Origin of the sequence: Microbacterium gilvum, from assembly GCF_039543865.1 — a bacterium.
GTDB classification, from domain to species: domain Bacteria; phylum Actinomycetota; class Actinomycetes; order Actinomycetales; family Microbacteriaceae; genus Microbacterium; species Microbacterium gilvum.
This window is the reverse complement of sequence record NZ_BAABKO010000001.1, coordinates 1,002,309-1,206,821: the sequence shown is the minus strand read 5'-3', so window position 1 is coordinate 1,206,821 and position 204,513 is coordinate 1,002,309. Positions and strand designations below refer to the sequence as shown.

Sequence of the window (204,513 nt, the reverse complement as noted above, 5' to 3'; positions counted from 1 at the left end):
GGTCGGGTTCGACGGTGTCTTTCACGGCGAACCCTTCCCGGAGGAACTCGGGGTTCCACGCCAGGTGCGCGCCGGTGGGGGCGACGAGGGCGGCGAGGCGGCCGGCGGTGCCGACCGGGACGGTCGATTTCCCCACGACGAGCGCGCCAGGGGCCAGGTGGGGGAGGAGGTTGTGCACGGAGGAGTCGACGTAGGTCAGGTCAGCGCCCGTGCCGTCCTTGCGCTGCGGGGTGCCCACGGCGATGAAGTGGACCTCGGCGTCGGCGGCCGCGGCGATGTCGGTCGTGAACGACAGCCGCCCCGACGCGAGAGCATCCTTCAGGATCTCGGGCAGCCCGGGCTCGAAGAACGGCGCCTCACCCGCGGACAGCTTCCCGATCTTCCCCGGGTCCACATCGATGCCCACGACCTCGTGCCCCAGCGACGCCATCGCCGCCGCGTGCACCGCACCCAGATACCCGCACCCGATCACACTCAACTTCATCGCGACTGACACCCTCTCCGGCAGAAACCGATCCGCGCGCGGGCGATGGCCCGCGCTGCGTGACGCAACCCCTCCATCCTTCCATGTCGCGTCCGCGAGGCCGCGTCCGTGCGGGCGACCTCGGCGCGGGATCCGAAGGGAAGCCGGTCGTGCGTCCAGGGATATCCACGTCAATTCACATCTGTCACACTGGTTGACATGCGTGTGCGTCCTCCCCGTCTGCCCGCCGTGCCTGCACGGCTCGCCCTCGCGACGGCGGCCGTCCTCGCCCTGGCGATCGGAACCGTGACGGCGCAGGGTGCGACGGCTGCGATGCCGTCTCCCGAGCCGACCGACGCGTTCACGGTGGAGACGACGACCGCGCCCTCCACCATCGATGCGTCGCCCGCTCCGACTGCCGCGCCGACGCCGACCGTCTCCGCGACGCCCTCGCCGACGACATCTGCGACGCCCTCGCCCTCGCCCACGACCGACCCGGCCGCGACGCCCGCCCCGACGCCGACGCCGCTCACCCAGGAGGAGATGGACCGGCTCGCGGGCGACTCCACCCTCGACGAGGCCGTCGTCGAGGAGGGCGCGCAGGTTCGCACCGACGCGATGTCGCTCGTCGGCTTCGACCCGGGCAACATCATCAGCGACGCCGTCTTCTACAACAGCGGCGCCATGACCGCCGCGCAGATCCAGACCTTCCTGAAGGGCAAGGTGCCGGCCTGCCAGAGCGGATACGTCTGCCTCAAGGACTACAAGACGCGCACCACCGACCGTGCGGCCGACAGCTACTGCACGAAGCCCTACCAGGGGGCCGCGAGCGAGACGGCGGCGACGATCATCGCCAAGGTCGCGAAGGCGTGCGGCATCAACCCGCAGGTCCTCCTCGTGATGCTCCAGAAGGAGCAGGGCCTCGTGACCCACACCTGGCCGAGCGACTGGCGGTACACGATCGCGATGGGCATGGCCTGCCCCGACACCTCCGCGTGCGACACCGCGTACTACGGCTTCCAGAACCAGGTCTACGGCGCCGCCCGCCAGTACCAGATCTACGCGAAGGCGTCGTGGTTCACCTGGTTCCCCGTCGGCAAGAGCTCGCAGGTCCGATACCACCCGAACGCGTCGTGCGGCTCGAGCGCCGTCACGATCAAGAACAAGGCGACGGCGAGCCTCTACTACTACACGCCCTACCAGCCGAACGCCGCAGCCCTGAAGGCGGGCTACGGCACGGGAGACTCCTGCTCCGCCTACGGCAACCGCAACTTCTACAACTACTTCACCGACTGGTTCGGCTCCACGCGCAACCTGTCGGGACTCATCCGCGTCGGCGAGGACATCTTCCTCGTCAACGGGACGACCAAGGTGCACATCACCGCAGCGACGCTCTCCGAGTACCAGAAGGCGTACGGCTCCTGGGTGCAGGTGTCATCGAGCACGGCAGCCAAGTACCCCACGAAGGGCACGGCGAGCCACTTCGTGAAGAACGCCGCCACGGGCGCCGTCTCCCTCCTGCAGGACGGTCAGCGTCACCTGTTCGCGAACTGCACGCAGGTCGCGAAGTGGGGCGGTTCGTGCACCAAGGCCACCGCGCTCACCTCGTCCGTCTACGCCGCCATCCCCGGCGGCGAGAAGATGACGAACTTCGTGCGCGTGAAGGCCGGCGGGGCGCTCTACCTGATCGACGGCAGCCGACTCGATCGGGTCTACGACCGCGCGGCCGCGACGGCGCTCAACGGCGGCAGCTGGCCGTACGCGGCGGTCATGTCGAGCGCGCGCGTGAAGGCCTTCGGCACGGGGGAGACCCGCTTCGCGCCCGGCGTCTTCGTCGAGCAGACCGGGTCGACCCGCGCCTACCTGCCGACCTCCGACCGGCGACTCGTCTATCTGCCGGTGTGGGGGCTCGCGTCCGACTACGGCTTCACGCGGGGCATCAGCGCGCGCGTGAGCGCGTCGACGCTCTCGCTCTACGCGAAGTCCGGCACCCTCGGCCTGTTCGCGCGCTGCGACGGCAAGCCCTTCATCGCGACGGACGGCACCCTGCGGCCCATCTCGTCGTCCTCGGGCTTCCCGGTGACGACGCTCGACTCCGCCACCTGCCGGACGCTCGATCGCTCGAGCGCCTCGCGGCTGGGGACGATCTTCGTGCAGGGCCGCGGGCAGGACGAGGTGTACGTGCTGCAGAGCGGCCGCCTGCGGCATGTCACGAGCCCGGCCGTGCTCATGCGCCTCGGCGGCGGCGTCAAGCCCGAGGTGCTCGCGCTCGACCCGCAGACGGTCGGCTACCTGCCGAAGGGGGACCCCGTCCGCTGAAGCCCCGGCTCCCGCCGTTAGGATCATCGGATGCCGGTCGTGCCCGATCTCTCCGTCGTCGTCCCTGCGGGAGACGCGGGCGGTCGGCTCGGCGCCGTGCTCCACGCGCTGCGTGGGCAGACGCTCGACGGGATCGAGGTCCTCGTGGTGGCGGATTCCACCTCGGGGACGGAGCTCGCGGATGTCGCCGAGGCGGTGACGGCGGACGCCCGCGTGCGGCTCATCGTCGCCGACCGCAGCCCGCGCGGCGCTGGCCTCGCGGCCGCGTGCGGGCGGCGCGTGGCGTTCATACGCGACGAGGTGCCTCCACCCGACGCCTTCGCCGCTCTCGTGGACGCACTCGACCGCGCCGGCGCAGACGTGGCCGTCCGCGGACGTGCGGGCGAGGGCCCGCCCGCTCCGGTGCGGACGGCGACGCTCGCACGGGAACCCGCGCTCGTCACCCGGCGCACCTGCGGTCTCGTCGTCTTCGACACCGCGTGGCTGCGCGCGACGGACGAAGGATCCCGCGGTCCGCTCGCGGCCGGCCTGGGCCTCCTCGCCGCGGCGCGGCGCGTCGCCGTCGTCCCCGGCCTCGATCACCGCTGCCCGGCGGGGAGGACGCCTCTGTCCGAGTACCTGCGCGACGAGCGCGAATGCGCCAAGCTCGTGGGCGACCTCGGCGCTCCCGCGCTCGCACGCGCATACGGCGGTCACGTCCGGGAACACGAGGCCTTCCTGCGGATCGCGCGGTTCGCCGAGGCGGGTGCGGATGACGACGACGTCCGCTCGGCGCTGCGCGCGCTCCTCGACGTGCTCCCGGAGGGCGAGGTAGGCGGCGACCCCCTTCGCGCCCTCGTCATCGGCCTCGTCGCGCGCAGGCGCACGGCCGCGGCCAGGCCGCTCGCGCACTGGCTGCTCGACGAGGTGAGCGACCCCGCGGCGCAGGTGCGCGACTGGGCGCAGTCGCTCGCGACGATGGAGGAGTCGGAGCTGCTGTGGCCGGAGGCGCGCGTCGAGCTGGCCCCGGCTGTCATCGCGGCTCTTCGGGCGCACGTGCCGATCGACGCTGCGGGAAGCTGGCGCGCTCTCGTCGACGAGGCGCGCCGCGTGCTCCCGGACGACGCCCTCGTGCTGGTGCCCGAGGCCGCGACGCACCCCGCGCTCGCTGCGAGAGCGCTTTCGGCTCGCGCCCTCGTCGACGGGTGCGTCCAGCGCGTCGCGCGCGCGGGGCGCATGGTGGTCGTGGAGGGCCGCAGCGCCGTGGGCGGGGACCGTGCCGTACCGGTCCTGCACGGCGCAGGAGGCGAGGTGTCCGCTGCATCGGTCGACTGGGTGCCCGAGCGCGTCGGCGGATGGCACTGGAGCGCCTCCTACCCGCTGCGCTCGCTTCCGCTCGAGCGCACGCTCACTCCTGCTCTCTCTGTCGCGCTGGAGGGATTCGCCGTCGCGATCGACGGAGAGGGGGAGATGCCCCGCACCCGCCGTCGCGATCCTCTGATGTGCGATCGCGTCGACGGGGCCACGGCGCTGCGTCGCCGACGGCACTGGCTGGTGCGCGCGGCGCGTGACGCCGCCGCCGTCATCCGGATGCGCGCGGCCTCGGTCCGCGGCGCGATCGCCGACCTGCGCGACCGGGTTCTCGTGCGCTGACGGCGTCGTCCGACGGCGTCAGCGTGCGAGGTAGGTGCGGAGGCGGGTATCGGCGTCGGCGGGTGTGTAGCCGGCGGCTTCGATCTTGGTGAGGTCGAGGATGCTGTTGCGGGGTCGGGGGGCGATGGGGCCGGCGGATCCTGCGTAGTAGGCGTCGGTCGTGACGGGTGTGACGCGTGCGGGGTCGTGGCCGGTGAGCTCGTAGACGCGTGCGGCGATCTGGGCCCAGGTGCGGGGCTCGCCGGCGCCCGTGAGGTTGTAGGTGCCGAAGGGGGCGCGGGTGGTGAGGAGGTGGCGGATGCCGGCGGCGATGTCGCTCGTGAAGGTGAGGCGTCCGGTCTGGTCGTCGACGACGCTCGGGTCGATGCCGCGTTCGGCGAGGGAGGCCATGGTGGTGACGAAGTTGCGGCCGTCGCCGATGACCCAGCTGGTGCGGATGATGTAGTGGCGGGGGACGGTGTGCACGATGGCGTCGCCTGCCGCCTTCGTCTGCCCGTAGACGCCGAGCGGGGCGAAGGGGGCGTCCTCGGCGTAGGGGGTGTCGGCGGTGCCGTCGAAGACGTAGTCGCTGGAGACGTGGACGAGGGTGATGCCGTGGGTCGTCGCGATGCGGGCGAGCGCGGCCACGCCGGTGACGTTCGCGGCCCAGGCCTGCGCTCGGCCTTCGGGTGTCTCGGCCTGGTCGACGGCGGTGTGGGCGGCGGCGTTGACGATGGTGTCGTAGTCGCGCCAGGGGCGGGCGGTGCCGAGGTCGGGGGAGGCGAGGTCGAGGTCGGCGCGGGTGGCGTACTCGATGTGGGGCCGGTCGCCGAGGGCGTCGCGGAGGGCACGGCCGAGCTGCCCGTTCGCGCCGAGCACGAGGGTGCGCCGGGGGGCGATGGGGGTGACATCGGCGAGGCGGGGGTGGGTGCGGTCCTTCTCGCTGATCTCCACCTCGGCGAGCGGGATGGGCCAGTCGATCGCGACGGTCTCGTCGGCGAGGTTGAGGAAGGAGTATGCCGCGTCGGGCGACCAGTGGTCGTTGACGAGGTACGTGTAGGCGGTGTCGGGTTCGAGGGTCTGGTAGCTGTTGCCGACGCCGCGGGGGACGAAGATCGCCTTCGACGGGTCGAGCTCGGCGGTGTAGACGGCGCCGAACGTGTCGCCTTCGCGCAGGTCGACCCAGGCGCCGAAGATGCGCCCGGTCGCGATGGAGACGAACTTGTCCCACGGCTCGGCGTGGATGCCGCGGGTGGTGCCGGGCTTGTCGTTGAACGAGATGTTGTTCTGCACGGGGCCGAAGTCCGCCAGCCCCGCGGCGACCATCTTCTCCCGCTGCCAGTTCTCCTTGAACCAGCCGCGGGCGTCGCCGTGCACGGGCAGGTCGAGCACGACGAGCCCCGGGATGGGCGTGGAGGTGACGGCGAGGGTCTTGCCGAACGTCGTCACCGCGGTCACTGGCCCTTCGACGCGTAGAAGGCCTCGACGCCGTCCTTCGACGGCGCCCACCAGGCCTCGTTCTCCCGGTACCAGTCGATCGTCGCGGCGAGCCCTGCCTCGAAGTCGCGGTACTGCGGCGTCCAGCCGAGCCCGGTGCGGAGCTTCGTGGAGTCGATCGCGTAGCGAAGGTCGTGCCCCGGCCGGTCCGTGACATGGTCGTAGGCGTCGGCGTCCTGCCCCATGAGGGTGAGGATGAGCTCGACGACGTCCTTGTTGTTCTTCTCGCCGTCCGCGCCGATGAGGTACGTCTGCCCGATCTCGCCGCGCTCGAGGATCGTGAGGACCGCGGAGGAGTGGTCGTCGGCGTGGATCCAGTCCCGCACGTTCTCGCCCGCGCCGTACAGCTTCGGCCGCACGCCGCGCAGCACGTTCGTGATCTGCCGCGGGATGAACTTCTCCACGTGCTGGTACGGGCCGTAGTTGTTGGAGCAGTTCGAGATCGTCGCCTGGACCCCGAACGACCGCACCCACGCCCGCACGAGCAGGTCGGAGCCCGCCTTCGTCGAGGAGTAGGGGGACGACGGGTTGTACGGGGTCGACTCCGTGAACCGTGCCGGATCATCCAGCTCGAGGTCGCCGTACACCTCGTCGGTCGAGATGTGGTGCAGTCGCCTGCCGTGCCTGCGCGCGGCCTCGAGGAGCGTGTACGTGCCGATGATGTTCGTGTCGAGGAACGGGCGGGGGTCGTTCAGCGAGTTGTCGTTGTGCGACTCGGCCGCGTAGTGCACGACCGCGTCGACCCGCCCGAACAGCTCGTCGACGAGACCCGCATCCGCGATGTCGCCCACGACGAGCTCGACCCGGTCCTCCGGCAGGCCCGCGAGCGAGGCGCGGTTGCCGGCGTAGGTGAGCTTGTCGAGCACGATCACACGGTGATCGGTGTGCGCCACGACGTGGTGGACGAAGTTCGAGCCGATGAACCCGGCGCCGCCGGTGACCAGAAGAGTTCCCACGTGCTTACTTCCCTCGTCCCAGAACCTCGAGGAGGTACGACCCGTACCCCGACTTCACCAGCTTCTCCGCCCGCACACGCAGCTCCTCGTCCGACAGGAACCCCTGTCGCCACCCGATCTCCTCCGGCGCACCGATCTTCAACCCCGTGCGCCGCTCGATCGTGCGGACGTAGTCGGCGGCGTCCGTCATCTGGTCGAACGTGCCCGTGTCGAGCCACGCCGTCCCGCGCGGCAGCACCTCGACCTGCAGCTTCCCCCGGTCGAGGTACGCCGCGTTCACATCCGTGATCTCCAGCTCGCCCCGCGGCGACGGCGCGAGGTCCCGCGCGATCTCGACGACGTCGTTGTCGTAGAAGTACAGCCCGGGGATGGCGTAGTTCGACTTCGGCTGCGCCGGCTTCTCCTCCAGCGACACGGCGCGACCCGAGCCGTCGAACTCGACCACGCCGTACGCCGAGGGCTCGGCGACCCAGTACGCGAACACGGCGCCGCCGTCGACATCGGCGTACCGCTTCAGCTGCGTGCCCAGCCCCGGCCCGTACAGGAGGTTGTCCCCGAGGACGAGGGCGACCTTGTCGTCGCCGATGAAGTCGGCGCCGATCGTGAACGCCTGCGCCAGGCCGTCGGGGGAGGGCTGCACCGCGAACGAGATCGACACCCCGAACTGCGACCCGTCCCCGAGCAGCCGCTCGAACGAGGCCGCATCGTGCGGCGTCGTGATCACGAGGATGTCGCGGATGCCCGCGAGCATCAGCGTCGACAACGGGTAGTAGACCATCGGCTTGTCGTACACCGGGACCAGCTGCTTCGACGTGCCCAACGTGATCGGGTGCAGACGCGTCCCCGAACCACCCGCAAGAATGATGCCCTTCACCCCACCATCGTGTCACAGAGCGCGCGGCGAGCCTGGGCGGACGCGAGGGAAGGGGTGCCCGGCTTGCCCGGCTTGAAACGTTTTGATAGCGTGGAAAACGCTTACCCATCCCGACCGCATCCGTGGTCGAGTCAGCGTGGACAGGAGAGTGACCCGTGAGTGCAGTGAAGCCCGCGACGACCGGGACGGCGCGCGAACCGCGCAAGGCGGCGCTGAGCGCCTGGATCGGCAGCGCCCTCGAGTACTACGACTTCGCGCTGTACTCGCAGGCGGCGGCGCTCGTCTTCCCCGTGGTGTTCTTCCCCACGGGCGACCCGACGACGGCGATCATCTCGTCCCTCGCGACCTATGCCGTCGGCTACGTCGCGAGGCCGATCGGCGCCGTCGTGCTCGGGGCGTGGGGAGACCGTCGCGGACGCAAGAACGTGCTCATCCTCGCCATGCTGCTCATGGGCCTCTCCACGCTGCTCGTCGGCGTGCTGCCCACCTACGAGCAGGTCGGCATCCTCGCCCCGATCCTCCTCGTCGTGCTCCGCCTCGTGCAGGGCTTCGCCGTGGCAGGCGAGCTCGGCGGCGCCGGCGCGATGGTCGTCGAGCACTCTCCCGATGCGCGGAGGGGCTTCTTCACGAGCTTCACGCTGCAGGGCACGCAGATCGGCTCGATCCTCGCCACCGGCGTCATGCTGCCGCTCGCCGCGCTCCTCAGCGACGAGGCGTTCCGCGAGTGGGGATGGCGCATCCCGTTCCTCCTCAGCGCGCTCGTCATCCTCGCCGGCTACCTCATCCGGCGCGGCGTGCGCGAGACGCCGGTCTTCGAGACGCAGAGCGCGACGACCGCGCGCCGCCGGTTCCCCCTGGTCGAGCTGCTTCGCGCGCATCCCTGGACCGTCGTCCGATGCGTGCTCATGACCTTCACCAACGTCATCGGGATGGCGACGCTCGTCTTCGGCGTGTCCTTCGCGACGCAGGAGGGCTACGGGATCGGGTTCTCGACGAGCGACTTCCTCTGGGTCACGCTCGTCGCCAACATCACGGCCGCGCTCACGATCCCCGTCTTCGGAGGGCTGTCCGACCGCTTCGGGCGCCGCGGATTCATGATCGCCGGCGGTCTCGGCGGCGGCCTCCTCACGATCGCGTACCTGTGGGCGATCGAGCAGCGCAGCCTCGTGCTGGTCTTCGTGTTCGTCGTGCTCGTCCAGAGCGTGCTCTTCCAGATGTGGAACGCGACGTTCGCCACGTTCTTCCAGGAGCAGTTCCCGGCCCGCGTGCGGGTGACGGGCTTCGCCGTGTCGCAGAACATCGGGCTCATGCTGGCCGCGTTCTTCCCGAGCATGTTCACGGCGATCGCGCCTCCCGGGAGCGCCGGCGTGCCGCTCACGATCGGGACGGTCACGTTCGGGATCTGCCTCGTCGCCGCAGCCGCCGCGTTCCTCACGCCGGAGACCCGAGGGCGCTCGCTCGAGGAGCTCGACGCGCGCTGACGCGGGTGTCCGTCCGCGGCGCGATTACGATCGACTCTGGCGCGCCGGCGGTCGGCGGCGCCGCGGACGGAGGACGGATGCGCGTGTCGAGGAGCCGGCGGACGAGGTCCGAGACCCTCGCGCGCATCGGATGGCCGGCGCTCGCCGCCGTGCTGACGCTCGCGTTCGCGGCAGCCCGGCTCGTGCGCAATCCGCGCTTCTACTTCTCCGACGACACCGAGCGCGGCTCGGCAGGCCAGTGGTGGCAGCTGGGCGACCAGCTGCTGCAGGGCCGCATCCCGCTGCTCGACCCGTCAGCCTGGCAGGCGGGCAACTACTGGGCCGAGGGCCAGTGGGGCCTCATCAACCCGCTCACCTGGGTCATCGCGCTCACCGCGCGCCTGAGCGAGAGCCCCGTGCTGCACGCCACGGCCGTGAAGCTCGTCTTCCTCGCCGTGCTCGCCGTCGGAGTGCACCTGCTCGCGCGCAGCTTCGGGGCGCACCGCCCGTGGGCGGCTCTCGCCGGCGTGCTCGTGCCCCTGTCCGGCTTCGTCGTGTACATGGACGCCGCATCGTGGTCGACCGACCTCATCAACGTCGCGCTGCTGCCGTGGGTGTGGTGGGCCCTGCGGCGGACCGTCGAGGGGCGCCGCTCGCCGCTCGCCTACCTCGTCCTCAGCTACCTGCTCATCGCCGTCGGGTACGTGTTCGGCGTCATGATGCTCGTCGTCGTGCTCGTCGAGACGCTCGTGCGCCACGCGGTGCGCCGCGACGGCGCGCGCGTCGTGCGGACGCTGCTGGCATCGGCGTGGGGGGCGCTGCTGACGATCGTCGTCTACCTGCCCGCCGTGCTCACCGCGTCCGTCACGGAGCGCGGGAACGCGTCGTTCGAGAACCTCGGGTTCCTCAACGCCGATCTCACCGATCTCGCCTCGGCGGCGAACCCCTGGGTGTCGGCCACGATCCGCTCGTGGGACGGCGACATCACCGTCGGGCCGCTCGTGTACGTCTCCTGGGTGCTCCTCGCGCTGCCGTTCGCCCTGCCCATGGCGCGCTCGGCCGTCCGCCGGTGCCTCCCTCTGCTCGTCCTGGGCGGCATCGTGCTGGCGCTCGTCCTCGGGCCGAGCCACATGGGGGCCATCCGCTGGCCGCTCCGGCTCATCCCGTACCTCGCGATCTGCCTCCTCGTGCTCTTCGCGGTCGCGATGTCGCGCCGCTACCCGGGCGGCGCGACGCCGCGGTCGTTCTGGCTCTCCGCCGTCCTCCTCGCCGTCACCTCGCTGCTGACGTGGGGGAACGGGCCCTACGCCTGGGCCGCGATCCTCGCGGCGGCGGCCGTGTCGGCGGCGGGCATCGTGCTGCTGCACGTCATCGCGCGCACCCCGCGCCTGCGCCGCCGTACGGCATGGGCCGCGCTCGCCGCGATGGCCGTGACGGCGGTCTTCGTCGCGGGTCAACTGTACTTCTTCCCTCGCTCGCCGCTGCCGAGCCGCAGCGCGCCGGACAGCGCGGCAGCCCTGCAGCAGGTGCTCCCCGACGCGCACGGCGACGCGATCGTCGTCGGCGACGTGGAGGACGGCTGGCAGGACCCGGAGAGCTGGGACGAGCGCCTGCTCGCGAACCTCTGGTACTACAGCCCCACCGAGGTCTCGAACCTGTACACCGTGCTGCCGTTCGAGACCTTCGTCGACGACCTGTGCATCGACCTGCGCGGCACGACCTGCGGCGATGCGCTCGACGTGCTCTGGTCGATCGACGAGACGACGGGGGAGCGCGTCTCCGATCTCATGAGCGTGTCGACCGTCCTCGCCATGAAGGACACCTACCCTGTCGCACCGGCGGCGCCGGAGGGCTGGGACCTCGTCGGCGAGGGCGACTACACGTGGCTCTTCGAACGCGAGGCCCCGCTTCCGAGCGCGGGAGGGGTCGTCTGGACGTCAGACGGCGTGGCGGTCGACGTCACGGCTCAGGACGACGCCTCCGTCACGTTCACCGTGGAGCAGACCTCCGCCGACGGGGTCGTCGTCTTCAGCCGGCTCCCGTACCCCGGATACGTGATCGACGGCGCGACCGCCGCCGATCCCGTGCGCGGCTGGCTCCTGACCGTCGACGTGTCGCGCGTGGCGGCGGGCGAGAGCGTCACGGTGGCGTTCCGGCCTCCGGCCGCGCCCCTGCTCGCGGCGTCCTTCGCGCTGGCGATGGTCGTCGGCGCGGGATGGCTCGTCGCGCGCGGCATCAGCGCGGCGCGGCGGCGGGGCGCGGCCGCGCGGCGATGAACGCGACCGCGGCCGCCACGCCCGTCATCCCGACGACGGCGGCCGCGATCATGATCGCGATGTCGACGGCGTCGCTGCCAGGCAGGAGCATCAGGAGCCGTGCGCCGTCGCCGCCGTAGGCGAGGAAGAACTCCGTGAGGTAGCCGACGAGCCCGACTGCCGCGGAGACGACGACGATCGCCACGCCGACGCGTCGATGCCACGTCGGCGCCGTCATCCGGCGCCACGCGAGCGCGCTCAACGCGACGAGCGGGATGATCGAGGTGAAGAAGTAGCGGCCCTGCATGCCCGCGGGCTGCAGCGAGTGCACGTAGCTCGGCCAGATCTGCGTGAGCATCGCCACGAGGGCGAGGAGCGGCACGGCGGCGATGAGCAGCGAGCGCCCGAGGTCGGGGCCGCGCCGGACGGCGAACGCGAGCACGACGAACAGGCAGACCACCGTGAGGATGTCCGTGAGGAACGACGGCATGGCGTGGTCGAGCCAGCCGAACCGTCCCCAGAACGTGTTCGACACGCGCTGCCACAGCTGCTCGGCGAAGTACAGGACGTCGGGCTCCGCGTCGGCGGGGCCATCGTTGTCGTAGACGATGCCGGCGGGCTGCAGGGAGCGGTACACGACGAGGTTCCTCACCCACCACCATCCGCCGGCGATCGCGAGCACCCCGGCGACGGCGGTGCGCCGCGCGCGCACGGCGAGGGGCAGGTGCGCAGGCCAGCACAGCACCGAGAGGGCGGCGAAGGGGACGAGCGGCAGCGCCGTCGACTTGGTGAGGAGCGCGAGAGCGAGGAAGAGCCCGAGCCCCGCGACGACGCGGTGACGCGCGTCGCCCGTCATGAGCCGTATGCCCAGCCAGACGACGGCCGAGCTCGCCGCGATCGTCATCACGTCGTTGGAGACGGAGCCCAGGATGTGGGCGAGCTGCGGCACGGCGAGCAGGGACGCGGCCCCGACGACACCGGCCCGCGGGCTCCGGGTCAGCCGGCGCACGCTGTCCCACACGAGCAGCGGCAGCGGCGCGGCGAACACCAGCCCGCTGAGACGCGCGACGAGCAGGACGAGGTCGACGCGCAGGTCCATGACGTCGATGGCGCGGAGGAAGAGGCTCACGTAGAGGTAGTACGTCGGCGGGTGCTGCGTCATCTGGTCGAAGCCGTCCGAGCCCGGGTCCGCCGCCCGCAGCTCGGCGAAGGTCGTCCGCTCCTCGGCGGGCCAGGCCGCCTCCTCGCGGGCGTCCTGGATCATCGCCTGGAAAGGGGCGGTGCCGGGCTCCGGCCATCCGCCGCCCTCTGCGAGCCGCAGCGCGCTGTTGACATGCAGCGTCTCGTCGGGCGCGTCGAACAAGGGGGTGAAGAAGGCCCAGAAGGCGACGACCGCGAGGAACGCCGCCGTCACGGCGGCGATCGCCCAGCGCTCGCCGCGCGTCGAGGGGAGGCCTCCGAGGTCCAGCGGGGCGCCCGCGGCGGCGCTCATGCGCCGACCGCCCGCCGGGAGCGCGCCGTGCTCCCGGCGATCGCGAGCGCGCCGGCGGAGAGCACCGCGAAGGCGATCCACGCCGCAACAGGCTGGATCCCGGCCTGCGGCGTGGAGAACGTGCGGGAGAGAGCCGCGTGCAGGAGCGCCGCGACGAGGACGACCTCGACGACGATCCACGCGGCGGCGAGCCAACGACCCCGTGGCGGGGCGAGCAGCCCCGCGGCGAGGAGCGGGGCGAGGGTGGCCGTGACCGTGAAGAGGTAGCGGCCGTTCGGCGAGCCCGTCTCTCCGACGTAGAGGAGCTGCATGACGAGGACGCCCACGCCCGCCGCGAGGATGACGGCGACGGCGAAGGCGCGCGGTGCCCTGACCGCCCGGGGACCCCCGACGGCCAGGACGACGGCGCCGATCGCGACGGGGGCGAGGAACAGCACGGCATCGGCGGCGAGCGACCAGGCGCCGTCGGCGGGCGAGAACTGGCCGAGCAGCTGCCGCCATGTGTCGGGGGCGGCCACCACCTCGGCGAGCGTCGTCCGCTCGCGGCCGAGGTTCGCCATCGCCCACTCGGGATGGCCGCCCGAGATCGAGCCCGTGAGCGCGAGGTTGCGGGCATAGAACCATCCGCTCGCGGCGAGCATCGCGAGCGGCCCCGCCGCACCCGCGACCACGAGGCGGACGCGACCAGGACGGCGGTCGACGAGAGCGAGCACGAGGAGCGCCGCGGCGAGCAGGCCGGCGGGCGGCACGCTCGCGAGTCGCACGAGCGAGGCGAGGGCGAGCGCGACGACGAATCCCGCCACGGTCGTCCAGGTGCGTGCGCCGCGGACCATCCGCACGAACGCGGTCGTCGCGAGCACGACGACGAGGGCCGCGAGGACGTCGTTGTAGACCGACCCGCCCAGCCGCAGGAACCACTGCGACAGGGCGAGCACGGCGACGGCGAGGAGGCCGAGACGCCGGTCACCCGGGCGCAGCGCGGTCGCGAGTCCGCGCACGGCGTAGGCGAGGGCGACCGAGAGGGCGACGATGACGATCCGCGCCGCGTAGCCGGCGGCCACGGCGTCCCCCGAGGAGGCGAGCGGGCCGACGACGGGGGCGAGCAGCAGGTAGAGGAGCGGGGGGTGTTGCGCCGTCCACTGCACGGGCGGGAAGGTGCCGACATCCGCCGACAGCACGAGCCCGTCCTCGAAGACGGGCAGCCGGCCCGTCCACAGCTGGAGCGCGTAGTCCACGTGAGCGGCCTCGTCGCCGCTGGAGTACAGCGGTGAGGCGAACAGGTAGGCGAGGGGCCCGGCGACGGCGACGGCGACGATGAGCACGTGCTCGGCCGCGCGGCGTGCCGGGGAAGGCGGGGTCATGCCGCGCGGTCGGCGTCGCGCTGCGTCGCCGGCGCCTCATGGGCGGCGGGCGACGAGGCGTCGACGATGCGCTCGGGAGCGTACTGCAGCCGCTTGAGGCGCTCGAGGCTGTCCTCGAGGAGGGTGCGGTTCGTCCGCAGCATGTCGGAGATGACAAGCAGGGCGAGGCTGAGGAGCGAGCCGACGAGGAACGCCGTCCCGAGGATGAGCGACTGGATGTGCTCGCCGGCGATGCCGAGCAGGCTCAGCACCGCGAACCGCACGAACGGGATGGCGGCTCCGACGAAGAACAGCGCAGCGAAGGTGAGGAACACCGCGTGCGGCTTGAACATGATGTAGCTGCGCATGATCGCCTGCGCGGAGCGTCCCATGTGCTGGAAGATGTTCGCGAACAGCCGCGACTCGCGCGTCTTCGGGTTCGTCGTCACCGGCACGCTCGCGATGCGGAGGCGCTTGTTGCCCGCCTGGATGATCGTCTCCATGCAGTAGCTGAACTGCGTGACGACGTTGAGGCGGATGAGCGCCTCCCTCGAGTACGCCCGGAACCCGCTCGCCGCGTCGGGGAGGTCGGTGCCGGCCGCGAAGTTCACGACCTGGCTGCCGACAGCCTGCATCGCCTTCTTGAACGGCGAGAAGTGCGCGATGGTCTTCGTCTGGCGGTCGCCGATGGCGATATCGGCCTCGCCGCGCAGAAGGGGCTGCACGAGATCGGCGATGCGCTCCTGCGGATACTGGTTGTCGCCGTCGGTGTTGACGACGATGTCGGCACCGTGCTGCAGGGCGTAGTCGACGCCGTCGCGGAACGATCGGGCCAGGCCCATGTTGCGGGTGTGGAACACGAAGTGCTCGACACCGAGAGCGCGCGCCACCTCGACCGTGCGGTCGTCGGATCCGTCGTCGACGACGAGCACGTGGATCTCGTCGATCCCGGGGATGGCGTCGGGGATGCTCGCGAGGACGAGGGGGAGGGTGGTCTCCTCGTTCAGGCACGGGATCTGGATGAACAGGCGCATGGATGCACGTCTCTCGTATGAAGCCGATGTCGTGCGGCCCGGCCCCGTCCCTGGGCTCGCGGGCGACGACACCCCATCCTATCGCCGCGTGTCGCGGCGCCCTCAGTCCGCGCGCGGACCGCGCTCGGCGACGGAGAACGCGTAGAGCGGGCGTCCCTGCACCTCGACGTAGATGCGACCCAGATAGCTGCCGAGCACGCCGAGCATGAGCATCTGGATGCCGCCGAGGAGGAACATCCCCGCCGCGAGGTACGTCCATCCCTCGATGACGGACTCCGGGTTCACGAGGCGCGCGACGACGAGGTAGATCGTCCACAGCAGCGCGAGCACGGCCATCGTGCCGCCGACGCGGCTGATGAGCTTGAGCGGAGCCGTGGAGAACCCGAAGATGCCGTCGCCCGCGAGCTTGAGCATCTTGCGGAGCGGGTACCCGGTCTCGCCGGCGTGCCGCGCGTCGCGGTCGAACAGCACGGCCTCCTGACGGAACCCGATCGACGCGACGAGTCCGCGGATGAAGCGGTTGCGCTCGGGGTGGCGGCGAAGCTCCTCGACGACGCGGCGGTCCATGAGGCGGAAGTCGCCCGTGTCGCGCGGGATCTCCACGCTCGAGAGCCTGCTGAGCAGCCAGTAGAACCCGTGCGCCGTCGCGCGCTTGAAGAGGCCGTCGTCGCGCGTGCGCCGCTGCGCGTACGCGACGTCGACCCCGTCCTCCCAGCGTGCGACGAGCTCCAGGCTGACCTCGGGAGGGTCCTGCAGATCGCTGTCCATGACGATCACGGCGTCGGCGTCGGCGACGTCGAGACCCGCCGTGACGGCGACCTGGTGTCCGTAGTTGCGGGCCAGCGCGTACACGGACACGCGGTCGTCCTGGGCGCGGAGACCGCGGAGGAGGGCGAGCGACCCGTCGCGGCTGCCGTCGTCGACGAACACGAACTCCAGGTCGTACCGGTCGGCGAGCGGCGCGGTCGCGGCGACGAGCCGCTGGTAGAGCAGGGGGATGTTCCCCTCCTCGTTGTAGATGGGGAAGACGTACGCGATCCGACGGCGGCCCTCGGTCATCCCATCCTCCTCTTCAGCACGCGGTACGAGAGCCGGCGCGCGCGGGCCATGAGCCCCGCCCGCAGATCCCCCGCGCGGCGATCGGACTCCGACAGCACGTCCGGATGCTCCGCGCGCAGCCACGCGTGGAACGCGCGGGCCTCCGCCGTCTGCGCGTCGACGAGGGCGACCGACCACTGGCTGTCGCTCATCCGGAACGTCGCGCCCACCTCGGGGTCGGGGCTGAACCCGCCGCCCACGAGCACCCTCGCGTAGCTCGCCAGATCGATGAGATACGAGAAGCGGTCGAACCAGCCGCCCGCCGCGACGAGCGCGTCGCGGCGCATCATGATGGCCGCCGGCTCGCCGAGGAGGTTCCGCCCCGCCCGCACCGTGCGGCGCAGCGCCTCGGCGCCGCTCATGGGCCGCGAAAGCCCCTTGAGGCCCCAGCCGGCCATCACGACTCGGCCGTCGGCGTCCACGACGTCGCGCCGGCAGGCCGTGAGCACGGCGCCGGAGCGCTCCAGGATGTCGGCCTGACGCGCGAGAGCGCCCGGGCGGACGACATCGTCGCCCGGGACGAGCTTGAGGAACGTCCCCGTGGCCGCATCCGTCACGCGGTTCCAGTTCCGCGCGGCGCCGCCGCCGCCGTCCGTGCGCAGCAGCGTCACGCGGGGATCGCCCGAGAACCGCTGCATGACCTCCCACGTGCCGTCGGAGGACGCGTGGTCGGCGACGACGAGCTCGAGCCCGTCGACATCCTGGTCGAGGACCGAGCGGAGCGTCTCGTCGAGCGTGCGCGCGTTGTTGAACGCGGGCACGACGACGCTGATGCGGGGAGGCCGCGTCACGGCGCCTCCTCCTTCCTGCGGTGGAACGAGAAGCGGCTGTGGCCGAACCAGCTCACCACCGCGATGACGAACGTGAAGAGGAACTGCGCGACGATCTCATGCCATCCCAGCCAGATCTTGAGCGGGGGGACGACGACGAGGTTGAGAAGGAACGTGCCGAGGTACACGAGCTGGAAGCGGGCGAAGTCGAGCCAGAGATGGCCCTTCACCCGGAAGACGAGCTTGCGGTAGAACACGAAGGCGCTCAGCGTGCTCGTGATCTGCGCGCACACGATGACGGCGAACACGGTCCAGTCGGCTCCCGGCCACCACTCGCCGAACAGGGACGAGAACAGCACGAACCACGCGAAGCCGATGCCGGTGTTGATCGCGCCGACGACGAGGAACGCCACGCGCCGGTCTCTGATGAGTCGCAGGAGCGGCCCGTCGGGGCCGGACATGCCGGCGACGGACTCGTCGGGGGAGGGGGGCTCGGATGCGCTCATGTGCCGCATCAGGATACGCGAGCGGTGTGCACGTAGACTCGTCGGCGGCCCCGTCCCCCAGAGAAAGAGCGTCATCCGGATGGATCTCCTCGTCGTCGGCTCCGGCTTCTTCGGACTCACCATCGCCGAGCGCGCGGCGGAGGCCGGGCGCAGGGTGACAGTCATCGACCGCCGTCACCACATCGGCGGCAACGCCTACTCCGAGAAGGAGCCGGAGACGGGCATCGAGGTGCACCGCTACGGCGCGCACCTCTTCCACACCTCGAACGAGAAGGTGTGGGAGTACGTCAACCGCTTCACGACGTTCACGGACTACGTGCACCGCGTGTACACGAGCCACAGCGGCGTCGTGTACCCGATGCCCGTCAACCTCGGCACGATCAACCAGTTCTTCCAGGCGGCGTACTCGCCCGACGAGGCGCGCGCCCTCGTCAAGGAGCAGGCGGGCGAGTTCGACGTGAAGACGGCCCGCAACTTCGAGGAGAAGGGCATCGCGCTCGTCGGACGGCCGCTGTTCGAGGCCTTCTTCCGCGACTACACCGCGAAGCAGTGGCAGACCGACCCGCAGAAGCTCTCGGGCGACATCATCAGCCGCCTGCCCGTGCGCTACACGTACGACAACCGCTACTTCAACGACACGCACGAGGGCCTCCCCACCGACGGGTACACGGCCTGGCTCGAGCGGATGGCCGATCACCCCAACATCGACGTCAGGCTCAACGTCGACTTCTTCGACGAGACCCAGCCGCTCAACAAGAAGGCCCTCGTCGGGCAGGTCCCGATCGTCTACACGGGGCCCGTCGACCGCTACTTCGATGACGCGGAGGGCGCGCTCAGCTGGCGCACGCTCGACTTCGAGGAGGAGGTCCTCGACGTCGGCGACTTCCAGGGCACGAGCGTCATGAACTACCCCGACGCCGACGTCCCCTTCACGCGCATCCACGAGTTCAAGCACTTCCATCCTGAGCGCAAGGACGTCTACCCGGCCGACAGGACCGTCATCATGCGCGAGTTCTCGCGCTTCGCCGAGCGCGCGGACGAGCCGTACTACCCCGTCAACACCGACGACGACCGCGCCAGGCTGCTCGCCTACCGCGAGCTCGCGAAGGGCGAGAAGGACGTGCACTTCGGCGGACGCCTCGGCACGTACCAGTACCTCGACATGCACATGGCCATCGGCTCCGCGCTGTCGATGTGGCAGAACCAGCTGAACGGCTGACCGCCGTCGCCGTCTCGAGGGGCGCATGATGAGCTGGCTCGCCGCGGCGCCCGCGCTCCTCGCGGCCGCCGCGGCCGTCATCGGGCCGGGCCTCGTCGCGACCGCGCCGCTGCGCGCGGGAGCCGTCGCCCGGGCGGCGCTCGCGGGTCTCGTCGGCATCGTGTGCGCCGGCGTCGCCGGCACGGTGTTCGGCGCCATCGGGGCGCCGTTCCATGCCGCGCAGGTGCTCGCGGTGGCGCTCGCGGCGGGGATCGGCGCGGCGCTGCTGCGTCGGCGTCTGCCTGCGCTCGCGGTGAGCGGCGCGCGCATCCCGCCCGTCCCGCTCGCGCTGGTCTGGACGGGGGCGGCCCTCGTCGTGGCGGTCGTCGCGTTCGCCGGAGTCCCCGACCCCGACCGCATCTCGCAGACGTACGACAACGTGTTCCACCTGTCGGCGGTCGCGGCCATCCTCGACGGGTTCCCGGCGTCGCCGCTCACTTTGCGCTCGCTCATCGAGACCGGCGCGAGCGGGATCGCGTACTACCCCGCCGCCTGGCACGAGCTCGTCGCCATGACATCGCAGCTGAGCGGCGCGAGCGTCGCGGTCTCGGCGAACGCGGTGTGGATCGCCGTGCAGGCGCTCGTCTGGCTTCCCGGCGTCGCCTGGCTCGCGCAGGTCGTGCTGCCGGGACGCCCTGCCGCGACGACGGTCCTCGTCGCGCTGCCGCTCGGTGCCGCGTTCGGAGCGTTCCCGTACGCCCTGCTCGCGTGGGGGACGGTCTACCCCACGGGGCTCGCGCACGCGCTGCTGCCGGCGGCGCTCGCCGTCGTCGTCATCGCCGCGCGCGGGCTCGCGACGGCGCGGCGCGGCGAGCGCGCGGCGCCGGCCGCCCTCCTCATCGCCGCCGTGGCGCTCGCGGTCGTGGCGCTCGCGTTCGCCCACCCCCGGGTGCTCGCCACGTGGGCGCTCCTGCTGCTGCCGTTCGCCGCCTGGGTGCTCGGGCGCGGGTTCGCGCGTGCGTGGCGACGCGGTGGTCGAGCGCGCCGTCGGGCCGTCGGCTGGCTCGGCGCCGGCACGGGCCTCTCCCTCGCGCTCGCGGGGGCCGCCCTCTGGTACGCCGTCACCCGGCTGGGCCTCTTCGACGAACCGCTGGAGGACCGGCTGTCCGGTCCTCAGGCGCAGGCGGTGCAGGGCATCGGCGACGGCATCGCCCAGGTCCTCACCCTGCAGGCGATGACGGGGTCGGGGGCGACCACGACGACCGTCGCACCGTTCCTCGCGGCGGCCGTCCTGGGTGGCGCGGTCGTCGCCGTCCGGCGGCCCCGCACCCGCTGGCTCGTCGTCGCGTTCGCGCTCGCCGCCGTCCTGTTCGTGCTCGCCGCGGGGTCGGACGGCGTGATCGCGAAGCTCGCGACCGGCGTCTGGTACAAGGACCGCTTCCGCCTGGCCGCAGCGCTCCCCGTCGTCGCGGTGCCGCTCGCCGCGCTCGGCGTGCTGGCTCTCGCCCGGTTCGTGCGCCGCCGGGGCGCGCCCCGGCTCGCCGTTCCGCTCGCGGGCGCCGTCGCGCTCACGTCGGCCGCGGGTCTCGCCCTCACGGGCACGACGGCGGCATCGGCCGATGTCTTCGCCCTGCCCGACGAGCGCGCCACGTGGCAGATCGTGTCGCAGAAGCAGATCGACTTCATGGACGACCGCGTCGCGGGCACCGTGCCCGCGGGGCAGCGCGTGCTCGGCGACCCGTGGGACGGGTCGGCGCTCACCCAGCTCTTCGGCCGCCGGGAACCGGTGTTCCCGCACGTCAACGGGCAGTGGGACGCGGCCCGCCTGACCCTCGCGTGGGATCTCGCTCGCATCGAGGATGATCCCGCGGTGTGCGAGGCCCTCGACGCGCTGCGCGTGCGGTACGTCCTCTACAACCCGCACGAGTTCGGAGGCGGCGACCCCGCAGGGAACCACTTCCCCGGCCCGCACGCGGCGGTCGAGGCCGGCCTGTTCACGGAGGAGGCGACGGACGGCGAGTCGACGCTGTACCGCATCGACCAGTGCGGCGCGCTGCCGGACTGATCAGCCGCGGCACATCCCGACGGTGTCGTCCGTGGCGGCGATCGCCGTGGGAACGGCATCGGCATCGAGGATCCGGACGAAGGCGACGGTGCCGGCGGCCTCTCCCCAGTACGCCGTGTCATCGGCCGCGACCTCGATGACGAGCTGACCGGACGCGCCCGCGACGACGTAGAGGTGCGATACGGATGCGCCGTCTTCGCGCTCTGCCTCCGGGTAGGCGCCCTGCACCTCCGTCTCCGCATCGCCGATGGCGATGCCCCGATCGGTCTCGATGGCGGGGTCGAGGACGTCGATGCGCTGCACGGGTGCGCTCTCACCGTCTGCCCAGATGGTGAAGGAGTCGCCGCCCTCGTGCGCGTACCCGCCGGAGGGCGACGTGTGGGCGTCGCCGGTCGCCCAGTAGCCGGTCGTGCAGTCCTCCGTCGTGTAGGCGACGAGCGCCCCTCCCTCCGCGGTGACCGGGGAGCCGATGACGAGCGGGCCGAGGCCTTCCGCGGTGGCGACGAGCTCGGGCGCGACGTCCGTCGGCTCGGGCTCGGGGGACGACGACGGGGTCGCAGGAGAGGGCGACTCCGCGACGGTCTCACGGGGCGCCTCGGACGACGGGGCTTCCGAGGAGGCCGGTTCCGACGACGAGGTGCAGCCCGCCAGAGCGGACGCGAGGATGAGGGCAGCGAGGAGAGTCGAGGACCGTGCGTGTCGCATACCGCGAGCGTGGCGGGACGATCGCGCGTGGGGAAGGGAGAGGACCCCGATTGCCGTGGAATCGTTATGCGCGCTCGCGACGCGCGGCAGCGACGCCTGCGCCCGCGACGACGAGGTCGACGGCGGTGAGGACGACCCGGCTCGCCAGGACGAGCGCGACGATCGCGACCGAGGGGAGCGTGCCGCCCAGCGCCGCGGCGAGCACGAGCTCGCGCACACCCGCGCCGGCCGGCGCGAACACGACGACGAAGCCCGCCACCCAGGCGAGCGCGTATCCGCCCGTCCCCTGGACGATCGTCGACAGCGAGGGGGGAGCGCCGAGTCCCACGGCGAGCGCCGCGACGGAGAGCCCGGCGGCGACCCAGGCGAGCAGCGACCACCCCGTCGCGATCCCGATGCCGCGGGAGGTGAACGCGGTGTCGAGCGGCGCGAGGCGCAGGACGCGCCACAGCAGCGCGAGCAGGCGGTTCATGACGGGCGGGAGCAGGAGGACGAGGAGGGGCAGGCCCGCCCACATCACCCATGCCCATTCGGCGAGCGCCGGTGTCGGAGCGACGAGGAAGCCGATGGCGCCGACAACCACACCCGACACGAGGGAGATGAGCACGGCGACGGACATCGCCGCGACCGAGCGCCGCGCCGGGATGAGGTGCGCGCGACCGAGATCTGCCGCCGCGGCGATGTTCCAGACGCCACCGGGGATGTACTTGCCGAGCTGGCTCACGCCGAACAACGCGAGCGATGGCCGCGGGGCGAGGGGATGGCCGAGGTCCGCGAGCACGGCGCGCCAGGCCAGCAGCGTCAACACGACGTACGCGATGCTGGCGGCCGCGGACACCGCGATCGTCCACGGGGGCATCCCGGCGAGCGCCGCGACGATCTGCCCCCAGTTGCTCGCGACGAACCAGGCCGCGAACCCGAGGGCGACGACGAGGAAGACGACCTTGACGGCGGGGGAGCGGAGGGCGGCGGCGAGCCGCTTCATGCGAGGTCCCGCAACCGCGCTGCGAGCGGCGCGACGATCTCGGCGGCGCGATACCGCTGGGAGGCGGCGGACGCGGCGGCGCGCAGCTCCGCCACGCGGGAGCGGTCGCGGCTGAGATCCGCGATCGCGTCGGCGAGGGCTGCGGCATCACCCGGCGGCGTCAGCACGGCGGCGTCGCCGAGCGCCGCCCGCTGCGGCGGCGTGTCGCTCGTGACGATCGCGCAGCCCGCCGCCGACCCCTCGTACACCTTGTTCGGCACGACCCGCAGGGCCTTCCCCGACTCCCCGAAGATCCCGAGGCACACGTCGTGAGCCGCCACGAGGGCGGGCAGTGCGTCCGGGGCCACCCAGTCGACCCACCGGACGCCCTCCACATCGCCCGCGATCGCCCTGGCCGCGGCATGGTCCTGGCCGGTCCCGACGATCGTCGCCGTGAAGTCCGCCCCGGCGGCGCGCGCGGCGGCGATCGCCTCCGCGATGACGACGGCGCCCTGCAACGGCGTGAAGAGACCGAAGAACACGAGCGAGAGCGGACGATCGTCGGCGGGCTCCGGGCGTCGGGCGGCGAACCACTCCGCGCGGGCGCCGACGGGGACGTGCACGCCGCGCGCGCCCTCCGGGAGCATCGCCTCGTGCTCCTCCGTGTCGACCAGGACGATGTCCGCCGACGCGATGGCGCGCCGGTCGAGCGCGCGAAGCAGCCGCACGCGCACGCCGGCCGCGCCGCGGTCCTCGGCGGTGTCTCCCGCGAAGACGAGGTGGTCGAGGACGATCGCGGACCGCCGGAACAGCCGCCGGGCCAGCAGCACGTCGAAGTGCCCCAGATACCCCACGAGCACGGCGTCGGGCTCGCCCTCGTCTCGGCGGAGCGCACGGGCATCCCTCGCGAGAGCGGTCCAGCGTGCGAGGAGCCGCCATCCGAGAGCGGGCAACCGCCACGGCTGCTGCAGCATCCGCACGCGCTCCGCCGTGCTGAAGCCCAGCGGCCGGTTGAGCTCCCGGACATCCGCGCCCCGCTCGCGCAGACCGTCGACGACGATCCCGATCCGAGGGTGCTTGGCGCTGTCGTAGGTTCCGAAGGCGACGAGGGTCACGACGAGCATCCTCCCACGCGCATCTGGAGCGCCCCTGCCCGCTGCGGCGCGCGCACGCGGGAATCCCCGGCGCGCGACCGTAAGATCGTGGACGTGTCAGCCAGCGCAGTCGGTGCCCCCGGTACCCCGAGGCGCTACCTCCATTCCCTGTGGCTCCTGTCGGCCAGGGACCTCAAGGTCCGCTATGCCACGAGCTGGCTGGGCTACCTGTGGTCGGTGCTCGATCCGCTCGTGATGAGCCTCATCTACTGGTTCGTCTTCACGCAGATCTTCCAGCGCGACGTCGGCGCTGAGCCGTACATCGTGTTCCTCATGTCGGCGCTGCTCCCGTGGGTGTGGTTCAACGCGGCCGTCACCGACTTCACGCGTGCGTTCAACAAGGACGCCAAGCTCGTGCGCTCCACGGCCATCCCGCGCTCGATCTGGGTGAACCGCATCGTGTTGAGCAAGGGCATCGAGTTCCTCTGCTCGCTGCCCGTGCTCGCGCTGTTCGCGGTCTTCGGGGGCGCCCGCGTCGGGTGGGAGATCGTGCTCTTCCCCGTGGCCGTCGCGCTGCAGGCCGTCCTGCTCGTCGGCCTCGGCCTCCTCGTCGCGCCGCTGTGCGTGCTCTACTCCGACCTCGAGCGCACCACCCGGCTCATCCTCCGCGCGCTGTTCTACGCCACGCCGATCATCTACGGCATCCACGACCTTCCCGACGGGTTCCGCGAGGCCGCGGCCTTCAACCCGCTCGCAGGGATCTTCACGATCTACCGGGCCGCGTTCTTCCCCGAGCAGTGGGATCCGTTCGCCGTCGCGGCGGGTGCCGCCATGTGCGTCGCCTTCCTCGCCGTCGGCATGGTCGTCTTCCGCCGCCTCGAGCGCCCGCTTCTGAAGGAGCTGTGATGAGCGCCCCGTCACCCGCGATCATCGTCGACGGCCTCGGCGTGCGCTTCCGACGCAACCGGCGAGGGCGGCGCAGCATCAAGTCGCTCTTCGCGAGCGCATCGCGGCGGATGCCCAAGGGCGAGTTCTGGGCGCTGCGCGACGTGTCGTTCACGGTGCAGCCCGGCGAGGCGATCGGCGTCGTCGGGCGCAACGGACAGGGCAAGTCGACGCTCCTCAAGCTGGTCGCCGGCGTGCTCCTCGCCGACGAGGGCGACGTCGAGGTGCGCGCGGGGGTCGCGCCGCTCATCGAGATCACGGGCGGGTTCGTGGGAGACCTCACGGTGCGGGAGAACGTGCGCCTGACGGCCGGCCTGCACGGGATGAGCCGCGCAGAGGTGGCGCGCCGCTACGACGGGATCATCGCGTTCGCCGAGCTCCAGGACTTCCAGGACACCCCCTACAAGCACCTCTCGAACGGCATGAAGGTGCGTCTGGCGTTCGCCGTCGTCTCGCAGCTGGATGAGCCCATCCTGCTCGTGGACGAGGTGCTGGCGGTCGGCGACAAGGCGTTCCGCGCGAAGTGCTACGCGCGCATCGACGAGCTGCTGGCCGATGGGCGGACCCTGTTCTTCGTGAGCCACAGCGAGAAGGATCTGCGTCGCTTCTGCACGCGAGGACTCTATATCCGCGAGCACCGGCTCGTGCTCGACGGGCCGATCGACGAGGTCATCGACGCCTACAACGAGGACAACCCGGTCTGACGGCGCGGTCTGGGCGGTCGGTCAGGAGGGAGTCGCTACGATGACTCGGGCCGCAGGAGCGTCCGACGGCCGGAAGGGGCACCGCGAGGTATGAGCAGTCGCGTGAAGGGCATCGTCCGCCGGGTGACCGACAGTCCGAGGGTCAAGCCGGTCCTGCAGCGCCTGACGGTGCCGTACACGCCGACCGCCGCCGGGGCCAACCTCGTCGTCGCCGAGCACTACGGGATGGCCGTGGGGCGCGCTTTCGACGACGACGACGCCGCAGCGCGGCACTACTTCCGGGAGGGATGGCGCCTGGGCGTCGTCCCCAACCCGTTCATCGAGGCCCCGGGCGTGCGCTTCAACCTCGCCGTCGCCGTCGTGCTCCGCAACGCGCTCGCGGGCGTCGCGCTCAATGCGCACGCGCCGTTCCCGTTCAAGGTCAGCCGCTACGCCCCGCAGGGCAACGAGCTCGGCGTCGTCGAGCTGACGCGACTCGTCCGCCGCGCGCCCGAGAGCATCCAGGTGCGCGTCGGCCCGGCGTCCATGTCCTGGCTGGCGTACCTCCAGCGCTGCGCGGAGCTCGTGCCGGCCACGGGGCGCATCCTCGCGCACGGTCTCATCGACCTGCCCTTCTACGCGGCGCAGGTGGGCGGAGCCCGCCCGATCACGCCGCACGCCGCGCTCGACGACTACGTCGCCAACGGCGAGCTGGACGGGCGTCTGCCGAACCCGTTCTTCGAGTCCGAGTGGTACCACGTCTACGAGCGCTCGCTCGTGCGCCGCGGCCGGCCCGTCAACCTGTTCCTCGACTTCGTCGAGCGCGGGGAGAAGGGACAGGCGTCGCCGCACTTCTGGGGCCACCGCTACGCCGAGGGCCTCGGCGGCGCGGCGCCCGACTCGCTGCTCGCGCACTTCCTCTCGCATGCCGCCCCCGACGCGGCGACGCCCGCGTCGGAGGGCGTCGAGCCCGTCTCGCGGTCGGACGCGGAGGCCCTCGTGCGCGAGCGCGTCGCGGAGTACCACGTGCACGAGGCCTCGCGGTGGGCCACAGGCCCGGTCCTGCCTCGCCACACCAGGGCGGGGCGCGCGACGGGGCAGGGCGCGGGAACGTGCCTCGTGTTCGTCGACGAACGGCATCTCCGCTCCGCGGCGTCCGTCGACGCGCTGCGCGGGGTGTTCCGTCAGCGCATCGCGGGCCTGCGGGTCGTCATCGTCGAGCAGGACGACATCGCCCGTCTGCCGGAGACCGAGCAGCTCATCGACGCGACGCCCTCGCTCGACGGCGTCGCGCGGATGTCTGTCGACGAGACGTTCGGCGCCATCGCCCGCCGCTTCGTGACCGAGATCGAGCCGGACGGCTGGGCGATCTGGACGCCGGAGCACAAGTGGGAGGACGACTTCCTCGCGAGCGCCGTCGGCGCTCTCGCGGCGCACCCCGCCGCGCCCGCGGCCGCCGTCGTGTCGGAGACCGTGCCGCAGCCGTGGCTGCGCACCGACGATGCGCTCTGGGTGACGGCGGGCGACGGGATGGGCGTCGTGTTCGCGGGATCCGGCACGCGCGCCGTGCTCCCGGATGCATCGCTCGACCTCGGGGTCGCCTGGCGCGAGCTCATCGCGCTCGCCGCGAGCGGGGCGTCGTGCGCCGTCATCGAGGAGCCGCTCATCCGCCGCATCGCCGCGGCCGACGTCGACGCCCTCGACGCGCGCGCGGGCGCGAACGCCGCGCGCAGCGGGTTCCTCGCGCCCTTCGACGCGGAACCGGTCGACGGGGTCGCCATCGCGATCCCGACGTACGAGGACTGGCGCATGACGCTGACGGCCGTGCGGCAGGCGCTCGCGACGACTCCCGACGACGCCGTCGTGCACATCGTCGACAACGGCTCGCGGCGCCCCGTGACGACGATCCTGGCCGGCGCCTTCGCCGCGACCGATCGCGTGAACGTCCGCCGGATGCCGCGCAACACCGATTTCGCACTGGGCTCGGACATCGCCGCGTCCGACGCCGCGCGGCGCCTGACCGTCTTCCTCAACAACGACACCGCCGTCCAGCCCGGATGGCTCGAGCCGCTCGCGGAGGCCCTCTCGGACGAGGGCAACGCCGCGGTGCAGCCGCTGCTGCTGTACGGCGACCGCACCGTGCAGACGGCCGGCACGATCTTCCTCGGCGGGATGTCCATGCCGCGGCACCTGCTCGCCGACGTGCATCCCCTCGACGTCGATCCGTCCATCGACGACTACGCCTTCTCGGCGCTGACCGGCGCCTGCTTCGCGGTGCGCTACGACGATCTCCGCGCGACACGCGGGTTCGACGCCCACTACGTCAACGGCATGGAGGACGTCGACCTGTGCATGAAGCTGCGTGCACGGGGCGCGCTGCGCGTGCGCACGACCTCCCGCGTCGTTCACTACGAGAGCCGCACGCCTGGGCGGCACCTGCATCACTTCGACAACCGCCGGCGCTTCGCGCGGCGCTGGCGCCACGAGCTCGTCGGCGAGCTGGACGACCGGGGCGTGCTCGCGCGCGGCCCCGTCCAGATCGAGGACATCCGCTGGAACGTCCCGACGGGCAGCCCGCTGTGGGAGCCCGCGATCATCTACACCCGGCGCGAGACGGCCGTCGTGTCGGAGAGCGCGCCGCGCCTGCGGTGGGCCATCAAGACGTCCGCCACGGGGGACATCTCGGGCGACTCGTGGGGCGACACGTACTTCGCCGACTCCCTCGCCGAGGCGCTGCGCGCGCTCGGGCAGGAGGCCGTGGTCGATCGCCGCACGGCGCACGACAGGCCCTCCTCCACCGCGTGGGACGACGTCACGCTCACGCTTCGCGGCCTGGAGCAGTACCTGCCCCAGCCGGGGGCGATCAACCTGCTGTGGATCATCAGCCATCCCGATCTCGTCACGCGGTACGAGCTCGAGAGCGGCTTCCAGCGGATCTACGCCGCGGGTCGGCCGTGGGCGGAGCACACGAGCGAGCACTGGGGTGTCGACGTGCGCACCCTGCTGCAGGCGACCGACACCCGCAAGTTCCACCCGGGCGTCGCGGCGCCCGAGCGCGACGGCGTCCTGTTCGTCGGCCGCACGCGCGGCGTCGCCCGGCCCATCGTGCTCGACACGATCGCGGCCGGCTTCGAGCCGGAGGTGTACGGCGATGACGGCTGGGAGCAGTTCATCGACCCGCGCTTCGTGAAGGGCGCCGGAATCCACAACGACGACGTGCCCGCCGTGTACGGCGCCGCGCAGGTCGTGCTGAACGACCACTGGAGCGATATGGCGGAGAACGGGTTCTTCTCGAACCGCCTGTTCGACGCCGCCGCCTCCGGCGCGCGCATCGTCAGCGACGTCGTCCCGGGGATGGCCGAGGTCTTCGGGGCGCAGGTGCAGGAGTACCGCGGTCCGGCCGACCTGCGGCGCCTCCTCGACCCCGCGTCCGACGCGTGGCCGAGCACGGAGGAGCTCGGCGCGCTGGCCGCCCGCGCGGCGGCCGAGCACTCCTTCGACGCCCGTGCCCGCACACTGCTCGACGACGCCCTTGCCGTCCGCAAGGAGAGAGGCTGACATGCGCGAACCGACCATCGTCATGACGCTCATGGTCCGCGACGAGGCCGACATCATCGCGGCCATGATCGAGCACCACCTGGCCCAGGGCGTGGACCTCATCATCGCGACCGACAACGGCTCCGTCGACGGCACCCGCGAGATCCTCGCCGACTACGCCGAGACCGGGCGGGTCGAGGTGCACGACTACCTCAAGCACGACAAGAACCAGACCGCGGTCGTCTCGGGCATGGCCTCGCGCGCGGCGACCGAGCACGGCGCGACGTGGGTGCTCAACGCCGACGCCGACGAGTTCTTCGTCGCGAAGACCCCGGGATTCACGCTGCGTGATGCGCTGCGCGGCATCCCGACCGGCATCGGGTCGTTCCACGCGCCCGTCGTGAACATGACGGGCATCCCCGCGCGCGAGGGCGCCGCGATCGCACGGCTGCTGTGGCGCGACGAGCGCGAGGAGTCGACGCTCATGGAGACGGTCGCGCTGCACGCGCATCCCTCAGCCGACGCCGTGCACGTGGGCAAGGCGGGCGTCACGGTGCAGCAGGGCAATCACGGCGTCGACATCCCGAGCCTCGGCGCACCCGACGACGAGTACGCCATCGAGGTGCTGCACTATCCCTGGCGCACGTACGCGCAGTACTCGACGAAGATCGTCAACACGGGCCGGAGCTACGACGCGAACCCCGCGCTGAACCCCAGCCCGCGCCACCACGGCATGCGCGACTACCGCTTCTGGAAGGCCGGCGTGCTCGAGCCGCTCTATCTGGTGCGCCACCCGGGCGAGGACCCGGGAGCGGGGTTCACGAAGGACGAGCGCGTGCTCGCGTCGCTGCAGGGCCTGCTCGCCGACGGCGCGGCTCTGCGCCCCGAGCGGCTCGCGCCCCTCGTCGAGGGCGCCTGGGAGGGGTACAGCGCGCAGGAGCGGGCGCACGCCGACGAGGTCGCCGCGCTCGTCATCCCGCTCGAGATCGAGCACATCTCGGCCAGTACGGCGTGGCGCGACATGTACCGCGGCGAGGCCGCAGGCCGTCGGCGCGCGGAGGCCGAGCGGGACGCCGCCGTCGCCGAGCGCGACCGCCTCGCCCGCAACCCCGAGGCGCGCGCCCGTCGCCTCGGCGGACGCGTGCTGCGCGGAGTGAAGCGCAGGCTGGGACGGCTGCTCGGGCGCTGACGCCGTCGAGCAGCCGCCGTCAATCGACCGTGAGCTCCCAGTTGCCGTCGGGGTCCGCCAACACGTAGACGATCGACGGACCCGGTGCCAGAGGGGTCCGACCGTTGTAGTCCCAGGCCTCCTGATACACGTACGCACTCGGCACATCGCCGTTCTGCGCCTCCTGGTACACGATGAACAGATCGTCCTCGTACAGCCCGGAGAACCGGACGTCCAGGGTCGCACTCGCCCCGCCGTACAGGAACACCCGGCTGCCGATGGTGGCTTCGACCGCCCGCGGGAGGCCCGGAGCCGTCGACATCGGGGCGATCGTGACGGTCCAGGCGCCATCGGCGATGATGTGCAGGCGGTTGCCGTCGTCGTATTCCGGGAACGCGCCGAAGGGGACGGTGCCCTCGTAGCCGCCCTTGACGTACAGGGGCTGGTCGGCGACCTCTCCCGCGGCGTCGAGCGTCTCGAGCACGAAGTACGACTGCCCGTCGTGCTGCGCGGTGAGCAGACCGGACCGAGCGCCCGAGGGGAGCTTCACGACGCTGTCGCCCGTTCCGCTCACAGAGAGCGGTGTGAACGAGCCGAACCGCTGATCGGCCCATTGCTGGGTGGGGTTCTTGACGGCGGGTGGGCGGCGGACGCCGAGGGTGTCTCGGGTGTCGGCGTTCCAGTCGCCGATGAGGGTGTGGTCGGTGGGTCGGCCGTAGGTGAGGGTGCGGTCGGCAGCGCCGCCGTCGAAGGTGTCGGTGACGTAGTAGGTGCTGCCGCGGCGGACGACGGGGGTGTCGATGCCGTCGCCGTTCCAGTCGCCGGTGTAGACCTGGTCGTCGCGTCGGCCGTAGGCGACGGTGGTGTCGGCGGTGCCGCCGCGGAGGGTGTCGGTGAAGTAGAAGGTGTTGCCGCGGCGGACGGCGAGGGTGTCGCGTCCGTCGCCGTTCCAGTCGCCGACGAGGACCTGGTCGGTGGGGCGGCCGTAGGTGAAGACGGTCTCGGCGGCGCCGCCGCGGAGGGCGTTGGTGAGGTAGTAGGTGGCGCCGCGGCGGACGGCGAGGGTGTCGCGTCCGTCGGCGTTCCAGTCTCCGACGTAGACGCGGTCGTCGGGGCGTCCGTACGAGAACGAGATGTTGGCCGCTCCCGTCCAGTTGTCGTTGAGGTAGTAGGTGCTGCCCGCACCGCCGATCTCGGGGCCCTTCGCCTGCGCGGCGGTGCCGGGCAGCAGGAGGGCGGCGGTCAGAGCGGCCACGACGCCGCCCAGAAAGAACCTGCCTCGCATGAGGTCTCCCACGGGAGCGGGGATGCCTCCGGGCTGTCCGGATCCCCTGGAACGGGTATATCGGACCCGTCGCCATCCGCCTCGCAACGACGCGCTCGCAGGCGCGCCACATTCCGCTCGGGTACGATCGAGCGTGGTCGTGCCGGAGGTGCGACTCCCGCGAGCGAGAGACCAGGACGAGAGCACGTGCAGACCGCCACTCCCGAGGTGACGATCATCGTCCCGACCTTCAACGAGGGGCCCAACGTCGCCCCGCTCGTCGATCGCCTCTCGACGGCGCTGGCGGGAAGGCGCGCCGAGATCGTCTTCGCCGACGACTCGACGGATGAGACGCCGGCCGAGATCGAGCGCGTGGCGGCCGCCACCGGCTCCATCGACGTGCGCATGATCCACCGCGCGGAGCCCCTGGGCGGGCTGAGCGGAGCCGTGATCGCGGGCCTGCGTGCGGCCAGGGCCCGGGTCTGCGTCGTCATGGACGGCGATCTGCAGCACCCGCCCGAGGACGTTCCGCGCCTTCTCGACCGCCACGCACGAGGCGATGTCGACGTCGTCGTCGCCTCCCGCTACATCGGGGACGGATCGTCCGACGGCCTCGACGGCCTCTCGCGCACGCTCGTGTCGCGGACGACGACGGCTCTCACGAAGGCCATGTTCCCGTTGCGATTGCGCGCCTGCACCGATCCGATGACGGGCTTCTTCCTCGTGGACACCGGCGCGCTCGACCTCGAGGCGCTGCGGCCGCGCGGATTCAAGATCCTCCTCGAGATCCTCGCAAGGCAGCAGCTGCGCATCGGCGAGATCCCGTTCCGCTTCGCCGAGCGCGAGGCGGGCGGATCGAAGGCCTCCCTCCGTCAGGGCGCACACTTCCTCGCGCAGCTCGCGGCGCTCCGCTTCGGCAAGATGTCGGGCTTCGCGGCGATCGGCGCGCTCGGCGCCGTGGCGAACCTCGCCATCGTCTGGGCGCTCACGACCGTCGGCATGCACTACATCTGGGCGGCTGTCATCGCCGCCGAGGTGACGATCGTCGCCAACTTCCTCCTCCAGGAGCGGTTCGTCTTCCGCGAGCTCGTCGACGACGCCTCGGGGCGCTGGTCGCGGTTCGCGAAGTCGTTCGCCTTCAACAACGCCGAGGCGCTCGTGCGCATCCCGATGATGGGACTGCTCGTCGAGACCTGGCACATCAGCAGCGTGCTCGCGACGGGCATCACTCTCGTCGTCGCCTTCGTCGCGCGCTACGCCTTCCACGCGCTCGTGGTCTACGCGCCCCGGAAACCCCGCTCCACGCGGCGGGAGCGCGTGCTGCACGAGATCGACGAGCAGGTCACGGCACCCGGCGAGCTCTGATCGCGCTCACTCGAGGAGCGCGCACGGCACGATCGCGGTCCACGCGTCGTGCGGCATGATGACGACCTTCACGCGGCTGTCGCCGATGCGCTCGCAGTCCTCGGCGGCGCGATCGAGCCCCTCTTCCCAGGTGATGCCGAGCGTGGCGGGGGAGTCGGGGCTCTCGAGCGGCGTCGCGAGCTGCCAGATGGCCCCGGTCAGCACGAGCGCTCCCACGACGGCTGCCACGACGACGCCCACGACCCGGCGGCGACGCAGCAGCACGACGAGGGAGACGACGAGCGCGGCGCTCAGCAGCAGCCCCGGCAGGGTCGAGTACCGCGCCGTGCGCAGCTCGTCGTCGACGGCGAGGAAGTCCTGCCAGTTCGACGAGAGCGAGAACGTTCCGCAGAAGCACGCCAGCGCGAGGAGACCCGCGACGAGCACGCGCTCCGACACTCGCCCGCGCCGCAGCGCGAATGCCGCGAGGGAGACGACGAGCACCACAGCAGCCGCCGTCGCCGCCACCACGCACCAGATCGGCGTCCGCTCGATGAGCCAGGCCGACGCCTGCGGTCCGAGCAGGGTGACGAGAGGGCCTCGCACGAGCGCGGACGCGATGAGCGCCAGAACGTCGACCTCGGAGCGGGGCCGCGTCATCGCGAGCTGCGCCGTCAGGACGACGGCCGACGCGGCGAGCACGGCGATCCCCGGCACCCGGTCGCGCCGGCGCGGCAAGACGACGATGCGGACGATCGCGAGCGGGGTGAGCACGATCGCGAGCGGCACGCTCAGGGCCAGGAGCGCCGCCCCCGCGGTCGCGATGGCCGCCGACGTGCGCGTCTCCCAGCGGGCGAGAAGCACCCAGACGAGCGTCGCGAAGAGGAACCAGTGCAGGTTGGCGGTGTTGCCGATGGTCTCGTCATTGCCTGCGGGGAGCACGATGAGCGCGGCCGCGATCGCGAAGCGAGCGGGAGCCGACGGAACGTGCCCGCGCGCCGCGTGGAACACCGTCAGCGCGCACAGGGCGCGGACGACCGCCGCGCCCGCGGCCATCCCCGCCGCCCACCATTCGACAGGGAGGAGGGCGACCACCTGCGCGACGAGGCGCGGGATGACGTGGAAGTACCCGCCGAGGGGGTCGAGCAGGTGCGTGAACGGCGCGTCGAGCGCCGCGTCGCTCAACCACTCCTTGCCGTCCTCCGCCCAGATGCGGAAGAGATGCGCGCGTCCAGCGGGGATGAGCACGAGATACGCCACGGCCGCCAGCACGGCCGCGATCTGCACGAGCAGCCGACCACGGGGGGCCGAGGCGGCAGCCGGGAACGTCGCATCGGCGACGACGGCACGCCGTCCTCGCCGCGCCGTGTCGGCCATCACTCTCCGTTCGGGCCGTCCGCCAGCGGCGGCATGGTGCGCCACGAGCGGTCGCGCGCGATCCGGCGTCCGTCGCGCATGCCGCGGAACAGGTTGCTCGTGCCGCGCACGGTGCGCTCCACGGCGATGAGCCGGATGAGCTCCTTCGCGAACGTCAGCGCCGTGCCGAGCGCGAACAGCGCGGGGCGGTAGGCGCCGTGCGCGGCGAAGTAGTGCCGCATGATGCCGCGGTTGCGCATGATGTAGTAGCGGTACGCGTTGCTGGAGGCGTTCAGATGGCGCACGCCCATGTCCCACTGCTTGATCTCGCGCGTGCGGCGCAGCACGAACTCGTTGACGATCGCGCTCGTCGTGTGCAGCGACGCGAGCCATCCGTAGACCGAGTCGTCCCAGTAGATGAAGAAGCGCGGGTCGGGCAGGCCGACCTTCTGCACGATGTCGCGGTGGATGAACATGCCCTCGAAGCAGCCCGAGTTCATCTCGCGGTAGCCCGTCGCGTCGAAGCCCGCCGGCGCGAAGGGGATGGGGATCCCCAGCGGGATCGACAGCCGGTACTGCCAGTAGAACTCGCTGCCGTCGTAGTCGTAGCGGCGACCCTGGATGCTCTGGAACCGCGGCGCCCACACGCCCATGCGCGCGAGGCCGTCGGGCAGCACCTCGACGTCGTCGTCCATGAGCCAGATCCACGTCGAGCCCAGCTCGTACGCCGTCTCCATGCCCGCGCTGAACCCGCCGGAGCCTCCCGTGTTCTCGTCGAGACGGCGGTAGACGATCTCGGTGCCGATCGACGAGCGGAACGACTCCACGACCTCCGTGGTGTCGTCCGCCGACGCGTTGTCGACGATCACGACGTGGCCGGGCTTCGGGTCCATGTCGCGGATGGACACGAGCAGCTTCGACAGCAGGTGCGACCGGTTGTACGTGACGACGACGATCGTCGCCGTCGCGGGATCGAACGCGGACGGGTCGTAGGTCTGCTCGACGGGCGATGCGGATGCGCTCATGCCTGGCTCCCGAAGATCGTGCGCCACGACTGCTCGGAGACGAGGTCGGGCAGGGCGTCGCGGTACTGCTTCTGCAGACGCGGCCACTCGCGCCTCAGCCGCGCGTGCAGCCGGACGGAGTCGAGCAGCATGCGACGGTACAGCAGCCGATCGCGTGTGTAGACGTTCTTGCCCGAGCCGTCCGCCGCGCTGACGATCGCGGAGTCGTGCGAGGGGACCCGCCACCAGTGCGCGTCGCTCTTGCTGAACTCGACCTCGGGCTGCGCGACGTTCTCCGGGGCGGGCTCGCGCAGCCAGTGCGCGACGAGCGTCTTCGCCGTGAAGAGCGCCAGACGCCACCCCGTCGGGCTGTCGAACTCGTGCCGGCGCAGGAGCGGGAAGACGCGCCGGCCGTGCCGCGAGCGCACGACGACGTCGGGATCGCGATGGACGACGGTCTCGGGGAACCGCGCCGCGAGCGCCCGCGCCTCCGGCATCGCCGTGGCGATGTTCTCGGCGAGGTGCCGCGGCCCGCGCAGCACGTCGCGGAGGGCGCGGTTGCGCAGCGCCACGGGGTAGTACTGCATCATCATGAGGTGCTTGAGGTCGACGCGACGCGAGTGCCGGATGAGCGTGCCGCCGCGCGGCGCCCCCGAGTGCAGGAGACCCGCCACGATGCGGTTGCGGGCGTGGAAGTACGCCTGCCAGTCGATCGAGTCGTCCTTGCCGATCCACGACACGTGCCACAGCGCCGCGCCGGGCAGGGAGACCGTCGGATAGCCCGCCTCTCCCGCGCGCAGGCAGAACTCGGCGTCGTCCCACTTGATGAACGCCGGCAGCGACAGGCCGACCTCGCGGATGACCTCGGTCGGGATGAGGCACATCCACCAGCCGTTGTAGTCCGCGTCCATGCGCTTGTGCAGGAGCGGGGTCTGCCGGATGTTCGCCTGCCGGAAGTCGTGCGGCATCTCCTCCTGATAGAGGTTGCGCCACATGAAGGGGGCCTCGTCGACGACCTCCGCCCAGGCGTGCAGCCGCGGCCGGTTGAGGAGGTCGAACATGTGCGCGCCCACGAGCACGGGCTTCGTCGCGTAGCGGCCGAACGTGATGGAGCGCCGGATCGACTCCGGCTCGATGCGCACGTCGTCGTCGAGCAGCTGGACGAAGTCGCTCTCGGGCCGCTGCAGCGTCTCGAGCATGGCGCGGGCGAACCCGCCGGAGCCGCCGAGGTTCGGCTGCTCGACGATCTGCAGCTGCTCGCCGAGCGCGGCGGCCACGGCGTCGAAACCGCCCTCGTCGCGCACCTTCTGCGTGCCCTGGTCGACGATGAAGACGCGGTCGACGAGCTCGAGCACCTCGGGCGCGTCGGCGAGAGCGGCGAGGGTGGCCACGCAGTAGTCCGGCTTGTTGTAGGTCGTCACCCCGAGCGAGGCCTTGCCGGCGCGGACGGGCTCCTGCTCGGTCGTCCACTCGCCGCCCTCCAGCACGACGTCCTCGGCGCCGGCGACGACGTCGAACCAGATCCACCCGCCGTCGCCGAACTGCGTCAGCGCGATGTCGAACGCCGTCTCGGCCTCGCCGGACGCATCGCGCGTGTCGATGCGCTGCTGGGCGGCTTCGCCCGTGGAGCGGTAGACGACGATCGTGGCGTCGCCGCTCGTCCGCACGGCGAGGCGGATGGCCCGCACGCTCGTCCAGTGCTGCCAGTACGACGCGGGGAAGGCGTTGAAGTAGGTCGCGAACGACACGCGCGTGCCTGCGGGGATGCGGGCGCGGGTGCGGCCGAGCACGTCGGCGAGGTGCGCGACCTCGGAGACGCGGACGGGCTTCTCGTCGATCGTCGACCACACCTCGGGGTCGACGTAGAGGGGGAGCAGGTCGGGGTCGCGGTCGAGGGGGAAGACCACGCTCTGGAGGACGTGTGCCACGGCGGAGCTCCGGATGCGAGACGGATCGGCGCCGGGGTGCCGGGCCGCCGACGAGCCTATCGCGCGGGTCCCAGCGGTTGCTGGGATTCGCCCCCGCTCGCCGCCAGATCGAGCGTCTCGCGCCACGAGCGGGACTGCCCGGCCCGCACGGCGCACAGCACGAGCAGCACCCAGCCGATGCCCTGCAGCGTGAAGCTCTCGAACATCGAGTCGACGAGGAGCGCGACGAGCACGGCCGGCGTCCAGGCGTACACCGTGGAGCGGCGCTCGCTCGCGACGAGCCACGACCGCACGAACGCGATCGCGCACAGGGACGCGAACAGGACGAGCCCGATCCAGCCGAGCTGCAGGAGCACGTCGAAGAACGCGTTGAGCGCGGAGCGGTGCGACTCGCCGAGGTAGAAGTTGATGACGTTCATGGGGTATGCGCCCGCGTCCCAGTCGCCGCGCCATCCGTACCCCTGGATGGGCCGGTTCGACACCCACGTGAGGATGCTGTTCCAGAGGTCGGCGCGCAGCGAGAACCCGGCCGTCGCATCGAGCCACCGCAGGATCGGGTGGCGCAGCGCGTACGCGATCGCGAGCCCCGCCACGACCGCCGTCGCGAGGGTCCACTGCACGGCGCGCCGGCGCGCGGGCCGCGTGCGGCGCACGGTGGCGAGGGCGAGGAGAGCGAGGGTGACGGACAGCGCGAGGACGACGGCCGTGGGCGAGGCGGAGAGCACCGCGAGCACGGCGGCGAGCGAGATGGAGAACACCGCCGTCTGCGTCGGGACCGACTGCGTGCGCCACTCGACGAGGAAGGTGACGAGCGCCACCACCGCGACGAACCCGAGCATGTTGCGCGTCCCGAACAGGCCCTGCACGGGGCCGCCGCTCGCGATCTCGCCGGCGATGCCGAGGAACGGGAACGGCATGTCGAGGAGGATTCCGGAGAGGATCTCGACGGCGAGCGAGGCGGCGAGCAGCCCGCGGAGCACGTCGCCGAGCGCGCGCACGGTCTGCAGGGTGTCGCGCACGTGCGCGATGACGACCGCGACGAACCCGTAGCCGAGCATCGACAGCCATCCGCTCGGCGTGGCGTCGTCGTCGCCCGACCAGATCGTCGAGACGAGGGCCCACAGCACGAAGGCGACGAGTCCCGTCGGCGCGATCGAGAGCACCCTCAGCTCACGTCGGCGGGCGAACAGGATGGCCGCGCCCAGCGCGACGAGGAGGGTCATGATCGTGCCGAGGGCGACGCCGCCCGCCGTGCGCTCCACGACGTGCGCGCCGAAGACGGCCAGCAGCGCCGCGATCGTGTAGGCGCGCGCCATGTCGGCCGTGCGGAGCATCCGCAGCGCGAGGCGGACGGGCGAGTAGGGGTTGGTCATCCGCGACGGGTCCGCCGCTCGGGCGCCGACGAGGCGTCGGCCTGCACGTCGACGAGCGGCGCCGTCTTGATGCGGGACGACAGCGTCACCACGAGCAGCCAGCCCCAGAGCATGATCGGCCCCGATTCGGTGATCCCCTGCACGAGCAGCATCGCCGTGACGAGGATCGGCAGGAGAGACACCGCCTGGTAGGGGCGGTCGGCTCGCAGGTCCCAGCGGGGGCGGTCGACCGCGAAGAACCAGGCCCGCCATGCGAGGGCGGCGAACACTCCGCCGACGACGACCACGCCGACGACGCCGAGCTGGAGGAGGACGTCGAGCCACATGTCGTGCGCGTGGAACACGGTGATCCCGTGGTCGGTGATCCAGCCGGCGAAGGCGGCGTCCCACGGCAGCCACGGCGATGCGAAGCCGTTGCCAGCCACGGGACGGGTGGCGGCGCGCTCGAGCACGGCCTGCCAGATATCCGCGCGGCCCGTGAGGTCGCCGCCGCGGCCGACGAGGTCGAGCAGGCGGTCGCGCAGGAGCGCCGCCACCGCGATGCCCCCCGCCCCGACGAGCGCGAACAGCGCGTAGAGGCGCGTGCGCGCCCCCGGCCCCTCGGCGCGCCGCACGAGCAGCGCAGCGGCGAGCACGGCGGCGACGACGGCGCCCGCCGCGAAGGTGGTCGCCGACCCCGCGCGCAGCAGCAGCCAGACGGCGGCGGCCGTCCACACCCCCCGCATGACGATCCCTGGCGCGCGCTCGGCGAGGCGCAGGCCGAAGACGATCACGGCGAGCAGGCAGAGGATGCCGAGCAGGTTCGAGTTGCCGACGACGCCCTGCAGCCGCCCGCCGTGGAGCACGCCGTCGAAGAGGTTGCCGCGGATCCAGTACCAGTGCGGGTCGGGATCGGCCGGCGCGTCGGAGAAGTTCGGGAGCAGCGGCGATCCGCGCCATGCCACCCACAGCTCCATCGCGAGCGACAGCGCGACGACCCATCGCAGGGCGAGCTCGAGACAGCGCAGCAGCTCGCGCCACGTCAGCACGTCGGCGAGGAAGAGCGCCTGCAGCGTCGTCCCGACGAGGAGCGCCCAGGTGACAGCCGTGGTGACCGGCCACTGCGACCACAGCAGCGACGCGAGGGCGAGGGCCGCGTACGCGAGCACGAGCCAGGGGAGGCGGCGCCACGGGTAGGCGCTCTTCCGCCGCGACGGACGCAGCCGGGGGACCCAGACGGCGGCCGTGCACAGCGTCAGCGCCGCGAGCACGCCCGCCGCCCCCGCCGGTCCGAGCAGGTTGTACCAGGACGAGTGCGCGAGCGCCGAGAAGACCACGAGCGTCGCGTAGGCGCGCAGCAGCAGGTGGCCTGTCGTCTCGCGCTCCGGCGCGGTGGGCGGGTCCGCGATCGGATGGCGGCTGAGCTGCGTCATCGCGGACCAGGCTACCGTCACGCCGTGCCGCCACGCCCTAGGGTGGGAGCCGTGATCGTACGCCTGCGAAACGCGCCGCGCGACTATGCGTGGGGCTCCCGGACACTGCTCGCCGCCCTCGAGGGACGAGCCCCCGCCGAAGGGCCGGAAGCGGAGGTCTGGTTCGGCGACCATCCCTCCGACCCCGCGGAGACGCCGGACGGCCGCACGCTCGGCGCATGGCTCGCCGACCAGGGCGCCTCGCTGCCGGGCGGACGCCTCCCGTATCTGCTGAAGCTGCTCGCCGCAGGCTCCCCGCTGTCGATCCAGGTCCATCCGACCCGTCAGCAGGCGCGCGAGGGCTTCGCACGGGAGAGCCGACTCGCCGACGGCGCCGCGCGCAACTACGTCGACGACAATCACAAGCCCGAGATCATCGTCGCCCTCAGCGAGCACTTCGAGGCTCTCTGCGGTCTGCGCGAGCTCGATGCGACGCACCGCCTGCTCGACGCGATCGGCCCGGCCACGGCGCCCCTGCGCGAGCGTCTCGTCGATGCCGAGGGAGTGCGAGGGGCGCTCGGCTGGCTGCTGGGCGGAGGCGGCTCCGAGACGGTCGCCGCGATCATCGCCGCGCTCGAGTCGGCACAGTCGACCGAGTTCGCTGCGGAGCTCGCGAACGCCCGACGCGTCGCGGCCATCTACCCGGGCGATGCCGGCGTCGTCGTGGCGCTCCTCATGAACTACGTGCCGCTCCGTCGCGGCGAGGGGCTCTTCCTGGGGGCGGGCCAACTGCACGCCTACGTCTCGGGGCTCGGGGTGGAGCTCATGGCCGCGAGCGACAACGTGCTCCGCGGAGGACTCACCCCCAAGCGCATCGACGTGCCCGAGCTGCTCTCCATCGTCGATCCGACACCGGGTCCCGTCCCCGTCGTGCTCCCCGTCGCGATCGACCACGGCAGCCGGGGGATCGAGTCCTTCCCCGTTCCGGTCGACGATTTCCGGCTGCTGCGCGCGCGGGTCGGCGAGGGCGACGAGTCGATCCTCCGGCCGACGGGAGCGGCCGTCGTGGTCGCGACCGCGGGAGCCGTGACGGTCTCGGCCGGGAGCGAGAGCGTCGTCCTCGAGCCGGGTCAGGCGCTGTTCGCCACGCCCGGTACGGAGGAGCTGTGGTTCACAGGAGACGGGGAGGTCTTCGCGGCGGAGCCTGGGGGAGCCGCCTGAGCCGGCAACCGACACGCCGACACGCCCGGTGAACCTTCGATCACTCCTTCAGGGTTTACGATCCGCGACTTGACCTCAGCGAATCACACGGTTGTAATTAGGTGCACGAGTTGCCCGCAGGGGGATCGACGAGGGGTGGGAGAGCGACGATGGCGGCATCGCAGTACCGATCCGGAGTTCCCGACGACTGGTTCGTCGATCCGGTAGACCTCGGAGTCCCCGGGGTCAGGACGACGGAGGACGTCGACGAGGGCACCCTCGGATGGCAGAGCGACGCCCTGTGCGCGCAGACCGACCCCGAGGCGTTCTTCCCCGAGAAGGGCGGGTCGACGCGCGACGCCAAGCGCATCTGCTCCTCGTGCGACGTCCGCGCCCAGTGCCTCGACTACGCGCTGCAGAACGACGAGCGCTTCGGCATCTGGGGCGGGCTCAGCGAGCGCGAGCGCCGCAAGCTCAAGCGCCGCGCCTGAGAATCCGCCGCCGCGCCGTGCGCGTCGTCGGGCCCGGGGGGACGTCGGCTTAGGCTGTGCGGGTCATGCCTGCCGCAGTCCACGCCGTCCTCGTCGCGCGCACCTCGCCGGAAGCCGCTCCCGTCCTCGAGCGAACCCTCGCGTCCGTCCGGGCGCAGACGCGCCGCGCCGACGCGCTCACGATCGTCGTGTGCGGTCCGACGGCCCCTGTGCGCGCGCTCCTCGACTCCTCGGGAGCCGAGGGCGTCATCGAGGCGTCTGCGACGACGACGTTCGCCGCGGCCGTCGACTACGCCGTGCGCCGCGTCTCGCCGGGCGCCGCCGTGTGGCTCCTCTCCCACGACGCGGCGCCGCACCCCGGGGCGCTCGCCGCCCTCTCCGCCGAGCTCGAGCGCGGCCCGTCGATCGCGATCGCGGCCCCCAAGCTCGTCGACGAGGACGACGCCGACCGCATCGTCTCGCTCGGCCAGACCATGACCCGCCTCGGACGAGCGGTCGAGCTCGCGGACGGGGAGTTCGACCAGGGGCAGTTCGACAGCCGCGACGACGTGCTCGGGGCCGACGTGCGCGGCATGCTCGTGCGGGGAGAGGTCTTCTCGGCCCTCGCTCCCGACCGGTCGCTCCTCGGCGTCGACGAGGGTCTCGACATGGGCGTCCGCGCGCACCTCGCCGGGCATCGCGTCGCCCTCGTGCCCGCCGCGCGCCTCGCGGTTCGCGCGCGGTCTCGGCGCCGGCCGTCGGCCGCGGCGTACCTCACGCGTCAGGCGCAGCTGCACCGGCGCCTCTCGTACGCGCCCGCGTGGGCCGTCGTGCTCCACTGGCTCTCGCTCCTTCCTCTCGCGCTGTGGCGCACGGTCGTGCACCTCGTCGCGAAGAACCCGGGGCATGTGCCCGCGGAATGGGCGGCCGCTGTCGTCGCGATGGCGCGCGTGCGGGGCGTCGCGCGGTCGCGGCGCCGGATCCGACGCGGCCGCCGCGCGTCGTGGGCCAGCGTGGAGCCGCTCCGCATCGGCAGGGAGCAGCTGCGCGAACGGCACGAGCCGCATGCGTCCCCCGTCGTCCGCCGGGAGCTGCGCTTCTTCAGCGGCGGGGGAGCCTGGGTCGTGCTCGGCGCGCTCGTCGTCTCGATCGCGGCGTTCCTCGCCCTGCTCTCGTGGGACGGCGTCGCGGGCGGCGCTCTCCTGCCGCTCCACGACACCGTCGCGGGGCTGTGGGGTGCGGCCGCCTACGGGCTGCGCGAGATCGGGCTCCACACCGTCTCGCCGGCCGACCCGTTCGCCGCCGTCATCGCCGTCGTCGGATCCCTCGCACCCGCCTCCCCGTCGTTCGCGCTCCTCGCCCTGTGGCTGCTCGCCCTCCCGCTCGCCGCGCTGGGCGCCTGGTTCGCGGCCACGCGCGTCACGACGCGGTCGGGTCTGCGAGCCTGCGCCGCGATCCTCTGGGCGCTGTCGCCGACGCTCCTGTCGGCCCTCGTCGACCCGCGCCCCTCCGCCGTCCTCCTGCACCTCCTGCTGCCCTGGCTGCTCTTCGCCGCCGCGGCGGCGCACCGGTCGTGGGGAGCCGCGGGGAGCGCGTCCCTCCTCCTCGCGGCCGTCCTCGCCTGCGCGCCCTCGCTCATCCCCGCGCTCGCGCTCGTGTGGCTGATCGCGCTCCTCCTCACCGCGGCTCTGCGCCCGCGCGGGATCGCCCGCGTCGTATGGACGGCCGTGCCCGCCGTCGCGCTGTTCCTCCCGCTCGTCCTCGCGCAGCTCGACCGCGGCACGCCGTGGGCGCTCGCGGCCGATCCGGGCTCGCCCTGGGCAGGACCGTCGCTCGACATCGCAGAGCGATGGCGCGCCGCCCTCGGGTTCCCGACGGCCGATCCGGGCGGATGGGGCTCGCTCCTCGAGCAGCTCGGGCTCGACCCGTCGACATGGTGGGTTCCGATCCTCCTCGCGCCCCTCGCGCTCGCCGCCCTCGCCGCGCCGCTGACACGGCGCTGGCGGGTCGGCACGGGCCTCGTCGTCGTCGCGGTCCTCGGTCTCGCCACCGCGTACGCCGCCGTGGGCGTGCAGGTGTCGCTCGACCAGTCGCAGCCGGTTGCCGTGTGGCCGGGCAGCGGCATCGCGCTCGCCTGGCTCGCCCTCATCGGCGCGGCCGCCGCCGCCCTCGACACGGGAGCGGCGCCGCGCGCGCTCAAGGCCACGTGGGCCGTCGCCGCCACCGTCTGCGTGGCCGTCGTCGCCCTCCCGGCGCTCACCGCGGTGCACCGAGGCGATGCCGCGCTCCAGGACGGCGGAGGATCGACCCTCCCGGCGTACGTCGCCGCGCTCGCAGCGGGAGACGACGCGTCGGCCACCCTCGTGCTCACGCCGCAGCCCGACGGCGGGCTCTCGGCCGAGGTCGTCTGGGGAGCGAGCGAGACCCTCGGCGGCCAGTCGACCCTCCAGACCACGCAGCGGGCGCTCGGCGAGGACGACGAGGAGGTCGCCGAGCTCGCGGCGGACCTCGTCTCGGGTGCCTCGACGGACGTCCCTGCGCTCCTCGCGGCCGAGGGCATCCGGTTCGTCCTCCTCGCGGCGCCGTCCGACGAGAGCGACGCGGCGCGCGTGCTGCGGCTCACGTCCGCCACGGAGCTCGACCAGCGGGCGGGCTTCGTCCGCGCGGGGGAGACGAGCCGCGGGGTGCTGTGGGTGATCGAGGACGCCGTACGGGAGGAGTCGGGCGCCGAACGGGCGGCCATGACCGCCGAGCAGGAGTCCACCGCGCGCACGGTCGTCCTGGGCCAGCTCGTCGCCCTCGCGGTCGCCCTGCTGCTCGCCGTGCCCACGCCGGCGTCGCACCGGGCGGCGCGGGGCAAGACGCGCGTGCTGGGCGCGGGATACGAGGAGGCGTCATGACCCGCACGACCACGGCCATCCGGATCGGGATCGGCGCCCTCGTGTCGGCGGCCTCCGTCGCGGCCGTCGCGCTGGGGGCCGGCGCCGTGCCGTGGCCCTCCGTCTCGACCCCGGCCGCCACCGTGTCGGTCGAGCCAGCGCCCGCCGAGGTGCTGCTCGCCTGCGACGGTCCTCTCCTGGCTGTGGGACGCACGGCCGAGGACGCCTCGGCCGTGAGCGTCGCGGCGGATGCCTCCGTCGTGTCCGGTGCGGAGGGCGGCGGCGCCCCCGCGGAGTCGACCCTCGCCATCCCCGGCGTCGCAGATGCGACGGCCCCGCTGCTCTCGCAGCTGCCGGACGGCCGCGACGCGGTGGCCATCGCGGCGGCCTCGTCGGTGTCGGCGTCGTACGGCGATCTCGCCGGGTACGCGGCCTCGGAGTGCCGCGCGCCGCAGATGGAGTCGTGGATCGTCGGCGGCGACGTCGCGACGGGGTCGACCGGGCTCCTCCTCATCGCCAATCCCACGGAGGTGAACGCGGTCGTCTCCCTCGACGTGTACGGCGTGGACGGCGTCACCACGCCGGCGGGCGCCGATGCGATCGCGGTTCCCGCCGGCACCCAGACCGTGCTGCCCCTCGCGTCCGTCGCGGGCGGCGAGGCGTCGCCCGTCGTGCGGATCGAGGCGACGGGCGCCCCCGTCCGCGTCACCCTGCAATCGAGCATCGTCCGCACGCTCGTCCCGGGAGGCATCGACCTGCAGCCGTCGACGACGCCCGCACTCGAGCAGGTCATGCCGGGCGTCGCGGTCACCGACGAGGCGGCATCGGGGGAGAACCCCGCCGGGCTCGTCCGTCTCCTGTCGACGAGCGACGCGACCGCGACCCTCAGAGTCGTCGGCGAGGACGGCACGGACGCCCGCGCGCCGGAGGACGTGGTCCTCACCGCCGACCAGCCGCTCTCCGTCGATCTGGGCGGCCTCCCTGCCGGCCGCTACACCGTGCGGGTGGATTCCGATGTGCCGCTCGTCGCGGCGGCGTGGCAGACGACGGGGTTCGGCGAGGCGTCCGACTTCGCCTGGTACGCGGCGGCGCCCGAGATCACGGGGGAGACGCTCGTCGCGGTGCCCGACGGGCCGTCGCCCCGACTCGAGATCGCCAACACGCGGGACGTCGACACGACCGTGGTCGTCACGGGCGAGGGCGGCGAGCAGATCGTCGACGTCGCGGCGGGCTCGTCCGTGTCGGTCGGGTTGGAAGGCGCGGCCGTCTACACGTTCGACGCCGGCGAGACGGGGGTGCACGCGTCCGTCGGCTTCGCCGACGCGTCGTCGCTCGCCTCGCTCCCCGTCGACCAGGACCCCGCGTCGCCGCCGCCCGTCGTCGTCTACCCGTGACGGGTCAGTACCAGCGGTAGCGGTCGGGCGCCAGGTCCCACGGATCGCGGTCGAGGTAGTCGGCGGCCGCGCGGAAGACGGCCCCCTCGATGATGAGCCGGCGGTGGAGGTCGTCTGCCCGGGGGAACTCGTCGCCGTGGATGCGGCTGAGCCGCTCGACGGGGATGCGGAAGAGGATGATGCGGCGCGCCTCGCGATCGATGCGCCACCGCGGGACGCCGTCCTCGTCGGGTGCCGATGGCACACCGGCGATCTCGAAGCTCACGTCGCGCAGCTCCGGCCAGGCCCCCCGCAGGTACTCCGCGGCCGATCCGACGGCGACGTCGAAGCGCTCGTAGCGCGTGTCGACGGGCGGGAGGGGCGGACGGACGATGGAGCTGCGGCCCGTGCGGCCGTGGCGTCCGTGGCGGGCCGTCGCCCGCGCGGGGACGGGCTTCGGAGGACGGTTCCACCACTTCATGCGATCCAGCTTACGGCCCGCCCTGCGCGCCGCGGCGGGGCGCCCCCTCCGCACTGGCTAGGGTGGGGGCGATGCGCGAGAGACAGTGTTCGAAGGTGGGCTGCACCCGCGAGGCCGTCGCCACCATGACGTACGACTACACCGACAAGATGGCGGCCGTGGGTCCGCTGGGTGCGCAGTCCGATCCGCACGCGCACGACCTGTGCGCGTCGCACACCGATCGCCTCTCCGTCCCGCAGGGATGGGTCGTCGTGCGGCACGAGACCCTGCGCGCGTAGCCGGGTCCGCTCCGGCTCGGCCGAGGCGCGCGGCGCTACCCGGCGACGAGTCGCGGGGTGCCGGCCTCGTACTCCGTGAGCCCGCCCGTCTCACCCGATCGCGACGCGCGTCGGCCGACGACGAGCATGTAGACGAGGAACACGCCGAGCGCGATCGCCCCGAGCCCGATCTTCAGCCACCAGGGCCACGGCTGGCCCGTGACGAACCCCTCCACGACACCGGAGAGCGCGAGGGCGAACACGAGCCCGATCGCGACGGTGGCGAGCGAGAGGCCCGCGTCCGCGAGCGCCGCGAGCCGGGTGCGCGGCCCCGGCGCGACGATCGCCCAGAAGATGTGCAGGCCGGCCGCTCCCGCGACGAAGATGCTCGTCATCTCGAGCAGGCCGTGCGGGAGGATGTACAGCACGAACACGTCGCCGCGGTCGAAGGCGAACATGACGGCCGCCGACGTGCCGAGACCGATGGCGTTCTGCATGAGGACGTACACGGGGAAGATCCCCGTCACGCCGAACAGCACGCACTGCGCCGCGATCCAGGCGTTGTTCGTCCACACCATGCCCGCGAACACGGCGGCGGGGTTCTCCGTGTAGTACTGCGCGAACTGCTCGTCGGCGTACTGCTGGAGCTGCGCCTCGGGCCCGAGCGCCGCCATGAGCGCCGGATCGGCCGATGCCCACGTCGCGACGAGGACGACGATCGCGATGAAGGCCGCGGCGACGACGAGCGTCGTCCAGCGCAGCCGGTAGAGCGCCGCGGGCAGCTGGAGGGCGAAGAAGCGGGGGAGCAGCCGCAGCACGTTCTCGGGGGCGCCCGTGAGCCGCAGCCGTGCGCGGCCGAGCATGGTCGAGACATGGTCGCCGTGGGGCGTGCGGCCCGCGCTGGTCTTGATATCGGCGAGATCCGCCGACGCCGCCTGGTAGCGCGCGACGAGCTCGTCGACCTCGGGGCCCGCAAGATCGCGCCGCTTCGACAAGCCGTCGAGACGCGCCCATTCGGGGGCGCGTGCGGCCGTGAGCGCGTCGAGATCCACCTGGTTAACTGTACGCATGTCGACGCCTCCCGTACCGGTGCGCGCCGCCCGTGGGGCCATCCGAGACGACGAGGTGCTCACGGGAGAGGCGGTCGCGCTCGACGTGCAGCCGGTCGGAGTGCTGCTGAGGGCGGTCGGCGCGGTCATCGACATCGTCGTGTCGGCCGTGCTGTACCTGCTGTTCGCGTTCGCCGTGATGAGCATGCTCGAGGCCGGCGTGCTCGACGAGGCGACGCTGCAGATCGCCCTCGTCGTCATGCTCGTGCTGCTCTTCGTCGCCCTGCCGACGGCCGTCGAGACCGTGACGAAGGGACGCAGCCTCGGCAAGCTCGCCGTGGGCGGGCGCGTCGTGCGATCGGACGGCGGGGCCATCGGCTTCCGCCACGCCCTCATCCGCGCCCTCGTGGGCGTCTTCGAGGTCTACATGACCGCGGGCGGGGTCGCGCTCCTCGTCGGCATCTTCACGCCGCGTTCGCAGCGCCTCGGCGATCTCGTCGCCGGGACGTACGGCGAGCGGACGCGGACACCGACGCTCCCCGCACCCGACTTCTCGATCCCGCAGGGGATGGCCGAGTGGGCGCGCATCGCCGATGTCGCGCGGCTGCCCGACCGCTCCGCGCGGCGGCTCTCGCAGTTCGTCGCGGGTGCCGAGCGGATGTTCCCCGCCGCGCGCGAGCGCACCGCCCGCGAGCTCGCAGCGGAGGTGGCGCCGTTCGTGTCGCCGCTTCCGCCCGTCCACCCCGAGGCGCTCGTGCGCGCCGTCGTCGCGGTCCGGCGCGAGCGCGAGCTGCGCGCGCTGCGCCTGCGCGACGAGCGCGTGGCCCGGCTCGCGCGCTGACGGCGCGGGCCGGGCGACGCGCCGTCAGGGGCGGTCGGCGAAGACCGCCCGGTAGGCGTAGCCCGCGATGAGCGCTCCGACGACGGGGAACACGAGGAACACCCAGAGCTGGGCCAGCGCCGTTCCGCCGCCGTAGAGCGCCGAGGCGATCGATCGCGCGGGGTTCACGGACGTGCCGTCGACGGGGATGCTGACGAGGTGGATGAGCGCGAGCGTCAGCCCGATCGCGACGGGGGCGAGCGTCGTCCCCCGCTCGGGGTGCGTGGAACCGAGGATGACGAAGAGGAAGACCGCGGTGAGGAGCACCTCGGTGATGATGACGGCGGGGAGCTGGAAGCCGCCGGGCGAGAGCGGACCCCACCCGTTGCTGCCGAAGCCGGCGTTCTGCGCCTCCTCGAGCCATCCGGCCGGACCGAACAGGCCGATCAGCACGAGGAACGTCGTCGCGACGGCCCCGCCGATGACCTGCACGACGATGTACTTCCACGTGTCCGCCCAGGCGAAGCGGCCGGCGGCTGCGAGGCCGAGGGTGACGGCGGGGTTGAAGTGGGCGCCCGACACCCCGGCGAACGCGGCGGCTCCCACGACGACCGTCAGCCCGAAGGCGGAGGCGGTCGCGAGGTAGCCGACGCCGGGCGCGAAGACGGCGGCCTCGTTCGCGAAGTGCGACGCGAACAGGGCGGTGCCGACACCTCCGAACACGAGGAGGAACGTCCCGATCGCCTCGGCGGTGAGCCGGGAGGCGGTGGACGGCGGCGATGCGACAGGTCTCTCGGTCATGCGGGCCCCTTCTCGACGGATGATCCCCTTCTGCATCGTGGCACGGCGCGTCTCGCGGCGGGAGAGGCGCGCGTGCCGCGACGTCATGCGACGACACGCCTAGTTTTGATTCACTCAAAAGAGCGATAGGATGGGGGCATGACCGCGCACGACGCCCCGCCCCTCGCCGAGGAGGCCATCCGGGGTGCGGGCCTGCGCGTCACGGCGCCGCGCCGGGCCGCCTACGACGCGCTCGCGGGCCTTCCCCATGCGCGTGCGGACGAGATCTTCGAGCGGGTGCGCGCGACCATCCCCGGCACGAGCCTGCAGGCGGTCTACAACGTGCTCGGCGACTTCGTCGACGCGGGCCTCGCGCGGCGGATCGAGCCGAGCGGCCAGCCGGGTCTCTTCGAGCTGCGCGTGGGCGACAACCACCACCACGTCGTCTGCACGTCGTGCGGGCGCGTGGACGACATCGACTGCATCGTCGGCGAGGCGCCCTGCCTCCACCCCGCGCACGACACGGGCTTCCGCATCCAGGTCGCCGAGGTCACGTTCTGGGGTCTCTGCCCCGACTGCGCGGCGGCCGCCGACTCCCGACCCCCTTCCGACCCTGACCGACCCTGAAAGGACGATCATGAGCAGCGACCCCATGGACGGATGCCCCGTCATCCACGACGGCACGCCGGCCGACGACACCACGCGCCTCCCCGGCGACGACGTCCCCGCCGCGGAGCCCGCCGGCCGTCTCGCGCACCCCACGCAGGGCGACGCGAACCGCCAGTGGTGGCCTGAGCGCCTCAACCTCAAGCTCCTCGCGAAGAACCCCGCCGTCTCCGACCCGTTCGGAGACGAGGGCTTCGACTACGCCGAGGCGTTCTCGGCGCTCGACCTCGCCGCGGTCAAGGCGGACATCGCCGAGACGCTCACGACCTCGCAGCCGTGGTGGCCGGCCGACTTCGGGCACTACGGCCCGCTCATCATCCGCATGGCGTGGCACAGCGCGGGCACCTACCGTGCGACCGACGGCCGCGGCGGCGCCGGAGCCGGCCAGCAGCGGTTCGCTCCGCTGAACAGCTGGCCCGACAACGGCAACCTCGACAAGGCGCGCCGCGTGCTGTGGCCGGTCAAGAAGAAGTACGGCAAGAGCCTGTCGTGGGCCGACCTCATGATCCTCGCCGGCAACGTCGCGCTCGAGACGATGGGTCTCAAGACCTTCGGCTTCGCGGGCGGCCGCGCCGACGTCTGGGAGCCCGAGGACGACGTGTACTGGGGCGGCGAGAAGATCTGGCTCGGCAGCGACAAGCGCTTCTCGGGAGACCGCGAGCTCGAGAAGCCGCTCGCGGCGACCCACATGGGCCTCATCTACGTCAACCCGGAGGGGCCGGAGGGCGTGCCGGACCCGCTCGCCGCAGCCGACGACATCCGCACCACCTTCCGCCGCATGGGCATGGAGGACGACGAGACGGTCGCCCTCATCGCGGGCGGCCACACCTTCGGCAAGACGCATGGCGCCGCGCCAGACTCGCACGTCGGCGCCGACCCCGAGGGTGCGTCGATCGAGGAGCAGGGCTTCGGCTGGAAGAACGCGCACGGCACCGGCAAGGGCGACGACACCATCACGTCGGGCCTCGAGGTGACGTGGACGTACCACCCCACCCGCTGGGACAACGAGTTCTTCCACATCCTCTACGGCTACGAGTGGGAGCTCATGGAGAGCCCCGCCGGCGCCAAGCAGTGGCGCCCGAAGGACGGCGGCGGCAGCGACATGGTGCCGCTGGCGCACTCCGACGGCAAGCGCGAGCCGCGCATGCTCACGACCGACCTCGCCCTGCGCATGGACCCCTCTTTCGACGAGATCTCGCGACGCTTCCGCGACGACCAGGACGCGTTCAGCGACGCCTTCGCGCGTGCCTGGTTCAAGCTCACGCACCGCGACATGGGCCCCAAGGCCCGCTACCTCGGCCCCGAGGTGCCCGCGGAGGACCTCATCTGGCAGGACCCGCTTCCGGCGGTGGACCACGAGCTCATCGACGCGGCGGACGCGAAGGCGCTCAAGGAGCGGATCCTCGCGACCGGCCTCACGGTGTCGCAGCTCGTCTCGACGACGTGGGCGGCGGCATCCACCTTCCGCGGCGGAGACAAGCGCGGCGGGGTCAACGGCGCGCGCATCCGGCTCGCCCCGCAGAAGGACTGGGCGGTCAACAACCCGCCGCAGCTGCAGACGGCGATCGCCGCGCTCGAGATCGTGAAGGCGGAGTTCGAGCAGGGCGGCAAGCGCGTCTCGCTCGCCGACCTCATCGTGCTGGCCGGCAACGCGGCCGTCGAGAAGGCCGCGGCCGACGCGGGGGTCGAGGTCGAGGTGCCGTTCCGTCCCGGTCGCGTCGACGCGACGCAGGAGCAGACCGACGTCGACTCCTTCGCGTTCCTCGAGCCCATCGCCGACGGCTTCCGCAACTACGCCGGTCCCGACGCGACGCTGCCCGCCGAGTACCTGCTCGTCGACAAGGCGAACCTGCTCACGCTGAGCGCGCCGGAGACGACCGTGCTCGTCGGCGGCCTGCGGGTGCTCGGCGCCAACTGGGACGGCTCCGCCTACGGCGTCTTCACCGACCGCCCCGGCGTGCTCACGAACGACTTCTTCGTGAACCTGCTCGACCTCGGCAAGACGTGGCGCCCGCTCGACCCGGGCAAGCACGCGTTCGAGGCGACGGTCGACGAGACCGGCGAGGTGTTCGGCCGCGGCACGCGCGTCGACCTCGTCTTCGGCTCGAACTCGGAGCTGCGCGCGCTCGCCGAGGTGTACGCCTCCGACGACGCCGCAGGCAAGTTCGTCGCCGACTTTGTCAAGGCGTGGACGAAGGTCACGGAGCTCGACCGCTTCGACCTGAAGTAGGCGCGACATCAGCCGCGGGCCGGCCTCGGGACCTCCCGGGGCCGGCCCGCGGCGTCCGACCCGGTGCGTGGTCCGGGCAGCGCCCCCGCCTACAGGCGACCGGCGCGTTTGAGGGCGAGGTACCGGTCGGCGATGCGGGGCGGGAGCTCCTCGGGCGTGTCCGAGACGGCGACGGCGCCCGCGCGCTCGACTGCACGGCGCACGCGCGCGGTGGCGGCGAGAGCGGCCTCGGCGCCCGCGGCACGGTAGAAGGCGTCGCGTGAGCCCCGGGACGCCGCGGCGTCCGCGAGCGTCGAATCCGTCGCCGTGCCGACGAGCACGACGGTCCCCGCCCGCACCACCGAGGGCAGAGCGCCGAGGAACCCGCGCGACGCGTCCACCGACTCCTGCGCTGTCAGTAGCACGAGCAGGGACGGCCGGGGATGGAGTCGGCGCGCCTGGGCGAGCGCGGCATCCCAGTCGGTGTCGATGAGCTGCGCGTCGACGGACGCGAGCGCGTCGACGAGCTCGGGCAGGAGCGCAGGGCCGTCGACGCCCGTCACCCTGGCGCGCACGAGCCGGTCGAACGCGACGACGTGCACGTGATCGCCCGCCCGCTGCGCGAGCGCCGCGAGCAGCAGCGCGGCCTCCAACGCCGCATCGAGGCGGGTGCCGTCGCCGACGCGGGCCGCGGCCGTCCGCCCCGAGTCGATGACGATGACGACATGCCGGTCGCGTTCGGGCCGCCACGTGCGAAGCATCGTCGTCGCGGCGCGAGCGGTCGCGCGCCAGTCGATCGAGCGCACGTCGTCGCCGCGCACGTATTCGCGCAGGGAGTCGAACTCCGTGCCCTGCCCGCGCACCTGCACGCTCGTGCTGCCGTCGAGCTCGCGTAGCCGCGCCACGCGGCTCGCCAGGTGCCGGCGGCTCGTGAACGGCGGCAGCACGCGGATGGCCCCCGCTGCGGGCAGCACGCGCTGCCGCCCCGCGAGGCCCAGCGGTCCGGCCGACCGGACGACCGCGAACTCGGTGCGCAGTTCTCCGCGGCGCCGGGGGAGGAGCGGAACGCGGTAGGCGCGCGACTCGCCGGCCGGCACGTCGATCGGGATGCGATCGGATGGGGCGCCCGCCGTCGGCTGCCATCCGTCGCGTGCACGCCCGTGCAGCCGGCGTGCACCGGTGTTGACCAGACGCAGCACGGCCGTCGTCTGCTCGCCGAGGCGGACGCGCGCGGGCAGATCGCGCATCACCCTGAGCGCGCGCGGGTCGGCCGCCGCCGCGACATCCGACGCGACGGCCGCAGCGCACAGCGCCAGCCACGCCAGCAGCACGTGCCACGCGCTCGCCCCCGCTGCGTCGAGGACGACCACGGGCACGGCGCCGAGGGCGACGGCGATCGCGAGCCGGCCGGTGACGTACATGGGGTGCCTCTCAGAGCGGGACGGGCGTCTGCTGCAACACCGACGACAGCACGGCCTCGGGGGAGACGCCCTCGATCTCGGCGTCCGCCCGCAGCACGATGCGGTGCCGCCACACCGGCACGATCATCGCCTGCACGTGGTCTGGGGTGATGGCGGGGTATCCGCCGAGCCACGCCCATGCCTTGGCGGCGGCGAGCAGGGCGGTCGCCGCACGCGGGCTCGCACCCACCTGGACGGACGGGCTCTGCCGGGTCGCCCGCGCGAGGTCGACGATGTAGGCGAGCACGTCGTCGGTCGCGGCCACCTGCGACGCCGCGCGCTGCGCCGCCCGGATCTCGTCGGCGCCCACCACGGGCCGCACGTCGTCGAGCGAGCGCGGCGAGAACCCGTCGGCGTGACGGCGGAGCACCGCCACCTCCGCGTCGCGCGCTGGCACGTCGACGATGAGCTTGAGCAGGAAGCGGTCGAGCTGCGCCTCGGGCAGCGTGTACGTGCCCTCGTGCTCGATGGGGTTCTGGGTCGCGCATACGAGGAACGGATCGGGCAGGGGGCGGGTGACGCCATCCGACGACACCTGCCGCTCCTCCATGGCCTCGAGGAGCGCGGCCTGGGTCTTCGGCGGCGTGCGGTTGATCTCGTCGGCGAGGAGCACGTGCGTGAAGACGGGCCCCTCGCGGAAGTCGAACTCGCCCGATCGGGCGTCGTAGACGAGCGAGCCCGACACGTCGCCCGGCATGAGGTCGGGCGTGAACTGCACGCGCTTCGTGTCGAGGCCGAGCGTGCGGCTGAACGCGCGCACGAGCAGCGTCTTCGCGACGCCCGGAACGCCCTCCAGCAGCACGTGGCCGCGAGCGAGGAGGGCGATGAGGAGACCGCTCACGGCGCCGTCCTGGCCGACGACGGCCTTGCCGACCTCGTGGCGGACGCGGGTCATGGCCTCCCGCAGGGCGTCGCCGGAGGCGGATGTCGTCTCGGTCACGGTCGTGTCCTTTCAGTGCGGACGGCGGCGTCGACGGCCGCCTCGAGGTCTCGGAGCCGCTCGCCCGAGGCGACGAGGTCGGCATCGGAGGCGGGGTCGGCGAGCAGGATGGCGCGCACGGTCTCGCGCGGCGCGCCCAGGCGGGCGGCCGCCGCGTCCGCGACTTCGCCGGGACCCGCGTGGCGTGCCAGCCCGAGGCGCACGGCCATCCGCTCGCTCGCGCCCGCGCGGAGGAGGGCAGCGGCGTGACGGGCGTCGGCGGTCCGCGCGTAGAGGCGCGCGCGGCCCTCGAGGGTCTCGTTCGCGCGCACCGTCACGGGAAGATCCTCGGCGACGAGCGGACCGAAGCGGCGGCCGCGCCACAGTCCCGCGGCCACGGCGGTGAGCGCGGCGAGCACGAGCACGGGCGTCACCCAGCCGGGCGTCAGGTCGCCCAGGTCGGGTGCGGACGTCGCGGTCGAGTCGTCGAGGCCCGGGAGGAACCACACCACCTCGTCGTGCGCGCCGAGGAGCCCGAGCCCGAGCGCCGCGGCGCCGTCGTCGGCGAGGCGCTCGTTGACGAGCAGCGCGGCGGCGTCGAGAGCCGTGATCGACCCTCCGTCGGTCTGCACGCGCAGCAGGCCGTAGCCGTCGCCGACGGGGTAGCAGGCGTCGGCGGCGTCGCCGCGCGTGTACGTCTCGCCGGGGGCGACGTCGCCCGCCCGGGCGGCCGCGTCGACATCGCACGAAGGCGCGACCGCCGCGCCCGTTCCGTAGGCCGCGTACGAGGAGCCGAACAGCAGGCGCAGGTCGCGCGAGGTGGGAGCGAGGAGCACGACGTCGGCGCCGGATGCGGCGAGGGCCTCGACGTCGTCGTCGGCGAGCGGCGCCGTCGATCCCAGGACGAGGGTGGTGCCGTCGCCTGCCGCGAGCGCGGCGTCGAGGTCGTCGGCCACGACGACGCGGATGCCCCCGCGCTCGGCGAGCAGGGTGGTGAGCGCCAGGCTGCCGTCGGGCCCTGGCCCCTCGGGATCGAAGGCGTCGCGAGGCGTCCACTCCCGCGATGCGAGCGCGACGAGCACGAGTCCGAAGACGACGAACCCGGCGATGATCGCGAGCCATCCCGCGGCCGTCCGCCCTCGCCGGCGCGCGGGCGCCGATGCAGCCGTCGTCATATCCGCACCTCGGCGCGGAGCACCGCGGGCCGCGTGGCGCCGAGCGCGGCGTCGAGGGCCGCGATGCGGTCGAACGTGTCGCGCGCGCCCGGCCGGCGCAGGTACCGGACGTCGTCGAACGAGGCCGCGGCATCGTGGAGCGCCGCCGTGTGGCCGGGGAACGGCTCGACGGCCAGATCGGCGAAGCGCTGCGCCGTCATGCCGGGTGCGGGATCGACCAGATCGCGCTCCTCCAGCCCGCGCGCGAGCGCGCGGAACGCGTCGGCGATCGCGGCGTCCCACGCGCTGGCGGCGGCATGGCGCGCCGCATCGGCGCGCAGCTCGGCGGCGCTGCGGTGCGCGTCGTCGCCGAAGAGCAGCGCAGAGGCGGAGGCGGCGCGGCCCGCGGATCGCGGTCGGCCCCAGATGAGGAAGGCGGCCACGACGAGCAGCGCGACGACGGCGATCACGACCGTCGCGAGCAGGGGGCTCCACCCGCCGTCGATCTGCGGGTTGAGGATGCCCGAGACGAAGTCCGCGATCGCCTGGGCGATACGGTCGACGAGGTTCGGCTGCGCAGCGTCGTACACGGGGTCGGACAGCTCGTCCTCCGCCCAGTCGCGGGCATCGTCGCCGTCGGGGAGGAACGCGAGCGCGACGCCGAGGGCAGCCCTCACGGGACGGCGCTGCCGTCGGATGCGCTGCCGTCGGACGTTCCGGAGCCGTCCGGCCGTCCGGGGTCGTCGGATGACCGGGGCGGGGTCGGCGGCGCGGCGAGGGGATCGGACGCCGGGGGAGCCGCGTGGGCGTCGGACGACGGCGCGTACTGCCCGTACCGCGGCTCCGGCCTCGCGGACGGCGGCTGTCCGTAAGGCGCCTGTCCGTACGGTGCCTGTCCGTACGGCGCTTGTCCGTAAGGTGCTGCCTGTCCGTAAGGCGCCTGTCCGTATGGCGGCTGTCCGTAAGGTGCTGCCTGTCCGTAAGGCGCTTGTCCGTACGGTGCCTGTCCGTAAGGCGCTTGTCCGTAGGGCGCCGGCTGTCCGTACGGTGCTGCCTGCCCGTAGGGCGCCTGGCCGTAGGAGGGAGCGCCCGGTCCCCACGCGGGTCGGACGGGAGGCACGGCCGCAGGATCGAAGGCATACGGATCGTCGAGCGCGGTCGAGCCGGCGTCCCGCTGCTCGAGGTGGCGCTGCAGCCGCAGATCGAGCCCCTCGCGCCGCATGCGCGCGTCGATGTAGACGAGCGCGGCGGATGTCGCCTGGACCACGACGGCGATGGAGCTCACGACGAGCGTCGCGATCTGGCTCGCGGCGACGGTGAGCGCGAACGCGATGGCCTCGCTCACCGACGACTCGCCGGTGGGCGCGAAGACGGCTGTCGCGGCTCCTCCGAGGAACGAGAACGGGACGCCCACGACGTACGACGCCGCGCTCATGATGAGGTTGACGAGCACGATGATCCCGAACGTCGGCCAGAAGCGCCCGTGCGTCAGCTGCCATGACCGGCGGATGCCGCCAGCGACCGTGGCCCGTTCGAGGAGGATCGCGCTGGACACCAGGAAGAGCTTCGTGCCGAGCCACGCGTAGAGGACGATGCCGCCCAGCACGGCGAGCACGCCGAAGAGCACAGCCGACCACGGCTCGCCGAACGCGAGGGCCACGGTGATGCCGACGAGCAGCGCGATCACGACGGCGACGGCGACGGTCACGAGGGCGTAGTAGCCGAGCAGCCGCCAGAACACGGGCCGCACGCGCTGCCAGATGCCGCCCAGGGTCATCCGCTCGCCGAGAACGGCGTGTGCGACCTCTCCGACGACGACCGCCTGCACCGCGATGCCGAGGACGCCCATGAGGAGGCTGACGCCGAGGGTCGCGAGGCCGACCGTCAGCGCCGAGCCGTCCAGGATGGCGTCGTACTCGTCGGTGTTCGGCGGCACCGTGTCGAGACGGGAGAACGTGGCCCACGCGACGGCGCCGATGACGCCGATCGCGATGAGGGAAGACACGAGCTGCACGACCATCGCGAACCCGAGGAGCACGCGGGGGTTGCCCCGGAGCGCCGAGAACGAGGAGCCGAGGATCGTGCCGAACCCGAGCGGATGCAGGGGGATGAGCCCTCCCCGCGGTGCCGGCGTCCACGTCTGGTCAGCGCTCACGTCGATCCTCCCTCGACCCGCGGTGTCACCGGGCGCCGGAGCGCCCGCGTCCCCTCATCGTGTCACACGTCGCGCCCCGCGCCCCGTGTCGCCGCGGACCCGCCGACCACGTCGTCTAGGCTCGTGTGAGCCGTACGCCCGCGCGCGTCGCGCGCGGCACTGTCAGCAAAGGACCGGTACCTCATGAGCGCCCGCATCCTCGTCGTCGACGACGACACGGCCCTCGCCGAGATGATCGGCATCGTCCTGCGGACGGAGGGCTTCGACACCGCCTTCTGCGCGGACGGGGCGCTCGCCGTCGACGCCTGGCGGGAGGAGCGGCCGGACCTCGTGCTGCTCGACCTCATGCTGCCCGGCAAGGACGGCATCGAGATCTGCGCGGAGATCCGTGCGGAGTCGGGCGTTCCCGTCATCATGCTGACGGCGCGGTCCGACACGTCCGACGTCGTCGCGGGGCTCGAGGCGGGTGCCGACGACTACATCGTGAAGCCGTTCAACCCCAAGGAGCTCGTGGCCCGCATCCGCACCCGCCTGCGGCCCGCGCCCGAGTCGTCCGCCGACGTGCTGCGCGCAGGCGATCTGACGATCGACGTCGCCGCGCACGAGGTGCGCCGGGGGCAGACGCCGATCGCGCTCACGCCGCTCGAGTTCGAGCTGCTCGTCGCGCTCGCCGCGAAGCCGCAGCAGGTGTTCTCGCGCGAGGCGCTGCTCGAGCAGGTGTGGGGCTACCACTACAAGGCCGACACGCGCCTCGTGAACGTCCACGTGCAGCGTCTGCGGGCGAAGATCGAGATCGATCCCGACAATCCGCGCATCGTCATGACCGTCCGCGGGGTCGGGTACCGCGCCGGCGCCGCGCTGTAGGCGAGCGGATGGCCCCCGCCGCCGGCCCGCCGCGGATCTCGGTGCGGCGGCCGTCCTCCTGGCTCCCCGCGATCCGCGCGCAGTGGACGAGCTCCCTGCGCTTCCGCACGACGTTCATCACCGTCGCCGCCACGGCCCTCGCGATCGCGGTGGCGTGCGTGTGGACGGCCCTCGCCATCCACAACGAGCTGTTCTCCGCACGCAAGGACCAGGTGCTCGACCAGGCGCAGCTGGCGGTCTCGGCCGCGCAGGACGTGCTCGACACGGCGGAGGTCGCCTCCAACGCCGCGACGCTGCAGCAGGTTCTCGTGGAGGCGAGGGAGCAGGGGCTCGACCAGCAGAGCGGGACGAGCTACATCGCCTACTTCCGCATCGACGACGCCCCCTCCGCGATCGCGCCGCCCGACTCGACGTTCCAGCTGGAGAACCGGGACACCGTGCTGAGCGAGGGGCTGCGCGACCGCGTGCGCGGCTCGGCCGACAACCAGTACCAGTGGTGGCAGTCTGTGCCGCTCGTCTTCGACGGCGCCGACCGCGCCGTGCCGGGGATCGTGGTGGGCCAGCTCCTCGACGTGCAGAACGCCGGCGCGTACGAGGTGTACCTCGCCTACAGCTTCGAGGAGGCGGACCAGACCCTCCGGTTCGTGCAGGGCACGCTGTGGGTCACGGGCATCGTGCTCGTCGTCATCGTCGCGGCCATCTCGTGGGTCGTGCTGCGCACGGTGGCGCAGCCCCTCATCGAGGCGAGCCAGACGAGCGCCCGGTTCGCCGCGGGCGATCTCGACGCGCGCCTTCCCGTGCGCGGCAAGGACGAGCTGGCCACGCTCGGGCGGTCGTTCAACGCGATGGCCGACAGCATCGAGTCGCAGATCACGGAGCTCGCCGAGCTCTCGCAGGTGCAGCAGCGCTTCGTCTCGGACGTCTCGCACGAACTGCGCACGCCGCTCACGACCATCCGCCTCGCGTCGGAGATGCTGAACGATCGTCGCGACGACTTCGACGAGTCGACGGCGAGGGCCGCCGAGCTCCTGCACACGCAGGTGGCGCGATTCGAGCAGCTGCTGACGGACCTGCTCGAGATCAGCCGCTACGACGCCGGATCGGTGCAGCTCGAGCTCGAGCCCACGAACCTCGCCCAGCTCGCCGAGGACGTCGCCGACTCCATGCGCCAGGTCGCCGCGCAGCACGGCAGCGAGCTGCGCGTCGTCGCCCCCGGCGGCTATTCGCCCGTCGACGTGGACCCCCGTCGGGTGCGCCGGGTGCTCCGCAACCTCGTCGGGAACGCGATCGAGCACGGCGAGGCCCGTCCCATCGTCCTCACGGTCGACAGCGACGCCCGTGCCGTCGCCATCGGCGTGCGCGACTACGGGCTGGGGATGACGCGCGAGCAGACGGAGCGGGTGTTCGACCGGTTCTGGCGCGCCGACCCGTCTCGCAAGCGGACCCTCGGGGGCACCGGGCTCGGTCTCGCGATCGCACTCGGAGACGCGAAGCTGCACGGGGGCACGCTCGCGGTGTGGTCCGAGCCGGGGGCGGGTTCGCATTTCGTCCTCACCGTGCCGCGCGCGCCGGGCGCCGTCGTCGAGCGCTCGCCCATCCCCGTCGAACCCCACGAGCCGGCCACCGAGGCGTTCGGCCTCACCCAGCCCATCCGCACCGACGACGAGAGGGAGGGAGCATGACCTCCCCCCGTGCCCGACACCGGATCGCCGCGTCCGCGCTCGCCGCGGCGCTCGCCCTCGCCGGCTGCTCCGGGCTGCCCACGACGGGGCCCGTCTCCGTCGGCAACGCCCCCGGCGACGCCGTGGACGACACGACGACCGTGCGCTACGCGGCCGACGAGCCGAGGCCCGGATGGTCGCCAGCAGAGATCGTGGACGGCTTCCTGAAGGCGTCCATCTCGCCCGAGCAGAACTGGGCGACGGCGCGCGAGTTCCTCGAGGGCGACCTCGCCGAGACGTGGGACCCCGCCGCGGGCATCACGATCGACGCCACCGACGACCGCGACATCCCCGGCCTCGAGCAGGACCCGGCGGAGGAGGGCGAGGAGGAGCCGGAGGAGACCCCGGACGACGACGCGGAGGGCGGCACGGAGACCGCCACACTCACCGCCCAGGTGCACACGCGGGCGACGGTCGACGCGGACGGGCGGTACCGCTCGGCCGACGAGGGCTCGTCGACGGCGCTCTCGTTCGAGCTCGCCCGCGACGAGGCGGGGGAGTGGCGCATCACTTCCGCACCGGACGGCATCGTGCTCGACAGCGCGTACTTCCTCGAGCTCTACTCCCCGCACGACCTCTACTACTTCGACGCGACGTGGACGGCGCTCGTCCCCGACTCCCGGTGGTTCCCGAATCTGCAGAACGCGGCGACGCGCATCGTGCAGGAGCTCGTCGAGGGCGCCCCCAGCGAGTGGCTGGCCCCCGCCGTCGAGACGGCGTTCGGCGCCGACATGCAGCTGTCGCGCGGCACGGTGCCTGTCGACGCGGACCGCGTCGCGGCCGTCGAGATCACGGGCGCGGCGGGTGCGGACGACGAGACCCTGAGCCGCATGCGGGCGCAGCTCGAGCAGAGCCTCGCCGCGACCGAGGTGCGGTCGGTGCAGTTGACCATCGACGGGCAGGCGGCCGACGTGGACGCGGCCCCGATCGTGTCGACGCGCATCAACTCGACTCCGCTCGTGATGACGGATGACGGCTTCGGCCATCTCGCCGGAGGGGAGCTGTCACCGATCGCGGGGCTCAGCGGGATCCTCGTCGACTTCCCCGAGGAGATCCGCTCGATCTCGTTGTCCCCTCAGGAGGACGTTGCCGTGCTGGGCCTCGAGGACGGCAGCGTGTGGCGCGTCACGGAGGAGAGCCCGGACGAGGTGCAGGTGGGGGCGCGCTCCGTCGCGCCCGCGCTCGATCGCTTCGGGTTCGCGTGGACGGTGCGCCCGGGCGACCCCGCGTCGCTCACGGCATGGGATGCCGATCTCACACCGATCCCGCTCTCGGGTGGATGGGCGGACGTGTCGGCCGTGAAGGCCGTCGACATCTCGCGCGACGGCTCCCGCATCGCGGCGCTCGTGACGATCGGCGGTCAGGAGTGGGCCGTCGTCTCGGCGATCGAGCGCGACTTCGACGGCACGCCGCTGTCGGTCGGCGCGCCCGTGCGGCTGGCGCAGCTGCGGCTCTCCGGCATCGATCTGGCATGGATCGACGACGGGACCATCGGGATCGCGGCGGGAGGCAGCGCGAGCGCGCAGCTCATCTCGCAACCCATCGGCGCGCCGCAGACGACGGCGACGGCCCCGCTCGGCGTCGTCGCCATCGCGGCGGGCAACCAGGACACCACGGTGCGCATGCTCACGAACGGCGGCGACCTCGTCGTCCTCCGCGGCGGCACGAACCCGACGACGTCGGCGAGCGGCGTGGAGGTGCTCGCGACCCAGATCGGCCTTCCCGACTGAGCGTCCACAGGCATTCGGCTCCGGCGTGTCGGCGCCCCCGCGGTGCAGAGGCCGCCGCGACCGATCGGGATCCGGCCATCCTGTCGTCATGACGACGCTGCCGGCGGGCTTCCGCACCGCGCTCCTCGACGCTGCGGCGCTCGTCCTGCCGGTGGACTGCGCCGGCTGCGGCGCACCGGGACGCGCCCTCTGCGCGTCATGCCGCGGACGGCTCGCGCCGTCGCCGAGCTCCCGCCCGCTCGACGACGACGTCGCCGTGCGCGCGGGACTGGAGTTCTCCGGCGCGGTGTCGCGTGTCGTGCGGGCCTACAAGGAGCACGCTCGTACGGGGCTCGCACGCGAGCTCGCCCCCGCCCTGCGCGTCGTGCTCGCAGCGACGGCGGTCGACGCGGGGCGGCTCGTCGAGGCGGTCCCCGTCCCGCCGACCGCGGCGTCGGCGAGGCGTCGCGGCTACCGCCCCGTCGAGCTGCTGCTGCACCATGCCGGCGTCGCCCCGACGCGCGCGCTCGCGTGGCGGCGCACGACCGCCGATCAGCGCGGTCTCGACGTCGCCGCCCGCGAGGGGAACCTCGCCGGCGCGCTGCGGGCGAGGCGGCCGCCTCGCGGACGTGCGGTCGTCGTCGTGGACGATGTCGTGACGACGGGGGCGACGCTCAGGGAGGCGTGCCGCGCGCTGCGCGACGCCGGCTTCGAGGTCGTGGGAGCCGTCGCCCTCGCGGCCACACCGCGTGTTCTCCCCTCGCGAACGCGACACGGTGAATCGGTGGCAAATAGTTCGTGACACTCTGCCGGAGCGGGGCTACGGTGGGGACACCGAAGGCGACCGATGGTCCGCCGCTCACACCGGTCGGACCGGATAGGGAGGCAGAAATGGACACGAACATCGTCGGCGTGGGGGTCAGCATCTCGGACCGCTTCCGCTCCGTGGTGGAAGAGAAGAGCGAGCGCATCGCGACGCTCGCGCCGCGTGCCCAGCGTCTCGAGGTGAAGGTGACGCACCATGCCCACAGGGCCGGACGACTCGAGGAGGAGTCGGTCGAGCTGACGATCTTCTGGAAGGGGCCCGTCATCCGGGCGGAGGCGCACGACGGCGACAAGTTCGTCGCGTTCGACCTCGCGTTCGAGAAGCTCACGGAGCAGATCCGCCGGGCGAAGGACAAGAAGGTGAGCGGCCGGGTGCACCCGCGCACGGCCCGCTTCGCGAAGGAGACGGGGGAGCTGGAGGGACTCGACGTGCAGCCCGCCGCCGTCGAGACGCTGCAGGCGGTCGCCACGGGTGCGGTCCCCGTGCTGACGGAGGCGGAGGAGGACGAGGCGTACACGCCCGTCGTCATCCGCACCAAGTCGTTCGAGCCGGAGTGGATGACGGTCGAGGAGGCCGTCGACCGCATGGAGCTCGTCGGCCACGACTTCTTCCTGTTCATCAACGCCCGTACCGACCACCCGAGCGTCGTCTACCGTCGCAGGGGATGGGACTACGGTGTGATCGCGCTGTCGACGCAGGCCGCGCCGCTCGCGGAGGACGCGCTGGCGTCGTGATCGGCTGACGGCGACGCCCCCGGAACCCGTGAGGGTCCGGGGGCGTCGCCGCGCGTCCGCTCAGTCGAAGATGTCGCCGATCAGGCCACCCAGGAGCACACCGCCGAGCACGGGGCCGAGGAGGCCGCCGCCGCCCATCCCGCCGCCCATGCCGCCGCCGGGGCCGCGCCGCTGGCCGCCGCCCCACGAGCCCCAGTCGTCGTCGTCTGGGCGCGAGGAGTCGATGTCGCGCTGCGCCAGCTGCAGCGCCTCGTGCGCGAGCTGCGCCGTGCGTCGGGCGAGCTGCTGGGCGCGCTCTCGCGTGTCCTCGGAGGCGACCAGGGGGTCGATGTCGAGGCGCAGGCGCTGCGCCTCGGCGAACCGCGTGCGCGCGTCGGCGCCGATCCATCCGCGGTGGCCGTTGATGAGCCCGCTCGCGACGCCGATGGCGCGATCGGCCGCGTCGATGTCGTGACGCACGTGCTCGACGGACGGGACCGGGTTCGCTGCGCGCTCGCGCGCCTTGGCGACGGCGGCGTCGAGTGCGGCGTTCGCCTCGGACAGCTCGGCGAGCGCCGTGAAGGGATCGGACGGCGTCCCTGGCGCGGGCAGGGCGACGAGCGCCGACTCGAGCGCCGCCGCGGCCGCTGTCACAGCGGGCGTCTGCGGAGCCGAGCGCGCCACGACGAGATCGCCCCGCGAATCCGCGACGACGTCGGCGAGGGTCGACTGCGCTCGCATCGCCTCGATCTCGAAGTCGTCGATCCCGTCGAGGATGGTCGTCGCCCGCCGCACGGCCTCGGTCGCCGTCTCGAGTGCGAGGTTCGCCTCCTCCGTGCGACGCGCCTCCCGGCGGCGCTCGGACACGTCGGCGGAGTGCAGGGCGAAGTCGAGCAGCTGATCCGTCTCGTCGGCGTTCACGCGCACGCGCTGCAGCGCCTCGGCGCTGTAGTGGCGGGAGAGCCGCGCGACGGTCTCGCGCGCCTGGGGCAGCCGTTCGCGCAGGCGCTCGACGTCCGCCCGCACGCCAGCGAGGATCTGCGGAGCCTGCCGCACGAGCGCGATGCGCTCCTGCAGGGCCGCGGTGCGCTCGTCGAGCACGTCCTCCGCCCAATCGCACAGCTGCACGATGCGGGCGTTGCGCGTGCGCAGCTCCTCCGGGGTGTCGGGGATGTCGTCGTGGTTCAGCTGGTGGAGGTGGAAGGCCTCCGCCATGTGCTGCTTGACGGCCGCGAGCCCCTCGCGCAGGTCGGTCGTCGGGCCGTCTCCGAGCTCGGCGGCGGCGAAGACGAGCTCGTCTCCCGTCGCCCGGATGCGCTCGTCGGCGGTGACGAGGGCCGTGCGCGCGCGGCGGGCGAGATCGTCGTCGGCCGCCTCCTGACGTTCCCGTTCTTCCCGGCTGCGTCGACCCCAGAAACCTGCCATGGTGACGATCCTATGACGCGCCGGCGCCGCCGATGCCGGGTCGCGGTGCGCTCACAGCGAGCGCCGGACGCACGCTCAGGCGGCGGCGTCCGCGCGTGGCGGCCGGCCGCGACGGGGTCGCTCGTCCGAGAGGGGAACGGCGCGGAGGTGCGGGGGCACGGCGCCGAGCAGCCTCGCAGTCTCGTCGAGCCAGTGCGCATCGGCCTCGGCGCCGGCGAGCAGGCCGCCCGCCACCGTCGCCAGGGCCGCGTCCGCCGGCTCCGCCGCGAGATCGGCGCGGAGCCCCGCGATGCGCTCCGCGACGGCGGTGCGCTCTGCGTCGACGATCTCGTCGAGGTCCACTCCGGGGAGCGAGGCGGCGAGCGCGATCTTCACGGGCAGCGCCGAGCGGTCGGCCGGGTCGGACGGCGCAAGGAGGCCGGCGCGCGCGGCGTCCGCGCCGAGGTCGGTGAGCGCCCAGAAGACATGTCCGAGCTCGTCGGGGTCGTCGCGGTCGACGAGGCCGTCTCGTTCCAGCCGCTCGAGGGTGTGGTACACCTGTCCGACGTTGAGCAGGCGTGTGCCTCCCGTGCGCCGGGCGTACTCCGTGCGCAGCTGGTACCCGTAGCACGGGCCCTGCGCGAGGATGGCCAGCAGCGCCTCCCTGACCCGCATCCGCACCTCCTCTGCGCGGCGAAATGCTTGCCGCGTATGCATATCGAGCGTAGGGGGCCGTCGGTGCGCACGGTGCGATCGGGGTCGCAGGGCGTGTCGCGACCCTCCGCGAGCGTGTCGCCATCCGTTCACCCGCGGTGGCTACCATCGCGGCATGGCCGTCCCGTCAGCTGCGCCGCGGATCTCCGAGTACGCACGACCCAGCCATCTGCTCGTCCACCTGAGCGACACGCACGTGCGCTCGGAGGGAGGGGTCTTCGCCGTCGACGCGGTGCGCAACGTCCGGCGCATCCTCGACGAGATCGAGGCGTCGGGAGCCAGGCCCGACGCGCTCGTCTTCACGGGCGATCTGGCGGATCTCGGCGAGGACGCGGCCTACGCGGCGCTGCGCGACGTCGTCGAGCCGGCGGCCGCGCGGCTGGGCGCGCGCGTCGTGTGGGTGATGGGCAACCACGACAGCCGCGACGCGTTCCGTCGTGGGCTCCTGGGGGCGCAGGGTGCGGATCCCGTCGACGCCGTGCACGACATCGACGGGCTCCGGCTCATCGTGCTCGACACGTCGGTCCCCGGTGCGCACCACGGCGAGCTGAGCGCGGAGCAGCTGTCCTGGCTGGCGCGCGAGCTGGCCGTCCCGGCGCGGCACGGGACCATCCTCGCGATGCACCATCCGCCCATCCCGTGCGTGCTCGAGCTCGCGACGGTCGTCGAGCTGCGCGAGCAGCCGGCGCTCGCCGACGTGATCCGGGGGAGCGACGTGCGCGCCGTGCTGGCCGGACACATCCACTTCTCCTCGACGGCGCTCTTCGCCGGCATCCCCGTCTCGGTGGCGTCGTCGTCCTGCTACACGCAGGATCTCGGCGTGGCCGACGGCGGGATGCGCCCACGCGACGGCGGGCAGTCGTACAACCTCGTGCACGTCTACGACGAGACCGTCGTGCACTCGGTGGTGCCGTTCGTCGACGCGCCGGCGGCGGAGACGATCTCCGCCGCCGAGACCGCGCGCCGCCTGCAGGAGGCGGGCGTGGTCATCCCCCCGTCGTCGCGGTCGCTGAGCGCCGAGGCGTTCGCCGTGGAGCGCGTCGCGGGCTGATGATCTCAGCCGCGCTCCCACGGTGCGCGGACGGGGAAGTACGCATCGAGGGTCTCGCGCACGAGCCGCTCGCGCACGTCCTCCGGCAGCTCCGGCACGCTGCCGTCGTTGAGGCAGAACATGTCGGCGTCGCGTCGCGCCAGCAGCCGCCCCATCCGGGCCGGCGCGTCGCGCAGCGTCGTCTGGATGTAGCGCGTGCGGGGCTTCGTCGTCACGAGCGCGCGGCCCGTGAAGGCGGCGTAGTAGTGGTACAGCGAGTTTGTCACCGAGATGTCGGTCGCGCTGCGGAACCGCGCGGCCGTCGTGCGCGCGAACTCCTCGGGGAACTCGCGCTCCAGCTCGAACATGACATCGCGGCGGTGCGGCGTCGCGCAGTGCTGCAGGTCGCGCGTGATGACGCGGCCGAAGCGCTCCTCCAGGAGCGCGCGGTTGACGCGCGCGGCGTTGTCGTGGCCGCTGCGCTCCGGCCGGGTCGGTCCCACGCCGATCCGCACTCCGGATTCGACGAACGTCGTGACACCCGCCGGCGTGAAGAACAGCTCGGGGCGCACGGGGCGACCGAAGAACATGTCGTCGTTGGAATAGAGGAAGTGCTCGGCAATGCCGGGGATGCGGTGCAGCTGCGCCTCGACCGCGTGCGAGTTGTGCGTCGGCAGCACCGACGGGTCGGCGAAGAACTCCTCGCTGCGCACGATCGTCACCCGCGGATGGTCGGCGAGCCAGTGCGGCGCGGGGCTGTCGGTGGCGATGAAGATGCGCCGCACCCACGGGGCGAACAGGTGGACGCTGCGGAGCGCGTACCGCAGTTCGTCGACCTGGCGGTAGCGGGCGGCGTGCTCGTCGCCGTCGCCGACGACGTAGGCGTTCATGCGCTTGGCGCGTTCGCGCTGGAACGCGTTGGACGATCCGTCCACCCAGGAGAACACGATGTCGACGTCGAACGTCACCTCGTGCGGTCCGGGCGTGAACATGCCGTCGAGGGTGTGCCATGAGCGCCCGTAGCGCGACACCGTGGCGAACACGAGGTCGTCCGCGGCGATGACGCGCCGGGTGAGGGCGTTGCGGCGCGGCGCGTGGACCACGTCGCCGTCGCGGCGCCAGAACTCCAGGCGCACGCCGGCGTCGGCGCCGTAGGCGAGCGACCCGGAGGGGACGACGCGCGGGCGGAAGACGATCGCCGCGCCGTCGTCGAACGGGATGTCGGCGGCCGTCGCGATCGGCAGCGCGGGGGAGGAGGCGGTGCGCGCCGCCGCCCACGGTCCGCTGGCGGCGGCGAGGGCGGTGAGGGCCGACTCCCGGTCCTCGGTGAAGAGCGCCAGAGCGGGGAGCCCGCTCGTGCGCCGGAGCAGGAGCGGACGGAGGCCGGCGTCCTCCAGGATGTCGGCGAGCGCGAGCAGATCGGCCTCCCGGGCCTCCTCCGGAGCGATCTCCTCGACGAGATGCGGGATGCCGTCCCTCAATCGGGTCTCGTCGGCGAGCGGTGCCGCGTCGTGCGCGGACGGGAGCGGAGGGGTGCCCAGAAGGGTCATCGATCACCTCGGATCTACTCACGGCCATCGGGGCCGTCGGGACGGTAACGGGAGCATGCGCGCCGGGAACCCGGTGGGGATGCGCGTGAACGGCTCCTGTCCGAATGATAAGCAGTCGCGGAAGGTCCGCCCGACACCCTTGACAGGCAGTGCGGCGGGTGCAGTCAGCGGCCGAGCGCGTCGCGCAGCGCGGGCTCGAGGTCGGGCCGCGCGAATCGGAAGCCCGCCGAGACGAGCCGCTCGGGGAGCGTCCAGCGGCTCTTCACGACGAGCTCGGGCTCCGTGCGGAGCATCCACATCGCTGGCTCGAGGAGGAATCGCGGCGCAGGCAGGCCGACGGGCATGCGCACGATCCGACGGAGCGTCGCCATGACGGTCCGGTTGTCGCTCGGGTTCGGAGAGGCGAGGTTGACTGCGCCCTCGACGTCGTCGTGAGCGATGAGGAAGCGGATCGCCCCGATCACGTCGTCGATGTGGATCCAGCTGAAGCGCTGTCGTCCGCCCGTGCGGTGGCGGGGCGGCCGGCCGTCGCCCGAGGGGGTCGGTCCGATGCCTCGGTACCTGCGGTGCGCGAACCACCATCCGTCGAGCTGCGGTCCGCCGAGTCCCGTGCGCGCGAGGGTCGCGAGCATGCGCGTCGCGGGTCCGTCGCCCAGGACGATCGCCATCCGCAGCGCGATGCGGCGCGTGCCGGGCAGCCGGCCGTCGAACAGGGCGGACTCCCAGTCCCGCGCGACGTCGACGGAGAACCCGGTGCCGAGCTCGCCGCGCGCCTCGGTCTGCGGCCGGTCGACGGCGTGCCGGTAGATCGTCGCCGTGCTCGCGTTCATCCAGATCCGCGGCGGCCGCTCGGCGGCCGCGACGGCGTCGTGGAGAGCCCGCGTCGTCTCGATGCGCGAGCGGTACACCTCGTCGCGGTTCGCGTCGGTGTAGCGGCAGTCGACCGACTTCCCCGCGAGGTTCACGAGCAGTCCGGCCCCGTCGACGGCGGACGCGACGGTCGCCGGGTCGTCCCAGCGGGCCGGCCCCGTGCGGCCGATCGTGCGCACCGTCCACCCGTCCGCACGGAGCGCCTCGACGAGAGCCGTGCCGACGAAGCCGCTCGCTCCCGCCACCGCCGCGATCCGCGTGCCATCGGCCATCCGCCTGCCCCTTCCGCTCCCGCCATCCTCGCAGGGCGGCGATGGCGGTCTCTCGAGGTCGAGGGACCGGGGCGCGCTCCACCGTGGACGACGTCGACGATCACGGCGCTCCCACACGACGGGCGGCTCGTCGAGGAACAGGTGCTTGGCCCGGCCGGCAGCCGGTTCCGTTCCCCCGATCGGCCGGGTGTCGGCTGATCCATTGTCACGGGCGGATAACATGGGCAGGTATGCCCGTCGCCCACCGGGGCGACCGAGCCCATCCGTCCGGGATGCGGCACCCGATCGAGGAGTGATACGTGGCCAATCCGTTCGAGAAGCTGCTCCGTGCCGGCGAGGGACGCGTGCGCCGTCAGCTGCAGCGGGTCGTCACCGCCGTGAACGCCCTCGAAGAGGACTACGCGAACCTCACGGACGAGGAGCTCCGCGGCGAGACCGCGGAGCTGCGCGCCCGCCACGAGGGCGGCGAGACGCTCGACCAGCTCATGCCGGAGGCGTTCGCTGCGGTGCGCGAAGCGGCAAAGCGCACCCTCGGCATGCGCGCGTACGACGTGCAGCTCATGGGCGGCGCTGCCCTCCATCTCGGGAACATCGCCGAGATGAAGACGGGTGAGGGCAAGACCCTCGTCGCGACCTTCCCGACCTACCTCAACGCGATCGCGGGCAAGGGCGTGCACGTCGTCACGGTCAACGACTTCCTCGCGTCGTACCAGGCCGAGCTCATGGGCCGCGTGTACCGCGCTCTCGGGATGACGACGGGCATCATCGTCTCCGGGCAGACGCCCGCGGTGCGTCGCGAGCAGTACGCGGCCGACATCACCTACGGCACGAACAACGAGTTCGGCTTCGACTACCTGCGCGACAACATGGCCTGGCGCAAGGAGGACCTCGTCCAGCGCGGCCACTTCTTCGCCGTCGTCGACGAGGTCGACTCCATCCTCATCGACGAGGCGCGCACGCCGCTCATCATCTCCGGCCCGTCGTCCGGTGAGGCCAACCGCTGGTTCGCCGAGTTCGCGAAGATCGCTCGCACCCTCGAAGAGGGCGTCGACTACGAGGTCGACATCAAGAAGCGCACGGTCGGCGTGCTCGAGGCGGGCATCGAGAAGGTCGAGGACTACCTCGGCATCGACAACCTGTACGAGTCGGCGAACACGCCGCTCATCTCGTTCCTCAACAACTCCATCAAGGCGAACGCCCTCTTCAAGCGCGACACCGACTACGTCGTCATGAACGACGAGGTCATGATCGTCGACGAGCACACCGGCCGCATCCTCGTCGGCCGCCGCTACAACGAGGGCATGCACCAGGCGATCGAGGCCAAAGAGGGCGTGCCCGTCAAGGCCGAGAACCAGACCCTCGCGACCGTCACGCTGCAGAACTACTTCCGCCTCTACGACAAGCTCTCCGGCATGACGGGAACCGCCGAGACCGAGGCGGCCGAGTTCATGTCGACCTACCAGCTCGGGGTCATCCCCATCCCGACGAACCGCCCCATGGTGCGCAAGGACCAGACCGACCTCGTCTACAAGAACGAGCAGGGCAAGTTCGCGCAGGTCGTGGAGGACATCGCCGAGCGCCATGAGAACGGCCAGCCCGTCCTCGTCGGCACCGTCAGCGTCGAGAAGAGCGAGTACCTCTCCCGCCTGCTGTCGAAGAAGGGCATCAAGCACGAGGTGCTCAACGCGAAGAACCACGCGCGCGAGGCCGAGGTCGTCGCGCGTGCCGGCCAGCTCGGCGCCGTCACGGTCGCCACCAACATGGCCGGCCGCGGCACCGACATCATGCTCGGCGGCAACGCCGAGTTCCTCGCGGTGCAGGAGATGAAGGCGAAGGGCCTCTCCACGGACGACACCCCCGACGAGTACGAGGCAGAGTGGCCGGCGGTCTTCGAGGCCGTCAAGGCGCGCGTCGAGGAGGAGGCGGCGACCGTCCGCGAGGCCGGCGGCCTCTACGTGCTCGGCACGGAGCGGCACGAGTCGCGCCGCATCGACAACCAGCTGCGCGGACGCTCGGGCCGTCAGGGCGATCCCGGCGAGAGCCGCTTCTACCTGAGCCTCACCGACGATCTCATGCGCCGCTTCCAGTCGGGCCCCGCCGACGCCCTGCTCTCGCGCACCGACTTCCCCGACGACGTCGCGATCGAGTCGAAGCTCGTCTCGCGCCTCATCAAGAACGCGCAGGCGGCCGTCGAGGGTCGCAACGCCGAGGCGCGCAAGAACGTCCTCAAGTACGACGACGTCCTCAACCGCCAGCGCGAGGCGATCTACGCCGACCGACGCACCATCCTGCACGGCGACGACATCAAGGACCGCGTCGAGCACTTCATCGAGGACGCCATCAGCGCGATCGTCGACGACCACACGTCTGGCGGTCACAACGAGAGCTGGGACTTCGACGCGCTCTGGACCGAGCTGAAGACGCTGTACCCCGTGGGGGTGACGATCGACGAGGTCGTCGCGGAGGCGGGCGAGCGCCGTGGCGGCATCACCGCGGACGGCCTGCGCCGCGAGCTGCTCAGCGATGCGACGATCGCCTACGCCCGCCGCGAGGAGCAGCTCGGCGAGAAGGCCGTCCGCGAGCTCGAGCGCCGCGTCGTGCTGCAGGTGCTCGACCGCCGCTGGCGCGACCACCTCTACGAGATGGACTACCTCAAGGACGGCATCGGCCTGCGCGCCATGGCGCAGCGCGACCCGCTCATCGAGTACCAGCGCGAGGGCTACTCGATGTTCCAGGCGATGATGGGCCAGATCAAGGAGGAGGCCGTCGGCTACCTCTTCAACCTCGAGGTCGAGGTCCGCAAGGCAGGCGACGGCGACCAGGCGGAGCCGCAGGTCGAGGCGAAGGGCCTCGTCGAGGCTCCCGCCGAGCAGAAGCTCGAGTACTCCGCCCCCAGCGAGGACGGCGACGTCGAGGTGCGCAACGACCGCGGCCAGGTGCAGAAGACGCAGACCGATCGCGCACGCCAGCAGAGCGGCGCCCGCGGCGCCTTCGGCCAGGCGGCTGACGATGCCGCGCCGCAGGCTCCCGCGCCGCAGAACCGCGAGCAGCGCAGGGCGGCGAAGAAGAAGTAGCGCTCCCGGACGCGGGCGGGCCACGGGTGATCCCGTGGCCCGCCCGCGTCGTCTCCGGCGGCCGACGGCCGGGCATATCCTGGGGCGATGAACTCCCTCCGTCCCCTCGGCCAGTCCGCCAAGCTCCAGAACGTTCTCTACGAGATCCGCGGGGCGGCACTGGCGGAGGCGACGCGCCTGGAGGCGGATGGCCACTCGATCCTCAAGCTCAACACCGGCAATCCTGCGATCTTCGGGTTCGAGGCCCCCTACCAGATCGTGCGCGACATGATCGAGGCGGTGCCGTACGCCCACGGCTACAGCGACAGCCGCGGCATCCTGCCCGCGCGGCGCGCCATCGTCAGCCGCTATGAGGAGACGCCGGGCTTCCCGCACGTCGACCCCGACGACGTCTACCTCGGCAACGGGGTGTCCGAGCTCATCACGATGACGATGCAGGCGCTCCTCGACGAGGGCGACGAGGTGCTCATCCCCGCGCCCGACTACCCGCTGTGGACGGCGATGACGAGCCTGTCCGGCGGCACCCCCGTGCACTACCTGTGCGACGAGGAGAACGGCTGGCAGCCCGACCTCGAGGACATCCGCTCGAAGATCACCCCGCGCACCAAGGCGATCGTCATCATCAATCCCAACAACCCGACGGGCGCCGTCTACAGCAGGCAGCTCCTCGAGGGGCTCACGCAGATCGCGCGCGAGCACTCTCTGCTCGTCCTGTCCGACGAGATCTACGACCGCATCCTCTTCGACGACGCCGTGCACATCCCCACGGCCACCGTCGCCCCCGACCTCCTCGTGCTCACGTTCAACGGCCTCTCGAAGACCTACCGCGTCGCGGGGTACCGGTCCGGCTGGATGGTCATCACGGGCCCCAAGACGCACGCCAAGGGGTTCCTCGAGGGAATCCAGCTGCTCGCCTCGACGCGCCTGTGCGCCAACGTCCCCGCGCAGCACGCCGTGCTCGCCGCCCTGACGGGCGTGCAGTCGATCGACGCGCTCATCGCCCCCACGGGGCGCCTGCACGAGCAGCGCGACGTCGCGTGGCAGAAGCTCGAGGCCATCCCGGGCGTCTCGTGCGTGCAGCCCAAGGGGGCGCTCTATGCGTTCCCGCGCCTCGACCCCGAGGTGCACGAGATCCGCGACGACAAGCAGCTCATCTACGACCTGCTCGTCTCCGAGCACATCCTGCTCGTGGAGGGCACCGGCTTCAACTGGCCCACGCCCGACCACCTGCGGGTCGTGACGCTCCCGGAGGCGCGCGTGCTCAGCGAGGCGATCGAACGGCTCGGCAACTTCCTCGCGTCGTACCGTCAGGCCTGATCACAGGATCCGGATGTCGGTGGCGCGCCATCGCCCGTCGAGCCCCTCGAGCCGCAGGGCGATGGCGCGAGTGCGATCGGGCATCGCGACCACCACGACGCTCTCCACGACGCCGTCGGCCGGCTCCATGGACCGCATCGTCCGCACCGCGAAGACCGGCCGGTGGGAGGGGATGCGCCGTGCGCTGCGCGCCCGTCGCGACAGGTTCGCCCGGGTGACGAGGGCGAGGTAGGCGTCCTCCGAGAGCCACCGCGCGAGCTGATCGGGGTCACGGGCCCCCGACAGCACCTCGAGCACGCCGCGCGTGAGCGCCTCCACGAGCGGATCCGGATCGGGGAGATCCGATCGCGCCGTGCGCTGCGGCGCGAACAGATCGTCGACGTCGACGGCGCGCGCCGGACGCCGGCGGTGCGGTGCTTCGGCGGCATGCGGGGACATGGGGACGCCTTTCATGAGAGCGCGGGGAGAGAGTGGGGCGAGTGAACCAGCCGCCGTCGCCGAGTCGGAACACCGCATAGAAGCCTGTGGAGAGGCCTCCTCGGGCAGCTGTCGTTTCGCCTACGCTCACGCAGATGCGCTGGGAACGATTCTTCGAGGACCTGGAAGACCAGCTCGCTGCGGAGTGGGAGGCCGAGCGGGCGGCCCTCGACTCCGAGGCGGAGCGGGTGCGCGTCGCGCGCCTCGAGCTGCGATCGCGGCTCGTCGCGCTCGCCGCCGCCCCCGCGCCGTCGGTCTCCCTCGAGATGTCGGACGGGTCGGCGATCGACGCCACGATCGACGCCGTCGGCGCCGACTGGATGGCCGTGCGTGCTCGCGCGACGGGCAGCGAGGCGCAGGGGGCGATCGTCGTCCTCCCCTTGCGGGCGCTGCGATCCCTCGGCGCCGCGCACGGCGAGGTGCTGCGCAGCGCGCGGCCGTCGCCGCCGGAGGGACGCCTCGCACAGCGGATCACGTTCGGCTTCGCCCTGCGCGATCTCGCACGCCGTCGCGTTCCCGTGGTCGTCGGCGTCGTATCGGGGCGCGCCCTCACCGGGACGCTCGACAGGGTCGGCGCCGACCACCTCGATCTCGCGGTGCACGACGCCGGCTCGCCGCGCCGCGCGTCGGAGGTCACGGGCTACCGCGTGATCGCCTTCGAGGCGGTGGCGTGGGTGCGGGTCGATGCGAGCTCCGGGGTCGTGGAACCCTGAGCAGGACAGGTCGTGCCCGGCACAGTCCAGGTCGTGCCCGGGTCGTCACCGTTCGCGACGGGGCACCCAGAGCTCGGGGAAGCTGGCGGCGTTCGACTCGCGCCACAGTGCACGGCGCCGACTGTCCTCGTGCTGCTCGACGAGATACTCCTCGACGCTCGCGCGCTCGACGCGCCAGCGCGCGGGCGCGCCGAGGCGGGCGCCCCGCAGGCGTCCGGCGGCGATCAGCTCGAGGACCTCGTCGGGCTCGAGGTCGAGCAGTTCGGCCACCTGCGCGGGGGAGAGGTAGCGCGAGGCGGGTGCTTCGGGCATGACACGATTATGGGCCGCTGCGGCCCTGGCCTCCAGGGGCGCGGCGCGTTGTGGATAACTTTCACGGGCGGACGGCGGATCGGCCACCATGGCGGTCATGATCTCCCCGTCTCCGCGCCGCGCACCCGGTGAGCAGGCGCCCCGTGCACCGCGGACGTTCTGGACCGATGCCCGGTTCTTCATCGGCCTCGCCCTCATCACCGTGTCCGTCGCGGGGGTGTGGTGGGTGGTCGCCGCGGCACGCCAGACGACCCCCGTCCTCGCCGCCTCGTCGACCATCGTGCCGGGGCAGGCCGTCACCGCAGCTGACCTCGCGGTCGTCGACGTCGCGCTCGGGTCCGCTGTGGACGGCTACCTGGCTCCGCATGAGCTGGAGGAGGGCGTCGTCGCGAACCGCACGATCGCGGAGGGCGAGCTCGTGCCGAGCGCCGCCGTCTCCTCCGCCGAGAGCTCCGCCGTCACGACGGTCGTCGTTCGCAGCGCGGTCGACGTTCCCGGCGCGGTCGAGCCGGGAACGCCCGTGGAGCTCTGGAGCGCGCCGCTGCTGGACGGCGGCGTCTACGACGACCCGCGCGTGCTCGTCGCCGACGCCGTGGTGGGCGCGGTCGCGCGGGAGGACACGGTCATGGGCGCCTCCGGCGCGTCGATCGAGCTCGTCGTGGGCCGCGACGACGTCGCGGCCGTTCTCGCTGCGGTCGCCTCGGGGGCGGCGCTGTCCGCCGTGCCGCAGGCGGCGCCGTGAACGTCATCGTGGCGCTCCCTCCTGCGCTCGCCGCCCGGCTCGCCGCCGATCTCGAGGACGCGGGTCTCGCGGTGATCGCGACGATCGCCCCTGACGAGACCGCCGCGGCGCTCGGCGATCCCGCGTCGCCGCTGTGGGATGCGCTCTCCCGCGCGGAGGCGATCGTCGTCCCGTCTTCTCGCGGGGTCCTGACAGCCGGTCTCATCGGCGCCTGCGATCGTCACGGCGTGCGCGTCGTCGCCCTGGCCGACCGCTCCTCCGACGTGCGCATCGCCCGGGCGTTCGGCATCGCGGAGCCCCTGCCCTCGACGGCCGACGGGTGGCGGATCGCCGCGGCCGTCCGAGACGGCCTCGTCGCCGAGCCGGGCAGGCGGACGACTCCGGGCGCCGTCGTGGCGGTGTGGGGCCCGCACGGGGCGCCGGGGCGGACGACCACGTCGATCGAGCTCGCGGTGGAGACGGCGAGGCGGCGCGGCCACGTCGCGCTCGTCGACGCCGACACGCACGCTCCGTCGGTCGCGATCGCGCTCGGGCTCGCCGACGAGGGGCCCGGCTTCGCCGCCGCCTGCCGTCAGGCGGAGGTCGGCGCGCTCGACGCCGCAGAGCTCACCCGGCTCAGCATCCCCGTCGGGGGCGCCGACGGGGTCGTCGACGTGCTCACGGGGCTCAACCGGGCCGGGCGCTGGCCCGAGCTGTCGGAGCGCCGGGTCTCGGCGGCCCTCGACGCGTGCCGATCCTGGGCGGATCTGTCCGTCGTCGACGTCGCCGCCTCGCTCGAGGCCGACGAGGAGATCTCCAGCGACCTCGTCGACGGCCCGCGACGCAACGCCGCCGCGCAGGCCGCGCTCCGGGAGGCGGATGTCGTCGTCGCCGTCGCGTCGGCCGATCCCGTCGGCATCGCCCGGTTCCTGAGAGGGTACGCCGAGCTGCGGGCAGTCGTGGGCACCGCTCCCGTGCACGTCGTCGTGAACCGCCTCCGATCCGGCCCGCTCGGCATCGACCCGCGCGGCCAGGTGAGACGCACGCTCGACCGCTTCGCCGGCATCGCGGAGGTGCACTTCCTGCCCTACGACGGGCGCGCGGCCGACGCCGCCATGCTGCAGGCGAGGCCCGTGGGCGAGATCGCGCCGAGGTCGGCTCTGTCGCAGGCCGTCCGGCGCGTGGCGGCGCGCGTGGCGGAGACGGCGCTGCCGGTCGCGGGGCGCGCGCCCGCATAGACTCGTCGCGTGTCGACCCTCAGCGATCTCGTCTCCGCCCAGGGCCGTTCGAGCGAATCCGACATCGAATGGCTGCACCGTCTCGCCGGGGACGGCCAGCTCCTCGCCGACCTCGCGTCCGCCGACATCGTCGTCTGGGTGCCCACGGCCGACGAGTCCTTCGTCGCCGTCGCGCACACGCGGCCCGGCGGTGCGGCGACGCTGTTCTACCGCGACATCGTCGGTGGCCGCGTGCGTCCGCAGTGGCAGGCGCAGGTGCGCGACGCGTTCCAGAGCGTGCGCATCGTCGACTCGTCCTCGCCCGAGTGGTTCGAGGAGACGCCGACGCGCGTGCGGGCCGTGCCCATCGCCATCCACGAGGACGGCGGCCTGCACGCCATCGGCGTGCTGACACGCCACACCAACCTCGGCGACGTGCGGACGCCGTCGCGCCAGCAGATCACGTTCAACGACTGCGCCGACGACCTGTTCGGCATGATCGCGACGGGCGACTTCCCGGACCTCTCCGCCCCCACCGGCCCTCGCCGCGGCGCTCCGCGCGCGGCCGACGGCCTCATCCGCCTCGACGTCGACGGCATCGTGACCTTCGCGAGCCCCAACGCCCTCTCCGCGTTCAACCGCATCGGCTTCGCCGACGAGCTCGAGGGGGAGTCCCTCACGGAGGTGACCGCCCAGATCCTCCCCGCCTCGTGGGACACCGACGAGCGGCTCCCGATCCTCACCTCCGGCCGGCAGCCGTGGCGGAGCGACGTCGAGGCGCGCGGCGTGACGGTGTCCCTCCGCGCCATCCCGCTCAAGGACCACGGGCACCGCACGGGCGCCATCGTGCTGTGCCGCGACGTCAGCGAGCTGCGCAGCCAGGAGCAGGAGCTCATCACCAAGGACGCGACGATCCGGGAGATCCACCACCGCGTCAAGAACAACCTGCAGACCGTCGCCTCGCTGCTGCGCATCCAGGCGCGCCGCACGTCGTCCGACGAGGCGCGGGAGTCGCTGCTCCAGGCGATGCAGCGCGTGGCCGCCATCGCCGTCGTGCACGACACGCTGTCGGAGGGCCTCGCCCAGAACGTCGACTTCGACGAGGTGTTCGCCCGCGTGCTCCGCCTCGTCGCCGAGGTCGCCGCGGCGCAGAACACCGTCGCCCACACGCGCACCACGGGGAAGTTCGGGACGCTGCCGAGCGCGTATGCGACGCCGCTCGCGCTCGCGCTCACGGAGATCGTCACGAACGCCGTCGAGCACGGTCTCGCCGGACGCGAGGGAGACGTCGAGATCGTCGCGGAGCGCGACGACGACGTGCTGGAGGTGCGCGTGCGCGACACCGGCAGCGGCCTCCCCGACGGGCAGGTGGGGCGCGGCCTCGGCACGCAGATCGTGCGGACCCTCATCCAGGGCGAGCTGTCGGGGACGATCGACTGGTCGAGCATCGACGAACCGGAGACGCCGTTCCACGGCGGCACCCAGGTGACCATCTCCGTCCCGCTGCGCTGGCTGCGCGGCTGACGCCGGCGGCAGACGCGAAGAAGCCCCGCCGAGGCGGGGCTTCTTCGAAGGGAGTGGCGCCGCGTCAGCTGGCGCGGCGGGCGCGGGCGGCGCGGCGCTTCAGCGCGCGGCGCTCGTCCTCGCTCAGACCACCCCAGACGCCCGAGTCCTGACCGGTCTCGAGGGCGTACTGGAGGCAGACCTCCGTGACCGTGCAGCGCGCGCACACCGACTTCGCCTTCTCGATCTGGTCGATCGCCGGGCCGGTGTTCCCGACGGGGAAGAACAGCTCGGGGTCGACGGTGAGGCAGGCGGCCTTGTCGCGCCAGTCCATAGGGATGCTCCTTGCGGGGTGGGGTTTCTCAGGGAAAGCACAGCGTGGGATTGCGGGTGGATTTACGCTGGATGTGCGACGGACCCTCGGGGCCTCGCCCCACCGCGCTGTGGGAAACACACCGTTAACAATTGTCATACACGCGTCGATTTCGGGCAAGGGTTTTTTCTGGCCGTTCCCTGATCGTCGGCGGGCGGTGCGTGCCGAGAACGAGGAGAGGGCATGCGTGCGGGAGTCGCCGGACGGATCGCGTCCCTCCTCGTCGGCATCGAGGCAGCGTGCGTGCTCGCCCTCGCCGGATGGCAGGTCGTCGCGCTCGGTTCGGCCGATGTGACGTCGTATCCCTCGGCGATCGCGCTCCTCGTGCTGACGCTCGTCGGAGCGGCCGCCGTCGCGGCGTTCGCGGTGGGCATCGCGCGCGACCGGTCGTGGGCGCGATCGGGGGCGATCGTCGTGCAGCTGCTCGTCGTGGCCGTCGCGATCGGCGCCGCCACGGGCGAGTTCGCCCATCCCGGGACGGCCGTCGCGCTCGCCGCTCCCGCCCTGGGGGTCTTCGCGCTCCTCCTTCTGGCGGTGCGCGACGCGGGGCGCGCTCCTCAGTCCTGAGCGCTGGCCGGTCGGACGCCCCGCTCGATCAGCTCGTGCGCGAGCAGCGTGCTGCCGGCCACGGCCGCGGGCATCGTGACGATCGCCGCGAGCGGGATCATGAGGAGCAGGTGCGTCGCCACGCCGAAGCCCCACACGCGCCCGCGTGACGCGCGGCGCAGCGCCCGTCGCGCCGGGCCGTCGAGGCCTCGGGCCGACAGTGCGCGCGTCGTGAGCTCGTCGGCGAGCACCCAGCCGCTCAGCGAGGCCCCTGCGACCGCCGCGAGCACGGCACCCGCGACAGGCACGAAGCCGAGCGCCACGGAGAGGACGGCGATCGCGAGACCGCGCGCGATGAGCGACACGGCATCGCCGGCCGCGCGCACGAGGCCGTAGCGCGCCTCCGGCACGTCTCCTGTGCGCCTCTCCTCGACCGATCGCCAGACGCGGTCGTAGAAGGGCTCTCCGATGAGCAGCGTGAGGGCCGTGAACGTCGTGACGGCCACGACGACGCCTGCCGCAAGGACCGCGACGCCGATGAGGACGCGGAGGGCGCCCGCCCAGAACGCCGCCCAGGCGTCGGCCCACGGCGTGAGCGCCTCGACGATCGCGGGCAGGAACGCGCCCAGCGCGACGAGCCCCGCGGCCATGAGGGCCCCGACGATCGCCGCCGGGATGAGCGCGGTGGCCATCACCCGCGGGCGCACGGCCCACCATCCGAATCCGTTCAGCAGCAGGCGCGCGCCGTGGAGCAGCTCGTTCACCCCTCCATTGTCGCCGCAGCGCGGTGCCCGTCGTCGGGCTCCCACCGCAGGATGTCGCCCGGCTGGCACTCGAGCGCCGTGCACAGGGCGTCGAGGGTCGAGAACCGCACGGCCTTGGCCCTCCCGTTCTTGAGCACGGCGAGGTTCGCCGGTGTGATCCCGATCCGGTCGGCGAGAACGCCCACCGGCATTTTGCGGCGCGCGAGCATGACGTCGATGTCGATGACGATCGCCATCAGATGACCCCGCCGAGCTCGTCGCGGAGTGCGCGGGCCTCATCCTCGCGCGCGATCGCCTGGCGCAGCAGCGCCTTGAGCACGACGACCAGCAGGGCCATCCCGGCGAGGACGACCGAGGCGCCGCAGATCAGCCCGACGACGCCGGGAGCGGTGCCGCCGGGGGCGAGGAGCACGGCGAGTGCGAGGAGCAGTGCCGATGCCGCGACGACCGCGCCCGTGATGACGTCGACGTCGCGGAACGAGCGCTCCTGGAAGATCGAACCGCGTCGCACGCGCGTCAGCAGGCGCCAGACGCACACCGCGAAGACCTGCATGGTGCCGACACCGGCGACGGCGATCGCCGTGACCGCGATCCGCGCCGCGGGCGGCGCCGCGTCGAGGTCCTGCCAGAGCAGCGGCACGAGCACGGCCTGGACGATCAGGGAGCCCGCGAGTGCGAGCGCGATGACGACGCGCAGGATGGCGATGGCCGTTCGCCCCATGGCACCTCCAGATCGAGAATCGAGAAGAAGCTATCGATAAACGATAGATCACCGTGAGATCTCTGTCGAGAAGTCTCCGGGGAATACGCCGTCGCGCTCGGTGTTGTGCTTGATACACTCCGACTCAAGTTCCATTCTTGATGCGGAACGACGCAACTTCGAAGGAGAGACCGGGACATGCCCGAGAACAACTTCCCGCAGGACGGGCCGAGCTCGTTCGACGAGTTCCTCGCGCGGTATCTGCAGGGCGAGCGCGCTCGCGCGAGCCGCTCCATCGACCTCAGCCGCTTCCTCAGCGCGCGCACGCAGGAGCTGCTGCAGCGCGCGGGCCGCTTCGCCCTGCAGCGGGGGCAGCACGAGCTCGACGCGCTGCACGTGCTCCGCGTGCTCGCCGACGATCCCGCCGTGGCCGACGCCGTCGGCCGGGTCGGAGCCGACCCGGCGGGGATCGCGCGCGCCGCGGAGGAGCGGCTCCCGCGCTCAGGCGAGCCCGCCGACGTCGACGCCGCGAGCGTCACGCAGGCCGTGCAGCGCGCGCTGTTCCACGCGTTCCAGGTCGCGCGGTCGTCGGGCTCCACCTATGTCGACCCCGAGCACCTCTTCTTCGCGCTCGTGCTCGCGCAGGACTCCCCATCCGGGCAGATCCTCGCGCGTGCCGGCGTGACGGCCGAGGCGCTGACGCAGGGTGCGCGCGAGGCTGTCGGCCCCCAGGGCGCCTCGTCCGCGCCGGCGGAGACCGCCGCGCAGGCAGGGCAGTCGCTTCTCGAGCGCTTCGGCACCGACCTCACCGCGCGGGCGCGCGAGGGCGCCCTCGATCCCGTGATCGGCCGTGCCGACGAGATCGAGCAGACGATCGAGATCCTCTCGCGCCGGACGAAGAACAACCCCGTGCTCGTCGGCGAGGCCGGGGTCGGCAAGACCGCGATCGTCGAGGGGCTCGCCTCGGCGATCGTCGCGGACGCCGTCCCCGAGCAGCTCCGCGGCACGCGCGTGATCGCGCTCGATCTGCCGGCGATGCTCGCGGGCACGCGGTACCGCGGCGACTTCGAGGAGCGCCTCACGAAGACGCTCGACGAGATCGCCGCGCACGAGGGCGGGCTCGTCCTCTTCGTCGACGAGATCCACATGCTCGTCGGCGCGGGCGGCAGCGGCGACGGCGCCATGGACGCCGGCAACATCCTCAAGCCGCGCCTCGCCCGCGGCGAGCTCCACCTCGTGGGTGCGACCACCCTCAAGGAGTACCGCGTCATCGAGAAGGACGCCGCCCTCGAGCGGCGCTTCCAGCCGGTCCGCGTGGGCGAGCCGTCCGTGCAGGACGCGGTCGCGATCCTGCAGGGGCTGCGCTCCGCATACGAGGAGCACCACCGCGTCACGTTCACGGACGACGCCCTGCGCGCCGCCGTCGAGCTGAGCGACCGGTATCTTCCCGAGCGCGTCCTCCCCGACAAGGCCATCGACCTCGTCGACCAGGCGGGGGCGCGTCTGCGCCTGCGTCTCGGCGCACCCGTCGACGCGCAGCAGCTCGTCGCCCGGCTCGCCGAGCTCGAGGCCGACAAGAACGCCGCCGTCTCCGCGGAGCACTACGAGGAGGCGTCGCGCCTGCGGGACGAGATCGCCGCGGTGCAGGGGCGTCTCGCGGAGGCGACCGGCCGTGCGGCCGGCGGCCCCGCCGTCGTCGGGGAGGCCGAGATCGCGGCCGTCGTGAGCCGCGCCACGGGGATCCCCGTGGCGCGGCTGGAGGAGACCGAGCGCGAGCGGCTCGCGGGCCTCGAGGATGCCCTGCACACCCGGGTGATCGGACAGCACGACGCCGTCGCCGCGGTCTCGCGCGCCGTGCGCCGCACCCGCACGGGCATGGGCGACGCCCACCGGCCGGTGGGATCGTTCCTCTTCCTCGGCCCGACGGGAGTGGGCAAGACCGAGCTCGCGAAGGCGCTCGCCGCGAACCTCTTCGACGACGAGGGCGCGGTCATCCGCTTCGACATGAGCGAGTTCGGCGAGCGGCACACCGTGTCGCGCCTGGTCGGCGCCCCTCCGGGATACGTCGGCTTCGACGAGGCAGGGCAGCTCACCGAGCGCGTGCGTCGCAACCCGTACTCGATCGTGCTGTTCGACGAGATCGAGAAGGCGCACCCCGACGTGTTCAACCTGCTGCTGCAGGTGCTCGACGACGGCCGGCTGACCGACGGTCAGGGGCGGACGGTCGACTTCCGCAACACGGTGATCGTCATGACCTCGAATCTCGGATCGGAGTTCCTCGCCTCGCGCGCGGGCGCCATCGGCTTCTCGGCCTCCGGCCGCGAGTTCGACGAGAAGGACCTCCGCGACCGCGTCATGGGCAGGCTGCGCGAGTCGATGCGGCCCGAGTTCCTCAACCGCATCGACGAGATCGTCCTGTTCCGCCGCCTCGACGAGGCGCAGCTCGCGCGGATCGTGGGACTTCTGCTCGACGCCACCCGCACGAGGCTCGCGCGCCGCGAGGTCGCGCTGGAGGTCACCGACGCGGCATCGGCCTGGCTCGCCGAGCACGGCTACGAGCCGGAGTTCGGCGCACGACCGCTGCGGCGACTCATCCAGCGCGAGGTCGACGACCGGATCTCCGACCTGTTCGTGTCGGGCGAGCTGGCAGACGGCGGCGCGGTGCGCGTCGACGCCGACGGCGACGGCATCCGGGTGACGGCGGCCGTGCCCGCCATGCAGTAGGGTGGCGGCATGACCGGGCGTTGGTATGCGTATGACGAGTCGGCTCCGGAGGGGCCGATCGCGATGTAGCGCATCCCACCCCTCCCGAGCCGACAGGGCAGAGCGAGAGCTCTGCCCTGCGCCGTTTCCGGCGGGCTCTGCGAGGGTCCGCCCCGATCAGGACAGGACCCGCCATGCACACCCTCGAGGCCTCCGACCTCCGCGTCACCTCGTTCACCCCCCTCCCGAGCCCTGCAGGTCTCGCGGCCGACCTCCCCGCGTCGGCCGCTCAGACGGATGTCGTCGTGCGCGCCCGCGACGACGTGCGTGCCGTCATGGCCGGCCTCGACGACCGCCTGCTCGTCGTCGTCGGGCCCTGCTCCATCCACGATCCCGACGCCGCGCTCGACTACGCGCGCCGGCTGCGGGCGGCCGCCGACCGGCACGCGGGGGAGCTGCTCGTCGTCATGCGCACCTACTTCGAGAAGCCGCGCACGACGGTGGGCTGGAAGGGCCTCATCAACGACCCGCACCTCGACGGGAGCCACGACATCGTGGCGGGGCTGCGGATGGCCCGGCGCTTCCTCCTCGACGTGACCGCCCTCGGGCTCCCCTGCGCGACGGAGTTCCTCGAGCCGATCAGCCCGCAGTACATCGCCGACCTCGTGGCGTGGGGCGCGATCGGCGCGCGGACGACCGAGAGCCAGATCCACCGGCAGCTGGCGTCGGGCCTGTCGATGCCGATCGGGTTCAAGAACGGCACCGACGGCGGCCTGCAGGTCGCGCTCGACGCGTCGCTCGCCGCCTCCGCCCCGCAGGCGTTCCTGGGGATCGGCGAGGACGGCCGGGCGAGCCTCGTCACGACGACCGGGAACCGCGACACCACGGTCATCCTGCGAGGAGGCGCGGACGGGCCGAACGCGGATGCCGCCTCCGTCGCACGCGCGGCGGAGCGGATGTCCGCCGCGGGCCTCGCACCGCGCCTCGTCGTCGACGCGAGCCACGCGAACAGCGGCAAGGACCACGTCCGTCAGGCGGAGGTCGCGCGCGAGCTGGCCGACCAGGTGGCGCAGGGCGGCCCGATCGCGGGCGTCATGCTGGAGAGCTTCCTCGTCGGCGGCGCCCAGAGCCTCGACGTCGCGGCGGGACCGAGCGGCCTCGTGCGCGGCCAGAGCGTCACGGACGCCTGCATGTCGTGGGAGGCGTCGGAGGAGGTGCTCGCCGCGTTGGCGGGGGCGGTCATCCGCCGTCGTGAGCACACTGCTGAGGTGAACACCGGGATGAGCTGACGATCTGACCGGGTCTCCGTCTGCGTACTCAGTGTTCTGACAGGGAGGCGACATATTCTCGTAACCGGATGTGGATGGCCCGGGAGTTGCTGCTCCCGGGCCTCTTCCGTCTCCGCGGGCGTCACGAGCCGGACACACGGGCGGCGTAGGCTCGTACGGTGACGACGAAGATCGTGTTGGATGTCGATACCGGCATCGACGACGCCCTGGCCATCCTGACCGCGAGCCTCTCCTCCGAGATCGAGCTGCTCGGCTGCACCACGACGTGGGGCAACATCGACGTCGATCAGGCTGCGCGCAACACCGCGTACGTGCTCGACGTCGCGGGGCGCGTCGACGTGCCGGTGGCGAAGGGCGCCGCGGGGCCGTACGACGGGAGCGTCGCGGAGTTCTCTCCCGAGGTGCACGGTGCCGACGGCCAGGGAGGCAAGGCCGATCTCGCCTTCGCGCCCGCGCTCGCGGACGAGACGGCCGTCGAGATGCTGCTGCGCCTCAGCCGAGCGCACGAGGGCGAGCTCGAGATCGTCGCGGTGGGTCCGCTCACGAACCTCGCGCACGCGCTCGACGCCGATCCCGGGCTCGCCGGCCGCATCCGCGCCGTGACGATCATGGGCGGCGCGTCGTTCGTCCCCGGCAACGTGACGCCCGGTGCGGAGGCGAACATCTGGCACGACCCCGAGGCTGCGCAGCGCGTGTTCGAGGCGAGCTGGCCCGTCACCGTGGTCGGCCTCGACGTCACCATGCGCTCTCGGCTCGACGAGGACGACCGCTCCCGGCTCGCGGCGGGCGGCCGCGCCGGACGCTATGCGGCCGACATTCTCGACTACTACTTCGGGTTCTACGAGGGCGTGACGGGCGAGCGGAGCTCGGCCAACCACGACGCGCTCGCCGTCGCCGTAGGCTGCGGCCTCGTGTCGACCGTGGTCGCGCCCGTCGTGCACGTCGAGGTCGACACGACGCACGGACCCAACCGCGGCAGGACCGTCGCCGATCTCCGGGGCATGTGGCGCGGATGGCCGGAGATGGCCGGGGCGCGTCACCGCGTGGTGCTCGAGGTGGAACCGGGCTTCGAGGCGCGCATGATCGACCTCATCGCCGCCGCTCCCTGAGGCGCGGTCAGACGAGGAGGTAGAGCGCCCCGACGACCGTCAGCACGATGACCACGCGGTCGAAGAGGCGCTGGTCCATCCGCGCCGCGAGCCGGCGTCCCATGAGCGCTCCGACGATGACGGCGGGGACGAGCACGAGGTCGAGCATCAGCGACGACGGCGTGATGATCCCGAGCCCGATCGAGAACGGCAGCTTCGCGATGTTCACGATCGCGAAGAACCACGCCGAGGTGCCGAGGAACGCCTTCACGGGGAACTTCGCCGCGAGGAAGTACATGGACATGACGGGTCCGGCGGCGTTCGCGACCATGGTGGTGAACCCGCCCAGCGAGCCGTAGCTCCATGCCGCGACCGCGCCGGAGCCCACGGGCGCTTCGCCGCCCGTGCGCGCCTGGGCGCGCCGGCGCCACAGGGTCACGCCGACGACGAGGAGGAGCAGGACGGCGATGAGGCGGCGCACCCACCCGTCGTCCGCGACCGCGAGGAACGCCCATCCGAGGGCCAGCCCCACGACGACGGCGGGCGCCATCCGCACGATGACCCGCCAGTCGGCGTGCCGCCGGTAGGAGAGGAGCGCGAACATGTCGCCGACGATGAGCAGGAGCAGCAGCGTGCCGGTGGACTCCTTGGCCGGCAGGACGGCCGCGAAGAGCGCGACGGCGAGGGTGCCGCCTCCGGGCACCGCCGTCTTCGACAGCCCGACGACGAGGGCGCCGAGAGCGAGGATGGTCCAGACGAGCGGTGTCAGCTCGGCGATCACGCCTTCAGCCTGACGAGGCGCTCGTGACCGGTCTCCTCCAGCTCGGCGAGATCGTCGCGCGACTTCAGGAAGTCGGAGAACGAGCGGTATCCCAGGGCCTTCTCGCTGAACGAGGGGTCCATACGCCGGATGTGCTGCTTGACGGCCGAGCTGTGCAGCCACCCGGCGTCGTCGCCCTTGCCGACCCGCAGCGCGCGCTCGAGAAGGCGGCTCGCGGCCGCGTGCAGATCCTCGGGCGGCGTCTCGTCGAACGCGAGGAACGTCTCCGCCTCCTCCTGCTTGGGCTTGGAGGCGCGACGCGTGCGCGGCTTGGTGCGGGGCTCCTCCGCCTTCGCGTCGTCCGTCGGCTTGGCTTCCTCCGCCGTGGTGCCGTCGGAGGCCTTCTCCTCTGCCTTGGCCTTGGCGGGCTTCGGCGGGACGACGACCCCGGGGAGCGAGTCGTACGGCTCGAACTCGTCGCACGCGGCGGCGAGCGACTTCGCCGTCGAGCCGGCGACCCCGACGCCGACGACATAGCGTCCCAGGCGACGGCACCGCTGGGCGAGGGGCACGTAGTCGCTGTCGCCTGCGACCACGACGACGTGCGTGAGGTCGGGCAGCCGGAACATGTCCTCGACCGCGTCGACGGCGAGGCGGATGTCCGCGCCGTTCTTCGCGTAGGCGGCGGCGGGGAAGAGCTGGACGAGGTCGACGGCGCGGGCGACGAGCTGCTGGCGGTACACGGCGTTGACGGGGCTGGACCAGTCGGCGTATGCGCGCGTGAGCACGAGCGTCCCGTAGGACGACGAGTAGTCGAGGATCGCCCCGACGTCGACGGTGGCGCGGGCGAGGCGCTCGGCGATCTCGGGGTCCTGCGGGTTCTCGGCGATGCGGGCGCGATCGCGGCTGTAGGAGTTGCGGCCGTGGACCCGGTCGTACCACGACATCACGATGTTGTCGAAGTCGAGGTAGACGGCGACGCGGCCGTCCTCATGGCTCTCGGGCACGGCTGCTCCTGGAGATGGGGGACGGGGGCGCTTACGAGCGTAGCCGTGTCGGGTGCCGCGGCAGCGGTGCGCGCCGGTGCCCGGTCGGATGGGCAGCGCGGGGTTGTCGTCGTCGCGCACGGGACGGTAGCGTCGAGATCCCGCGGAAAGCGTTTTCTCTGCCTGTGAAACGTTTTGCACCGCATCGACGACGATGAGGAGTCCCGACATGATCCGACCATCCGCCCGTCAGGGGTGGGCAGCGCGCGCCGGAGTCGGCGCACTCGCCGCGACCCTGGCGGCGACGCTGCCCGGCGTCGTCGCGCACGCCGAGGGCGCCTCCCCGCCTCCCGCGGCGTCGTCGATCGCGCCTCAGCTCGAGCACCTCGATCGCGGGCTCGTCGCGGCGCAGACCGACGACGGCGTGTACCTCAGCTGGCGTCTGCTCGCCGAGGAGACCACGGGCGCAGGCGAGAACGGGATGGAAGGTCCTGACTTCGCGGTCTACCGCGACGACGTCCGCATCGCGACGGTCTCCGGCAGCACGAACCTCCTCGATGCCGACGGCGTCTCCGGCGCCTCCTACCGGGTCGTCCCCGTGGTGAACGGCGTCGAGCTGGCGAGCAGCGATGCCGTCGAGCCCTGGAACGGCGCCTCCGCGTCGCTCCCGCTGCAGAAGCCGGCGGACGGCGTGACGCCCGCAGGCGAGGCCTACACGTACTCGGCCAACGACATGTCGGTGGGCGACATGGACGGCGACGGCGACCTGGAGTACGTCGTGAAGTGGTACCCGTCCAACGCGAAGGACGTCTCGCAGGTGGGCTACACGGGCAACACGTACCTCGACACGTACGAAGCCGACGGCACGCTCCTGCATCGCATCGACCTGGGTGTCAACATCCGCTCCGGCGCCCACTACACGCAGTTCATGGTGTACGACTTCGACGGCGACGGCCGCGCGGAGATCATGACGAAGACGGCGCCGGGCACGAGCGTGACGGCGGACGGCGAGACCGACTACGTGACGATCGCGGCCGACGACGCGGCCGCCGGCGTCACCGACCAGGACGACTACCGCATGTCGGCCGAGGACTACCGGCTCCACCTCGTCGACGTCTTCCGGGGATGGTCGTCGCGCGACGAGGTCGTGTCCGGCCAGTGGCCGGCGAGCCTCGAGGAGGCCTTCGGCATCTCGCCCCAGTACGACTACCCGCTCTCGGAGGCGGACGCCGCCGCGCTCGTCGACCACTTCATCGACGTGTACGCGCCCAGCCGCTCGGCCCGCAACCAGCTGCGGAGCTTCGAGGGCTTCGTGCTCACCGGCCCGGAGTACCTCACCGTCTTCGACGGCGAGACGGGCGCCGAGCTCGAGACGGTCGACTACAAGCCGGGCCGCGACGACGACGGCCTGCTGTGGGGCGACTACGCCATGGCGCGCATCGAGCCGGGCAACCGCAACGACCGCTTCCTGGCTGGCGTGGCGTACCTTGACGGCGCGCATCCCTCCGCCGTCTTCGCGCGCGGCTACTACACGCGCTCGACGCTCGTCGCCTACGACTGGGACGGCGAGCATCTCGCCGAGCGCTGGTTCGTCGACAGCGGGCACGCTCCCATGGACAACCCGTTCAACGACTCGCCGCACGGCGTCGACGGCACGGATCCCGAGTTCGGCACGCTCACCACCCAGGGCTTCCACTCGCTCTCGGCGGCGGACGTCGACGGCGACGGCCGTCAGGAGGTCGTCTACGGCTCGGCGACCATCGACGACGACGGCTCGCTGCTGTACAGCTCGTTCGCCGAGATGCCGGAGGGCAGCGCGGCCCCCGGGACGTCTGCGCGCCTGGGCCACGGCGACGCCATGCACGTCACCGACATCCTGCCGGATCGCGAGGGCCTCGAGATCTTCACGGTCCACGAGGGCGGCACCTCGGCGCCCTACGGATGGGCGCTCCGCGATGCCGCGACAGGGGAGGTGCTCGCGGGGGAGTACTCCGGCAAGGACACCGGCCGCGGGATGGTCGGCGACATCGACCCGGATTCGCCCGGGCTCGAGTACTGGGCCTCGATGCCTCCTGGCAGCGCCGGCTCCATCGAGGGGCTCGGCACGAACCAGTCGATCCGGTGGGCCGCCGACGGCACGACCCAGATCGTGCAGGGCTACGGCGACGAGGAGGTCTCCATCGTCGACGGAGCGGGCGCCGTGCTGCTGCAGGCGGAGGGATCGCGCTCGAACAACGGCACGAAGGGCAACCCCTCGCTCGTCGCGGACGTGTTCGGCGACTGGCGCGAGGAACTGCTCGTGCGATCGGCCGACAGCACCGAGATCCGCATCTACCTGTCCACCGAGGTGACCGACCGCGCGCTCACGACCCTGCTGCACGATCCGCAGTATCGAGCGGAGGTGGCGCGGCAGAACACGACGTACAACCAACCGAGCTACACGAGCTACCGGCTCGCGTCCGACACCGACTTCGCCGACGTCCCCGTCTACACGACTGTCGTCTCCGCCCCCGCGCCGACGGCCGTCGACAAGCCTGGCAAGGGGTCGGACGGCTACGTCGTGCCGGATGCCGACGGCGTCGACTACTACGTCGACGGCGAGCTCGTCGCGCCGGGGTTCCACCGGGCCAAGGACGGCGTCGCCATCACCGCGGTCCCGCGGGCGTGGTACGCGCTCACGGGCGACGCGTCGTGGGAGCTCACGCTGCGCACCGGCCGCTGAGGAGGCCGGTCGGCGGCCGCCGGGGATGGTCCCGGCGGCCGCCGGCTCACCGCCGGGCCGCGTACTGCGCGCGCACGAGGGGCCTCGGGTCGGCCGCGAGCTCGGCGGAGAGCCGCACGGGCCATGACGGGCGCTCGCCGGTCAGAGCCCACGCCGCCTGCACGGCGGCGCCCAGCGCGACGTACTCGCCGGGCTCCGGGACGACGACGGGCGCGTCGAGAACCTGCGCCGCGACCGCCTGGACGGCGGGGCTCTGCACCGCGCCGCCCACGAGCAGCACGCGGCGCGCCTCCACGCCGTGCGCGCGGATGGCGTCGAGCCCCTCCGCGAGGCCGCACAGCACGCCCTCCACGGCGGCGCGCGCGAGATTCTCGCGCGTCGTCGCCGCGAGCGTCATCCCGAACAGCGTCGCGGTGGCATCGGGCAGGTTCGGCGTGCGCTCGCCCTCGAACCACGGCTGCAGCACGAGACCGCCCGCGCCCGGCTCTGCGGCGAGCGCGAGCCGGGCGAGCTCGGCGTGGTCGACGCCGAGCAGCGCGGCCGTCGCATCCAGGACGCGCGCCGCGTTGAGAGTCGTCACGATGGGGAGGAAACCGCCTGCCGCATCGGCGAAGCCCGCGACCGTCCCGGTCGCGTCGCGCACCGCGACATCCGTCACCGCGAAGACCGTGCCCGACGTGCCGATCGACACGCCGACGTCGCCCGCCCTGGCGTCGAGCCCGAGGGCGGCGCCGGCGTTGTCGCCCGCGCCAGCGGCGACGACGAAGCCCGGCCCGTCGACGTGCTCGGACGGCCCGAGCACGCGCGGCAGCACGATGTCCGCGCCGTCGCGACGCAGGGCCAGCGACAGCAGCTCGCGGTCGTAGGAGCCGCCGGCCGGATCGAAGTACGCCGTGCCGCTCGCGTCGGAGCGGTCGGTGACGAGCTCGTCGAGGACGGGTCCGAGGCGCGAGGCGCCCGCGGGCCCGTAGCCCCGCAGGCGCCACGTCAGCCAGTCGTGGGGGAGGGCCACGGCCGCCACGCGCCCGGCGTTCTCCGGCTCGTGGTCGGCGAGCCAGCGCAGCTTCGTCGCCGTGAACGAGGCGACGGGCACGAGGCCGGCGCGCTCGGCGAACGCCGCGGCGCCGACCTCGCGCGCGAGGTCGGCCGCGGCGGACGCCGAGCGCGTGTCGTTCCACAGCAGCGCGGGGCGGATGACCTCGCCCGCGGCGTCGAGCACGACCATCCCGTGCTGCTGGCCGGCGATCGACACGGCTGCGACGTCGTCGAGACCGCCCGCGTCGGCGAGGGCCGCGCGCAGCGCCGTCCACCAGTGCGCCGGATCGACCTCCGTCCCATCGGGATGGCCTGCGCGGCCCGTCCGGACGACATCGCCCGTGGCGACGTCGCGCACGACGACCTTGCAGCTCTGCGTGGAGGAGTCGACACCCGCGACGAGGGCCATCCGCTCGCCCCTCAGCGCGCGCCGAGCAGATGCTCGGTGGCGAGCTGCTGCAGGCGGACGAAGCCGAAGCCCTTGCCGCCGAGGTACGCGTCGGCGTCGAAGTCCTCGAACGCGGAGCGGTCGGCGAGGAGGTCGTCGTACGACTCGCCCGCGTTCAGGGTCGGCTCGGCGAGCTCGAGCACCTTCGCGCTCGCGAGCGCCTCCTGCACCTCGGGGTCGGCGCGGAAGGCCGCGGCCCGCTCCTTGAGGAGGAGGTAGGTGCGCATGTTCGCGGCTGCGGACTCCCACACGCCGTTCTCGTCCTCGGTGCGGCTCGGCTTGTAGTCGAAGTGGCGGGGGCCGTCATAGGCCGGCACGCCGCCGGGGCCGCCGTTCTCGAGCAGGTCGACGAGCGAGAACGCGTTGTGGAGGTCGCCGTGGCCGAAGACGAGGTCCTGGTCGTACTTGATGCCGCGCTGGCCGTTGAGGTCGATGTGGAAGAGCTTGCCGTGGAACAGCGCCTGCGCGATCCCGGCCGTGAAGTTGAGGCCCGCCATCTGCTCGTGGCCGACCTCGGGGTTGAGGCCGACGAGCTCGGGGCGCTCGAGCGAGTCGATGAACGCGATCGCGTGGCCGAGCGTGGGAAGGAGGATGTCGCCGCGCGGCTCGTTGGGCTTGGGCTCGATCGCGAACCGGATGTCGTAGCCCTTGTCGGTGACGTAGTCGCCGAGGAGGTTGACGGCCTCGCGGTAGCGCTCGAGCGCCGAGCGGATGTCCTTCGCGGAGTCGTACTCCGCGCCCTCCCTGCCGCCCCACATGACGAACGTCTGCGCGCCGAGCTCGGCGGCCAGGTCGATGTTGCGGAGCACCTTGCGCAGGGCGAACCGGCGCACCTGCCGGTCGTTGGAGGTGAAGCCGCCGTCCTTGAAGACGGGCGCGCTGAACAGGTTGGTCGTGACCATCGGCACGACGACGCCCGTCGTGGCCAGGGCGCCCTTCAGCCGGTCGATCTGCGTCTGCCGCTCGGCGTCGGAGGATCCGAACGCGAAGAGGTCGTCGTCGTGGAACGTCAGCCCGTAGGCACCGAGCTCGGCGAGCTTCTCGACCGCGTGCACGACGTCGAGCGCGGGCCGCGTGGGTCCGCCGAACGGGTCGGTGCCGTTGTAGCCGATGGTCCAGAGGCCGAACGAGAACTTGTCGGCCGGGGTGGGGGTGAGCGACATGGGGAATCCGCCTTCAACGTCGTCGGTGAAATGTTGTTGACTAGAACTTATCACCATCCGTGCCCGGCGAGCCACTCGGCGGCGAGAGCCGACCAGCCGGCGAGCGGTCCCAGCCCGACCGCGAGTCCCCTGCCGTGCTCGCCCTCGGCGTAGAGGTGCAGGTCGACGGGGACCTCGTGCAGCGCCAGCGCGCGGGCGTACGCGAGCGAGTGGGTCGGCGGAACGGCGCCGTCTTCGGCGGTGTGCCAGAGGAACGTCGGCGGCGTGCCGGCGTCGACGAGCCGGTCGGCGTCGACGGCCGCGCGCACGGAGCGCGACGCCCCCGGGCCGAGCAGCGCGACCGCCGAGCCCTCGTGGGGGAGATCGGTCATCGAGATGACGGGGTAGCCGAGCACGGCGAGGTCGGGGCGGTCGTCGAGCGCGTGCACGGCGCGCTCCGCCGCCGTCGGCGCATTCGACAGCATCGCCGCGAGATGGCCGCCCGCCGAGAACCCGACCACGCCCACGCGCGCGGCGTCGACGGCGCCGAACTCGCCGGCTCGCAGGTCGACGAGGGCGCGTCGTGCTGCGGCGACGGGCTCGGGATGGCGGTGCGGTGCGACGGGGTAGCGCAGCACGAGGGCGTGGACGCCGAGTCCGTTGAGCCACTCGCCGATCGCCTCCGCCTCGTGCGGGGCGTGGTGGTCGTAGCCGCCGCCGGGGAGGACGAGCATGGCGGCGCGCTCGCCGGCGTCGCGGGAGGCGGGAAGGAATCGCGCGGTCAATGGGCCCTCCATGGGTCGGACGGGTGTTGAGTTTTGTTCTGCAGGACGACAAACTAGCGCGCATGGGTCGACGACGAAGCCTGCGGTTCGCGGGGGCAGCCGCCGGGTGGCTCGAGGCGCTGCCGCTCGGGAACGGACGGCTCGGTGCGATGGCGTGGGGCGGCTTCCCCGCCGTGATCGACCTCAACGAGGAGTCCGTCTGGTCGGGCGGCCCGCTGCGGGACGAGGCGCAGCGCCCCGTCGGCGCGGTGGAGGCACGGCGTCTGCTCGAGGAGGCGCGGATCGCGGTCGACGCCGGGCGGGTCGACGACGCCACCGCCCTGCTGCAACGGCGCCAATCGGACTACGGACAGGCTTTCCTGCCGGTCGGCCGGCTCGTGATCGTGGGCGGAGACGAGGCGGCCGGCGTCGAGCGGGCGCTCGACCTCTCGACGGGCATCCATCGCGCGTCGTCGGGCGCCGTGTCGGCCGAGACGTTCGCGTCGGCTCCGGCGCACGTGGTCGTGCACGCCGTGACCGCCGCCGACGTCGCGCTCTCGTTCACCTCGCCCCTCGCCGAGACGGCGCGCTGTGAGGACGCCGACGGGCTCGTCGTGCGGCTGCGGGCGCCCCTCGACGTCGCGCCAGGGCACGAGCCGGCGCGTGCGGCCGCGATCTGGCCCGAGGGGCCGGGCGAGACCGTGGAGGCCGTCGTCGTCGTGCGCGCGCGGCTCGACGGAGATCGCATGCTCGTCGTCGTCGCGATCGAGTCGACGTACGCGGGGCCGACGGCGCCGCTGTCGTCGGCGGACGACGCCGAGCGCCGCGCTCGCGACCGCGTCGACGCGGCGCTCGCCGCGGGATTCGCGCGGCTGCGAGCCGAGCACGTCGCCGCCCACGGCGCGCTGTTCGACCGCGTCGAGCTCGACGCCGGCCCCGCGCGCCCCGGGACGACGCACGAGCGGATGGCCGCGGCGCGCGCGGCGGGCTCCGTCGCGGCGTCGGACCCCGATCTCGTCGCGACCCTGTTCGACTACGGCCGATACCTCCTGATGTCGTCCTCGCGGCCCGGCGGGCTCCCCGCGAACCTCCAGGGTCTGTGGAACGCCGACATGCGGCCGCCGTGGAGCTCGAACTACACGCTCAACATCAACACGCAGATGAACTACTGGGCGGCCGAGACGACGGCGCTCCCCGAGACGGTCGAGCCGCTCATCCGCTTCACCGAGGCGCTCGCCGAGCGGGGAGCCGTGACGGCCGCGCACGACTTCGGTGCTCGCGGCTGGGCGGCGCACCACAACAGCGACGCCTGGGCCTTCACCGCCGGCGTCGGCTGCGGCCACGGCGACCCCTCGTGGGCCTACTGGCCGTGGGCCGGGGCATGGCTCGTGCGGCACCTCGTCGAGCACGAGCGCTTCGGATCCGCACCGGAGGGCTTTGTCGAGGCGACGCTGCGTCCCCTCGCGCGGGGCGCGGCGGCGTTCGCGCTCGACCTGCTCGTCGAGCGGCCGGACGGCTCCCTCGGCACGCTGCCGTCGACGTCCCCCGAGAACCTCCTGCGCACGCGAGACGGCCGGGAGACGGCGCTCGGCGTCTCGAGCACGATGGACCTCGCGCTCGCCGCGGAGATCCTCGACACCGTGTGCGCGCTCGGGCCCGACGGCGACCCGCTCGTCGAGGAGGCCCGCGCCGCACGCGCGCGCATCCCCCCGGTCGCCGCGCGTGCGACCGCGCGCGGGGTCGTCGAGTGGGAGGGCGACCCCGACACCGTCGACCCGCACCACCGGCACGTCAGCCATCTGTATCCGCTCTTCCCCGGCGACGCGGCCGACGACGTGTTCGCGGCGGCGGCCGCGCGGTCGCTCGACCGCCGCGGGCTCGACTCGACGGGATGGTCGCTCGCGTGGAAGACGGCGCTGTGGGCGCGGCTCGGACGCGCCGATCGCGTCGGCGCGCTCGTCGAGCTGTTCTTCCGCGACGCACGCGGCGTCGAGGGGCGCGAAGCCGGCGGGCTCTACGCCAACCTGCTCGCGGCCCATCCGCCCTTCCAGATCGACGGCAACCTGGGATTCACGGCGGCCGTCGCGGAGTGCCTCCTGCAGAGCCATCGCGGCATCGTCGAGCTGCTGCCGTGCCTTCCGCCCGGGCTCGACGACGGCGCCGTCTCGGGGCTCGTCGCGCGCCCCGGCATCGTCGTGTCGCTCGTCTGGCGGCGGAGGGTGCTCGTCGAGGCGCGGCTGCGGGCGCTCCCGGGGCGCGGCGGAGCCGCGCGCGTGCGGCACGGCGGTGCCGATCACGACCTGGTGCTGTCGTCCGACGAGGACACGGTGCTCGCCGCCGCCGCGCCGTGAGCCGCCCGATGGCGCAGGCCGCCCGCGGCGAGCACGTAGGATCCCGGGAGGGATCGCGGCGCAGGGCGACAGGAGCGGGGATGGCGACCATCAGCGACGTCGCGAAGCTCGCAGGCGTGTCGATCAGCACGGTGTCGTACGCGCTGTCCGGCAAGAGATCGATCTCGCGCGCGACGCGCGAGCGGATCGACGCCGCCGTCGCGCAGCTCGACTACCGCCCCCACGCGGCTGCCCGCATGCTGGCGGGGGCCCGCACTCAGATCCTCGCTCTCAGCGCCCCGTTGCGGGCCGACGGCCACCTTCCCACCCACATGCGCTTCGTCTCCGCCGTCGTGGAGGCCGCGCGGCGACACGACCACGACGTCCTGCTGCTCGCGCGCGACGATGAGATCAGCGGCATCCGGCGCGTCGGCGCGTCGTCGCTCGTCGACGGCGTGGTCATGATGGGCGTGGCGGAGGAGGACGAGAGGCTGCCGCTCATCCGCTCGCTGGGGATGCCTGCGGCGTTCATCGGCATCCCCGAGCACGCAGAGGGCGTCGCCTGCGTCGACCTCGACTTCGAGGAGGCCGGGCGCGATGCCGTCGCCCGTCTGGCGGATGCCGGACACCGCGTGGTCGGGGTCATCGGGCATCCCCGTGGCTATGTCGAACGCCACACGGGGTTCATCGGGCGCTTCGACCACGCGCTCGGGGAGGCCGCAGTGCGACGCGGGATCCGGGTCGTGCGGCACTGGGCGGGCATCGAGCGCGGCTCGGGTGCCGAGGCCGTGAACGTCCTCCTGGGCGAGGCGCCCGACCTCACCGCGATCGTGTTCCACTGCAACGAGCCCGTGGTCGACGAGGCGATGCGCCGGCTCGCCGAGCGGGGCGTGCGGGTCCCTGCGGACGTGTCGCTCTACGCCGCCGCGGCGAGCTACGATCCCGCCCGGCTCTCGCAGGGGCTGAGCGGATCGACGCTTCCGATCGAGGAGATGGGCCGCCTCGCCGTCGACGACGTCCTCGCCGCGATCCGCGGCGAGGCGCCGGGCCCCCACCATCGCATCGCCCCGGTGTACATCGACCGCGGCTCGCTGGCGGGACCCCGCTCCGAGGACGTGCCGTGAGTGTCGTCGGCCGTCTTTCGTCTCGATGAGAGACATAATCGAGTCATGAGCGCAGCCACCGGAGGACCCGTGTCGACCTGGCCCGAGCTGCGGGAAGCCCAGCGCGTCATCCTGCTCGACGTGCTGATCCACGGCAGCCGCTCGCGCGCCGAGCTCGCCCGCCGCTCTGGGCTCTCTCGCGCGAGCCTCAGCCGCCTCACGCGCGAGCTCGGCGACCTGGGACTCGTGCGCGAGGCCGCCGCCGCCCCGGCGGAGGGGCGCGGCAGGCCGTCCGACACGATCCAGATCGTCCCCGAGGCGGCCGCGTTCCTCGGGTTCAAGCTCACGGGAGACGCCCTCTACGCCGCGGTCGTCGATCTCGGGGGCGCCGTGCTCCACGCAGAGGGCGAGCCGCTCGTGACGCGTGAGGTCGCCGATGTCGTCGCCGTCATCGCCCGCACGGCCGACCGCCTGCGCGCACGGTTCGCGCGGGTGGCGGCGATGGGCGTCTGCCTCGCCGGCGACGTCCGGCGCGACGCGGGAGCGGGAGCCGTCGTCGTCGGCTCCGACTTCCTCGGCTGGCACGAGGTGCCCATCGAGCAGCTCGTCATGCGCGCGACGGGGCTCCCCGTCGCGGTGAGCAACGACGTCCAGGCGCTCACCTCCGCGCATCACTGGTTCGGGGCGGGCGTGGGCGCCTCGTCGCTCGCGGTCATCGGCCTCGGAGCGGGCATCGGCTGCGGCATCGTCGTCGGCGACCACGCCGTGGCGGGCGCGAAGGGCCATCCGGGCAAGGTGGGCCACCTGCCTGTCGGCCGAGGCGCCGCGCGCTGCGACGCAGGCCATGCCGGCTGCGTATCGGCCTACGTCACGGTCGCCGCCATCCTGCGGAACGCCGGCACCGCGTCGTTCTGGGAGGCGCTGGAGAACGCGCGCGCCGGCGAGCCCGCCGCGGAGCGGGCGTTCCGCGACGCCGCGGAGGCGCTCGGCGCCGTCATCGCCGCCCTCGTGAACCTCGTGGACCCGGAGCGGATCATCGTGACGGGAGAGGGGCTCGCGGTCGCCGAGCTCCATCCCGACGTCGTCGAGCTCGCCGTGCGCTCCCGCCTCGACCCGGCGTCGGAGGCGCCGCAGGTGACGTTGCAGCCGTTCGCGTTCACCGATTACGCCTGGGGCGCGGCGGTGACGGCGATGACCGCCCTGGTCTGACCTCCCGGGCTCGCACATCCGGTCCCTCTGGGGGTCTCGGAGCGCTTTCGCGCGCCCTGCAGGGGCGAGAATGCCCTCGCGTTGACATTTTGTTTCAAAGCGCTACATAATGAACGGGCAACGCCGTGGCACCGCTCTCAACCCGACATCACGCCCGGCGTCCGCACGTCAAAGGAGATGCTCCATGCAGCGCAGCAGAGTCACAGCGGCCGGTGTCGGCCTCGTCATCGCGGGCCTCGCCCTCACCGGATGCGCCGGCGGCGAGGGGGACTCGACGGGTTCCGGCGAGCCGATCACGCTCGAGTACTGGGCGTGGGGGACCACGCAGAAGCCGCTCGTCGACGCGTGGAACGCCGCGCATCCCGACATCCAGGTGCACCACACCGATGCCGGCGGCGGCTCGGACTCATCGGCCAAGCTCGTCACCGCGACCCGCGCCGACAACGCACCCGATGTCGCGCTCGTCGAGTACAACACGCTGCCGGCGATGATCGTCGCGGGTGTCGCGTCCGACATCAGCGCGTACACGGGCGACCTCTCCAACGAGTTCGCGGCGGGCGTCTGGAGCCAGGCGACGTTCGACGGCGTGAGCTACGGCGTGCCGCAGGATGCCGGTCCCCAGGCGCTCACGTACAACAAGGCGCGGTTCGACGAGCTCGGCATCGAGGTCCCGACGACGTGGGCCGAGTTCGCGACGGCCGCCGAGACCGTGCGCGCCGCCGACCCCGACGCCTACATCACCACCTTCGCGCCGGCGGAGTTCGGCGGATTCGCCGGTTTCGCGCAGCAGGCCGGAGCCGAATGGTGGTCGGTCGACGGAGACTCCTGGACGGTCGACTTCGACGACGAGGCCTCTGTGGCCGTGGCGGACTACTGGCAGGACCTCATCGACCGCGACCTCGTGCTCGCCGAGCCGCTCCTGACCCCAGAGTGGAACGCGCGCCTCAACGCCGGCGACGTCCTCTCCTGGCCCGCGGGCCTGTGGGCCGCCGGCGTCGTCAACGGCGTCGCGGGCGACATGGCAGGGCAGTGGGCGCTCGCGCCGCTCCCGCAGTGGACAGAGGGGGACACGGCGGTGGCGTTCCAGGGCGGATCGGCCGCGGTCGTCACGACGTCGTCCGAGCACGCCGAGGCCGCAGCGGAGTTCGCCTCGTGGATCGCCACCTCCGACGAGGCGGCGGCGATCCAGATCGAGCAGGGGACCTACCCCGCCTCGCTCGCCGGCCAGCAGCTCACGATCGGCAGCGAGCCGCCCCTTCTCATGCAGGGGCAGGACGACTACTGGGAGATCGCCGCCGCGATCGCCGCGGACACGATCCCCGAGATCAGCTGGGGTCCGAACGTGAACGTCGCCTCGACCGCCTTCCAGGACGCCATGTCGGCGGCCGTCACGAACGGGACCCCGCTCGCCGAGGCGCTCTCGGAGACGGAGAGGGTCGTCGCGGACGACATGGAGACGTCGGGCTTCACCGTCGACGTCGAGTGACGTGAGGGCGCGGGCGGCACAGCCGCCGCCCGCGTCTCCCATCCGAGAGGACCTGCCATGAGCGCCGTCGCCGAGCCGACCACGCATCCCCGTTCCCGCCGCGCCCGCCGTCGCTGGGTCGCGCCCTACCTCTTCCTCCTGCCCGCAGGAGCGCTGTTCCTCGCCTTCCTGGCGATCCCCATGGTGTACGCCGTGTACCTCTCCTTCCGCGGCCTCCGGGTCGGCGGCACGGGCCCCTTCGGCGTCCGCGAGGAGACGTGGGTCGGCTTCGAGAACTACCTCCGCACCTTCACCGACGCCGAGTTCCTCGCGGGATTCGGACGCCTCGCCCTGTACGGGCTCATCGCCGTCCCGCTCACGCTCGGGCTCGCGCTCCTGTTCGCCCTGCTGCTCGACCTGCCGCGTGTCAGGGCGGCGCGGTTCTCGCGCACCGCGATCTTCATCCCGTATGCCGTGCCGGGCGTGATCGCCTCCCTGCTGTGGGGATTCCTCTACCTTCCGTCGACGAGCCCGCTCAACTGGATCCTTGAGCAGCTGGGGCTGCCCGACGTGGTCGTGCTCACGGGGGGAGGCCTCTATCCGGCGATCGCCAACATCGCCATCTGGGGCGGCGTGGGGTTCAACATGATCATCATCTACACGTCGCTGCGCGGCATCCCCGGCGAGATCTACGAGGCGGCCCGCATCGACGGCGCCAGCGAGTGGACGATCGCCTGGCGCATCAAGATCCCGCTCGTCGGCCCGGCCCTCGTCCTCACCGGCCTCTTCTCGCTCATCGGCACGCTGCAGGTGTACGGCGAGCCGACGACGCTCCGCCCGATGACGAACGAGATCTCGCAGACCTGGGTGCCGCTCATGAAGATCTACCGCGACGCGTTCGCGCGCGACGACCTCTCCCTCGCCGCCGCATCGTCGGTCGTGCTCGCCCTCGGCACCCTCATCATCTCGATCGTCCTGCTGCGCGCCACCCAGCGCCGCTCGTTCGGAGGCAACGCATGAGCACCCTCACCGCACCGCGGCCCTCTCGCGTCGTCGTCGAGTCGAGCATCGCGCCCCGCCGCCGCCAGAAGCCGTCGGTGCTCGCCACTGCCGTGCTCCTCCTCGGCGCGATCTACTGCCTCGTGCCGGTGCTGTGGGTCGTCATCGCCTCGACGAAGACGAACTCCGAGCTGTTCACGACGTTCACGTTCGCCCCCGGCACGGGCCTCCTCGACAACCTCGCGGACCTCTTCTCCTACGGCGGCGGGCAGTTCGGGGTCTGGGCCGCGAACAGCGTGCTGTACGCCGGCGGCGGCGCCGTGCTCTCGACGCTCGTGTCGACGATGGCGGGCTACGCCCTCGCGAAGTACGAGTTCCCGGGACGTCAGGTGTGGTTCTACGCCATCCTGGCCGGCGTCCTGCTGCCGGGCATCACGCTCGCGATCCCGCAGTACCTCCTCATGACGAAGGTCGGGCTCGCCGGCACGCATCTGTCGGTGCTGCTGCCCTGCCTCATCTCGCCGTTCGGCATCTTCCTGGCGCGCGTCTACGCGGCCAGCGCCATCCCCTCCGAGATGATGGAGGCGGCGCGGATCGACGGCGCAGGGGATGTGAAGATCTTCACCTCCGTGGCCCTCCCGATGATGGTCCCCGGCATGGTGACGATCTTCCTCCTCCAGTTCGTCGGCATCTGGAACAACTTCCTGCTGCCGTTCATCATGCTCTCCGACGAGCGGATGTACCCGCTCACGGTGGGCCTGTACACCCTGCTGTCGAAGGGGTCGGGGACCCCTTCGCTCTACAGCCTCGCCATCATCGGCGCCGCCGTGTCGATCATCCCGCTCATCGCGATGATGCTCGTCCTGCAGCGCTACTGGCGACTCGACCTCGTGAGCGGAGGGCTCAAAGGATGACGTACGCACCGGACGCGCTGCTCTACGGCGGCGACTACAACCCGGAGCAGTGGCCGCGGGAGACGTGGCGCGAGGACATCGACCTGATGCGCCGCGCCAAGGTGAACACGGTGACGCTCGGCGTGTTCTCGTGGGCGCTGCTCGAACCGCGCGAGGGCGAGTACGACACGTCATGGCTCGACGAGATCATCGCCCTCCTCGACGAGGCGGGCATCGGGTTCTTCCTCGCGACGCCCACCGCGTCGCCGCCGCCGTGGTTCACGCAGGCGCATCCCGACGCGATGCCCGTCCGCGCCGACGGCGTCGTGCTCTCGCACGGCTCGCGCGACACGTACGCCGTGAGCGCTCCCGCGTACCGGGCGGCGGCGCGGCGCATCGCGCGCGTGCTCGGCGAGCGCTACGGCGCTCACCCCCGGCTGCGCGGCTGGCACATCCACAACGAGTACGGCACCCTCGACTACGGCCCGCACGCGGCACGCGCGTTCCGCATCTGGCTGCGGGCGCGCTACGGCACGCTCGACGCGCTCAACGAGGCGTGGTACACGGCGTTCTGGTCGCAGCGGTACGGGGCATGGGAGGAGGTGCTCCCGCCGCGCGCGACCCAGTACCTCCACAACCCCGCCCTCGCGGTCGACTTCCGGCGGTTCTCCTCGGACGAGATGCGCGCCGCGTTCGTCGAGCAGCGCGACGAGATCCGGGCCACCGGCTCGACCGCCCCGTTCACGACGAACTTCATGCTGCCGACGTGGAACCACCTCGAGCAGTGGTCGTGGGCGGACGTGCAGGACGTCGTCTCCATCGACCACTATCTCGACACCACGGGGCCGGACGGGCACACGCACATCGCGTACGGCTCCGACCTCACGCGATCCTGGGCCGGCGGGCCGTGGGTGCTCATGGAGCAGAACGGCCGGGGCATCCGCGTCGGCGACCGCACCCACGCGAAGTCGCCCGCGCGCATGATCCAGGACTCCCTCGGCTACATCGCGCGCGGCGCGCAGAGCTCGCTGTTCTTCCAGTGGCGTGCGGGCTCGGGCGGCTCGGAGCAGTGGCACGGCGCGCTCGTGCCGCACGCGGGCGGCGGATCGAAGGCGTTCCGGACGGTCGTCGAGTTGGGCGAGATCCTCGAGCGCCTCCACGAGGTCGTCGAGCCGCCGCAGGACGGCAGGCTCGTCGACGCGCGCGTGGGCATCGTGTGGCACGCGGACGGGTGGTGGTCGCTGGAGACGCCGCACCTCCCCAACGACGCCGTCTCGTACTCCGACGAGGTCAGGGCGACCCACCGGTCCTTCTGGCGCGCGGGGATCGCGACCGACTTCGTCCGCCCGGGGGCGGACGCATCCCGCTACCGCCTGCTCGTCGTCCCCGCGCTCTACGCCGTGGACGACGCCACGCAGGACTGGCTGCGGCGCTACGTCGAGACCGGCGGCAGGCTCGTCGTGCTCGCGCCATCGGGCCTCGTCGACGGCCGGCAGCGCGTCGGCGGCGGAGCGTACCCGGCCCGTCTGCGCGCCCTCGTCGGAGCGGGGGCGGAGGAGATCGGCGTCCTCGCCGCGGGCGACACGGCAGCGCTCGACGACGGCTCGCGCGCATCCGACTGGGTCGAGCCGCTCGTGCTCGACGACGCCACGGCGCTCGCGCGCTACGTGGACGGACCCGCCGCGGGCGCCGTCGCCACGACGATCGCGGAGCGCGGCGAGGGCGTCGTCGTCTACGTCGGCGCGCGGCTCCTCCAGGAGTCGCGCGACGCGCTCCTGGCGGCGCAGGCCGGCGCGGCCGGCGTGTCCGAGGACATTCCCGGGGCGCGCGCGCACGGGCTCGACGCCGTGCGCCGTCGAGGGGCGGCCGCGGACTTCGTCTTCGTCTTCCACCACGGCGGAGGCCCCGTCGCGATCACGGCGGAGGGGGTCGAGCTGCTCACGGGCGACGACGCCTCGCACGGGCTCGTCCTCGGCCCGGGAGGCACTGCGGTGGTGCGCGTCGCGAGCGGCGCGCGCATCGGGATCTCCGCAGCGTGAGCGCGCCGGACATCCTCCCCGGGACGGGCGCACCCGACGTGGTCGGACGGCACGGATCGCGTGACGCCGCCGAGCGGGCCCCGGGACGACAGCAGACACGGCACGGCGGCGTGCACGAGACAGGAGCAGGCACACCATGAAGTTCACCGACGGTTTCTGGATGCTGCGCGACGGCGTCGCGGCCGAGTACGGCCGCGAGGCGTACGACATCGAGCCGGTCGGCCGCACCCTCGTCGCGACGGTGCCCACGCGCGTCATCGAGCGGCGCGGCGACACGCTCAACCGGCCAACGCTCACCGTCACGCTGCACTCGCCGCTGCCCGGCGTCATCGGGGTGCGCATCGAGCACCACCAGGGCGGGAGCCGCGGGGCGTCGTTCGACCTCGTGGGCGCGGAGGAGGGGCACGGCGACGTCGTCGTCGGCGCGGAGGCGGCGTCTCTCACGAGCGGTCGGATCCGGGCGACGATCACGAAGGGCGCGCCCTGGAGCCTCGTCTTCGACGACCTCGACACCGGGCGCGAGCTCACCCGGTCGGGCGACAAGTCGCTGGGCCACCTCGCGGTGCGGGCCGATGCCGCGATCGACCGCGGCCCTGTGCCGGATGCCGCGTCGTACATCCACGAGCAGCTGTCGATCGGCGTGGGCGAGCTGATCTACGGCCTCGGCGAGCGCTTCGGCCCCCTCGTGAAGAACGGGCAGACGGTCGACATCTGGAATGCCGACGGGGGCACGTCGAGCGAGCAGTCGTACAAGAACGTGCCGTTCCACCTCTCGAGCCGCGGGTACGGCGTGCTCGTCGACCATCCGGGGCACGTCTCGTACGAGGTCGGGTCGGAGTCGGTCGAGCGCGTGCAGTTCTCCGTCGCGGGGGAGTCGCTGGACTACTACGTCTTCGCGGGCGGGACCCCCGCCGGTGTGCTCGAGCGCTACACGGCGCTGACGGGCCGCCCCGCGCGGCTGCCGGCGTGGTCGTACGGGCTGTGGCTCTCGACGAGCTTCACGACCGACTACGACGAGGCGACCGTGACGCGCTTCATCGAGGGGATGGCCGAGCGCGACATCCCGCTCGGCACGTTCCACTTCGACTGTTTCTGGATGCGCGAGTTCAACTGGTGCGACTTCGCGTGGGACCCCCGCGTGTTCCCCGACCCCGACGGCCTGCTCGCGCGCCTGCACGAGCGGGGCCTGCGCGTCTGCGTGTGGATCAACCCCTACATCGGGCAGCGCTCGCCGCTGTTCGCCGAGGGCAGGGACAGGGGGTACTTCGTCACCCGTCCCGACGGCTCGGTGTGGCAGTGGGACCTGTGGCAGGCGGGCATGGCGCTCGTCGACTTCACGAACCCGGAGGCGACGGCGTGGTACCAGGGGCACCTGCGGCGTCTGCTCGCCCAGGGCGTCGACTGCTTCAAGACCGACTTCGGGGAGCGCATCCCGCTCGAGGTCGACTACTTCGACGGGTCGGACCCCGAGCGCATGCACAATCTGTACACGCAGCGCTACAACGAGGCGGTGTTCTCCGTGCTGGAGGAGGTGCGGGGCGAGGGCGACGCCGTCGTGTTCGCGCGCTCGGCCACGGCGGGCGGGCAGCGGATGCCCGTGCACTGGGGCGGCGACAACACGTCGACGTTCGCGTCGATGGCCGAGAGCCTGCGCGGAGGGCTGTCGCTGTCGCTGTCGGGCTTCGGGTTCTGGAGCCACGACATCGGCGGGTTCGAGGGCATGCCCGACCCCGCCGTCTTCAAGCGGTGGGTCGCCTTCGGCCTCCTGTCGAGCCACAGCCGTCTGCACGGGTCGACGAGCTACCGCGTGCCGTGGCTGTTCGACGAGGCGGAGGGGCGCGACGAGGCCGATCCGCAGAGCGCCGTGTCGGTGACACGCCTGTTCACCCGGCTCAAGCTCTCGCTGCTGCCGTATCTGCACGCGGCTGGCCTCGAGGCGCATCGGGTGGGGCTGCCCGTCATGCGCCCCATGGCGCTCGCGTTCCCCGGCGACCCCGCTGCGGCCTATCTCGACCGCCAGTACCTGCTGGGGCCCGACGTGCTCGTCGCGCCCGTGCTGTCGGAGTCGGGCGAGGTCGAGCTCTACCTGCCGGCGGGGGAGTGGACGAGCCTGCTGACGGGCGAGACCGCGATGGGCGGCTGGCGGCGCGAGAGCCACGCTTTCGACAGCATCCCCGTCTACGCGCGGCCCGGGGCCGTCATCCCGTTCTCGGTTCACGCCGACGGCGCCGACCGCGATCTGCTCGACGGCCTCGTGCTGCGTGTCGCCCCGGGCGGAGCCGACGGCGAGACCCAGCTCGTCGTGCCGGGGGCGGGGGACCGCGAGGCCCGCTTCCGCGTCGTGCGCTCGGGGTCGACCGTGCACGTGACGTCGGATGGCACCGCGGAGTTCGCGCTCGCGCCCATCGTCGGAGAGGCGGTCCCGGCCGTCGACGGCGTCGCCGAGCTGACACTGCCCTGAGCGAGCACCGTCTCGGTCGTCGAGCGATCGGAGCGAGTCGGCTCCGATCGGCGAGCGTCCGCGCTCGCCCCTCGCCTTCTCAACGACCGGGGCGGTGGCGGCGCGGCGCGGTGGACCCCCGGACGACGAGCCGCGTGGGCAGCTGCACGTGCTCGGGAGCGGCGCCGGCATCGCCGTCGAGCCGTGCGAGCAGCAGACGCACCGCCTCCGCCCCCATCTCCCGCAGGGGCTGGCGGATGGTCGTCAGCGTCGGCTCGCTCGAGGCGGCGGCGGGGATGTCGTCGAATCCGACGATCGACAGGTCGTCGGGGATGCGAAGGCCGCGCTCCTGGGCGACCTCCATCGTCCGCAGCGCCGAGAGGTCGTTCGCGGCGAACACCGCGGTCGGGCGGTCGGCGAGGTCGAGCAGGGCGGCGGCCGCCTCGGTCGTCTCGGCCGTGCTGTAGCCGCCTGCTCGCACGAGCTCGGGGTCGAACGCGATGCCCGCCTCGGCGAGTGCGCGCCGGTACCCCTCCTCGCGCAGGCGCGCCGATTCGAGGTCGATGCGTCCCCGCACATGCGCGATGCGCGTGTGGCCGAGCTCGACGAGGTGCCGCGTGGCCTGCAGGGCGCCGGCGAGGCTGTCGGCGGCGACGGCCGGCGACAGCGACTCGCCCGTGTGCGGATCGATCGCGACGACCGGGACGCTCGACCCCGCCGCCTCGACGGTGGGCGTCACGAGGATGGCGCCGTCGATCAGCGTGCCGCCCAGACGCGAGAGCGAGCGCCTCTCCCACCCCTCGTGCCGCGGGCCGTCGGCGATGCTGCCGGCGTACGAGAGCAGGTCGTATCCGCTGCCGTGCAGCGCAGCCGAGATGCCCTCGAGGAGGGCCAGCGCGAACGGCTCGAAGTCGGCCACGAGCACGCCGACGACGTCGGTCCGTCCGCGGCGCAGCGACGACGCGATGAGCGACGAGGCGTACCCGAGGTCGTCGACGATGCGCAGCACGTGCTCCGAGGTCTTCGCCGAGACCCCGTAGCGGCCGTTGATGACCTTCGACACCGTCGATGCGGACACGCCGGCGGCGAGGGCGACGTCGTGGATGGTCGCACGGCCCGCTGGCACGTCGGTCGGATGGGTCACGCGACCACGGTAGCGCCCGGAGCGCCCGACGGCGCGCATCACGGACGCGTTTCGCAATCGATATCGAAAACGATGTCGATAACGATTGACATTTTGTGGGGAGCGGTGACATTCTCGACTGCGGCGGCGCTTCCCTGCGCCGGTGGTGCCCACTCGACGAAGAGGAGAGACCCGATGAGAGCACGCAGGTTCCTGACGATCACGGCGACGACGGGCGCACTCGCGCTGCTCGCCGGCGGATGCGCTGCGGGCGGCGGCGACGACGCAGACGGCGACGTCACGCTGACGTTCTGGCACAACTCCACGACGGGTGACGGCAAGCAGTACTGGGAGGACGCCACGGCGGCGTTCGAGGCGGAGAACCCCGGCGTGACGATCGAGGTGCAGTCGATCCAGAACGAGGACATGGACGGACGGCTCCAGACCGCCGTCAACTCCGGCGACATGCCCGACATCTTCATGGCGCGCGGCGGCGGCAAGCTCGCCGACGTCGTCGCGGCGGGAGCCGTCAAGGATCTCACCGACCTCATCTCCGACGACGTGCGGGCAGACTACGGCGACGGCGTCTTCAGCGCGTTCACGGTCGAGGGATCCGTCTACGGCCTGCCCGTCGCCGTGCTGCCCGGCGGCATCTTCTACAGCGAGGACCTGTTCGCCGCCGCCGGCGTCTCCGAGACCCCGACCACCCTCGACGAGCTCGTCACGGCGACGGACGCCCTCGAGGACTCCGGCGTCGAGCCCATCGCCCTCGGAGCCATGGACGCCTGGCCCGCCGCGCACTGGTACTACTTCTTCGCCCTCCGCGAATGCGGACAGGACGTCATCACCGACGTCGCGACGTCGCTCGACTTCTCCGACGACTGCTGGCTCGCCGCAGGCGAGGACCTCGCCGACTTCGCGGCGACCGAGCCGTTCAACGACGGCTACCTGACGACCTCCGCGCAGCAGGGCGCCGGGTCATCCGCGGGCCTCGTCGCCAACCACCAGGCGGCCATGGAGCTCATGGGCGGCTGGGACGTCGGCGTCATCGCGTCGCTCACCCCCGACGAGCAGCCGCTCGCCGACCTCAGCTGGTTCCCGTTCCCTGCCGTCGACGGCGGCGACGGAGACCCGACCGCGATGATGGGAGGCGTCGACGGCTTCGCCTGCGCTGTCGACGCGCCGAGCGCGTGCGAGGACTTCCTCAACTTCATCGCCTCGACCGAGTGGCAGGAGAAGTACGCGACCGCGTACCAGGCCATCCCCGCCGCGAAGTCGGCTCAGGGCGCGGTCGCTGACCCGGCGCTCGAGCCGCTGATGGCCGCCTACAACGACTCGTCGTACGTCGTGCTCTGGCTCGACACGCTGCTCGGCCAGAGCGTCGGCAACGCGCTCAACACCGCGGTCGTCGAGCTGCTCTCCGGCGGCGGGTCGCCCGAGGGCATCGTCGAGGCGGTCGAGGGCGCCACGGCGCGGGGCTGATGCGCGACATGGCCACCGCCCTCCTCGAGACGCGCGAGGCCGGTGCACCCGCGCCGGCCTCGCCGCCGGCCCGCCGGGCCCCGCGCCGAACCGACTGGCGCAAGCGCGGCGAGATCGCGCTGCTCGCCGGCCCCGCCGTCGTCATGTTCCTTGCGTTCGTGATCTTCCCCGTTCTGATGGCGGCGTACTACGGCTTCTTCCGCTGGAAGGGCTTCGGACCGCCCACCGACTTCGTGGGGTTCGAGAACTACGCGATCATCCTGCAGGACCCGACGTTCCGCGACGCCGTGCTGCACAACGGGCTCATCGTCGTCGCCTCGCTCGTGCTGCAGGGCCCGCTGGCCATCCTGTTCGCCCTGCTGCTCAACCAGCGCATCCGCGGGCGCTCGCTCATCCGCGTCCTCATCTTCGTGCCGTACGTCATCTCCGAGGTCGTCGTCGGCACGGGATGGAGCCTCATGCTGCAGGACCGCGGCGCGCTCAACGGCCTGCTCGCGGGCATCGGGCTCGGGGCGTGGCAGAACTCGTGGATCGCCGACCCCGCGATCGCGATGTGGACCCTGATGGCGATCATCACGTGGAAGTACATCGGCTTCGCGGTCATCCTCATGCTCGCGGGTCTGCAGGGCATCCCCGAAGAGCTCTACGAGGCCGCCGCGATCGACGGGGCGTCGTTCTGGCAGATGCAGCGCAGCATCACGCTGCCGCTGCTGGCACCGACCATCCGCATCTGGGCGTTCCTGTCGATCATCGGCGCCCTGCAGCTGTTCGACCTCGTGAACATCATCTGGGGCCAGTACGTGTCGGCGACCGCCGGCACGTCGACGATGGCGACGTACATGTACCTGAACGGGCACATGGCGGGCAACTACGGCTTCGGCAACGCCGTCGCCGTCGTGATCTTCGCCATCTCGCTCGTCGTCGCGCTCGTCTACCAGCGCTTCGTGCTGCGGCGCGACACCGAAGGCGCCCTCACGGGCGGTGAGGGGAAGAAGAAGTGACCTCCACGACCCTGCTCGTGCTCCCGGGAGCGCGTGCGCGCCGTCGGGTCGCGGCACAGCGCACGGGCGGCGGTGCCCGTGCGATCACGTACCTGTGCGCCGTCGTGCTCATCGCGATCTGCATGGGGCCCGTGCTGTACATCGTGCTCGGCGGATTCCGCACGAACGCGCAGATCACGACCGACCCCGCGGGGCTTCCCGCCCCCTGGAACCTCGCGAACTACGGCGACGTGCTCGCGAGCACGTCGTTCTGGCAGGCGATGGGCAGCTCGACCCTCACGGCGCTCGGCACCACGGCAGGAGTCGTGGCGCTCGGCCTCATGGCGAGCTACGTCATCGCGCGCTACGACTTCGCCGGCAAGGGCGCCCTGTACGCGCTCTTCGCCGCGGGGCTCATGTTCCCCGTGACGGTGGCGATCACGCCGCTCTACCTGCTCGTACGCAGCCTCGGGCTGACGAACAACCTGCTCGGCGTCATCCTGCCGCAGATCGCGTTCGCGCTGCCCACGACGATCATCATCCTCGTGCCGTTCCTGCGGGCCATCCCCGCAGAGATCGAGGAGGCCGCATCGATCGACGGCGCCTCGCGGCTGGGGTTCTTCTTCCGCATGGTGCTGCCGCTGAGCCTTCCCGGCGTCATCACGACCGGGATCCTCGCCTTCATCGGGTCGTGGAACGGCTACATGCTGCCGCTGTTCCTGCTGAGCGACCCGAACCTGTTCACCCTGCCGCTCGGCGTGCAGAACTTCGCGTCGCAGTACTCGGTCGACACGGCGCGCGTGCTCGCGTTCACCTCGCTGTCGATGCTGCCGGCCCTCGTGTTCTTCAGCCTCTTCGAGCGCCGCATCGTCGGCGGCCTCACCGGGGCGGTGAAGGGATGAGCGCCCGCGTCGACGACCTGCTGTCGCGCATGACGCTGGAGGAGAAGCTCGCCCAGCTCGTGGGCGTGTGGATCGATCGCGGCGGCGAGGTCGTCGCGCCCCTGCAGGGCGAGATGGCGTCGGATGGCGCCGGTGCGGCGCTCGCCGACCGCACCCGCGACGGCATCGGCCACTTCACGCGCGTGTACGGCACGCGGCCCGTCGATCCGGCCGAGCGCGCGGCGTGGCTGCACGCCGAGCAGCGGCGGCTGCAGACGCAGACGCGCCTCGGGATCCCGGCCCTCGTGCACGAGGAGTGCCTCACGGGGCTCGCGGCATGGCAGGCGGCGACCTTCCCCACACCCCTCGCGTGGGGCGCGTCGTTCGATCCCGCGCTCGTCGAGGAGATGGCGGCGGCAATCGGCGAGTCGATGCGGGAACTCGGCGTGCACCAGGGTCTCGCGCCCGTCCTCGACGTCGTGGGCGATGCGCGCTGGGGTCGCGTCGACGAGTGCATCGGGGAGGACCCCTACCTCGTCGGGACGGTCGGGACGGCGTATGTGCGCGGGCTGCAGGGGGCGGGCGTGCACGCCACGCTCAAGCACTTCCTCGGGTACTCGGCGTCGAAGGCGGGGCGCAACCACGCCCCCGTGCCGGCCGGCCCGCGAGAGATCGCCGACGTCTACCTGCCGCCCTTCGAGATGGCGCTGCGCGACGGCGGGGCGCGGTCGGTCATGAACAGCTACGCCGACATCGACGGCGTCCCCGTCGCGGCCGACGGCGCCCTGCTGACCGACGTGCTCAGAGGCGAGCTCGGGTTCGACGGCGTCGTCGTGTCGGACTACTTCTCCGTCGCCTTCCTCGAGGTGATGCACGGAGTCGCCGCGGATCGCGGCGACGCCGCCGCCCAGGCGCTCGCCGCAGGCATCGACGTCGAGCTGCCCGACGGGGACGCCTACCTCGCGCCGCTCGCCGAGCGCGTGCGGTCCGGCGCCGTGCCGGAGGTGCTCGTCGACCGCGCCGTCCGGCGCGTGCTCGTGCAGAAGGAGGAGCTGGGGCTGCTCGACCCCGAGGCCTTCTCGGGCGCTCCGCCCACGTCGATCGACCTCGACACGCCGCGGCACCGCGACATCGCGCGCCGGCTCGCGACGGAGTCGCTCGTCCTGCTGCACGGCGACCCCGCGCCTCTCGCCGATGCGCGCCGGGTCGCCGTCATCGGCCCGAACGCCGACCGCGCCGAGGCGCTGCAGGGCTGCTATTCGTTCGCGAACCACGTGCTCGCTCACCATCCCGGCCATCCGCTCGGCTTCGCCATCCCGACGGTGCGCGAGGCGATCGAGGCGACAGGGCGCGACGTGGTGCACGCCGTCGGCTGCGCCGTCGAAGGCGACGACCGGTCGGGCTTCGCGGAGGCCGTCGCCGCCGCGCGCGGGGCGGACGCGGCGGTCGTCGTCGTCGGCGACCAGGCGGGGCTCTTCGGGCGCGGCACCGTGGGCGAGGGCAACGACGCGGAGTCGCTCGACCTGCCCGGCGCCCAGCGCGCGCTCGTCGAGGCGGTCGCCGCGACGGGGACGCCGGTCGCGCTCGTCGTGCTGACCGGCCGGCCGTATGCGATCGACTGGGCGCTCGACGGCGCGGTGCCGCTGAGCGTGCTGCAGGCGTTCTTCCCCGGCGAGGGAGGCGGGCTGGCGATCGCCGACGTGCTCACAGGCGCGGTCGCGCCATCGGGCCGTCTGCCGGTCTCCCTGCCGCGGTCGACCGGCGCGCAGCCGTACCGCTACCTGCACCCGCGGCTCGGCGGGCCGTCCGATGTCACGTCGGCCGACTCGACGCCGCTGCGGCCCTTCGGGTTCGGTCTCACCGGCACGACCTTCGCCTACGACGACCTGAGGGTCGACGGCACTGCTCCCACCGACGGCCGCTTCCGCGCCTCCGTCGTCGTGTCGAACACGGGAGGGCGCCCGGGGGAGGACGTCGTGCAGCTGTACGGACGCGACGTCGTCGGCTCCGTCGCCCGCCCCGTCGCGCAGCTGCTCGCGTACGCGCGCGTGCCGCTCGAGCCGGGGGCGTCGGCGCGCGTCGAGTTCGACGTGCCGGCGACGCGGTTCGCGTTCAGCGACCGCGCGCTGCGCCGGGTCGTCGAACCGGGCGACGTGGAGGTGTGGGTCGCGGCGCACGCCGAGGCGTCCACCGTCGTCGCGGACGGCGACGGGGCGATCACGAGCGCGCGCGAGAGGACCGGCCGGTCGCTCCCGGGTGCCGCGACGTCGCGCGCCGTCGTGAGGCTGACGGGCGGCGTGCACGTCGTGACCGCCGCCGATCCGCGGATGGTCGACGCGCGGATCGACAGGCCGGTCGCGGCGCAGCCTCCCGGCTCCTGAGCGGGCGGAACGGGTCGTCCCTCCTGGGCGAGGCGCCCCCGGTCGTCGCGCGAGCGGAGCGGGTCGAAACGTCGCGACGTGTCCCGGGAAGCGGGTCGCGGCCATCCGAACGGATATCGTGATCGGAACGACAAATCCGGCGGAGGGAACGAGATGGCGGATCGTGCGATGAGCGTGGAGGGCGTGCGGCGGCGCAACCTCGGCGAGGTGCTGCGGCTCGTGCACGAGGAGGGGGCGCAGTCCCGGGCGCGCATCACCGCCTCGACGGGACTCAACCGCTCCACGGTCGCCGATCTCGTCGCCGCGCTCGCCGAGGCGGGCCTGGTCGAGGAGCGCGAACCCGACCAGACGAAGCGCGTCGGGCGCCCATCGCCCATCGTCGCCTCGAGCGACGATGTCGTCGCGATCGCCGTGAACCCCGAGGTGGACGCGCTCGAGGTGGGCGCCATCGCGCTGAGCGGCGCCGTGCGCGCCCGCGTCCGCGAGGAGGCCGACCGCCTCCTCACGCCCGAGGAGACAGCAGCGGCCGTCGCCCGCATCGTCGAGGGATGGCGCGGTCGCGAGCTCGCGGGCAAGCGGATCGTCGGGCTCGGCGCCGCGGTGCCCGGCCTCGTGCGTGCCGCCGACGGCGTCGTCCGCCTCGCCCCGCATCTCCGGTGGCGGGAGGCCGCCGTCGGCGAGCTCCTGCACGAGGCGACCGGGCTGCGCGTCGCGGTCGGGAACGACGCCTCGCTGGGCGCGCGCGCCGAGCACCTGTTCGGCGCCGCCGAGGGACACGAGAACGCCGTCTATCTCAACGGCGGCGCGTCCGGAATCGGAGGCGGGCTCATCCTCGACGGCCGGCCCATCGGCGGGGCGGGCGGATACGCGGGGGAGTGGGGGCAGAACCGCCCCGGCATCCCCGACGACGCCGACCGGCGCGCCCCCGACGGCGCGCTGGAGGACGAGGTCAGCCGGGCGCGCCTGCTGCACGCGCTCGGTCTCGTCTCGGCGGACGATCCCACCCTCGCCGCGGCGCTCGCGGCGAGCACCTCGGCGGCTGTCGCCGATGAGGTGGAGCGTCAGCGGCGCATCCTCGCGACGGCGCTCGCGAACGCCGTCAACGTGCTGAACCCGTCGGTCATCGTGCTGGGCGGATTCCTCGGGATGCTCGTCGCCGCGGACGCCGACGGATTCGATGCCGCCGTGCGCGCCCATGCGCTGTCGGCGCCCGCCGAGGGCCTCGTCATCCGCCCCGCCGCGCTCGCCGAGGACCGCCTGCTCATCGGCGCGGCTGAGGCGGCCTTCGCGCCGCTGCTCGCCGACCCGCTGGCGGATCCGCCGGCCTGAGCGGACCCGCCATCGGGGCCGATCCGCTCCCGGGCCGGTCAGCCGCGCGGGCGGTGCCGGAAGAGCAGCCCCAGGCCGTCGTGCGGCTCCTCCGCGAGCACGCCGTCGTGGATGTGGACGGGGCTCGGGCCGTCGAGTGCGCCGAGCGCGGCGAAGCCGGCGTCCTCCACGTCCTCGGCGAGAGGATGGCCGGGGAGGGTCAGCGCGAGCTGTCCGGAGAGCTCCGGCAGCAGGTGCGGGTGCACCTGCACGCCGTGCGCCTCCGCGCGCTCGGCGATGCGGAGGAAGGGCGTGATGCCGCCGACGCGCACGACGTTCGGCTGCGCGAAGCGGATGGCCCCCGACGCCAGGTACTCCTCGAACCGGTACACGGTGTGGAGGTTCTCGCCGACGGCGATCGGGGTGGCGATGCGCCGAGACAGCTCGATATGACCGGGCAGGTCGTCGGCCCGGAGCGGCTCCTCGATCCAATCCGGTGCGAACGGCTCGAGCTGCTCCATCGCCCGGGTGGCGGCCTCGAGGTCCCAGCGCTGGTTGGCGTCGATCATGAGCCCGCGATCGGCCCCCAGCACCTCGCGCACGGCGCTGAGCCGGTCGGCGTCCTCCGCGGGATCGGGCTTCCCGACCTTGATCTTCACCGCGCCGAAGCCCGCGTCGACCCAGCGGCGCACCTGCGCGACGAGCTCGTCCTCGGTGTAGTGCAGGTTGACGCCGCTGCCGTACGCGGGCACGGTCTCGCGCCGACGGCCGACGAGCGCCGACACGGTCGACCCCGCGGCGCGCGCCGCGGCGTCCCAGAGGGCGAGATCGAGCCCCGCCAGGGCGATCGTCGTGATCCCGCCGCCGCCCGCCTCGTGCAGGTGCCGCCACAGCCCGTCCCAGGCCTCGCGCGGATCGGCCGGCCGGCCCGCCGCGGCGGGTGCGATGTCGTGCACGAGCAGGGCGTGCACGGCCTCGGCTCCGATCTGCGGCGTCCACGAGAAGCCGTGGCCCTCCGTGCCGTCGGAGAGCACGACGCGCGTCGCGACGACGCCCACGCTCGTCACATCGGCCGCCCACGGACGGGTCAGCGCGATGCGCTCGAGGCGCGCCTCGAGCGAGCGGATGGCCGTCATGCGACGCGCTCCTCCGCGGCCGTCTCGCCGAGCTCCTCGCGCCACGTGTGCCGGGGCCGCCATCCGAGCAGCTCGCGCGCCTTGGCGTTGGAGAACGCCGAGCGGGTGCCCGTGAGCTCGGCGGCGAGCCGCTCGGTGCCGGGGAAGAACCGCGGCATGAGCTCGGCGAGCGGGTCGCGCGCGAGCGCGTCGTCGGCGCCGACGAAGAACACCTCCCCGTTGGGGATGTCGTCCATCGCGGAGAGCAGCGTGTCGGCGAAGGACGACACGTCGCGCGCGTCGACGTAGTTGAAGACGGCCGGGGCCGACAGGGCGGGATCGGCGAGCCGCTCGACGACCGTGTGGCCCTGCTGCGTGGGCGCGCCGGCCCACTCCTCCGGCGCGATGACGTAGCAGGGGCGGAACGCGGCGAAGCGCACGGCGTCGCCCGTCTGGCGCCGCAGCATCCCGATGGTCTGCTCGATGAGCAGCTTCGACAGCCCGTAGGCGTTCCACGGGCGCGGCGGGGTGCGCTCGTCGAGCGGCAGCCGGTCGGGCAGCCATCCCGCTGGGGCGCCGTAGCCGAGCACGGTCGGGCTCGACGCCGCGACGACCCGCGGCACGCCGGCGGCTGCGGCCGCGCCGAGCACCGACACCGCGAGGCCCGCGTTCGTGCGCATGATGACGTCCTCGGGGGCGCTGAACGGCACGGCGATCGCGGCGAGGTGGATGAGCGCCTCCGGGCGGCTCTCGGCGATGACCGCCGCTGCGGCGTCCGCGTCCGACAGGTCGGCGGCGAGCTGCGCGATGCCGGAGAGCTCGGGGGCATCGGAGACGTCGCGGTCGACCGAGACGAGCTCGTGCCCGCGCGCAGCGAGGCCCGCGACGAGGCTGCGGCCGAGACGGCCGGCGCCGCCCGTGACGAGGATGCGGGTCACGCCCGGCTCTCCGCCGACACGCCGTGGCCGGCCGGGGCGACGGCGTCGCCCGCGAGCAGGGCCACGCCGAGCTCGGACACGCGCACCGGCAGCCCGGTCTCGAGGGAGCGGTTGCCCGCGATGCCGACGGCGATCGAGCGGACGCCGTCCGTCCAGTCGGCCGGCCGGCCGAGCGGGTCGTCCTGCGGGCCGACGAAGACGTCGGACAGGAGGAGAGCGTCGCCCCCGCCGTGGCCGCCCTCGCCCGTGACGATCTCGACCTCGACGGGCTCCTCCCAGTGGCGCTGCACGATGAGCCGCTCGCCGCTGGGGCGCAGCGTCGACGCCTCGCCTCCCGACAGGCTCGGATCGAGGACGGGGTGGAGACCCTCGTCGACGACGAGGGAGCCGCGCTCGACGACCTCGAGCTCAGCGCGGCCCTCCGTGCCGTTCACGGCGACGCGGTAGCCCTCCCACGGCGAGTGCGCGTTGAGCGAGTAGCTCAGCGTCGCTCCGGAGGCGTAGTCGACGACGAGCGCGAGATTGTCCTCGATCGTGATGCCGTCGCCGAAGACGTCGAGGTCTCGGCGGTAGCCGTCGTGCTGCTCCGCCTCGAGGTAGAGCTGCGCGAGGCGCGGGTCGTCGCGCAGATCGAGCTCGAACGCGTCGTGCGCGCCCTCGTGGGTGCCGCGTTCCGGCCGGGTGCCGAGGCCGCGTGCGGCGGCGTTCTCCGCACCGTAGAACCGGAGGCCGCCGGAGGCGAACACGCGGCGCGGCTCGCTCGCGATCCACCAGTTGACGAGGTCGAAGTGGTGGCTCGACTTGTGCACGAGCAGTCCGCCGGAGTTCTTCTTGTCGCGGTGCCAGCGACGGAAGTAGTCCGCTCCGTGCTTCGTGTCGAGCATCCACGAGAAGTCGATCGAGGTGACCCGGCCGATCCGGCCGGAGCGGATGATCTCGCGCAGGGCCGAGTTCCGGGGGGAGTAGCGGTAGTTGAACGTGATGACGACTCGGCGACCCGTGCGGGCGACGGCGTCCTCGATGCGCGCCGCGCTCTCCGCATCGATCGTGAGCGGCTTCTCCACGACGACGTCGGCGCCCGCATCGAGGGAGCGCACGATCATCTCCGCGTGCGTGTCGTCGCGCGAGCAGATGACGACGCGCTCGATCCGCTCCGCCGCGACCATCTCCTCCAGCCGGTCGGGCGTCCAGACCGACGGGGCGTCGAGCCCCTTCTCGACCACGCGGTCGACGTACACGGCGGCGCGCACGGGGTTGGGCTCGCACAGGGCGACGAGCGCCGCGCGGTCGCGGTAGGTGTCGGTGATCGCGTCGACGTACATCTGCGCGCGATGCCCGGTGCCGACGACGGCGTAGCGGAGCTGGCTCATCGGTGAGTCCCTTCGATCAAGAAAGCGGTTTCTCACGATATCACGCCACACGGGCCCGCCGTCAAGCGGGGTGAGGGTGCTGCGGGCGTCAGGCGCGCGGCGGCGCCGTGCTGCCGCGCACCGCGAGGACGGGGGCGAAGACCTCGGGAGAGGGCGCGTCGTCGCCGTCGAGGAGAGCGCGCATCGCGGCCCACGCGCGCTCGCCCATCCGGTCGGTCGGCACGGCCGCCGTCGTGAGCGGCGGCGTCGTGTACGGAGCGAACGGGATGCCGTCGAAGCCCGTCACCGAGACGTCGGCGGGGACGGCGATGCCGGCGTCGTGGAGGGCACTGAGCAGGCCCATCGCGACGAGGTCGTTGTAGGCGAGCACGGCGGTTGCGCCGGAGCCGCGCACGGCGTCGACGGCCGCCGCGCCGTCGGCGAACCCCGTGCCGCACGCGGCCTCGTCGAGGACCAGATCGGGATGGTCCGCGCGCGCCCCGGCGATGGCGGCGAGGCGGCGCGCGTTCGAGGCGCTCCCCGGGACGCCGGCGAGGAAGAGGATGTGCCGGTGGCCGAGATCGTGCAGGTGCTCGATGAGCTCGCGGAGGCCGCCGGCGTAGTCGGCGGCGACGACGGGTGCCGATTCATGCGGGGGGCGGTTGACGAGCACAGCGGGGGCGAGGCGGGGGAGCAGGGCGTCGAGCTCGTCGTCTGCCATGCGAGGCGCGACGAGGACGATGCCGTCGGTGCGCCGTCTGGCGTCGACGGCGAGCGACGCCTCGTCGGCCGCGACCTCCGCTGAGTCGGCGACGAGCACGTGGTAGCCGTCCGCTGCCGCCGAGCGGCTGAGCGTGCGCAGCACGCCCTGGAACGTGGGGTTGCCGAGGTCGGGGACGAGCACCGTGATCGTCTGGGTCTTGCCGAGCGCGAGGCTGCGGGCGAGCGGGCTCGCCGTGTAGCCGAGCTCCTCCGCCGCGGCCTGCACGCGCGCGACGAGCCCGGGGTCGACCTTCGGGTTCCCGTTCATGACGCGCGAGACGGTGGCCGGCGAGACCCCCGCGTGCTTCGCGACGTCGGAGATCCGCAGCTTGCCTGTCATGGCTTCGAGCGTATCGGCAGTGCGCGCCCGATCAGCCGAGGTCGAGCTCGGCCGGGCGCGCCATCCCGCGGACCGCCACGGTGGGCCAGGCGGGGTCGATCGTGAGCGCCTGGATCCCCTCCGCGCCCACGAGCGCGGTGTCCTCGGCCTTCGCCCCGGGCGCCCACGGATTCCAGGCGAAGGCCTGGTCGACGTCGACCCGTTCCCGCGAGGTCGGCGCGGCCTTCGGGTCGCGGCCGGCATAGCCGGTGGGTCCGCCCTGGTGGTGGCGCAGCCAGGCATCGGGACCGAACCCGTGCTGCGCGTACGCCGCGGCGATGTCGGAGAGCACGTCCGCCAGGGTTCGTCCGGGGCGCGTGGCCGCCCAGGCTTCGGCCTCGACCTCGCGGATGCGCGCCGCGGCCTCCGGCTCGGCTCCGCCGAAGCGCACCCAGCGCGTGGCGCTCGCGTGCAGACCGTGGCGCTTCGCGGTCACGACGGCCATGGCGCGCCGGCCGAGGCGGTGCGCGGTGGGGACGGGGTGCTGCACCCCGGAGCGCGCGGCCCCCGCGACGAGGACGACGACGGGCTCCGCGCCCCTCGCGTAGACGGCGGATGCGAGCCGGCCGGCGAGCGCGGTCTCCGTCTCGTCGGGGTGCGCTCCGCTCAGCGCCTCGGTGAGGGCGGCCGCGGCGTCGGCGCCGAGGGCGCGGAAGCGCTGCACCTCGGAGGGGAGGAGCGATGCGCGGGCCGCGCGCAGTTCCGCCGAGATGACCGACTCGGCCGCTTCGCCGGGCTCGACGGCGTCGAGCGGAGCGAACCAGTCGACGACGTCGATGTCGGCACCCGGCAGCTCCTCGGCGGCCAGGCGCTCCGCCTCGTTCCGGAGAGCGCGCACGCGCACCTGCCCGTCGCGTCCGACAGAGGCCGAGAACACGGCGGCGCCGCCGACCGGCACCGAGGTGCGCGCCCCGTCGAACAGCCACGAGAGCGCCTCGCCCGAGGTGAGGCGCACGGCATCGAGCCCGCGGCCCTCCAGGATGTCCGTGATGCGGGAGGTCTTGACGGCGCGGTCGGCGAGGGCGTTTCCCGCGGAGTGAGGCGACATGCGAGAGAGCATACGCGTGAAAGCGGTTTCTTGCGATCGCCGTCGGAGGAGCGCGGCGTGGGCGAGTCGCGGGGGCGCTCTCGCCGCGTGAGATGGTCGGCGGTCAGGCCAGCGCGAGCGCCTGGTCGAGGTCGGCGAGGATGTCGGCGACGTCCTCGAGCCCCACCGAGATCCGGATGGTGCGCTCCGAGATCCCCGCCGCGGCGAGCTGGTCGGGCGTCATGTGGTTGTGCGTCATCGATGCGGGGTGTGCGACGATCGTCCGCGCGTCGCCGATGTTGGCGACCAGGCGGATGGTCTTCAGTCCGTCGATGACGCGCTCGACGCGCGTGAAGGCATCCTCGTCGCTCGGCGAGAGCTCGAAGGCGAAGACGCTCGGCGCGCCCTTGGGGAGGTACTCCCGGGCGACGCCCTTCCACGGGTTCGTCGGGATGGACGGGTGGAAGACGACGCCGACCTTGGGGTGAGCGTCGAGGAACGCCGCGACGGTCTTCGCGTTCTCGACGTGGCGCGCGACACGCAGATCGAGGGTCTCGAGACCCTGGATGAGCTGGAACGCGTTGAACGGGGAGAGGGCGGGGCCGAGGTCGCCGACGAGCTTGGACTTCACGAGCGTGATGAACGCCCGCTCCGCTCCGAACGCCTCCCAGAGCGACACGTCGCCGTAGCGCCAGTGCGGCACGAAGAGGTTGGGCCACTTCTCGGGTGCGGCCGCGAAGTCGAACGTGCCGAGGTCGACGACGACGCCGCCGAGCGACGAGCCGTGGCCGCCGAGGAACTTCGTCGCGGAGTGCACGACGATGTCGGCGCCGTGCTCGCGGGGGCGCAGGAGGTACGGGGTGGCGACGGTGTTGTCGATGACGAGCGGTACGCCAGCCTCGTGGGCGATCTCGGCGACCGACGCGACGTCGAGCACCTGTGCGATCGGGTTCGCGACGGACTCCGCGAAGAACGCGCGCGTCGTCGGGCGCACGGCGGCGCGCCACGCGTCGAAGTCGTCCTGGTCGACGAACGTCACGTCGAGGCCGAAGTCGCGGAACGTGTCGTCGAAGAGGTCGACCGTGCCGCCGTAGAGCTGGCTGGCGGCGACGACGTGGCCGCCGCGTCCGAGGAGCGCGAGGGTGGCGAGCGCCACGGCCGCCTGGCCGGACGAGACCGCCGCGGCCGCCACGCCGCCCTCGAGCAGGGCGACGCGCTGCTCGAGCACGGCCTGCGTCGGGTTGTTGTTGCGGCTGTAGATGTAGCCCTTCTGCCGCAGCGCGAACTTCTCACGCGCCTCCGTGAGGGAGGAGAACGCGTACGCCGACGACTGGTAGACGGGCGTCGCCACCGTGAACTCGGGAGTGCCCGGGGTGTAGCCGGCGTGCAGCTGCGTCGTGGCGAATCCGGTCGGTGCGTCGGCCTGGGTCATGATGCCATTCTCTCGGCGCCCGCGGGAGCGGCCGGAATCCTCATGACGCCGTGTGACGGGGCGGGCCTTCAGGGAACGAGGACGATCTTGCCGCGTGCTCCGCCCGCAAGCAGCTCATGTGCACGGGCGGCGTCGGCGAGGGGCAGCTCCTCGCCGAGCTCGACGCTGAAACGGCCGGCCGCGAGGAGGGCGAGCGCGACGGGGACGGCCTCGGCGCGCCATGCGAGCTGCTGCGGGGTGAGCGGCTCGGGTGATCCGCCGGAGAAGGCCCGGATGCCGAGCTGGGCGGCCCGTGCCCCCTGCACGATCGTCGCGATGCGCGAGCGGTCGGCGAGCAGCTCGAGCGACGTCGCAAGCGCCTCGTCGGTGCCGACGGCGTCGAGGACGACGGTGGGGCCATCCGGGACGAGCGCGCGCACGCGGTCGGCGAGACCGTCGCCGTATGCCACGGGGTCGGCGCCGAGTCCGCGCACGCGGTCGGCGCGGGCGTCGCTCGTCGTCGCGATGACGCGGGCGCCCGCGAGCGCCGCGAACTGGATGGCCGCCTGGCCGACCGCCCCGGAGCCGCCGTGCACGAGGAGCACGTCGTCGGCGCGGACCCCGAGGGATCGGAGCGACTGGTAGGCCGTGCCGGCGGGGATGCCGAGCGCGGCGCCCTGCGCCGCGGTGACGCCTGCGGGGCGGAGGACGACGTCGGCGGCACGGGCGACGACATCCGTCGCGTAGGCGCCCGTCGTGCCCGAGAACGCGACGGGGTCGCCGACGCGGAAGCCGTCGACTCCCGCGCCGACGGCCGTGATGTGCCCCGCGCCGTCGCTTCCGACGCGGCGCGGCGACGTGATGGGGTCGGAGGCGCGCAGCCCGGAGCGCAGCTTCGCGTCGATGGGATTCACTCCCGCCGCCTCGACGCGGACGGCGACCTCGCCGGCGCCCGGCGTCGGGGCGTCGATCTCCGCCAGGGTGAGGACCTCGGGCCCGCCGAACTCGGTGTAGTGGATCGCCTTCGCCATGCGTTCACGGTAGCGCGACTTCGTCGGCGGGGCCCCGGTGCCGTCGTCGTCCCCCCGCTTCAGTCGTCGCCATCCCTGGGCTTCGCCAGTGCGGATGTGGGGCACAAGGGTCGTTTTGCCTGACATCCGCACTGGCGAGGGCGGGCGGGGTCGACGTCCGCACTGGCGAGTGGCGGGAGGAGCGCCTGCTCAGCACGATGTGCCCCCACCCCCGCTTCGCCAGTGCGGATGTGGGGCACAAGGGTCGTTTTGCCTGACATCCGCACTGGCGAGTGCGGGCGGGGTCGACATCCGCACTGGCGAGTGCCACTGGCGAGCGCCACTGGGGACTCACGCTCGCGACTCCGCGCGAGCGGCCGCGCTCAGCGTGCCGTCACGGCCTCCGCGGCGGCGACGTGCGATGGAGCGACCGGAACGAGGCGCGCGAGCTGCGTGACGTGGCGCGGCTCGAGCTCGTCGAGCGTCGAGACGCCCAGCAGCGCCATGGTGCGCTCGATCTCGGTGCGCAGGATCGCGATCATGCGGTCGACGCCCGCGCGGCCGCCGGCCATGAGGCCGTAGAGGTACGCGCGGCCGACGAGCGTGAACTTCGCGCCGAGCGCGACAGAGGCGACGATGTCGGCGCCGTTCATGATGCCCGTGTCGATCATGACGGTGGCGTCCTTGCCGACCTCGCGCACGACGTTCGGCAGCAGGTGGAAGGGGATCGGTGCGCGGTCGAGCTGGCGGCCGCCGTGGTTGGAGAGGACGATGCCGTCGACGCCGAGGTCGATGAGCTTCTTCGCGTCCGGCACGTTCTGCACGCCCTTCACGACGAGCTTGCCCGGCCACATCGAGCGGATGACGTCGAGGTCGTCGTACGAGATCGTCGGGTCCATCGCGGCGTTGAGCAGGTCTCCGACCGTGCCGCCCGTCGTCGAGAGCGACGCGAACTCGAGCTTCGGCATGGTGAGGAAGTCGAACCACCACCACGGGCGCGGGATGGCGTTGATGACGGTGCCGAGCGACAGCTGCGGCGGGATCGAGAAGCCGTTGCGCTTGTCGCGCAGGCGCGCGCCCGCGACGGGCGTGTCGACCGTGAACATGAGGGTGTCGAAGCCCGCGGCCGCCGCGCGCTCGACGAGGCCGTACGAGATCTCGCGCTGGCGCATGACGTAGAGCTGGAACCAGTTGCGCCCGTTCGGGTTGGTCGCCTTGACGTCCTCGATCGACGTCGTGCCGAGCGTCGACAGCGTGAACGGGATGCCCGCGGCCGCGGCGGCGCCGGCGCCGGCGTACTCTCCCTCGGTCTGCATGAGCCGCGTGAACCCGGTGGGGGCGATGCCGAAGGGAAGCGCGCTCGGGCCGTCGAGCACGGTCGTCGACGTGTCGACGTTCGCCGCCGGCCGAAGGATGTCGGGGTGGAACTCGATGTCCTCGAACGCCTGGCGGGCTCGAGTGATCGAGAACTCGCCCTCGGCGGCGCCGTCGGTGTAGTCGAAGGCGGCGGCGGGTGTGCGGCGCTTCGCGATGGTGCGCAGGTCGTAAGTCGTGAGCGCCGACTCGAGCCGGCGTCGCTTGCCGTTGAGGTCGGGCTTCTTGAACTGCATGAGCTCGAGGAGCTCAGCGGGGTTCGGCAGCTGTCGCTTGAGCATGGTGCTCCTTCTCGATGGTGATCTGGTCGTAGTAGCGCGTGATGTGGGCGACGACGGCGTCGCGCGCGCCCTCGGCATCGTGCGCGCCGACGGCGGCGAGGATGCCCCGGTGCTCGGCGCGCAGGCGGGCGCACGTCGACGCCCAGTCGGCGGCGGCGAGGGCACCCGCCGTGATGTACGACTCGATGGCGGAGCGCAGGCCGGCCATGGTCGCCGTGACCACCTGGTTGCCCGCGGCCTCGGCGAGCGCGAGGTGGAACTCCTGGTCGAGCGCGAGGAACTCCGCCTGGGTGAGCGAGGGGTCGTCCATGGCGTCGAGCAGCGCGACGGGCCCCGCCAGATCGGGGGAGGATGCCGCGAGGTGGGCGGCGACATGAGCCTCGAGCACGAGGCGGGTCTCGACGACGTCGGCGACCGGGAATCCCGTGGCCGCGAGCTGGAGACGCATGAGCGCCGACATGCCGCCGCCCGGGACGGCGATGATGATCGCGCCCGAGGTGGGGCCGGACCCCGTCGACGTGCGCACGAGACCGAGCACCTCGAGCACGCGGATGGCCTCGCGCACGCTCGAGCGGCCGACGCCGAGCTCGGCTGCGAGGGCGCGCTCGCCCGGCAGCCGGTCGCCCGGAGCGAGCGAGCCGTCGAGGAGGGAGCGCTCGAGGTGGGAGAGCACGGTCTCCCAGGCGCGCTGCTCGTCGGCCATGACGTCTCCTCTGTGGTCAGACCACTGTGGTCTGACCACAGGATAGCATGTGGCCCGGTAGCGTCATGGAGTGCCCCGATCCCCGCTGCCGCAGCGCCACGGCCTCGACGCCGCGTGGCTGCGCACGCCGCGCGAGAGCGCGCACGCGGGCCTGCGCGACCACCTCGTCGAGCGGATGCCGCGGCTCGCGCCCGCACGCATCGACGAGATGCTCGCGGATGGCGACTTCGTCGACGACACGGGTGCGGCCATCCCCGCGGACGCGCCCTTCGCGCCGCACATGTTCGTGTGGTTCCACCGCGATCTGCGGGAGGAGGCGGAGGTGCCGTTCCCCCTCGAGGTGCTGCACCGGGACGAGCGCATCGTCGTCGTCGACAAACCGCACTTCCTCGCGACGATCCCGCGCGGTCGGCATGTGCAGCAGAGCGTCGTCGTGCGCGCCCGCCGCATGCTCGGCCTGCCGGAGCTCTCGCCCGCGCACCGGCTCGATCGGGTCACGGCGGGCGTGCTGCTGCTCACGACCGAGCAGAGGTGGCGGCGGCCGTACCAGACGATGTTCGAGGAGCGCGTGCCGCGGAAGGAGTACGAGGCGGTCGCGGCGGCACCGGGCGACCTCGACCTGCCGATGCACGTGCGCTCGTGCATCACGAAGCAGCACGGCGTCATGCAGGCGTTCGAGCACGACGACCGACCGCCCAATGCGCACACCCTCGTCGACGTCATCGAGGAGCGCGGGGGCCTCGCGCGCTACCGGGCCGTGCCCTTCACGGGGAAGACGCACCAGATCCGGCTGCACATGAACCGGATCGGGCGGCCGATCGTGAACGACCCGGTCTATCCCGTCGTCGAGGACGTCGACGTCGACGACTTCTCCCGGCCGCTGCAGCTGCTGGCCCGCACGCTGCGGTTCGTCGACCCCGTCGACGGCTCCGAGCGCGAGTTCACGAGCCGACGGGCGCTCGAGGCGTTCGGGTCAGACGCCTGACACCACCGCGTTGTCGAGCTCGTCGGCGTCGAGCCCGTGGCCGTTCGCGCGGTTCGTGAGGAGGACCCAGGCGACGCCCGCCGAAGGGTGCACCCAGAACTCGGTCCCCGACCACCCGGCGTGCCCGTAGACGTCGCGGTCGATGAGGCCCGGCGCGCGCGTGCGGAGGTTCCAGGAGAAGCCCCAGTCCTGGCCGCGTTCGGCGGGGTACGGCTCGAGCCGGGGGATGCCGGTGGTGAGCGGCCGCCGCATCATCGCGAGCGTCGCGGGGCGCACGACCTCGCCCCCGCCGCGCAGGAGCGCCGAGCCGAGCTCGAGGAGCGCCCCCGCCGTGCCGATCGCGCCCGCGCCGGGATGCCGCGAGGCCGCGAAGCGCGGGAGGTCGAGGCTCGCCTCGACGCCGGGGATCGCGTGCGGGTAGGCGTCCTCCTCGAGCACGAGCCCCGGGGCGAAGGCGCGCACCTCGTCCTCCCACGACCGTCCCGTCGCGTGGCGGATGAGCTCGGCCGCTCCCTCGAACGCGATCGACGAGTAGCGCGACGCGGTTCCGACCGCGAAGTCGCGGCCGGGACGCCGCAGGGCCGCCGCGAGACCCTCTGCGGGATCGAGAGGCGGCTCGATGAGCCCCGATGTATGGCTCATGAGGTGAGACAGGCGCACGGCGTCCTCGCGCGCCGCGACTTCGGGCACGGCGGCGGCGAGCGGGGTCTGCGGCGTGAGCAGCCCGCGCTCGACGGCACGGGCCGCGGCGAGGCCCGTGAGCACCTTGGTGATCGAGAACAGGCGGTAGGCGTCGTCGACGCGCGCGACACGGCCATCCGTCGCGCCGAAGGCGTCGAGCACCTGCACGCCCGACGCGTCGGCGACGCCGAGGACCGCGGTCGGGATGCGCCCGGCCGAGACGTGGCGGCGCGCCCAGTCGAGCGCCGCGGTGTATCCGGTCATGCCCGAGGAGCGTAGGAGACCGGCGACGTCGTGCGCGCCACGAGACCCCGCAGGTCCTCGAGCGCCCCCTCGATCGCGCCCAGCGCGCGCGCCTGCACGAGCACGTTGCCGAGGGCCGTCGCCTCGACGGGCCCCGCGAGCACGGGGATCCCCGCCCGATCGGCCGTCAACTGGCAGAGGAGCGTGTTGAGCGAGCCGCCTCCGACGAGGTGGATGGCGTTCACGCGCTTTCCCGAGAGCGAGGACGCCGTGTGCACGGCCTCCGCGAACGCCGCGGCGAGGCTCTCGACGATGCAGCGCGCGAACTCGGCGCGCGACTGCGGCACCGGCAGGCCCCGCTCGCCGAGCCAGGCCGCGATGCGCCCTGGCATGCCGCCGGGAGCCGTGAAGGCGGGGTCGTTGGCGTCGAACACGGGCTGCGGGGTCTCGACCGCGGCCGCCTGCGCGAGGAGCTCCGGCAGGTCGATTGCCTCGCCCGACTCGCGCTCCCAGGCGCGCACCGACTCGGACAGCAGCCACAGGCCCATGACGTTGTGGAGGAAGCGGACGCGCCCGTCGACGCCGCCCTCGTTCGTGAAGTTCGCCGCCCGGCTCTCCTCCGTGAGGACGGGCGCGTCGAGCTCGACGCCGACGAGGCCCCATGTCCCGCAGCTGATGTAGGCGGCGTCCGGGTCGGTCATGGGGATGGCGACGACGGCCGACGCGGTGTCGTGCGATCCGACCGCGACGACGGGCGCATCGAGGCCCGTGGCCGTGCGCACGGCGTCTCGGAGGCCGCCGATCCGCTCGCCGGGCTGGACGAGGCGGGGGAGGAGGCGCGACGGGATGCCCAGGCTCTCGGCGAGCGGGGCGTTCCACGACGAGCCGTCGACGCGCAGGAGGCCCGTGGTCGACGCGTTGGTCGACTCGGCGACCTTCTCGCCCGTGAGCCAGTACGCGACGAGGTCGGGGATGAGGAGCGCGGCGTCGGCGAGGTCGAGCACGCCGGCGATCCGGTCGGCGGCGTACTGGTAGAGCGTGTTGAACGCGAGGAACTGCAGGCCGTTCTCGCCGTAGAGCTCGGAGAACGGCGCGACGGCGTGCACGGCGTCGACGCCGGCGGCCGTCCGCTCGTCGCGGTAGTGGTACGGGGTGCCGAGCATGCGTCCGCCGCGCAGCAGCGCGTAGTCGACGGCCCAGGAGTCGATGCCGATCGACGACACCTCGCCGGCCTGGCCGGCCGCGCGCAGCCCCTCGACGATCGAGCGGTAGAGCTCGAGGATGTTCCAGTGCAGGCCGTCGATCGTCTCGACGGGCGTGTTGGCGAAGCGGGCGACCGCCTCGAGGCGCAGGTCGTCGGGGCCGACGTGGCCGAGCATGACCCGTCCGCTCGTGGCTCCGAGGTCGACGGCGGCGACGGTGACGCTCATGGGCGTGGACTCCTGTGGGGTGGGGATGGCGGGAAGGGGGATGCCCGGACGGGCGCGCGTGCGGAGCGCGCCCGTCCGGGCATCAGACGGGTCACCGCAGGAAGGCGGCTGCGACGCCCGAGTCGACGGGGATGTGGAGGCCCGTGGTGCGGCTGAGCTCCGGCCCCGTGAGCACGTACACCGCGTCGGCGACGTTCTCGGGCACGACCTCGCGCTTGAGGATCGTGCGGTTGGCGTAGAACTGGCCGAGGTCCTCTTCCTTGACGCCGTAGGTGGCGGCGCGGTTGGCGCCCCAGCCGGCGGCGAAGATGCCCGAGCCGCGAACGACGCCGTCGGGGTTGATGCCGTTGACCCGCACGCCGTGCTCGCCGAGCTCGACGGCGAGCAGGCGCACCTGGTGCGCCTGGTCGGCCTTCGTGGCGGAGTAGGCGATGTTGTTGGGGCCGGCGAACACGGAGTTCTTCGACGAGATGTAGATGACGTCGCCGCCCATGCCCTGCTCGATGAGCGCCTTCGCGGCGGCCTTCGAGACGAGGAACGAGCCCTTCGCCATGACGTCGTGCTGCAGGTCCCAGTCCTTCTCGGTCGTCTCGAGGAGGGGCTTCGAGAGCGACAGGCCCGCGTTGTTGACGACGAGGTCGATGCCGCCGAACGCGAGCAGCGTCGCGTCGATCGCGGCCTGCACGCCGTCGGCGTCGGCGACGTTCGCCGCGACGCCGATCGCGACGTCCGACCCGCCGAGCTCGGCGGCGGCGGCCTGCGCCTTCTCGAGGTCGAGGTCCGCGACGACGACGCATGCGCCCTCGGCCGCGAGGCGCGTGGCGATGGCCTTGCCGATGCCCGATGCCGCGCCGGTGACGAACGCGATGCGGCCCTGGTGGGTCTTCGGCTTCGGCATGCGCTGCAGCTTGGCCTCCTCGAGCGCCCAGTACTCGATGCGGAACTTCTCCGCGTCGGAGATGGGCGTGTACGTGGAGAGCGACTCGGCGCCCCGCATGACGTTGATGGCGTTGATGTAGAACTCGCCCGCGACGCGCGCCGTCTGCTTGTTGGCGCCGTAGCTGAACTGGCCGACGCCCGGAACGAGGACGATGAGCGGGTCGGCGCCGCGGATCGCGGGGCTCTCCTCGGTCGCGTGGGCCTCGTAGTACGCCGTGTAGTCGGCACGGTACTCGGCGTGCAGCTCCTTGAGACGCGCGATCGACTCCTCGATGCTCGCGGAGGCGGGCAGGTCGAGGATGAGCGGCTTGACCTTGGTGCGCAGGAAGTGGTCGGGGCAGCTCGTGCCCAGCGCCGCGAGGGCCGGGGCCTTCTCGGACGCGAGGAAGTCGGTGACGACGTCGGCGTCGGTGAAGTGCCCGACCATCGGCTTGTCGGTCGACGCGAGCCCGCGGATGGTCGCGGCGAGCGCGGCGGCCTTGGCGCGGCGCTCGGCCTCGGGGAGGGCCTCGTAGCCGGGGCGGACGGCGCCGAACGGGTCGGCCTTGCCGTGCTCGGCGATGTAGGCGGCGGCGGTCTCGATGATCCAGAGCGAGTTGCGCTCGGACTCCTCGCTCGTGTCGCCCCACGCGGTGATGCCGTGGCCGCCGAGGATCGTGCCGACGGCCTGCGGGTTCGCCTCCTTGATCGCCGCGATGTCGAGGCCGAGCTGGAAGCCGGGCCGGCGCCAGGGCACCCAGACGACCTTGTCGCCGAAGATCTTCGCCGTGAGCTCCTCGCCGTCGGCGGCGGTCGCGATCGCGATGCCGCTGTCGGGGTGGAGGTGGTCGACGTGCGCGGCGTCGACGAGGCCGTGCATGGCCGTGTCGATCGACGGGGCGGCGCCGCCCTTGCCATGCAGCGTGTAGTCGAACGCGGCGACCATCTCGTCTTCGCGATCGATGCCGGGGTAGACGTCGACGAGGGCGCGGAGGCGGTCGACCCGCAGCGCGGCGAGGCCCTTCTCCGTGAGCGTGCCGAGGTCGCCGCCCGAGCCCTTGACCCAGAGGAGCTCGACGGGCTCGCCCGTGACGGGGTCGATGTCGGTGCCCTTGGCCGACGTGTTGCCGCCGGCGTAGTTCGTGTTCTTCGGGTCGGATCCGAGTCGGTTCGACCGTGCGATCAGGTCGGCGACGGTGGGGTTCGTCATGGGGTTCCTTCGAACGGGATGCGCCGGGGCGGCACTGTGAGGTTATGTGAAAGATAACATGTCACAACGCGCTTCGGAAGGGCTCAGACGATCTCCGCAAGGAGTCGGTAGGGATCGAGTCGGGGATCGGACGGTTCCAGCTCGGTGACGATCGTGGAGAACTCGCCGCCGTCGAGCGCTCGCGCGACGGATCGGCGCCCGAGCTTGGAGGAGTCGACGCACAGGATGGTGCGGCTGGCGCCCGCCGCGAGCACGCGCTTCACCTCGGCCTCCTCGACCGAGACCTCCGAGGTGCCGTCGACCGGGTCGACCGCATCGGCCGAGGTGAAGAAGACGTCGAAGTACACCGACCGCAGCGATCGGGCGGCGATCGGGCCGACGAGGCTCCCCGTCGTGGGCTCGGCCTCGCCGCCGGAGAGCACGGCCGTGACGCCCTCGAGGCGGTTCGCGACCTGGAACGTCTCGAAGGCGTTCGTGTAGACCGTCAGCCGGTCGCGCGATCCGAGCGCCGCCGCGAGCGCATGCGCGGTCGTGGAGGCGTCGAGGGCGACGACGCCGCGGCGCGGCACGAGGGCGAGGGCCTTGGCGGCGACGGCGCGCTTCGCCGTCGCGCGCACGGCGGAGCGGGCGTCGAATGCGCGCGCCGTCTCGGCGGCGACGGCACCTCCGCGCACGCGGCGCACGCGCCCCTCGGCCTCCAGCTCGAGCAGGTCGCGCCGGATGGTCATGCCCGACACGGCGAACAGGTCGGCTGCTACGTCGATGAGCACGCCGTCGGGCTCGTGGGCGAGTGCGACGAGCCGGTCGCGACGGCGCTCCGCGTCGAGGTTCGAGATGGCCATGGGGGAATCCTAGGAGTCGGGTGGCGGGGACCGGGGCTGTGAGCGCGTGTGAAGTCCTGTCATCATCTCCGCGCTCGTCCCTAGACTCGAAGGGTGAACTCTCTGGCTGCGGAAGAGCGATGGAACTGGCTGCTGAACCGCCTCAAGGACTCGAAGGCGGTCTCGCTCGCCGAGGCGGCCGACGCGCTCGGCGTGAGCGAGATGACGGTGCGGAGGGACCTCACCGGGATGGAGTCGCAGGGCATCGCGCGACGGGTGCGCGGCGGCGCCGTCTACAGCGGACCGGTGAGCTTCGAGGGGCGGGAGCGGTCGCATGCGGAGGAGAAGGCGGCCATCGCGCAGAAGCTCCTGCCGCTCGTGCCCCCGTCCGGGGTGATCGCGCTGGACTCGTCGACGACCATGCACAGGCTCGCGCAGCTCATCGCCCCGAGCGACGACCTCACCGTCGTCACCAACGGCCTGACGACCTTCCAGGCTCTTCAGGACAGGCCGGGAGTCACGGCCATCCTCACGGGCGGCGCAGCCGATCGCCGCTCGGGGTCGCTCGTCGGGCCCGTCGCGACGGCGTTCCTCGAGAGCATGCGATTCGCGTCGTTCTTCTCCTCCGCCGCGGCGATCGATGAGCGCGCGTGCTACGAGGACACGCTCGAGGAGGCGGAGATCAAGCGCGCCTTCGCGCGGTCGTCGGCGCAGGTGGTGATCGGCGCGCATTCGGAGAAGCTCGCCGGCAACGCCACGGCCGCAGCCGTGACCCTCGATCGGGTGGGGGTCCTGGCTACAGAGCTCGCCCCCGCCTCGGCCGACCTGGTGCCCTATGCGCGCATCGTGGGCACCGTCATCTAGATCAAGACTTGACAAAAGCTAACAACTTCTAACAACATGGTGCCATCACAGCCGACACGAAGGAGTGGGTTCGGATGGCAGCATCGCCCGGCATCGCGGTCTCCCTGGAGGGGATCACGAAGCACTACCCCGGGGTGGTCGCCCTCGACGGCGTCACGCTCGCTCTCGATCCGGGCGAGGTGCACGCGATCGTCGGCGAGAACGGCGCGGGCAAGTCGACGCTCATCAAGGTCCTCGCCGGCGCCGTCGAGCCGACCGGCGGTGCGATCGTCGTCGACGGGGTGTCGTTCGACCGACTGACCCCGACGCTCGCGCAGGAGCTCGGGATCGCGGTGATCTACCAGGAGTTCACGCTCGTCCCCACGCTCGACGCCGCCGAGAACGTGTTCCTCGGGCACTATCTCCGACGCGGCCCCGTGCTCGACCGCCGCCGGATGCACGCGCGCACCGCGGAGCTGTTCGCCCGGCTCGGCGTCGACATCGACCCGCGCACGCCCGTCGCCGAGCTGACGACCGGATACCAGCAGATCGTCGAGATCGCCAAGGCCCTCTCACGCGACGCCCGGCTGCTCATCATGGACGAGCCGTCCGCGCCCCTCACCTCGGCCGAGGTCGACGCGATGTACCGCGTCGTCGACGCCCTGCGAGCGGAGGGCATCACCATCGTCTACATCTCGCACCGCATGGAGGAGATCTTCCGGCTGTCCGACCGGGTCACGACCCTGCGCGACGGGCGGCACGTCGCCACCCAGCGCACGAGCGACACGAGCCGCGCCCAGCTCATCAGCCTCATGGTGGGCCGCGAGCTCACGGAGGGGTACCCGGAGCGTCTGTCTGCGCCAGGCGAGGTGACCCTTCGGGTCTCGGGCCTGACGGGAAACGGCGTGCGCGACATCTCGTTCGACGCCCGCTCCGGCGAGATCCTCGGGTTCGCGGGCCTCATCGGCGCCGGCCGCACGGAGCTCATGGAGATGCTCTTCGGGGCGGCGTCGATCGACGAGGGAACGGTCGAGCTCCACGGTCGGTCGGTGGTCTCGCGCTCGCCGATCCAGGCGATCGGCAATCGCGTCGCGCTCGTCCCGGAGGACCGCAAGCGACACGGGCTCGTGCTCGAGTTCTCGATCCTCCACAACATCTCGCTCCCGCTGCTGCCGCGCCTCTCCCGAGCCACCGTCGTGTCCCGCCGCGAGGAGCGCCGGCTCGCCGAGGTCTACATGAGGGACCTGCGCATCAAGGCGCCGTCGGGAGCCGAGATCGTCGGCAACCTGTCGGGCGGAAACCAGCAGAAGGTGGTGCTCGCGAAGTGGCTGGCCACCAAGCCGGAGGTGCTCATCTTCGACGAGCCCACCCGCGGCATCGACGTGGGCGCGCGGGCCGAGATCTACGCGATCATGAACCGCCTCGCGGCGGACGGCAAGACCGTCCTCATGATCTCGTCCGACATGGAGGAGCTCATCGGCATGTCCGATCGCATCGTCGTCCTCCGCGAAGGCGTCCAACAGGGGACGCTGCTGAAGCAAGAGATCACCCAGGAGGCAGTGATGGCCCTGGCTGCGCAAGGAGACACCGAATGAAGTCCGCACTCGTCCCCCGCCTGAAGGAGCTGGGGATCCTCCTCGTCTTCGTCGTCCTCGTCATCGGGTTCAGCCTGGCGACGCCCAACTTCCTCGATCCCGCGAACATCTTCAACATCGCCCGTCAGGTGGCGACGCTGGGCATCTGCGCCGTGGGGTTCTCCTTCGTGCTCATCACGGGCGGCATCGACCTCTCGATCGGCTACCAGATCTCCCTTAACGTCGTCGTGACGGGGATGCTCATGTCGCAGCTCGGCGTGCCCTGGTACGTCGCGTGCCTCGCGGCGCTCGTCCTCGGCACGCTGATCGGCATCGTGAACGGCCTCATCATCACGTTCACGGGGGTCGCGCCGCTCATCGTGACGCTGTCGATGATGATGATCCTGAACGGCGCGAGCTACCTGCTCTCGGGCGGCCTGCCGATCTTCGGCTTCCCCGCGGAGTTCTCGCTCCTCGGCCAGGGCGCTGTCGCCGGCATCCCCGTGTCGCTGTTCTTCCTGGTCGCCGTGTGGGGGATCGGCCTGTTCATCCTCAACAAGACCTACGTCGGCCGGTACTTCTACGCGATCGGCAACAACGTCGAGGCGGCCCGGCTCTCGGGCGTGAACACCCGGCGCACGATCGTGTTCGTCTACGCGCTCTGCGGGTTCTTCACGGCGATCGGGGCGGTGCTGCTGCTCTCGCGCCTGAACTCGGCGCAGTCCGCGACCGGCGCCGGTTTCGAGTTCACCGTCCTCACCGCATGCGTGCTCGGCGGCATCAGCGTCATGGGCGGCCGCGGAAGCCTGTTCGGCGCCTTCGTGGGCGTGCTCATCGTCGGCGTCCTCGACAACGGGCTCGTGCTTCTCAACGTCAGCGAGTACGTGCAGCTCGTCATCAAGGGCTGCATCCTGCTCGCCGCCGTCATCTACGACGCGATGTCGAAGAACTCCCGCGGGCGCCGCAAGCAGATCGGGGGCGTCCCGCTCTCCGTGCCCGCGACCGCCGCCTGAGTCCGAACCCCTCCACCCGACTCCTCCACCTGACCCCGGAGACGCCGTCTCCGCAGACATCCGGACGTCCTCGCCGAAGAGGGCGGGACCCGTGCGTCCGCTGACGAAAGGAAACCCCATGAAGAAGCTCGGCATGTTCGCCGCGACCACGGCGGTCGCAGCGCTCGCGCTGTCCGGCTGCACCACCGTCCCCGACGCAGGGCCGTCCGCAGGAGGGGGCGCCGCGGGAGACGACACCGTCGGCATCACCTTCTCCGACCTCAGCAATCCGGTCTGGGCCGAGCTCGTGCAGGAGGCGCAGTCGTACGGCGCCGAGCAGGGCCTGTCGGTGACGTACGTCGATGCGAAGAACGACGCTGCCGCGCAGGTCACGCAGATCGAGAACTTCATCCAGCAGGGCGTGTCCACGATCATCGTGTGCGCGGTCGATGCGAACGCGCTCGTCGATGTCACGGCCCGGGCGCAGGAGGCCGGCATCAAGGTCGTCGGGTACACGCAGGTGCTGGAGAACTACGACGCCCAGTACCTCGTGGACGCCTACAACACCGGCTACGCGAACGGCGAGGCGGCAGCGGAATGGATCAACGCGAACTTCGACGCCGACGAGACCGTTGAATGGGCGCTCATGGACCTGCCCCGGTTCCCCGAGATCATCGACCGCGCGAACGGCATCAAGGACGCCATCGCCGAGCTCGCACCGAACGCCGAGCTCGTGGCGACCGCGCCCGCGCTCACCGCGGAAGACGGCGTCGCGAACGCCGAGAACTTCCTCCAGGCGAACCCCGACCTCAAGGTCATCGCGACGATCGGCGGGGGAGGAGCCGTCGGCGGAAACGAGGGAGTGAAGTCGGCGGGGATCACCGACTACGACGCGTTCGGGCTGTTCGGCATCGACGCGACGGAGAACGAGGTGCAGAACATCATCGACGGCGACCCCGAGAAGTCGACCATCAGCCTCGGCGGCGGGCGCGCGCACGGACGCACGCTCATCGACATCACGGCCGACCTGCTGGCGGGCGAGGACGTCGAGGCCGACCAGTACATGCCCATCGAGGTCATCGACGCGTCCAACGCGCAGGAGTACTACGACGAGGTGTTCGGCGGCTGACGCCCCGGCCCGCCCGTTACACGAGGAGATCGCATGACCACCGTGCTCGCCGCAGGCGACCGCTTCATCCGCCCCGACCTGTTCCGCGCCCGCGTGTGGGCAGAAGCCGGCGATCTCGTCGGCGCGGTCCACGAGATCGAGCTGCCATGGCCCGACGTGCCGTTCGGCCGGATCGGCGACGTCGACGAGGCCTCGGGCGACGAGGAGACGCTCATCGCCGCGCTCGACGGATGCCAGGCGATCGTGACGCAGCTCGCGCCGATCACCGATCGCGTCCTCGCGGCGAGCCCGGAGCTGCGCTTCGTCGGAGTGTCGCGCGGAGGGCCCGCGAACATCGATCTCGCGGCCGCGGAGCGGCACGGCGTGCTCGTATGCAACGTGCCGGGACGCAACGGCGTCGCGACTGCCGAGATGAGCCTCGGACTGCTGCTCGCGATGCTGCGCCGGATCCCCCTCACCCAGCGCACGCTCGAGGACGGACGCTGGGAGGGCGGGTTCTACCGCCACGACCGCGTCGGCACGGAGGTCGCCGGATCCGCGGTCGGCATCCTGGGCGCCGGAGCGGTCGGGGCGCGCGTCGCGACCGCCGTCGTCGCCATGGGAGGGCGGGTGCTCGTCTACGACCCCTACCTCCCCGATGGCGTCCTCCCGGACGCCGAGCGCGTCGACGACGTCGACGACCTCTTCCGGCGCTCGGACATCCTCACCGTGCACGCTCGTCTCAACGCGGACACGGCCGGGGTCGTCTCTGCCGAGCGCATCGCGCTCATGCCGCGCGGCGCGCACCTCGTCAACGCCGCCCGCGGGGGTCTCGTGGACTACGCGGCCGTGGCCGCGGCGCTCGAGAGCGGCCAGCTCGCGGGCGCGGCGTTCGACGTTTTCCCGACGGAGCCGGTCGACTTCGGCCATCCGATCTTCGCGGCCGCCGCAGCGGGGCACAATGTCGTCATGACGCCGCACATCGCGGGAGCGAGCACGCAGACGGCCGAGCGGGCGGCCCAGGGCGTCGCGGAGGAGCTGGGACGCTTCCTGCGCGGTGAGCCCGTGCAGCACGCGCTCACCGCGGTCGGGGCGACGAGCCTCTGATGCGGCTGCTCCTCGGGATCGATGTCGGGACGACGTCGGTCAAGGTCGTCGCCACCGACGCCGCGGGACGCCTCGTCCGGGAAGGGGCGCTGCGGTACCCCACGACCACGGATGCGGAAGGCGGCGCCGAGCAGGACGCGGGGGAGTGGTGGCGCGCGCTGCGGGAGATCGCCCCGCGCGTCGTCGGCGGCGACGAGGTGAGCGCCGTCGCCGTGACCTCGCAGGCGCCGACCCTGGTGCCCGTCGCGGCGGACGGCGTCGACGTGGGCCCTGCGCTCACGTGGCTCGACAGACGCGCGCAGTCCGACGCGGCGACGGTCGCGGCGCTCGCCGCGGGGCGCAACGGCGCCGACGCGTTCTTCGGCACCGCCAAGCTCCCGTGGCTGCGTCGCGAGCGCCCGGGCGTCGCGCACGCGGCGCACCGCGTCGTGTCGGCGAACGGGTACATCGTCGCGCGGCTGAGCGGCGCGATCGCACTCGACGACAGCTCGGCGTCGCTCATGCAGGGCTTCGACGAGGCCTCGTCCTCGTTCCCCGAGCGGCTCGCCGAGGTGGCAGGCGGCCTCCTCCCGGAGATCGTGCCGTCGACCGCCGTGGTGGGGACGGTCGGTGCCGGGGCCGCGGCGGCGACGGGGATCACGGAGGGAGCGGCCGTCGTCGCCGGCGCGATCGACGCCGTCGGGTCGGCGCTCGAAGCCGGCGTGCTCGCGCCCGGCGGGCCGCTCATCGAGATGACGGGCTTCTCGAGCGTGTCGATGCTCGCGGTGCCGACGGGGACGACGGTGCCCGGGTTCATCCACGCCCGTCACTGCGTGCCCGGCACGGATCTCCTCATCGCGGCGCAGGTGACGGCCGGGGCGACGGTCGACTGGGTGAACTCGCTCGACCAGGCGGCGGATCTCCGTGAGGACCCTCGGCTCGCGGCGCGGCCGCGGCCATCCCGTCTGACGTTCGCGACGTCGCTCGCGGGCGAACGCACCCCGACATGGAACCCGAGGGCACGGGGGATCGTCGACGGCATCGACCTCGCGGCCGACGGCGTGGAGCTCATGCTCGCCGCGTTGGAGGGGAACGCCCTCGCGCTCGCGGGCGACGTCGACGCGTTCGGCGCGCACGGCTATCCCGTGACCGGGGTGCTCGCGACGGGCGGGGGTGCGCGATCCGACCTGTGGCTGCAGATCAAGGCCGACGCGCTCGGCGTGCCGGTGCATCGCGCGGAGCGCGGACACGGTGCGGCGCAGGGCGCGTCGTACCTCGCGGGCGCCGGGGTCGGCGCCTACCGGATCGAGGACGTCGTGTCGGGTGCCGGCATCGAGCGGACGTTCGTCCCCGACGCCGACCGGCACGCCGGCTACCGGCGGAAGCTCGCGTGGGCGGCGCGCCTGGCGGAGCTCAACGCGGAGCGCTGAGGCCGGCGGCGCGGCTGCCGGCCGCGCCGCGATTCGGATGGCCGGGGCCGGTGCGCGCGTGTCGACCGCAGGAGCCGCCATCCGCCCCTCCGGTCCGAATCTCGGTACGGATGCCGACCGGGCCGGCCGGGCCGACCGTGCCGGCCGTGCCGCGAGCGGCGGGAGGGCACGGCGTGTGCCCTCCCGCCGTGCGTCGTCAGAGCCGGGCGATGCGCGCCGCGAACGTGTCGAGCGTCGCGGTCGCGCCGGGCTTTTCCGGGCGGTTGAGATGTCCGTGCGTCGTGCCCGGTTCGAGCGACACCTCGATGTCGGCGCCCGCGGAGCGGAGCGTCTGCGCGAACGCCTCGCCCGACACGCGCAGCTCGTCGACCTCGCTGTTCACCATGACGACGGGCGGGAAGCCCCGCAGCTCGTCGGCCGTCGCGAGACCGGGCACGGCCGCGGTCGGGGCGGCGTCGACCGGACCGCCGAGGTAGTTCTCGTACATCCACGAGACGACGGCAGGCGAGAACTGGTCGCGCAGCCCCGCGTCGTCGAGCAGCGCGGCGAGCTCCGCGGGCGTCTCGGGCTGCACCGCGTGCAGCGTCGGGTACGCCAGCACGAGGAGCGCGGGGAGGTCCCCGCCCTCCTTCACCGCGCGGACGACGGCGCCCGTCGCGAGATTCGCGCCCGCGCTCGCCCCGCCCAGCGCGACCTTCGCCGGATCCGCGCCGAGGGATGCCGCCCGCTCCTGCGTCCACGCGAGCGCGTGCGCCACCTCCTCCGATGCGACGGGGAACCGCACGCCCTCGCGCGGCTCGTCGACGGGCCACCGGGGGCCGTCCGCCGCCGGAGCGAGCGCGTAGTCCACCGAGACGACGGGGATGCCCCGCTCGGCGAGACCGCGCGCGACGGCGTCGGCCTCCGGCATGTCGAGGTCGCCGAACGCGAACGCGCCGCCGTGCGCCCACACGAGGGCCGCGCCGGAGGGCGCCGCCGCGGGGTAGACGCGGACGCGCAACGGGCCGTGCGGCCCGTCGAGCGTCCGGTCGCCCGCCTCGATCACGCGCCCCAGCCGGCCTGCACGCCTCCGACGCGAGCCGCCTCGATCTCCTCCTGGTAGCCGGAGGCGAGGTAGGCCGCCATCGGGTCGGCGGGGAGGCCGCGGGTCTCGCGCCACTGCGCGAGCGCGGGGCGCACGTCGGTGTAGAACGCGTCCATGAACACGGCGTTCGCGGCGAGCACGTCGCCCGACACCTGCGCGGCGCGCAGGGCCTCCTGGTCGACGAGCAGGGCGCGTGCCGTCATCTCCTGCACGTTGAGCACCGAGCGGATCTGCCCGAGCACCTTGTTCTCGACGTTGTGGCACTGGTCGAGCATGAACGCCACGTCGGGGTTCGCGTATCCGCCGCCGCGGATGACCTCGAAGAGGATGCGGAACAGCTGGAACGGGTCGGCCGCGCCGACGATGAGGTCGTCGTCGGCGTAGAAGCGCGAGTTGAAGTCGAACGAGCCGAGCTTCCCGAGACGCAGCAGCTGCATGACGATGAACTCGATGTTCGTGCCCGGCGCGTGGTGGCCCGTGTCAAGGCAGACCATGGCGCGCTCGCCGAGGGTCGCGACCTGGGCGTACGACGTGCCCCAGTCGGGGACGTCGGTGTGGTAGAACGCCGGCTCGAAGAACTTGTACTCGAGCACGAGGCGCTGCTCGCCCGTGAGGCGCTCGTAGATCTTCCGCAGCGAGTCGTTGAGACGGTCCTGACGGCCGCGCATGTCGGCCTGGCCGGGGTAGTTCGACCCCTCTGCGAGCCAGATCTTGAGGTCGCGCGAGCCCGTGGCGTGCATGACGTCGATGCAGGCGAAGTGGTGGTCGATGGCCTTCTGGCGGATGGCCGCGTCCTCGTGCGTGAGGGCGCCGAACTTGTAGTCGTCGTCCTGGAACGTGTTGGAGTTGATCGTGCCGAGGGCGACTCCGTTGTCCTCCGCGTGCTTGCGGAGGTCGTCGAAGCTGTCGACGAGATCCCACGGGATGTGCAGCGCGACCGAGGGGGCGAGCGCCGTCAGCTTGTTGACCTGCGCGGCGTCGGAGATCTTCTCGAAGGGGTCGCGCGGAGTCCCGGGCGTGGCGAACACCTTGAAGCGGGTGCCGGAGTTTCCGAACGCCCAGGAGGGGAGCTCGATCGCCTGCTGCTCGAGCCGGCCGAGGATCTCGTCGCTCAGGACGGGTGTGGGAGTCGTCATCGACGGGTGCCTTTCGCTTTGAAACGATTTAATGAATCGTTGTCCCCATGCTAGGTACGATGGGGCGCGAGGTCAACCGGGGAGGTGCGATGGCCGTCAGCGTCAAGGACGTCGCGCGGGTCGCCGGCGTCTCGGCCGGCACCGTCTCCAACGCCCTCAACCATCCGGAGCGCGTCGCGGAGGAGACCGTCGAGCGCGTGCGCGCGGCCATCCGCGAGCTCGGCTACGTGCGCAACGACGCGGCGCGCCAGCTCCGCGCTGGGCGCAGCCGCTCGGTCGGGCTCATCGTCCTCGACATGCGCAACCCGTTCTACGCCGACGTCGCGCGCGGCGCCGATGCGCGGGCCGAGCGCGACGGCCTCTCGGTGCTCGTCTCCGACAGCGCGCGCGATCACGGTCGCGAGCGGCGGCTCGTCGATCTCTTCGCCGAGCAGCGCGCGAGCGGCGTCATCGCCACGCCCCTCACCGACGACCTCGCTCCCTTCGAGGCGCTCGCGCGCCACGGCGTCCCCGTCGTCCTCGTCGACCACGAGGGAGACTCGGACGGCCTGTCGACCGTGTCGGTCGACGACAGGAAGGGCGGACGCCTCGCCGTCGAGCGGCTTCTCGCGCGCGGATGCCGGCGGATCGCCTTCGTGGGCGGCCCCCGTGACCTGCGCCAGGTGCGCGACCGCTTCGAGGGTGCCCGCCGCGCCGTCGCGGAGGCGCCGGGCGCGGCGCTCGAGCGCATCGACATCGACGACCTCACGGTGGACCACGGACGGGCGGCGGGCGAGCGGCTGCTGCGGCGCTCCGAGCGCCCCGACGGCCTCTTCGCGGCCAACGACCTCGTCGCCGTCGGGCTGCTGCAGGCGCTCACGATGACGGGCGACGTGCGCGTCCCTGGCGACATCGCCCTCGTCGGCTACGACGACATCGACTTCGCCGCCTCGACCGTCGTGCCGCTGACATCGGTCCGCCAGCCCGCCGAGCTGCTGGGGGCGACGGCCATCGAGCTGCTCGGACGCGCGCCGGGCGAGCACGTGCGATTCGAGCCCGAGGTGATCGGCCGCGCGACGGCGTAGCCGGCGGCGTCAGCGCAGCCGCGCCCAGCCGAACGCCGGAAGCGACCCCGAGAGCCGTCCGCTCGGCGTGTCCACCTCGACATCGCGCGCACGGTCGTCGAGGTTCGCGGCGAGCACGACCGCTCCGCCGCCGACCGCCCACACGAGGCCGTCCGCACTCGCCCCTGAGGCGAGAGCCGCCCCCGCGAGAGCGGCGACCGCGTCGAAGGCGGCGAGCACGGGATAGGGGGATCCGTCCGCAGAGCGGAGCCCGCGCGGCCCCCATTCCTCGAAGAAGCAGACGGAGGCGATGCCCGGAACGGCGAACGCGGCGGCGCTCGCCACGAGCCAGGCGGCGAGCTCAGGCGCCGACTGCCGCGGATCGTCCGCTCCCGTGAACGCCGCTCCGTACCCCTCCCGCAGATCGCCTCGCGACGGCGCCGGCTGCGGAGCCGTCGCGACGTCGTTGAACCGGGGCCGGAGCGTGACGGGCCCGACGTGCACGGGGAGGCCGTCCGCGATGCGCACCGCCTGCTCCGCCGTCAGCCGCTGCATCGCGACGGACTCCACGAGCTGCTCCGTGCCGACGGCATGGAAGAGCGGCGTCGACGCGAACGCGACCCCGTCCGCCGCTCGCGGCAGCTCCGCCTGCTCGCGGTTCAGCTGCGTGAAGTGCGAACGGGCCCCCGCGAGCACCTGGGCGGTCGAGCCCGTGCGGACGAGGGCCGCGCGCAGCGCGTCGACGTGCGCAGGGCGGCTCGTGTGCACGGCGCGCGAGAACGCCGCGATCCGCCTCACGTCGCACCCAACGAGGGCGTCGACGGCCGCGTCGAGCGCGGCCGCCGAGGAGGCCGTCAGCACGTCCGCGTCGTCCTGCGCCAGCACGATCCGTACGTCGAGCGGCCGCCCCGTCTCGCGTGCGAGCGCCGCTCGCCACGATGGGGCGGCGAGGTCCAGCTCGACGAGCACGGTGCGGTCGCGGGGGATGGCGGGTGCCGGGTCCGGCGCCGTCGACGCTCCCGCGAGGATCTCCGGGAAGACGCCGGCGTCGACGAGTGTCACGTGTGCGCCGCGCCTCGGCGCAGGGGAGGGTGCCCCGGCGACCGTGACGGCGATCGACTGCGCGAGCTCCTCGCCCGCGCCGACGCGATACGGGAACGGCAGCGCGAGGGGACGGCTGTACGTCTTGTACGACGCGTCGGTCCAGTTGCGCTGGTCCTCCATCTCGAAGACGTCGCCCGCGAACGCGACCTCGACCCGCATCCCCGCGTCGACCCATCCGAGCGCGGCGATGTCGACGACGGGCTGGTGAGGGCTGATGGCGCGGGGGAACGCGGTCGCCTCGCGTCCGCCGTCCGCGTGCACGACATCGAGTGCCGTGCCCGCGAGATGCGGAGGGTGCAGCACCACCAGCCCCGTGCGGTTGGTGAGCCATTCCGATTCCGCCCTGCCGCGCCATCCGATCTCGAGGCGGCGTCCGTCGGCGCGCACCGTCACGGCACCCGACAGACTCGAGCCGCACCCCTCCGTGTGCACGGCGATGTCGAAGCCGTCGCCGTGTGCCGTGACGCCGTCGACGCGCATCGCGGCCGTCGACCAGTCGCGGTCGCGCGCGACGGCCCGGACGCTGCGGAGCACGACGACCCCCTCATACCGGATGTCGGCGAGCTCGTCGGCGCGGCGCTCGAGCGACCACGCGCCGTGCGTCCACGGGACGCCGTCGCCGGCCCAGGCGTGCGATGCGGTCACAGGCTCGTCATGCCCCCGTCGACCTGGAAGATCGCGCCCGTCGCGAAGGAGCCCTCGTCGCTCGCGAGGTACACCATGATCCCCGCCACGTCGTCGGGCGTGCCGGGGCGGCCGAGCGGGATGCGCCCGACGATGGCCGCGCGCGAGACCGGGTTCTCGCTGATCGCCGAGACGAGCGGCGTCTCGGTGTACGCCGGCTGCACGGTGTTGACGCGGATGCCGCGATCGGCATATGCCGCGGCGACCGTGCGGCCGAGACCGTGGATGCCCGCCTTCGTGGCGCTGTAGGCGGTGAAGTCGCGGCCTTCGCCGTTGACGCCCGTGGGGCTGCCGGTGAGGATGATCGATCCGCCGCCCGTCCGGAGCATCGAGCGCACGGCGTGCTTGACGGTCAGGAACGTGCCGGTCAGGTTGATGTCGACCGTCCTCCGCCAGACGTCGAGGTCGAGGTCTGCGGCGGGCGCGTCCTGTCCGAAGAGCTGCACGCCCGCGTTCGCGACGACGACGTCGGGGGCCCAGCCGTCGGCATCCGCCTCGGCGAACCCCGCGGCGACGGCGGCTTCGTCGGAGATGTCCATCGTGACGGCGCGCGCGTTCGCGCCGAGGGCGGCCGCCGCGGCGGCCGCGCCCTCGCCGTTGCGGTCCGCGAGGATGACGCGCGCGCCCTCGTCGGCGAACCGCGTCGCGACCGCGAGCCCGATGCCGAGGGCGGCCCCCGTGACGAGCGCCGTCTTCCCTGCCAGTCTGGTCATCCGTCGGCCCCTATCGTGCGATCTCGTCGAGGTGCAGCATGCGCGCGAGGTTCCTGTCGAGCTCGTCGTCGCGGAAGATCTTCTTCCAGTCCTCCTTGATGATGCTCTCGCGACCGTAGTCCATCGCGATGAGGCACGCGTCGCTGAAGGGGTTGTCGCCGCGCAGGCCGTTGGCGAGCGCGACCTGCGTGTGGCCGTAGAGGATGCTCCGCGCCGCGGCCTCCGGGACGCCCATGGTGTGGACGGCCTCCTGGAGCGCCTCGTTCAGGAGCGCGCCGATCATGCAGGCGACCGTCTCGACGAGGGTGGGCTCGAGCTGGGCGAGCTGCTTGACGGTGACCCAGTGCACGTCGATCACGGGCGCGTAGATCGCGCGGACGGTGGCTTCGACGACCGCCTTCTTGGCGGGGTCGTCCGACTCGATCGCCGCGATGGCGTCCTGCGGGGCGGCGATGCCTCCGAACGTGTCGGCCCACTGCTCCGGCGTCTCGCGCTGCAGGAAGATCGACGGATGGCAGGGGTGCGCGACCGCCTGGATGATGTCGTCGCGCGTGGTGAGGAGGCCGGCGTAGGCGGCAGCGGGGTCGAGCGTGAGGACGATCGTCCCGGGCGCCAGCTGCGGGACGAGCTCCGCGGTGACGGGGCCGAGGGCGAGGTCGGGGACGGCGAGCACGACGATCTCGGCATCGGCGATCGCGGTCTGCGCATCGGAGAGCTCCCGTCCTGCGGCGCGCACGCGCTCCTGGCCGGCGGGCGAGCTCTCGACGTACCAGACGGTGTGGCCCGTCTTCACGAGGTTGTCGGAGACGCGGGTCCCCATCTTCCCTCCCGCGCCGAACACGGCGATGCGGTAGGCGGTGTCGGTCATGAAGCGCTCCTCAGCGTCTCGATGGCCCGGCGGGTCCATTCCCGCTCGGTCCGGATGGTGGTGGTCGCGTCGCCCTGCCAGGGCAGCCAGTGCTCGACGATCTCGTCGATGCCGCGCTCGCGCGGGTGCACGGTGCGCAGCAGGTGCGGGTAGTCGTGGAGGCCGGCTCCCATGGGGGCGCCGGAGTACGTGAAGCCGACCCAGCCCGGCTGCCGGTCGAATGCGAAGTCCTTCGCATGGACGTTCACGACGTGCGGGGCGGTCAGCTCGATCGCGTCGACGGGCCGCTCGAGCCGCGCGACGACATTGGCAGGGTCGAGGCAGATGCCGAGCGCAGGGCTCGCGATCCGCTGGACGAGCGCCACGAGGTCGGCCGTCGCGATCTGCTCGTACGTCTCGAGGGCGAGGACGACGCCGGCGGCCTCGTACGCGGGGAGGGCGGCCCGCAGCCAGGCCTCCGCCTCTGCGGCGGAGGGTCGTGAGGCGGGGGAGAAGAGCATGCTGCGCACGAGGCGGGCGTCGAAGACGTCCGCGAGGGCGAGGTGGCGCGCGAGCCGCTCCGGCTCGACGCCCTTCGTGCCGAGCTGGATGGCGACGCCCAGATCGCGCGCCGCGGCGGCGGCGTCGTGCACCTCGGCGTCCGTCATCGCCTCGAGCGGGGCGAAGTCGCAGATCTGGAAGAGGTCGACGTCGAGCGCGCGCGTCTCCTCCAGCGCGCCGCGCAGGCTCAGCGGCTCGGGCGAGCGGTCGGAGTGCTGCCAGAAGAAGGCATAGGTGCCGAGGCCGATCACGGACGGCCCGCCGCGAGGGCCGCCGCCTCATGGAGCACGGAGGCGAGGGCGCCGGGGTCGTGGGCGAAGCGGCCGAGGAACAGCCCGTCGACGGCGTCGCCCAGCTCGCTGAGGAGGCCGGGGCCGGCGGCGCCGCCGTAGAGGACGCGGGAACCGCTCCGGGCGGGATCGGCTCGGAGCGCGGCCCGCAGCGCGCCGGCGACGGCTCGCGCGTGCTCGACGGGCGCGGGCCGTGCGGCGCCGATGGCCCACACCGGCTCGTAGGCCACGAGGACCTCGCCCGCCGGCACGTCGTCGAGCGCCGCGCCGAGCTGGTCGACCGCGATGCGGGCTGCCGCCTCCGGGGCCGCGCGCCGGTCCTCCCCGATGCACAGGAGGGGGGTGAGGTCCGCCTCGCGCGCGCGGCGGGCCTTCGCGGCGACGACCGCGTCGGTCTCGCCGTGTCGCCTCCGGCGTTCGGCGTGCCCGATCTCGGCGATCGCGGCCCCGACCTCCGCCAGCTCCGCAGCGGCGATCTCGCCCGTGAAGGCGCCGGCCGGATCGGCCGACAGATCCTGCGCACCGACGCGCACGCGCGTGCCGGCGAACGCGGCCACGGCTGCCGGGATCTGCAGGAAGGTCGGTGTGACGAACAGCTCGACGGCGCCGCCGGCGACGGCCTCATCCGCCCGCACGCGCGCGGCGACGGCGTCGAACCAGGCGCGCGCGCGGGCGTGGGAGAAGTACGTCTTGAGGCTCACGCCGATGACGGGCACGGCCATCAGCAGGAGCCGGTGGACTCGTAGGCGTCGATCACGGCGACCTTCTCGGCCGAGGCGCTCGCCGGATCGAACCGGTAGCCGAGCCACTCGCGGACGAGGCGGCGCGCCAGCTCGATGCCGACGACGCGCTGGCCCATGGTGAGGATCTGCGCGTTGTTGGAGAGGACGCCGCGCTCGACGCTGAAGGAGTCGTGCGCCGTGACCGCGCGGATGCCCGGCACCTTGTTGGCGGCGATGGCGACGCCCAGGCCCGTTCCGCAGATCAGCAGCGCGCGATCCGCGGCACCCGCGGCGACCTGCTCGGCCGCGGCGATCGCGACGCGCGGATAGGCGGTGTGGCCGTCGGCATCGACGCCGACGTCGACGACCGACGCGACGCCAGGGTGCGCGGCGAGGTCGGACTTGAGGATCTCCTTGTAGGCGTATCCGGCGTCGTCGCAGCCGATGACGATGCGCAGCTGGTCGGTCATCTCAGTTCCCTTCGGGGGCGCCGGCGAGGAGGTCGCCGACGCGGGTGGCGATGAGCGCGAGCGAGATCGCGCCGGGGTCGGGGGTGCCCACGGCGTGCGCGCCGTGGGTGCGGGCGCGCCCGAGGCGGGGCATCAGCTCGGCGGTCTCGGCCGCGGCGCGGGCGGCGTCGTCGGCGGCCGTGCGCCACGCGTCGGCGAGCGGAAGGCCGTCGGCGACCGCGGATTGCAGCGCGAGGGAGAACGGGATGAGCGCGTCGACGAGGGTCTTGTCGCCGCGCTCCGCCTTGCCCTGCACCTGCACGCCGCGCAGTCCGTCGGCGACGCCGTCCGCGACGGCCGCCGCGGACGGGCGGCCCTCGTCACCCAGCCGGGCCGCGACGGCGTTCAGGATGACGCCCCAGAGCGCCCCCGACGTGCCGCCGGCGCGGTCGGCCCAGGCATCGGCCGCGCGCGCGAGCACGGTGCGGGCGCCCGCACCGGCGTCCGCGGCCGCGGCGCCCGCCGCGAGGGCGGCGTGCGAGCCGCGCTGCATGCCGATGCCGTGGTCGCCGTCGCCCGCGACGGCGTCGATGCGGCCGAGCTCGTCGACGTTCTCGTCGATCGCGCGGACGATCTCCTCCAGCGCGCCGCGCACGGTGCGCGCGACATCCTGCGATGCGGCGTCGCCGCGGAGGATCGGCGCGGACGTGCCCGGCCCGGACGGAGCGGGGGTCGCCGGCGCGGCGTCGGGTGCCGCGAGGCCCGCAGCCGCGGGGAGCGTCGTCACGGCCGGGAGGGCTCCGCGGCGGTACGCGGGCGCGTCGACGGGGGCGCCCCAGAGTCGTTCGAGCTCGTCGTCGAGCCAGAACAGCGTGAGCGAGCCCCCTGCCATGTCGAACGACGTGCAGTACTCGCCCACGTGCGGGTCGACGATCACGATCCCCGCGGCCTCGAGCAGCTGCGCGATGCGGCGGTAGACGACGAAGAGCTCCTCGTGCGTGAGCGAGCCGAGGCCGTTCAGGATGGGCACGACGCGCGCTCCGGCGGCCGTCACGTCCTCCGGCAGCTCGGCCAGCAGCCTGTCGACGAGCAGCGCCGCGAGCTCGTCGGCCGTGGGGATGGCGGTCTCGTCGATGCCCGGTTCTCCGTGGATGCCGAGCCCCACGGCCATCCGGCCTGCGGGCACCGAGAACAGCGGCGAGGGAGCGCCCGGAAGGGCGCATCCGCTGAATGCGACGCCGATCGACCGGGTGCGGTCGTTCGCGCGCGCCGCGACGGCGGCGACGGAGGCGAGGTCGTATCCCGCCTCGGCCGCGGCGGCGGCCGTGCGGAACACCGTCAGATCGCCCGCGATGCCCCGCCGTCTGCGCCTCTCGCCGGGCGGCGCGCTGAAGATGTCGTCGGTCACCGCGACGGTCGCCGTGTCGATGCCGTCGCCGCGCAGGCGCTCCTGCGCGGCGTCGAAGTTCAGCACGTCGCCGGCGTAGTTGCCGTAGGTGAAGAACACGCCGGCGCCGCGGTCGGCTGCGCGGGCCACGGCGTGGATCTGCTGCGCCGACGGCGAGGCGAAGAGGTTGCCGAGGGCGGCGCCGTGCGCGAGCCCCCGGCCGACGAGGCCGGCGAACGCGGGGTAGTGCCCTGAGCCGCCGCCGATGACGACCGCGACCTGCCCGTCCGGCGCGCCCGTGGCGCGGACGATGCCGCCCGGCACGCGCCGCACATGCGCGCCGTTGGCGGCGACGAAGCCGTCGATCATCTCATCCGCGAAGTCAGCGGGATCGTTCCACAAGCGCGTCATCGCGTCGGGTCTCCTCGAGGTCGGGTCGAATTCGTGTCCATTGTGACGAACCGGTTGACCAATTGCAAGTGCGGGAACGCGGTTCCCCCGATAGGTTGGACGTCATGCCCGCCTATCCCGGAGACCGCTCGGACGAGATCGTCGCGGCGCTCGGCGCCCTCCCGTCCGGGACGCCGGTCTCCGAGGTCGCGCGCCGGCTCATGGATCTCTTCACGAGCGGCTCCATCGAGCCGGGGACCCGGCTGCCCCCCGAGCGGCAGCTCGCGGCATCCCTCGGCGTCGGCCGCTCGGCCGTGCGCGAGGCGCTCGCGGCCCTGGAGATCCTCGGCATCGTCGACGTCCGCCCCGGCTCCGGCACCTACCTGCGCGGCGAGGCGAGCGAGCTGCTGCCGCAGACGCTGCGCTGGGGGCTGCTCATCGGCGAGCGCAACACGGTGCAGCTGCTCGAGCTCCGCGCGGGCCTCGAGATCTACGTCGCGCGCCTCGCGGCGGGGCGCATGGACGCCGACGGACGCCGGCGCCTCGCGGAGTGCACGACGCGGATGGCCGACGGCCTCGACGACCTGGCGGCCTTCGCCCGCGCGGACCGCGACTTCCACCAGGTGCTCGCCGAGGCGGCCGACAACGCCGTGCTCGTCGACACGCTCCATGTCGTGCGCTCGCTGCTGCAGGTGTACGCCGACCGCGCGGTCCACGACACCGACGCCGCCGAGGTCGCCCTCCGCGAGCACGAGGCCGTGCTCGCGGCGGTGCAGGCGGGCGACGAGGACGCCGCGGCATCGACGATGGCGGTGCACATGGCGACGGCGGGGGAGCGCCTCCGCGCCGAGGTGCCCTGACGCCCTGACCGGTTCCCGTTCTCGCCCAACGGATATCCGCTTGCCGAGCGCCCATCGGATCGCCCGATAGTGGGAGTGCTCTCGGCAAGCGGATGTGCTTTCGCCGACCGGCGCGTCCCGCCGGACGCGCTCCTCAGGCCTCCCAGACGAGGGAGAGCGGCAGGTCCGCGACCGAGGCACCGGCGCGCAGGGTGTACGCACCCGGCTCGACGCGCCACCCGCCGTCCCAGTGGGCGAGCCGGCGTTCGGGGAGGTCGACGCGCGCCGTGACGGTCTCACCCGGTTCGGCGCGGACGACCGCGAACCCGACCAGCCAGCGCACGGGACGCTCGATCGCCGAATCCGCCCGCTCGGCGTACACCTGCACGACCTGCTTGCCCGCCCGGCCGCCCGTGTTCGCGAGCGTCACCTCGAGCACATCCCCGTCGCGCGCCGCCGCACCCCACGACCACGAGGTGTAGCCGAGCCCGTGGCCGAACGGGAAGTGCGGCTCCGCGCCCGCGCGCAGCCATGCGCGGTAGCCGACGTGGACGCCCTCGCGATAGGCGAGGCGTCCGTCCGTCGGCGTGACATCGACGACGGGCGCGTCCGCGAGCGTCCGCGGCCAGGTCGTGGGCAGGCGGCCGCCCGGCTCGGCGGCGCCGGTGAGGATGTCGCCGATCGCCGATCCGAACTCCTGGCCACCGAAATAGCCCAGCAGCACCGCGGGCGCCTCGTCGGCCCACGGCAGCTCGACGGGCGCGCCCGCGTTGACGACGACGATCGTGCGGGGGTTCGCCGCGAGCACGGCGCGAACGAGCTCGTCCTGCCGACCCGGCAGGGCGAGCGAGGTGCGGTCGTACCCCTCCGACTCGACCTTCGCGTTGGTTCCCACGACGACGACAGCCGCGTCGGCGGCGCGCGCCGCCGCGACGGCTTCGTCGATGAGCGCATCGGGATCGCCGTCGTCGGGCGCGAGGCCGAACGTGACGCTGAGCGCCCCCTCGAGGGCGCCGCGCGCGATGTCGATCTCGACGCGGAGGTCCCGCGGCTCGCCGCGCTCGACCGCCACTCCGACGGTCGACGAGGGCGGGTTGAGGAACGCCGCGCCCAGATCGGCGCCCGCGACGACGGGGGAGTCCTCGAGGACGAGCTCGCCGTCCACGAACACGCGCCCGCGGTTGGCGCCGGCGAAGCCCAGCAGCACCTCTCCGCTCCCGGAGGGCGTCCACACCGTCGAGAGCTCGAGCGTCGCCGCCGCGGACACCGGCGCATCCCCGCCGAACCAGACGAGCGCGGTCGACCGGCGGTCCTCGGCGAACAGCTCAGCGCCGTCGGCGTCGCGGAATACGACACGGATGCCGGGGGCGCCCGTCACGGGGTTCGCGATCGTGTCGAGGGGGAGCTCGGCGACGCCCTCCTGCACGACGGCGCCGAGCGCGAACCGCACGTCGGCGTCGGGGAACGCCGCTCGGATGCCCTCGAGCGGGTTCACCACCCGCTCAGGCAGCACGGTCGCGCTGCCGCCGCCCTGCGTGCGCGCGTCGCGCGCGTTCTGGCCGACCACCGCGATCGAGCGAACCTCGACGAGCGGCAGCACGCCGTCGTTGCGCAGCAGCACGGAGCCCTCGACCGCGGCCTCGCGGGCGAACGCCGGGCCGTCCACGGGCGCGGTGCCGGCCGGCTGGGCGCCGCCCAGGGCGCCGACGCGCTCGGCGAGCAGCAGGAGCCGGAGCACCTTGCGGTCGAGATCCGCCTCGGCCACGCGTCCGTCGCGGACGGCCTCGACGAGGTCGGCCCAGGCCGGCGCGGGGCCGGGCATGGCGAGGTCCTGCGCGGCGGCGACGGCGTCGAGGCTGCGCACGGCCGTCCAGTCGCTCACGACGACGCCGTCGAAGCCCCATTCGCTGTTGAGCGGCGTCTCGAGCAGGGCGTTCTCGGTCATCGTGACGCCGTCGACCGAGTTGTACGCGCTCATGAGAGCCCACGCGCCGGCGCCGACGGCCCGCTCGAAGGGGGCGAGGTAGAGCTCGCGCAGGGCGCGGTCGGACACCACGACGTCCACCGTGAACCGGTCGGTCTCGGAGTCGTTGGCGACGTAGTGCTTGGGCGTCGCGGCCACCCCGCCCTCCTGCAGTCCGCGCACGTACTCCTCCGCGAGCGCGCCCGTGAGCTCCGGGTCCTCGCTGAGGCACTCGAAGTGGCGGCCTCCGAGAGGGGAGCGGTGCAGGTTGATGGTGGGGCCGAGCACGACGTCGACGCCCTTCCGACGCGCCTCCGCCGCCGCCGCGGCACCGTAGCGCCGTGCGAGCCCGATGTCCCACGACGCTCCGAGCGCAGAGCCCGACGGCAGGTTGAGCGAGGGCTCCCGCTCGTCCCAGCGGGGCCCGCGCACGCCGGCCGGTCCGTCGGAGAGGGTCATGGCGCGCAGCCCGATGGAGGGCAGGGGGACGGTCGTCCAGAAGTCGGCGCCCTGCACGAGCGCGGCCTTCTCCTCGAGCGTGAGCCGGTCGAGGAGCGGACGGAGGTGATCGGTCATCGTGCGGAGCTCTCTGCGGCGATGAGGGCGCGGCGCTCGGCGCGGCGCTCCTCCTGGCGGTCGGGGTCGGGGACGGGCGCCGCCATGAACAGGCGCTGAGTGTAGGGGTGCTCCGGCGCCGAGGTCACCTGGTCGCCGTCGCCGTCCTCGACGATCTCGCCGTGGTACATGACCGCGACGCGGTGGCTGATGTGCCGGACGACCGCGAGATCGTGCGTGACGAAGAGGTACGCGACGCCCGTCTGCTCCTGGATCTCGATGAAGAGGTCGAGCACGCGCGCCTGCGTCGACAGGTCGAGCGCCGACACGGGCTCGTCGCAGACGATGAGGCGGGGGGAGAGCGCGAGCGCACGCGCGATCGCGATGCGCTGGCGCTGGCCGCCGGAGAACTCGCGAGGCAGGCGCGATCGCGCGTCGGACGGGAGGCCGACCTGGTCGAGAAGGTCGCGCACCCGCTTCCTCGCCTCCGCGGCCGGCACGCCCTGGATCCCGAGCGGCTCCGCGAGGATCTGCTCGATCGTCATGGACGGGTTGAGGGATGAGTACGGATCCTGGAAGACGACCTGGATCTCGGTCGCGAGCGCGCGCCGCTCCGCCCGGCCGAGGTGCGAGATGTCGCGTCCGTCGTAGACGATCGACCCCTCCGTGACGGGCGCGAGCCCGAGCACGGCGCGCCCGAGCGTCGTCTTGCCCGATCCCGACTCGCCGACGAGCCCCACGCACTCGCCGGGGCGGATGTCGAGCGACACCCCCTTGAGCGCCCGGAACGGGGTGCCGCGCAGTCCCTTGCCTGGGTACTCCACGACGAGGTCCTTCACCTCGAGCAGCGGGGCTTCCGTCGTCGTCGCGCTCATCGCGCACCTCCTGCGGTGGTCTGGAGCGGCCCGCGGGCGGGACCCTCGTCGAGGATCGCGCCGAGCAGCGCCTTCGTGTACGGATGCTGCGCGTCGCGGAAGATGGCGCGCACGGGCCCCTGCTCGACGAACCGTCCGTCCTGCATGACCGACACGCGGTCGCACAGGTCGGCGACGACGCCGAAGTTGTGGGTGACGAGGAGCATCGCCACGTGCCGCTCCGCCTGCAGGTCGCGCAGCAGGTCGAGGACCTCCGCCTGCACCGTGACGTCGAGCGCGGTCGTCGGCTCGTCGGCGATGATGAGCTCGGGGCCGGTCGACACGGCGCCGGCGATGAGGACGCGCTGGGCCATCCCGCCCGACACCTGGAACGGGTACGCCGCGAACGTCCTCCTCGGGTCGGGGATCCCGACCCGCTCGAGCAGCGCGAGAGCCTTCTCCGTCGCGTCCTTCGCGCTCATCCCGAGGCCCGTGCGGAGCGGCTCGACGAGCTGGGACCCGATCGTGAACGACGGGTCGAGGTTCGACATCGGCTCCTGCGGGATGTAGCCGATCCGCTTGCCCCGGATGCCCGCGTACGCGCGCTCGTCGGCGTCGGCCAGTTGCGCTCCGTCGAACGAGATCGTCCCCGCCGTCACGCGCCCGCCGCGGGGGAGGAGACCCAGCACCGAGAATGCCGTCTGGGTCTTGCCCGAGCCGGACTCGCCGATGAGGCCGTGCACCTCCCCCTTGCGGACGTCGAGCGAGACGCCGTGGACGACCTCGATCGTCGAGCCGTCGGCCTGGTCGTACCCGACCCGCAGGTCGCGCACGCTCAGCAGCACGTCCTGCGTGCGCAGGGCGGAGCGGGCGTCCTCCTCGTGCACGATGACGGGGAACTCGTCGAAGACGGGCACCTCGTCGAGGTCGACGGGGGCATCGCCGCCGCCCATCGCGAACGACGTCGTCACGGCGGCGACCGACCCGGTCGCACCCGAGACCGCGCGACGGCGCTTCCGGCGGACCGTCACGGTGCGCTCGAGTTCGTCGCGCATGGCGTTCGCGAGCAGCGTCAGCGCGATGCAGACGAGCGCGATCGCGAGCGACGGCCACAGCATGAGCACGGGCTGGTTGTAGATCTTCGTGAACGCGTCGTTGAGCATCGACCCCCAGGTCGGCACCGAGAGGTCGCCGAGCCCGAGGAACTCCAGGCCCGACTGGATGGCGATCGCGATGCCCGCGATGACGGCCGACTGGATGAGGATGGGGGCGCGCACGACGCCGAGGATGTGGCGCCCGATGATGCGGGTGTCGCCGAGCCCCGAGACGCGGGCCGCGTCGACGTACAGCTCTCCGCGCACCGATGTCACGCTCGCGTAGACCAGCCGGAAGAACGCCGGCGACATGAGCACGCCGAACACGAGCATCGCGATCCAGACGCTGGGACCGAGCACCGAGCGGGCGGCGAGGAGCACGACGATGCCGGGCATCGCCATGACGAGCGACGTGACCCACGACGAGACGGCGTCGAACCATCCCTGGTAGTAGCCGGCGATGAGCCCCGACGCGACGCCGATCACGAGGGCCGTCACGAGGGCGACGAGCGCCGAGGCGACCGAGATCTGCGTCGCGGCGAGGAGGCGCGAGAGCACGTCGCGCCCTGCCGAGTCGGTGCCGAGCAGATGCTCGGCGCCGGGGGGCTGGAGGATCGCCGAGATGTCGGAGTACCCCGGGTCCTGCGGGGCGAGGATCGGCCCGAGGGCGGCGACGACGGCGACGACGGCGAGGACGACGAGGGAGGCCACGGCGAGCGGGCGGCGGAGCAGCCGCCGCAGGAGCGCGGGCTGGGGGCGGGCGGTCATGACAGTCGCACCTTCGGGTTGAGGGCAGCCTGCGCGAGGTCGATCGCGAGGTTGACGATGACGACGATGATGGCGGTGACGACGACGATCCCCATGACGACGGGGATGTCGCCCTGCGTGGTCGCCTGCACGGCGAGCTGGCCGATGCCGGGGAGCGCGAACACCTGCTCGACGACGACGGCGCCGCCCAGCATGCCGATGAACTGCACGGCGAGGACGGCGAGCGCCGGCCCTGCCGCGTTGCGGAGCACGTGACGGTACACCACGCGCCCTTCCGGGAGGCCGCGGCTGCGCAGCGTGCGCACGTAGTCGCGGCTCAGGGCGTCGAGCACGGACCCGCGGATCTGCTGCGCGACCGTCGCGATCGCGCCGATCGCGAGCGCGACGACGGGGAGCGTGACGGAGGCGAGCCATCCCCCGAACGACGCCGCGATCGGGGTGTACCCGGTCGCCCGGAACCATCCCAGGTTGATCGCGAACACGAGCACGAGGCCGAGCGCGATGAGGAATCCGGGGATGGCGAAGCCGATGACGGAGAGGAACTGCACGAGTCCGTCGATCCATCCGCCGCGCCGCGCCGCCAGCACGCCGAGGACGACGGAGAGCACCGCCGCGATGAGCGTGGAGCCGATGACGATCGACAGGGTGACGGGCAGGCGCGTCTCCATGCTCACGGTCACGAACTGGCTGCTGAACCACGAGCGACCGAGATCGCCCGTGATCGCGTGCGTGAACCAGTCCCAGAACTGGGCGATGAGGGGGCGGTCGAGGCCGAGCTCGGCGGCCTTGGCGGCGACGGTCTCGGCCGTCGCGCTCTGTCCGAGGATGCGGCGGGCGATGTCGCCGCCTCCGAGGTAGAGAAGCGTGAACGCGACGATCGAGATCACGACGAGCATGACGACGCCGGAGAGCAGGCGTCGGGCGATGAAAGCGGGCATCTTCGCTCCTGGGGGAAGCCGGGACCGCCCTCGCGGGCGGCCCCGGCGATGATCACTCGGCCGGCGTGATGTCGAAGATCGACGGGTAGGCGTTGGTCGGGTTCATCTCGACCGTCGTGCCGGGGGCCGAGGCCATGGAGCCCTCGACGCGGTAGAACGGGGCGAACCACGCCTGCTCCACGATGTAGCGGTTGAGCTCTGCGGCCGCCTCGGCCTGCTGCGCCTCGTCGCCGAACTGGATGCGCTCGATGATCGCGTCCGCGGTCTCATCCTCGTAGTGGTAGGGGTTGAAGATCGCGGTGGGCGAGATCATGAACTGGATGAGCTGCCAGTCGGGGTTCTGCTCGAGCGCCATGAAGGACGCGGGGAACTTCGGGGCGAGCAGGTCGGCGATGAAGTTGTTGCCGGGATCGGTGTACTCGACCGTGATGCCGATCTCGGCGAGCTGCTGGTCGATGAGGGAGTACGTCGATGCGCCCAGGAGCGCCGAGCTCGGCATGGAGATCGTGAAGCCGTCGGAGTAGCCCGCCTCGTCCATGAGCTCCTGCGCCTTCTCGACGTCGTACGTGTAGTACTCGTCGAGCGACTCGTCGTAGGCGGCGCTGGACGCAGGGAACACCTGCGTCGTCACGGTGCCGTGGCCCTTCTGCAGCGCCTCCAGCATGGCGTCGCGGTCGATGGCGTAGTTGATCGCCTGGCGCACGCGCACGTCGGCGAGCGGCTCGCTCACGGTGCCGGCGCGGTCGAGGAGGAGCAGGCCCTGGAAGTCGAGCTCGTTGGCGGCGACCGTCCAGCCGGCGGCCTCGACCTCGGCGAGGTTGTCGTTCGTGGAGAGACGGACGGCGTCGGCCTCGTTCGCCTTGATGGCGTTGAGGGCGGCCGTCGGGTCCTGGAAGACGTTGATCGTGAGCGCGTCGTAGTACTGGACGTCGGGGTTCCAGTAGTCGGGGTTGGCGGTGTAGACGTAGCTCGTGCCCGTGACGGTCGCCGCCGTGTCGAGGATGTACGGACCCGAGCCGACGGGCGCCGTCGTGAGGTCGCCCGAGGCGATCGCCTCGCTCGAGGCGACGAGGCCGGGGTCGCGCGTGAGGTAGTCGAGGAACGCGGGGTTGGGGGCGTTCAGGGTGATGACGACGGTGGTGTCGTCGGAGGCCTCGAACGATGCGACGTCGGCGAAGTAGCTCGCGTCGGGCGAGGTGCCGTCCTTGAACCGCTGCAGGTTCTCGACGACGACGTCGGCCGTGAGGGCGCTGTCGTCGGTGAAGGTCACGTCGTCGCGGAGGGTCAGGGTGAGGACGGTGTTGTCGTCGTTGTAGGCCCAGTCCGTGGCGAGCCAGGGCTGGATCTCGCCCTCCGTGTCGGCGTACAGGAGCGTGTCGAACACGGCCTGGTAGTAGGGGGCGCGGTTGCCCCATTCGGCGCCCGCAGGGTCGAGCGTCGTGGGCGCGGTGATCGCCCCGAGCGTGAGGCTGGTGTCGCCTCCGCCGGTGCCGCCGCCCGTGCTCCCGCCGGAGCAGGCGGTGAGGGCGAGTGCGGAGACGGCGAGGGTGGCTGCTGCGGCCTTCCAACGGATCATCCTTGGTCCTTCGGGTAAGGGCGACCCGCCATCGGGCCGCTTCTGCCGAGTACGCTAGCGTCAAATGCGAGGGAGCGCTAGGTTTTACACGAGATCAGTTCACCGGTTGACCAAAATGTGATGTTTTCCGTTGCGAGGACGCGGCGGCTAGCGTGGAGTGAGCATGTCGACGAAGACCCAGACCACAGAACCCCGCAGGCCGCGCCGACGCGGGCCGTACGCCAAGACGGCCGCCGTGCGCACGGCCATCCTCGATGCGGCGCTCGACGTGTTCGCGGAGTCGGGCTACCGCTCCGGATCGCTGCGCGAGGTCGCCGACCGCGTCGGGATGAGCGAGGCGGGCGTCCTTCACCACTTCCCGTCGAAGAGCGCGCTGCTCGCCGACGTGCTCGACCGCCGCGACGTCCGCGCCCTCGAGGTCGTGCCGTTCGACCAGGAGGACGGGGAGGCGACCCTGCGGGGGCTCGTGCGGCTCGCGGAGTACAACGCGACCATTCCGGGGATCGTGAAGCTCTTCGCCGTGCTGTCGACCGAGGCGACCTCGCCGGACCATCCCGCGCACGGGTACTTCATCGCGCGGTACGCCCGCACGCGCGGCAACCTGCGGCACGCGTTCGCCTCGCTCGCCGCGCAGGGGCGGCTGGCCGACGGCGTCTCGCCCGAGCGCGCCGCGATCGCGACGATCGCCATGATGGACGGCCTGCAGGTGCAGTGGCTCCTCGAGCCGGGCATCCTCGACATGGCGGCCCAGCTGCGCCGCTTCTTCCAGGGGTTCGTCGACATCGACTTCTGAGGACGTTCCCCGTCTCCTCGTCCAACGGCTATCCCCTTGCCGAGAGGGCACCCGATTGGGCGTTTTCGGGTGTGCTCTCGTCCAACGGGTATCCGTTCGCCGCGGGATCGCGGTCGCGAGTGGGCACCGGGGCGCGGGTCAGCGCGGAGGGGTGCTGGCGCGCACGAGCACCTCGAGCGCGACCGGCTCTCCGGGCGTCCACTCCGCGTCGACCGAGGCCCGCAGCGCCTGCGCACCGAGCTCCTCGAGCGGCAGGCGGACGGTCGTGAGCCCCGGCGTCACGTCGCGCCCCGTCGCGATGTCGTCGAATCCGGCGACCGCGATGTCCGCACCGGGGGTGCGGCCGGCGTCGCGCACGGCGGAGAGCGCGCCGATGGCCACGACATCGCTGATGCCGAAGACGAGGGTTCCGGGAGCGAGCGCGTCGGTGAGGAGCGCGCTCGCGGCCGCGTAGCCGGCGTCGCGCGAGATCTCCCCGCGGACGACGCGGGGCGCCGATCCGCCGCCCGTGGCGAAGCCCGCCGTGAATCCGGCGAGGCGGTCGTCCGACGTCCGCAGCCCCTCGGGCCCCGCGAGCACGACGGCGTCGCGGTACCCGAGAGCGGCCACGCGCTCGCCCAGGGCACGCGCCCCCGCCTCGTTTTCGTAGGCGACGACGCGCGAGCCCGACAGCCCGGCGCCGAGCGTCACGACGCGCCCGCCCGTCGCCTGGACGGCGGCGATCTCGGCCGTGAGGGGGGTGGAGTCGACCGAGGCGTCGCGCGACGCCGCGAGGATGATGCCGCGCGGACGCTGGCCGCGGAGGGCGCGGACGAGGGCGACCTCGCGTCGCGGATCGCGCTCGGTCATGGCGATCGTGACGATGAGGCCGGCGTCGGCCGCAGCCTGCGCGACGCCCGACGCGATCTGCCCGAAGTAGGGATCGGCGATGTCGGCGACGATGAGGGCGACGGCGGCCGACGTACCACGGGCGATCGCCTGCGCAGACAGGTTCGCCGTGTAGCCGAGTCGGTCGGCCGCGGCCTGCACGCGCTCCGCGTAGGCCTCGGCGACCTTGCGGGTCGAGCCGTTGAGCACGCGGGATGCCGTCGCGAGCGAGACGCCCGCCTCGCGCGCGACGTCGTGGAGCGTGGGCGCCCCGCTCGCGCGCGTGGTCGTGTCGGTCATCCGGTGAGCCTATCGCGGAAGCGGTTCCCGGTCGCGGAGGCCGGCGGGGACATCCCCGCGACCGGGAAGGGGTCAGGCGAGGTGGGGAGCGACGGCGCGGGCGAATCCGTCGATCGTGCGGCGCACGGCCTCGGCGGGTGCCGTGTCCCAGATCGCCTGGTTGAGCAGCTCGACCTCGATGTCGCCGTCGTATCCCGTCGCCTCGACGGCGCGGGTCATCGGACCGAAGTCGATCATCCCGTCACCCGGATAGTGGCGCGAGAGCAGGTTGTCGGCCTCGAGCGGCGTCTTCCAGTCGCAGACCTGGTAGGTCGCGATGCGCCCCTCGCGCCCCGCGCGCTCGATGTGCGCGAGCACGTCCGGGTCCCACCACAGGTGGAACGTGTCGACCGTGACCCCGACCACGGCGGGATCGAAGTCGGCGGCGATGTCGAGAGCCTGCGGCAGCGTCGAGAGCACCGAGCGGTCGGAGGCGTACATGGGATGCAGCGGCTCGAGCGCGAGCGTGACGCCGGCCGTCTGCGCGTCGGGGGCGAGCTCGGCGACGGCGTCGCGCACGCGCTCCCGCGCGCCGACGAGGTCGCGCGACCCCTCGGGGAGGCCGCCCACGACGAGCACGAGCACGGCGCGCGACCCCGCAGCTCCCGCGGCGGCCAGCGTCGCGGTCTCCTCGATGGCCCGGCGGTTGTCGTCGATGGCCGCGCGGCGGGCCGCACCCTCGGCGACGGTGAACCATCCGCCGCGGCAGTGCGTGGAGTACCGCAGCCCCGAATCCCGGATGATCTTCGCGGACTCGGCGAGGCCCGCGTCCTGCACCTGCTCCCGCCACAGTCCGATCGCGCCGATGCCGGCATCCTGCACGACCCGCACGGCCTCGGCCACGGTCGTGTACTTGATCGTCGCCTGGTTGATCGACAGGCGCGGATGGGCGGACGGGGTGGGCACCGTGCTCATGCGCGGACTCCGTTCAGTCGCAGGTAGTCGCTCCACCGTTGCGCCGCGAGAGCGGGCTGCTCGAGGGCGTTCGAGGCGTTCGCGAGCTCGACGATGCGCGAGAGGTGCGGGATGCTGCGGGCGGAGTGGAGACCGCCGACCATCTGGAATCCGGCCTGGTGGCCGTTGAGCCAGGAGAGGAACGCGACGCCCGTCTTGTAGTAGTACGTGGGGGCGGCGAACACCTGCCGGCTGAGCTCCTCCGTGGGGCCGAGGATGCGCAGGTACTCGTCGGGACGCCCCGCGTCGAGAGCCTGGATGGCCGCCGATGCGACGGGCGTGATCGCCGCGAACGCGCCGAGCAGAGCATCGGAGTGCGTCCGCGTCGTTCCGGGCGTCTGCGCCGGCTGCGTCGCATCCGGCACGTCGGCGCCGCCGATGAGGCCGACGTAGTTGAAGTCGTCGCCCGTGTACATGCGCACGCCCTCGGGCAGCCGCTCGCGCACAGAGACCTCGGACTCCGCGTCCAGCAGGCTCATCTTGAGGCCGGCGACCTTGCCCGGGTTCTCCTCGATGATGCGGATGAGCGTGTTCGACGCGGTCTGCCAGTCGTCGGCTCCGAAGTAGCCGGCGAGCTCGGGGTCGAACGCGGTGCCGAGCCAGTGCAGCACGACGGGCACGGTCGCCGACTGCAGCACGGCGCCGTAGACGCGCAGGTAGTCGGTCGCGCTCGTCGCGACGCGGGCGAGGTGGCGCGACGCCATGAGCACGGGACCCGCGCCCTGCTCCTCCGTGAAGTGCAGCTGCTCCTTGTAGGCGTCGATCACCTCGTCGAGCGTGATCGTGTGCTCGTCGACGTGGTCGGTGTTGACGCCGACGGCGACCGAGCCGCCCTCCTCCCGGGCGACCTCGGCGCTGCGGCGGATGAGCTCGCGCACGGCGGCGGCGTCGAGCCCCATGTTCCGCTGCGCCGTGTCCATGGCGTCGGCGACGCCGAGACCCCAGGAGTACACGGCACGGCGGAAGCCGAGCGTGGCGTCCCAGTCGATCTGCGCGGGCTGCCCCGGGGTGTTGTCTCCCCAGAGCACGGGCACGACGTGCGCGGCCGCGTACGCGACGCGGCTGCGCAGGGCGCCCTCGGGCTTCGTGTAGACGCCGGCGTCGTTGAGGGGCGCGCGTGCGAGCGCGCCGTCGGCGCCGACGAGGGTGAAGTGATCGCTCATCGTCGTCAGTCCAGCGCGAGCGCGGGGAGGACGACCTTGGCACCCGTCTTGGACGACTCCAGGCCCGCCTCGGCGAGCAGCACGCCGCGCGCGCCGGCGAGGAGGTCGAACGCGTAGTCGGTGCCCTCGACGTACGAGACGAGGTACTCCTCCCACTGCTGGCGGAAGCCGTTCAGGAAGACGTCGTTGGTCGGCACCTTCTGCCAGTCGCCGTCGTAGTCGTGCGTGTCCTCGAGGTCGGGGTTCCAGACCGGCTTGGGCGTCGCGTTGCGGGGCTGGATCTTCGCGCCGAAGAGGCCGACGACGGCCGAGCCGTGGGTGCCGTCGACGTGGAACTCGACGAGCTCGTCGCGGTTGACGCGCGTCGTCCAGCTCGAGTTGATCTGGGCGACGATGCCGCCGTCGAGCTCGAAGATGCCGTAGGCGGCGTCCTCGGCCGTGGCGTCGTAGCGCTCGCCCTTCTCGTCCCAGCGGTCGGCGATGTGGATGGACGCCTGCGAGTACACGCTCTTGACCTCGCCGAAGAGGTTCTCGAGCACGTAGTTCCAGTGCGGGAACATGTCGACGATGATGCCGCCGCCGTCCTCTGCGCGGTAGTTCCAGCTGGGGCGCTGCGCGGGCTGCCAGTCGCCCTCGAACACCCAGTAGCCGAACTCGCCGCGCACCGAGAGGATGCGGCCGAAGAAGCCGGAGTCGATGAGCCGCTTGAGCTTCTGGAGACCGGGCAGGTAGAGCTTGTCGTGCACGACGCCCGTCTTGACTCCGGCCGCGGCGGCGAGCCGGGCGAGCTCGAGGGCCTCCTCGACCGACTCGGCCGTGGGCTTCTCGGTGTAGATGGCCTTGCCCGCGGCGATGGCCTTGCGGAGGGCCGTGGCGCGCGCCTTCGTCACGAGGAAGTCGGCGTAGATCTCCCACTGCGGATCGGCGAGCGCCGCGTCGAGGTCCGTCGTGTAGTCGGCGATGCCGTGCTGCGCCGCGATCTCGGCGAGCTTCGCCTCGCTGCGGCCGACGAGCAGCGGGCGCACCGTGACCTTCGATCCGTCGGGCAGCTCCACGCCGCCCGCGTCGCGGATCGCGAGGATCGAGCGCACGAGGTGCTGACGGTAGCCCATGCGTCCGGAGACGCCGTTCATGATGATGCCGATCTCGCGGACGGCGGGGGTCGCGGTGCTCACGATGTGCTTCCTTGCTCTCGTCGGGCCGTTCAGGCCGGATGGGTAAACGCTTTCCAGCGGCTTTCACCGAGTGTGGCATACGGGGAGGGGGAGCGCAACCTCGAGGGAAGGCGTTTTCCCGCGCCCCGGGAGTCAGATCTCCGCGGCGGCGAGCACGCGGGCAGGGGAGAGGAGGAACACCGGCTCCTGCGGCGCCAGCCGGATGGTCAAGGCCGGCTCGCCCGTGCGCAGATCCGTCCCCGATGCGGAGACCTCGACCTCTGCTCCGCCGTGGTTGATGATCGTCACGAGGTCGCCGCGGCGCGCGACCTCGACGCCGTCGGGGAGGCCGTCGACGACGGGGCGCACGCGCGCCTCGTCGAGCACGAGCCCTGCCACGAGGTCCAGCCCCGCTTCGTCGGGCATCGTCGCGAGGTACCACGCCGATCCGGTGCCGTGCGCGCGGCGGGTGAGGGCGGGCCGGCCCGTCGACGGCCCCGACGTGAACGTCGCCGCCACCTCGGCGTCGTCGGCGAACAGCGCCTCCGCGAAGAACGTGCCGACCGCGTCGCCCGAGCCGTCCGCGAGAGCGAAGCGCGCCTCTCGCACGTCGGCGTCGACCCACGTCTCCGGGCCGGCGCCGTGGGACCCCTCTTCGCCTGCGCGCTCGGCGATGCGGTCGAGCGAGGGGGGTACCAGGGCGCGGAAGTCCTCGAGCGCGACGCCGAGGACGGGGCCGAGCTGGGTGAGGAAGCCGTCGGCGCGGAACCGGTCGTTCTCGTCGACGACGTCGGTGAAGGGGCCGGCGAGCAGCACGCCGCCCTCGGCCGCGAAGCGTCGGAGCGCGTCTGCTCCCTCATCCCGTAGCAGGTAGAGGAACGGCGCGATCGCGAGGCGGTAGCGCCCGTCGACATCCTCGGGCTTGACGATGTCGACCATGATGCCGCGGCGGTGCAGCGTGCCGTACCACTCGCGCACGAGGGCGAGGTAGTCGAGGCGGTTGGGGTGGTCGGAGTACTCGACCGCCCACCAGTTCTCCCAGTCGAACACGAGCGCCACGGGCGAGTCGTCTCCCGGCGCCGGGAGCTCGGGCAGGGCGGCGAGCTGGGCGCCGAGCGCCGTCGCCTCGCGCCACGTGCGCGAGCGGGTGCCGGCATGCGGGAGCATCGCGGAGTGGAACTTCTCGGAGCCGGCTCGCGACTGGCGCCACTGGAAGAAGAAGATGCCGTCGGCGCCGCGCCCGATCGACTGCGCCGTCTCCGCGGCGAGCTGCCCGTCGCGCTTGGACGGGTTCGAGGGGCGCCAGTTGACGGCGTCGGTGGCCTGCTCCATGAGCAGCCAGGGGGCGCCGCGCTTGAGCGAGCGCACGAGGTCGCGCTGGAACGCGGTGTTGCGCACGCGGTGCGGGTCGAGGGGGTCGGGGTAGCAGTCGTCGGTGATGACGTCGATGTGCGGCGCCCAGGTCGTGTAGTCGGCGGGCTTGAACGGCCCCATCATGTTCGTGGAGACCGGCTGCGTCGCCCCGGCGGCGCGGATGATGTCGCGCTCCATGAGGTAGCACTCGAGCCACATGTCCGACATGAAGCGGTGGTAGTCGAGCACCTGCGAGGGGTTGCGGCTGTACGGCGCCTTGCGGGGAGGCATGACCTCGTCCCATGCGCCGTAGCGCTGCGCCCAGAAGTCGGTGCCCCACGCCGCGTTGAGCGCCGCGATCGAGCCGTACCGGTTCTGCAGCCAGGTGCGGAACGCGTCGCGCGCGCTGTCGGAGTACTCCACGGGGAGGTGGCAGCCGAACTCGTTGCCGACGTGCCACATGACGATCGCGGGATGGTCGGCGTAGCGCTCCGCGAGGCGGCGCACGAGCTCGCCGGCGAGTCGACGGTACGTCGGCGACGCGGGCGAGTGGTGCTGGCGCGAACCGTGCCAGTACGGGGCGCCGTTCTCGTCGGCCGCGAGGATGTCGGGGTGCGCGACGCTCGCCCACGGCGGCGGCGAGGCCGTGGCGGTGGCGAGGTTCACACCGATGCCGCCCGCGTGGAGCTTGCCGATGACGGTGTCGAGCCACGCGAAGTCCCACACGTCGGGCGCGGGCTGAAGGCGCGACCACGCGAAGATCCCGAGGCTCACGGTCGTGACACCGGCCTCCTGCATGCGCAGCACGTCGTCGTCCCACACGTGCTCCGGCCACTGGTCGGGGTTGTAGTCGGCGCCGTAGAGCATGGTCCTCGTGATCTGTGTCGGAAGCGGATGGCCGTCGTCAGCGACGACGGCGCGGGCGCACGGGCACCGCGACGGCCGCGAGGGCCGCGCACCCGAGCGCGGGGAGGAGGAGGGGAGGGAACATCCACGTCGCGATGCCGACGAAGCATGCGGCCGCGACGAGGTAGAGGGCGCCCGGCACGTCGCGCGCGACGGCGCCGGGCAGAGAGCGGATGGCCGTGGCCCATCCGGTCTCGGGGGTCCACGTCCCGCAGACGTGGAGGAGCGCTCCGGCGAGAAGGGCGGCGAGCACCCAGCCGAAGGCGCCGATGGCGGCCCCGCCGGGGAGGTCGCCCGATCCCGCGAGCACGATGTCGAGGGCGAGCACGCCCGCGATGAGCGTCGAGGCGAGCCCGACGACGGCGCCGGCGGGCAGCGCGCGGAGGTAGTCGGCCCAGAACTGCTTCAGGGTCGACCGCTCCGCGCGCACGTACCGGCGCAGGTGCCGGCTGCCGGCCGCGAGCGCGGCCGGCAGCGTGAGGACGAGGAGACCGCCGGCGACGACGAGCACGCCCGTCAGCAGCACCTCGCCGAAGAGGCCGAACGCGCCCACGGCACCCGGGTTGCGGGCAGGCTCGTCGCGCGTCGGGCCGGAGCCCGACGCCGCGGCACGTGCCGCGGCCCTGTGCGCGCTGCGTTCTGCCTTCGCCATGGTCAGCCCTTGAGTCCTTGTGTGGCGACGCCGTCGATGAGGAAGCGCTGGAACACGATGAAGAAGAGCATGACGGGGACGAGCGCGACGAGCGACGCGGTGACGGTGGCGCCGTAGTCGGACGCGGATGTCTGGTCGTTGTAGAGGCGCAGGGCGATGGGGAGGGGGTAGTTCTCGGGGCTGTTGAGGTAGAGCAGGGGCCCCATGAAGTCGTTCCACGTCCAGATGAAGGTGAAGATCGCGCACGTGATGAGGGCGGGCTTGACCAGGGGGAGGATGACGGACCAGAAGATGCGGGCGTGGCCGGCGCCGTCGATGCGGGCGGCTTCGTCCATGTCGCGGGGGATCTGGCGGATGAACTGGACGATGAGGAACACGAAGAACGCCTCGGTGGCGAGGAACTTCGGGAGGATGAGCGGCACGAAGGTGTCGACGAGGTCGAGCTTCTGGAACCAGATGTACTGCGGGATGATCACGACGTGGAACGGCAGCAGCAGGGTGCCGATCATCGCGGAGAACAGGATGCCGAGGCCCTTGAACCTGACGCGCGCGAAGGCGTAGGCGGCGAGGGCGGAGGACAGGACGGTGCCGATCACGGCGGACACGGCGAGGATGAGGGAGTTCGCGAAGAACCGCCACAGCGGGATGCCGGCGATGCCCTCGGAGACCTTGACGTAGTTGTCGAGGGTGGGGGCCCAGGGGATGAGGCCGGGGTTCTGCCCGAACTCGCTGTTGGGCTTGAACGTCGAGGCGAGCAGCCAGATGAGCGGGTAGATGACGATGAGGGTGATCGCGGTGAGCGCGACGAACCAGATCACGGTCTGCCAGCCGCGGCGGGTGAGCTTCTTGCGGGGCGCGGGCTTCCCGGTGGTGACCAGGTGGGTGGAGACGGTGGCGGTCATCGGTCTTCTCCGGCGTAGTGGACCCAGGACTTCTGGGTGCGGAACAGGATCACGGCGATGATTCCGACGACGATCATGATGACCCACGCGATCGCGGCGGCGTAGCCCATCTGCAGGTCGGAGAAGCCGCGCTTATAGAGGTACACGGTGAGGTAGTTCGTCATGCCCGCGGGGCCGCCCGAGCCGTTGGAGATGATGTAGGCCGAGGCGAACACCTGGAACGCGCCGATGAGCTCGAGCAGCAGGTTGAAGAAGATCACCGGCGACAGCATCGGGATCGTGACGGCCTTGAAGCGGCGCAGCGCGCCTGCTCCGTCCATCTCGGCGGCCTCGTAGAGCTCCTTGGGGACCTGCTTGAGGCCGGCGAGGAAGATGACCATGGTGCCGCCGAACTGCCACACCGCGAGGAGGATCATCATCGGCACGACGAGGTTCACGTTCCCGACCCAGCCGCCGAGGTTGATGCCGAACAGCGAAAGGGTGGAGTCTACGGGGCCGTCGGTGTTGAACATCGCCCGCCACACGATCGCGACCGACACCGACGCGCCGATGAGCGAGGGGGCGTAGAACGCCGACCGGAAGAACGCCGCGCCCTTGTCGCGGTAGTTCAGCAGCAGCGCCACCGCGAGCGCGGCGGCGAGCTTCACCGGCGTGCCCACGATGACGTAGACCAGGGTGATCGTCGCGGACTGGATGAACTGCGGGTCGTCCGTGAACAGGCGGATGTAGTTCCCCAGCCCGATCCACTTCGGATCGGTGAACAGGTTGTACGACGTGAACGACAGGTACAGCGAGTACGCCATCGGACCCACCGTGAGCCCGAGGAACCCCACCAGCCACGGCGCCAGGAACGCGTACCCGGCCAGCGACTCCTGCAGGCCCTTCTTCTTCAGGCCCGGACGGACGCCGGGGCTCTGCGTGCGAGGGCGCCGGCCGCCGGTGTCGGCGGTGACGACCACTCTCGTCTCTGTCGTGCTCATGGGTCTCCCGATCGGGTGGGGTGGTGGCCCGGGCGAGCGGCCCGGGCCACCGGGGGTCTTACGAGTTGAGGACGACGTCCATCTCGGAGAAGAACTGATCCACGGCCTCGTCGACCGTGATCGTGCCGAAGTTCAGCTCCGTGCCGATCTGGCGGAACTTCTCCTCGAGCGTGCCGTAGCCGACGATCGGCACGGGCGGGGCGTCGCCGAGGCGGTCGGCGATCGACGCCTCGTAGTCGGCGATCTTCTGGCTGAAGGCGTCGAGGTCGGCGGCCTCGAGGGCCGTCGTCGAGGCGGGGAGGCCGCGGTTCGTGCCGAAGATCTCGCCCGACTCGGGGCTGTTCACGAGGAAGTCGACTAGCGTCGCCGCCGCCTCGGGGTGCTCGGTCGTCGACGCGATCGCGTGCAGCATGGAGGGCTTGAGGTAGAGGTCGCTCTCGGATGCGCCGTCGGTCGTCGGCGGGGCGACGAGGTCGAGCGTCTCGTACCCCTCGCCGAGGTTGGCGAGGTAGCCGGCGCCGAAGTTGTCCCACGTCAGCTCGCTCGCCGTGAGCGCGGTGTCGAAGGCGCCGAGCGGGGTGAGCTCCTCGACGCGCTGCTGCTCGACGACCGTGCCGTCCTCGCGCACTCCGGCTCCCTGCTCCCAGAAGGCGGCGAGGTCCTCCTCCGTGAAGTTCGGCTCGCCCTCCTCCGTGAAGAGGTCCTCGCCCTTCGCGCGCTGCTGCACCTCGAAGTTCTGGATGCGGCCCGTGTAGTCGCCGCCGCCGAAGGCGTCGACGCCGGCCGCGGCGGCCGCCTCGGTGACGTCGCCCATCCAGGCGTTGTAGTCCTCCCATGTGCCGCCGGGGAAGCCGTCGACGCCGATCTCCTCGAGGAGGGCGGGGTTCTCGAACAGCGCCCAGGCGTTCGTGGAGGTGGGGATGCCGAACGTGCCGTCGGCGACCTCGCCGATCGCGAGGATCTCGTCGGAGAGCGGCTCGTCGTCGATGACCCCGCCGATGTAGGGCGCGAGGTCGAGCAGCAGGCCGTTCTCGGAGTACTGGCGCAGGTACGAGTAGTCGAACTGCATGACGTCGGGGAGACCGCCGCCCGCCGCCTCGGTCTGGCGCTTCTCCCAGAAGGCGGGGTAGTCGAGGAACGAGCTCTGGATCGTGATGTTGGGGTACTCCTCGTTGAAGGCCGCGAAGGCCTCCTCGTAGAGCGCGGCGCGCACGTCGTTGCCCCAGAAGGCGAACGTGAGCGTGACCTCCTCGTCGGGGTCGACGGTCTCGGCGACCTCCTCGGAGCTGCCCGAGCAGCCGGCCAGCGTGAGACCGCCGATGGCGGTGAGGGCCGCGATCGCGGCCATCCTCTTGGTGCGGAACATCCTTGTCCTCTCAGAACGACATCGTCCAGGCTCCCCGGGTCGGGAGCCGCGCGGGGAAAGCGCTTGCCGAGACTCTAGCGGGTGGAAAAACGTTTCACAAGTAGAAGTTCGCCCCGGGTGCGCGTCGTGTCGGAATCGTGACGCGCACCCGGGGCGGCAGGTCAGCCCTGGAGGACGACCTCGGCCTCGCTGAAGAACTGCGAGACGGCGTCGTCGACCGAGACCGTGCCGAGGCCGAGCTCCTTGCCGAGGTCCCAGAACTTCTGCTCGATCGAGCCGTAGCCCACGACGGGGGCGGGCGGCGCGTCGCCGATGCGGTCCTCGACGGAGGCGAGGAAGTCGGCGACCTGCTGGTCAGGACCCTCGAGGGTGGCGCCCTCGAGCTTCGTCTCCGAGGCGGGGAACCCGAGTGACGTTCCGAAGATCTCGCCCGCCTCGGGGCTGTTCACGACGAAGTCGAGGAAGATCGCCGCGGCCTCGGGGTGCTCGCTCGACGACGACACCGCCATCTGCAGGCCCGCCTGACGGTACAGGTCGGCCGAGCCCTGCTCGGCGGTGGGAGGAGCGACCATCGAGATGCTCGAGGCGCCCGAGTCGGCGAGGTAGCCGGCGACGAAGTTGCTCCAGCTGGCCTCGCTCGCCGTGAGGTTCGAGCCGAAGCCCGAGACCGGGCTGATCTCCTCGAGCTTCTGCTGCGGCACCGTGATGCCGTCTCGGTCGGCCGCGCCGCTCTCCCAGAACTCGGCGAGCTGCTCCTCGGTGAAGCCGAGCTCGCCGTCCTCCGTGAACAGGTTGCCGCCCTGCGCGCGCAGCACGTTCTCGAAGTTCTGGATGCGCTGCGTGTAGTCGGTGCCGCCGAACACGGCGCCGTCCGTGGCCTCGGTGACCTCGGCCATCCAGGCCGAGTAGTCCTCGAAGCTCGTGCCGCCGGCGTAGGGCTCGACGCCGTACTCGGCGAGGATGTCGTCGTTGAGGAAGACGGACCACGCGCTGTAGCCGAGGGGGAGCGAGTACTGCGTGCCCTCGAGCTGGCCGGTGCCGAGCAGGCCCTCGTCGATCGCGTCGGTCGAGACGACGTCGGAGTACTCGGAGAGATCCGCCAGGAGGCCGTTCTCGGCGTACTGGCGCAGGTACGTGTCGGAGAACTGCCACACATCGGGGAGGCCGCCGCCGGCGGCCTCGGTTTGGCGCTTCTCCCAGTAGGACGGGAAGTCGGTGAACGACCCGTTGATCGTGATGTTGGGGTACTCCTCGTTGAACGCGTCGATGAGCGCGTTGTAGCGCTCGGCGCGGTCGTCGTTGCCCCACCAGGTGAAGGTGAGCTCCACCTTCTCGTCGGGGTCGTACGCGCCCCCGCCGCTCGAACCCGAGCATCCTGCCAGGGCGAGGGATGCGATCCCGATGCCCGCCGTGATGGTCGCCACGCGGATGAGCCTTCGCGTCATCGCTGCTCCTGCCTCTTTGCTGTGTGGTGTCGCTCTCGACCTTGGAAAGCGTTTCCCCAGCACGCTAACGCACGCAGAAACGTTTTACAAGCTCAGCGTGCGCAAACCAGGAGATCGTCCTCCACGCGCAGCTCCGCCGTGAAAACGACGCTGCGGCGCGCGTCGACCGCCTCCGTCTCGGCGGTGTTCTCCCCGAGCTCCGAGCCGTCCCACCACGGATGAGTGAAGTAGGTGAGCGCGGCCCTGGCGCCGTCCACGCGCACCGAGCCGTGGCGCCCGATCTGCACGGGCACGCCTCCGGCATCGCCCGACGTCTCGTCGAGGATGAGCGCATCGGTCCCGCCCTGGCGCTCCCAGGCCACCGCGTCGCGCGAGCGGTGCACGGCCATCCCGCGCCATTCGTCCACGAGCATCCACCACCATCCGCCGAGCGCGAAGACGGCGGGCCCCTCGTGCGCGCGGCCGCCGATCGCGGTGCCGTCCAGGCGCCACGCGACGAGGTCCTCCGACGACGCGACGGCCGTCGTCGAGCCCGCGGCCTCGTCCTTGTACCAGAGTCGCCAGCGGCCGTCGGGGCATCGCGCGACGGCCGCGTCGATGACCCGGTCGCTCGCGAGCGCGAGCGGGCCGACGCGGCGCCAGGTCGCCAGGTCGTCCGAGACGTACTCGACGATCGTCCGCGGATGGCCCTCCCAGCGCTCGGGCACGCCGTCGATCTCCGTGAGGTACATGCGCCATCGGGTGCCGTCGTGGATGACATCCGGTGCCCAGTGCGTGCGATCGGGATCCGCGGGCGGCGGCGCGTCGCGCAGCGAGAGCCCGTCCGCGTCGGGCTCCAGGACGCCGGCGTAGCGCCACGAGCGTCCGTCGTCGCTGCGGGCGACCCCGATGCGCGTGCCGTGCACCCATGCGACGCCGGGGCCGGGCGACGGATGGTCGGCGCGCCGCTGCGTGTAGAACATGACGTACGCGCCGCCGGCATCGCGCACCACGACCGGGTCGGTCGCGCCGTCGTAGACGGGGTCGCGGTAGAGGGGGCCGCTCACGGTGCGAGCTCGTCGGCGAGGTGCGCGATCGCGGGCGCGTCGAGCTCGCCCTCGATGATGGCGAGGCGATGCGCGAGCGCGAGCTGATCGCCGGGGGCCAGCACGACGGTCTCGGCGAAGGTGGGCGAGGGCGCCAGCACGGGGAAGGGCTCCGAGCGCACGAACCAGCGGATGGCGGGTCCGCCGCTCGACCGCCCGGCGAACGCGAGCACGGTCGCGCCGCCGTCGACCTCGTCGTGCGGGCCCGAGAAGGCGAGCCAGGGGGCATCCGATCCCATCGCCGCGTCGGCCTCGGCTCCCGAGCGCGAGACCGGGCTGCCCGCTCCCGGCGTCGTCACGGCCCCGCCCGCGAACGAGCGGGCGAGCCGCAGGAAGAGGCCGGAGTAGCCGGCGTTCTCGCGACCGTTGGTGGTCGGGCTGCCGAGCACGAGGTCGTGATCGGCGGTGCTCCGCAGCGTCGTCTCGATGTCGAGCAGCCACAGTCCGTGCGCCGGGTCGACACCGTGGAAGCGCAGCGTGCGCTCCTCCGCCAGCCAGGGGGCCCCGGCCTGCGTGATCCAGGTGAGGCGCTCGGCCACGACCGCGGCATCGCCATCCTCGACCGCGTCGAAGTCGTCGTGCCGGATGACGCCCACGTTGGCGAGCGGCACGTAGCCCTCGCCGCTCACGTACGTGTTGCCGCCCCAGAAGTTCTGGCCCGACACGTCGGTCAGCGTCATCTGCAGGCCCTTGTGCCAGCGATGGTCCCACGGGCGGTACCCCGTGATCGGCGCCCCGGCGAGCGTGCGAAGAGGGTGCAGGTAGGGCTTGGGACCCTCGAATGCGGGTGCACCCTCGGCGAACACGTAGCGGGCGATGTCGACGCCCGCCGCCGTGACGGTCAGCGCGTCCGCGTCGCGGGCGATCGCGATGTCAGGCACCGGCGGCCTCCTCGCGCGCCGAGGTCATCGTGCCGGCGTGGATGAGCGCCGTCGCGCGTGCGGGATCTCCCCCCGCCATCGACGCGTAGAAGGGGTCGCCGGGCACGAGCTCGTCGCGCCCGACGGGGCGTCCCGTGAGGGCCGACTTGTACATGCCCGCCGCGAGCTCCATGACGCGCCGGCCGTCGTCGCCCGAGACGCGCGGGCGCTCGCGCCGCTCCATCGACGCGACGAACTGCGCGAACTGCGGCACGTGCGTCGTGCTCGGCACGTCGTGGGCGGGCGGCCAGGCGGCCGCGGTGTCGGCGTCGACGCCGGGGGCGGGCGTCCAGGTCCAGTTCTCGTTGCCGTAGCCGTAGAGGTGCTCCACCTCCACGCTCGCGCGCTCGAAGTCCACCCGAACGCGGCTCGTCTGCCGCGGCGAGAGCAGGCTGTTCGAGATCGAGCAGAGCGCACCGGAGGCGAAGCGCACGACGGCGAAGGACACGTCCTCCGTCTCGGTGTCGCGCGCGAGGGTCGACATGACGCTCGTGACGTCCGTCCACTCGCCGAGGATCGACAGCAGCATGTCCATCTGGTGGATGCCGTGGCCCATCGTCGGGCCGCCGCCCTCCGTCGCCCACTTCGCGCGCCACGGGACGGCGAAGTACGCGTCGTCGCGGTACCAGAACGTGTCGCACTGCGCGACGAGCGGGCGTCCGAGCGAGCCGTCGGCGATGAGGTCGCGCAGGCGCTCGGCTGCCGAACCGAAGCGGTGCTGGAAGATGTAAGAGACGAAGGGGCCTTCCGGCCCCTCGTGCGAGGCGATCTCGTCGTAGTCGGCGAGCGAGAGCGTCGGCGGCTTCTCGGACAGCACCCACGCGCCTGTGCGCAGGGCCGCGATGGCCGCGCCCTTGTGGGCGATCGGGGGAGTGGCGAGGGTGACGAGATCGGGCTGCTCGGTCTCGAGCAGGGTCTCGAGGTCGGTGTACCAGGCGGGGATGCCGAACTCCGCCGCCGCCTGCTCGGCGGACGCCGCGTTGAGATCGGCGACCGCGACGATCTCGACGCGGTCGCCGAGGGCGCGCAGGCTCGGGATGTGCTGCACGCGGGAGATGGCCCCGGTGCCGATGACGGCGGCGCGGATGGGCATGGGTGCTCCTTCGCAAGAGGTCGGGCGTCGCGGCCCGGGAAAACGCTTGCCCACCAGGCTAGCGGACCGGCGGCGGCGCGTCATCCCGCCTGGGTGAGATGCAGCAGCGCATAGCGCCCGCCGAGCGCGATGAGGTCGTCGTGCGCGCCCTCCTCCACGATCCTGCCGTGCTCCAGGACGACGATGCGGTCGGCGCGGCGGATGGTCGACAGGCGGTGGGCGACGACGAGCGTCGTGCGCCCCGCCATGAGCCGGTCGAGGGCCTCCTTCACGAGCTGCTCCGACTCGGGGTCGAGCGCGCTCGTCGCCTCGTCGAGGAGGAGGATGCGCGGGTCGCGCACGAGGGCGCGCGCGATCGCGATGCGCTGTCGCTGGCCTCCCGACAGGCGAGCGCCCCGCTCGCCGACGACGGTGTGCCATCCGTCGGGCTGGGCGTCGACGAAGTCCAGCGCGTTCGCGTCGCGGAGCGCTGAGCGCACGCGCGCGTCGTCGACGCCGGGCATGCCGTAGGCGACGTTCTCTCGGATCGTCCCCTCGAACAGGACGGACTCCTGCGGCACGACCGACACGCGGCGCCGGACCGAGCGCAGATCGAGGGTGCTCGCATCGCGGCCGTCGATGAGGATGCGGCCGCCCGTCGGTCGGACGAACCCCAGCACGAGGTTCAGCATGGTCGACTTGCCCGATCCGGACGAGCCGACGAACGCGACGGTCTCGCCCGCGGGGATGGCGAGGGTGACGTCGTGGATGGCATCGGCTTCGGCGTCGGGATAGCGGTGCGAGACGTGGTCGAGGTCGATGCGGCCCGTCACGGAGTCGACACGGTGCCGGCCCTCGTTGACCTCGACGTCCGGCTCCTCGAGCACCTCGGCGACCGAGCGCACCGACTCGACGCCGCGCGCGGCGACGGGGAGGAGCATGAGCAGCTGCGTGAGCCCCTGGGTGAGGAGCGCGAAGTACGACGACAGCATGACGACCTCGCCCGGAGTGATCGGCACGACGCCCGTGAGCGAGAAGACGGCCGCGAGCATGAGGCACGACACGCCCAGCAGCTGCATGGCGACCCACGACATCGACGCGATGCGGCCGTTCAGGAGGTCGAGCACGAAGCCCGCACGGCGCACGCCGTCGGCCCCCGCGGCGACCCGCGTGACGGCCGTCTCCTCGAGGCCGTGCGCGCGCGTGATGGGGATCAGCGAGGCCATCTCGCCCACGCGCGCGGAGAAGCCCTCGACCTCGCGGCGGAAGCGCTCGTTGCTCGCGCGCGAGCGGCGTGCCGTGCTCCACCGGATGAGCAGGGCGAGCGGCACGGCGAGCAGGTAGACGGGGAGGAACGCCGGCACGACCACGGCCGTCATCGCGACGGCGCCGAGGAGGACCATCGTCGCCGAGAGGAGGGGGTGCATGACCTGCTGCAGCATGACCTCGATGTTCTCGACGTCGCGGACGACCTTCGTCTGCACGACGGACGAGCTCGCACGCGTGTGGTAGCCGATGGAGAGGTTCTGCAGCCGGGCCGCGAGGGCGTTCCGCAGCTCCGCGCCGGTGTCGCGGACGACCGTCATGAACATGCGCGTGTAGAGGACGTGGTTGGGATAGTTCTGCAGGAGGAGGAGCGCTGCCAGCGCGAACCATCCCAGCACAGCCGAGACATCGCCGTCGCCCGCGACGAGGTCGACGATCGCGGCCGTGACGACCGGGAGCGCCCACATCGGGATCTCCTTGAGGGCGAACGCTCCGATCGCCACGGCCATCCGGCCCGGCCGGCGGGCGAGAAGACGCACGACCGAGCGCGTGGGATGGGCGCCGTCGATGCGGACAGGACGACGGGTAAGCGTTTTCTCGGGCACGGTGCCATGCTAGGAGCATCCCGTTCAGAGAGGAACTCCGTCCGTGAGCTACCACCTCGTCGGCGACTCGACGGTCGCCGCCTGCCCGGCGCACGAGCATCCGATGTCGGGGTGGGGCGCGCACCTGCAGCCGCACCTCGACGCGCCCGTCGCGAACCACGCCGTCGGCGGGTCGACGACGGAGGACTGCCTGCGCGACGTCTGGCCCGCGGTCGTCTCGGCGCTCGCGCCCGGAGACACCGTGGTCATCCAGTTCGGGCACAACGACCAGAAGCGCCCGCATCTCGACGCACGAGGCGGGTACGCCGAACGCCTGCGTCGACTCGTCGCCGAGGCGCGCGAGCGCGGCGCGGCCGCCGTGCTGTGCACGTCGGTGGAGCGGCGGTGGTTCGACGGCGACCGCGTCACGCCCACGCACGGCGACTACCCCAACGCCGTGCGCGACCTGGCGCGCGAGCTCGACGCGCCGCTCATCGACCTCACGGCGTTCACGACGTGGATGTACGAGGACATGGGCCCCGTCGCGTCGGCTTCTCTGCTCAGTCACTTCGCGCCGGGCGAGCACCCGAACTGGCCCGACGGCCTCGCCGACGAGACGCACTTCCACGAGCGCGGCGCACGCCGCATCGCCGCGTTCGTCGCGCGGTCGCTGCGGGCGATCGAGCGACGCGACGGCGACCGCCCCGCGCGCGGCTCGGAGCTCGTGAGCTGAGCCGAGGCGGCGCGCCGGCGCCGGGGCGCGGCGGGTGTCGCCGGGGCGAATCGGGTGTCGCCGCGATTCGCGGCGACCGACCATCCGTTCGACGCGGAACGCGGCAGCGCCCGGGGAGCACCCGTAAGCCCTGCCGCGTTCCACGTCCATCGGCCGGGGTTTCGCCGCGAATCGCGGCGAAACCCCGCGCCCTCACTTCACGGTGACGGTGATCTCCTTCGTCTCGGTCTCGCCGGCGGCGTTCACGAGCACGGCTCGGTAGGTGTAGGTGCCGGGTGTGCGCCCGTCGACCTGGGTCGACGCCTGCTGGGCCTGCGGGGTGGCCGCGGTCAGCTCCTGCTCGTCGATCAGCTCGCCGTTCTCGTAGAGGCGGTACGCGGTCGCGTTCGTTCCCCACCAGAGGTTCGCCGTGACGGTGTACTCGCCGTTGCGGTCCCAGTTGTCATGCGAGAGCACGGCGGTTCCGGGGTTCGCGTCGGTGACCTTGACGATGACGGGCTTGCACGGAGTCGTCCCGTGCTGGTTGACGAGCTCGCACGTGTACTCGTACGTTCCGTTGACCCGCCCCGTCACATCGAAGGAGAACGTCTGCGCCGCGGGGGAGGCGTCCGCGAGGAACGACTCGGTGAGGAGCTCGCCGTTCTCGTAGAGGCGGATGGTGTGGGCGTTCTGCCCGTGCCACAGGTCCATCGTGACGGTGTAGTTCCCGTCCTTCAGGCCATAGGCCCATCCGCTCGTCGTCGAGAGCACGCCCTTGGCGGGTGCCGCCGTCGCCGGCCCGGGCACGACCTCGGCCGCGGCGGCCTCGGTCGTGTACGCGGCCCGCGGCGCCGCCGGGGTCTCCATGCCCTCGCCGAGGAAGTAGCTCGTGTGCGGGGGCTGGTTGTACGCGGTGAGCTGCCAGGCGACCGCGAGGCGGTACTGCGTGTCCGACAGGAGCGTGCGCAGGCGGTGCTCCGTGACGTCGGTCGTCGTGAAGATCCGCAGCGCCGTCGAGTCGGTCGTGCGGTACACGAGCTCCTCGCGCCAGTCTCCGAACAGGTCCGCCTGCAGCGACGGGTTGCCCTTGGTGTCGTTGTTCGTCAGCACGCCCTCCGGCTCGAACACGGGCACGGCCACGCTGTTCTCGTAGTCCCACTTCGACACGACCGGTGCACCCGTGCGCGTCGCCGTGTCGAACGAGTGGTCGACGATCTCGCTGAGCAGATCGCCGTCCCACAGCGCCGTGAAGTTGGCGGCCGGGATGGTCGTGGCGATCTCCTCGCCGGCGGCGCTCATCAGGGTGCCCTCGCGGGTGTCCCACGCGCGCGTGCCTCCGACGTTCCAGCCCTCGGCCCCGTCGTAGCGCGGGTCGATGTCGGCCATCGCACCGCGCCCGGTGTCGCCCGTCGCGGGGACCGACCACAGCACCTCGCCCGTCGCGGCGTCGCGGAACGTCGCTCCGAGGTTGCCCGACGAGCCCATGTCCTCGTGCACGGCGTAGACCTCCAGGCCCTCGCGCGAGGGATCGAAGTCGCTCACGTGTAGCGCGTCGCCGTGCCCGAGGCCTGTCGAGTAGAGGCCCGTCCCGTCGTCGTCGATCGTCGCCGAGCCGAAGACGATCTCGTCCTTGCCGTCGGCGTCGACGTCGGCCGACGTCAGGTTGTGGTTGCCCTGGCCGGCATACGCGCCGTTGCCCTTCGTCGACGAGTCGAACACCCAGCGCTGGCTGAGGCTCACGCCGTCGAAGTCGAACGCGGCGACGACGGCGCGCGTGTAGTACCCGCGCGAGAAGACCACGCTCGGGTGCTCGCCGTCGAGGTACGCCACGGTCGCGAGGAAGCGGTCGACCCGGTTGCCGTAGCTGTCGCCCCACGAGGCGACGTCGCCGCGGCCGGGCACGTAGTCGATCGTGTCGATCGCGCGCCCCGTCGTGCCCTCGAAGACCGTGAGGTACTCGGGGCCCGTGAGGATGTACCCGGAGGAGTTGCGCCAGTCCTTGCTGCCGTCTCCGATGACCGTGCCCTCGCCGTCGGTCGTGCCGTCGGCGGTCTTGACGACCACCTCCGCCACGCCGTCGGAGTTCAGGTCGTAGACCATGGGCTGCGAGTAGTGGGCGCCGGCTCGGATGTTGATGCCGAGGTCCACGCGCCACAGCTGCGTGCCGTCGAGCTCGTAGCCGTCGAGGTACACGTTTCCGGTGTATCCGGCCTTGGAGTTGTCCTGCGAGTTCGTCGGGTCCCACTTCACGACGTACTCGAGCTGGCCGTCGCCGTCGAGGTCGGCCACCGACACGTCGTTGGCGCGGTACGAGTAAGGCTGGCCGTCCTTCGTGTACGCATCGGCGGGCTTGTTCAGCGGGATGTCGAGCGACTGGCCGTCGGCCCAGGGGGTGAACTCCTCCGTCGCCCACAGCTGCACGCCGTCCTCGACGATCGCGACGCGGTACGTCGAATCGGCCGTTCCGCCCGCGTCGACGTAGTTCGTCGTGTCGACGATCGGCTCGTCGGTGACGCGCTCGCCGTCGCGGTAGACGTGGAACGCGGCATCCTGCGCGTCGTCGCCGAGCAGGCGCCATCCGACGTACACGCCGCCGTCCTGCGCGACCGCGACCGGTGCGCGATCGAGACGCTCTGCCGCGCGGTCGAGCGTCGTGACGGCCGGGGTCGTCACGCTCTCCGACGGCTCCGATGCGCCGCCGGCGTTGACGGCCTGCACGCGGTATGTGTAGGCGATCGTCGTGAGGACGTCCTCGTCGAGGTACGAGGCCTCATCCGCGCGGCCGATGACCTGCCAGTCGCCGTTCTTGTCCTGCCGGCTGACGAGGTAGAACAGGGCGCCGTCCGTGGCGTCCCAGGAGAGCGCGACCGAGTTCTTCAGCACGTCGCCGGAGGCGAGGCCCGTCGGCGCGGCGGGAGCGGCGACATCCGGGTCGATGATCTCGACCTCGACCCCCACCGACGGCACCGACTCGGCGCCGCGCGCCGTCACGGTGGTGACGGCGTAGGTCGCCGTCTGGCCGGGCTGCGCCGTGTCGTCGACGAGCGACGTGCCGTCGGTCTCGCCGACGAGCACGGTGCCGTCGGACGTCGTCCGGTACACGCGGTACGTCGCCGCCTCGGGGGCCTCATCCCACGACAGCGAGGCGGTCGCCGTGGCGCCGTCGAAGGCGAGGTCGTCGAGGCGGATGGCCGCGGGCGCCACGAGGATCGGCGTGATCGTCAGGCCGTTGAGGTGGCCCGTGGCCCCCGAGATGACGGTGTTGAGCTGCCCGTCGCTCACGGTGATGCCCTCGACGGCCTTCGTCGAGCTGCTCTTGCTCACGGACAGGCTGCCCTCGTCGCTGCCCTCGATCTGCACGTTGGTGCGCACGGTGCCGAGCAGGTCGCCGGCCGTCACGCTCGCCGCGTACTCGCCGTTCGGCACGTCGACGGCGAACTCGTAGCTGCCGTTGAAGTACGCGACGAAGTCGCGCACGACGTCGTCGCCGGCGGCAGCTCCGCGGTCGCGGTCGATCATCCCCGTGGCGTCGATGAGGCCGTATCCGCGCTCGGCGGAGTAGATCGTGGAACGGTTGACCTCGGTGTAGCCCGCGCCCACCGGCGCCCCGGCGGGTTGGAAGTCGAACCGGTACGCCGCGCCGCGCGTCGTGGCCGACACGGTCTCGCTGACGGCACCCTCGCCGAGGCCGTTGACGGCCGCGACGCGGAAGTCGTACGCGCCGCCCTCCGCGAGCGAGCCGATGCTCTTCTGCGGGACGGTCGACGTCGCGGCGAGGGAGAAGTCGTCGGCCCCGGCGTCGCTGCGGTAGATGCGGTAGATGTCGGCGCCTTCTGTCGCCTGCCACTCGAGCGACACCGACGTGCTCGTCGTCTCGGCGACGGCGAGGCCGGTGACGGCCGCCGGCAGCTCCGACGGCGTCGTCACCTCGACGGCCGACGAGATCGGCAGCCCGAGCCCGGCGACATCCTGGGCGACCAGGCGCGCCATCTGGATGGCGCCGTACTCCTGGAAGTGGGTGTTGTCCTGGACGCCCGTGGGCCGGTTCGGGTACACGCCCGCGTCGGCGTAGAGGAAGACCGACTTGGCGGCTTCGGCGCCGATCGAGTCGAGGTACGCTCGGCTCGATGCGGAGAGGTCGACGAGCGGCACATCGAGCTCGTCGGCGACGGCCTTCATGACGGCGACGTACTCGGGGAAGCTCTCGTTGAACAGGCCAGTGTCGGCGTTCACGTCGAGGCGGTTCACGGGCGTCACGAGCACGGGGATGCCGCCGCGCTGACGCGTGCCCTCGACGTAGATGCGGAGGTAGTCGTCGAACTGGTCCGGCGGCGTGTAGCGCTCCGGGACGGACGCGGTGGCGTCGTTGTGGCCGAACTGCACGAAGACGTAGTCGTCGGGACGGACGACGCGCAGGATCTCGTCGAGGCGGCCCTGCTCGACGAACGAGCGCGACGAGCGGCCCCCGATCGAGCGGTTGTCGACCGCGACAGCGTCGGTCAGGAACTGGTCGATCATCTGACCCCACCCGGCCTGCGGCTCCCAGTACGGGTCGTAGGTCTGCACGGTCGAGTCGCCCGTGAGGTAGGCGGTCGGCGTCGCAGCGGCCTCGCGGGGCGCCTGCGGCGTGATGACGATGGCGTTGATGTTCGCGGCCGTCCCCGTGAAGGCGAACGACAGCTGCCCGTCGACGAGCGCGATGTCGTAGTTCATCTCGAGGAACTGACCCGCCGCCTTCGACGTCGTCTGCACCTTCTGGATGCTCTCGCTCGCGATCGCGATCTCGGTCGCGCCGCCCGTGTCGCCCGCGACGATCGAGACGGTGTAGTCGACGTTCGCCAGGTCGACGACGAAGCTCGAGCCGGTGACCGTCGCGAAGTCGCCCTTGAGCGGGTCGCCGCCTCGGTCGGTCTCGGTGACCGTGGCGCCCTCGGCGAAGCCGAAGCCCGCCTCGGGGCTGTACGCCGACGCGGCCGTGACGGCCGTGTAGCCGTCGGCGACGGCGCCCGAGCCGAAGTCGAATCGCACGGGCTGGCCAGCCGCGGCCGTCTCGGCGGGAGTGGCCGTCGTGATGGCGGCCGCCGCGGGGGCCGCGGCGGCGCCGAAGCATCCGAGCGCGACGGCGGCGGCGGTGACGAGGGCGGCTGGGCGCAACGGCGTTCGCCGCGGGGAGGACGCGCCGGCGGGCTCGCCGGCGGTGGGGGTTCTGCCCTTCACATCTGCTCCGATCGTGGGGGAGTCGTGCAGCACTGCACGGAAACGTTTCAGGAAAGCGCTTCCCGGGCACCGTAGCGATGATCGGACGTCGACGTCAAGACCGAACATGAAACGTTTCGCCCCCTCCCCCGACCCGCTGGCTGCTCTCCACCCCGTCTCGCCCAACGGATATCCGTTGGGCGAGACCTCATCCGTTGACGCCGAACGGGATGTGCTCTCGGCACACGGATGTGCTCTCGGCTGTCCCTCGTGCGGGCGCCGGCGCCGCGCGCGGGGGCGGGCGGTCAGCCGCGCGTGGAGGCGCGGACGACGAGCTCAGGGGAGAAGACCTCGGCGACGGGCGGGCCGCCCTCGCCGCGCAGGCGCCCCACGAGCAGCTCGGCGGCGCGGCGGCCCATCGCCCGAGCCGGCTGGCGCACCGACGTGATCGGCACGGCCGCGATCGACGCGAACGGGATGTCGTCGTATCCGACGATGGCGACCTCGCCCGGCACCGACACCCCCGCCGTCACGAGGCCGTGGACGATGCCGCACGCGAGCTGGTCGTTCGCCGCGAAGACGGCGTCGGGGCGCTCCGACGAGGCCATGGCGGCGATGCGCGCGCCGATCTCGGCGCCGAGGCGCGGCGTCGTTCGCCCCGTGAGCGTGACATCCAGCGACAGGCCGGACTCCTGCGCGAAGGCCGCGGCACCGCGCAGGCGGTCGCGCGTCTGGCGCACCTCCTCGCGCGCGCCGACGAACGCGATGCGCCGCCTGCCGAGCTCGACGAGGTGGCGCACGGCCATCCGCCCGCCCTCGACGTTGTCGAGCGACACCGAGGGGGTGAGGCCCTTCTCGTCGACGCCGTCGACGAGGGCGGCGGGGATCTGCTGCACCCGCAGGCGCTCCAGCGCCGGCCCCACGTCGCCGAAGGGCGAGATGAGCACGCCCTCCACGTGCGCGTGCTCGAAGAGCTCGAGATAGCTGTTCTCGCGCAGGGCGCTGTCGTCGCTGTTGCCGAGCATGACCTGGTAGCCCGCGGCGGACGTCGCCTCCTCCGCGCCCTCGAGCATCTCGGCGAAGAACGGGTTGCCGATGCTGATGACGGTCATCCCGATGAGCCCGCTGCGCCCGGCGCGCAGCTGCTGCGCCGCGCGCAGCGGGACGTAGCCGAGCTGGTCGACCGCTGCCAGCACGCGCGTGCGCACGCGGTCGCTGACGCCATCGGGCTTGTTGAGCGCGTTCGACACCGAGCTGATCGACACGCCGGCGAGGTCGGCGACGTCGCGGATTCCCGCCCGCTTCATCCGATCCCCCCGTCCGCCGTCGTCGACGACGGCTCGGTAAACGCTTTACGGACTCAGTGTGGCATAGCGCGATCGTTTGTCAGGCCAAACGATCGGAAGCGGACACCGTGTCGTCAGCGGGTCCGCTCGCGCAGCCAGTCGAGCTGCAGCCTGCGCTGGACGCCCGTGCCGCCCTCGTGGCCGTTGAACGGGTAGACCTCGATCGCCTTGTCGTCGCCGGCCCACGCGTTGAACGCCGCGAACACGGTCGACGGCGGGCACGTGGTGTCCATGAGCGCCGCGGAGAACAGGGCGGGCGCCGTCGCGCGCTTCGCGAGGAGCGCGCCGTCGAAGTACGAGAGCGTGCGGTACACCGTCTCCTCATCGCCTCGGTGGGACTGCAGGTACGCGCGCACCTCGTTGTACGGCGCGGTGTCGACGATCGTCGTGGCGCGCGGGAAGTCGACGAGGAACGGCACGTCGGGGAGAGCGCCCGCGACGTCGGACCCGAGCGCCGCCGCCGCGATCGTGAGCCCGCCGCCCTGGCTCACACCGGAGACGAAGACGGGCAGACCGGGGGCGAGCGCATGCGCCGCGTCGACGGCGAGGACGGCGTCGACGTAGGCGCGCCGGTAGTAGTACGACTCGCGGCTCTCGATGCCGCGCGTCAGCACCCCGAGCGCGTGGGACGACGAGCCGTGGGGATCGGGCGTGGCGCCCGGCGCACCGCTGATGTTCCACGACTGGCCGCGTGTGTCGACCACGAGGCGGGCGAAGCCCGCGAGCGGGTACGGCCCTGGCTCATGGGCGAAGCCGCGACCGCCGGAGTACCCGATCGACTCCACGACGACGCCGCGGAGCTCGCGTCCGGCGGGGACCTGCCACCAGGCGCTCACCGGATCGCCCGCGAAGCCCGCGAACGCGAGGTCGTGCACCTCGACGAGGTCGATGCCCGCGTCGACGCGCTCGAGACGCGGCTGCCATCCGGCTGCGCGCGACGCGGCGAGCGTCTCCTCCCAGAACGCGTCGAAGTCGTCCGGCTCGACGGCGGCGGAGCGGTAGGTGCGCAGCTGGTCGAGGGGCAGGTCGAAAAGCGCCATCGTCGGCGGTCCTCCAGGATCGGTGAGCGGGGTCGGCGGTCAGAGCCGATGGCGAGCCTAGCGGGCGGCGGCGGCCGACGCCGACCATCCCGACATACGGCGAGACGCCCGGCCCCCGAGAGGGCCGGGCGTCTCGCCGAGCGGTCAGAGCGCGTCGATCGCGGCGTTGAGCGTCGCGGACGGGCGCATGACGGCGGCCGTCTTCGCGGCGTCGGGGCGGTAGTAGCCGCCGATGTCGGCGGGCTTCCCCTGCACCGCGACGAGCTCGTCGACGATCGTCTGCTCGGCTGCCGTGAGCGTCTCGGCGAGCGGGGCGAACGCGGCGGCGAGCTCGGCGTCGGCGGTCTGCGCCGCGAGCTCCTTCGCCCAGTAGAGGGCGAGGTAGAAGTGCGACCCTCGGTTGTCGATCGTTCCGAGCTTGCGGCCGGGCGAGCGGTCCTCGTCGAGGAACGTGCCGGTGGCGGCGTCGAGCGTGTCGGCGAGCACCTGCGCCTTGCCGTTGCCGGTCGTCTGCGCCAGGTGCTCGAACGATGCCGCGAGGGCGAAGAACTCGCCGAGCGAGTCCCAGCGGAGGTAGTCCTCTTCGACGAGCTGCTGCACGTGCTTGGGCGCCGAGCCGCCCGCTCCCGTCTCGAACAGGCCGCCGCCGGCCATGAGGGGGACGATGGAGAGCATCTTGGCCGACGTGCCGACCTCGAGGATCGGGAACAGGTCGGTGTTGTAGTCGCGCAGCACGTTGCCGGTCACCGAGATGGTGTCGAGGCCTTGGCGGATGCGCTCGAGCGAGAACGTCGTCGCCTCGGCGGGGGCGAGGATGCGGATGTCGAGGCCCTCGGTGTCGTGCTCGGGGAGGTAGGCCTCGACCTTGGCGATGAGGTTCGCGTCGTGAGCGCGCGAGGCGTCGAGCCAGAACACGGCCGGCGTGTTCGACAGCCGGGCGCGCGTGACGGCGAGCTTCACCCAGTCGCGGATGGGCGCGTCCTTCGTCTGGCAGGCACGCCAGATGTCGCCCTGCTCGACCTCGTGCGAGAGGACGGCCTCGCCCGCACCGTTCACGACGCGCACGGTTCCGGCCTCGGCGATCTCGAACGTCTTGTCGTGCGAGCCGTACTCCTCGGCCTTCTGCGCCATGAGGCCGACGTTGGGGACGGTGCCCATCGTCGTCGGGTCGAGCGCGCCGTTCGCCTTGCAGTCGTCGATGACGGCCTGGTAGACGCCGGCATACGACGAGTCGGGGATGACGGCGAGCGTGTCCTTCTCGGCGCCGTCGGGGCCCCACATGTGCCCGCCGATGCGGATCATGGCGGGCATCGAGGCGTCGACGATGACGTCGCTCGGGACGTGCAGGTTCGTGATGCCCTTGTCGCTGTTGACCATCGCGAGCTCGGGGCCCTCGGCGAGGGCGGCGTCGAAGGCCGCCTTGATCTCGGCACCGTTCGGGAGCTTCTCGAGCCCCGCGAAGATCCCGCCGAGACCGTCGTTCGCCGAGAGGCCCGCGGCCGCGAGGTCGGCGCCGTAGCGCGCGAAGACGGGCGCGAAGTACGCCTTGACGACGTGGCCGAAGATGATCGGGTCGGAGACCTTCATCATGGTCGCCTTGAGGTGGGCGGAGAACAGCACACCCTCGGCCTTCGCGGTGCGGATGGCGTCGGCCAGGAAGGCGTCGAGCGCCTTCGCGCTGAGGAAGGTCGCGTCGACGACCTCGCCCGCGAGGACGGGGAGCTTCTCCTTGAGGACCGTCACCGTGCCATCCGTCGAGACGTGCTCGATGCGCAGGACGTCGTCGGACGGGGACACGAAGGACGTCTCGTTCGAGCGGAAGTCGTCGCGGCCCATCGTCGCGACAGACGTCTTCGAGTCGGCCGACCAGGCGCCCATGCGGTGCGGGTGGGCCTTCGCGTACGCCTTCACGGCTCCCGGCGCGCGCCGGTCGGAGTTGCCCTGGCGCAGGACGGGGTTGACGGCCGAGCCCTTGACCTTGTCGTAGCGGGCCGCGATGTCCTTCTCGTCCTCGGTCTTCGGGTCCTCGGGGAGGTCGGGCACGTCGTAGCCCTGCGCCTGGAGCTCGGCGATGGCGGCCTTCAGCTGCGGCACCGATGCCGAGATGTTGGGCAGCTTGATGATGTTGGCGCTCGGCTCGTCGGCGAGCTCGCCGAGCTCGGAGAGAGCGTCGCCGAGGCGCTGCGACTCGATGAGCCGCTCGGGGAACTGCGCGATGATGCGGCCCGCGAGCGAGATGTCGCGCGTCTCGAACTCCACACCGGCCTTGGACGCGAAGCCCGAGATGATCGGCAGCAGCGAGTACGTCGCGAGCAGCGGCGCCTCGTCGGTGTGGGTGTAGATGATCTTTGACATGGGTGAGGCGACTCCAGACGATGTGGCGCGATTCTGTCTCGACATCAAGATACCTGGTGGGCTCCGGCGAGGCGAAAGCGGGCGGCCTCAGCCCTGCAGCGCCTTCGCGATCCGCTGCAGCGACACCGCCTCGGCTGTGCCCAGCCGCTGCGCGAACAGGCTCACCCGCAGCTCCTCCAGGAGCCAGCGGGCGCGCACGAGTGTCGCCGGCGCATCCGCCGGCAGCGGGATGGTCCCCCCCGCCTCCGCGAACAGGGCGTGGGCGCGCTCGTACTCCGTCATCCACGCGCGGTCGCGGCCCGGGTTGTCGGGCAGCGCCTCCAGCCGGATCCGCGCTCCCTCGAGATAGCGCGGCAGCTGCGCCATCCGCTCCGTGCCGGTCGCCGACACGAACCCGCGGAACAGCAGGCCGTCGAGCTGCCCGCGCACGTCGTTCAGGGCGCCGAGCAGGGCCATCGACGTCGCCCCCTTCATCGCCCGCTCGACGTCGCGCGAGAGTGTGAGGATGCGCGCGACGAGCGACACCGCCGCGAACACGTCGTCGACCGATCCGCGCGAGACCTCGTCGCGCACCCGCTCGAAGGCCGCCCGATCGCGCACCGCCCCGGCGCGTGCGAGCACCGCGTCGGCCACGGCAGCGCGGCAGTCCTCGATGAGCGCCTTCGCCGACGGATACGGCGATGCCGCGAGCGCGAGCTTCTCCTTCGCCGTGAGGTGCTCCTGCACGTACGACGCGGGCGAGGCCACCTGCAGCAGCACGAGCCGGCGCAGCCCGGTGCGCGTGAGCCGTGCCGCGGCATCCGGCGTCGCCTCGAGGCGGATGGCCACGGTGGCGCCCTCGTCGATGAGGGCGGGGTATCCGCGCACGACGCCGCCGGCGACCTTCGTGTCGACGACCTCCGGAAGCGCCCCGATCGTCCAGTCCGTGAGGCCCGCGCGCTCGATCGACGCGGTGGCCGCGACGCCCGAGGCCTCCGCGGCGGACGCGGCCCTGCGGCCGCCCTTCGCGCCGGCGGCGGGGACCCTGTCGATCTCGCGCGCGACGCTGTCCCTGGCGCGATCGGCGAGGCTCCTCTGCAGCTCGTCCAGGTCGCGCGCCGATCCCGCGGCGCGACCACGGCCGTCCACCGCCCGGAACGACATCCGCAGGTGCGGGGGCACGCGCTCGAGGTCGAAGTCGGCCGGCGTCACGGGCTGGCTCGCGGCACGCTGCACGAGTCGCGCGAGAGCCTCCACGAGCGGGGTGTCGGGCAGCCCGCCGGCGTCTTCCGGCCCCCGCCCCTCGAGCTCCTCGGCGAAGCGCGCCGCCCAGTCGGCTGCCGGCACCACGTGGCGGCGGATGGCCTTGGGCAGCGCCTTGAGCAGCGCCGTGACGAGCTCGGCCCGGAAGCCCGGCACCTGCCAGTCGAACCCGTCCGGTCGCAGCGACGCGAGCAGGGGCAGCGGCACGACCACCGTGACGCCGTCGTCCGCAGCACCCGGTTCGAAGCGGTACGCAAGGTTGAGGGTCTGGTCGCCCTGCGTCCAGCGGGTGGGGAAGTCGCGCGCATCGGCGGTCGCCGCGCCGTCGACGAGGTCCTCCTCGCGCATCGTGAGCAGCTTCGGCGTGCGCTCGCGCGCCTGCCGCCACCATGCCTCGAACGATCGCACGTCGAACACGTCGGAGGGGATGCGGGCGGCGTAGAAGCCGTACACCGCCTCGTCGCCGGCGAGGATGTCGCGCCGACGCTCGCGGTCCTCGAGCCGCTCCAGCCGCCGCCGCAGCTCGGCGTTCTGCCGCAGGAACGCCGTCGTGGCGGCGGGGAGGGCCGACGGGTCCCACTCGCCCTCGACGAGCGCGTGCTGCAGGAACAGCTCGCGCGCCGCCGTCGGGTCGACCCTGGCGAACAGGATGCGCCGGCGTGCGACGATCTCGACGCCGAAGAGCGTGACCTTCTCGTAGGCGATCGCCGCGCCGGAGTCCTTCGACCAATGCGGCTCCGACACCTGCCGCTTCGCGAGGTCGCCCGCGAGCGCCTCGGCCCAGGCCGGGTCGATCGCCGCGGCCGTCCGGGCGAACAGGCGCGAGGTCTCCACGAGCTCCGCCGCCATGACGGCCTGCGGACGCCGCTTGCGGAGCACAGAACCCGGGAACATCGAGAACCGCACGCCGCGCGCGCCGCGGTACTCCGCTCCCCGTGTGCGCGGGTCCTTCTTCGCCTCCCGCTCGTCGAGCACGCCGATCTGCGAGAGCAGACCCGCGAGGATGGCCCGGTGCACGTCGGCGGGGTCCGCGGCCCCTGTGCGCGGCTCGTCCTTCGCTCCGAGCCCGCGCGTGAGCCCCTGCAGCTGCCGGTGCACGTCGAACCACTCCCGCACGCGCACGTAGTTGAGGAACTCGGCCCTGCACAGCCGCCGGAACGCGCTCGAGCCGAGCTCGCGCTGCTTCTCCTGCAGGTGGTCCCACAGTGCGAGCAGGGTGAGGAAGTCGCTCGTCGGGTCGGCGAATCGGGCGTGCGCCTGATCGGCCTGCTCCCGTTGCGACCCTCCCGCCTCGGCAGACGGCCGCTCGCGCACGTCCTGGATCGAGAGGCCGGCGACGATCGCGAGCACCTCGCGGCGCGTGCCGTTGCGGCCGGCCTCCACGAGCATCCGGGCGAACCGGGGGTCGATCGGCAGGCGTGCGATGTCACGGCCGATGCGCGTGAGGCGCGGCTCCTGGCCGGGGCGCGCGGGGTGAACGGCGCCGAGCTCGACGAGCAGGTCGAGTGCCGCGCGCACGCCGCGGGAGTCGGGCGGCGTGAGGAACGGGAACTCCGAGATGTCGCCGAACCCGAGCGAGAGCATCTGCAGGATGACCGATGCGAGGCTCGTGCGGAGGATCTCCGGCTCGGTGTAGGCGGGCCGCTTCGCGAAGTCGTCGTGCGCGTACAGGCGGATGGCGATGCCCGCGCTCGTTCGCCCCGCACGGCCCGAGCGCTGCTGCGCCGACGCCTGCGACACCGCCTCGATGGGCAGGCGCTGCACCTTGGCGCGATTGCTGTAGCGCGAGATGCGCGCCGTGCCCGTGTCGACGACGTACTTGATGCCGGGCACCGTGAGCGACGTCTCGGCGACGTTCGTGGCGAGGATGACGCGGCGCTTGAGGCCCGCGACCGTCGACCGCTCGAAGACGCGGTGCTGCTCGGCGGCGCTCAGCCGGCCGTACAGGGGCAGCACCTCGGTGGGCGCGCTCTGGCTGCGGAACGCGCCGCGCACGGCGTCGGCGGCATCGCGGATCTCGGCTTCGCCCGGAAGGAAGACGAGCACGTCGCCCGGTGCCTCGCGCTCCAGCTCGCGCAGCGCCTGCACGATGGCGGAGACGTCGTCCTCGACGTCGTAGGGCCGCTCGTCGACGGGGACATCCGGCAGGAGATCCGGCTCCCCGGGGTCATCCGCTTCCCGGATCTGCGCGGGGGCAGCCGCCGGGCCGCCCCGATTCTCCTGCATCGTGTCCGCCAGCAGCGGGCGGTACCGCACCTCGACGGGGAAGGTGCGCCCCGACACCTCGATGACGGGGGCCGGGGTGCCGTCTGGCGCGGCGAAGTGGCGGGCGAACGACTCGGGGTCGATCGTCGCCGACGTGATGATCACCTTGAGATCGGGCCGCTCGGGCAGGATGCGCGTGAGGTACCCGATGAGGAAGTCGACGTTGAGCGACCGCTCGTGCGCCTCGTCGACGATGATCGTGTCGTACCGCCGCAGCAGGCGGTCGCGATGGATCTCGTTGAGGAGGATGCCGTCGGTCATGAGCGCGATGCGCGTGGCGTCCGAGACCTGGTCGGTGAAGCGCACCTTGTAGCCGACGAGGCCGCCGAGCTCGACCTGCAGCTCCTCCGCGACGCGCTCCGCGATCGTCCGTGCGGCGAGGCGGCGCGGCTGCGTGTGGGCGATCGCCGTGCGCCCGAGCTCGAGGGCGATCTTCGGCAGCTGCGTCGTCTTGCCGGACCCGGTCGCACCCGCCACGATGACGACCTGATGGTCGCGGATGGCGGCGGCGATCTCGTCGCGCGCGGCGCTGACGGGGAGCTCTGCCGGGTAGGCGATGACGGGGGAGGACATAGCCTTCCAGTCTAGATGCGCGCTCGGCGCCCCCGCACGCGGCGACCCTAGGATCGGCGCATGGCGCGCGCCCTCACCTCCCTCGAGCAGCGGATCGACGCGTGGGCCCGCCGCCGCCTCGACGCGCTCGAGCCGGATGGCAGGCGGCGCCTGCTCGTCGAGCTCGCCGTCTTCGTCGCGAAGCAGGCGTGGGCATGCGTGTTCGGCGCGGCGATGCTCGTCGCGATCGTCGCGGCCCGCCTCTGGTATCCCGACGACGCGCCCGTCGCGCGCACCGACGCCCTCGTCGTCGCGGCCGTCGCCATCCAGGCGGCCATGCTCCTCGCGCGGCTGGAGTCGGGGCGCGAGCTGCGGGTGATCGTCCTCTTCCACGTCGTGGGCACCGTCATGGAGGTCTTCAAGACGGGCGTTGGCTCGTGGGCGTACGAGGACGGCGGGGTCCTCCGCATCGCGGGCGTCCCGCTCTACACGGGGTTCATGTACGCGGCCGTCGGCTCGTACATGGTGCGCGTCTTCCGGCTCTTCGAGCTGCGGTTCCGCCGCTACCCGCCGGTCTGGGCGACGGCCGTCGTGGCGGCGGGCATCTACGCGAACTTCTTCGCGCACCACTTCCTGCCCGATGCGCGCTGGATCCTCCTCGCGCTCGTCGTCGTGCTCTACGCGCGGTGCACGATGCACTTCCGCAACCACGCGGCACGCCCCTGGCGGCGGATGCCCGTGCTCGCGGCCTTCGCCGGCGTGGCGTTCTTCATCTGGATCGCCGAGAACATCGGCACGGCGGCGGGTGCGTGGATCTATCCCGACCAGGCCGACGGATGGCAGCCGGTCTCGCTCGCGAAGCTCGTGTCGTGGCTGCTGCTCATGATGATCTCGGTCGTGCTCGTCACGCTCGTGTACCGCCCGCGCGAACCCGACGACGCACTCACACCAGCCGGCGCAGCGCCTCGGCGGGGCTGACGTCCCACGCCGACGCGCGCGCCTTGAGCCGCGCGTACTCCTCGGGCGACAGCAGCACCTCGACGGGCACCATCTCGTCGTCGGCCTGCGGGAAGAGCGCGAGCTCGTCGTCCGACGCCCACAGCGCATCGTCCACCACGGGCGTCGCCCTCGCCGCGCCCGCCGTCGCGCTCGCCGCGGGCGCCGCCGCGGCAGGCGCCGTGCCGGGCAGCGGGGCGAACCCCGGCCCCCGCTGCGGCTCGTCGCCACGCTGGAACGCCTGCGCGGCGCCGTTCGCACGCGCGTCGGCCGCCTCGTTGAGCGGATGGCCGGCGTGGCCCTTGACCCACGTGAACCGCACGTCGCGCCCCGCCATCGCCTCGTCGATCGCCTGCATGATGTCGACGTTCATCACGGGCTTGCCATCGGCCTTGCGCCACCCCTTGCGCTTCCATCCGGGCATCCACTTCGTGACGGAGTCGATGACGTAGCGGCTGTCGCACGCGATCTCGAGCGCCTCGTCGGTCGGGGCGGTCGCGCGCAGCAGCTCGAGCACGGCCTGGAGCTCGCCCTGGTTGTTCGTGCCGTGGCGGGCTCCTCCCGCCGCCCAGCGGGTCTCGTCGATGTACCAGGCCCATCCCATGGGCCCCGGGTTGCCCAGGGCGGAGCCGTCTGCCGCGGCGGTGATCCTCATCCCGCCAGCGTACGGGGGACGCCCGACGCGACACGTGCGCGCCCCGTCGCGTAACCGCCGCGACTCACGGCGGGAGTAGCGTCGGGCGCGTGAAGCTCGCAGACGTCGATCCCTTCATCGGGACGCAGCCCACCCAGCTCCCCGCGCCGCACGGGATCGCCTCGACGTGGTGGTGGCCGAAGCCCCAGATCGGCAACACGCACCCCGGTGCGACGTTCCCGCTCGGCATGGTGTCGGCGTGCGCGTACTCGGGGGCCTATCCGACGGGCTACGGGGAGTACGACCTCTCGACGGAGGGCGTGCCGCCGCGCATGCGCGACCGACCCGTCGCGAGCGGGATCACCCACTTCCAGCAGTCCGGCACGGGCGCCATCCGCAAGTACTACAACTACGTGCGGGTGACGCCCATGCTCGGGTCGCTCGACGCGCTCGGCGAGCGGTGGGACATCTCCGACGAGGTGGCCTCTCCCGGGTACTACGCGTGCACGCTCGCGAACGGCATCCGCTGCGAGGTCACCGTCGGCCAGAAGAGCGCCGTGCACCGCTACACGTTCCCGAAGCACCGCGACGCGCGCCTCGTCGTCGATCTCTCGCTCGGAGGCCTCGACATCCCGTACGGCGCGACCATCCCGCTGCGCGCCCACCTCGAGTCGACGGGCCCCGGCGAGGCAGAGGGCGAGATCGTCGTGGAGGGCACGCCCCTCGCCCTGCACATGGAGACCGACGCGACGAGCTGGCGCCAGCTGCTGTGGTACGACCGCCGCCTCATGCCCGGCGGCAAGCGGCTCGACTTCGACGCCATCCGCCCCACGACGCTCCGATCGTTCGGCCTGATGTGGGCGGGCCCGACGACAGAGGGGCAGACGGTCGAGCTGAAGATCGGGTTCTCGCTGCGTGGCGTCGACCGTGCCGCCCGCAACCTCAAGGCCGACTGCCCCGACGGCGGGTGGTTCGACGACCGCCGCAGGGCGACCGAGCTCGTCTGGACGGAGCACCTCGGCCAGGTCCGGCTGACCGACCTGCCGGACGACCCGCGCGATCCGGGCGCCGACGCACGGCGCGCCGCGACCGCCGATCGGCGCATGGTGTTCGGCACGGCGCTCTACCACTCGCTCATCAAGCCGTCGCTCGCCATGAACGAGAGCCCGTTCTGGCCCTCCAAGGGCCCGTTCGTCTACGACCTCTGCACCATGTGGGACATCTACCGCACGCAGCTCCCCCTTCTCACGCTGCTGCGACCCGATCGCGCCGTCGAACTGGGCAACGCGCTCGTGACGATCTGCGAGGAGGAGGGGAACTTCCCCATCGGATACCGGATGGCCAAGGGCTCCGACCGCTTCTCCCGGCAGGCGAGCGCGCTCGCGCACACCTTCCTCGCCGACCTCTGCCAGGCCGGCTTCGAGGGGATCGACTGGGAGTGGGCGCTCGTGCACATGCTCTCCGACCTGCGCCGCACGTACGGCGAGGACTTCCTCACCCACGGCCGCGCGGACCCCATCACGCACACGCTCGACATCGCGTTCGGCTACTGGTGCACGGCGCAGGTCGCCGCCGTCGTCGGCGACAGCCGGGTGCGCGAGGAGTGCCTCGCGCTCGCGGGCCGGTGGCGGAACGCCTTCGACCTCGACACCGGGCTGCTGCGCGACTCGACCTTCTACGAGGGCACGAAGCACAACTACTCCTACCGCCTCACGCACGACATGGCGGGGCGCATCGCCCTCGCGGGCGGCGACGACGCGTTCACGGGCATGCTCGACCGCTTCTTCGGGTTCGGAGCGGCGCCCGTCACCCAGCCGGGCGTGCGCCCGGGCGATGTGGAGATGGAGGGGGGCTACGCGCTGGGCCGCTTCGAAGGGCTCAACAACGAGCCCGACATGGAGGCCCCGTGGGCGTACACGTACGCCGGCCGACCCGACCGCACCGCCGAGATCGTCCACGCCGGCCTCCACCAGATGTTCGGCACGGGGCCGGGCGGGCTCCCCGGCAACGACGACTCCGGCGGGCTGTCGTCGTGGGCCGTCTGGGCGTCGCTCGGGATGTTCCCGGTCGCCGGGCAGGACATCGTCCTCCTCAACGCCCCGGCATGGCCCGACGCCCGCATCGCGCTCGCGGGGGAGAAGGAGCTCCGCGTCGTCGCGAACGGCTTCCACGCGGTGGGGCGCGACACCGCGCCGCAGTACGTGCAGGGCGTGCGGTGGAACGGTGCGGCGCGCGATGCCGCATGGCTGTCGGGCGCCGCGCTGCGCGAGGGCGGCGTGCTCGAGGTCGACCTCGGCCCCGACCCGTCGGGCTGGGCGACCTCGCAGCGGCCTCCGTCGCACCCGCACGAGCCGGCGCCGAGCTCGCGCTCGCTCCGCTGAGCACCCGCCCTCGCCCCGCCCCCGCACCGGCGCCGCTGTGCCGCGCCCCGCCCCGGGCTGCCCCGGGCGCGCCGTGCCCTGCGTGATGCGGGGGCCACGGCGTCGACACATGCATCGCGTATGATCGCGCGCACCGCCGTCGGGGCCCCGACCCGACGGCCATCCCGCCCCCGAACAGGAGCCGCCCATGACCCGTCGCCTCGTCATCGTCGTCCGCGCCGATCCCGTCATCTGCGGCCACTCCGGCGAGGCGCGCAATCTCGCCGAGGCAGCGCTGACCCGCGGCTTCGACGAGGTGCGCATCGTGACGTGGCCCATCGAGCGGCTGCAGGCGGCGGGGCTCCCGCTCAAGCCGCTCGAGTCGGTGCTGCCCTACAGCGACGGCATCGTCGTGGAGCGCCCCGAGCCCGTGGGCGACTACAAGGTCGTCGACGGCCGGTACATCGGGGGACTCGTCGGCCGCCTGGTCGAGCTCTTCACCGACGGGACCCCCACGGTCGCGATGTCGCTCTACCTCAGCCCCCACACGACGGCGGTCACGGACGCGGTCGAGGTCGCCCGCCGGACCGGGCTCCCCGTCGACGTCGTCACGGTCGCCGAGGCCGTGGGGTCCGACGTGACGAACGTCGTGCGGCAGTGCGTCGAGCAGGGCCGCTTCGGGGCCGCGGCGCACGTGCTCGAGGGGTACCTCGCGAGCGACGTCTGCGTCGCCGTGTCGCAGTACACGAAGGACCTCATCGTGCAGGAGGCGCGCGTGCTCGACGCGCGCCACGGCACGACCTACGGCGACCGCTGCGCCGAGCGCATCGCGATCTCCTTCCCCGCCATCGACGCCTCGCTCTTCCTCGGCCTCGACGACGACGCCGTCGACCGCCACCTCGCCGCTCGCGGCCTCGCGCGCGACGGCTACGTGTTCTATCTCTCCCGACTCGCACGGGCGAAGGGCGTGGACGACCTCATCGCGGGCTTCGCCGCCTCGTCGGCGCCGGCGACGAAGACGCTCGTGATCGCCGGCCGCGGACCGGAGGAGCAGGAGCTGCGCGACCTCGCCGCCGCGTCGCCCGTGGCCGACCGCATCGTGTTCCTCACCGACGTCGACGACGCCGAGAAGCCGTTCCTCTTCGCGGGGGCGGCTGCCTACGTCCTCCCCACGAAGCCCCGCCCCGAGTTCGTGGAGACGTTCGGCATCGCGCTCGCCGAGAAGGCCCTCTCGGGAGGCGGGCCGGCGATCACCACCGTGACGGGAGGCGTCGGCGAGGCGGTCGGCGACACCGCGCTCATCGTGGACGTCGACGCGCCGTCGCAGATCGCGGCGGCGATCGACCGCGCGATCGGGATGGACGCGGGCGAGCGCGCCGAGTGGGAGGAGCGCGCCCGCGCGCACGCCCTGCAGTTCGATCGCGCGAACGTGTTCGACGCGCTGTTCGCCCGCGTCGACGCCGTTCAGGCGGCGCGCGTCTGACGAGTTCCCGTCGAACCGGTCCGGGAGCGGTCGTGCCTCAATAGGGTGGAGGCATGACCGTTCCCACCGTCACGCTCAACTCCGGATACGACATCCCCCAGCTCGGCTTCGGGGTCTTCCTCGTGCCGCCTGCCGAGGCCGAGAAGGCCGTCGCCGAGGCGCTCGAGGTCGGCTACCGGCACATCGACACCGCGGCCATCTACCGCAACGAGGAGGGCGTCGGCGCCGCGATCGCGAAGAGCGGCATCGCGCGCGACGAGCTCTTCATCACGACCAAGCTCTGGAACGACCGGCAGTCGGGCGAGCAGCCGCACGACGCCATCCGCGAGAGCCTCGACAAGCTCGGCCTCGAGCACGTCGACCTCTACCTCACGCACTGGCCGACGCCAGAGAAGGACACCTACTCGAACGCGTGGGCGAAGCTCGTCGAGATCCGCGACGCGGGCCTCGCGCGCTCGATCGGCGTCTCGAACCACCTGCCGGAGCACCTCGATCGCATCGTGGCCGACACGGGCGTCGTCCCCGCGGTCGACCAGATCGAGCTGCATCCCGCCCACCAGCAGCGCGACGTGCTCGCCTGGGCCGAGACCCACGGCACCCGCATCGAGTCGTGGGGCCCCCTGGGCCAGGGCAAGTACCCCCTCTTCGAGAACCCCGCCGTCGCCGACGCCGCTGCGGCGCACGGAGTGACGCCCGCGCAGGCCGTCATCCGCTGGCACCTGCAGAAGGGGTTCGTGGTCTTCCCGAAGTCCACGCGCAAGGAGCGCATGGCCGAGAACTTCGACGTGTTCGGCTTCGTGCTCACCGACGCCGAGGTGGCGGCCATCGACGCCCTCGACCCCCTCGACGGCTCGGGCCGCGTGGGAGCCCACCCGCTCGAGTTCAACTGACCCGACCGGCACGCCCCCGGGATCGCGCCGATCCCGGGGGCTACCCTTGTTCGCGCCCGTCGACGACCGCAGGAGGTGCACCGTGACGAAGGCGCCCACCGTCTACGACGTCGCCGAGCGCGCCGGCGTGTCGATCGCGACCGTGTCGCGCGTGCTGCGCACTCCCGACGCCGTGCGCCCCGCGACCCGCGACCGCGTGCTCGATGCCGTGACCGATCTCGGGTACGTGCCGAGCGGCAGCGCGCGCGGGCTCGCCGAGCGCCGCACGGGCGTGCTGGGGCTGTACTTCCCCGGCTTCGACGCCGTGGAGGGCATCCCGCCGCTCGACGTCCTCGCCGACGGCCAGGCGGGTCCGTACACGGTCGTGCGCGAGGACGGGCCGCGCGACGACGGCCGCGCCTCGATGCTGTTCCAGGACGAGGTGCTGCGCGGGGCCGAGCTGGAGGCGTGGCGGCGGGGCTTCGTGCTCATGGTGGGCGTCGGCCGGGGCGATCCCGCGACGGCGACCGTGCGCGACATGGCGGGTCGCGTCGACGGGCTCGTCGTGCTCGCGGGGAGCGTTGCCGATCCCATGCTCGAGCGGCTCGCCGAGCGCGTTCCGGTCGTCGTGCTCGCAGGGCCCCGGCACGGCGACCGCCACGACCACGTCACGGTGAGCAACACCGAGGGGATGGCCGCGCTCACGCGCCACGTGCTCGCACGCACGGGAGGTCGCGCCCCTGTGTACCTCGCCGGCCCCGACGACTCGCCCGACGGCGCGCAGCGCTGGGAGGGCTTCTGCGCGGCGCTCGCCGACGCGGGATGCCCGCTCGACGACGTCGTCGTGCGCCACGGCGATTTCACGCGGTCGTCGGGGCGCCGGGTGGGGGAGCGGCTCATCGCCGAGGGTCTCCCCGCCGCGCTCATGTCCTCGAACGACCAGATGGCCCTCGGCGTGCTCGACGCGCTGCACGCTGCGGGCGTCGACGTCCCGGGGGATCTCGTCGTGACGGGCTTCGACGGCATCGACGCGGGGGCGCTGTCGACGCCGTCGCTCACGACCGTCCGCCAGCCCATGCGCGAGCTCGGCCGCGCGGCCATCCAGGTGCTCGCGCGGCGTCTCGATGCTCCCGGTGCCGCGCCGATGTCGGTGCGGCTGCCTGTCGAGGTCGTGCTGCGCGGCAGCGCCTGACCGCCGGACGGGAACGCGCGCTCGCCGGTCAAGCCCTTGCAATCCGCGAATGTATGCGCTTACACTCGTGCAGCGGCGACATCGCCGCGGGCCCCTCGCACGAGCGGACCCCTTATGACAGAGACGACATGAGGTCACACCGTGTCAATGACGCACACACTCCGGCGCTGGCGCAGAGCCGCCGTCGTCGGGCTCGCCGCCGCGGCGCTCGCGGTGAGCGGGTGCAGCATCCAGATCACGTCGCAGCCCGATCCCTCGATCGGCGACGACACGATGCTCATCAACGCCGACCACGGCAACCCGCTCTTCACGCGCACGTTCAACCCCTACCTCACGAATACGCGCACGGCGTCGCGGTGGATCTACGAGCCGCTCGTGCTCGTGAACCCGCTCGACGGCTCGCTCACCCCGTGGCTCGCCGCGTCGTGGGAGCAGCCCGACGCCGAGACCATCACGATGACCCTCCGCGACGACGTCGTCTGGAGCGACGGCGAGCCGTTCACCGCCGACGACGTCGCGTTCACGTTCGCGATGCTCCAGGCCACGCCCGCCAACGACATCTACGGCGCCTGGCAGCACCTCGCGAGCGTCGAGGCCGACGGAGACACGGTGACGTTCCGCCTCCAGGGCGAGGACGCCCCCGCGCTCTCGATCATCGGCAAGACCTTCATGGTCCCCGAGCACATCTGGGCCGAGGTCGACGACCCCGGCACCTGGCGCAACGAGGACCCGGTCGGCACGGGCCCGTTCGTGCTCGGCAACTACAACGACCAGCAGTACTCGATGGACAAGAACCCCTCGTACTGGCAGGCCGACTCGATCGAGATCGAGCACATCATCCTCCCCGCCACGAACACGCAGCTCGACACCGTGACGCGAGGGTACGACTGGGCGTACTCCTTCATCTCCGACGTCGAGGGCACGTGGGGCGCCGCGAGCGACAGCAACGAGTGGTGGTTCCCGCCCGTGGGCATCATCTCGCTCGTCCCCAACCTGGAGCAGGCGCCCTTCGACGACGTCGACGTGCGCCGAGGCATCGCGCTCGCGCTCGACCGCGACGAGATCGCCGAGACGGCGTCGGAGGGGTACATGGAGCCGGCAGGTCAGACCGGGCTCATCCTCCCCAACCAGGAGGAGTACCTCGACCCCTCCATCCCCGACCAGGGCGTCCTCGCGCAGGACCGAGACGCCGCGCTCGCGGCGTTCGCGGAGGCCGGGTACGCGCTCGAGGGCGACCGGCTGGTCGACGAGTCGGGGGAGCAACTCTCCTTCTCCCTGACGACGGCCAACGGCTACTCGGACTGGACGCGGGCGGCGCAGGCCGTGCAGCGCCAGCTCGCCGAGGTCGGCGTGGCGGTGTCGCTCGAGCTCCCGCAGCCCGCCGGGTACCAGAGCGCGATCGCGAACGGCGACTTCGAGATGGCGATCGGCGGCATGGGCAACGGCGAGGTCTACCAGTCGTTCAACAGCCTGCTCTCGAGCGACTTCTACGTGCCCAGCGGCGAGACGACGGCGAACAACTTCGAGCGCTTCCGCTCCGACGAGGCCGATGCGCTCCTCACGGAGTACCGCTCGACGGTCGATCCGGGTCGTCAGACCGAGATCATCCGCGAGCTGCAGAGCATCGTCTACGACGAGCTCCCCGTCATCGGCCTCTACTACGGCGGCAGCTGGGGGCTCTTCAGCGACGCCAAGTTCACCGGATGGCCGTCGGCCGACGACCCCTACATGATCCCCCAGAACTACGACTCCGCTCCGCTGGCGATCTTCCCGCGGCTCGAGCGGGTGGAGGAGGAGAAGTGACGTACCTGCTCCAGAAGCTCGGCCTGTTCGTCCTCACCCTGTGGGCGGCGATCACCCTGAACTTCTTCCTCCCGCGGCTCATGCCGGGTTCGCCCGCCGACGCCGCCATCGCGAAGCTGTCGCAGAACGGCCCCGTGTCGGAGGCGACCCGCGCGGCCATCGAGGCCCAGCTGGGCGTGCCGACGGGCTCGCTGTGGGATCAGTACGTGGCCTACCTGGGACAGGTCGCGACCCTCGACTTCGGCGTCTCGTACACGTTCTATCCGCAGACCGTGTCGAGCATGGTGTCGGCCGCGCTGCCGTACACGATCGGGCTCGTCGGCATCGTCACGATCCTCGCCTTCGTCGTCGGCACGCTCATCGGCGTGCTCGCCGCGTGGAAGCGGGGAACGTGGCTCGACTCGCTGCCGACCCTGTCCGGATCGTTCCTCAGCACGTTCCCGTACTTCTGGACGGCGCTGCTGCTCCTCTTCTTCCTCGGCTACGTGCTGCACTGGTTCCCGACGACGGGCGCCTACGCGGCCACGACGACGCCGGGCCTCACGTGGGAGTTCGTCTCGGATCTCGTCCGGCATGCGGCGCTGCCGGCGCTCACGATCCTCCTCACGTCGCTCGGCGGCTGGATCATCGGGATGCGCAACTCGATGATCAACACGCTGGGCGACGACTACGTCACCTTCGCCGAGGCGAACGGGCTCCGAGGCCGCACGATCGCGATCCGGTACGCCGCGCGCAACGCGATCCTGCCGAACCTCACGGGCTTCGGCCTCACCCTCGGCGGCGTCGTGGGCGGATCGATCCTCGTCGAGCAGGTGTTCGGCTACCCCGGCATCGGCTACCTGCTCTTCAACGCCGTGATCGGGCAGGACTACCCGCTCATGCAGGCGCTCTTCCTGATGATCACCGTGAGCGTGCTCATCGCCAACTTCCTCGTCGACATCCTGTACGGCGTGCTGGACCCAAGGACCCGCCGATGACCTCCACCATGAACGTCAAGACGCCCCCGAGCCCCATCGCCGTCCCGAGCCGCTGGCGCTCGCTCGGCCGCATGGTCGCGACGCTGTGGGGCAACGGCAAGGCGCGGATCGGGCTGTGCATCCTCGGCGTGTTCGTGCTCGCCGCCGTCTTCGCGCCCGTGCTCGCACCGTACGGCCCGAAGGACAACGGGTTCGAGCGCAACGCCGACGCCTCGTGGGAGCACTGGCTCGGCACGACGGCGGCGGGCGAGGACGTCCTCAGCCAGCTCCTCTACGGCGCGCAGATCAGCCTCGTCGTCGGGTTCGCCGCGGGCATCCTCTCGACGATCGTCGCCGTGCTCATCGGCCTCAGCTGGGGCTACCTGCGCGGCTTCGCCTCGGAGGCCGTCGGCTTCGTCGTCAACCTCTTCCTCGTGATCCCCGGCCTCCCGCTCATGATCGTCATCGCGGCGTACCTGCAGAACGGCGGCATGCTCATGATCATCGCCGTCATCGTCGTGACCGGATGGGCGTGGGGTGCGCGCGTGCTGCGCAGCCAGACCCAGTCGCTGCGCGGCCGAGACTTCGTCGCCTCGGCGCAGTTCTCCGGGGACGGGCCGGCGCGCATCGTGTTCCGGGAGATCCTGCCCAACATGACGTCGATCATCGCCGGGACGCTGTTCGGCGCCGCGACGGCGGCCATCCTCGCGGAAGCCGGCCTGGAGTTCCTGGGGCTCGGCGACTCGTCGATCGTCAGCTGGGGGACGATGCTCTACTGGGCACAGAACTCCAACTCCCTCCTCACCGGCCAGTGGCTGCTCCTGTTCGCGCCCGGCCTCTGCATCGCCCTCCTCGCCCTGAGCCTCACGCTCATCAACTTCGGCGTCGACGGCATCTCGAATCCGCGTCTGCGGGAAGGAAAGGGGCGATGAGCATGGACGATCGCGAGATCCTGCTGGATGTCCAGGGACTGTCAGTCGAGTACGCGTCGCCGGGCGCGACCCCCGTCACGGCGGTCGACGACGTGTCGTTCACCCTGCGCCGCGGCGAGTTCGTCGGGCTCGTCGGCGAGTCGGGCTCGGGCAAGTCGACGCTCGGCTTCGCGCTCACCCGCCTGCAGAAGCCGCCGGCGCGCATCAGCGGGGGGCGCATCCTCTTCGGAGGCCGCGACATCCGGGAGCTCGGGGCGGAGGAGCTGCGCCGACAGCGCCAGGGCGGCTTCGCGATGGTGCTGCAGTCCGGCATGAACGCCCTGAACCCCGTCCGCACGGTGCGGAACCACTTCCTCGACGTCTTCGCCGCGCACGAGCATGTCGCGGGGGCCGCCCGCGAGGCCCGCGCCCGCGAGCTCGTCGAGAAGGTGGGGCTGAAGCCCGAGGTGCTCGACCGGTACCCCGGCGAGCTGTCGGGCGGCATGCGCCAGCGCGCCTCCATCGCGATCGCGCTGTCGCTCGAGCCGCAGCTCATGGTGTTCGACGAGCCGACGACGGCCCTCGACGTCCTCGTGCAGCACGCCGTGATGGACACCATCCAGGCGCTGCAGCGGGCAGAGGACTTCACGGCGATCCTCATCAGCCACGACCTCGGCATCGTCCTGGAGGCGACCGACCGCGTCATGGTCATGCACGAGGGGCGCATCGTCGAGGACGCGCCGAGCCGCGACATCCTCGAGCGGCCGCAGGACGCGTACACGCGCATGCTGCTGAGCCACTACGCCGACCCGCGTGCCGAGCGCATCGTGATCCCCGGCTTCGTCGACGCCGGCTCCCGGCGCGCGGAGGGCGCCGCCCGCGCCGATCTGACCGAGACCGTGCCGACCGTCGCGAAGCGCGACGCCCGCCGCGCCGACGCCGCCATCGTCGTCGAGGGCGCGTCGAAGACGTATCCCGCGCCGCGCCGCGGACAGGATGCCGTGACGGCCGTCGACGACGTGTCGTTCCGCCTCGAGCCGGGGGAGTCGCTCGCGCTCGTGGGCGCATCGGGATCGGGCAAGTCGACGCTCGCGAAGCTCATCACGGGCGTCGAGAAGCCGACGTCCGGCTCCATCCGGTTCGGCGACGTCGACGTGCCGTCGCTGCGCCGGCGGGGGCTCCGCGATCTGCGCAAGGACGTGCAGATGGTGTTCCAGGATCCGTACGCGGCGCTCAACCCGCTGCACACGGTGGAGTACACGCTGACCCGGCCCGTCGTGAACTACACGGGGCTGCGCGGCCGGGACGCCCGCGCGCGCGTTCTCGAGCTGCTCGACACCGTGGGCCTGTCGCCCGTCGAGCAGTTCGCGTCGAAGCTCCCGCACCAGCTCTCCGGCGGCCAGCGCCAGCGCGTCGTGATCGCCCGGGCGCTCGCGAGCGACCCGCAGGTGCTCATCGCCGACGAGCCCGTGTCGATGCTCGACGTCTCGCTGCGCGCGGGCGTGCTCGCCCTGCTGGAGGACCTCCGCGAGCGGTGGGGCATCAGCATGCTCTACATCACGCACGATCTGCTCAGCGCCCGGCTCGTCACCGAGAACATCCTCGTCCTCAACCGCGGGCGCGTCGTCGAGCGCGGCGAGACCGCCCACGTGCTGCAGCACCCCGAGGACCCGTACACGGTCGGCCTCCTGGACGCCGTGCCGAACCCCGCCCGCGCGCGCTGAGCGCGGGCGGCCATCCGAAACGACCAGCGAGAGGAGCATCCGTGCTCTCATTCCCCGAAGGCTTTCTCTGGGGCGCCGCCACGGCGGCGCACCAGGTGGAGGGGAACAACATCGGCAGCAACTGGTGGGTCATGGAGCACGCTCCGGGATCCGCCATGGTGGAGCCCTCGGGCGACGCCGCCGATCACTACCACCGCTATCCCGAGGACATGCGCCTCCTCGCGGAGGCCGGGCTGAACTCCTACCGGTTCTCGATCGAGTGGGCGCGCATCGAGCCCGAGCGCGGCTTCGTCTCGCGCGCCGCCCTCGACCACTACCGGCGGATGATCGACACCGCCCGGGAGACGGGGCTCGACCCGACCGTCACGCTCATGCACTTCACGGTGCCGCGGTGGTTCCAGGACGACGGCTTCTGGCGGGCGCCCGACGCCGTGGACCTGTTCGCCCGCTACACCGAGACGGTGCTGCCGCTGCTCGAGGGCGTGCGGTACGTGTGCACGATCAACGAGCCGAACATCGCGGCGATGCTCGCAGGCGGAGAGGACGCGGCGAACCTCGTGGCGTACGGCCTGCCCAACCCCGATCTCGCGGTGGCCGACACCCTGCTCGCCTCGCACCGTCGTGCGAGCGAGATCCTGCACTCCGTTCCCGGTGTGCAGGCGGGATGGACGATCGCGACGCAGGCCTTCCATTCGACGGGCGAGCCGGGCGCCGACGAGAAGCTCGTCGAGTACGGACATCCGCGCGACTTCTGGTACCTCGAGCAGTCGGCGGGCGACGACTTCGTCGGCGTGCAGGCGTACACGCGCACGTTCATCGGCCCGGAGGGCCCGCGGCCCGTGGCCGACGGCGTCGAGACGACGCTCACGGGGTGGGAGTTCTTCCCCGAGGCGCTCGAGCTCGGCGTGCGGTCGGCGTGGGAGCTCTCGGGCGGGACGCCCGTGCTCGTGACGGAGAACGGGATCGCCACGTCCGACGACACGCGGCGCATCGCGTACACGCGCGGCGCGCTGGAGGGCCTGCACAGGGCGATCTCCGATGGGATCGACGTGCGCGCGTACCAGCACTGGAGCGCGCTCGACAACTACGAGTGGGCGAGCGGCTACCGGCCCACGTTCGGGCTCATCGCATTCGACCGCGAGACGTTCGCGCGCACCCCGAAGCCGAGCCTCGCGTGGCTCGGCGAGGTCGCGCGCCGGGGCGGCCTCGACGGCTGAGCGGATATCGGGGCGAAGGCGGGAGCTGCGGCTCCCGCCTTCGCCGCATCTGTGGTTAAATCGTTTCATACAAAACCCGAGCGATCGCTAGGAATTGATCGCGCGGGCTCGGCGCCGCTGCTGCTGCGGGCCGTGAGACGCACCGCAGGAGGACGACGATGTCGCAGACCACCCCCGCCCGAGTGGCCGAGCTCCGGGCAGGCGGCCGCGGCGCGCCGCGGTACGCGGGCGACGCCCGTCCCGCGCTGACGTGGCGCGTCGAGACGGCCGCGCCGCGCTGGCGGCAGGCATCCGCCGTGCTCGAGCTGCGGCGCGGCGACGTCGTCGAGCGGCATGAGATCGCGGGCGGCGAGAGCGCGTCGGTCGCCTGGCCCTGGGCGCCGCTGACGGCCTACGAGACGGCGCACGTGCGCGTCGCGCCGACCGGGGTCGACGGCGAGCCCGTGCCCGCGAGCGACTGGCTCGCCGTGGAGGCGGGGCCCCTCGTCCCCGCCGACTGGACCGCGGCGTTCATCGCGGCCGCCGACGACGACTCGTCGGACGCCGCGCCCCCCGCCACCGTGCGCGACGGCGCGACCCCCGACGAGGTGCGCGAGAGCCTGCGGGCGGATGGCCCCGCGCGCCGCGTGAGCCGCTTCCGTCGCGATGTCGCGATCTCCCGTCCCG

Annotated in this window: 161 protein-coding genes (1 of these 161 cut by a window edge); 71 read left to right on the top strand and 90 right to left on the bottom strand. The window is 72.4% G+C overall.

Going from position 1 to position 204,513, the window contains the following annotated elements; genetic code table 11:
• Positions 1 to 484 (bottom strand): NAD(P)-binding domain-containing protein (locus ABD998_RS05840; protein ID WP_345436872.1); only part of this gene is annotated, 484 nt, incomplete at its 3' end.
• Positions 485 to 682: 198 nt separating this feature from the next.
• Between ABD998_RS05840 and ABD998_RS05835 the strand changes: the two genes are divergently transcribed.
• Both ABD998_RS05835 and ABD998_RS05830 read left to right on the top strand, forming a co-directional pair.
• Positions 683 to 2,782, top strand: a complete 2,100-nt coding sequence (locus tag ABD998_RS05835; RefSeq protein ID WP_345436870.1) for a hypothetical protein — start codon at positions 683 to 685, stop codon at positions 2,780 to 2,782.
• A gap of 30 nt (positions 2,783 to 2,812) precedes the next feature.
• Positions 2,813 to 4,414, top strand: a complete 1,602-nt coding sequence (locus ABD998_RS05830; RefSeq protein WP_345436868.1) for a glycosyltransferase family 2 protein — start codon at positions 2,813 to 2,815, stop codon at positions 4,412 to 4,414.
• An 18-nt stretch (positions 4,415 to 4,432) separates the two neighbouring features.
• Here ABD998_RS05830 and ABD998_RS05825 read toward each other — a convergent pair whose 3' ends face one another.
• The 3 genes from ABD998_RS05825 to rfbA are packed head-to-tail and all read right to left on the bottom strand — an operon-like array spanning position 4,433 to position 7,720.
• On the bottom strand, positions 4,433 to 5,842 hold the full coding sequence (locus ABD998_RS05825; RefSeq protein WP_345436944.1) for a bifunctional dTDP-4-dehydrorhamnose 3,5-epimerase family protein/NAD(P)-dependent oxidoreductase: 1,410 nt from the start codon (positions 5,840 to 5,842) through the stop codon (positions 4,433 to 4,435).
• Positions 5,843 to 5,847: 5 nt separating this feature from the next.
• Positions 5,848 to 6,846: a dTDP-glucose 4,6-dehydratase gene (gene rfbB, locus ABD998_RS05820; RefSeq protein WP_345436866.1), complete on the bottom strand. Its 999-nt coding sequence runs from the start codon at positions 6,844 to 6,846 to the stop codon at positions 5,848 to 5,850.
• A gap of 4 nt (positions 6,847 to 6,850) precedes the next feature.
• A complete protein-coding gene (gene rfbA / locus ABD998_RS05815; RefSeq protein ID WP_345436864.1) occupies positions 6,851 to 7,720 on the bottom strand; it encodes a glucose-1-phosphate thymidylyltransferase RfbA in 870 nt (289 codons plus the stop codon).
• 155 nt (positions 7,721 to 7,875) lie between these two features.
• Between rfbA and ABD998_RS05810 the strand changes: the two genes are divergently transcribed.
• Together ABD998_RS05810 and ABD998_RS05805 are read left to right on the top strand one after the other, a co-directional pair.
• Complete coding sequence (locus ABD998_RS05810) at positions 7,876 to 9,201, top strand: MFS transporter (protein ID WP_345436862.1); 1,326 nt, start codon at positions 7,876 to 7,878, stop codon at positions 9,199 to 9,201.
• Positions 9,202 to 9,278: 77 nt separating this feature from the next.
• Positions 9,279 to 11,456: a glycosyltransferase family protein gene (locus tag ABD998_RS05805; RefSeq protein ID WP_345436860.1), complete on the top strand. Its 2,178-nt coding sequence runs from the start codon at positions 9,279 to 9,281 to the stop codon at positions 11,454 to 11,456.
• On the opposite strand, the gene ABD998_RS05800 is transcribed toward ABD998_RS05805, so the two are convergent.
• From ABD998_RS05800 to ABD998_RS05775, 6 genes are all read right to left on the bottom strand, one after another.
• On the bottom strand, positions 11,416 to 12,927 hold the full coding sequence (locus ABD998_RS05800; RefSeq protein ID WP_345436858.1) for a DUF2142 domain-containing protein: 1,512 nt from the start codon (positions 12,925 to 12,927) through the stop codon (positions 11,416 to 11,418). The genes ABD998_RS05805 and ABD998_RS05800 overlap by 41 nt on opposite strands.
• Positions 12,924 to 14,288, bottom strand: coding sequence for a hypothetical protein (locus tag ABD998_RS05795; protein ID WP_345436856.1), 1,365 nt, complete (start codon positions 14,286 to 14,288; stop codon positions 12,924 to 12,926). Before ABD998_RS05795 ends, ABD998_RS05800 begins: the two co-directional genes overlap by 4 nt.
• Entirely contained in the window at positions 14,285 to 15,301 is a 1,017-nt protein-coding gene (locus ABD998_RS05790; protein ID WP_345436854.1) for a glycosyltransferase family 2 protein, read from the bottom strand. Before ABD998_RS05790 ends, ABD998_RS05795 begins: the two co-directional genes overlap by 4 nt.
• A gap of 102 nt (positions 15,302 to 15,403) precedes the next feature.
• A complete protein-coding gene (locus ABD998_RS05785) occupies positions 15,404 to 16,360 on the bottom strand; it encodes a glycosyltransferase family 2 protein (protein ID WP_345436852.1) in 957 nt (318 codons plus the stop codon).
• Complete coding sequence (locus ABD998_RS05780) at positions 16,357 to 17,190, bottom strand: glycosyltransferase family 2 protein (protein WP_345436849.1); 834 nt, start codon at positions 17,188 to 17,190, stop codon at positions 16,357 to 16,359. The genes ABD998_RS05785 and ABD998_RS05780 overlap by 4 nt, the downstream gene beginning before the upstream one ends.
• Positions 17,187 to 17,675, bottom strand: a complete 489-nt coding sequence (locus ABD998_RS05775; protein WP_345436847.1) for a GtrA family protein — start codon at positions 17,673 to 17,675, stop codon at positions 17,187 to 17,189. Before ABD998_RS05775 ends, ABD998_RS05780 begins: the two co-directional genes overlap by 4 nt.
• 79 nt (positions 17,676 to 17,754) lie before the next feature.
• Here ABD998_RS05775 and glf point away from each other — a divergent pair, with 79 nt between their 5' ends.
• Entirely contained in the window at positions 17,755 to 18,894 is a 1,140-nt protein-coding gene (gene glf / locus ABD998_RS05770; RefSeq protein WP_345436845.1) for a UDP-galactopyranose mutase, read from the top strand.
• Between the two features lie 28 nt (positions 18,895 to 18,922).
• Entirely contained in the window at positions 18,923 to 20,938 is a 2,016-nt protein-coding gene (locus ABD998_RS05765) for a DUF6541 family protein (RefSeq protein WP_345436843.1), read from the top strand.
• Here the strand turns inward: ABD998_RS05765 and ABD998_RS05760 are convergent, their stop codons facing one another.
• The 3 genes from ABD998_RS05760 to ABD998_RS05750 form a co-directional block, all read right to left on the bottom strand.
• Positions 20,939 to 21,643, bottom strand: coding sequence for a hypothetical protein (locus ABD998_RS05760; protein WP_345436841.1), 705 nt, complete (start codon positions 21,641 to 21,643; stop codon positions 20,939 to 20,941).
• A gap of 64 nt (positions 21,644 to 21,707) precedes the next feature.
• Positions 21,708 to 22,628 carry a lysylphosphatidylglycerol synthase domain-containing protein gene (locus tag ABD998_RS05755; protein ID WP_345436838.1) on the bottom strand — a complete coding sequence of 307 codons (921 nt, stop codon included), beginning with the start codon at positions 22,626 to 22,628 and terminating at the stop codon, positions 21,708 to 21,710.
• Positions 22,625 to 23,722 carry a glycosyltransferase gene (locus ABD998_RS05750; protein WP_345436836.1) on the bottom strand — a complete coding sequence of 366 codons (1,098 nt, stop codon included), beginning with the start codon at positions 23,720 to 23,722 and terminating at the stop codon, positions 22,625 to 22,627. The genes ABD998_RS05755 and ABD998_RS05750 overlap by 4 nt, the downstream gene beginning before the upstream one ends.
• Before the next feature lie 93 nt (positions 23,723 to 23,815).
• Between ABD998_RS05750 and ABD998_RS05745 the strand changes: the two genes are divergently transcribed.
• From ABD998_RS05745 to ABD998_RS05730, 4 genes are all read left to right on the top strand, one after another.
• On the top strand, positions 23,816 to 24,607 hold the full coding sequence (locus ABD998_RS05745) for an ABC transporter permease (protein WP_345436834.1): 792 nt from the start codon (positions 23,816 to 23,818) through the stop codon (positions 24,605 to 24,607).
• Positions 24,607 to 25,350, top strand: coding sequence for an ABC transporter ATP-binding protein (locus tag ABD998_RS05740; RefSeq protein ID WP_345436832.1), 744 nt, complete (start codon positions 24,607 to 24,609; stop codon positions 25,348 to 25,350). Before ABD998_RS05745 ends, ABD998_RS05740 begins: the two co-directional genes overlap by 1 nt.
• A gap of 123 nt (positions 25,351 to 25,473) precedes the next feature.
• A complete protein-coding gene (locus ABD998_RS05735; RefSeq protein WP_345436830.1) occupies positions 25,474 to 28,887 on the top strand; it encodes a glycosyltransferase in 3,414 nt (1,137 codons plus the stop codon).
• 1 nt (position 28,888) lies between these two features.
• Entirely contained in the window at positions 28,889 to 30,055 is a 1,167-nt protein-coding gene (locus ABD998_RS05730; protein ID WP_345436828.1) for a glycosyltransferase family 2 protein, read from the top strand.
• A gap of 19 nt (positions 30,056 to 30,074) precedes the next feature.
• On the opposite strand, the gene ABD998_RS05725 is transcribed toward ABD998_RS05730, so the two are convergent.
• A complete protein-coding gene (locus tag ABD998_RS05725) occupies positions 30,075 to 31,289 on the bottom strand; it encodes a hypothetical protein (protein WP_345436826.1) in 1,215 nt (404 codons plus the stop codon).
• 216 nt (positions 31,290 to 31,505) lie between these two features.
• Between ABD998_RS05725 and ABD998_RS05720 the strand changes: the two genes are divergently transcribed.
• The gene (locus ABD998_RS05720) at positions 31,506 to 32,663 is read left to right on the top strand and encodes a glycosyltransferase family 2 protein (RefSeq protein ID WP_345436824.1); all 1,158 of its coding nucleotides are present in this window, start codon (positions 31,506 to 31,508) and stop codon (positions 32,661 to 32,663) included.
• Between the two features lie 6 nt (positions 32,664 to 32,669).
• Here ABD998_RS05720 and ABD998_RS05715 read toward each other — a convergent pair whose 3' ends face one another.
• From ABD998_RS05715 to ABD998_RS05695, 5 genes are read right to left on the bottom strand one after another with little or no spacing between them, the layout of a single operon-like run.
• Positions 32,670 to 34,019: a hypothetical protein gene (locus ABD998_RS05715; RefSeq protein ID WP_345436822.1), complete on the bottom strand. Its 1,350-nt coding sequence runs from the start codon at positions 34,017 to 34,019 to the stop codon at positions 32,670 to 32,672.
• The gene (locus ABD998_RS05710) at positions 34,019 to 35,023 is read right to left on the bottom strand and encodes a glycosyltransferase family 2 protein (RefSeq protein ID WP_345436820.1); all 1,005 of its coding nucleotides are present in this window, start codon (positions 35,021 to 35,023) and stop codon (positions 34,019 to 34,021) included. Before ABD998_RS05710 ends, ABD998_RS05715 begins: the two co-directional genes overlap by 1 nt.
• The gene (locus ABD998_RS05705) at positions 35,020 to 36,930 is read right to left on the bottom strand and encodes a glycosyltransferase (RefSeq protein ID WP_345436818.1); all 1,911 of its coding nucleotides are present in this window, start codon (positions 36,928 to 36,930) and stop codon (positions 35,020 to 35,022) included. The genes ABD998_RS05710 and ABD998_RS05705 overlap by 4 nt, the downstream gene beginning before the upstream one ends.
• Positions 36,931 to 36,986: 56 nt before the next feature.
• Positions 36,987 to 38,303 (bottom strand): O-antigen ligase family protein, encoded by a 1,317-nt coding sequence (locus ABD998_RS05700; protein WP_345436816.1) that lies wholly within the window; start codon positions 38,301 to 38,303, stop codon positions 36,987 to 36,989.
• The gene (locus ABD998_RS05695; protein WP_345436814.1) at positions 38,300 to 39,715 is read right to left on the bottom strand and encodes an O-antigen ligase family protein; all 1,416 of its coding nucleotides are present in this window, start codon (positions 39,713 to 39,715) and stop codon (positions 38,300 to 38,302) included. The genes ABD998_RS05700 and ABD998_RS05695 overlap by 4 nt, the downstream gene beginning before the upstream one ends.
• A gap of 51 nt (positions 39,716 to 39,766) precedes the next feature.
• On the opposite strand from ABD998_RS05695, the gene manA reads away from it, so the two are divergent.
• The 4 genes from manA to ABD998_RS05675 all read left to right on the top strand — a co-directional run bounded on the left by manA (position 39,767) and on the right by ABD998_RS05675 (position 45,637).
• Positions 39,767 to 40,915 (top strand): mannose-6-phosphate isomerase, class I, encoded by a 1,149-nt coding sequence (manA, locus tag ABD998_RS05690; protein ID WP_345436812.1) that lies wholly within the window; start codon positions 39,767 to 39,769, stop codon positions 40,913 to 40,915.
• A 149-nt stretch (positions 40,916 to 41,064) separates the two neighbouring features.
• A complete protein-coding gene (locus tag ABD998_RS05685; RefSeq protein ID WP_345436810.1) occupies positions 41,065 to 41,385 on the top strand; it encodes a WhiB family transcriptional regulator in 321 nt (106 codons plus the stop codon).
• Positions 41,386 to 41,450: 65 nt separating this feature from the next.
• Positions 41,451 to 44,264 (top strand): glycosyltransferase family 2 protein, encoded by a 2,814-nt coding sequence (locus tag ABD998_RS05680; RefSeq protein WP_345436808.1) that lies wholly within the window; start codon positions 41,451 to 41,453, stop codon positions 44,262 to 44,264.
• Positions 44,261 to 45,637, top strand: coding sequence for a DUF5719 family protein (locus ABD998_RS05675; protein WP_345436806.1), 1,377 nt, complete (start codon positions 44,261 to 44,263; stop codon positions 45,635 to 45,637). Before ABD998_RS05680 ends, ABD998_RS05675 begins: the two co-directional genes overlap by 4 nt.
• 4 nt (positions 45,638 to 45,641) lie before the next feature.
• On the opposite strand, the gene ABD998_RS05670 is transcribed toward ABD998_RS05675, so the two are convergent.
• Complete coding sequence (locus ABD998_RS05670; protein WP_345436804.1) at positions 45,642 to 46,097, bottom strand: hypothetical protein; 456 nt, start codon at positions 46,095 to 46,097, stop codon at positions 45,642 to 45,644.
• 71 nt (positions 46,098 to 46,168) lie between these two features.
• Here ABD998_RS05670 and ABD998_RS05665 point away from each other — a divergent pair, with 71 nt between their 5' ends.
• Positions 46,169 to 46,375: a DUF3499 family protein gene (locus ABD998_RS05665; RefSeq protein ID WP_345436802.1), complete on the top strand. Its 207-nt coding sequence runs from the start codon at positions 46,169 to 46,171 to the stop codon at positions 46,373 to 46,375.
• 35 nt (positions 46,376 to 46,410) lie between these two features.
• Here ABD998_RS05665 and ABD998_RS05660 read toward each other — a convergent pair whose 3' ends face one another.
• Positions 46,411 to 47,406 (bottom strand): stage II sporulation protein M, encoded by a 996-nt coding sequence (locus ABD998_RS05660; protein ID WP_345436800.1) that lies wholly within the window; start codon positions 47,404 to 47,406, stop codon positions 46,411 to 46,413.
• A 16-nt stretch (positions 47,407 to 47,422) separates the two neighbouring features.
• Here ABD998_RS05660 and ABD998_RS05655 point away from each other — a divergent pair, with 16 nt between their 5' ends.
• The gene (locus ABD998_RS05655; protein WP_345436798.1) at positions 47,423 to 48,244 is read left to right on the top strand and encodes an RDD family protein; all 822 of its coding nucleotides are present in this window, start codon (positions 47,423 to 47,425) and stop codon (positions 48,242 to 48,244) included.
• Positions 48,245 to 48,268: 24 nt separating this feature from the next.
• Here ABD998_RS05655 and ABD998_RS05650 read toward each other — a convergent pair whose 3' ends face one another.
• Complete coding sequence (locus ABD998_RS05650; RefSeq protein WP_345436796.1) at positions 48,269 to 49,024, bottom strand: aquaporin; 756 nt, start codon at positions 49,022 to 49,024, stop codon at positions 48,269 to 48,271.
• A 138-nt stretch (positions 49,025 to 49,162) separates the two neighbouring features.
• Between ABD998_RS05650 and ABD998_RS05645 the strand changes: the two genes are divergently transcribed.
• Positions 49,163 to 49,630 (top strand): Fur family transcriptional regulator, encoded by a 468-nt coding sequence (locus ABD998_RS05645; protein ID WP_345436794.1) that lies wholly within the window; start codon positions 49,163 to 49,165, stop codon positions 49,628 to 49,630.
• Positions 49,631 to 49,640: 10 nt separating this feature from the next.
• A complete protein-coding gene (gene katG, locus ABD998_RS05640; protein ID WP_345436792.1) occupies positions 49,641 to 51,899 on the top strand; it encodes a catalase/peroxidase HPI in 2,259 nt (752 codons plus the stop codon).
• 89 nt (positions 51,900 to 51,988) lie between these two features.
• Here the strand turns inward: katG and ABD998_RS05635 are convergent, their stop codons facing one another.
• The 5 genes from ABD998_RS05635 to ABD998_RS05615 are packed head-to-tail and all read right to left on the bottom strand — an operon-like array spanning position 51,989 to position 57,566.
• Entirely contained in the window at positions 51,989 to 53,299 is a 1,311-nt protein-coding gene (locus ABD998_RS05635; protein ID WP_345436790.1) for a DUF58 domain-containing protein, read from the bottom strand.
• Positions 53,300 to 53,309: 10 nt separating this feature from the next.
• Entirely contained in the window at positions 53,310 to 54,233 is a 924-nt protein-coding gene (locus tag ABD998_RS05630) for an AAA family ATPase (protein ID WP_345436942.1), read from the bottom strand.
• 41 nt (positions 54,234 to 54,274) lie between these two features.
• Positions 54,275 to 55,432, bottom strand: a complete 1,158-nt coding sequence (locus tag ABD998_RS05625) for a DUF4350 domain-containing protein (protein ID WP_345436788.1) — start codon at positions 55,430 to 55,432, stop codon at positions 54,275 to 54,277.
• Positions 55,429 to 56,088, bottom strand: coding sequence for a DUF4129 domain-containing protein (locus ABD998_RS05620; protein WP_345436785.1), 660 nt, complete (start codon positions 56,086 to 56,088; stop codon positions 55,429 to 55,431). The genes ABD998_RS05625 and ABD998_RS05620 overlap by 4 nt, the downstream gene beginning before the upstream one ends.
• Positions 56,085 to 57,566 carry a glycerophosphoryl diester phosphodiesterase membrane domain-containing protein gene (locus ABD998_RS05615; protein WP_345436783.1) on the bottom strand — a complete coding sequence of 494 codons (1,482 nt, stop codon included), beginning with the start codon at positions 57,564 to 57,566 and terminating at the stop codon, positions 56,085 to 56,087. The genes ABD998_RS05620 and ABD998_RS05615 overlap by 4 nt, the downstream gene beginning before the upstream one ends.
• Positions 57,567 to 57,749: 183 nt before the next feature.
• On the opposite strand from ABD998_RS05615, the gene mtrA reads away from it, so the two are divergent.
• The 5 genes from mtrA (at position 57,750) to hpf (ending at position 63,420) form a co-directional block, all read left to right on the top strand.
• The gene (mtrA, locus tag ABD998_RS05610; protein WP_345436781.1) at positions 57,750 to 58,430 is read left to right on the top strand and encodes an MtrAB system response regulator MtrA; all 681 of its coding nucleotides are present in this window, start codon (positions 57,750 to 57,752) and stop codon (positions 58,428 to 58,430) included.
• 8 nt (positions 58,431 to 58,438) lie between these two features.
• Positions 58,439 to 60,112: an MtrAB system histidine kinase MtrB gene (mtrB, locus tag ABD998_RS05605; RefSeq protein WP_345436779.1), complete on the top strand. Its 1,674-nt coding sequence runs from the start codon at positions 58,439 to 58,441 to the stop codon at positions 60,110 to 60,112.
• Complete coding sequence (locus tag ABD998_RS05600) at positions 60,109 to 61,881, top strand: GerMN domain-containing protein (RefSeq protein ID WP_345436777.1); 1,773 nt, start codon at positions 60,109 to 60,111, stop codon at positions 61,879 to 61,881. Before mtrB ends, ABD998_RS05600 begins: the two co-directional genes overlap by 4 nt.
• Before the next feature lie 88 nt (positions 61,882 to 61,969).
• The gene (locus tag ABD998_RS05595; RefSeq protein ID WP_345436775.1) at positions 61,970 to 62,662 is read left to right on the top strand and encodes a ComF family protein; all 693 of its coding nucleotides are present in this window, start codon (positions 61,970 to 61,972) and stop codon (positions 62,660 to 62,662) included.
• 89 nt (positions 62,663 to 62,751) lie between these two features.
• Positions 62,752 to 63,420, top strand: a complete 669-nt coding sequence (gene hpf, locus ABD998_RS05590; RefSeq protein ID WP_345436773.1) for a ribosome hibernation-promoting factor, HPF/YfiA family — start codon at positions 62,752 to 62,754, stop codon at positions 63,418 to 63,420.
• Positions 63,421 to 63,480: 60 nt separating this feature from the next.
• On the opposite strand, the gene ABD998_RS05585 is transcribed toward hpf, so the two are convergent.
• Complete coding sequence (locus ABD998_RS05585) at positions 63,481 to 64,824, bottom strand: hypothetical protein (RefSeq protein ID WP_345436771.1); 1,344 nt, start codon at positions 64,822 to 64,824, stop codon at positions 63,481 to 63,483.
• Positions 64,825 to 64,899: 75 nt separating this feature from the next.
• Positions 64,900 to 65,478, bottom strand: a complete 579-nt coding sequence (locus ABD998_RS05580; RefSeq protein WP_345436769.1) for a PadR family transcriptional regulator — start codon at positions 65,476 to 65,478, stop codon at positions 64,900 to 64,902.
• Positions 65,479 to 65,632: 154 nt separating this feature from the next.
• Here ABD998_RS05580 and ABD998_RS05575 point away from each other — a divergent pair, with 154 nt between their 5' ends.
• Positions 65,633 to 66,568 (top strand): phosphodiesterase, encoded by a 936-nt coding sequence (locus ABD998_RS05575; protein ID WP_345436767.1) that lies wholly within the window; start codon positions 65,633 to 65,635, stop codon positions 66,566 to 66,568.
• A 5-nt stretch (positions 66,569 to 66,573) separates the two neighbouring features.
• Here ABD998_RS05575 and ABD998_RS05570 read toward each other — a convergent pair whose 3' ends face one another.
• Both ABD998_RS05570 and ABD998_RS05565 read right to left on the bottom strand, forming a co-directional pair.
• Positions 66,574 to 68,097 (bottom strand): stealth family protein, encoded by a 1,524-nt coding sequence (locus ABD998_RS05570; protein WP_345436765.1) that lies wholly within the window; start codon positions 68,095 to 68,097, stop codon positions 66,574 to 66,576.
• 164 nt (positions 68,098 to 68,261) lie between these two features.
• Positions 68,262 to 69,239 carry an epimerase gene (locus ABD998_RS05565; protein WP_345436763.1) on the bottom strand — a complete coding sequence of 326 codons (978 nt, stop codon included), beginning with the start codon at positions 69,237 to 69,239 and terminating at the stop codon, positions 68,262 to 68,264.
• Between the two features lie 299 nt (positions 69,240 to 69,538).
• On the opposite strand from ABD998_RS05565, the gene secA reads away from it, so the two are divergent.
• On the top strand, positions 69,539 to 72,313 hold the full coding sequence (secA, locus tag ABD998_RS05560; protein ID WP_345436761.1) for a preprotein translocase subunit SecA: 2,775 nt from the start codon (positions 69,539 to 69,541) through the stop codon (positions 72,311 to 72,313).
• Positions 72,314 to 72,400: 87 nt separating this feature from the next.
• Positions 72,401 to 73,630 (top strand): pyridoxal phosphate-dependent aminotransferase, encoded by a 1,230-nt coding sequence (locus ABD998_RS05555; protein ID WP_345436758.1) that lies wholly within the window; start codon positions 72,401 to 72,403, stop codon positions 73,628 to 73,630.
• On the opposite strand, the gene ABD998_RS05550 is transcribed toward ABD998_RS05555, so the two are convergent.
• A complete protein-coding gene (locus ABD998_RS05550; protein WP_345436756.1) occupies positions 73,631 to 74,068 on the bottom strand; it encodes an Rv3235 family protein in 438 nt (145 codons plus the stop codon).
• A 134-nt stretch (positions 74,069 to 74,202) separates the two neighbouring features.
• Here ABD998_RS05550 and ABD998_RS05545 point away from each other — a divergent pair, with 134 nt between their 5' ends.
• Positions 74,203 to 74,820, top strand: a complete 618-nt coding sequence (locus tag ABD998_RS05545) for a hypothetical protein (protein WP_345436754.1) — start codon at positions 74,203 to 74,205, stop codon at positions 74,818 to 74,820.
• A 45-nt stretch (positions 74,821 to 74,865) separates the two neighbouring features.
• Here ABD998_RS05545 and ABD998_RS05540 read toward each other — a convergent pair whose 3' ends face one another.
• Positions 74,866 to 75,132, bottom strand: a complete 267-nt coding sequence (locus ABD998_RS05540; RefSeq protein ID WP_345436752.1) for a helix-turn-helix domain-containing protein — start codon at positions 75,130 to 75,132, stop codon at positions 74,866 to 74,868.
• 97 nt (positions 75,133 to 75,229) lie between these two features.
• Here ABD998_RS05540 and ABD998_RS05535 point away from each other — a divergent pair, with 97 nt between their 5' ends.
• Genes ABD998_RS05535 through ABD998_RS05525 form a run of 3 tightly spaced genes read left to right on the top strand, consistent with a single transcriptional unit; the run spans position 75,230 to position 78,594 of the window.
• Positions 75,230 to 75,874: an SAF domain-containing protein gene (locus ABD998_RS05535; protein ID WP_345436750.1), complete on the top strand. Its 645-nt coding sequence runs from the start codon at positions 75,230 to 75,232 to the stop codon at positions 75,872 to 75,874.
• Positions 75,871 to 77,091 (top strand): AAA family ATPase, encoded by a 1,221-nt coding sequence (locus tag ABD998_RS05530; protein WP_345436748.1) that lies wholly within the window; start codon positions 75,871 to 75,873, stop codon positions 77,089 to 77,091. The genes ABD998_RS05535 and ABD998_RS05530 overlap by 4 nt, the downstream gene beginning before the upstream one ends.
• Positions 77,092 to 77,100: 9 nt before the next feature.
• Positions 77,101 to 78,594, top strand: a complete 1,494-nt coding sequence (locus tag ABD998_RS05525) for a sensor histidine kinase (RefSeq protein ID WP_345436746.1) — start codon at positions 77,101 to 77,103, stop codon at positions 78,592 to 78,594.
• A gap of 64 nt (positions 78,595 to 78,658) precedes the next feature.
• On the opposite strand, the gene ABD998_RS05520 is transcribed toward ABD998_RS05525, so the two are convergent.
• Entirely contained in the window at positions 78,659 to 78,907 is a 249-nt protein-coding gene (locus ABD998_RS05520; protein ID WP_067025888.1) for a WhiB family transcriptional regulator, read from the bottom strand.
• 222 nt (positions 78,908 to 79,129) lie between these two features.
• Between ABD998_RS05520 and ABD998_RS05515 the strand changes: the two genes are divergently transcribed.
• Positions 79,130 to 79,513, top strand: a complete 384-nt coding sequence (locus ABD998_RS05515; protein ID WP_345436738.1) for a histidine kinase — start codon at positions 79,130 to 79,132, stop codon at positions 79,511 to 79,513.
• Here ABD998_RS05515 and ABD998_RS05510 read toward each other — a convergent pair.
• The 3 genes from ABD998_RS05510 to ABD998_RS05500 are packed head-to-tail and all read right to left on the bottom strand — an operon-like array spanning position 79,504 to position 80,977.
• Positions 79,504 to 80,256: an EI24 domain-containing protein gene (locus tag ABD998_RS05510; RefSeq protein WP_345436736.1), complete on the bottom strand. Its 753-nt coding sequence runs from the start codon at positions 80,254 to 80,256 to the stop codon at positions 79,504 to 79,506. The genes ABD998_RS05515 and ABD998_RS05510 overlap by 10 nt on opposite strands.
• Positions 80,253 to 80,492, bottom strand: coding sequence for a helix-turn-helix domain-containing protein (locus tag ABD998_RS05505; protein ID WP_345436734.1), 240 nt, complete (start codon positions 80,490 to 80,492; stop codon positions 80,253 to 80,255). Before ABD998_RS05505 ends, ABD998_RS05510 begins: the two co-directional genes overlap by 4 nt.
• The gene (locus ABD998_RS05500) at positions 80,492 to 80,977 is read right to left on the bottom strand and encodes a DUF2975 domain-containing protein (protein WP_345436732.1); all 486 of its coding nucleotides are present in this window, start codon (positions 80,975 to 80,977) and stop codon (positions 80,492 to 80,494) included. The genes ABD998_RS05505 and ABD998_RS05500 overlap by 1 nt, the downstream gene beginning before the upstream one ends.
• Before the next feature lie 177 nt (positions 80,978 to 81,154).
• Between ABD998_RS05500 and ABD998_RS05495 the strand changes: the two genes are divergently transcribed.
• From ABD998_RS05495 to ABD998_RS05485, 3 genes are all read left to right on the top strand, one after another.
• The gene (locus ABD998_RS05495) at positions 81,155 to 83,680 is read left to right on the top strand and encodes an ATP-dependent Clp protease ATP-binding subunit (protein WP_345436730.1); all 2,526 of its coding nucleotides are present in this window, start codon (positions 81,155 to 81,157) and stop codon (positions 83,678 to 83,680) included.
• A gap of 173 nt (positions 83,681 to 83,853) precedes the next feature.
• Positions 83,854 to 84,948, top strand: a complete 1,095-nt coding sequence (locus tag ABD998_RS05490; RefSeq protein WP_345436728.1) for a 3-deoxy-7-phosphoheptulonate synthase — start codon at positions 83,854 to 83,856, stop codon at positions 84,946 to 84,948.
• Positions 84,949 to 85,106: 158 nt separating this feature from the next.
• On the top strand, positions 85,107 to 86,057 hold the full coding sequence (locus ABD998_RS05485; RefSeq protein ID WP_345436726.1) for a nucleoside hydrolase: 951 nt from the start codon (positions 85,107 to 85,109) through the stop codon (positions 86,055 to 86,057).
• 7 nt (positions 86,058 to 86,064) lie between these two features.
• Here ABD998_RS05485 and ABD998_RS05480 read toward each other — a convergent pair whose 3' ends face one another.
• Both ABD998_RS05480 and ABD998_RS05475 read right to left on the bottom strand, forming a co-directional pair.
• Positions 86,065 to 86,814, bottom strand: coding sequence for a sulfite exporter TauE/SafE family protein (locus ABD998_RS05480; protein ID WP_345436940.1), 750 nt, complete (start codon positions 86,812 to 86,814; stop codon positions 86,065 to 86,067).
• Positions 86,814 to 87,743 (bottom strand): NYN domain-containing protein, encoded by a 930-nt coding sequence (locus tag ABD998_RS05475; RefSeq protein WP_425562947.1) that lies wholly within the window; start codon positions 87,741 to 87,743, stop codon positions 86,814 to 86,816. The genes ABD998_RS05480 and ABD998_RS05475 overlap by 1 nt, the downstream gene beginning before the upstream one ends.
• Before the next feature lie 268 nt (positions 87,744 to 88,011).
• Between ABD998_RS05475 and ABD998_RS05470 the strand changes: the two genes are divergently transcribed.
• On the top strand, positions 88,012 to 90,504 hold the full coding sequence (locus ABD998_RS05470; protein WP_345436722.1) for a rhamnogalacturonan lyase: 2,493 nt from the start codon (positions 88,012 to 88,014) through the stop codon (positions 90,502 to 90,504).
• A 46-nt stretch (positions 90,505 to 90,550) separates the two neighbouring features.
• Here ABD998_RS05470 and ABD998_RS05465 read toward each other — a convergent pair whose 3' ends face one another.
• Genes ABD998_RS05465 through ABD998_RS05455 form a run of 3 tightly spaced genes read right to left on the bottom strand, consistent with a single transcriptional unit; the run spans position 90,551 to position 93,914 of the window.
• On the bottom strand, positions 90,551 to 91,948 hold the full coding sequence (locus ABD998_RS05465; protein ID WP_345436720.1) for a xylulokinase: 1,398 nt from the start codon (positions 91,946 to 91,948) through the stop codon (positions 90,551 to 90,553).
• Positions 91,949 to 91,959: 11 nt separating this feature from the next.
• A complete protein-coding gene (xylA, locus tag ABD998_RS05460; protein WP_345436718.1) occupies positions 91,960 to 93,150 on the bottom strand; it encodes a xylose isomerase in 1,191 nt (396 codons plus the stop codon).
• Positions 93,151 to 93,200: 50 nt separating this feature from the next.
• Positions 93,201 to 93,914, bottom strand: a complete 714-nt coding sequence (locus ABD998_RS05455) for an alpha/beta hydrolase (protein ID WP_345436716.1) — start codon at positions 93,912 to 93,914, stop codon at positions 93,201 to 93,203.
• 62 nt (positions 93,915 to 93,976) lie between these two features.
• On the opposite strand from ABD998_RS05455, the gene ABD998_RS05450 reads away from it, so the two are divergent.
• From ABD998_RS05450 to yicI, 8 genes are all read left to right on the top strand, one after another.
• On the top strand, positions 93,977 to 96,244 hold the full coding sequence (locus ABD998_RS05450) for a glycosyl hydrolase family 95 catalytic domain-containing protein (protein WP_345436714.1): 2,268 nt from the start codon (positions 93,977 to 93,979) through the stop codon (positions 96,242 to 96,244).
• A gap of 80 nt (positions 96,245 to 96,324) precedes the next feature.
• Positions 96,325 to 97,347, top strand: coding sequence for a LacI family DNA-binding transcriptional regulator (locus ABD998_RS05445; protein WP_345436712.1), 1,023 nt, complete (start codon positions 96,325 to 96,327; stop codon positions 97,345 to 97,347).
• A gap of 45 nt (positions 97,348 to 97,392) precedes the next feature.
• Positions 97,393 to 98,535 carry an ROK family transcriptional regulator gene (locus ABD998_RS05440; protein ID WP_345436710.1) on the top strand — a complete coding sequence of 381 codons (1,143 nt, stop codon included), beginning with the start codon at positions 97,393 to 97,395 and terminating at the stop codon, positions 98,533 to 98,535.
• Between the two features lie 184 nt (positions 98,536 to 98,719).
• Positions 98,720 to 100,021, top strand: coding sequence for an ABC transporter substrate-binding protein (locus ABD998_RS05435; protein ID WP_345436708.1), 1,302 nt, complete (start codon positions 98,720 to 98,722; stop codon positions 100,019 to 100,021).
• A 57-nt stretch (positions 100,022 to 100,078) separates the two neighbouring features.
• Positions 100,079 to 101,020 carry a carbohydrate ABC transporter permease gene (locus ABD998_RS05430; RefSeq protein WP_345436706.1) on the top strand — a complete coding sequence of 314 codons (942 nt, stop codon included), beginning with the start codon at positions 100,079 to 100,081 and terminating at the stop codon, positions 101,018 to 101,020.
• Entirely contained in the window at positions 101,017 to 101,913 is an 897-nt protein-coding gene (locus tag ABD998_RS05425; protein ID WP_345436704.1) for a carbohydrate ABC transporter permease, read from the top strand. The genes ABD998_RS05430 and ABD998_RS05425 overlap by 4 nt, the downstream gene beginning before the upstream one ends.
• A complete protein-coding gene (locus ABD998_RS05420; protein WP_345436702.1) occupies positions 101,910 to 103,931 on the top strand; it encodes a beta-galactosidase in 2,022 nt (673 codons plus the stop codon). Before ABD998_RS05425 ends, ABD998_RS05420 begins: the two co-directional genes overlap by 4 nt.
• Positions 103,932 to 104,067: 136 nt before the next feature.
• Positions 104,068 to 106,392 (top strand): alpha-xylosidase, encoded by a 2,325-nt coding sequence (yicI, locus tag ABD998_RS05415; RefSeq protein ID WP_345436701.1) that lies wholly within the window; start codon positions 104,068 to 104,070, stop codon positions 106,390 to 106,392.
• A 79-nt stretch (positions 106,393 to 106,471) separates the two neighbouring features.
• Here yicI and ABD998_RS05410 read toward each other — a convergent pair whose 3' ends face one another.
• Positions 106,472 to 107,515: a LacI family DNA-binding transcriptional regulator gene (locus ABD998_RS05410; protein WP_345436699.1), complete on the bottom strand. Its 1,044-nt coding sequence runs from the start codon at positions 107,513 to 107,515 to the stop codon at positions 106,472 to 106,474.
• 174 nt (positions 107,516 to 107,689) lie between these two features.
• On the opposite strand from ABD998_RS05410, the gene ABD998_RS05405 reads away from it, so the two are divergent.
• The 5 genes from ABD998_RS05405 to ABD998_RS05385 all read left to right on the top strand — a co-directional run bounded on the left by ABD998_RS05405 (position 107,690) and on the right by ABD998_RS05385 (position 114,547).
• On the top strand, positions 107,690 to 108,976 hold the full coding sequence (locus ABD998_RS05405; protein ID WP_345436697.1) for an extracellular solute-binding protein: 1,287 nt from the start codon (positions 107,690 to 107,692) through the stop codon (positions 108,974 to 108,976).
• Positions 108,977 to 108,984: 8 nt separating this feature from the next.
• Positions 108,985 to 109,977: a carbohydrate ABC transporter permease gene (locus tag ABD998_RS05400; RefSeq protein ID WP_345436695.1), complete on the top strand. Its 993-nt coding sequence runs from the start codon at positions 108,985 to 108,987 to the stop codon at positions 109,975 to 109,977.
• Complete coding sequence (locus ABD998_RS05395; RefSeq protein WP_345436693.1) at positions 109,974 to 110,858, top strand: carbohydrate ABC transporter permease; 885 nt, start codon at positions 109,974 to 109,976, stop codon at positions 110,856 to 110,858. Before ABD998_RS05400 ends, ABD998_RS05395 begins: the two co-directional genes overlap by 4 nt.
• Positions 110,855 to 113,218 (top strand): beta-xylosidase/alpha-l-arabinosidase, encoded by a 2,364-nt coding sequence (locus tag ABD998_RS05390; protein WP_345436691.1) that lies wholly within the window; start codon positions 110,855 to 110,857, stop codon positions 113,216 to 113,218. Before ABD998_RS05395 ends, ABD998_RS05390 begins: the two co-directional genes overlap by 4 nt.
• Before the next feature lie 168 nt (positions 113,219 to 113,386).
• The gene (locus ABD998_RS05385; RefSeq protein WP_345436689.1) at positions 113,387 to 114,547 is read left to right on the top strand and encodes an ROK family transcriptional regulator; all 1,161 of its coding nucleotides are present in this window, start codon (positions 113,387 to 113,389) and stop codon (positions 114,545 to 114,547) included.
• A gap of 38 nt (positions 114,548 to 114,585) precedes the next feature.
• Here the strand turns inward: ABD998_RS05385 and ABD998_RS05380 are convergent, their stop codons facing one another.
• The 9 genes from ABD998_RS05380 to ABD998_RS05340 form a co-directional block, all read right to left on the bottom strand.
• Entirely contained in the window at positions 114,586 to 115,662 is a 1,077-nt protein-coding gene (locus ABD998_RS05380) for a mandelate racemase/muconate lactonizing enzyme family protein (protein WP_345436687.1), read from the bottom strand.
• Positions 115,659 to 116,579 (bottom strand): NAD-dependent epimerase/dehydratase family protein, encoded by a 921-nt coding sequence (locus tag ABD998_RS05375; RefSeq protein ID WP_345436684.1) that lies wholly within the window; start codon positions 116,577 to 116,579, stop codon positions 115,659 to 115,661. Before ABD998_RS05375 ends, ABD998_RS05380 begins: the two co-directional genes overlap by 4 nt.
• On the bottom strand, positions 116,576 to 117,949 hold the full coding sequence (locus ABD998_RS05370; RefSeq protein ID WP_345436682.1) for a Gfo/Idh/MocA family protein: 1,374 nt from the start codon (positions 117,947 to 117,949) through the stop codon (positions 116,576 to 116,578). The genes ABD998_RS05375 and ABD998_RS05370 overlap by 4 nt, the downstream gene beginning before the upstream one ends.
• Positions 117,950 to 118,037: 88 nt before the next feature.
• A complete protein-coding gene (locus ABD998_RS05365) occupies positions 118,038 to 119,030 on the bottom strand; it encodes a LacI family DNA-binding transcriptional regulator (protein WP_345436680.1) in 993 nt (330 codons plus the stop codon).
• Between the two features lie 31 nt (positions 119,031 to 119,061).
• Positions 119,062 to 120,117: a M24 family metallopeptidase gene (locus ABD998_RS05360; protein WP_345436678.1), complete on the bottom strand. Its 1,056-nt coding sequence runs from the start codon at positions 120,115 to 120,117 to the stop codon at positions 119,062 to 119,064.
• A 103-nt stretch (positions 120,118 to 120,220) separates the two neighbouring features.
• A complete protein-coding gene (locus tag ABD998_RS05355; RefSeq protein WP_345436676.1) occupies positions 120,221 to 121,528 on the bottom strand; it encodes an O-acetylhomoserine aminocarboxypropyltransferase/cysteine synthase family protein in 1,308 nt (435 codons plus the stop codon).
• Between the two features lie 68 nt (positions 121,529 to 121,596).
• Positions 121,597 to 122,538, bottom strand: coding sequence for a quinone oxidoreductase family protein (locus ABD998_RS05350; RefSeq protein ID WP_345436674.1), 942 nt, complete (start codon positions 122,536 to 122,538; stop codon positions 121,597 to 121,599).
• A 362-nt stretch (positions 122,539 to 122,900) separates the two neighbouring features.
• Complete coding sequence (locus ABD998_RS05345) at positions 122,901 to 124,172, bottom strand: alpha-hydroxy acid oxidase (protein WP_345436672.1); 1,272 nt, start codon at positions 124,170 to 124,172, stop codon at positions 122,901 to 122,903.
• Positions 124,141 to 124,875: a FadR/GntR family transcriptional regulator gene (locus ABD998_RS05340; protein WP_345436670.1), complete on the bottom strand. Its 735-nt coding sequence runs from the start codon at positions 124,873 to 124,875 to the stop codon at positions 124,141 to 124,143. The genes ABD998_RS05345 and ABD998_RS05340 overlap by 32 nt, the downstream gene beginning before the upstream one ends.
• A gap of 70 nt (positions 124,876 to 124,945) precedes the next feature.
• On the opposite strand from ABD998_RS05340, the gene ABD998_RS05335 reads away from it, so the two are divergent.
• Positions 124,946 to 125,860 carry a pseudouridine synthase gene (locus ABD998_RS05335; protein WP_345436668.1) on the top strand — a complete coding sequence of 305 codons (915 nt, stop codon included), beginning with the start codon at positions 124,946 to 124,948 and terminating at the stop codon, positions 125,858 to 125,860.
• Here the strand turns inward: ABD998_RS05335 and ABD998_RS05330 are convergent.
• The 4 genes from ABD998_RS05330 to ABD998_RS05315 all read right to left on the bottom strand — a co-directional run bounded on the left by ABD998_RS05330 (position 125,849) and on the right by ABD998_RS05315 (position 131,184).
• Positions 125,849 to 126,805 carry a serine hydrolase domain-containing protein gene (locus ABD998_RS05330; protein ID WP_345436667.1) on the bottom strand — a complete coding sequence of 319 codons (957 nt, stop codon included), beginning with the start codon at positions 126,803 to 126,805 and terminating at the stop codon, positions 125,849 to 125,851. The two genes, ABD998_RS05335 and ABD998_RS05330, sit on opposite strands and share 12 nt — an antisense overlap.
• Positions 126,802 to 128,214, bottom strand: a complete 1,413-nt coding sequence (locus ABD998_RS05325) for a rhamnulokinase (RefSeq protein WP_345436666.1) — start codon at positions 128,212 to 128,214, stop codon at positions 126,802 to 126,804. Before ABD998_RS05325 ends, ABD998_RS05330 begins: the two co-directional genes overlap by 4 nt.
• A gap of 91 nt (positions 128,215 to 128,305) precedes the next feature.
• Positions 128,306 to 130,342: a bifunctional aldolase/short-chain dehydrogenase gene (locus ABD998_RS05320; RefSeq protein ID WP_345436665.1), complete on the bottom strand. Its 2,037-nt coding sequence runs from the start codon at positions 130,340 to 130,342 to the stop codon at positions 128,306 to 128,308.
• Between the two features lie 83 nt (positions 130,343 to 130,425).
• Positions 130,426 to 131,184 carry a DeoR/GlpR family DNA-binding transcription regulator gene (locus tag ABD998_RS05315; RefSeq protein ID WP_345436663.1) on the bottom strand — a complete coding sequence of 253 codons (759 nt, stop codon included), beginning with the start codon at positions 131,182 to 131,184 and terminating at the stop codon, positions 130,426 to 130,428.
• A 93-nt stretch (positions 131,185 to 131,277) separates the two neighbouring features.
• Between ABD998_RS05315 and ABD998_RS05310 the strand changes: the two genes are divergently transcribed.
• From ABD998_RS05310 to ABD998_RS05285, 6 genes are all read left to right on the top strand, one after another.
• Complete coding sequence (locus tag ABD998_RS05310) at positions 131,278 to 132,027, top strand: DeoR/GlpR family DNA-binding transcription regulator (protein ID WP_345436661.1); 750 nt, start codon at positions 131,278 to 131,280, stop codon at positions 132,025 to 132,027.
• 74 nt (positions 132,028 to 132,101) lie between these two features.
• Positions 132,102 to 133,601, top strand: coding sequence for a sugar ABC transporter ATP-binding protein (locus ABD998_RS05305; RefSeq protein WP_345436659.1), 1,500 nt, complete (start codon positions 132,102 to 132,104; stop codon positions 133,599 to 133,601).
• The gene (locus ABD998_RS05300; RefSeq protein ID WP_345436657.1) at positions 133,598 to 134,593 is read left to right on the top strand and encodes an ABC transporter permease; all 996 of its coding nucleotides are present in this window, start codon (positions 133,598 to 133,600) and stop codon (positions 134,591 to 134,593) included. Before ABD998_RS05305 ends, ABD998_RS05300 begins: the two co-directional genes overlap by 4 nt.
• A 118-nt stretch (positions 134,594 to 134,711) precedes the next feature.
• Positions 134,712 to 135,701 carry a sugar ABC transporter substrate-binding protein gene (locus ABD998_RS05295; protein WP_345436655.1) on the top strand — a complete coding sequence of 330 codons (990 nt, stop codon included), beginning with the start codon at positions 134,712 to 134,714 and terminating at the stop codon, positions 135,699 to 135,701.
• 33 nt (positions 135,702 to 135,734) lie between these two features.
• Entirely contained in the window at positions 135,735 to 136,787 is a 1,053-nt protein-coding gene (locus ABD998_RS05290; RefSeq protein WP_345436653.1) for an NAD(P)-dependent oxidoreductase, read from the top strand.
• Positions 136,787 to 138,196, top strand: a complete 1,410-nt coding sequence (locus ABD998_RS05285; protein ID WP_345436651.1) for a xylulokinase — start codon at positions 136,787 to 136,789, stop codon at positions 138,194 to 138,196. Before ABD998_RS05290 ends, ABD998_RS05285 begins: the two co-directional genes overlap by 1 nt.
• Positions 138,197 to 138,392: 196 nt before the next feature.
• Here ABD998_RS05285 and ABD998_RS05280 read toward each other — a convergent pair whose 3' ends face one another.
• Both ABD998_RS05280 and rhaI read right to left on the bottom strand, forming a co-directional pair.
• Positions 138,393 to 139,241: an alpha/beta hydrolase fold domain-containing protein gene (locus ABD998_RS05280; protein WP_345436650.1), complete on the bottom strand. Its 849-nt coding sequence runs from the start codon at positions 139,239 to 139,241 to the stop codon at positions 138,393 to 138,395.
• Positions 139,238 to 140,416 (bottom strand): L-rhamnose isomerase, encoded by a 1,179-nt coding sequence (gene rhaI, locus ABD998_RS05275; RefSeq protein WP_345436648.1) that lies wholly within the window; start codon positions 140,414 to 140,416, stop codon positions 139,238 to 139,240. Before rhaI ends, ABD998_RS05280 begins: the two co-directional genes overlap by 4 nt.
• Positions 140,417 to 140,505: 89 nt before the next feature.
• Here rhaI and ABD998_RS05270 point away from each other — a divergent pair, with 89 nt between their 5' ends.
• Positions 140,506 to 141,480, top strand: a complete 975-nt coding sequence (locus ABD998_RS05270) for a LacI family DNA-binding transcriptional regulator (RefSeq protein ID WP_345436646.1) — start codon at positions 140,506 to 140,508, stop codon at positions 141,478 to 141,480.
• Between the two features lie 9 nt (positions 141,481 to 141,489).
• Here ABD998_RS05270 and ABD998_RS05265 read toward each other — a convergent pair whose 3' ends face one another.
• From ABD998_RS05265 to ABD998_RS05235, 7 genes are read right to left on the bottom strand one after another with little or no spacing between them, the layout of a single operon-like run.
• Entirely contained in the window at positions 141,490 to 143,208 is a 1,719-nt protein-coding gene (locus ABD998_RS05265) for a hypothetical protein (protein WP_345436644.1), read from the bottom strand.
• On the bottom strand, positions 143,205 to 143,960 hold the full coding sequence (locus ABD998_RS05260; RefSeq protein ID WP_345436642.1) for an SDR family NAD(P)-dependent oxidoreductase: 756 nt from the start codon (positions 143,958 to 143,960) through the stop codon (positions 143,205 to 143,207). The genes ABD998_RS05265 and ABD998_RS05260 overlap by 4 nt, the downstream gene beginning before the upstream one ends.
• A gap of 10 nt (positions 143,961 to 143,970) precedes the next feature.
• A complete protein-coding gene (locus ABD998_RS05255; protein WP_345436641.1) occupies positions 143,971 to 144,828 on the bottom strand; it encodes a phosphogluconate dehydrogenase C-terminal domain-containing protein in 858 nt (285 codons plus the stop codon).
• The gene (locus ABD998_RS05250) at positions 144,825 to 145,619 is read right to left on the bottom strand and encodes a sugar phosphate isomerase/epimerase family protein (RefSeq protein ID WP_345436639.1); all 795 of its coding nucleotides are present in this window, start codon (positions 145,617 to 145,619) and stop codon (positions 144,825 to 144,827) included. Before ABD998_RS05250 ends, ABD998_RS05255 begins: the two co-directional genes overlap by 4 nt.
• A complete protein-coding gene (locus ABD998_RS05245) occupies positions 145,616 to 146,380 on the bottom strand; it encodes a triose-phosphate isomerase family protein (RefSeq protein WP_345436637.1) in 765 nt (254 codons plus the stop codon). Before ABD998_RS05245 ends, ABD998_RS05250 begins: the two co-directional genes overlap by 4 nt.
• Complete coding sequence (locus tag ABD998_RS05240; protein WP_345436634.1) at positions 146,380 to 146,850, bottom strand: ribose-5-phosphate isomerase; 471 nt, start codon at positions 146,848 to 146,850, stop codon at positions 146,380 to 146,382. Before ABD998_RS05240 ends, ABD998_RS05245 begins: the two co-directional genes overlap by 1 nt.
• 1 nt (position 146,851) lies before the next feature.
• A complete protein-coding gene (locus ABD998_RS05235; protein ID WP_345436632.1) occupies positions 146,852 to 148,627 on the bottom strand; it encodes a dihydroxyacetone kinase family protein in 1,776 nt (591 codons plus the stop codon).
• 104 nt (positions 148,628 to 148,731) lie between these two features.
• On the opposite strand from ABD998_RS05235, the gene ABD998_RS05230 reads away from it, so the two are divergent.
• Positions 148,732 to 149,466, top strand: coding sequence for a FadR/GntR family transcriptional regulator (locus ABD998_RS05230; RefSeq protein WP_345436630.1), 735 nt, complete (start codon positions 148,732 to 148,734; stop codon positions 149,464 to 149,466).
• A 133-nt stretch (positions 149,467 to 149,599) separates the two neighbouring features.
• Here ABD998_RS05230 and ABD998_RS05225 read toward each other — a convergent pair whose 3' ends face one another.
• From ABD998_RS05225 to ABD998_RS05205, 5 genes are read right to left on the bottom strand one after another with little or no spacing between them, the layout of a single operon-like run.
• Positions 149,600 to 151,984 carry a beta-glucosidase family protein gene (locus ABD998_RS05225; RefSeq protein WP_345436628.1) on the bottom strand — a complete coding sequence of 795 codons (2,385 nt, stop codon included), beginning with the start codon at positions 151,982 to 151,984 and terminating at the stop codon, positions 149,600 to 149,602.
• Positions 151,981 to 152,838, bottom strand: coding sequence for an ATP-binding cassette domain-containing protein (locus tag ABD998_RS05220; RefSeq protein WP_345436626.1), 858 nt, complete (start codon positions 152,836 to 152,838; stop codon positions 151,981 to 151,983). Before ABD998_RS05220 ends, ABD998_RS05225 begins: the two co-directional genes overlap by 4 nt.
• A complete protein-coding gene (locus ABD998_RS05215; protein ID WP_345436624.1) occupies positions 152,835 to 154,679 on the bottom strand; it encodes a dipeptide/oligopeptide/nickel ABC transporter permease/ATP-binding protein in 1,845 nt (614 codons plus the stop codon). Before ABD998_RS05215 ends, ABD998_RS05220 begins: the two co-directional genes overlap by 4 nt.
• The gene (locus tag ABD998_RS05210; RefSeq protein WP_345436622.1) at positions 154,676 to 155,617 is read right to left on the bottom strand and encodes an ABC transporter permease; all 942 of its coding nucleotides are present in this window, start codon (positions 155,615 to 155,617) and stop codon (positions 154,676 to 154,678) included. The genes ABD998_RS05215 and ABD998_RS05210 overlap by 4 nt, the downstream gene beginning before the upstream one ends.
• Before the next feature lie 52 nt (positions 155,618 to 155,669).
• Positions 155,670 to 157,193: an ABC transporter substrate-binding protein gene (locus ABD998_RS05205; RefSeq protein ID WP_345436620.1), complete on the bottom strand. Its 1,524-nt coding sequence runs from the start codon at positions 157,191 to 157,193 to the stop codon at positions 155,670 to 155,672.
• Positions 157,194 to 157,356: 163 nt separating this feature from the next.
• On the opposite strand from ABD998_RS05205, the gene ABD998_RS05200 reads away from it, so the two are divergent.
• Positions 157,357 to 157,986, top strand: a complete 630-nt coding sequence (locus ABD998_RS05200; RefSeq protein WP_345436618.1) for a TetR/AcrR family transcriptional regulator — start codon at positions 157,357 to 157,359, stop codon at positions 157,984 to 157,986.
• A gap of 138 nt (positions 157,987 to 158,124) precedes the next feature.
• Here ABD998_RS05200 and ABD998_RS05195 read toward each other — a convergent pair whose 3' ends face one another.
• The 14 genes from ABD998_RS05195 to ABD998_RS05130 form a co-directional block, all read right to left on the bottom strand.
• Entirely contained in the window at positions 158,125 to 159,153 is a 1,029-nt protein-coding gene (locus ABD998_RS05195; protein WP_345436616.1) for a LacI family DNA-binding transcriptional regulator, read from the bottom strand.
• 72 nt (positions 159,154 to 159,225) lie between these two features.
• Positions 159,226 to 160,107, bottom strand: a complete 882-nt coding sequence (locus ABD998_RS05190; RefSeq protein ID WP_345436613.1) for a sugar phosphate isomerase/epimerase family protein — start codon at positions 160,105 to 160,107, stop codon at positions 159,226 to 159,228.
• The gene (locus ABD998_RS05185; protein ID WP_345436611.1) at positions 160,104 to 161,309 is read right to left on the bottom strand and encodes a dihydrodipicolinate synthase family protein; all 1,206 of its coding nucleotides are present in this window, start codon (positions 161,307 to 161,309) and stop codon (positions 160,104 to 160,106) included. Before ABD998_RS05185 ends, ABD998_RS05190 begins: the two co-directional genes overlap by 4 nt.
• Positions 161,310 to 161,314: 5 nt before the next feature.
• Positions 161,315 to 162,442, bottom strand: a complete 1,128-nt coding sequence (locus ABD998_RS05180; RefSeq protein ID WP_345436938.1) for a Gfo/Idh/MocA family protein — start codon at positions 162,440 to 162,442, stop codon at positions 161,315 to 161,317.
• A gap of 174 nt (positions 162,443 to 162,616) precedes the next feature.
• Positions 162,617 to 164,683: a beta-galactosidase gene (locus tag ABD998_RS05175; RefSeq protein WP_345436609.1), complete on the bottom strand. Its 2,067-nt coding sequence runs from the start codon at positions 164,681 to 164,683 to the stop codon at positions 162,617 to 162,619.
• A gap of 37 nt (positions 164,684 to 164,720) precedes the next feature.
• Positions 164,721 to 165,374 (bottom strand): hypothetical protein, encoded by a 654-nt coding sequence (locus ABD998_RS05170; protein ID WP_345436607.1) that lies wholly within the window; start codon positions 165,372 to 165,374, stop codon positions 164,721 to 164,723.
• Between the two features lie 2 nt (positions 165,375 to 165,376).
• Entirely contained in the window at positions 165,377 to 166,276 is a 900-nt protein-coding gene (locus ABD998_RS05165; protein WP_345436605.1) for a carbohydrate ABC transporter permease, read from the bottom strand.
• A complete protein-coding gene (locus ABD998_RS05160) occupies positions 166,273 to 167,256 on the bottom strand; it encodes a carbohydrate ABC transporter permease (protein WP_345436603.1) in 984 nt (327 codons plus the stop codon). The genes ABD998_RS05165 and ABD998_RS05160 overlap by 4 nt, the downstream gene beginning before the upstream one ends.
• A gap of 58 nt (positions 167,257 to 167,314) precedes the next feature.
• Positions 167,315 to 168,622: an ABC transporter substrate-binding protein gene (locus ABD998_RS05155; protein ID WP_345436600.1), complete on the bottom strand. Its 1,308-nt coding sequence runs from the start codon at positions 168,620 to 168,622 to the stop codon at positions 167,315 to 167,317.
• Positions 168,623 to 168,783: 161 nt separating this feature from the next.
• Positions 168,784 to 170,067: an ABC transporter substrate-binding protein gene (locus ABD998_RS05150; RefSeq protein ID WP_345436598.1), complete on the bottom strand. Its 1,284-nt coding sequence runs from the start codon at positions 170,065 to 170,067 to the stop codon at positions 168,784 to 168,786.
• Between the two features lie 92 nt (positions 170,068 to 170,159).
• Positions 170,160 to 171,113, bottom strand: a complete 954-nt coding sequence (locus ABD998_RS05145) for a family 43 glycosylhydrolase (RefSeq protein ID WP_345436596.1) — start codon at positions 171,111 to 171,113, stop codon at positions 170,160 to 170,162.
• On the bottom strand, positions 171,110 to 172,033 hold the full coding sequence (locus tag ABD998_RS05140; RefSeq protein ID WP_345436594.1) for a DUF6807 domain-containing protein: 924 nt from the start codon (positions 172,031 to 172,033) through the stop codon (positions 171,110 to 171,112). The genes ABD998_RS05145 and ABD998_RS05140 overlap by 4 nt, the downstream gene beginning before the upstream one ends.
• Positions 172,026 to 173,165 (bottom strand): Gfo/Idh/MocA family protein, encoded by a 1,140-nt coding sequence (locus tag ABD998_RS05135; RefSeq protein WP_345436592.1) that lies wholly within the window; start codon positions 173,163 to 173,165, stop codon positions 172,026 to 172,028. The genes ABD998_RS05140 and ABD998_RS05135 overlap by 8 nt, the downstream gene beginning before the upstream one ends.
• Before the next feature lie 80 nt (positions 173,166 to 173,245).
• Positions 173,246 to 175,015 (bottom strand): ABC transporter ATP-binding protein, encoded by a 1,770-nt coding sequence (locus ABD998_RS05130; RefSeq protein ID WP_345436590.1) that lies wholly within the window; start codon positions 175,013 to 175,015, stop codon positions 173,246 to 173,248.
• A 43-nt stretch (positions 175,016 to 175,058) separates the two neighbouring features.
• Between ABD998_RS05130 and ABD998_RS05125 the strand changes: the two genes are divergently transcribed.
• Positions 175,059 to 175,727 carry a GDSL-type esterase/lipase family protein gene (locus ABD998_RS05125; RefSeq protein WP_345436588.1) on the top strand — a complete coding sequence of 223 codons (669 nt, stop codon included), beginning with the start codon at positions 175,059 to 175,061 and terminating at the stop codon, positions 175,725 to 175,727.
• A 192-nt stretch (positions 175,728 to 175,919) separates the two neighbouring features.
• On the opposite strand, the gene ABD998_RS05120 is transcribed toward ABD998_RS05125, so the two are convergent.
• From ABD998_RS05120 to hrpA, 5 genes are all read right to left on the bottom strand, one after another.
• A complete protein-coding gene (locus ABD998_RS05120; RefSeq protein WP_345436585.1) occupies positions 175,920 to 180,860 on the bottom strand; it encodes a rhamnogalacturonan lyase family protein in 4,941 nt (1,646 codons plus the stop codon).
• Between the two features lie 347 nt (positions 180,861 to 181,207).
• Complete coding sequence (locus tag ABD998_RS05115; protein WP_345436583.1) at positions 181,208 to 182,209, bottom strand: LacI family DNA-binding transcriptional regulator; 1,002 nt, start codon at positions 182,207 to 182,209, stop codon at positions 181,208 to 181,210.
• A 113-nt stretch (positions 182,210 to 182,322) separates the two neighbouring features.
• On the bottom strand, positions 182,323 to 183,288 hold the full coding sequence (locus ABD998_RS05110; protein WP_345436581.1) for an acetylxylan esterase: 966 nt from the start codon (positions 183,286 to 183,288) through the stop codon (positions 182,323 to 182,325).
• 144 nt (positions 183,289 to 183,432) lie between these two features.
• The gene (locus ABD998_RS05105) at positions 183,433 to 185,643 is read right to left on the bottom strand and encodes an NADP-dependent isocitrate dehydrogenase (RefSeq protein WP_345436579.1); all 2,211 of its coding nucleotides are present in this window, start codon (positions 185,641 to 185,643) and stop codon (positions 183,433 to 183,435) included.
• Between the two features lie 87 nt (positions 185,644 to 185,730).
• On the bottom strand, positions 185,731 to 189,723 hold the full coding sequence (gene hrpA, locus ABD998_RS05100; RefSeq protein ID WP_345436576.1) for an ATP-dependent RNA helicase HrpA: 3,993 nt from the start codon (positions 189,721 to 189,723) through the stop codon (positions 185,731 to 185,733).
• Positions 189,724 to 189,783: 60 nt separating this feature from the next.
• Here hrpA and ABD998_RS05095 point away from each other — a divergent pair, with 60 nt between their 5' ends.
• Complete coding sequence (locus tag ABD998_RS05095) at positions 189,784 to 190,680, top strand: DUF817 domain-containing protein (protein WP_345436574.1); 897 nt, start codon at positions 189,784 to 189,786, stop codon at positions 190,678 to 190,680.
• Here ABD998_RS05095 and ABD998_RS05090 read toward each other — a convergent pair.
• Positions 190,646 to 191,353, bottom strand: a complete 708-nt coding sequence (locus tag ABD998_RS05090) for a ribonuclease H family protein (protein ID WP_345436572.1) — start codon at positions 191,351 to 191,353, stop codon at positions 190,646 to 190,648. The genes ABD998_RS05095 and ABD998_RS05090 overlap by 35 nt on opposite strands.
• 89 nt (positions 191,354 to 191,442) lie before the next feature.
• Between ABD998_RS05090 and ABD998_RS05085 the strand changes: the two genes are divergently transcribed.
• The 10 genes from ABD998_RS05085 to ABD998_RS05040 all read left to right on the top strand — a co-directional run.
• Positions 191,443 to 193,713, top strand: a complete 2,271-nt coding sequence (locus ABD998_RS05085) for a glycoside hydrolase domain-containing protein (RefSeq protein ID WP_345436570.1) — start codon at positions 191,443 to 191,445, stop codon at positions 193,711 to 193,713.
• Positions 193,714 to 193,900: 187 nt separating this feature from the next.
• Complete coding sequence (locus ABD998_RS05080) at positions 193,901 to 195,175, top strand: glycosyltransferase (protein WP_345436568.1); 1,275 nt, start codon at positions 193,901 to 193,903, stop codon at positions 195,173 to 195,175.
• Positions 195,176 to 195,228: 53 nt separating this feature from the next.
• Positions 195,229 to 196,065 (top strand): aldo/keto reductase, encoded by an 837-nt coding sequence (locus tag ABD998_RS05075; RefSeq protein ID WP_345436566.1) that lies wholly within the window; start codon positions 195,229 to 195,231, stop codon positions 196,063 to 196,065.
• Positions 196,066 to 196,147: 82 nt separating this feature from the next.
• Complete coding sequence (locus tag ABD998_RS05070; protein WP_345436564.1) at positions 196,148 to 197,236, top strand: LacI family DNA-binding transcriptional regulator; 1,089 nt, start codon at positions 196,148 to 196,150, stop codon at positions 197,234 to 197,236.
• A gap of 147 nt (positions 197,237 to 197,383) precedes the next feature.
• Positions 197,384 to 199,039 (top strand): ABC transporter substrate-binding protein, encoded by a 1,656-nt coding sequence (locus ABD998_RS05065; RefSeq protein ID WP_345436561.1) that lies wholly within the window; start codon positions 197,384 to 197,386, stop codon positions 199,037 to 199,039.
• Positions 199,036 to 200,016, top strand: a complete 981-nt coding sequence (locus tag ABD998_RS05060) for an ABC transporter permease (RefSeq protein WP_345436558.1) — start codon at positions 199,036 to 199,038, stop codon at positions 200,014 to 200,016. Before ABD998_RS05065 ends, ABD998_RS05060 begins: the two co-directional genes overlap by 4 nt.
• On the top strand, positions 200,013 to 200,927 hold the full coding sequence (locus ABD998_RS05055; RefSeq protein WP_345436556.1) for an ABC transporter permease: 915 nt from the start codon (positions 200,013 to 200,015) through the stop codon (positions 200,925 to 200,927). The genes ABD998_RS05060 and ABD998_RS05055 overlap by 4 nt, the downstream gene beginning before the upstream one ends.
• Positions 200,928 to 200,929: 2 nt before the next feature.
• On the top strand, positions 200,930 to 202,630 hold the full coding sequence (locus ABD998_RS05050) for an ABC transporter ATP-binding protein (protein ID WP_345436936.1): 1,701 nt from the start codon (positions 200,930 to 200,932) through the stop codon (positions 202,628 to 202,630).
• Between the two features lie 41 nt (positions 202,631 to 202,671).
• Complete coding sequence (locus ABD998_RS05045; RefSeq protein WP_345436554.1) at positions 202,672 to 203,847, top strand: glycoside hydrolase family 1 protein; 1,176 nt, start codon at positions 202,672 to 202,674, stop codon at positions 203,845 to 203,847.
• A 158-nt stretch (positions 203,848 to 204,005) separates the two neighbouring features.
• Positions 204,006 to 204,513, top strand: the beginning of a protein-coding gene (locus ABD998_RS05040; RefSeq protein ID WP_345436552.1) for a family 78 glycoside hydrolase catalytic domain. The gene runs 2,144 nt beyond the window's last position; only the first 508 of its 2,652 coding nucleotides appear in the window; it begins with the start codon at positions 204,006 to 204,008; its stop codon lies off the right edge, out of view.

Excerpts from the sequence above, each read along its gene's own strand:
- ABD998_RS05425 (WP_345436704.1), top strand. The coding sequence starts at position 101,017 with ATGAGCACCCTCACCGCACCGCGGCCCTCTCGCGTCGTCGTCGAGTCG.
- ABD998_RS05565 (WP_345436763.1), bottom strand. The coding sequence starts at position 69,239 with ATGGCCGATGGCACGCGGATCGCGGCGGTGGCGGGAGCGAGCGGCTTC.
- ABD998_RS05655 (WP_345436798.1), top strand. The coding sequence starts at position 47,423 with ATGTCGACGCCTCCCGTACCGGTGCGCGCCGCCCGTGGGGCCATCCGA.
- ABD998_RS05380 (WP_345436687.1), bottom strand. The coding sequence starts at position 115,662 with ATGACGGCCATCCGCTCGCTCGAGGCGCGCCTCGAGCGCATCGCGCTG.
- ABD998_RS05795 (WP_345436856.1), bottom strand. The coding sequence starts at position 14,288 with ATGACCCCGCCTTCCCCGGCACGCCGCGCGGCCGAGCACGTGCTCATC.
- ABD998_RS05580 (WP_345436769.1), bottom strand. The coding sequence starts at position 65,478 with ATGCGGGTCAGGGAGGCGCTGCTGGCCATCCTCGCGCAGGGCCCGTGC.
- ABD998_RS05680 (WP_345436808.1), top strand. The coding sequence starts at position 41,451 with ATGCCTGCCGCAGTCCACGCCGTCCTCGTCGCGCGCACCTCGCCGGAA.
- ABD998_RS05110 (WP_345436581.1), bottom strand. The coding sequence starts at position 183,288 with ATGGCGCTTTTCGACCTGCCCCTCGACCAGCTGCGCACCTACCGCTCC.
- ABD998_RS05095 (WP_345436574.1), top strand. The coding sequence starts at position 189,784 with ATGGCGCGCGCCCTCACCTCCCTCGAGCAGCGGATCGACGCGTGGGCC.
- ABD998_RS05350 (WP_345436674.1), bottom strand. The coding sequence starts at position 122,538 with ATGGCGAAGGCGATCCACTACACCGAGTTCGGCGGGCCCGAGGTCCTC.
- ABD998_RS05755 (WP_345436838.1), bottom strand. The coding sequence starts at position 22,628 with ATGAAGCGGCTCGCCGCCGCCCTCCGCTCCCCCGCCGTCAAGGTCGTC.
- ABD998_RS05235 (WP_345436632.1), bottom strand. The coding sequence starts at position 148,627 with ATGACGCGCTTGTGGAACGATCCCGCTGACTTCGCGGATGAGATGATC.
- ABD998_RS05370 (WP_345436682.1), bottom strand. The coding sequence starts at position 117,949 with ATGAGCCAGCTCCGCTACGCCGTCGTCGGCACCGGGCATCGCGCGCAG.
- ABD998_RS05430 (WP_345436706.1), top strand. The coding sequence starts at position 100,079 with ATGAGCGCCGTCGCCGAGCCGACCACGCATCCCCGTTCCCGCCGCGCC.
- ABD998_RS05300 (WP_345436657.1), top strand. The coding sequence starts at position 133,598 with ATGAAGTCCGCACTCGTCCCCCGCCTGAAGGAGCTGGGGATCCTCCTC.
- ABD998_RS05665 (WP_345436802.1), top strand. The coding sequence starts at position 46,169 with ATGCGCGAGAGACAGTGTTCGAAGGTGGGCTGCACCCGCGAGGCCGTC.
- ABD998_RS05650 (WP_345436796.1), bottom strand. The coding sequence starts at position 49,024 with ATGACCGAGAGACCTGTCGCATCGCCGCCGTCCACCGCCTCCCGGCTC.
- ABD998_RS05075 (WP_345436566.1), top strand. The coding sequence starts at position 195,229 with ATGACCGTTCCCACCGTCACGCTCAACTCCGGATACGACATCCCCCAG.
- ABD998_RS05635 (WP_345436790.1), bottom strand. The coding sequence starts at position 53,299 with ATGTACGTCACCGGCCGGCTCGCGATCGCCGTCGCCCTCGGCGCCGTG.
- ABD998_RS05595 (WP_345436775.1), top strand. The coding sequence starts at position 61,970 with ATGACGACGCTGCCGGCGGGCTTCCGCACCGCGCTCCTCGACGCTGCG.
- ABD998_RS05285 (WP_345436651.1), top strand. The coding sequence starts at position 136,787 with ATGCGGCTGCTCCTCGGGATCGATGTCGGGACGACGTCGGTCAAGGTC.
- ABD998_RS05695 (WP_345436814.1), bottom strand. The coding sequence starts at position 39,715 with ATGACGCAGCTCAGCCGCCATCCGATCGCGGACCCGCCCACCGCGCCG.
- ABD998_RS05475 (WP_425562947.1), bottom strand. The coding sequence starts at position 87,743 with ATGTCGTGGTACGACCGGGTCCACGGCCGCAACTCCTACAGCCGCGAT.
- ABD998_RS05645 (WP_345436794.1), top strand. The coding sequence starts at position 49,163 with ATGACCGCGCACGACGCCCCGCCCCTCGCCGAGGAGGCCATCCGGGGT.
- ABD998_RS05785 (WP_345436852.1), bottom strand. The coding sequence starts at position 16,360 with ATGACCGAGGGCCGCCGTCGGATCGCGTACGTCTTCCCCATCTACAAC.
- ABD998_RS05670 (WP_345436804.1), bottom strand. The coding sequence starts at position 46,097 with ATGAAGTGGTGGAACCGTCCTCCGAAGCCCGTCCCCGCGCGGGCGACG.
- rhaI (WP_345436648.1), bottom strand. The coding sequence starts at position 140,416 with ATGACGACTCCCACACCCGTCCTGAGCGACGAGATCCTCGGCCGGCTC.
- ABD998_RS05600 (WP_345436777.1), top strand. The coding sequence starts at position 60,109 with ATGACCTCCCCCCGTGCCCGACACCGGATCGCCGCGTCCGCGCTCGCC.
- ABD998_RS05205 (WP_345436620.1), bottom strand. The coding sequence starts at position 157,193 with ATGATCCGTTGGAAGGCCGCAGCAGCCACCCTCGCCGTCTCCGCACTC.
- ABD998_RS05835 (WP_345436870.1), top strand. The coding sequence starts at position 683 with ATGCGTGTGCGTCCTCCCCGTCTGCCCGCCGTGCCTGCACGGCTCGCC.
- ABD998_RS05225 (WP_345436628.1), bottom strand. The coding sequence starts at position 151,984 with ATGACCGATCACCTCCGTCCGCTCCTCGACCGGCTCACGCTCGAGGAG.
- ABD998_RS05150 (WP_345436598.1), bottom strand. The coding sequence starts at position 170,067 with ATGACGCGAAGGCTCATCCGCGTGGCGACCATCACGGCGGGCATCGGG.
- ABD998_RS05390 (WP_345436691.1), top strand. The coding sequence starts at position 110,855 with ATGAGCGCCCGCGTCGACGACCTGCTGTCGCGCATGACGCTGGAGGAG.
- glf (WP_345436845.1), top strand. The coding sequence starts at position 17,755 with ATGGATCTCCTCGTCGTCGGCTCCGGCTTCTTCGGACTCACCATCGCC.
- ABD998_RS05710 (WP_345436820.1), bottom strand. The coding sequence starts at position 35,023 with ATGAGCGCATCCGCATCGCCCGTCGAGCAGACCTACGACCCGTCCGCG.
- ABD998_RS05450 (WP_345436714.1), top strand. The coding sequence starts at position 93,977 with ATGGGTCGACGACGAAGCCTGCGGTTCGCGGGGGCAGCCGCCGGGTGG.
- ABD998_RS05180 (WP_345436938.1), bottom strand. The coding sequence starts at position 162,442 with ATGAACGGCGTCTCCGGACGCATGGGCTACCGTCAGCACCTCGTGCGC.
- katG (WP_345436792.1), top strand. The coding sequence starts at position 49,641 with ATGAGCAGCGACCCCATGGACGGATGCCCCGTCATCCACGACGGCACG.
- ABD998_RS05495 (WP_345436730.1), top strand. The coding sequence starts at position 81,155 with ATGCCCGAGAACAACTTCCCGCAGGACGGGCCGAGCTCGTTCGACGAG.
- ABD998_RS05555 (WP_345436758.1), top strand. The coding sequence starts at position 72,401 with ATGAACTCCCTCCGTCCCCTCGGCCAGTCCGCCAAGCTCCAGAACGTT.
- ABD998_RS05160 (WP_345436603.1), bottom strand. The coding sequence starts at position 167,256 with ATGAGCACGACAGAGACGAGAGTGGTCGTCACCGCCGACACCGGCGGC.
- ABD998_RS05550 (WP_345436756.1), bottom strand. The coding sequence starts at position 74,068 with ATGTCCCCGCATGCCGCCGAAGCACCGCACCGCCGGCGTCCGGCGCGC.
- ABD998_RS05050 (WP_345436936.1), top strand. The coding sequence starts at position 200,930 with ATGGACGATCGCGAGATCCTGCTGGATGTCCAGGGACTGTCAGTCGAG.
- ABD998_RS05255 (WP_345436641.1), bottom strand. The coding sequence starts at position 144,828 with ATGACCGACACCGCCTACCGCATCGCCGTGTTCGGCGCGGGAGGGAAG.
- ABD998_RS05245 (WP_345436637.1), bottom strand. The coding sequence starts at position 146,380 with ATGGCCGTGCCCGTCATCGGCGTGAGCCTCAAGACGTACTTCTCCCAC.
- ABD998_RS05405 (WP_345436697.1), top strand. The coding sequence starts at position 107,690 with ATGAGAGCACGCAGGTTCCTGACGATCACGGCGACGACGGGCGCACTC.
- ABD998_RS05135 (WP_345436592.1), bottom strand. The coding sequence starts at position 173,165 with ATGCCCATCCGCGCCGCCGTCATCGGCACCGGGGCCATCTCCCGCGTG.
- ABD998_RS05805 (WP_345436860.1), top strand. The coding sequence starts at position 9,279 with ATGCGCGTGTCGAGGAGCCGGCGGACGAGGTCCGAGACCCTCGCGCGC.
- ABD998_RS05230 (WP_345436630.1), top strand. The coding sequence starts at position 148,732 with ATGCCCGCCTATCCCGGAGACCGCTCGGACGAGATCGTCGCGGCGCTC.
- ABD998_RS05385 (WP_345436689.1), top strand. The coding sequence starts at position 113,387 with ATGAGCGTGGAGGGCGTGCGGCGGCGCAACCTCGGCGAGGTGCTGCGG.
- ABD998_RS05105 (WP_345436579.1), bottom strand. The coding sequence starts at position 185,643 with ATGTCAAAGATCATCTACACCCACACCGACGAGGCGCCGCTGCTCGCG.
- ABD998_RS05575 (WP_345436767.1), top strand. The coding sequence starts at position 65,633 with ATGGCCGTCCCGTCAGCTGCGCCGCGGATCTCCGAGTACGCACGACCC.
- ABD998_RS05055 (WP_345436556.1), top strand. The coding sequence starts at position 200,013 with ATGACCTCCACCATGAACGTCAAGACGCCCCCGAGCCCCATCGCCGTC.
- hrpA (WP_345436576.1), bottom strand. The coding sequence starts at position 189,723 with ATGTCCTCCCCCGTCATCGCCTACCCGGCAGAGCTCCCCGTCAGCGCC.
- ABD998_RS05765 (WP_345436843.1), top strand. The coding sequence starts at position 18,923 with ATGAGCTGGCTCGCCGCGGCGCCCGCGCTCCTCGCGGCCGCCGCGGCC.
- ABD998_RS05400 (WP_345436695.1), top strand. The coding sequence starts at position 108,985 with ATGGCCACCGCCCTCCTCGAGACGCGCGAGGCCGGTGCACCCGCGCCG.
- ABD998_RS05320 (WP_345436665.1), bottom strand. The coding sequence starts at position 130,342 with ATGACGAACCCCACCGTCGCCGACCTGATCGCACGGTCGAACCGACTC.
- ABD998_RS05740 (WP_345436832.1), top strand. The coding sequence starts at position 24,607 with ATGAGCGCCCCGTCACCCGCGATCATCGTCGACGGCCTCGGCGTGCGC.
- ABD998_RS05830 (WP_345436868.1), top strand. The coding sequence starts at position 2,813 with ATGCCGGTCGTGCCCGATCTCTCCGTCGTCGTCCCTGCGGGAGACGCG.
- ABD998_RS05165 (WP_345436605.1), bottom strand. The coding sequence starts at position 166,276 with ATGACCGCCACCGTCTCCACCCACCTGGTCACCACCGGGAAGCCCGCG.
- ABD998_RS05330 (WP_345436667.1), bottom strand. The coding sequence starts at position 126,805 with ATGACCGGATACACCGCGGCGCTCGACTGGGCGCGCCGCCACGTCTCG.
- ABD998_RS05210 (WP_345436622.1), bottom strand. The coding sequence starts at position 155,617 with ATGCCCGCTTTCATCGCCCGACGCCTGCTCTCCGGCGTCGTCATGCTC.
- ABD998_RS05365 (WP_345436680.1), bottom strand. The coding sequence starts at position 119,030 with ATGACAGGCAAGCTGCGGATCTCCGACGTCGCGAAGCACGCGGGGGTC.
- ABD998_RS05545 (WP_345436754.1), top strand. The coding sequence starts at position 74,203 with ATGCGCTGGGAACGATTCTTCGAGGACCTGGAAGACCAGCTCGCTGCG.
- ABD998_RS05790 (WP_345436854.1), bottom strand. The coding sequence starts at position 15,301 with ATGCGCCTGTTCATCCAGATCCCGTGCCTGAACGAGGAGACCACCCTC.
- ABD998_RS05420 (WP_345436702.1), top strand. The coding sequence starts at position 101,910 with ATGACGTACGCACCGGACGCGCTGCTCTACGGCGGCGACTACAACCCG.
- ABD998_RS05360 (WP_345436678.1), bottom strand. The coding sequence starts at position 120,117 with ATGTCGCCTCACTCCGCGGGAAACGCCCTCGCCGACCGCGCCGTCAAG.
- ABD998_RS05515 (WP_345436738.1), top strand. The coding sequence starts at position 79,130 with ATGCGTGCGGGAGTCGCCGGACGGATCGCGTCCCTCCTCGTCGGCATC.
- ABD998_RS05340 (WP_345436670.1), bottom strand. The coding sequence starts at position 124,875 with ATGGCCGACGAGCAGCGCGCCTGGGAGACCGTGCTCTCCCACCTCGAG.
- ABD998_RS05800 (WP_345436858.1), bottom strand. The coding sequence starts at position 12,927 with ATGAGCGCCGCCGCGGGCGCCCCGCTGGACCTCGGAGGCCTCCCCTCG.
- ABD998_RS05470 (WP_345436722.1), top strand. The coding sequence starts at position 88,012 with ATGATCCGACCATCCGCCCGTCAGGGGTGGGCAGCGCGCGCCGGAGTC.
- mtrB (WP_345436779.1), top strand. The coding sequence starts at position 58,439 with ATGGCCCCCGCCGCCGGCCCGCCGCGGATCTCGGTGCGGCGGCCGTCC.
- ABD998_RS05290 (WP_345436653.1), top strand. The coding sequence starts at position 135,735 with ATGACCACCGTGCTCGCCGCAGGCGACCGCTTCATCCGCCCCGACCTG.
- ABD998_RS05155 (WP_345436600.1), bottom strand. The coding sequence starts at position 168,622 with ATGTTCCGCACCAAGAGGATGGCCGCGATCGCGGCCCTCACCGCCATC.
- ABD998_RS05315 (WP_345436663.1), bottom strand. The coding sequence starts at position 131,184 with ATGGCCATCTCGAACCTCGACGCGGAGCGCCGTCGCGACCGGCTCGTC.
- ABD998_RS05220 (WP_345436626.1), bottom strand. The coding sequence starts at position 152,838 with ATGAGCGCGACGACGACGGAAGCCCCGCTGCTCGAGGTGAAGGACCTC.
- ABD998_RS05500 (WP_345436732.1), bottom strand. The coding sequence starts at position 80,977 with ATGGGGCGAACGGCCATCGCCATCCTGCGCGTCGTCATCGCGCTCGCA.
- ABD998_RS05175 (WP_345436609.1), bottom strand. The coding sequence starts at position 164,683 with ATGCTCTACGGCGCCGACTACAACCCCGACCAGTGGCCGGAGCACGTG.
- ABD998_RS05325 (WP_345436666.1), bottom strand. The coding sequence starts at position 128,214 with ATGAGCGTCACCGTCGCCGCCGTCGACCTCGGAGCCACGAGCGGACGG.
- ABD998_RS05355 (WP_345436676.1), bottom strand. The coding sequence starts at position 121,528 with ATGACCCAGGCCGACGCACCGACCGGATTCGCCACGACGCAGCTGCAC.
- yicI (WP_345436701.1), top strand. The coding sequence starts at position 104,068 with ATGAAGTTCACCGACGGTTTCTGGATGCTGCGCGACGGCGTCGCGGCC.
- ABD998_RS05685 (WP_345436810.1), top strand. The coding sequence starts at position 41,065 with ATGGCGGCATCGCAGTACCGATCCGGAGTTCCCGACGACTGGTTCGTC.
- ABD998_RS05345 (WP_345436672.1), bottom strand. The coding sequence starts at position 124,172 with ATGCTCAAGCGACAGCTGCCGAACCCCGCTGAGCTCCTCGAGCTCATG.
- ABD998_RS05080 (WP_345436568.1), top strand. The coding sequence starts at position 193,901 with ATGACCCGTCGCCTCGTCATCGTCGTCCGCGCCGATCCCGTCATCTGC.
- ABD998_RS05090 (WP_345436572.1), bottom strand. The coding sequence starts at position 191,353 with ATGAGGATCACCGCCGCGGCAGACGGCTCCGCCCTGGGCAACCCGGGG.
- ABD998_RS05270 (WP_345436646.1), top strand. The coding sequence starts at position 140,506 with ATGGCCGTCAGCGTCAAGGACGTCGCGCGGGTCGCCGGCGTCTCGGCC.
- ABD998_RS05535 (WP_345436750.1), top strand. The coding sequence starts at position 75,230 with ATGATCTCCCCGTCTCCGCGCCGCGCACCCGGTGAGCAGGCGCCCCGT.
- ABD998_RS05305 (WP_345436659.1), top strand. The coding sequence starts at position 132,102 with ATGGCAGCATCGCCCGGCATCGCGGTCTCCCTGGAGGGGATCACGAAG.
- ABD998_RS05540 (WP_345436752.1), bottom strand. The coding sequence starts at position 75,132 with ATGCCCGAAGCACCCGCCTCGCGCTACCTCTCCCCCGCGCAGGTGGCC.
- ABD998_RS05445 (WP_345436712.1), top strand. The coding sequence starts at position 96,325 with ATGGCGACCATCAGCGACGTCGCGAAGCTCGCAGGCGTGTCGATCAGC.
- ABD998_RS05190 (WP_345436613.1), bottom strand. The coding sequence starts at position 160,107 with ATGAGCACGGTGCCCACCCCGTCCGCCCATCCGCGCCTGTCGATCAAC.
- ABD998_RS05465 (WP_345436720.1), bottom strand. The coding sequence starts at position 91,948 with ATGGCCCTCGTCGCGGGTGTCGACTCCTCCACGCAGAGCTGCAAGGTC.
- ABD998_RS05775 (WP_345436847.1), bottom strand. The coding sequence starts at position 17,675 with ATGAGCGCATCCGAGCCCCCCTCCCCCGACGAGTCCGTCGCCGGCATG.
- ABD998_RS05715 (WP_345436822.1), bottom strand. The coding sequence starts at position 34,019 with ATGGCCGACACGGCGCGGCGAGGACGGCGTGCCGTCGTCGCCGATGCG.
- mtrA (WP_345436781.1), top strand. The coding sequence starts at position 57,750 with ATGAGCGCCCGCATCCTCGTCGTCGACGACGACACGGCCCTCGCCGAG.
- ABD998_RS05440 (WP_345436710.1), top strand. The coding sequence starts at position 97,393 with ATGAGCGCAGCCACCGGAGGACCCGTGTCGACCTGGCCCGAGCTGCGG.
- ABD998_RS05195 (WP_345436616.1), bottom strand. The coding sequence starts at position 159,153 with ATGACCGACACGACCACGCGCGCGAGCGGGGCGCCCACGCTCCACGAC.
- ABD998_RS05570 (WP_345436765.1), bottom strand. The coding sequence starts at position 68,097 with ATGACCCTTCTGGGCACCCCTCCGCTCCCGTCCGCGCACGACGCGGCA.
- ABD998_RS05760 (WP_345436841.1), bottom strand. The coding sequence starts at position 21,643 with ATGCGACACGCACGGTCCTCGACTCTCCTCGCTGCCCTCATCCTCGCG.
- ABD998_RS05700 (WP_345436816.1), bottom strand. The coding sequence starts at position 38,303 with ATGACCAACCCCTACTCGCCCGTCCGCCTCGCGCTGCGGATGCTCCGC.
- ABD998_RS05490 (WP_345436728.1), top strand. The coding sequence starts at position 83,854 with ATGCACACCCTCGAGGCCTCCGACCTCCGCGTCACCTCGTTCACCCCC.
- ABD998_RS05240 (WP_345436634.1), bottom strand. The coding sequence starts at position 146,850 with ATGACCGACCAGCTGCGCATCGTCATCGGCTGCGACGACGCCGGATAC.
- ABD998_RS05115 (WP_345436583.1), bottom strand. The coding sequence starts at position 182,209 with ATGAAGCGGGCGGGAATCCGCGACGTCGCCGACCTCGCCGGCGTGTCG.
- ABD998_RS05675 (WP_345436806.1), top strand. The coding sequence starts at position 44,261 with ATGACCCGCACGACCACGGCCATCCGGATCGGGATCGGCGCCCTCGTG.
- ABD998_RS05170 (WP_345436607.1), bottom strand. The coding sequence starts at position 165,374 with ATGGCGAAGGCAGAACGCAGCGCGCACAGGGCCGCGGCACGTGCCGCG.
- ABD998_RS05435 (WP_345436708.1), top strand. The coding sequence starts at position 98,720 with ATGCAGCGCAGCAGAGTCACAGCGGCCGGTGTCGGCCTCGTCATCGCG.
- ABD998_RS05200 (WP_345436618.1), top strand. The coding sequence starts at position 157,357 with ATGTCGACGAAGACCCAGACCACAGAACCCCGCAGGCCGCGCCGACGC.
- ABD998_RS05185 (WP_345436611.1), bottom strand. The coding sequence starts at position 161,309 with ATGAGCGATCACTTCACCCTCGTCGGCGCCGACGGCGCGCTCGCACGC.
- ABD998_RS05295 (WP_345436655.1), top strand. The coding sequence starts at position 134,712 with ATGAAGAAGCTCGGCATGTTCGCCGCGACCACGGCGGTCGCAGCGCTC.
- ABD998_RS05505 (WP_345436734.1), bottom strand. The coding sequence starts at position 80,492 with ATGGCGATCGTCATCGACATCGACGTCATGCTCGCGCGCCGCAAAATG.
- xylA (WP_345436718.1), bottom strand. The coding sequence starts at position 93,150 with ATGTCGCTCACCCCCACCCCGGCCGACAAGTTCTCGTTCGGCCTCTGG.
- ABD998_RS05730 (WP_345436828.1), top strand. The coding sequence starts at position 28,889 with ATGCGCGAACCGACCATCGTCATGACGCTCATGGTCCGCGACGAGGCC.
- ABD998_RS05585 (WP_345436771.1), bottom strand. The coding sequence starts at position 64,824 with ATGGCAGGTTTCTGGGGTCGACGCAGCCGGGAAGAACGGGAACGTCAG.
- ABD998_RS05630 (WP_345436942.1), bottom strand. The coding sequence starts at position 54,233 with ATGACCCGCGTCCGCCACGAGGTCGGCAAGGCCGTCGTCGGCCAGGAC.
- ABD998_RS05065 (WP_345436561.1), top strand. The coding sequence starts at position 197,384 with ATGACGCACACACTCCGGCGCTGGCGCAGAGCCGCCGTCGTCGGGCTC.
- ABD998_RS05260 (WP_345436642.1), bottom strand. The coding sequence starts at position 143,960 with ATGACCAGACTGGCAGGGAAGACGGCGCTCGTCACGGGGGCCGCCCTC.
- ABD998_RS05520 (WP_067025888.1), bottom strand. The coding sequence starts at position 78,907 with ATGGACTGGCGCGACAAGGCCGCCTGCCTCACCGTCGACCCCGAGCTG.
- hpf (WP_345436773.1), top strand. The coding sequence starts at position 62,752 with ATGGACACGAACATCGTCGGCGTGGGGGTCAGCATCTCGGACCGCTTC.
- ABD998_RS05625 (WP_345436788.1), bottom strand. The coding sequence starts at position 55,432 with ATGACGACGGCTGCATCGGCGCCCGCGCGCCGGCGAGGGCGGACGGCC.
- ABD998_RS05215 (WP_345436624.1), bottom strand. The coding sequence starts at position 154,679 with ATGACCGCCCGCCCCCAGCCCGCGCTCCTGCGGCGGCTGCTCCGCCGC.